204 protein-coding genes, 4 tRNA genes, 1 other RNA gene and 5 pseudogenes (1 of these 214 cut by a window edge) are annotated in these 221,494 nt (G+C 72.5%); 100 read left to right on the forward strand and 114 right to left on the reverse strand.

The genetic code is table 11. The features are described 5' to 3' along the window. Positions 1–119 precede the first annotated feature (119 nt). From ACIRQ9_RS05845 to ACIRQ9_RS05860, 4 genes are all read right to left on the reverse strand, one after another. Entirely contained in the window at positions 120–2,048 is a 1,929-nt protein-coding gene (locus tag ACIRQ9_RS05845) for an ABC transporter ATP-binding protein (RefSeq protein ID WP_404167560.1), read from the reverse strand. Continuing rightward, positions 2,048–3,781, reverse strand: a complete 1,734-nt coding sequence (locus tag ACIRQ9_RS05850) for an ABC transporter ATP-binding protein (RefSeq protein ID WP_404167562.1) — start codon at positions 3,779–3,781, stop codon at positions 2,048–2,050. The genes ACIRQ9_RS05845 and ACIRQ9_RS05850 overlap by 1 nt, the downstream gene beginning before the upstream one ends. 142 nt (positions 3,782–3,923) lie before the next feature. Further along, on the reverse strand, positions 3,924–5,378 hold the full coding sequence (locus tag ACIRQ9_RS05855; RefSeq protein WP_404167564.1) for an FGGY-family carbohydrate kinase: 1,455 nt from the start codon (positions 5,376–5,378) through the stop codon (positions 3,924–3,926). A gap of 93 nt (positions 5,379–5,471) precedes the next feature. Then, the gene (locus ACIRQ9_RS05860; RefSeq protein WP_404167566.1) at positions 5,472–5,777 is read right to left on the reverse strand and encodes a YtxH domain-containing protein; all 306 of its coding nucleotides are present in this window, start codon (positions 5,775–5,777) and stop codon (positions 5,472–5,474) included. 144 nt (positions 5,778–5,921) lie between these two features. Here ACIRQ9_RS05860 and ACIRQ9_RS05865 point away from each other — a divergent pair. The 8 genes from ACIRQ9_RS05865 to ACIRQ9_RS05900 all read left to right on the forward strand — a co-directional run bounded on the left by ACIRQ9_RS05865 (position 5,922) and on the right by ACIRQ9_RS05900 (position 10,788). Further along, positions 5,922–5,994 (forward strand) — tRNA-Asn (locus ACIRQ9_RS05865). A gap of 5 nt (positions 5,995–5,999) precedes the next feature. Continuing rightward, positions 6,000–6,072, forward strand: a tRNA-Asn gene (locus tag ACIRQ9_RS05870). 188 nt (positions 6,073–6,260) lie between these two features. Next, positions 6,261–6,337: transfer RNA gene (locus tag ACIRQ9_RS05875), tRNA-Ile, on the forward strand. A gap of 584 nt (positions 6,338–6,921) precedes the next feature. Continuing rightward, positions 6,922–7,299, forward strand: a complete 378-nt coding sequence (locus ACIRQ9_RS05880) for a type II toxin-antitoxin system RelE/ParE family toxin (RefSeq protein ID WP_328771811.1) — start codon at positions 6,922–6,924, stop codon at positions 7,297–7,299. After that, on the forward strand, positions 7,296–7,634 hold the full coding sequence (locus ACIRQ9_RS05885) for an XRE family transcriptional regulator (RefSeq protein ID WP_360238400.1): 339 nt from the start codon (positions 7,296–7,298) through the stop codon (positions 7,632–7,634). The genes ACIRQ9_RS05880 and ACIRQ9_RS05885 overlap by 4 nt, the downstream gene beginning before the upstream one ends. Before the next feature lie 355 nt (positions 7,635–7,989). After that, entirely contained in the window at positions 7,990–8,826 is an 837-nt protein-coding gene (locus tag ACIRQ9_RS05890; RefSeq protein WP_404167568.1) for a ricin-type beta-trefoil lectin domain protein, read from the forward strand. Next, entirely contained in the window at positions 8,781–10,031 is a 1,251-nt protein-coding gene (locus ACIRQ9_RS05895; RefSeq protein ID WP_404167570.1) for an RHS repeat domain-containing protein, read from the forward strand. The genes ACIRQ9_RS05890 and ACIRQ9_RS05895 overlap by 46 nt, the downstream gene beginning before the upstream one ends. 34 nt (positions 10,032–10,065) lie before the next feature. Next, complete coding sequence (locus ACIRQ9_RS05900) at positions 10,066–10,788, forward strand: hypothetical protein (protein ID WP_404167572.1); 723 nt, start codon at positions 10,066–10,068, stop codon at positions 10,786–10,788. A 707-nt stretch (positions 10,789–11,495) separates the two neighbouring features. Here the strand turns inward: ACIRQ9_RS05900 and ACIRQ9_RS05905 are convergent. Next, a complete protein-coding gene (locus ACIRQ9_RS05905; protein ID WP_404167574.1) occupies positions 11,496–11,771 on the reverse strand; it encodes a hypothetical protein in 276 nt (91 codons plus the stop codon). Between the two features lie 334 nt (positions 11,772–12,105). Between ACIRQ9_RS05905 and ACIRQ9_RS05910 the strand changes: the two genes are divergently transcribed. The 3 genes from ACIRQ9_RS05910 (at position 12,106) to ACIRQ9_RS05920 (ending at position 15,938) form a co-directional block, all read left to right on the forward strand. Then, complete coding sequence (locus ACIRQ9_RS05910) at positions 12,106–13,053, forward strand: hypothetical protein (protein ID WP_404167576.1); 948 nt, start codon at positions 12,106–12,108, stop codon at positions 13,051–13,053. A 21-nt stretch (positions 13,054–13,074) separates the two neighbouring features. Beyond that, positions 13,075–13,899 carry a hypothetical protein gene (locus ACIRQ9_RS05915; RefSeq protein WP_404167578.1) on the forward strand — a complete coding sequence of 275 codons (825 nt, stop codon included), beginning with the start codon at positions 13,075–13,077 and terminating at the stop codon, positions 13,897–13,899. 857 nt (positions 13,900–14,756) lie between these two features. After that, complete coding sequence (locus tag ACIRQ9_RS05920) at positions 14,757–15,938, forward strand: helix-turn-helix domain-containing protein (RefSeq protein ID WP_404167580.1); 1,182 nt, start codon at positions 14,757–14,759, stop codon at positions 15,936–15,938. Positions 15,939–15,999: 61 nt separating this feature from the next. Here ACIRQ9_RS05920 and ACIRQ9_RS05925 read toward each other — a convergent pair whose 3' ends face one another. From ACIRQ9_RS05925 to ACIRQ9_RS05935, 3 genes are read right to left on the reverse strand one after another with little or no spacing between them, the layout of a single operon-like run. Next, positions 16,000–16,749, reverse strand: coding sequence for a D-Ala-D-Ala carboxypeptidase family metallohydrolase (locus ACIRQ9_RS05925; RefSeq protein ID WP_404167582.1), 750 nt, complete (start codon positions 16,747–16,749; stop codon positions 16,000–16,002). A 57-nt stretch (positions 16,750–16,806) separates the two neighbouring features. Continuing rightward, on the reverse strand, positions 16,807–17,223 hold the full coding sequence (locus ACIRQ9_RS05930; RefSeq protein ID WP_404167584.1) for a hypothetical protein: 417 nt from the start codon (positions 17,221–17,223) through the stop codon (positions 16,807–16,809). 35 nt (positions 17,224–17,258) lie between these two features. Beyond that, on the reverse strand, positions 17,259–18,938 hold the full coding sequence (locus ACIRQ9_RS05935) for a GH25 family lysozyme (RefSeq protein ID WP_404167586.1): 1,680 nt from the start codon (positions 18,936–18,938) through the stop codon (positions 17,259–17,261). A gap of 272 nt (positions 18,939–19,210) precedes the next feature. Between ACIRQ9_RS05935 and ACIRQ9_RS05940 the strand changes: the two genes are divergently transcribed. Beyond that, positions 19,211–19,990 (forward strand): hypothetical protein, encoded by a 780-nt coding sequence (locus tag ACIRQ9_RS05940; protein ID WP_404167588.1) that lies wholly within the window; start codon positions 19,211–19,213, stop codon positions 19,988–19,990. Positions 19,991–20,151: 161 nt separating this feature from the next. Further along, positions 20,152–21,468 carry an alpha/beta hydrolase-fold protein gene (locus ACIRQ9_RS05945; RefSeq protein WP_404167590.1) on the forward strand — a complete coding sequence of 439 codons (1,317 nt, stop codon included), beginning with the start codon at positions 20,152–20,154 and terminating at the stop codon, positions 21,466–21,468. 420 nt (positions 21,469–21,888) lie between these two features. Here the strand turns inward: ACIRQ9_RS05945 and ACIRQ9_RS05950 are convergent, their stop codons facing one another. From ACIRQ9_RS05950 to ACIRQ9_RS05970, 5 genes are all read right to left on the reverse strand, one after another. Then, positions 21,889–24,018 carry a prolyl oligopeptidase family serine peptidase gene (locus ACIRQ9_RS05950; protein ID WP_404167592.1) on the reverse strand — a complete coding sequence of 710 codons (2,130 nt, stop codon included), beginning with the start codon at positions 24,016–24,018 and terminating at the stop codon, positions 21,889–21,891. 68 nt (positions 24,019–24,086) lie between these two features. After that, positions 24,087–25,124, reverse strand: coding sequence for a rod shape-determining protein (locus ACIRQ9_RS05955; RefSeq protein WP_404167594.1), 1,038 nt, complete (start codon positions 25,122–25,124; stop codon positions 24,087–24,089). A 214-nt stretch (positions 25,125–25,338) separates the two neighbouring features. Further along, positions 25,339–26,700 carry a carboxyl transferase domain-containing protein gene (locus ACIRQ9_RS05960; RefSeq protein ID WP_404167596.1) on the reverse strand — a complete coding sequence of 454 codons (1,362 nt, stop codon included), beginning with the start codon at positions 26,698–26,700 and terminating at the stop codon, positions 25,339–25,341. Further along, a complete protein-coding gene (locus ACIRQ9_RS05965; protein ID WP_404167598.1) occupies positions 26,693–28,174 on the reverse strand; it encodes an acyl-CoA synthetase in 1,482 nt (493 codons plus the stop codon). The genes ACIRQ9_RS05960 and ACIRQ9_RS05965 overlap by 8 nt, the downstream gene beginning before the upstream one ends. A 135-nt stretch (positions 28,175–28,309) precedes the next feature. Beyond that, complete coding sequence (locus ACIRQ9_RS05970; RefSeq protein WP_404167600.1) at positions 28,310–29,386, reverse strand: MerR family transcriptional regulator; 1,077 nt, start codon at positions 29,384–29,386, stop codon at positions 28,310–28,312. A gap of 157 nt (positions 29,387–29,543) precedes the next feature. Here ACIRQ9_RS05970 and ACIRQ9_RS05975 point away from each other — a divergent pair, with 157 nt between their 5' ends. Continuing rightward, positions 29,544–30,416, forward strand: a complete 873-nt coding sequence (locus ACIRQ9_RS05975; protein WP_404167602.1) for a RimK family alpha-L-glutamate ligase — start codon at positions 29,544–29,546, stop codon at positions 30,414–30,416. Here the strand turns inward: ACIRQ9_RS05975 and ACIRQ9_RS05980 are convergent. Continuing rightward, a complete protein-coding gene (locus tag ACIRQ9_RS05980) occupies positions 30,397–30,951 on the reverse strand; it encodes a hypothetical protein (protein ID WP_404167604.1) in 555 nt (184 codons plus the stop codon). The two genes, ACIRQ9_RS05975 and ACIRQ9_RS05980, sit on opposite strands and share 20 nt — an antisense overlap. 164 nt (positions 30,952–31,115) lie before the next feature. On the opposite strand from ACIRQ9_RS05980, the gene ACIRQ9_RS05985 reads away from it, so the two are divergent. Both ACIRQ9_RS05985 and ACIRQ9_RS05990 read left to right on the forward strand, forming a co-directional pair. Further along, positions 31,116–31,889: an IclR family transcriptional regulator gene (locus tag ACIRQ9_RS05985; protein WP_404167606.1), complete on the forward strand. Its 774-nt coding sequence runs from the start codon at positions 31,116–31,118 to the stop codon at positions 31,887–31,889. Beyond that, a complete protein-coding gene (locus ACIRQ9_RS05990; protein WP_404167608.1) occupies positions 31,886–32,743 on the forward strand; it encodes an SMP-30/gluconolactonase/LRE family protein in 858 nt (285 codons plus the stop codon). The genes ACIRQ9_RS05985 and ACIRQ9_RS05990 overlap by 4 nt, the downstream gene beginning before the upstream one ends. Positions 32,744–32,826: 83 nt before the next feature. On the opposite strand, the gene ACIRQ9_RS05995 is transcribed toward ACIRQ9_RS05990, so the two are convergent. The 4 genes from ACIRQ9_RS05995 to ACIRQ9_RS06010 all read right to left on the reverse strand — a co-directional run bounded on the left by ACIRQ9_RS05995 (position 32,827) and on the right by ACIRQ9_RS06010 (position 39,546). Then, entirely contained in the window at positions 32,827–34,221 is a 1,395-nt protein-coding gene (locus ACIRQ9_RS05995; protein WP_404167610.1) for an NAD(P)/FAD-dependent oxidoreductase, read from the reverse strand. Next, positions 34,214–35,449: an MAB_1171c family putative transporter gene (locus ACIRQ9_RS06000; RefSeq protein ID WP_404167612.1), complete on the reverse strand. Its 1,236-nt coding sequence runs from the start codon at positions 35,447–35,449 to the stop codon at positions 34,214–34,216. The genes ACIRQ9_RS05995 and ACIRQ9_RS06000 overlap by 8 nt, the downstream gene beginning before the upstream one ends. Continuing rightward, on the reverse strand, positions 35,446–36,048 hold the full coding sequence (locus tag ACIRQ9_RS06005) for a toxin-antitoxin system, toxin component family protein (protein WP_404167614.1): 603 nt from the start codon (positions 36,046–36,048) through the stop codon (positions 35,446–35,448). The genes ACIRQ9_RS06000 and ACIRQ9_RS06005 overlap by 4 nt, the downstream gene beginning before the upstream one ends. Positions 36,049–36,507: 459 nt before the next feature. Then, complete coding sequence (locus ACIRQ9_RS06010) at positions 36,508–39,546, reverse strand: beta-galactosidase (RefSeq protein ID WP_404167616.1); 3,039 nt, start codon at positions 39,544–39,546, stop codon at positions 36,508–36,510. A 73-nt stretch (positions 39,547–39,619) separates the two neighbouring features. On the opposite strand from ACIRQ9_RS06010, the pseudogene ACIRQ9_RS06015 reads away from it, so the two are divergent. Both ACIRQ9_RS06015 and ACIRQ9_RS06020 read left to right on the forward strand, forming a co-directional pair. Continuing rightward, positions 39,620–39,843 (forward strand): annotated as a pseudogene (locus ACIRQ9_RS06015) (Rrf2 family transcriptional regulator); the annotation flags it as partial. A gap of 230 nt (positions 39,844–40,073) precedes the next feature. Further along, complete coding sequence (locus ACIRQ9_RS06020) at positions 40,074–40,733, forward strand: DUF4360 domain-containing protein (protein ID WP_404167618.1); 660 nt, start codon at positions 40,074–40,076, stop codon at positions 40,731–40,733. A 114-nt stretch (positions 40,734–40,847) separates the two neighbouring features. Here the strand turns inward: ACIRQ9_RS06020 and ACIRQ9_RS06025 are convergent, their stop codons facing one another. Next, positions 40,848–41,831, reverse strand: coding sequence for a GlxA family transcriptional regulator (locus tag ACIRQ9_RS06025; protein ID WP_404167620.1), 984 nt, complete (start codon positions 41,829–41,831; stop codon positions 40,848–40,850). 201 nt (positions 41,832–42,032) lie between these two features. On the opposite strand from ACIRQ9_RS06025, the gene ACIRQ9_RS06030 reads away from it, so the two are divergent. From ACIRQ9_RS06030 to ACIRQ9_RS06050, 5 genes are all read left to right on the forward strand, one after another. Further along, a complete protein-coding gene (locus ACIRQ9_RS06030; RefSeq protein WP_404167622.1) occupies positions 42,033–43,259 on the forward strand; it encodes an acyl-CoA dehydrogenase family protein in 1,227 nt (408 codons plus the stop codon). Positions 43,260–43,264: 5 nt separating this feature from the next. After that, positions 43,265–44,497, forward strand: a complete 1,233-nt coding sequence (locus ACIRQ9_RS06035; protein WP_404167624.1) for a CaiB/BaiF CoA transferase family protein — start codon at positions 43,265–43,267, stop codon at positions 44,495–44,497. 164 nt (positions 44,498–44,661) lie between these two features. Beyond that, positions 44,662–45,582: a UTP--glucose-1-phosphate uridylyltransferase gene (locus ACIRQ9_RS06040; RefSeq protein WP_404167626.1), complete on the forward strand. Its 921-nt coding sequence runs from the start codon at positions 44,662–44,664 to the stop codon at positions 45,580–45,582. A gap of 318 nt (positions 45,583–45,900) precedes the next feature. Beyond that, complete coding sequence (locus ACIRQ9_RS06045) at positions 45,901–47,061, forward strand: 4-hydroxybenzoate 3-monooxygenase (RefSeq protein ID WP_404167628.1); 1,161 nt, start codon at positions 45,901–45,903, stop codon at positions 47,059–47,061. A 56-nt stretch (positions 47,062–47,117) separates the two neighbouring features. After that, a complete protein-coding gene (locus ACIRQ9_RS06050; RefSeq protein WP_404167630.1) occupies positions 47,118–48,698 on the forward strand; it encodes a methyltransferase in 1,581 nt (526 codons plus the stop codon). Positions 48,699–48,876: 178 nt separating this feature from the next. Here the strand turns inward: ACIRQ9_RS06050 and ACIRQ9_RS06055 are convergent, their stop codons facing one another. The 8 genes from ACIRQ9_RS06055 to ACIRQ9_RS06090 all read right to left on the reverse strand — a co-directional run bounded on the left by ACIRQ9_RS06055 (position 48,877) and on the right by ACIRQ9_RS06090 (position 59,325). Then, positions 48,877–50,562 carry a pyridoxal phosphate-dependent aminotransferase gene (locus tag ACIRQ9_RS06055; protein WP_404167632.1) on the reverse strand — a complete coding sequence of 562 codons (1,686 nt, stop codon included), beginning with the start codon at positions 50,560–50,562 and terminating at the stop codon, positions 48,877–48,879. Between the two features lie 205 nt (positions 50,563–50,767). Beyond that, positions 50,768–51,922 carry an aldose epimerase family protein gene (locus ACIRQ9_RS06060; RefSeq protein ID WP_404167634.1) on the reverse strand — a complete coding sequence of 385 codons (1,155 nt, stop codon included), beginning with the start codon at positions 51,920–51,922 and terminating at the stop codon, positions 50,768–50,770. A 52-nt stretch (positions 51,923–51,974) separates the two neighbouring features. Continuing rightward, a complete protein-coding gene (gene mmsB, locus ACIRQ9_RS06065; RefSeq protein ID WP_404167636.1) occupies positions 51,975–53,219 on the reverse strand; it encodes a multiple monosaccharide ABC transporter permease in 1,245 nt (414 codons plus the stop codon). Beyond that, on the reverse strand, positions 53,216–54,778 hold the full coding sequence (mmsA, locus tag ACIRQ9_RS06070) for a multiple monosaccharide ABC transporter ATP-binding protein (RefSeq protein WP_404167638.1): 1,563 nt from the start codon (positions 54,776–54,778) through the stop codon (positions 53,216–53,218). The genes mmsB and mmsA overlap by 4 nt, the downstream gene beginning before the upstream one ends. Before the next feature lie 45 nt (positions 54,779–54,823). Continuing rightward, positions 54,824–55,933, reverse strand: a complete 1,110-nt coding sequence (chvE, locus tag ACIRQ9_RS06075; protein ID WP_404167640.1) for a multiple monosaccharide ABC transporter substrate-binding protein — start codon at positions 55,931–55,933, stop codon at positions 54,824–54,826. Positions 55,934–56,074: 141 nt separating this feature from the next. Then, on the reverse strand, positions 56,075–57,055 hold the full coding sequence (locus ACIRQ9_RS06080) for a hypothetical protein (protein WP_404167642.1): 981 nt from the start codon (positions 57,053–57,055) through the stop codon (positions 56,075–56,077). Between the two features lie 111 nt (positions 57,056–57,166). Further along, positions 57,167–58,171: a zinc-binding dehydrogenase gene (locus tag ACIRQ9_RS06085; protein ID WP_404167644.1), complete on the reverse strand. Its 1,005-nt coding sequence runs from the start codon at positions 58,169–58,171 to the stop codon at positions 57,167–57,169. Continuing rightward, positions 58,168–59,325: a mandelate racemase/muconate lactonizing enzyme family protein gene (locus tag ACIRQ9_RS06090; protein WP_404167646.1), complete on the reverse strand. Its 1,158-nt coding sequence runs from the start codon at positions 59,323–59,325 to the stop codon at positions 58,168–58,170. Before ACIRQ9_RS06090 ends, ACIRQ9_RS06085 begins: the two co-directional genes overlap by 4 nt. Before the next feature lie 201 nt (positions 59,326–59,526). Here ACIRQ9_RS06090 and ACIRQ9_RS06095 point away from each other — a divergent pair, with 201 nt between their 5' ends. Then, positions 59,527–60,468, forward strand: a complete 942-nt coding sequence (locus ACIRQ9_RS06095; RefSeq protein WP_404167648.1) for a hypothetical protein — start codon at positions 59,527–59,529, stop codon at positions 60,466–60,468. 123 nt (positions 60,469–60,591) lie between these two features. Further along, positions 60,592–61,065: a carboxymuconolactone decarboxylase family protein gene (locus ACIRQ9_RS06100; protein WP_404167650.1), complete on the forward strand. Its 474-nt coding sequence runs from the start codon at positions 60,592–60,594 to the stop codon at positions 61,063–61,065. A 348-nt stretch (positions 61,066–61,413) separates the two neighbouring features. On the opposite strand, the gene ACIRQ9_RS06105 is transcribed toward ACIRQ9_RS06100, so the two are convergent. Next, positions 61,414–61,863 carry a MarR family winged helix-turn-helix transcriptional regulator gene (locus ACIRQ9_RS06105; protein WP_404167652.1) on the reverse strand — a complete coding sequence of 150 codons (450 nt, stop codon included), beginning with the start codon at positions 61,861–61,863 and terminating at the stop codon, positions 61,414–61,416. A gap of 90 nt (positions 61,864–61,953) precedes the next feature. Here ACIRQ9_RS06105 and ACIRQ9_RS06110 point away from each other — a divergent pair, with 90 nt between their 5' ends. Together ACIRQ9_RS06110 and ACIRQ9_RS06115 are read left to right on the forward strand one after the other, a co-directional pair. After that, on the forward strand, positions 61,954–62,952 hold the full coding sequence (locus ACIRQ9_RS06110; RefSeq protein WP_404167654.1) for an NADP-dependent oxidoreductase: 999 nt from the start codon (positions 61,954–61,956) through the stop codon (positions 62,950–62,952). A 95-nt stretch (positions 62,953–63,047) separates the two neighbouring features. Next, positions 63,048–63,113: pseudogene (locus ACIRQ9_RS06115) on the forward strand (organic hydroperoxide resistance protein); the annotation flags it as partial. A 146-nt stretch (positions 63,114–63,259) separates the two neighbouring features. Here ACIRQ9_RS06115 and ACIRQ9_RS06120 read toward each other — a convergent pair. Then, positions 63,260–64,420, reverse strand: a complete 1,161-nt coding sequence (locus ACIRQ9_RS06120; protein ID WP_404167656.1) for a serine hydrolase domain-containing protein — start codon at positions 64,418–64,420, stop codon at positions 63,260–63,262. 193 nt (positions 64,421–64,613) lie between these two features. Between ACIRQ9_RS06120 and ACIRQ9_RS06125 the strand changes: the two genes are divergently transcribed. Further along, positions 64,614–65,414 carry an EI24 domain-containing protein gene (locus ACIRQ9_RS06125; RefSeq protein WP_404167658.1) on the forward strand — a complete coding sequence of 267 codons (801 nt, stop codon included), beginning with the start codon at positions 64,614–64,616 and terminating at the stop codon, positions 65,412–65,414. Here the strand turns inward: ACIRQ9_RS06125 and ACIRQ9_RS06130 are convergent. The 3 genes from ACIRQ9_RS06130 to ACIRQ9_RS06140 form a co-directional block, all read right to left on the reverse strand. Then, positions 65,404–66,651, reverse strand: a complete 1,248-nt coding sequence (locus ACIRQ9_RS06130) for a pyroglutamyl peptidase (protein WP_404167660.1) — start codon at positions 66,649–66,651, stop codon at positions 65,404–65,406. The genes ACIRQ9_RS06125 and ACIRQ9_RS06130 overlap by 11 nt on opposite strands. Before the next feature lie 290 nt (positions 66,652–66,941). Beyond that, positions 66,942–67,916, reverse strand: coding sequence for an aldose epimerase family protein (locus ACIRQ9_RS06135; RefSeq protein ID WP_404167662.1), 975 nt, complete (start codon positions 67,914–67,916; stop codon positions 66,942–66,944). A gap of 23 nt (positions 67,917–67,939) precedes the next feature. Next, positions 67,940–68,836, reverse strand: coding sequence for an SGNH/GDSL hydrolase family protein (locus tag ACIRQ9_RS06140; protein ID WP_404167664.1), 897 nt, complete (start codon positions 68,834–68,836; stop codon positions 67,940–67,942). A gap of 253 nt (positions 68,837–69,089) precedes the next feature. On the opposite strand from ACIRQ9_RS06140, the gene ACIRQ9_RS06145 reads away from it, so the two are divergent. Continuing rightward, positions 69,090–69,584 (forward strand): DUF3145 domain-containing protein, encoded by a 495-nt coding sequence (locus ACIRQ9_RS06145; protein WP_404167666.1) that lies wholly within the window; start codon positions 69,090–69,092, stop codon positions 69,582–69,584. A 199-nt stretch (positions 69,585–69,783) separates the two neighbouring features. Here the strand turns inward: ACIRQ9_RS06145 and fabF are convergent, their stop codons facing one another. The 5 genes from fabF to ACIRQ9_RS06170 all read right to left on the reverse strand — a co-directional run bounded on the left by fabF (position 69,784) and on the right by ACIRQ9_RS06170 (position 74,735). After that, entirely contained in the window at positions 69,784–71,046 is a 1,263-nt protein-coding gene (fabF, locus tag ACIRQ9_RS06150; protein ID WP_404167668.1) for a beta-ketoacyl-ACP synthase II, read from the reverse strand. An 84-nt stretch (positions 71,047–71,130) separates the two neighbouring features. After that, positions 71,131–71,379: an acyl carrier protein gene (locus ACIRQ9_RS06155; protein WP_351325400.1), complete on the reverse strand. Its 249-nt coding sequence runs from the start codon at positions 71,377–71,379 to the stop codon at positions 71,131–71,133. 91 nt (positions 71,380–71,470) lie between these two features. Further along, positions 71,471–72,502, reverse strand: a complete 1,032-nt coding sequence (locus ACIRQ9_RS06160) for a ketoacyl-ACP synthase III (protein ID WP_362725258.1) — start codon at positions 72,500–72,502, stop codon at positions 71,471–71,473. 17 nt (positions 72,503–72,519) lie between these two features. Continuing rightward, on the reverse strand, positions 72,520–73,440 hold the full coding sequence (locus ACIRQ9_RS06165) for an ACP S-malonyltransferase (RefSeq protein ID WP_404167671.1): 921 nt from the start codon (positions 73,438–73,440) through the stop codon (positions 72,520–72,522). A gap of 89 nt (positions 73,441–73,529) precedes the next feature. After that, a complete protein-coding gene (locus tag ACIRQ9_RS06170; protein ID WP_404167672.1) occupies positions 73,530–74,735 on the reverse strand; it encodes a PucR family transcriptional regulator in 1,206 nt (401 codons plus the stop codon). Between the two features lie 73 nt (positions 74,736–74,808). On the opposite strand from ACIRQ9_RS06170, the gene ACIRQ9_RS06175 reads away from it, so the two are divergent. Then, complete coding sequence (locus ACIRQ9_RS06175) at positions 74,809–75,462, forward strand: pirin family protein (RefSeq protein ID WP_404168198.1); 654 nt, start codon at positions 74,809–74,811, stop codon at positions 75,460–75,462. 88 nt (positions 75,463–75,550) lie between these two features. Here ACIRQ9_RS06175 and ACIRQ9_RS06180 read toward each other — a convergent pair whose 3' ends face one another. Beyond that, complete coding sequence (locus tag ACIRQ9_RS06180; RefSeq protein ID WP_404167673.1) at positions 75,551–76,375, reverse strand: serine hydrolase domain-containing protein; 825 nt, start codon at positions 76,373–76,375, stop codon at positions 75,551–75,553. 19 nt (positions 76,376–76,394) lie between these two features. After that, positions 76,395–76,865, reverse strand: a complete 471-nt coding sequence (locus ACIRQ9_RS06185) for a GNAT family N-acetyltransferase (protein ID WP_404167674.1) — start codon at positions 76,863–76,865, stop codon at positions 76,395–76,397. A gap of 105 nt (positions 76,866–76,970) precedes the next feature. Here ACIRQ9_RS06185 and ACIRQ9_RS06190 point away from each other — a divergent pair, with 105 nt between their 5' ends. Continuing rightward, a complete protein-coding gene (locus ACIRQ9_RS06190; RefSeq protein WP_404167675.1) occupies positions 76,971–77,438 on the forward strand; it encodes a MerR family transcriptional regulator in 468 nt (155 codons plus the stop codon). Positions 77,439–77,472: 34 nt separating this feature from the next. On the opposite strand, the gene ACIRQ9_RS06195 is transcribed toward ACIRQ9_RS06190, so the two are convergent. The 3 genes from ACIRQ9_RS06195 to ACIRQ9_RS06205 form a co-directional block, all read right to left on the reverse strand. Beyond that, complete coding sequence (locus tag ACIRQ9_RS06195) at positions 77,473–78,333, reverse strand: DUF4429 domain-containing protein (protein ID WP_404167677.1); 861 nt, start codon at positions 78,331–78,333, stop codon at positions 77,473–77,475. A 67-nt stretch (positions 78,334–78,400) separates the two neighbouring features. After that, the gene (locus ACIRQ9_RS06200; protein ID WP_404167679.1) at positions 78,401–79,618 is read right to left on the reverse strand and encodes an alpha/beta hydrolase; all 1,218 of its coding nucleotides are present in this window, start codon (positions 79,616–79,618) and stop codon (positions 78,401–78,403) included. An 80-nt stretch (positions 79,619–79,698) separates the two neighbouring features. Then, positions 79,699–80,355 (reverse strand): TetR/AcrR family transcriptional regulator, encoded by a 657-nt coding sequence (locus tag ACIRQ9_RS06205; RefSeq protein ID WP_404167681.1) that lies wholly within the window; start codon positions 80,353–80,355, stop codon positions 79,699–79,701. A gap of 66 nt (positions 80,356–80,421) precedes the next feature. On the opposite strand from ACIRQ9_RS06205, the gene ACIRQ9_RS06210 reads away from it, so the two are divergent. Together ACIRQ9_RS06210 and ACIRQ9_RS06215 are read left to right on the forward strand one after the other, a co-directional pair. Then, entirely contained in the window at positions 80,422–82,041 is a 1,620-nt protein-coding gene (locus tag ACIRQ9_RS06210; RefSeq protein ID WP_404167683.1) for an MFS transporter, read from the forward strand. Between the two features lie 270 nt (positions 82,042–82,311). Then, positions 82,312–82,602 carry a small hydrophobic protein gene (locus ACIRQ9_RS06215; protein ID WP_404167685.1) on the forward strand — a complete coding sequence of 97 codons (291 nt, stop codon included), beginning with the start codon at positions 82,312–82,314 and terminating at the stop codon, positions 82,600–82,602. Here ACIRQ9_RS06215 and ACIRQ9_RS06220 read toward each other — a convergent pair. Continuing rightward, complete coding sequence (locus ACIRQ9_RS06220) at positions 82,599–83,399, reverse strand: potassium channel family protein (protein ID WP_404167687.1); 801 nt, start codon at positions 83,397–83,399, stop codon at positions 82,599–82,601. The genes ACIRQ9_RS06215 and ACIRQ9_RS06220 overlap by 4 nt on opposite strands. Positions 83,400–83,512: 113 nt before the next feature. Continuing rightward, a complete protein-coding gene (gene aceE / locus ACIRQ9_RS06225) occupies positions 83,513–86,260 on the reverse strand; it encodes a pyruvate dehydrogenase (acetyl-transferring), homodimeric type (protein WP_404167689.1) in 2,748 nt (915 codons plus the stop codon). A gap of 424 nt (positions 86,261–86,684) precedes the next feature. Here aceE and ACIRQ9_RS06230 point away from each other — a divergent pair, with 424 nt between their 5' ends. The 6 genes from ACIRQ9_RS06230 to ACIRQ9_RS06255 all read left to right on the forward strand — a co-directional run bounded on the left by ACIRQ9_RS06230 (position 86,685) and on the right by ACIRQ9_RS06255 (position 91,350). Continuing rightward, a complete protein-coding gene (locus ACIRQ9_RS06230) occupies positions 86,685–87,122 on the forward strand; it encodes a DUF3052 domain-containing protein (RefSeq protein ID WP_351692127.1) in 438 nt (145 codons plus the stop codon). A gap of 123 nt (positions 87,123–87,245) precedes the next feature. Beyond that, positions 87,246–87,704 (forward strand): peroxiredoxin, encoded by a 459-nt coding sequence (locus ACIRQ9_RS06235; RefSeq protein ID WP_404167691.1) that lies wholly within the window; start codon positions 87,246–87,248, stop codon positions 87,702–87,704. A 214-nt stretch (positions 87,705–87,918) separates the two neighbouring features. Continuing rightward, complete coding sequence (locus ACIRQ9_RS06240; RefSeq protein ID WP_351325429.1) at positions 87,919–88,494, forward strand: TerD family protein; 576 nt, start codon at positions 87,919–87,921, stop codon at positions 88,492–88,494. Positions 88,495–88,611: 117 nt separating this feature from the next. Continuing rightward, entirely contained in the window at positions 88,612–89,187 is a 576-nt protein-coding gene (locus tag ACIRQ9_RS06245) for a TerD family protein (RefSeq protein ID WP_351325431.1), read from the forward strand. A 159-nt stretch (positions 89,188–89,346) separates the two neighbouring features. Beyond that, positions 89,347–90,492 (forward strand): DUF475 domain-containing protein, encoded by a 1,146-nt coding sequence (locus tag ACIRQ9_RS06250; protein ID WP_404167694.1) that lies wholly within the window; start codon positions 89,347–89,349, stop codon positions 90,490–90,492. Between the two features lie 120 nt (positions 90,493–90,612). Then, on the forward strand, positions 90,613–91,350 hold the full coding sequence (locus tag ACIRQ9_RS06255; RefSeq protein ID WP_404167696.1) for a Tellurium resistance: 738 nt from the start codon (positions 90,613–90,615) through the stop codon (positions 91,348–91,350). A gap of 25 nt (positions 91,351–91,375) precedes the next feature. On the opposite strand, the gene ACIRQ9_RS06260 is transcribed toward ACIRQ9_RS06255, so the two are convergent. After that, positions 91,376–92,155, reverse strand: coding sequence for a TerD family protein (locus ACIRQ9_RS06260; RefSeq protein ID WP_404167698.1), 780 nt, complete (start codon positions 92,153–92,155; stop codon positions 91,376–91,378). 176 nt (positions 92,156–92,331) lie between these two features. Between ACIRQ9_RS06260 and ACIRQ9_RS06265 the strand changes: the two genes are divergently transcribed. From ACIRQ9_RS06265 to ACIRQ9_RS06275, 3 genes are read left to right on the forward strand one after another with little or no spacing between them, the layout of a single operon-like run. Continuing rightward, positions 92,332–93,504 carry an HpcH/HpaI aldolase/citrate lyase family protein gene (locus tag ACIRQ9_RS06265; protein ID WP_404167700.1) on the forward strand — a complete coding sequence of 391 codons (1,173 nt, stop codon included), beginning with the start codon at positions 92,332–92,334 and terminating at the stop codon, positions 93,502–93,504. 29 nt (positions 93,505–93,533) lie between these two features. After that, positions 93,534–96,089 (forward strand): phosphoribosyltransferase, encoded by a 2,556-nt coding sequence (locus ACIRQ9_RS06270; RefSeq protein ID WP_404167702.1) that lies wholly within the window; start codon positions 93,534–93,536, stop codon positions 96,087–96,089. Next, positions 96,089–96,901, forward strand: a complete 813-nt coding sequence (locus ACIRQ9_RS06275) for an HAD family hydrolase (protein WP_404167704.1) — start codon at positions 96,089–96,091, stop codon at positions 96,899–96,901. Before ACIRQ9_RS06270 ends, ACIRQ9_RS06275 begins: the two co-directional genes overlap by 1 nt. Here ACIRQ9_RS06275 and ACIRQ9_RS06280 read toward each other — a convergent pair. Beyond that, positions 96,898–97,107, reverse strand: coding sequence for a zinc ribbon domain-containing protein (locus tag ACIRQ9_RS06280; protein WP_404167706.1), 210 nt, complete (start codon positions 97,105–97,107; stop codon positions 96,898–96,900). The genes ACIRQ9_RS06275 and ACIRQ9_RS06280 overlap by 4 nt on opposite strands. Positions 97,108–97,691: 584 nt before the next feature. On the opposite strand from ACIRQ9_RS06280, the gene ACIRQ9_RS06285 reads away from it, so the two are divergent. From ACIRQ9_RS06285 to ACIRQ9_RS06295, 3 genes are all read left to right on the forward strand, one after another. Further along, positions 97,692–99,797, forward strand: coding sequence for a transglycosylase domain-containing protein (locus ACIRQ9_RS06285; protein ID WP_404168200.1), 2,106 nt, complete (start codon positions 97,692–97,694; stop codon positions 99,795–99,797). 47 nt (positions 99,798–99,844) lie between these two features. Beyond that, on the forward strand, positions 99,845–101,140 hold the full coding sequence (locus tag ACIRQ9_RS06290; RefSeq protein WP_404167708.1) for a hypothetical protein: 1,296 nt from the start codon (positions 99,845–99,847) through the stop codon (positions 101,138–101,140). A gap of 109 nt (positions 101,141–101,249) precedes the next feature. Then, entirely contained in the window at positions 101,250–102,422 is a 1,173-nt protein-coding gene (locus ACIRQ9_RS06295; protein WP_404167710.1) for an amidase domain-containing protein, read from the forward strand. Here ACIRQ9_RS06295 and ACIRQ9_RS06300 read toward each other — a convergent pair. Both ACIRQ9_RS06300 and ACIRQ9_RS06305 read right to left on the reverse strand, forming a co-directional pair. Continuing rightward, positions 102,410–102,949: a DUF4383 domain-containing protein gene (locus ACIRQ9_RS06300; protein ID WP_404167712.1), complete on the reverse strand. Its 540-nt coding sequence runs from the start codon at positions 102,947–102,949 to the stop codon at positions 102,410–102,412. The two genes, ACIRQ9_RS06295 and ACIRQ9_RS06300, sit on opposite strands and share 13 nt — an antisense overlap. Positions 102,950–103,054: 105 nt before the next feature. Then, positions 103,055–104,371, reverse strand: coding sequence for a hypothetical protein (locus tag ACIRQ9_RS06305; RefSeq protein WP_404168202.1), 1,317 nt, complete (start codon positions 104,369–104,371; stop codon positions 103,055–103,057). A gap of 657 nt (positions 104,372–105,028) precedes the next feature. Here ACIRQ9_RS06305 and ACIRQ9_RS06310 point away from each other — a divergent pair. Then, a tRNA-Val gene (locus tag ACIRQ9_RS06310) sits at positions 105,029–105,100 on the forward strand. A gap of 86 nt (positions 105,101–105,186) precedes the next feature. Here the strand turns inward: ACIRQ9_RS06310 and ACIRQ9_RS06315 are convergent. From ACIRQ9_RS06315 to ACIRQ9_RS06325, 3 genes are all read right to left on the reverse strand, one after another. Further along, positions 105,187–105,345 carry a hypothetical protein gene (locus ACIRQ9_RS06315; protein ID WP_404167714.1) on the reverse strand — a complete coding sequence of 53 codons (159 nt, stop codon included), beginning with the start codon at positions 105,343–105,345 and terminating at the stop codon, positions 105,187–105,189. A 282-nt stretch (positions 105,346–105,627) separates the two neighbouring features. Further along, a complete protein-coding gene (locus ACIRQ9_RS06320; protein ID WP_404167716.1) occupies positions 105,628–106,431 on the reverse strand; it encodes a hypothetical protein in 804 nt (267 codons plus the stop codon). 282 nt (positions 106,432–106,713) lie between these two features. Then, on the reverse strand, positions 106,714–107,691 hold the full coding sequence (locus tag ACIRQ9_RS06325; protein ID WP_404167718.1) for an aldo/keto reductase: 978 nt from the start codon (positions 107,689–107,691) through the stop codon (positions 106,714–106,716). A gap of 98 nt (positions 107,692–107,789) precedes the next feature. On the opposite strand from ACIRQ9_RS06325, the gene ACIRQ9_RS06330 reads away from it, so the two are divergent. Beyond that, positions 107,790–108,380 carry a TetR family transcriptional regulator gene (locus ACIRQ9_RS06330; RefSeq protein ID WP_404167720.1) on the forward strand — a complete coding sequence of 197 codons (591 nt, stop codon included), beginning with the start codon at positions 107,790–107,792 and terminating at the stop codon, positions 108,378–108,380. Between the two features lie 27 nt (positions 108,381–108,407). Here ACIRQ9_RS06330 and ACIRQ9_RS06335 read toward each other — a convergent pair whose 3' ends face one another. Both ACIRQ9_RS06335 and ACIRQ9_RS06340 read right to left on the reverse strand, forming a co-directional pair. Further along, positions 108,408–108,626, reverse strand: a complete 219-nt coding sequence (locus ACIRQ9_RS06335) for a hypothetical protein (protein WP_404167722.1) — start codon at positions 108,624–108,626, stop codon at positions 108,408–108,410. Positions 108,627–109,030: 404 nt separating this feature from the next. Continuing rightward, a complete protein-coding gene (locus ACIRQ9_RS06340) occupies positions 109,031–109,699 on the reverse strand; it encodes an HAD family hydrolase (protein ID WP_404167724.1) in 669 nt (222 codons plus the stop codon). Positions 109,700–109,779: 80 nt separating this feature from the next. Between ACIRQ9_RS06340 and ACIRQ9_RS06345 the strand changes: the two genes are divergently transcribed. From ACIRQ9_RS06345 to ACIRQ9_RS06355, 3 genes are all read left to right on the forward strand, one after another. Then, positions 109,780–110,352, forward strand: coding sequence for a helix-turn-helix domain-containing protein (locus ACIRQ9_RS06345; RefSeq protein ID WP_404167726.1), 573 nt, complete (start codon positions 109,780–109,782; stop codon positions 110,350–110,352). Between the two features lie 8 nt (positions 110,353–110,360). Beyond that, positions 110,361–110,654 carry a hypothetical protein gene (locus tag ACIRQ9_RS06350; RefSeq protein WP_404167728.1) on the forward strand — a complete coding sequence of 98 codons (294 nt, stop codon included), beginning with the start codon at positions 110,361–110,363 and terminating at the stop codon, positions 110,652–110,654. A 104-nt stretch (positions 110,655–110,758) separates the two neighbouring features. Next, positions 110,759–111,103 carry a hypothetical protein gene (locus ACIRQ9_RS06355; protein WP_404167730.1) on the forward strand — a complete coding sequence of 115 codons (345 nt, stop codon included), beginning with the start codon at positions 110,759–110,761 and terminating at the stop codon, positions 111,101–111,103. Positions 111,104–111,529: 426 nt separating this feature from the next. Here the strand turns inward: ACIRQ9_RS06355 and ACIRQ9_RS06360 are convergent, their stop codons facing one another. Continuing rightward, complete coding sequence (locus ACIRQ9_RS06360) at positions 111,530–111,859, reverse strand: hypothetical protein (RefSeq protein ID WP_404167732.1); 330 nt, start codon at positions 111,857–111,859, stop codon at positions 111,530–111,532. Between the two features lie 130 nt (positions 111,860–111,989). Between ACIRQ9_RS06360 and ACIRQ9_RS06365 the strand changes: the two genes are divergently transcribed. Beyond that, entirely contained in the window at positions 111,990–112,562 is a 573-nt protein-coding gene (locus tag ACIRQ9_RS06365; RefSeq protein ID WP_404167734.1) for a hypothetical protein, read from the forward strand. Positions 112,563–112,596: 34 nt separating this feature from the next. On the opposite strand, the gene ACIRQ9_RS06370 is transcribed toward ACIRQ9_RS06365, so the two are convergent. After that, entirely contained in the window at positions 112,597–113,538 is a 942-nt protein-coding gene (locus tag ACIRQ9_RS06370) for a ketopantoate reductase family protein (protein ID WP_404167736.1), read from the reverse strand. A 91-nt stretch (positions 113,539–113,629) separates the two neighbouring features. Between ACIRQ9_RS06370 and ACIRQ9_RS06375 the strand changes: the two genes are divergently transcribed. Further along, positions 113,630–113,863, forward strand: coding sequence for a DUF2277 domain-containing protein (locus tag ACIRQ9_RS06375; RefSeq protein WP_404167738.1), 234 nt, complete (start codon positions 113,630–113,632; stop codon positions 113,861–113,863). A 246-nt stretch (positions 113,864–114,109) separates the two neighbouring features. On the opposite strand, the gene ACIRQ9_RS06380 is transcribed toward ACIRQ9_RS06375, so the two are convergent. From ACIRQ9_RS06380 to ACIRQ9_RS06395, 4 genes are all read right to left on the reverse strand, one after another. Beyond that, positions 114,110–114,673: a DedA family protein gene (locus ACIRQ9_RS06380; protein WP_404167740.1), complete on the reverse strand. Its 564-nt coding sequence runs from the start codon at positions 114,671–114,673 to the stop codon at positions 114,110–114,112. A gap of 155 nt (positions 114,674–114,828) precedes the next feature. Then, on the reverse strand, positions 114,829–116,721 hold the full coding sequence (locus ACIRQ9_RS06385) for an FAD/NAD(P)-binding protein (protein ID WP_404167742.1): 1,893 nt from the start codon (positions 116,719–116,721) through the stop codon (positions 114,829–114,831). A 135-nt stretch (positions 116,722–116,856) separates the two neighbouring features. Continuing rightward, complete coding sequence (locus ACIRQ9_RS06390; protein ID WP_404167744.1) at positions 116,857–118,482, reverse strand: alkaline phosphatase D family protein; 1,626 nt, start codon at positions 118,480–118,482, stop codon at positions 116,857–116,859. Between the two features lie 163 nt (positions 118,483–118,645). Then, positions 118,646–119,290 carry an HNH endonuclease family protein gene (locus ACIRQ9_RS06395; RefSeq protein ID WP_404167746.1) on the reverse strand — a complete coding sequence of 215 codons (645 nt, stop codon included), beginning with the start codon at positions 119,288–119,290 and terminating at the stop codon, positions 118,646–118,648. 423 nt (positions 119,291–119,713) lie between these two features. Between ACIRQ9_RS06395 and ACIRQ9_RS06400 the strand changes: the two genes are divergently transcribed. Both ACIRQ9_RS06400 and ACIRQ9_RS06405 read left to right on the forward strand, forming a co-directional pair. Beyond that, positions 119,714–120,295 (forward strand): TMEM165/GDT1 family protein, encoded by a 582-nt coding sequence (locus tag ACIRQ9_RS06400; protein WP_351325469.1) that lies wholly within the window; start codon positions 119,714–119,716, stop codon positions 120,293–120,295. A 186-nt stretch (positions 120,296–120,481) separates the two neighbouring features. Further along, complete coding sequence (locus tag ACIRQ9_RS06405; protein ID WP_404167748.1) at positions 120,482–121,138, forward strand: HAD-IA family hydrolase; 657 nt, start codon at positions 120,482–120,484, stop codon at positions 121,136–121,138. Positions 121,139–121,370: 232 nt separating this feature from the next. Here ACIRQ9_RS06405 and ACIRQ9_RS06410 read toward each other — a convergent pair whose 3' ends face one another. Further along, on the reverse strand, positions 121,371–122,285 hold the full coding sequence (locus ACIRQ9_RS06410; protein WP_404167750.1) for a peptidoglycan-binding protein: 915 nt from the start codon (positions 122,283–122,285) through the stop codon (positions 121,371–121,373). 175 nt (positions 122,286–122,460) lie between these two features. On the opposite strand from ACIRQ9_RS06410, the gene ACIRQ9_RS06415 reads away from it, so the two are divergent. Beyond that, on the forward strand, positions 122,461–124,494 hold the full coding sequence (locus ACIRQ9_RS06415) for a DHA2 family efflux MFS transporter permease subunit (protein ID WP_404167752.1): 2,034 nt from the start codon (positions 122,461–122,463) through the stop codon (positions 124,492–124,494). Here ACIRQ9_RS06415 and ACIRQ9_RS06420 read toward each other — a convergent pair. Beyond that, entirely contained in the window at positions 124,487–124,984 is a 498-nt protein-coding gene (locus tag ACIRQ9_RS06420; RefSeq protein ID WP_404167754.1) for a GNAT family N-acetyltransferase, read from the reverse strand. The two genes, ACIRQ9_RS06415 and ACIRQ9_RS06420, sit on opposite strands and share 8 nt — an antisense overlap. Before the next feature lie 151 nt (positions 124,985–125,135). Here ACIRQ9_RS06420 and ACIRQ9_RS06425 point away from each other — a divergent pair, with 151 nt between their 5' ends. Together ACIRQ9_RS06425 and ACIRQ9_RS06430 are read left to right on the forward strand one after the other, a co-directional pair. Beyond that, positions 125,136–125,792, forward strand: coding sequence for a hypothetical protein (locus ACIRQ9_RS06425; RefSeq protein ID WP_404167755.1), 657 nt, complete (start codon positions 125,136–125,138; stop codon positions 125,790–125,792). A gap of 5 nt (positions 125,793–125,797) precedes the next feature. Next, complete coding sequence (locus tag ACIRQ9_RS06430; RefSeq protein ID WP_404167757.1) at positions 125,798–126,514, forward strand: hypothetical protein; 717 nt, start codon at positions 125,798–125,800, stop codon at positions 126,512–126,514. Here ACIRQ9_RS06430 and ACIRQ9_RS06435 read toward each other — a convergent pair. Beyond that, positions 126,503–126,937 (reverse strand): DUF1992 domain-containing protein, encoded by a 435-nt coding sequence (locus ACIRQ9_RS06435; protein WP_404167759.1) that lies wholly within the window; start codon positions 126,935–126,937, stop codon positions 126,503–126,505. The genes ACIRQ9_RS06430 and ACIRQ9_RS06435 overlap by 12 nt on opposite strands. Before the next feature lie 91 nt (positions 126,938–127,028). Between ACIRQ9_RS06435 and ACIRQ9_RS06440 the strand changes: the two genes are divergently transcribed. Beyond that, positions 127,029–127,418, forward strand: a complete 390-nt coding sequence (locus ACIRQ9_RS06440) for a hypothetical protein (RefSeq protein ID WP_404167761.1) — start codon at positions 127,029–127,031, stop codon at positions 127,416–127,418. 19 nt (positions 127,419–127,437) lie between these two features. Here ACIRQ9_RS06440 and ACIRQ9_RS06445 read toward each other — a convergent pair whose 3' ends face one another. From ACIRQ9_RS06445 to ACIRQ9_RS06455, 3 genes are all read right to left on the reverse strand, one after another. Continuing rightward, positions 127,438–128,109, reverse strand: a complete 672-nt coding sequence (locus tag ACIRQ9_RS06445) for an O-methyltransferase (protein ID WP_404167763.1) — start codon at positions 128,107–128,109, stop codon at positions 127,438–127,440. Between the two features lie 109 nt (positions 128,110–128,218). Further along, on the reverse strand, positions 128,219–129,676 hold the full coding sequence (proP, locus tag ACIRQ9_RS06450; protein WP_404167765.1) for a glycine betaine/L-proline transporter ProP: 1,458 nt from the start codon (positions 129,674–129,676) through the stop codon (positions 128,219–128,221). A gap of 423 nt (positions 129,677–130,099) precedes the next feature. Further along, positions 130,100–131,269 (reverse strand): steroid 3-ketoacyl-CoA thiolase, encoded by a 1,170-nt coding sequence (locus ACIRQ9_RS06455; RefSeq protein ID WP_362169934.1) that lies wholly within the window; start codon positions 131,267–131,269, stop codon positions 130,100–130,102. Positions 131,270–131,542: 273 nt separating this feature from the next. On the opposite strand from ACIRQ9_RS06455, the gene ACIRQ9_RS06460 reads away from it, so the two are divergent. Continuing rightward, positions 131,543–132,778 (forward strand): cytochrome P450, encoded by a 1,236-nt coding sequence (locus tag ACIRQ9_RS06460; protein ID WP_404167767.1) that lies wholly within the window; start codon positions 131,543–131,545, stop codon positions 132,776–132,778. Positions 132,779–132,897: 119 nt separating this feature from the next. On the opposite strand, the gene ACIRQ9_RS06465 is transcribed toward ACIRQ9_RS06460, so the two are convergent. From ACIRQ9_RS06465 to ACIRQ9_RS06495, 7 genes are all read right to left on the reverse strand, one after another. Next, positions 132,898–133,584, reverse strand: coding sequence for a YoaK family protein (locus ACIRQ9_RS06465; RefSeq protein ID WP_404167769.1), 687 nt, complete (start codon positions 133,582–133,584; stop codon positions 132,898–132,900). Positions 133,585–133,732: 148 nt separating this feature from the next. After that, positions 133,733–134,146, reverse strand: coding sequence for a transglycosylase SLT domain-containing protein (locus ACIRQ9_RS06470; protein ID WP_404167771.1), 414 nt, complete (start codon positions 134,144–134,146; stop codon positions 133,733–133,735). Between the two features lie 334 nt (positions 134,147–134,480). Continuing rightward, positions 134,481–135,290, reverse strand: a complete 810-nt coding sequence (locus tag ACIRQ9_RS06475; RefSeq protein WP_404167773.1) for an ECF transporter S component — start codon at positions 135,288–135,290, stop codon at positions 134,481–134,483. Further along, on the reverse strand, positions 135,287–136,999 hold the full coding sequence (locus ACIRQ9_RS06480; RefSeq protein ID WP_404167775.1) for an ABC transporter ATP-binding protein: 1,713 nt from the start codon (positions 136,997–136,999) through the stop codon (positions 135,287–135,289). Before ACIRQ9_RS06480 ends, ACIRQ9_RS06475 begins: the two co-directional genes overlap by 4 nt. Next, positions 136,996–138,159 carry an energy-coupling factor transporter transmembrane component T gene (locus tag ACIRQ9_RS06485; RefSeq protein WP_404167777.1) on the reverse strand — a complete coding sequence of 388 codons (1,164 nt, stop codon included), beginning with the start codon at positions 138,157–138,159 and terminating at the stop codon, positions 136,996–136,998. Before ACIRQ9_RS06485 ends, ACIRQ9_RS06480 begins: the two co-directional genes overlap by 4 nt. After that, positions 138,152–138,781: an SCO2322 family protein gene (locus tag ACIRQ9_RS06490; RefSeq protein ID WP_404167779.1), complete on the reverse strand. Its 630-nt coding sequence runs from the start codon at positions 138,779–138,781 to the stop codon at positions 138,152–138,154. The genes ACIRQ9_RS06485 and ACIRQ9_RS06490 overlap by 8 nt, the downstream gene beginning before the upstream one ends. Next, positions 138,778–139,989, reverse strand: a complete 1,212-nt coding sequence (locus ACIRQ9_RS06495) for a prenyltransferase/squalene oxidase repeat-containing protein (RefSeq protein ID WP_404167781.1) — start codon at positions 139,987–139,989, stop codon at positions 138,778–138,780. The genes ACIRQ9_RS06490 and ACIRQ9_RS06495 overlap by 4 nt, the downstream gene beginning before the upstream one ends. Before the next feature lie 329 nt (positions 139,990–140,318). Here ACIRQ9_RS06495 and ACIRQ9_RS06500 point away from each other — a divergent pair, with 329 nt between their 5' ends. Next, positions 140,319–140,966 carry a phosphotransferase family protein gene (locus ACIRQ9_RS06500; protein ID WP_404167783.1) on the forward strand — a complete coding sequence of 216 codons (648 nt, stop codon included), beginning with the start codon at positions 140,319–140,321 and terminating at the stop codon, positions 140,964–140,966. 67 nt (positions 140,967–141,033) lie between these two features. On the opposite strand, the gene ACIRQ9_RS06505 is transcribed toward ACIRQ9_RS06500, so the two are convergent. Further along, positions 141,034–142,107 carry a hypothetical protein gene (locus ACIRQ9_RS06505; protein WP_404167785.1) on the reverse strand — a complete coding sequence of 358 codons (1,074 nt, stop codon included), beginning with the start codon at positions 142,105–142,107 and terminating at the stop codon, positions 141,034–141,036. A 283-nt stretch (positions 142,108–142,390) separates the two neighbouring features. Here ACIRQ9_RS06505 and ACIRQ9_RS06510 point away from each other — a divergent pair, with 283 nt between their 5' ends. Next, positions 142,391–142,972 (forward strand): XRE family transcriptional regulator, encoded by a 582-nt coding sequence (locus tag ACIRQ9_RS06510; protein WP_404167787.1) that lies wholly within the window; start codon positions 142,391–142,393, stop codon positions 142,970–142,972. Between the two features lie 18 nt (positions 142,973–142,990). On the opposite strand, the gene ACIRQ9_RS06515 is transcribed toward ACIRQ9_RS06510, so the two are convergent. After that, positions 142,991–144,070, reverse strand: a complete 1,080-nt coding sequence (locus tag ACIRQ9_RS06515) for an MBL fold metallo-hydrolase (protein WP_404167789.1) — start codon at positions 144,068–144,070, stop codon at positions 142,991–142,993. Positions 144,071–144,202: 132 nt separating this feature from the next. Continuing rightward, positions 144,203–144,439, reverse strand: a complete 237-nt coding sequence (locus ACIRQ9_RS06520; RefSeq protein WP_404167791.1) for a hypothetical protein — start codon at positions 144,437–144,439, stop codon at positions 144,203–144,205. Between the two features lie 126 nt (positions 144,440–144,565). Between ACIRQ9_RS06520 and ACIRQ9_RS06525 the strand changes: the two genes are divergently transcribed. Both ACIRQ9_RS06525 and ACIRQ9_RS06530 read left to right on the forward strand, forming a co-directional pair. Further along, positions 144,566–146,023 (forward strand): aldehyde dehydrogenase, encoded by a 1,458-nt coding sequence (locus ACIRQ9_RS06525; RefSeq protein WP_404167793.1) that lies wholly within the window; start codon positions 144,566–144,568, stop codon positions 146,021–146,023. Between the two features lie 5 nt (positions 146,024–146,028). Beyond that, on the forward strand, positions 146,029–146,262 hold the full coding sequence (locus ACIRQ9_RS06530) for a ferredoxin (RefSeq protein WP_404167795.1): 234 nt from the start codon (positions 146,029–146,031) through the stop codon (positions 146,260–146,262). Here ACIRQ9_RS06530 and ACIRQ9_RS06535 read toward each other — a convergent pair. Further along, a complete protein-coding gene (locus tag ACIRQ9_RS06535; protein WP_404167797.1) occupies positions 146,259–146,909 on the reverse strand; it encodes a 1,4-alpha-glucan branching protein in 651 nt (216 codons plus the stop codon). The two genes, ACIRQ9_RS06530 and ACIRQ9_RS06535, sit on opposite strands and share 4 nt — an antisense overlap. 131 nt (positions 146,910–147,040) lie before the next feature. On the opposite strand from ACIRQ9_RS06535, the gene ACIRQ9_RS06540 reads away from it, so the two are divergent. Next, positions 147,041–147,934, forward strand: coding sequence for a tol-pal system YbgF family protein (locus tag ACIRQ9_RS06540; protein WP_404167798.1), 894 nt, complete (start codon positions 147,041–147,043; stop codon positions 147,932–147,934). Positions 147,935–148,225: 291 nt separating this feature from the next. Here the strand turns inward: ACIRQ9_RS06540 and ACIRQ9_RS06545 are convergent, their stop codons facing one another. Continuing rightward, positions 148,226–148,855, reverse strand: a complete 630-nt coding sequence (locus ACIRQ9_RS06545) for a TetR family transcriptional regulator (protein WP_404167800.1) — start codon at positions 148,853–148,855, stop codon at positions 148,226–148,228. A gap of 219 nt (positions 148,856–149,074) precedes the next feature. Between ACIRQ9_RS06545 and ACIRQ9_RS06550 the strand changes: the two genes are divergently transcribed. The 3 genes from ACIRQ9_RS06550 to ACIRQ9_RS06560 are packed head-to-tail and all read left to right on the forward strand — an operon-like array spanning position 149,075 to position 152,309. Beyond that, complete coding sequence (locus ACIRQ9_RS06550) at positions 149,075–150,484, forward strand: glycosyltransferase family 4 protein (protein WP_404167802.1); 1,410 nt, start codon at positions 149,075–149,077, stop codon at positions 150,482–150,484. Next, positions 150,478–151,242 (forward strand): class I SAM-dependent methyltransferase, encoded by a 765-nt coding sequence (locus ACIRQ9_RS06555; protein ID WP_404167804.1) that lies wholly within the window; start codon positions 150,478–150,480, stop codon positions 151,240–151,242. Before ACIRQ9_RS06550 ends, ACIRQ9_RS06555 begins: the two co-directional genes overlap by 7 nt. Then, positions 151,239–152,309: a prenyltransferase/squalene oxidase repeat-containing protein gene (locus ACIRQ9_RS06560; RefSeq protein WP_404167806.1), complete on the forward strand. Its 1,071-nt coding sequence runs from the start codon at positions 151,239–151,241 to the stop codon at positions 152,307–152,309. The genes ACIRQ9_RS06555 and ACIRQ9_RS06560 overlap by 4 nt, the downstream gene beginning before the upstream one ends. Positions 152,310–152,351: 42 nt before the next feature. Here ACIRQ9_RS06560 and ACIRQ9_RS06565 read toward each other — a convergent pair whose 3' ends face one another. Continuing rightward, entirely contained in the window at positions 152,352–152,645 is a 294-nt protein-coding gene (locus tag ACIRQ9_RS06565) for a hypothetical protein (protein WP_351325532.1), read from the reverse strand. A 136-nt stretch (positions 152,646–152,781) separates the two neighbouring features. On the opposite strand from ACIRQ9_RS06565, the gene ACIRQ9_RS06570 reads away from it, so the two are divergent. Continuing rightward, entirely contained in the window at positions 152,782–153,342 is a 561-nt protein-coding gene (locus ACIRQ9_RS06570) for a hypothetical protein (RefSeq protein WP_404167808.1), read from the forward strand. Positions 153,343–153,499: 157 nt separating this feature from the next. Here the strand turns inward: ACIRQ9_RS06570 and ACIRQ9_RS06575 are convergent, their stop codons facing one another. From ACIRQ9_RS06575 to ACIRQ9_RS06595, 5 genes are all read right to left on the reverse strand, one after another. Continuing rightward, positions 153,500–154,510: an LLM class F420-dependent oxidoreductase gene (locus tag ACIRQ9_RS06575; RefSeq protein WP_404167810.1), complete on the reverse strand. Its 1,011-nt coding sequence runs from the start codon at positions 154,508–154,510 to the stop codon at positions 153,500–153,502. Positions 154,511–154,610: 100 nt separating this feature from the next. Continuing rightward, positions 154,611–155,402, reverse strand: coding sequence for a DUF5336 domain-containing protein (locus ACIRQ9_RS06580; protein ID WP_404167812.1), 792 nt, complete (start codon positions 155,400–155,402; stop codon positions 154,611–154,613). Positions 155,403–155,529: 127 nt separating this feature from the next. Next, the gene (locus ACIRQ9_RS06585; protein WP_404167814.1) at positions 155,530–156,438 is read right to left on the reverse strand and encodes an N-acetylmuramoyl-L-alanine amidase; all 909 of its coding nucleotides are present in this window, start codon (positions 156,436–156,438) and stop codon (positions 155,530–155,532) included. 10 nt (positions 156,439–156,448) lie between these two features. Continuing rightward, positions 156,449–157,114 carry a class I SAM-dependent methyltransferase gene (locus tag ACIRQ9_RS06590; protein WP_404167816.1) on the reverse strand — a complete coding sequence of 222 codons (666 nt, stop codon included), beginning with the start codon at positions 157,112–157,114 and terminating at the stop codon, positions 156,449–156,451. Between the two features lie 150 nt (positions 157,115–157,264). Beyond that, entirely contained in the window at positions 157,265–159,019 is a 1,755-nt protein-coding gene (locus tag ACIRQ9_RS06595; RefSeq protein WP_404167818.1) for an MFS transporter, read from the reverse strand. 203 nt (positions 159,020–159,222) lie between these two features. Here ACIRQ9_RS06595 and ACIRQ9_RS06600 point away from each other — a divergent pair, with 203 nt between their 5' ends. Together ACIRQ9_RS06600 and ACIRQ9_RS06605 are read left to right on the forward strand one after the other, a co-directional pair. After that, entirely contained in the window at positions 159,223–160,434 is a 1,212-nt protein-coding gene (locus tag ACIRQ9_RS06600) for a lipid-transfer protein (protein WP_404167820.1), read from the forward strand. Between the two features lie 80 nt (positions 160,435–160,514). Further along, a complete protein-coding gene (locus tag ACIRQ9_RS06605) occupies positions 160,515–161,942 on the forward strand; it encodes an MFS transporter (RefSeq protein ID WP_404167822.1) in 1,428 nt (475 codons plus the stop codon). Between the two features lie 13 nt (positions 161,943–161,955). Here the strand turns inward: ACIRQ9_RS06605 and ACIRQ9_RS06610 are convergent, their stop codons facing one another. From ACIRQ9_RS06610 to ACIRQ9_RS06625, 4 genes are all read right to left on the reverse strand, one after another. After that, on the reverse strand, positions 161,956–162,588 hold the full coding sequence (locus ACIRQ9_RS06610) for a response regulator (protein WP_404168204.1): 633 nt from the start codon (positions 162,586–162,588) through the stop codon (positions 161,956–161,958). Positions 162,589–162,774: 186 nt separating this feature from the next. Continuing rightward, positions 162,775–164,049: a sensor histidine kinase gene (locus ACIRQ9_RS06615; protein WP_404167824.1), complete on the reverse strand. Its 1,275-nt coding sequence runs from the start codon at positions 164,047–164,049 to the stop codon at positions 162,775–162,777. A gap of 18 nt (positions 164,050–164,067) precedes the next feature. Beyond that, positions 164,068–164,784: an ABC transporter permease gene (locus ACIRQ9_RS06620; RefSeq protein WP_404167826.1), complete on the reverse strand. Its 717-nt coding sequence runs from the start codon at positions 164,782–164,784 to the stop codon at positions 164,068–164,070. Next, entirely contained in the window at positions 164,784–165,758 is a 975-nt protein-coding gene (locus ACIRQ9_RS06625) for an ABC transporter ATP-binding protein (RefSeq protein WP_404167828.1), read from the reverse strand. Before ACIRQ9_RS06625 ends, ACIRQ9_RS06620 begins: the two co-directional genes overlap by 1 nt. A 261-nt stretch (positions 165,759–166,019) precedes the next feature. Here ACIRQ9_RS06625 and ACIRQ9_RS06630 point away from each other — a divergent pair, with 261 nt between their 5' ends. From ACIRQ9_RS06630 to ACIRQ9_RS06640, 3 genes are all read left to right on the forward strand, one after another. Then, complete coding sequence (locus tag ACIRQ9_RS06630) at positions 166,020–166,877, forward strand: MaoC/PaaZ C-terminal domain-containing protein (protein WP_404167830.1); 858 nt, start codon at positions 166,020–166,022, stop codon at positions 166,875–166,877. 72 nt (positions 166,878–166,949) lie between these two features. Next, complete coding sequence (locus tag ACIRQ9_RS06635; RefSeq protein ID WP_404167832.1) at positions 166,950–168,026, forward strand: Zn-dependent alcohol dehydrogenase; 1,077 nt, start codon at positions 166,950–166,952, stop codon at positions 168,024–168,026. 11 nt (positions 168,027–168,037) lie between these two features. Continuing rightward, complete coding sequence (locus ACIRQ9_RS06640) at positions 168,038–168,982, forward strand: 3-oxoacyl-ACP reductase (protein ID WP_404167834.1); 945 nt, start codon at positions 168,038–168,040, stop codon at positions 168,980–168,982. A 58-nt stretch (positions 168,983–169,040) separates the two neighbouring features. Here the strand turns inward: ACIRQ9_RS06640 and ACIRQ9_RS06645 are convergent, their stop codons facing one another. Next, positions 169,041–169,193, reverse strand: coding sequence for a hypothetical protein (locus tag ACIRQ9_RS06645; protein WP_404167836.1), 153 nt, complete (start codon positions 169,191–169,193; stop codon positions 169,041–169,043). A 96-nt stretch (positions 169,194–169,289) separates the two neighbouring features. Continuing rightward, a complete protein-coding gene (locus ACIRQ9_RS06650) occupies positions 169,290–170,510 on the reverse strand; it encodes a hypothetical protein (protein ID WP_404167838.1) in 1,221 nt (406 codons plus the stop codon). A 188-nt stretch (positions 170,511–170,698) separates the two neighbouring features. On the opposite strand from ACIRQ9_RS06650, the gene ACIRQ9_RS06655 reads away from it, so the two are divergent. From ACIRQ9_RS06655 to ACIRQ9_RS06665, 3 genes are read left to right on the forward strand one after another with little or no spacing between them, the layout of a single operon-like run. Further along, positions 170,699–171,538, forward strand: a complete 840-nt coding sequence (locus ACIRQ9_RS06655; RefSeq protein WP_404167840.1) for a Nif3-like dinuclear metal center hexameric protein — start codon at positions 170,699–170,701, stop codon at positions 171,536–171,538. Further along, positions 171,535–172,278, forward strand: a complete 744-nt coding sequence (locus ACIRQ9_RS06660; RefSeq protein ID WP_404168206.1) for a zinc ribbon domain-containing protein — start codon at positions 171,535–171,537, stop codon at positions 172,276–172,278. The genes ACIRQ9_RS06655 and ACIRQ9_RS06660 overlap by 4 nt, the downstream gene beginning before the upstream one ends. 12 nt (positions 172,279–172,290) lie before the next feature. Further along, positions 172,291–173,520, forward strand: a complete 1,230-nt coding sequence (locus ACIRQ9_RS06665; protein WP_404167842.1) for a bifunctional RNase H/acid phosphatase — start codon at positions 172,291–172,293, stop codon at positions 173,518–173,520. Here the strand turns inward: ACIRQ9_RS06665 and ACIRQ9_RS06670 are convergent. Then, positions 173,492–174,139: a bifunctional 4-hydroxy-2-oxoglutarate aldolase/2-dehydro-3-deoxy-phosphogluconate aldolase gene (locus ACIRQ9_RS06670; protein WP_404167844.1), complete on the reverse strand. Its 648-nt coding sequence runs from the start codon at positions 174,137–174,139 to the stop codon at positions 173,492–173,494. The two genes, ACIRQ9_RS06665 and ACIRQ9_RS06670, sit on opposite strands and share 29 nt — an antisense overlap. A 65-nt stretch (positions 174,140–174,204) precedes the next feature. After that, positions 174,205–174,987 carry a peroxide stress protein YaaA gene (gene yaaA, locus ACIRQ9_RS06675; protein ID WP_404167846.1) on the reverse strand — a complete coding sequence of 261 codons (783 nt, stop codon included), beginning with the start codon at positions 174,985–174,987 and terminating at the stop codon, positions 174,205–174,207. Positions 174,988–175,074: 87 nt separating this feature from the next. Here yaaA and ACIRQ9_RS06680 point away from each other — a divergent pair, with 87 nt between their 5' ends. Then, on the forward strand, positions 175,075–176,511 hold the full coding sequence (locus ACIRQ9_RS06680) for an RNB domain-containing ribonuclease (RefSeq protein WP_404167848.1): 1,437 nt from the start codon (positions 175,075–175,077) through the stop codon (positions 176,509–176,511). A gap of 31 nt (positions 176,512–176,542) precedes the next feature. Here ACIRQ9_RS06680 and ACIRQ9_RS06685 read toward each other — a convergent pair. Beyond that, positions 176,543–176,742 (reverse strand): annotated as a pseudogene (locus ACIRQ9_RS06685) (MerR family transcriptional regulator); the annotation flags it as partial. A 41-nt stretch (positions 176,743–176,783) separates the two neighbouring features. Next, positions 176,784–178,382 carry an FAD-dependent monooxygenase gene (locus ACIRQ9_RS06690; RefSeq protein ID WP_404167850.1) on the reverse strand — a complete coding sequence of 533 codons (1,599 nt, stop codon included), beginning with the start codon at positions 178,380–178,382 and terminating at the stop codon, positions 176,784–176,786. A 46-nt stretch (positions 178,383–178,428) separates the two neighbouring features. On the opposite strand from ACIRQ9_RS06690, the gene ACIRQ9_RS06695 reads away from it, so the two are divergent. The 6 genes from ACIRQ9_RS06695 to ACIRQ9_RS06720 all read left to right on the forward strand — a co-directional run bounded on the left by ACIRQ9_RS06695 (position 178,429) and on the right by ACIRQ9_RS06720 (position 185,821). Further along, positions 178,429–179,061, forward strand: coding sequence for a TetR/AcrR family transcriptional regulator (locus ACIRQ9_RS06695; protein ID WP_404167852.1), 633 nt, complete (start codon positions 178,429–178,431; stop codon positions 179,059–179,061). A gap of 49 nt (positions 179,062–179,110) precedes the next feature. Then, complete coding sequence (locus ACIRQ9_RS06700; protein ID WP_404167854.1) at positions 179,111–179,941, forward strand: AraC family transcriptional regulator; 831 nt, start codon at positions 179,111–179,113, stop codon at positions 179,939–179,941. A gap of 16 nt (positions 179,942–179,957) precedes the next feature. Beyond that, positions 179,958–180,926, forward strand: coding sequence for a DMT family transporter (locus ACIRQ9_RS06705; RefSeq protein WP_404167856.1), 969 nt, complete (start codon positions 179,958–179,960; stop codon positions 180,924–180,926). An 18-nt stretch (positions 180,927–180,944) separates the two neighbouring features. Then, positions 180,945–181,357, forward strand: an RNA gene (gene rnpB, locus ACIRQ9_RS06710) — RNase P RNA component class A. A 250-nt stretch (positions 181,358–181,607) separates the two neighbouring features. Continuing rightward, complete coding sequence (locus ACIRQ9_RS06715) at positions 181,608–183,494, forward strand: DNA/RNA helicase domain-containing protein (RefSeq protein WP_404167858.1); 1,887 nt, start codon at positions 181,608–181,610, stop codon at positions 183,492–183,494. 194 nt (positions 183,495–183,688) lie between these two features. Continuing rightward, the gene (locus tag ACIRQ9_RS06720; protein ID WP_404168208.1) at positions 183,689–185,821 is read left to right on the forward strand and encodes a DNA/RNA helicase domain-containing protein; all 2,133 of its coding nucleotides are present in this window, start codon (positions 183,689–183,691) and stop codon (positions 185,819–185,821) included. Between the two features lie 39 nt (positions 185,822–185,860). On the opposite strand, the gene ACIRQ9_RS06725 is transcribed toward ACIRQ9_RS06720, so the two are convergent. The 3 genes from ACIRQ9_RS06725 to ACIRQ9_RS06735 form a co-directional block, all read right to left on the reverse strand. Next, entirely contained in the window at positions 185,861–185,989 is a 129-nt protein-coding gene (locus tag ACIRQ9_RS06725; protein WP_229914734.1) for a DUF6408 family protein, read from the reverse strand. A 614-nt stretch (positions 185,990–186,603) separates the two neighbouring features. Further along, positions 186,604–187,023 carry a hypothetical protein gene (locus tag ACIRQ9_RS06730; RefSeq protein ID WP_404167860.1) on the reverse strand — a complete coding sequence of 140 codons (420 nt, stop codon included), beginning with the start codon at positions 187,021–187,023 and terminating at the stop codon, positions 186,604–186,606. Then, positions 187,020–187,271, reverse strand: coding sequence for a hypothetical protein (locus ACIRQ9_RS06735; protein WP_404167862.1), 252 nt, complete (start codon positions 187,269–187,271; stop codon positions 187,020–187,022). The genes ACIRQ9_RS06730 and ACIRQ9_RS06735 overlap by 4 nt, the downstream gene beginning before the upstream one ends. A 94-nt stretch (positions 187,272–187,365) precedes the next feature. On the opposite strand from ACIRQ9_RS06735, the pseudogene ACIRQ9_RS06740 reads away from it, so the two are divergent. The 3 genes and pseudogenes from ACIRQ9_RS06740 to ACIRQ9_RS06750 form a co-directional block, all read left to right on the forward strand. Beyond that, a pseudogene (locus tag ACIRQ9_RS06740) lies at positions 187,366–187,869 on the forward strand (SAM-dependent methyltransferase); the annotation flags it as partial. Between the two features lie 183 nt (positions 187,870–188,052). Continuing rightward, on the forward strand, positions 188,053–188,562 hold the full coding sequence (locus ACIRQ9_RS06745) for a hypothetical protein (protein WP_404168210.1): 510 nt from the start codon (positions 188,053–188,055) through the stop codon (positions 188,560–188,562). A 173-nt stretch (positions 188,563–188,735) separates the two neighbouring features. Further along, positions 188,736–189,608: a PIG-L family deacetylase gene (locus tag ACIRQ9_RS06750; RefSeq protein WP_404167864.1), complete on the forward strand. Its 873-nt coding sequence runs from the start codon at positions 188,736–188,738 to the stop codon at positions 189,606–189,608. Between the two features lie 34 nt (positions 189,609–189,642). Here ACIRQ9_RS06750 and ACIRQ9_RS06755 read toward each other — a convergent pair whose 3' ends face one another. Then, positions 189,643–191,937: an FdhF/YdeP family oxidoreductase gene (locus tag ACIRQ9_RS06755; RefSeq protein ID WP_404168212.1), complete on the reverse strand. Its 2,295-nt coding sequence runs from the start codon at positions 191,935–191,937 to the stop codon at positions 189,643–189,645. A 234-nt stretch (positions 191,938–192,171) separates the two neighbouring features. Between ACIRQ9_RS06755 and ACIRQ9_RS06760 the strand changes: the two genes are divergently transcribed. Next, positions 192,172–192,309 carry a hypothetical protein gene (locus ACIRQ9_RS06760; protein ID WP_404167866.1) on the forward strand — a complete coding sequence of 46 codons (138 nt, stop codon included), beginning with the start codon at positions 192,172–192,174 and terminating at the stop codon, positions 192,307–192,309. Positions 192,310–192,531: 222 nt separating this feature from the next. Here the strand turns inward: ACIRQ9_RS06760 and ACIRQ9_RS06765 are convergent, their stop codons facing one another. The 4 genes from ACIRQ9_RS06765 to ACIRQ9_RS06780 form a co-directional block, all read right to left on the reverse strand. Then, positions 192,532–192,915 carry an NUDIX hydrolase gene (locus ACIRQ9_RS06765; RefSeq protein WP_404167868.1) on the reverse strand — a complete coding sequence of 128 codons (384 nt, stop codon included), beginning with the start codon at positions 192,913–192,915 and terminating at the stop codon, positions 192,532–192,534. Between the two features lie 79 nt (positions 192,916–192,994). Continuing rightward, on the reverse strand, positions 192,995–193,627 hold the full coding sequence (locus ACIRQ9_RS06770) for a DUF1345 domain-containing protein (protein ID WP_404167870.1): 633 nt from the start codon (positions 193,625–193,627) through the stop codon (positions 192,995–192,997). A 40-nt stretch (positions 193,628–193,667) separates the two neighbouring features. Continuing rightward, positions 193,668–194,060 (reverse strand): MazG-like family protein, encoded by a 393-nt coding sequence (locus ACIRQ9_RS06775; RefSeq protein ID WP_404167872.1) that lies wholly within the window; start codon positions 194,058–194,060, stop codon positions 193,668–193,670. 32 nt (positions 194,061–194,092) lie between these two features. Continuing rightward, on the reverse strand, positions 194,093–194,638 hold the full coding sequence (locus tag ACIRQ9_RS06780; RefSeq protein ID WP_404167874.1) for a DoxX family protein: 546 nt from the start codon (positions 194,636–194,638) through the stop codon (positions 194,093–194,095). 119 nt (positions 194,639–194,757) lie between these two features. Between ACIRQ9_RS06780 and ACIRQ9_RS06785 the strand changes: the two genes are divergently transcribed. Both ACIRQ9_RS06785 and ACIRQ9_RS06790 read left to right on the forward strand, forming a co-directional pair. Next, positions 194,758–195,084: a nuclear transport factor 2 family protein gene (locus tag ACIRQ9_RS06785; protein WP_404167876.1), complete on the forward strand. Its 327-nt coding sequence runs from the start codon at positions 194,758–194,760 to the stop codon at positions 195,082–195,084. 47 nt (positions 195,085–195,131) lie between these two features. Beyond that, the gene (locus ACIRQ9_RS06790; RefSeq protein WP_404167878.1) at positions 195,132–195,299 is read left to right on the forward strand and encodes a hypothetical protein; all 168 of its coding nucleotides are present in this window, start codon (positions 195,132–195,134) and stop codon (positions 195,297–195,299) included. A 17-nt stretch (positions 195,300–195,316) separates the two neighbouring features. On the opposite strand, the gene ACIRQ9_RS06795 is transcribed toward ACIRQ9_RS06790, so the two are convergent. Further along, positions 195,317–196,096 carry an ABC transporter ATP-binding protein gene (locus tag ACIRQ9_RS06795; RefSeq protein ID WP_404167880.1) on the reverse strand — a complete coding sequence of 260 codons (780 nt, stop codon included), beginning with the start codon at positions 196,094–196,096 and terminating at the stop codon, positions 195,317–195,319. 87 nt (positions 196,097–196,183) lie between these two features. Continuing rightward, positions 196,184–197,617, reverse strand: coding sequence for an ABC transporter permease (locus ACIRQ9_RS06800; RefSeq protein ID WP_404167882.1), 1,434 nt, complete (start codon positions 197,615–197,617; stop codon positions 196,184–196,186). A 173-nt stretch (positions 197,618–197,790) separates the two neighbouring features. Here ACIRQ9_RS06800 and ACIRQ9_RS06805 point away from each other — a divergent pair, with 173 nt between their 5' ends. Continuing rightward, positions 197,791–198,996, forward strand: coding sequence for a D-alanyl-D-alanine carboxypeptidase family protein (locus ACIRQ9_RS06805; protein ID WP_404167884.1), 1,206 nt, complete (start codon positions 197,791–197,793; stop codon positions 198,994–198,996). A 287-nt stretch (positions 198,997–199,283) separates the two neighbouring features. On the opposite strand, the gene ACIRQ9_RS06810 is transcribed toward ACIRQ9_RS06805, so the two are convergent. After that, entirely contained in the window at positions 199,284–200,042 is a 759-nt protein-coding gene (locus ACIRQ9_RS06810; RefSeq protein WP_404167886.1) for an SDR family oxidoreductase, read from the reverse strand. Between the two features lie 165 nt (positions 200,043–200,207). After that, positions 200,208–201,203 (reverse strand): Gfo/Idh/MocA family protein, encoded by a 996-nt coding sequence (locus tag ACIRQ9_RS06815; RefSeq protein ID WP_404167888.1) that lies wholly within the window; start codon positions 201,201–201,203, stop codon positions 200,208–200,210. A 134-nt stretch (positions 201,204–201,337) separates the two neighbouring features. Here ACIRQ9_RS06815 and ACIRQ9_RS06820 point away from each other — a divergent pair, with 134 nt between their 5' ends. The 4 genes from ACIRQ9_RS06820 (at position 201,338) to ACIRQ9_RS06835 (ending at position 205,689) form a co-directional block, all read left to right on the forward strand. Continuing rightward, on the forward strand, positions 201,338–202,645 hold the full coding sequence (locus ACIRQ9_RS06820; protein ID WP_404167890.1) for a multidrug effflux MFS transporter: 1,308 nt from the start codon (positions 201,338–201,340) through the stop codon (positions 202,643–202,645). Beyond that, positions 202,585–203,784, forward strand: a complete 1,200-nt coding sequence (locus ACIRQ9_RS06825) for a serine hydrolase domain-containing protein (RefSeq protein WP_404167892.1) — start codon at positions 202,585–202,587, stop codon at positions 203,782–203,784. The genes ACIRQ9_RS06820 and ACIRQ9_RS06825 overlap by 61 nt, the downstream gene beginning before the upstream one ends. 58 nt (positions 203,785–203,842) lie before the next feature. Beyond that, positions 203,843–204,850, forward strand: a complete 1,008-nt coding sequence (locus ACIRQ9_RS06830) for a small ribosomal subunit Rsm22 family protein (protein WP_404167894.1) — start codon at positions 203,843–203,845, stop codon at positions 204,848–204,850. Between the two features lie 98 nt (positions 204,851–204,948). Further along, complete coding sequence (locus ACIRQ9_RS06835; protein ID WP_404167896.1) at positions 204,949–205,689, forward strand: bifunctional DNA primase/polymerase; 741 nt, start codon at positions 204,949–204,951, stop codon at positions 205,687–205,689. Positions 205,690–205,782: 93 nt separating this feature from the next. Here ACIRQ9_RS06835 and ACIRQ9_RS06840 read toward each other — a convergent pair whose 3' ends face one another. Genes ACIRQ9_RS06840 through efeO form a run of 4 tightly spaced genes read right to left on the reverse strand, consistent with a single transcriptional unit; the run spans position 205,783 to position 210,029 of the window. Next, positions 205,783–206,793 carry a hypothetical protein gene (locus tag ACIRQ9_RS06840; RefSeq protein ID WP_404167898.1) on the reverse strand — a complete coding sequence of 337 codons (1,011 nt, stop codon included), beginning with the start codon at positions 206,791–206,793 and terminating at the stop codon, positions 205,783–205,785. Next, entirely contained in the window at positions 206,732–207,625 is an 894-nt protein-coding gene (efeU, locus tag ACIRQ9_RS06845) for an iron uptake transporter permease EfeU (RefSeq protein ID WP_404167900.1), read from the reverse strand. Before efeU ends, ACIRQ9_RS06840 begins: the two co-directional genes overlap by 62 nt. Positions 207,626–207,628: 3 nt before the next feature. After that, on the reverse strand, positions 207,629–208,882 hold the full coding sequence (efeB, locus tag ACIRQ9_RS06850; RefSeq protein WP_404167902.1) for an iron uptake transporter deferrochelatase/peroxidase subunit: 1,254 nt from the start codon (positions 208,880–208,882) through the stop codon (positions 207,629–207,631). A 10-nt stretch (positions 208,883–208,892) separates the two neighbouring features. Further along, complete coding sequence (efeO, locus tag ACIRQ9_RS06855; protein ID WP_404167904.1) at positions 208,893–210,029, reverse strand: iron uptake system protein EfeO; 1,137 nt, start codon at positions 210,027–210,029, stop codon at positions 208,893–208,895. A gap of 240 nt (positions 210,030–210,269) precedes the next feature. Here efeO and ACIRQ9_RS06860 point away from each other — a divergent pair, with 240 nt between their 5' ends. Then, entirely contained in the window at positions 210,270–210,977 is a 708-nt protein-coding gene (locus ACIRQ9_RS06860) for a PhzF family phenazine biosynthesis protein (protein ID WP_404167906.1), read from the forward strand. Here ACIRQ9_RS06860 and ACIRQ9_RS06865 read toward each other — a convergent pair. The 3 genes and pseudogenes from ACIRQ9_RS06865 to ACIRQ9_RS06875 form a co-directional block, all read right to left on the reverse strand. After that, a complete protein-coding gene (locus ACIRQ9_RS06865) occupies positions 210,970–211,221 on the reverse strand; it encodes a hypothetical protein (protein WP_404167908.1) in 252 nt (83 codons plus the stop codon). The two genes, ACIRQ9_RS06860 and ACIRQ9_RS06865, sit on opposite strands and share 8 nt — an antisense overlap. Positions 211,222–211,238: 17 nt before the next feature. Continuing rightward, positions 211,239–211,958 carry an NADPH-dependent F420 reductase gene (gene npdG, locus ACIRQ9_RS06870; RefSeq protein WP_404167910.1) on the reverse strand — a complete coding sequence of 240 codons (720 nt, stop codon included), beginning with the start codon at positions 211,956–211,958 and terminating at the stop codon, positions 211,239–211,241. A 37-nt stretch (positions 211,959–211,995) separates the two neighbouring features. Further along, positions 211,996–213,074 (reverse strand): annotated as a pseudogene (locus tag ACIRQ9_RS06875) (exo-alpha-sialidase). Between the two features lie 80 nt (positions 213,075–213,154). Between ACIRQ9_RS06875 and ACIRQ9_RS06880 the strand changes: the two are divergent. Further along, on the forward strand, positions 213,155–213,754 hold the full coding sequence (locus ACIRQ9_RS06880; protein ID WP_404167912.1) for a hypothetical protein: 600 nt from the start codon (positions 213,155–213,157) through the stop codon (positions 213,752–213,754). Between the two features lie 98 nt (positions 213,755–213,852). Then, positions 213,853–215,121 (forward strand): MFS transporter, encoded by a 1,269-nt coding sequence (locus ACIRQ9_RS06885; protein ID WP_404167914.1) that lies wholly within the window; start codon positions 213,853–213,855, stop codon positions 215,119–215,121. Here ACIRQ9_RS06885 and ACIRQ9_RS06890 read toward each other — a convergent pair whose 3' ends face one another. Then, positions 215,122–215,355 (reverse strand): hypothetical protein, encoded by a 234-nt coding sequence (locus ACIRQ9_RS06890; RefSeq protein WP_404167915.1) that lies wholly within the window; start codon positions 215,353–215,355, stop codon positions 215,122–215,124. A gap of 58 nt (positions 215,356–215,413) precedes the next feature. On the opposite strand from ACIRQ9_RS06890, the gene map reads away from it, so the two are divergent. Together map and ACIRQ9_RS06900 are read left to right on the forward strand one after the other, a co-directional pair. After that, complete coding sequence (gene map, locus ACIRQ9_RS06895) at positions 215,414–216,271, forward strand: type I methionyl aminopeptidase (protein WP_404167917.1); 858 nt, start codon at positions 215,414–215,416, stop codon at positions 216,269–216,271. Between the two features lie 144 nt (positions 216,272–216,415). Next, positions 216,416–217,063, forward strand: a complete 648-nt coding sequence (locus ACIRQ9_RS06900) for a heme oxygenase (biliverdin-producing) (protein WP_404167919.1) — start codon at positions 216,416–216,418, stop codon at positions 217,061–217,063. A gap of 3 nt (positions 217,064–217,066) precedes the next feature. On the opposite strand, the gene ACIRQ9_RS06905 is transcribed toward ACIRQ9_RS06900, so the two are convergent. Next, complete coding sequence (locus ACIRQ9_RS06905) at positions 217,067–217,867, reverse strand: site-2 protease family protein (protein WP_404167921.1); 801 nt, start codon at positions 217,865–217,867, stop codon at positions 217,067–217,069. 370 nt (positions 217,868–218,237) lie between these two features. Here ACIRQ9_RS06905 and ACIRQ9_RS06910 point away from each other — a divergent pair, with 370 nt between their 5' ends. Then, positions 218,238–221,494 carry the 5' portion of a BTAD domain-containing putative transcriptional regulator gene (locus tag ACIRQ9_RS06910; protein WP_404167923.1) on the forward strand. The gene runs 10 nt beyond the window's last position, so the window shows 3,257 of its 3,267 coding nt (coding positions 1–3,257); its start codon is at positions 218,238–218,240; its stop codon lies beyond the right edge, outside the window.

Raw genomic sequence — 221,494 nt, forward strand, 5'->3', positions numbered from 1 at the left:
CCCAAAACCCCCCCCCCCCCCCTCCCTGCCCCCCCCCGCTGGGGGGCCCCCTTGCCCTCACCCCCGGGGGGGGGGCCCCCCCGGGGGCCCCCCCCCTTCCGCGTCCCGTCCGGACCGGGCTAGTCCACCTCGGCCACCGCCTGCGCGAACTGGGCCTTGTACAGCCGCGCGTACGCGCCGTCCGCCGCCAGCAGGTCGGCGTGGGCGCCCTGTTCGACGATCGAGCCGTTCTCCATCACCAGGATGGTGTCGGCGTCGCGGATCGTCGACAGCCGGTGGGCGATGACGAACGACGTCCGCCCGTGGGCCAGCTTGGCCATCGCCTTCTGGATCAGCACCTCGGTACGGGTGTCGACCGAGGACGTCGCCTCGTCCAGGACCAGGATCGTCGGGTCGGACAGGAACGCCCGCGCGATGGTGATGAGCTGCTTCTCACCGGCGCTGACGCCCGTGCCCTCGTCGTCGATCACCGTGTCGTAGCCGTCCGGCAGGGTCCGCACGAACCGGTCCGCGTGGGCCGCCCGCGCCGCCTCCTCGATCTCGCCCCGGGTGACCTCGCGGGAGGAGCCGTAGGCGATGTTCTCCGCGATCGTGCCGCCGAACAGCCAGGTGTCCTGGAGGACCATGCCGATCCCGGCCCGCAGGTCGTCCCGGGACATCCGCGTGATGTCGACGCCGTCCAGGGTGATCCGGCCGCCGGAGACCTCGTAGAACCGCATCAGCAGGTTGACCAGGGTGGTCTTGCCGGCGCCGGTCGGGCCGACGATCGCCACCGTGTGGCCCGGCTCCACCGTCAGCGAGAGGTCCTCGATGAGCGGCTTCTCCGGGTCGTACCGGAACGACACGTGCTCCAGCGCCACCCGCCCGCGCAGCTCCGAGGGACGCTCGCCCGGCACCGGGTCGGCCTCCTGCTCCTCGGCGTCGAGGAGTTCGAAGATCCGCTCGGCCGACGCGACACCGGACTGCACCAGGTTGGCCATCGAGGCGACCTGGGTCAGCGGCATCGAGAACTGCCGGGAGTACTGGACGAACGCCTGCACGTCACCGATCGACAGCGCGCCCGAGGCCACCCGCAGACCGCCGACGACCGCCACCAGCACGTAGTTCAGGTTCGACACGAACATCATCAGCGGCTGCATCACCCCGCTGTTGAACTGCGCCTTGAACCCGGCCTCGTACAGCGCCTCGTTCTGCTCGGCGAACTGCTGCGCCGACTCGTGCTGGCGGCCGAAGACCTTCACCAGGGTGTGCCCGGTGTACATCTCCTCCACATGGGCGTTGAGCTTGCCGGTGGTGCGCCACTGCTGCACGAAGTGCGGCTGCGAGCGCTTCCCGATGCGGGTGGCGATCAGGAACGACAGCGGCACCGTGCACAGCGCCACCAGCGCCAGGATCCAGGACACCCAGAACATCACCGCGAGCACGCCGATGATGGTCAGCAGCGAGTTGATGAGCTGGCCCATCGACTGCTGGAGCGTCTGGCCGATGTTGTCGATGTCGTTGGTCGCCCGGGAGAGCACCTCGCCGCGCTGCCGCTTGTCGAAGTAGGACAGCGGGAGCCGCGACAGCTTCGCCTGGACGTCCTCGCGCAGCCGGTACATCGTGCGGTTGACCGACCGGTTGACCAGCCGGGTCGCCACCGCCATCAGCAGGCCGGCGACGACGTACGTGCACAGCGCGAAGAGCAGGACGTCGCCGACCCGGCCGAAGTCGATGCCCTTGCCCGGCGTGAAGTCGGTGCTCCCCAGCATGTCGGCGATCGCGCCCTGGCCGCGCTCGTGCATGCCCTGGAGGACCTGCTCCTTGGTGGCCCCGGCCGGCATCTGCTTGCCGATGACACCGGCGAAGACCAGGTCGGTGGCGCGGCCCAGGATCTTGGGGCCGATCACGCTGAGGGTGACGCTCGCGACCACGCAGAACAGCAGCACGTAGATCGTGAGCTGTTCCGGCTTGAACCGGGCGAGAAGCCGCTTGCCCGAGTTCTTGAAGTCCATCGAGCGCTGGTCGGGGCCGCCCCCGGCCATCATGCGTCCCATGGGCCCGGCCATCAGGCAGCCTCCGCTTCCGTCAGCTGGGAGAGCACGATCTCCCGGTAGGTCTCGTTGCCGGCCATGAGTTCGTGGTGGCGGCCGGTGCCGACGACCCGTCCCTCGTCGAGGACGACGATCCGGTCGGCCTCCCTGATGGTCGCCACCCGCTGGGCGACGATGACGACGGTCGCCTCCGCCGTCTCCTCGGCGAGCGCGGCGCGCAGGGCGGCGTCGGTCGCGTAGTCGAGGGCGGAGAAGGAGTCGTCGAAGAGGTAGATCTCCGGGCGCTGCACGAGCGTACGGGCGATCGCCAGACGCTGGCGCTGGCCGCCGGAGACGTTGGTGCCGCCCTGGGCGATGGGCGCGTTCAGACCGCCTTCCAGTTTCTCGACGAAGCCCTTGGCCTGCGCCACCTCCAGCGCGTGCCACAGCTCCTCGTCGGTGGCGTCCGGGTTCCCGTACCGCAGGTTGGTCGCCACGGTGCCGGCGAACAGGTAGGGCTTCTGGGGAACCATGCCGACGGTCTGCGCGAGCAGTTCGGGGGCGAGGCCCGAGACGTCCTCGCCGTCCACGAGGACCTGGCCGTCGGTGGCGTCGAAGAGCCGCGCGACCAGTCCGAGCAGCGTGGACTTGCCGCTGCCGGTGGAGCCGATGACGGCGGTCACCTCACCGGGCCTGGCGACCAGGTCGACGGCCTTGAGCACCGGCTCCTCGGCCCCCGGATAGCGGAACCCGGCGGCCCGGATCTCCAGATGACCGTGCCGGCGCAGTTCGGTGACCGGGGCGAGCGGCGGGACGACGCTGGACTCGGTGTCCAGGACCTCCTCGATGCGCTCGGCGCAGACCTCCGCGCGCGGCACCATCATGAACATGAAGGTGGCCATCATCACGGACATCACGATCTGCATCAGGTAGGCGAGGAAGGCCGTCAGGTCGCCGATCGCCATCTGGCCGCTGTCGATGCGGTGGGCGCCGAACCAGACCACGGCGATCGAGGACACGTTCACGGTCGTCATGACGATCGGGAACATCAGCGCGAGCATGTTGCCGGTGGCCAGCTGCATCTGGGTCAGGTCCTTGTTGGCCCCGCCGAACCGGCCCTGCTCGTACTCGTCGCGGACGAACGCGCGGATCACCCGGTTGCCGGTGATCTGCTCGCGCAGCACCCGGTTCACGGTGTCGAGCCGTACCTGCATGGCCCGGAACAGCGGCCGCAGCCGGCGCACGATCAGGGTCACGGAGATGCCGAGCACGGGGACGACGGCGACCAGGACCCCGGACAGCGGTACGTCCAGGCCGAGAGCGAGGACGATGCCGCCGACACACATGATGGGCGCCGACACCATCAGCGTGAACGTCATCAGGACCAGCATCTGGACCTGCTGTACGTCATTGGTCGTACGGGTGATGAGGGAGGGTGCTCCGAAGTGACCCACCTCACGCGCGGAGAAGGACTGCACCCGGTCGAAGACGGCGGCGCGGACGTCCCGGCCGAGCGCCGACGCGGTCCTGGCGCCGTAGTAGACGGCACCGATGTTGCACACCACCTGTGCGAGCGAGATGCCGATCATCAGGCCGCCGAACGACAGGATGTAATCCGTGTCACCCTTCACGACGCCGTTGTCGATGATGTGCGCGTTGAGCGTGGGCAGGTAGAGAGTGGCGCAGGTCTGCAGGAACTGCAGCAGCACCAGGATCGAGATGGGTTTCCTGTAGGGCCTGAGATAGGTCCGCAGAAGTCGTATGAGCACGCTGGGTCTCTCGGAGTCGGCGGTGGGGGCGGGTTCGCTTGCCCGGAAGGCGGGATCGCTTGCCCTAGGCCCCTATCGTCCGACACTCCACCCGCGTTACCTCAACCGATTAACCTGACGGCGGACAGGCGCTTCATGCGGTTTACGCCCGGAACGCCCCCGGATGGGTCTGCTCCCGCACCGACACGAACTGCTGCCGCACCGCCTGCCCGACCGCCAGTTCGTCCCCGGGCTCCAGCACCTGGGCCGCCGCGCCCTGCCAGACGGGCGGGGTCCGCGGATCCAGGGTCCCCTGCGAGACCCCGAGCGCCCAGGCCGCCTGCCGGGCCGCCCCGATCGCCGCGTAGTCCGCCGGCTGCGGTACGACGACCTGCGCGCCGAACAGCATCGGCGCCGCCGCCTGGACGGCGGGCAGCTCGGCGGCCTTCCCCAGCAGGAAGATCCGCCGCACCTCCACGCCCCGGCCGCGCAGCACGTCCAGCGCGTCGGCGAGCCCGCACAGCATGCCCTCGAACGCGGCCCGCGCGAGGTGCTCGGCCTTCATGGACTCCCGGCGCAGCCCGGCCAGCGTCCCGGCGGTGTGCGGCAGGTTCGGCGTCCGCTCGCCCTCCAGGTACGGCAGCATGACCAGGCCGTGCGAGCCCGGCGTCGACTTCATCGCGAGGTCGGACAGGCTCTCCAGGTCGGGGAGGCCGAGCAGTTCGGCGGTCCCGCGCAGGGTCCGCACCGCGTTCAGGGTGGTCACCACCGGCAGGTGCATCCCGGTGGCGTCGGCCAGCGACGTGATCATCCCGGAGGTGTCGGCGAGCGCCTCCGGATGCACCGCCATCACGGACCCGGAGGCGCCCAGGGAGACCACCGCGTCCCCGAAGCCCAGCCCCAGCCCGAAGGCGGCGGCCATGGTCTCGCCGGTCCCCGCGGAGATCAGCAGCCCCTCCGGGGTCGTACCGGCCGCGTCGGCGGGCCCGATCACCTCGGGCAGCATGGCCTGGTGGCCGAGGGCCAGTTCGACGAGGTCGGGACGGTAGCCGCCGGTGGCGGCCGACCAGTAGCCGGTCCCGGAGGCGCCGCCGCGGTCGGTGGTCCTGCGCACGGGCCGCCCGAGCAGCTGCCACACCAGCCAGTCGTGGGCCTGGAGCAGTCCGGCGGTGCGCCGGGCGTTCTCCTGCTCCGCCTTGGCCAGCCAGCGCAGCTTGGTCACCGGCTGCGCGGCCTGCGGCACGCAGCCCACCGCCTGCGCCCACGCCTCCCGGCCGCCGAGCGCGTCGACGAGATCGGCCGCCGCGACCTGGGCGCGCCGGTCGCCGCCGACGATCGCCGGGCGGACGGTGTTGCCCTGGGCGTCCAGCGGGATCAGCGCGTTCTGCTGCGCGGAGACGCCGATGGCCTGCACGCCCTCCAGCAGTCCGCCGCCGGCCGCCTCGCCGAGCGAGAGCAGCCAGGCCTGCGGGTCGACGTCACTGGGCCGCGCCGCGCCGTCCGGTGCGTCGACCGGATGTGGTGCGTATCCCTGGCGGAGCACCGCACCCGTGTCCGTGTCGCAGACCACGATGCGCGTGAAATCCGGTGAGCTGTCCAACCCGGCGACTATCCCCATGCCCGAAATTCTGCCGCACGCGCCGCCGTGGTTCGCCCTGCGGGCGCCTTCCGGGGCGGCGCGTGCGGTACCGCGGGTGCGGACGCGGTGCGGTCAGGCGGTGCCGCTGCCCCAGTCGTCCGGCGCCGCGCCGTTGGTGTTGCGTTCGCGCAGGGACCGGACCCGGGCCGTCACCGAGTCGGGCACGTGGTCCCCGACCTTTGAGCTGACCGAGTGGAATGCCTTGCCCGCGTAGACCCGGCCCTGCTGGGCGGCGGTCTCGGCGGTGTTGCGGACCGCCGGGTTCTGGGCGACCTGGCGGGCGGACTTCTTCAGCTGCTCGTATCGCTCGCGTCCGGCCCTGGTACCCAGCACGTAACCAAGAGCGAGCCCGGCGACGAACGTGAGCTTGTAGCGCATTGCGGCCACCCTTCCCTCGGGGGGAGTCTCGTCGGGGAGTACCGATTGGCGGAGCACCCCCCTGCTTGCGCTAATGTATGTGTCGCAGCGAGCGGGCGCCCACTGGCGAATACCCAGGTAGGTACGTTCGATGCAACGAGGCATTCCTCCGTAGCTCAATTGGCAGAGCAGCCGGCTGTTAACCGGCAGGTTACTGGTTCGAGTCCAGTCGGGGGAGCTCGGTCCTCCGTAGCTCAATTGGCAGAGCAGCCGGCTGTTAACCGGCAGGTTACTGGTTCGAGTCCAGTCGGGGGAGCATGCTGAACGAGGGCCCCTTCGGGGGTCCTTTTTCATGTCCGTTCCGTACCCGCGGGAACCGCTGGGCCTGCGCCGATGTCCTCAAGGTCGTGAGCGTCGCAGAAGCCGACCATCCGAAGCAGGAGATCGTATGAGCGGCTATGCTGCGGCAGACGGCGCGCACACTTGTACGCGACACGCCGCTATGGGGCGGTAGCTCAGCCGGTTAGAGCAGCGGACTCATAATCCGTCGGCCGTGGGTTCGAGTCCCACCCGCCCCACCAGTGCAGATCGCTGACCTGCGGTCACGCTCGTTTCTGGGTGTCGAATCGTCAACTTTGACTGAGCGGACTGGAACCGCTGCCCGCGAGTTCGGTACCAGATCGGTCCGAGTCGGCTGATGCCCCTCCGGCCTGTAGGTGTTGGCTGACTGGCTGCGCGTGCTGGGGCCCGAGCCTTCTCACACCTTCTCCGCACGCCACCACCTCGCCCATGGGATTGGCAGGGTCGGCGACCCCGTCGGCGCAGCCGCAGCTCTCCGTTGCTTGCTGATCAGTTGCGTGTGCTTGGGCCGCAGCACCCCGAGACTCGGGCCACAGAAGACAGTCCTGCCTTCTGGAGTGCGGAAGTGGACCGTGGGCGTCCGACGTAGCCGGTCCCAGTTCCAGCCGCCGCCCCCTTCGCGGTCAAGCTCTCCGGGCGGGCCCTCGCGTCGGATTCCAGCACTGCCCGGCCACGTGTGGGGACGATTCTCTCCTTCGGGGTGTGCCGTCGAGTACGGGAGTGACTGCGGGAACCGCAGCCACTGCGACTATGACGTCAGTGGTGTATGCTGTCAGTGTAATAACATGCAGATGGGGGCGCGTGCATGGCTTGGAAGATTGTCGTGGTCGAGCCGGCTCTTTCCTGGCTTCATGGCCTGCGCCGTACTGACCGCGACACGCTGATTCAGGTCAGCCAGGCTGTCACGGCCCTTCAGGAGGAAGGTCCCGCGCTGGGCCGGCCTCTGGTGGACACGATCAAGGGCTCGGTGCTGCCGAACCTCAAGGAGCTCCGCCCCGGCTCGGCAGGGGCCACGGAAGTGCGGTTGCTGTTCGTGTTCGACCCGGACCGGCAGGCCGTGATCCTGGTCGGTGGTGACAAGGCGGGCAACTGGTCCGGCTGGTACCGAGTCGCGGTGCCCCAGGCGGAGCAGGCGTACGCGGAGCATCTGAAGCGAATCGATGGAGAGGACGGGGCTCGATGACTGATCACCTCAAGGACCCGCAGGCCGTCTCCTGGGGGGACCTGGCCGAGGATTTCGCCTTCACTGATGCCGAGAAGGATGAGATCCAGAAGGGGGCGCAGGCGATGGTCCTGGCCTCTCGTGTGCACCGCCTTGCCGAGTTGCGGAAGCGGCAGCACACCACGCAGGTCCAGGTTGCCGAAGCGATGGGTGTCACCCAGGCTCGCGTCTCACGCATTGAGAAGGGGCAACTGGAGCGCAGTGAGGTCGACACTCTCGCTGCCTACGTCAAGGCGCTCGGAGGCAAGCTGAAGATCGTCGCAGACTTCGGCGATGAGACCTACGTCCTCGGCTGACCCGATCGGCACGTTGCGCCCAAGGTCATGCGCAGTCCTGGGCAAGCTCGCCTCTTGACGTCAGGGACGATGCTCCACCCCGGGATCAGGGGTGGAGCATCGGCGCACCGGTAAGCGAATCCGCTGTGCGATGGTTCCATCCCCTTGGCTGAACAGGGCGGGAACGGCGGCCGCTGTGGTAAGCGCCTGTCCCTGACATCCGCAGGGGCCATTGAGGGGCCACAAGGACAGGAACACATCGACAAGAGCCACAGAGGGCCGACATATCCCGAGTGGGGGCTGTACCACCCGCCCCGCGACCGGGTCGACGAGCACCTGGGAGAACCAGTGTTTCACCTACGACTACCTGGGTGAGATGGTCCACGCCTGGACCTCCTCGATGGCCGTGGGCACCGCCGGCACCGGCTGCAAGTCCGCGAGTGGCAGTGCCTGGGGCTACCGGCAGGACGGCCAGTCCTCGGCCGGCCCCATCGCAGAGGCATCGGACTCCGCCACGGACGCCACCGCGCCCGACAGCGACATGGCGGCGTCGCTGAACGCCGCCGCGCCCGCCACCGGCACGGTCTCCACCGACACCACCGCCTACTGGCAGTCCTTCACCTTCGACGCGATCGGCAACCGGGCGAGCCTCACCGAGCACGACGCCGCCGACACGGCCAAGGACGTCAAGAGCGTCTACGGCTACGGCACCCAGGGCACCGGCGGCACGCTCACGCAACCGCACACCCTGACCAAGGTCACCCCTGCCGCGGGCACCGCGTCGAGCTACACCTACACAGCGGTCGGCAACGCCGAGACCAGGACGCTGCCCGGCGGCACGCAGAACCTTGCCTGGAGCGCCGAGGACAAGGTCACCGAGGTCAAGGGCTTCGGTGACGGTGCTGGAGCGATCGTCGGCCTGTCCGGCAAGTGCCTGGACGACGCCAACGGATCCGCCGCCGACGGCAACCCCGTCCAGCTCTGCCGGTGCAACAACTCCCGCGCCCAGCAGTGGCGGACGTCCGGCGACACGCTGCGGATCTTCGGCAAGTGCGCCAGTGCTTCCGGCACCGCGAACGGAACCAAGATCGTGCTGGCCACCTGTGACGGAAGCAGCGCGCAGAAGTTCACCGTCCGCACGTCCGACAAGAGCCTTTACCACCCACGGTGGTCCGCTCCACCAAGTACGGCAGCACCACCGGTCACCGGCTGAGCATCCTCCTCACCGACCAGCTCGGCACCGCCACCACTGCGGTGGACGAGGCCAGTGGACAGCCCGTCACCCGCCGCTTCTCGAAGCCCTTCGGTGAGACGCGCGGCAGCCAACCGTCCAGCTGGCCCAACCGGCGCTCCTACCTGCGCACTGGAATCGACGACACGTCCACCGGCCTGACCCACCTCGGCGCCCGCGAGTACGACCAGTCCACCGGCCGCTTCCTCTCCGCCGACCCGGTCATCGACCCGTCCGACCCGCTGCAGATCAACGGATATTCCTACGCCGACAACAACCCGGTCACCAAGAGCGACCCGGACGGTCTGCAGCCCGTCGAGTGCTGGGAGGGCACGGCGGTCTGCCAGGGCGGGCGGATCGTCTCGGCGAAGCCGCACGAAGAGGTCGACTCCGACCGTGCCCTCACCAGGGGCACGGTCAAAGGGCGCGACGTCATCTACGACGAGCGGGGCGTCCCGCACACGCTGGGTGTGAGGTCCGACAAGCCCTCGGAGCAAGTGGCGTTCGACTACATGAACGAGGATCTGCGGAACGCCGGCAAGTATTCCGACGGTTCCCACAACGGCAGCGGTTGTCAGTACCTGTGGCAGGACGAGAACAACGGCGTCATCAAGCAGAAGGCGTTGTGGCACGGCGCCAACGGCGACCATGTGGCAGTCGGCACCACCTGTGACTTCATCAAGGTCACCTGGAAGAACGGGAAGATCGTCAGAGTCGACTCCTGGGACGCCAACGAGAGCAACAATAAGGAGTTCAACCCCGACAACACGGCCAAGACCGTGGCGCGGAAGATGGATGCCCAGGCCAAGGGGCAGACCCAGAACGTCGTCTACGTCGCCAAGAGCCAGGCCGAAGCCGAGGCGATCCGGGACAGGTTTGTCGGCAACAAGCACGTCCGCGTGATCTGGCCGGACGGCTCGTTCGACACGCATCGCGTCCAGCCGTTGATCCGCAAGATCGACGGCGGCACTATCCGCATCGTTCCCGGCGAGGTCACGGAGAAGGCACCCAGCGTGCCCCACGCACCTTCCACGTCGAGGACGGGTGGCGGAGGTAGCCGCATGGGCAAGCTCATGGGCGGTCTCGGGGTGATCGGGGACCTGTACATGATCTGGGACGCCACCCGCTCGTGGCAGCGCGGCTGCGACGGTTGGCTCGTTTCCTGTGACCCACCGCCGATGATGTGAGCATGGGCGTCGGAAGGAGACCGAGGAAAGAGCTATGGCAAAAGAGCGAGTGACGGTGTGCATCCCCCTGTGCGACCCGGGGGACGTCGTTGAGGCCATCGGTGCGGCGATGGCACCGTTCGACTACAACCGCGATGTCGGGGTCGGTGATCCGGACGTCGAGACCTGGTGGGACTACTGGCGGATCGACGGCCGGGGCATCGAGTTCCTGGTCGTTCCGGGGCATGAGGACGACCCGCGCCTCATCCGGGGTGCCAAAGCCCTGTCCGGAGAGCCGCGCAACGTTCCGCCGGCACTCTGCGACGGCGGGCCACGCGCGCTGCTGGATCTGGAAACGCCGCGTGCGCAGGCGGCCGCCGAAGCACGCCGAGCCTTCGAAGCGTGGCGGGATTTCGCCAAGGCCTACCCGCCGACCCGGCCGTCGAGTCACTTCTGGGCCAGACACTTTGCCGACCCCGAGAACTACCCGCAGGCACAGGTCCTGGAGGACTACCGAACCCAGCCGGCCATCGTGGCGCTCAGGAACAACCCCGAGCTCCGGGAGCTGATCGGCGGCGACCCGGCCGCCCGCCTGACCGGCGAGCTCGAAGCGTACGCACAGGAAATCGCCGACACCATCCTGCCCTCGAACGCCCTCCTCACCCTGGACGGCCGCTGGCTGGATGTCGCGAACGCCGAGCGGCGCCGCTACTTCAACGACTACCTGATCGGCCTCCCGGCCGACGCCTACGCCGTCCGCGTGCTCTACCACGGCTGAAGTGCGCGTCCGTGATGATGCCTCTGCATGGAGCGTCTCTTTACGCTGTCTGAGCCCGGTGCTCTGCCTGCTCGGCAGTGCGGCTCCGGTCCGGCAACTCGGACCGGAACCTTTGGCGTTGGAAAGCTGATCCGCTGCGAGCCGGTTCCGGTCCGCTCGTCACGCTGAGGGAGGCTGGCTGACGCGGACCTACGGCGTCCGGCAAAGGCGCTCAGGGGCCGAACAGGGGCCACAAGGACAGGCACGGACCGACAAGGGCCGTACTCAGCCGTCAACGATCAATCCCGCTGATCTGCGAAAACGTCATGGATCGACGTTGATCGACAAGGGCCGCCAAGATCCTCAAAGGACTCATAATCCGTCGGCCGTGGGTTCGAGTCCCACCCGCCCCACCACTGCAGGTCGCTGACCTGCGGTCACGCTCGTTTCTGGGTGTCGGATCGTCAACTTTGACTGAGCGGACTGGAACCGCTGCCCGCGAGTTCGGTACCAGATCGGTCCGAGTCGGCTGATGCCCCTCTGACCTGTAGGGACGGCAGTCAGCGGGGTGAGTTCGGCTGAGCCCTGCTGCGACTGTGTTCCGTCGTGTCGGCGATGCCGCCCGGGCCGGCTCACAGGAACTGCCGGGACCGAATGCGGCCACGGCGATGTGCAGGGCCGACGCCTGGCGTGGGCGGTGCGGGCACAGGAGCGGTTCCTGGTGAGGTTCACCGCAGGCCCTCATCACACCGCGATGGCCAGGAGAGCTGCCGGGGCTGCGGCGGCCAGGGGCCTTGGTGGCGTTGCAGGTCGACGCCACCGCCGCTGGTGGCCGCTTTGCCGGTGCGGAGCAGGAGGCGGTCGCTGAGGTTGGTGCGGTAGAGCAGGTCGGCGACGTTGTCGCCGGTGACGTCCTGGACACTGACGAGATCGTGGTCGGCCCATGCTGACGAGGCGAGTCTGGTGGCGGCCTTGTAGGAGCCCCCTTCGTAGCCCGTGAACACGCAGAGTTGGCCGGCGGCGGTGATGACGAACGGGTCGGGGTTACCGTCGGCGGTGATGTCACCGGCGGAGAGTATCTGGCTGTACGTGGCCGGGTCGGGGGCGGTGGACGGCAGGTAGATCTCCTGGCGCCGGTCGACGTTGACCGCGCCGTAGCCGTCGCCCGGGTAGAGCCAGAGCTTGCCTCCCAGGCGGGCTATGAGGTCCTGGACCCCGTCACCGTGGTAGCTGTCACCGAGGTGGGTGATCAGGGCGTCCTTCCAGTAGCCCGTCGGTCAGAACACCGGCCGTTTCGTCTCCGCCGACCCGGTCTTCGACATCGCCGACCCGCTCCAGATGAACGGGTGCGCCTACGCGAAAAACAACCCCGTCACGGGGAGCGACCCCACCGGCCTCGAAAGCTGCGGCCCCTCCAACTACAGCTGCACCAGGGACACCATCGACACCGTCAACAAGGGCGGAGAAGGCGGCGGGGACTCGGGCAACAGCGGTACGACGGGCGGTGGCGCCTCCAGTGGCGACGGCAACGGCGGCGGGACAACGGTCGTACGCAGCGACGGGCATACCAATCTCGGCAATTGCCTGGCCTTCCAGGCGACCGCTCATGATGCGGCTGTGTGTGCCAGCGGGTTCGCCGCATCTACATGGGCCAAACAGCACCACATCGACGGATACGTCACGGTCGACGTAGGCAAGGGCGGAAGCACCGCCAACGCCATCCGCGGGGCGAGTGACGGCAGGAGCAAAAAGAACGACGGCTACGCGGACGTGGTTCTGTGGACGAAGGACCGGGTCTACATCTGGGAGGTCAAGCCGAACACCGACTACGGGAAGAAGGACGGACCGGAGGACCTGACCAGATACATCAACAAACTTGAAGAGCCCTTCGACAGCGTGGGTGACGAACGCGACGTCGCGGCCGGCGACAAGCTTCCGCGGCAGTTGTTCAATTCAGGCCAGGGCAAGGGCGCCGTTTGGCCCACGGACAGTGCTCCCGGCGTGAGGTTCTACGGGACGGACAAGAAGCGCACCCGGCCTACCCCCAGTCCTTCGCTGGGGCCCAGCAGCGGACCCGTCGAGGAGCCCACCCGCACGCCCACGGCGGAGCCCACTCCATCGGCGACCGGGACATACGGCCCCGGCTCCCCGGGCGCCGGTCCTGAGGTGAATGCGGGCAAGTACGGTCTGGCGGCCATGGTCACCGGCGTGGTGTGGGCGACGATCTGGGGTACCGGAAAGGTGCTGTCCGAGGGGCCGGCCTGTGTGCTGGGCGGCGCCTGCTGAGGCGCCAGTAAGGTGAGCGAAATGAACGTCTACGTCGAAGCTTCCTTCGACACCGCGGCTCCGGAGGGCCCGGGTGAATCGCTGGTGCAGTGGTTCCGCGCTGCACGCGCCCGGCTGTTCGGGGGTTTGGTGGAGGCGGAAGCGGGAGGTGGAGGAGAGGTCGTCTCAGAAGCACGGGTCATCCGGCACATCGATGACTCCCCCCGTCGCTTCCCCAAAGTCGCAGAGACTTGGACGCAGTTCGAGGAGGGCCTTGCCGCGTTCCCGTGGGGCGCGGGACTCTCATTTCTCACGGGCAGCGGAGAACCGGATGAACTGGGCCGAGCGAACTCTTATCACGTCCTCAGGGACGGTTCCATTTGGCGAGCGTCGGCCCTGGTAGCGGTGGATTCCCCTGACGACGCGGGCTCCTGTCGCAGGCTGGTGGAGTTCCTGCACGATGCGCTGGACACCAGTAACCCCTCCTTCGGTCGCATCGAGTGGCGCAACTTCGACGAACTCACCAATCTCGATGCCGCACTCAGTCGGAAGCCACGGACGTCACAGCGAGAGAGCCGACAGTTCCTGCGGGGCTACGCCTGGACGACGGTCTGTCCGGCGGAGCTGGCGGCACGGCTCGGCGGCGCTGCGGTGCTTGAAAACTCGGGGGCCTTTCACCGGGTGGTCCCGCTGCGGGCGGGGGGTGTGTTGCTGCAGGCTTCGGACACTCTGGCCGGGTACACGGACCAGGTGATGGAGCGGGTGTTCGAGGCGCTGGCTCCCGTGCTGCCGCCGGGCGAACCCCGCCCGGACCCGGCATACCCGGAGCTGCGCTTCGTCCCACGTGATACCGCTGGACTCCGCTGAGCTGCCGCATCGTGGACGTGCATGGACAACGGCACGCTGTCGGGAATCCCTCTGGATCCTGCCCGGGGTGCTGCGCCACTGGCCACGCTGACGCGCTCTGATCGAGACGACGTATCCCTACAGCCCCGCGAAGAGCGTCAGGCTCGACTGCGCTGCACGGAGGACGTCAGGGCCTGCCCATGCCGCCGAGGCTCCGCCCCACACATGAGACGGCGCCTCTGCTCGGGGGAAGGGCAGTCCGTCGCGGGTGGGTTTGGAAGTCTCTCCCGAACTGGCGCGATCGCTCCCTCGTATGGTGGCTCGGCCGTCCGGGGCCTCGTTGAGGCCGTAAGGACAGGAACTAACCGACAAGGACGGAGGGGTGCCGACAACGTTCACCCTATCTGACCTGTGGGAACGTCAAAGATGAGCGTTGATCGGCAAGGATCGCCGAGATCCTCAAAGGACTCATAATCCGTCGGCCGTGGGTTCGAGTCCCACCCGCCCCACCACCTCCTACCGCGCAGGAACGTTTTCACCTGCGGCGGGCTTTTTGCGCGACGGCACCGGGCAACGGCCACGGCCGTGGACGAGGACCGCCGGTGTCGTCGGCGGCCTGGATCCGCTGTTCGTCGTGTGCGGACATGGCCGCGGAACGCGATGGGCGTCGCGTGTCCGCCGGACGACCGGTCTGCCGACGTATCCGGCGGCGGACCAGGCGGGTCGGCCGCCGGATCTCCGTCTCGTCGACTCGCTGTCAAATACCTTGCCGAAGACGGCTGTTGACCGTTTCCGTGGCGATATCGAAAGTACGTACGCGTCCCATTCCCGCGGTGTAGCTTCTAGCCGTCAGTGGAGGCTTGAGCAAGGGGGGACGTGTGGTTGCCTCTCCGCAGACCGACAAGTTCGCCGCCCGCCTGCGGATGCTGAAGGACCGCAGCGGCCGGGGGTACGACCGCCTGGGGAAGGAGGCGGGTGTCAGCGGTTCCAGCCTGCACCGGTACTGCTCCGGTCTCAGCGTCCCGGCGGACTACCGGGTGGTGCACGCCTTCGCCAAGGTGTGCGGCGCGAGCGCGGAGGAGCTCCGCGAACTCCACCGGCTGTGGGCGCTGGCGGACACCGACCGGGACGGGACGGCCGCGGCCGTCACGCCGCAGGCGCAGACACAGCCGGAGGCGGCCCCGGGGCACGGACCGGAAGCGGAACCGGAGACCGGGGCGGCGGTTGAGGCGGGAGCGGGGGAGGGGGCTGCGGAGCCCGACGAGCCCGACGAGCCCGACGAGCCCGGTGGGGCCGTCGCTGCGGAGCCCGGTCCGGGGGACGTGACACCCGTCGACAGGACCCCCGAGCGGGCCGCGGGACCGCGCCGGTCACGGCTGCCCGAGAGGCTGTCCTCGCGGTCGGCGATCCTGGCCGCCGTGGCCGCGGTGGTGCTGGTCGCCGGGTTCGTGTGGCTGCCCGTGGGCAGCTCCTCGGGCGACGCGCCGTCGGCCCGGGGCGGGCTGCTGTACTCGCCCGCCTGCCGGACGGTCAGCATGGGGCAGCACGACGAGTGCGTGCGCGAGGTCCAGACCCTGCTGACGCGGGCGAACGGCAGCCTGGCCGTCGACGGGGACTTCGGACCGGAGACGCTGCGCCGGGTGACCGCCTTCCAGGTGCTCGCGGGTCTGCCCGCCACCAACGTGGTCGACGACGCCACCAAGAAGGCGCTCTACGCGCACCGGGTGAGCATGACGACCTGGTCGCCGGCGAAGGTGGCGCAACGGGTCCGCGAGGTGTTCGCCGAGGACCCCGGCACCGCCGTGGCGGTGGCCCGCTGCGCGTCGTTCCTCGACCCGCTGTACGTGCTGCCCAACACCAACGGCAGCCGCAACTGGGGCGTGTTCCAGATCTCCGACACGCGGCTGCGGGACCTGCACGGCACCCCGCTGCGGGCGTTCGACCCGGACTGGAACATCAGGGCCGCCCACCGGCTGTGGAGCGTCCGGCACGACTTCCACGACTGGCCCTCCTGCGAGGCGGCGCTGAAGAACACGCCCAGCGGCACGCCGCGGCGCTGACGCGCGGAGCTCCGGGCGCCGAAGCGGCGGCACCCGGAGCTCCGCTCCCCCGACAGCGGTGTCACACCGTGCCGTTCTCCCACCACCAGGCCCGGCCGAGGTCGGCCCTGCTGTCCACGTGCTGGTGGTCGACGGTGTACGTCTCCAGGCCGGAGAACCCGCAGGTCTCCGCCTTCTGGTAGACGGTCTTGTTGGCCACGCCCGGCACGTCCAGGTCGGCGGCCGTGCCGTACAGGTGCATGCTGTCGCCGGCCCCGCCGATGTCGGCGTTGTGCGCGATGCTGCGGAAGCCGGAGGTGACCGTGATCGGCTTGTCGCCGAGCTTCTTGCGCAGCGCCTCCAGCTTGTACATGCAGCGGCGGACGTTCTCCTTCACCTGCGACGCGCTCAGCTTGCCGCCGTTGAAGGTGCCGTCCGACTGGTTGACGAACTCGCTGAAGTTGAAGTGCAGCGTGGAACCGTCGGACTGCTCCAGCGAGTTCAGCTTCGCCTGGGTGTTGGGGCCGACCTCGGCGTCGACGCCGAGCCCGTACGCCGCCTGGAAGCGCCGTACGGCGGCGGCCGTGCCGGGGCCGAAGTCGCCGTCGATGCCGACGCGGGTCTGGCCGGCGCTGTCCGCCGCCCAGCCGGCGACCCGGATCTGCAGCTCGGTCACGTCGGCACCGGTCGCGCCCTGGGTCAGCGTGCGCGACCACCCGTAGGCCCGCGCGACACCCGGGAACAGCAACTGGCCGAAGGCGACGCCGGCACCGGCGGCCAGCGTGCCGCGCAGCATGGTGCGGCGGTCCATGGGACGGAAGGAGGAGGTCATGGGCGTCCTTTCGGGAGCCGTGTCGCGGACGGCGCCGCGAACGGCGCCGGGAGGAGGTCAGTAGGCGATCTGGAAGGTCACGTTCTGCGCGTCGGTGTCGTAGGCGTGCACGCGCAGGACGAAGTGGGTGCCGTCCAGGACGTCGGTGGCGACGGTGCCCCACTCGGTACCGTGTGTGGTGTACGCGCCACCGTTGTTGCACTTGGTGGTGTGGTCGGTGAACACCACGCAGGCGTCCAGGTACACGCCCGGCGCGTCGGTGACGAGCCGCATGTTGATGTCGCCGCACCGCGAGGACGTGGTGTAGGTGCCGTATTCCTTGGCGGCCGTCTGGTATTGGTACGTCAGGGTCTTCGCACCGCCGTAGCAGCTGGTGGCGGCGGCCGAGGTCTGCGCGGAGGCGGGCACGGCGCCCGCTCCCAGCAGGGCGGCCACGGCGGTCAGGGCCGCGGGCAGGATCCTGCTCCGGATCATGGTGGTCCCCGTTCTGTGGGTGAGGAGAGGAAGGGTCAGAAGGCGATCTGCACGACGGCGTCGTCGCCCTCCAGGGGCACACCGTTGGGCACCGTGAACCTGGTGCCGTCCAGGACGTCGGTGGCGATGGTCGTCCAGCCGCGGCCGACCCTGGTCCAGTGGTTGCAGACGCCCGTCTTCGCGAACTTCACGCAGGCGTCGACGTACTCCGCGGTTCCGCCGGTGACCCGCATGTTGATGTCGGTGCAGCGGCTGGTGGTCCAGTACGGGCCGAAGTCGACGACGTCGCCGTACCGCGCCGTGACCGCTCCGCCGTAGCAGGTCGTCGCGGCCGCCGCGGCGGGCGCCGCCGACACGGTGGCGGCGGTGCGGTTGGCCAGCCGGTCCAGGTCGTCCTGGGTGCCGTTGAAGACGTCCGCGGTCGCCGGCGCCTTGATGCCCGGGAACAGCGCGGCGTCGGTGTACTGCCACATCGTCCAGGTCGTCGAGCCGTTCGGCACCGGCGGCTCGGTGATCGACTGGCGGTAGTCGGCGAGCTGCAGCGGATACCGGGCGAACGCGGTGGTCGAGCCCAGGCAGTCGTCCAGGAAGGACTTCTGGGTGTAGATGACCGGCGTCCGGCCGAAGGCCGCCTCCACCGTGTCGAGCCAGGCCTTGGCGTCGGCGACCGTGCCGTAGGCCGGGCAGCGCCCGGAGCCGTCGTCCATGCGCTCCAGGTCGAACACGGGTGGCAGGTCGCCCGCCCGCTGCCCGGTGTAACCGGTGGCCCGCACGGCGGCGACGAACCGGTCGGCCTGCGCGGCGCCGGTGTCGGCCGCGGTGCCCGTGTAGAAGTGGTAGGGCGCGACGGCCAGTCCCGCCGCCCGGGCCGCCGGCAGGTCGGTGGCCAGGTACTCGTCGGTGACGTTCAGGCCGCGGGTGGCCTTGACCGTGGCGAACTCGACGCCCGAGGCCTTGACGGCCTTCCAGTCGATGGGCGCGCCGCCGGGGTGCTGGTACGTGGCGGTGTCGAGTCCGTCGACCGGATGGCCGGCCGGTCGCGGCGGCGTGCAGTACGCGTCGCGGCCGGACCAGTCCGCCAGCTTCGCCCAGGTGTGGGGGCCGACGACGCCGTCGGCGCCGAGGTCGGCGCAGTGCTGGAACTCGACGACCCGGCTCTCGGTGCCGCCGCCGAAGTCGCCGTCGACCGTCAGCGGCGGGTAGTGGAAGGGCTCCATGGCCAGGTTCAGCCGGCACTGCGCTTCCTCGACCTCGGTGCCCTTCGCGCCCTTCCGCAGGCTCGGGCGGGTGTCGGTGTGGCCGCACACGGACGTCTGCGCGGTGCCCGACGCGCCCTGGGTCGCGCAGGTGTGCGGCTGCGCGGCCCAGGTGTTCAGCGCCGCCCAGGTCTGCGGGCCGAGCACGCCGTCCGCGCCCAGTCCGGCGCACCGCTGGAACTCCTCGACCCGGGTCCGGGTCGCCGGCCCGAACGAGCCGTCCGCCGCGATCGGCGTGTACCGGCTCGGCTTCGTCGCCAGGTTGAGCTGGCACTGCGCCTCGGTCGTCGGGTCTCCCGTCGATCCCTGCCGCAGTGTGGGCTGTGCGCTGGTGTGCCCGCAGACCGCGACCGCGGCGGCCGTGGCGGACTGTGCCGCCTGTACCGCCGTCGGCCCGTACAGGGGCAGGACCGCTGCCACGGCGAGGGTCAGGCCCCGCAGAAGCGTCCTTGGTCCCATCTGGTGTTCCCCCTCGAATCGGTGACCGGGATCCCCCGGCCGGCATCAGGCTGGCAGGGCTCGTCCCGAACCGGCCCGGCTTGCGTCCGGCCGGGACGCCGGGACACCGGCACGCCTGTGATCTGCGGGGAAGGAGGGCCGCTGGGACGCGTCTGGGACATCGGGGTGAGGACGCGGGGGCAACCCGGTCGGGGTCTGGGGTGTCCAGTAGGCGAGAGCCGTCGTCAGGCCCGCCGCGCCGCGGCCGGGCCGCCGATCCCGAGGGGGAGTCCATGAGAGTACGTACGGCCGCCGTCCTGCTTGCCCTTGCCGCCTGTTCGTCCGCGTCCGTGGTCCCGGCGGCCGCCCGCACCGCGTCCGGCGGCACGGTGTTCTCGCACGTCGTCGTCGACGGCGGCAAGGACGTCGTGTTCGGCCCGGCCACCCGGAGGACCGTGACGATCGCCTGGACGGCCCAGGACCCGGACGGCGTCGCCGCTTCCTGGGCCTACCTGTGGCACGGCCCCGACACCGACGACGCCGACGGCATCCTGCCGCTCTATCCGCCGGCGGGCACCTGCGCCGCGGTCTCCGCCGACCGCACCACCGTCACCTGCACGGTGGCGTTCGTGGTCGACGCCGCCCGGGACCTACGCCACGACGCCCTGGCCGGCACCTGGAAGGTGCTCGCCTCGGCGCAGGACGACGGCGACGACTGGACGGAGACCGACGTCGTCGCGACGGCCCGTCTCCAGCGGGCCGCCGGGGTGACGGTGAACGCCTCGCCCGAGCCGGTGAGGAAGGGCAGGACGCTCGCGGTCACCGGCCGCCTCACCCGGGCCGACTGGGAGCGCGGCGGCCGCGGCGGCTACGCGGGGCAGCCGGTGCGGCTGCAGTTCCGGGCCAAGGGCGGCTCCGCCTACACCACCTTGAAGACCGTCAGGAGCTTGAGCGGCGGCGCGCTGAAGACCACCGTCGCGGCCCGGACGGACGGCTGGTTCCGCTTCCTCTTCCCCGGCACCGCCACCACCGGCCCGGCCACCGCCGCGGGCGACTTCGTCGACGTCAGGTGACCAGCGGCCGTCAACGCGCCGTCGATTTGGATCACCATGTGACATAAAGGAACAGGCAATGTCTTCTGCCTGAATCACTCGTTACGGAACGGGAAAGGCTCTGGCGCCCTCCTCCTGTGCGTAGGGCATTGGCACGGGCAGGGAAGTCAGGGACTGAGCACATGGGTTTGACCAGTCGAGGGACCGTATACGCGACGGCGGCACTGGCCGTCCTGTGCGTGGCGCTGCTGGTCTGGCTGTGGCCGCGCTTCGCCAGGCCGGGGCTGTGGCAGGTGCTGGGGCGGCTCGGGGTCATCGGGGTCACCCAGGTGACGATCGTCGCGGCCTTCGCGTGCGCGGTGAACTCGTCGTACCAGTTCTTCGGTTCCTGGAACGAGCTGTTCGGTGACGTCGACACCGCTCCCGTCGGCGTCACCCAGGCGGCCGGCGGCAGCGGCGGCGGTTCGGTGAACGGCGTCAGCAGCGTGCACGGCGCGCTCGTGCAGCCCGCGGGCGACCAGCAGTTGAACCGCGTCGACGGGCTGCCCGACGGGCCGGCCGCGGCCGTCGGCCGGGTGGAGTCCGTCAAGATCGTCGGCAGGCGCACCGGCGTGGTCGACCCGGCCTTCGTCTACCTGCCGCCGCAGTACTTCCAGAAGGCGTACCACCGCATGCGGTTCCCGGTGATCGTCGCGCTCAGCGGCTACCCGGGCAGCATCTTCAACCTCGCCCAGCACCTGCGGGTCTCGCAGACCGCCGGGGAACTCCAGGCCAGGGGCCAGATGCAGCCGACGATCATGGTGATGATCCGGCCCACCATCGCCCCGCCGCGCGACACCGAGTGCGTGGACGTCCCCGGCGGACCGCAGACCGAGACGTTCCTGGCCAAGGACCTGCCGGAGGCGATCAGGTCGGGCTACCGGGCCGGCCACGACGCGGGTTCCTGGGGCGTCATGGGGTACTCCTCGGGCGGCAGCTGCGCCCTCCAGCTCACGATGCGCGACCCCGGCTCCTACACCACGGCCGCCGCCCTGTCCCCGGACTACGCGGTCAAGGACGACCCCACCACCGGCAACCTCTTCGGCAGCGGACCGGACCGGCAGGCGCGGGTCGACGGGCACGACCTGATGTGGCGGCTGAAGCACCTGCCCGTCCCCCAGGTCTCGGTGCTGGTCGCCAACAGCAAGCACGGCGAGAAGGGCTACCCGCAGACCGAGGCCTTCATCAAGGCGGTCCGGGCGCCCATGCGGGTCGTCTCGATCCTTCCCGAGAACGGCAGCCACAACTTCCCCACCTGGGTACGGGAGATGCCCGCCGCCCTGAAGTGGATGAACGGCCAGCTGACCTTCCCGCAGGACGTCGTGCCCCGGCACCACCCGAAGAGGTCGACCGAGGCCGGAGGCGCCTCCCGGCCCACTCCCACCCCCGCGCCGGGCGGTCACGGCACGCTGCGCGCGGAGGGCACGGAACCCAGGTCCGGCGCCACCGCCCGCCGCTGACCGGCCGGCCCCGGCCCGCGAGGGCCATGGCCGCCAAGTCCCGGTCCGTTACCCGCGGATGACCCCGTGTTGCGGGCGCGTCAAAGGGCCTGTCCGGCGGCGCGGGACGCGCGAACTCGGTGATGAGGAGGCGGGAAGGCGGTTTCCAACTCGCGGCGCCCATGAGGCTTGGAGGTGCCGATCTCGGGGCATGGCCCTCCTACCGGACGGCAGGCCCGCTCAGGGCTCGGCATGAGGAGGGCGTCATGGACGGTCGGATCCGCGTACGCGTTGTTCGTCGGCCCGCTCCCCGGGGACAGGAGATCGACCGCAGGACGCCCTCCGGGCGGATCCTGCCGTACTGAGCACCCTTCGGTCCGCGGCCCGGCGCACGCCGGCCGCGGAGCGAGCGGCACCGGCGGGCCGCGGACCGTGCCGCCGTCAGCCGGTCAGGTGCCGGCGGAAGAACTCCAGTTGGTGTCCGAGCAGTCTGCCGAAGGTGTCGTCGGCCGGTGCGGAGTGGGTCATCCCGCTCAGCGGCAGCACCTCGTGCGGCCGCCCCGCCGCCAGCAGGGCACCGGACAGCCGCAGCGTGTTGACCGGGAACGCGTTGTCGTCCGACAGCCCGTGAATCAGCAGCAGCGGGCGGCTGAGCCCGGGAGCGTCGGCGAGCAGCGACGACCGCTCGTAGCGCTCCGGGTGACGGTCCGGCGGCCCGAGGTAACGCTCCTTCCAGCAGGCGTCGTAGAGCAGTTGATCGGTGAGAGGGGCGCCGGCCACCGCGGCGTGGAAGACGTCGGGACGGCGCAGCACGGCGGCGGCGGCCAGCGTCCCGCCGAACGACCAGCCGCGGATGCCGACCCGGCCGAGGTCCAGCTCCGGACGGCGCCCGGCCGTCAGGCGCAGGGCGGCTACCTGGTCGTCCAGGACCGGCCCGAGCAGGTCGCCGTGGATCTCCTTCTCCCAGCGGGGCCCGCGTCCGGGCGTGCCCGCGCCGTCCGTCACCAGCACCGCGAAGCCCTGTTCGGCGAACCACTGCGACACGAAGGCGTGTCCGGCCTGTTCGGCCAGCACCTTCTGCATCGCCGGGCCGCCGTACGGGTCGATCAGCACCGGCAGCGGGGCGTCGCCGTCACGGTGCCAGGACGGCAGGAAGAGGTGCGTGCGCAGGGCGCGCGGCCCGACGGCAGCGGACTCCACGCGCAGGTCCAGCAGCGGCCGTTGGGCGCGCGAGGCGATCGTGACGGGCCCGGGCCCCGACCCGGCGGGCTCCGTCCGGCCGTCCGCGGTCAGCCGCCACACGGTCGCCGACGAGCCCGGCCGGTCCGGTGTGCGCGTGGTGAGGACCAGCGTGGAGCCGCCGAGGACGCCGGTGTGCACACCCCGTTCCCGGGTCAGCCGGCGTACGCCCTCGTCGGGGCGGTAGGTCCACACATGGCGCTCGGTGGGTTCCGCGGAGGCCGTGAACAGCACGGTCTCGCCGTCCACCGCCAGCACCTCGTGCAGGTGCAGGCCGTCCGGGGTGACCGGCGCGCCGTCGACGGCCAGGTGCCGGGTCCCGCCCCGGTCGAGGTGGGTCACGAGCCGGCCGGCCGCGGTCCGCGCCGGCACACCGGGCACCAGCAGTTCCACCCAGTGCTCGTCGTGCAGCTCGGCCAGCGGCACGGTCGCGCCGTCCGCCGGGTCGGCGGCCAGCACCCGGAGCGTGCGCTGGTCGCGGCTGAGCACGGCGGCGAACGGGCCGTGCGCGTCCCAGCCGGCCACCGGCAGGTACTCGAAGCCCTCCCGGTCCCAGCGGACCTCGGTGAGCTCGCCCGCCAGGCCGGCGATCCACAGCGTCACCTCGGCGTTGGCCGTGCCGACCCGCGGGTAGCGCAGGGCGCGCGGCGGCCTGGCCGGGTCGGCGGGGTCCGCTGTCCACCAGACCTCGACCTGCCGGTTGTCCACCCGGCAGGTCAGCAGCCGCTGCCCGTCCGGCGCCCACCAGTGGGCCCGGTACCGGGCCATCGACTCGCTCGCCGCGTGCTCCGGCAGCCCGAAGAAGACGTCCGGGCCCTCCCGCGGCCCCGGCTCGGCCACCGCGCGGTCGCCGCCGCCGTCGGCCGCGATCACCCGGAGCGCGCCGTGCGCGACGTACGCGATGTGACGGCCGTCGGGCGACGGGCGCGGGTCGACGACCGGCTGCCGGGCGGGCAGCCGGCGGGCGGTGCCGGAGTCGGTGTCCACCGTCCACAACTGCCCGGACAGCGCGAACACGGCGAGCCGGCCGGCCGTGTCGGTGGCGTAGTCGGTGATCCCGGTGGCGGCCTGGCGGGCGCGTTCGCGCCGGACGCGTTCCTCCTCCGGCACCTCGTCGGCCGCGTCGCCGAGCAGCGCGGCGGGGTCGGCCAGCAGGTGCTCCGCACCGGTCGCCGGATCGAGCGACCACAGGCAGCCGACGGGGTCGTCCCCGGCCCGGCTGCGCAGGAACAGGACGAGGTCCCCGTCCCGCACCACGGTGACACGGGCGGGAGCGCCGAGGGTGAAACGGCGGGTGCGGGCGAGCTGCCGCAGCAGCGGGGGGATCACCATGGCCGTCACTGTGTCACCCGGCGCCCGCACCGCGCACAGCGGTTTTCCCGGCCCGCCCGGGTGCGCGCCTAGGCGGCCAGCGGATTGAGCACGAGCGGTTCGATGCGGCCCTCCAGCATCGCGCCGATGCCCTGGACGACGCACACGTCCGGCCGTTCCGCGATGTGCACCGGCATGCCGGTGGCCTCGCGCAGCAGCTGGTCGAAGCCGGGCAGCAGCGCCGAGCCGCCGACCATCATGATCCCGCGGTCGGCGAGGTCGGCGACCAGATCCGGCGGGCAGTCCCGCAGCACCTTGCCGATCCCGTCCAGCACGCCGGTGAGCGGCGTCTGGATGGCGTCGCGCACGGCCGCGGTGTCCACCCGCACGCTGCGGACGAGGCCGGTGGCCACGTCCCGTCCGTGGATCTCGGTGGAGGCCGGGCCGTCCGCGGTGAGGCCGGTCCCGGACAGGGCGAGCTGCAACGGCCGCACCGACTGGCTCGGCAGCAGCAGCTCGTGCTCGTGCCGCAGGAGCTGCACGATCGCACGGTCCACGGCCTCGCCGCCCACCGGCAGCCGCTCGGCGCACACGATCGACCCGAGGGAGAGCACCGCGACCTGCGTCGCCGCCGCCCCGCAGACCAGGATCATGGTCGCCTCGGGCCGCTCCACCGGCATTCCGCAGCCCACGGCGGCGGCGATCAGCGTGTCGACCAGCTCCACCCGCCGCGCGCCCAGCCCCGCCAGCGTCTCGATGGTCGCCCGCTGCGCCAGCGGGTCGGCGTCGTGCGGGGTGCAGGCCGCCGCGCGCAGCCGGGGCTTGCGGCGCAGCGAGCGGCGGATCTTGTCCCCGAGGAGATGGCGCAGCATCCGCTGGGCGATCTCGATGTCGACGACGGTTCCGCCCGAGATGGGGCGCACCACGCGGATGTAGTCGGGGGTCCGTCCCGTCATCCTCTCCGCGAACTCGCCGACCGCGATCAGCGCGCCGGTCCGCGTGTTCACGGCGGCCACCGAAGGCTGGTCGACGACCAGGCCCATGCCCTTCACGTACACCCGGGTACGGGCGGCCCCCAGATCGACGGCGAAGTGGCAGCGGCGCAACTGCTCCAGGCTGACGGTCACGGCAGGTCCTCCCGAGTGTGCGCGGGCCGTACGCGGTGGCACCGCCGGTCGGCGGCCTGCTTCGCATCCTCCGGGGGATCGGGACGGGCCGCCTTCGGGAGGGGGCCGGGTGGGGCAACGGCTGAACGGGGGTTTCCCGGCCGCGCGCGGCCGGCGGCCGGGCCGGCGCCCGTACCCGGCGGGGAGACCGGCCGGGCGGCGGGAGCGCGGTGGTTCAGGGCCGGGAGGGACCGGCGATGCCCCGGACGACCCCCAGCTCCACCAGGTCCTGCGGCCGGATCCGCAGCTGGCCGGCGGTGGCCTCGACCTCCTCGGGGGGCCGTTTGAGGATCGCCGCCGCCAGCTCCGGCGCGATGACCGAGAAGTAACTGTCGGGCGTGGCCCAGGTGTTGCCGGGCGCGGCCAGCGCCAGCGCGCCGCCCGAGCCGCCCTCGCCGACGACCAGGGTGGTGACCGGCGTCCGCGCCGACGCCACCGCGCCGAACAGCTCCGCGATCGCCGCGCCGACGCCCTGGCGTTCCGCCTCGGCGTCGTTGGCGGCGCCCGGTGTGTCGACGAGGGTCAGCACGGGGATCCCGAGCCGGCCGGCGAGCCGTATCAGGCGGGTGGCGGTGCGGAATCCGGCGGGCCGGGTCGCCGTGCCGGTCTGCGCGGCGAAGGCGACGGCATGCCCGTCCCGCTCGCCGAACCCGCACAGCATCCCGTCCGGGTCCGCGCCCCCGCACCGGTCGCCGACCAGGGCGACCCGGCTCTCGCCGAACCAGGCGTCCAGGTAGGCCCGGGCGCGCGGCCGCTCGGGCGACCGGGCCCGCAGCACGGCCTGCCACCCGGTCTCGGGCAGTCCGGCGGCGCCCAGGGCGTCCGGCGGCGCGGCGGGAGCGGAGACCGGACCGGTCAGCAGCCGCAGCCACAGCCCGAGCACCGCCCGCAGCTCCTCCGGCGCCACCACGGCGTCCGCCGATCCGGCCGCGACCTGCGCGTGGGCGGTGTACGCCGCCGGGTCCGCGTCCGGTGGCCGGACCCGGGAGCCCGCGAAACCCACCTGGGCGCCCGGCAGCGCCAGGATCACGTCGGCACCGGCACCCAGGGTGGCCCAGCCGCCGCCGGTCGTCGGATCGCGCACCACCGCGATCTGCGGCAGCCCCGCCTCGCGGGTGAGCGCCGACTGGCGGGCCACCCGCTGGAGCTGGGACAGGGCGAGCATGCCCTCCTGCATCCGGCTGCCGCCGGTGGCGACCAGCGGCACCACCGGCAGCCGGTGCGCGCGGGCATGCCGGTACGCCGCCTCCAGCCGGTCCCCGGTGCGCTCGCCCAGCGAGCCGCCGAGATAGCCGAACTCGAACACGATCAGGACGGCCGCGCTGCCCTTCACGCGCGCGGTGCCGACGACGACGGACTCCCGCTCGCCGGTGCGCTCGGCGGCGCGGGCGCGCGAGGCGTCGTAACCCTGCCAGCCGAGAGGGCCGTCGGGCGCGGACTCGCGGACGGGGTCGGGGAGCTGGGTGAAGGTGCCGGGGTCGGCGACGAGGTCGAGGAACTGCCGGGCGGAGAGCCGGACGGAGCGGTTCTCAGACACCCAGGGCCCGCTTCATGATCTTCCCCATGTCGTTGCGGGGGAGGGCGTCCAGGTAGCGGACCGTCCGCGGGCGCTTGTGCGGGGCGAGCCGCTCGGCCACGTGGTCCGCCAGCTCCCGCTCGCCGGGCGGTGACAGCGGGTCCGCCGGGACGATCCAGGCGACGATCCGCTCGCCCAGGTCCGGGTCCGGCTCCCCGGTGACGGCGGCCTCGCGCACCCCCGGGTGTTCGAGGAGCGCGTTCTCGATCTCACCGGCCCCGATCTTGTAACCGCCGCTCTTGATCAGGTCGGTGGCCTTGCGGCCGACGATCCGCACGTAGCCGTCCGGTTCGCGCACGGCCATGTCGCCGGTCCGGAACCAGCCGTCGGCGGTGAACGCGGCGGCGGTGGCGTCGGGCCGGTTGAGGTACTCCGTGAACAGGTTCGGCCCGCGCACCTGGATCTCCCCGACGGTCTCGCCGTCGTACCCGCCGATCGCCGTCCCGTCCTCCTCCACCAGCCGCAGCTCCACACCCGGCAGCGGCACGCCCACGGTCCCCGCCCTGGCCTCGCCGTCCGCCCGGACACTGGTGTTCATCAGCGTCTCCGTCATGCCGTACCGCTCGATCACCCGGCGCCCGGTCGCGGCCGCGATCCGCTCGTGGTCGTGGACGGGCAGCGCGGCCGATCCGGAGACCAGCAGCCGGGCCCGGCCGAGGGCCTTCGCGAGCGCGGGGTCGGCGGGCAGCGCCTCGGCGATCCGGTGGTACATGGTGGGGACGCCGAACAGCATGGTCGCGCCGTCGGTCAGCTCGCGGGTGACGCCGCCGGTGTCGAACCGCCCGAGGTGCCGGACGCTGCCGCCGCGCCGCAGCGGCCCGAGGACGCCCAGCACCAGCCCGTGCACGTGGAACAGCGGCAGCCCGTGCACCAGCACGTCGTCCGCGGTCCACTGCCAGGCGTCGGCGAGCGCGTCCAGGGTGGTGGCGAGCGCCCGGCGCGGCAGGACGGCGCCCTTGGGCGGTCCGGTGGTGCCGGAGGTGTAGACGACGAGGGCGGGATCGTCCCCGGCGGCGCGGTCCTCGGGGACGGGGCCGGCGGCGCGCACGTCCACGTCGATCCGCGGCAGGGCGGCCGCGGCCGCGGGGAGCACGGCGCCCGGGGCGGCCAGCACCGCGGAGGGCGTGCTGTCGGAGAGGATGTGCGCGAGTTCCTTGTCGCCGGACTTCGGGTTGAGGGGGACGGCGGCCCGGCCGGCGAGCAGGACACCGACGACGGCGACCGCCGTCTCCAGCTCCGGGGTCGCCCACACGGCGACCCGGCCGGCGTCCCCGATCCCGCGGGCCACGGCGCCCGCGGCCCCGGCGAGCTGCCCGTACGTCAGCGACCGTGCGCCGAACCGCAGGGCGGCCCGCGCCCGGACCCGGTCCGCGGGGACCCCGCTCCCGCCGTGCTCGCCCGGACCGTCCGCCAGGGCCGGAAACAGAAGGGACACGCGACGACTCCTCACCGGTCGGAACCTCGACAGCCCCTTCCTACACCAGGCGTGCGCCTCCCGGGCCGTCCACCCGCACTCCGGTCACCGCCCCCGGTCCCCGCGGGCGGCCGGCGGGCGTCGCCACGACCGTGCTCAGGCCGGGACGGACGGCCGGGCGCGGACGACGTCGGCGACGACGACGCTCACGTTGTCAGCGCCGCCCACCGCGTTCGCCTCGTCCACCAACGTCCGCGCCACGTCCGCCGGTTCGCCGCCGCCCGCCACCAGTTCCCGGATCCGCCGGTCGGGGACCTCCCTGCTCAGGCCGTCCGAGCACAGCAGGTACCGGTCCCCTTCCCGGGCCTCGCGCAGCTTCAGGTCCGGCGTGGCCGACGCGTTCACGGGCAGCGCCTTGGCGAGCAGCATCCGCTGGGGGTGGCTGTCGGCCTCCTCCGGTGTCAGCCGGCCCTCGTCGATCAGCGACTGCACCACGCTGTGGTCGTGCGTGATGCGGAACAGTCCGCCGTCCCGCAGCAGGTACGCCCGCGAGTCGCCGATGTGCGCGAGGGCCAGCCGGGACCCGGTCCACAGCAGCGCGGTGAGGGTCGTACCGGCGTCCGTGCCGTCCCCGGCCGCCTCCCGCACCGCGTCGTCCGCCGAACGCACCGCGTCCTCCAGGAGGTTCAGCACGTTCCCCGCCGACAGCTCGGCGTCCTCCAGGGACTTCAGCGCGTCCACGGCGGCGGCGCTGGCGCGGGCCCCGGCCGCGCCGCAACCGTCGGCGACGGCCAGCAGGCGGTGCCCCGCGTACACGGTGTCCTGGTTGGCGGGCCGCACGTGCCCCCGGTCCGAACGGGCGGCGTAACGCAACTCCAGCATGATGGTGGTGTCCCTTCCGGTCTCTCCCGACAGATGGTCGACGAGGAACGCGGCCAGATCCGCGCGTGCGGCGGTCTCCGCCTCCACCCCGGCCCAGTACGCCCGGATCTCCCGGGCGGCCCGGCCGGGCGGCAGCGCGCACACCTCGCGGATCCGCGCGAGCGGCATCCCGAGCCGGCGCAGCCAGGCCACCAGCCGGGCGCGTTCGAGCTGCTCGGCGGCGTAGTAGCGGTAGCCGGTGTCCGGGTCGACCCGGGCGGGCCGCAGCAGGTCCAGCTCGTCGTACAGCCGCAGTGCCTTCGGCGACAGCCGGCAGGCCTTCGCGAAGGCGCCGATGGTCAGCCACTTCATGCCGCACCCCGTGTTCCTCGACGTCTGTCCCCGATGCTGGGGCTTCACCGAGGGTGAAGGTCAACAGGGCGGCCGCGGTTGCGGTGCGGCGGCCCCCGGTGGTTAGCCTGCGACGGACGAGAACACCGGCCGCCACCAGGACGAGGGAGCCCCGACCGTGCCCCGAATAGCGCTCGCCACCTACGATCCCGGCTTGGAGCCGGGCAAGGACCAGGATCTGCCGGTGCTGCTGTCCGCGCTGGCCGAGGCCGGCGCGGACGCCGTGGCCCGCCCCTGGGACGACCCGGACGTGGAGTGGGGCGCCTTCGACCTGGTCCTGCTCCGCTCCACCTGGGACTACAGCTGGCGCACCGAGGAGTTCCTGCCGTGGGTGGAGCGGGTGGGGAAGGCGACCCGGATCGCCAACCCGGCCGCCGTGGTCCGCTGGAACAGCGACAAGCGGTATCTCGGCGAACTGGCGGCGGCCGGAGTCCCGGTCGTGCCGACCCGGTACCTCGCCCCGGGCGAGACGGTCGAGCTGCCGTCGGACCGTGAGTTCGTCGTCAAGCCCGCCTTCGGCGCGGGCGCCAGGTTCGCCGCCCGCTACACGCCGGGCGAGCGCGCGACGGCGGCGGCGCACCTGGCCCGGATGCACGGCGAGGGGCTGACCGCGATGGTCCAGCCCTATGTCGCCGGGATCGACGTCGGCGGCGAGCGGGCGCTGCAGTTCTTCGGCGGCAGGCTGCTGCACGCCAGCCGCAAGCGGGCGGTCCTCACGCCGGGCACGGCCTACGACGCGGACAAGGTCGCCCACCCCGGCCTGGAGCGGTGGACCGCGACCGACGCCGAACTCGCGGTGGCCCGGCGGGCGCTGGCCGCCGTACCGGAGGCGCCCGAGCTGCTGTACGCCCGGGTGGATCTCGTCGACGGGGCGGACGGGCGGCCCCGGGTGATGGAGCTGGAGCTGGTCGAGCCGAACCTGTTCCTGTTCCTGCACCCGGAGTCGACGGACGCGGTGGTGGCGGCGGTCCTCAGCGCGGCCCGCCGATGACCGCCGTGCGCTGGAGCAGGCCCCAGGTGAACTCCGCGACCACCTGGCGGCCGTCGGGCATCGTGAGCGCGAGGCCCCAGCGGGTGGGTGCCGTGCCCTCCAGGGGGCGGGCGGGCGCGAAGGCGCGGGCGGCCTCGTCGACCGTGCAGGACCAGGGGGCGAGGTCGTCGTAGGTCTCGAGTCGCGGGGCGGCGGCGCCGGGGGCACGGACCAGCCATGCGTTCCACACCGCGCCGCCGGGACCGGCCAGGACCTCGAAGCGCAGGGCGGGCCACAGGGAGAGCGGCCACTGCCAGGCCGTGCACTCCAGGTCGCCGACCCTGCGCGTGGTCTCGGAGCCGGGCGGTCCGAGGACCGAGCGGTAGCGGGCGGCGGCGGACCGGGAACGCGGCGAGCGGGCCATCGCCTGCCACCGCTTGTTGGTCTCGCGCATGTCCGCGATCGACGCGCCCAGCGTCCGCCGGGCGTCCTCCACCAGGTCCGGATTGTGGTCGGCCATGCGGCGCAGCAGCACCAGCTGGAAGTCCAGTCGCATGCCCCCCATGGTGCACGCGCGCCTCGCGGCCGGTTCCCGGCCATTGCCCGGGACATGGCCGGTGGTTAGCCTGTGTTCGTCATGCCGATCGCCTGTTGATATCTCGAACAGCTCTCGCGCTTGCGACGATATCCGGCGCCAAGACCCAAGGGAGGGGGCCGGACGTGGGACGCCTCGTGCCTGCCGTGACCCGGGCTCTCGACATTCTTGAGCTCTTCCTCGACGGGGACGGGACTCTCTCCGCCCCCGACATAGTGCGCAGACTCCAGTTGCCGCGCACCACCGTGCACGAACTGGTCACCACGCTCTCGGCCCGGTCCTACATCGTCTCGGTGCCCGGCCAGCCCGGACGATACCGGCTCGGCGTCCGCCCGTACCAGCTAGGCAGCCGCTACGCCGAACAGCTCGACCTCGCCGCGGAGGGCCAGCAGGTCGCCCGGTCCGTCGCCGAGACCTGCGACGAGACCGTGCACGTGGCGATCCTCGAAGGGACCGACGTCATCTACATCGCCAAGGTCGACTCCACGCACGCGGTCCGGATGGTCTCCGCCGCCGGCCGCCGGCTGCCCGCCCACTGCACCTCGGTCGGCAAGATGCTGCTGGCCTCGCTGCCGGAGCAGGAGCTGGCCGCGCGCATCCCGGACGACGCCGACCTCGTCGCCATGACCCCGAACAGCATCACCGAGCCGGGCGCCCTGCGCGAGGCCCTGACCGCGATCCGCGCCCGGGGCATCGCGGTGGAGAGCCGGGAGTCCAACCCGGACGTCTCCTGCGTCGCCGCACCGGTCCTCGACCGCGCCGCCCAGGTCGTCGCGGCGCTGTCCATCTCGGTCCCGATGATCCGCTGGAGCGACGAGCGCCGCATCGAGCTGGAGCAGCTCGCCGCCAAGGGCGCCGCCGAACTCTCCGAGCGCCTGGGCCACCGGAGCGTGGCATGACGACCCCGTACACCCCCTACGAGGTCGCGGTGGCGGCCGAGGCCACCCTGGGCGAGGGCCCGACCTGGGACGCGGCGACCGGCCGGCTGATCTGGATCGACGTGCTCGGCGCGCGGATCCACACCTACGACCCGGTCACGGGCCGCCGTACGGTCCGTACCGCCGAGCAGCACATCGGCGCGGTCAAGCCCCGCGTGAACGGCGGCCTGGTGCTCAACCTCCGGGACGGCGTGGGTCTCCTCGACCCCGACGACACGTTCCGCTGGCTCCACCGCGAGCCGGTCGCCGGGCGGCGCGCCAACGACGCGGCGGTGGCACCGGACGGCTCCCTGTGGGCGGGCACCATGCGCTACGACGAGAGGACGGGCGGCGGCACGCTGTCCCGGGTGACCGGTGACGGCTCGGTGACCACCCTGCTGCCCGAGGTCACGGTCAGCAACGGGACGGGCTGGAGCCCGGACGGCAGCCGCGTGTACTACGTCGACACCCCGACCCGCCGGGTGGACGTCTTCGACTACGACGGCGAACGGCCGCGCGACCGGCGCCCGTGGGTGACCGTCGAGGCGGACGCCGGATACCCCGACGGACTGACCGTCGACGCGGAGGGCTGCGTGTGGGTGGCGCTGTGGGGTGGGGGAGCGGTGCACCGCTACACGCCCGACGGCGAGCTGGACCGGGTGATCGGCCTGCCCGCGTCGCTGACGACGGCCTGCGCGTTCGGCGGCGCCGACCTGACCGACCTGTACGTGACGACGGCCCGGGTGGGACTGGAGCGGCCGCATCCGACGGCGGGCTCCCTGCTGGTGGTCCCGGGCGCGGGGAAGGGTGTGGCGCAGCCGGCGTTCCGGGGCTAGCGGCGGCTCCGGTCCGCCGGTCGGCCGCGGCGCGCGGGGACCGGTAGCGCAGGTCCCCGCGCCCCGGAAGGGGCACGGTCCCCCTACAGGACGCCGGCCGCCTTCAGTTCGTCCGTGGTGAGCGGCGGCCGGGTCAGCTGCGGGCGCAGGGGGCCCACCAGCGCGCCCAGCAGGACGCCCGGCGTCAGCAGGACCTGCGCCCCCCGCTCCAGTGACGTCACGTCCGTGACCCGGCGGGCGATCCGGCCGTTCCCGGTCGCCGTGTACAGCAGCCGGTCCACGTAGGCGTGCGCCAGCCGGTCGCGCAGGCCTGGCCCGTGCTCCGTCGCGCCCGGGTAGAACACGTCGGTGCCCGTGGACAGTTCCCAGGCCGCGCGGGCCGGCCGGCTCACCGCCTTCTGCAGGGCCCGGGCGAGCCCCGGGGAGCCCCAGCCCCGGCGCCGTAGCACCTCCCGCACGGCGAGCGCCCCCTGCGCGGCCACCGACATCCCGTGCCCGTACACGGGGTTGAGCGCGCACAGCGCGTCGCCGAGGACGGCCAGGTTCTCCGGCCAGGCCTTGGCCCGTTCGTAGAAGTGGCGCCGGTTGGCCGTCGTACGGGTCACCGACACGCCGGTCAGCGGCTCGGCGTCGGCGAGCAGGTCGGCGATCACCGGATGGGCCAGCTCCTCCCGCGCGTAGCGCAGGAAGTCCTCGGCGTCGGAGCCCGGTTCGCCGCCGCGGCTGCCGTGCAGGGTGACCAGCCACCGGCCGTCCTCGATCGGCATCAGGACACCGCCGCGGCCGGGACGGCCGTCCCGCGGGCTCGCCTGGAGGGTGACGATCGGGAAGCCGGTACGGACCGTCTCCGCCGGGGCCCGGAACATCCGGCTGGCGTAGGCGATCCCGGAGTCGACCTCACGGACCTCGGCCGCCGGCAGCCCGAGCCGGGCCAGCCAGTCGGGCATGCGCGAGCCGCGGCCGGTCGCGTCGACGACCAGACCGGCGGTGCGTACGTGCTCCGCGCCGGTGCCGAGCGCCCGCAGCCGCACGCCCGTGACGGCGCGGTCCGAGCCGAGCAGGCCCACCGCCTCGGTCCCGGTGACCAGTTCGATCCGCTGGTCGGCGAGGACCCGCTCGCGCACCACCCGGTCCACCAGGTCCCGGCTGCCCGTCAGCGTGAACGCGGACTCCGCCCAGCGCCGGTACCAGCCCCGCGGGGACAGCGCCACCATGTCCGTGGTCACCGGCACGCGCCGTACGCCCGCCGCGGCCAGCCCTTCGACGGTGCCGGGCAGCAGCTCGTCGAGGGCACGGGCGCCGCCTGACCACAGGTGGTGGACGTGGCGGGCCTGCGGGAGCCCCTTGCGCGGTTCCGCGCCCGCGGGCAGCACGTCGCGTTCCACGACCACGACCCGGTCCGCGAAGGGGGTCAGCGCCCGGGCCGCGAGCAGGCCGGCGAGGGAGCCGCCGAGGACGACGGCGGTGCGGTCAGTCATGAAGGGCAACGCTCTCTGCTGGGGCGGCCGCACGTTCCCGTACCGCCTCGATCCGGTCGGGGTGGCGCAGCGCCCGGGACACCGCGCCGATCTCCCGCAGGAGATGGGTGGCGTCCGGGCCGCCGGTCGCGTCGGCGGGTTCGGGGGCGTGCCCCCGGGTGCCGACGGCGTTCAGGATGCTGACCGCGGAGGCCAGGGCCCGGGCCTGCGCGGGCGGGTGGCCGAGGCCGAGCGCCGCGTCGTAGGAGCGCCGGTCGAGATCGGCGTCGATGCGCCGGGTCAGCGGCAGCAGCACGTCCCGGATGAACGTCTCACGCCGCGTCAGCCGCAGCTCGGGCGTGGCGCGCAGCACGAACGGGACGCCGTCGCCGTGCACGGTCCGGGTCAGCTGGTACAGCGGCCGCAGCTCGTGGTGGGCGAGCCGGATCCGCCACCGGTCGTGGAGGTACTGGCCGGCGTGCGGCAGGATGAAGCCGACGGCGATGTTGATCGCGGACAGGGCGGCGACCGGCGGGGCCAGGCTGGTGCTGAGCCAGTCCAGGTCCGAGCCGCACCAGCGGGCGGTGACGGCGACCAGCTTGCAGGCGTCGAAGATCAGGTTCAGCACGTAGCCGACGCCGAGCAGCTTCAGGCCCCAGCGCAGCCAGGCGTCCAGGCCCTCGGTGCGCACCCAGTTCCAGATCAGCCGTGAGGTGATCAGACAGGCCACGCAGTGCGCGACGAGGTAGAGCAGGATCTCCTCGCGCATGAAGGGCGTGGTGGCGTAGTACGTGTCGAGGTCCCGGAGCCGTTCCACGGGGACGTCGGCGAGCGCGAACAGCAGCCACAGGACGGCGATCACCGAGGAGTAGCCGGCGACGACCCAGCGCATCGCGCGCCGGGTGGCGGCCGAGCGGTCGGCCAGCCCGTTGCGCCAGGCGATGATCAGCAGCAGACAGGAGCCGCCGAACGCGGTGATGAGGGAATAGCACCACGGGGCCGAGACGTTGGGGACGCCGGTCCACCGGTTCACGGTGGCGATCGTCGAGGGCGTGCAGAACACGAACACCCCGCAGGCGAGCAGCAGCAGGCCGCCGACCGCGCGCAGCAGCGGGTCCCGCCACAGCCGGACGATGGTGGGCAGCTTGATCACCAGGGCGGTCGTCAGCACCGCGGTGGGGATCCAGAAGGAGATGTAGAACTCGCCGAGGAGCCCGCCGGGGTCCGCGGCCGCCGCGAGGGTCCTCACCGTGCCGCACCGCCGCGCCCGCGGTAGCCGAGGCTGCGCTGCACGGGGCCGGACGGGGCCCGCCGCGGCTGGTCGACCCAGGGCCGCAAGGCGGTCGCCAGCCGGTGTCCGAAGTCGTCGGCCTCGGCCTCGTCGGCCCGGCGGGAGCCGTTGCGGGCGGCCACCGTCAGCGCCGTGTCCCGCCAGCCGGGCCGCCCGGCCAGCGCGCGGGCCGCCTCCGCGCCGGCCCCGTGGTGGTGGCGCCGTCCGGTGTGCAGGTGCCACAACTCGTGCCCGAGGATGACCACTCGCTGCAGGTCCTCGGCCCGCTCCTCGACGATGACCAGGTCGAAGTCGTGGAACTCCACCCACACTCCGGTGACCTCGATCTCGTCCGGGAACCGCTCGAAGCGCAGCTCCACCGGCCGTCCGCCGCGCAGCGCGGTCATCTCCTCGCACAGCGCCCGGCACAACTCGCCCGCTCCGGCGGGCTGCCGGGGCCTGGCGCGGACGGCCGCGGTGAGACCGGCGGCGAGGCGGCGCATCTGCGCGCCCGGTCCGGAGCGCCGCGGCAGCGCCGCGATCCGGGCCCACCGGTGCCGCGCGCCGGCCACGTCCATCGCTCCCCCTTCGCCCCGCCCGCGGCGGCCCCGCGCCGCGTCGGACGGTCCGAGATTACGCGTCCGGACGTGTCCGCGTCATGCGATCCGACGACGGTGGTTCATTCCGGAACGACTCTCGGGGCGGGGGACTCCCCGTGCGCCCAGGGACGTGAAAGCGCGTTGATCCTACGGTCCCGTTCGAGGTCACGAGCAGGAGGACCTGGTCGCCACCCGCGACCACGTGGGCGCCCGGCCGAAGTCCGCGAAGCGGATCGCTGTCCTTCGACGAGTGGAACCTCTGGTACGCCTCGAAGCGGCACGAGATCGAGAACTCCGCCGCGCGGGACCGGCCCGAGGCCCCGCGCCTCCTGGCGGACCGCTACAGCGTCCTGGACGCGCTGGTCCCCGGCTCCCTGCTCATCGCCCTGCTCTCCTGGAACGTGATCCGTCCGGCCTGAGGCCCCCCGCCCGCCGCGCTCAGCGGCCGGGGGAGGCCACCGCCGTCACCGGCACGCCGCCCGCCGCGCTCCCCAGCAGCGCCAGCCGCACGACTCCCGGCCCGGACTCGCTCGTCCCGTCGCGGAGCACGGCCAGCGCCAGCGTGTTGGAGCCGCGGGTCCGCAGGATCCCGTTCGGCAGCACGAACGTGTGCTGCGGCCCCACGTCGTTGACGTACTGCCCGAGGTTCCACCCGTTCAGGAAGATCTGCACCCGGTAGGCCCGCGCCGGGTCGTCCTCCAGCACCAGTCCCACCGACGCGTCGACCCCGTCCGGCACGGCCAGTTTGAAACCGGTCCGGTACCAGGTGACGCCCATGCCCTTGTCCGCGCGCGGGAGTTCGGCCGGCTGCCAGTCGCCGTCGGCGAAGCCGGGCAGATGCCAGCCCTGCCGTTCGCCGTGGAGCCCGCCGTTGTTCAGCGGACCGCGCACCGGATCGGGCGCGCCCTCGCCCTGGATGCGCCAGCTCACCTTCGGGGAGGCGCCCGCGAAGGTCACCGCGGTCAGGCCGCGGGCCGTCTTGTGGGTGTCCAGGGAGCGGCCGTCCATGTCGTGCTGCATGCGCCGCACCAGCACGGACAGCACCCGCGTGCGCGGCGCGCGCGGCTTCCCGCCGTCCTTCTCCCGCTGCGTGTCCTCGGGGTGGTCGGGATCCTTCTTCTCCGGCCCGGCGACGGCGAACTCGGCCGTGGCGCTCCAGCTGCCCTGCCGGACCGTCTTCGCGTCCGGCACCGGCATCCGGTGCGAACCGAGCGGCTCCCCGTCCAGCCAGGCCATCAGCATGCCCTGGGTGCCCGTGCTGTAGGCGAGCGAGACGGACCGGAGGCCGTCGGTGTCGCCGGTCACCCGGCCCCGGTACCAGACGTCCCCGTAGTGGAAGCCGTAGTCGTCGGCGAACAGCACCGGCCCGCCGTCCGGGACGGGCGTCGTGCCGAACGAGGTCTTCTTGTCGGCCACCGTCCACGACGAGTCGTCGAAGGACGGCGCCGATTCCGGGTTCCCGGCCTTCCGCCGCCAGCCGGTCAGGACCGGAAGCGCCGGCTTCGGGGCCCCCGCCAGGCTCGTGGTGGCGACCAGACTGCCCGAGAGGCTCACCCGGGTCGGCACCGGCCGCCCGTTCCAGGTGACCGAGGAGATCCCGCGCGGCCCCCACACCTCCAGGCCGGTCGGCCCGACCGTGTCCCCGGTGAGTTCCACGGCCGTCCCGTTGATCCTCGCGTGCCGCAGCAGCGCAGGGCCGTAGACCAGCAGGGTGCCGGACGGGGTGTCGTACGGGAACAGCCGCAGCGAGGTCGCGTCGTCGGCGAGGAGCAGGAGCAGCGGGGTGTCGCTCTCGCCGCGCTGGACCAGCACCCGGGTGAGCCCGCCCTGGCCGAGCGGCGCGGTCACGTGCAGGAGGTTCTGGTCGTACACCCAGGCCGCCTCGGCGTCCAGGCGCTGCACGAAGGGCTCGGTCGGGCAGTCCAGGACCAGGTGGGCCATCTCGCCGTAGGGGCCGGTGAACAGGGCGACGTCCTGCCGTCCGGCGGTGAGCACGGCCATCGGCTGCACGGTGGCGTAGCGCAGCGTGCGCCTGCCGAGGGAGAGCCCGGTGGTGACGAGCCGGGCGTCCTTGGCCGGGACGGTGACCTCGATGTCGTCGGTCCCGTCCCGCCCCGGGGCCTTCAGGGTGGACGTCACCGCGCCGGTCCCGTCGTTGCGCAGCACGTACACGTGCGCCCGCGTGTCCGGGTTGGTGAGGTGGTACGTCCGCAGCCCGTCCACGTGGACGTCCGCCGCGCGCTCCAGCCTGGCGAAGTCCGGTACGCGCTGGAGGAGATGGCCGATCTGGTGCATCGGGGCCATCTTCGGGGTGACGTTGCGGGCCTCGTCGATGGCCGCCCCGTAGTCGTACGACGTGTAGACGACCGGCGCCGGAAGCCAGCCCCAGTTCGTGCCGCCGTAGGTCATGTAGACGTTGTGCAGGGTGATGCCGTTGGCGAGGTTGGTGAGGTAGAAGCGGCGTTCGTAGGCAGCGTCCCGGGTGCGCCGGGACTCGGCGTACCCCTTGCCGCCGAACTCGACCCCGCCCCACGGGTCGAACCAGCCGCCGCCGAACTCCGGCACGAACCCGGGCGTACGGGGGCTCGCGGTCGCGCCGCCCTTGAGGCCGCCGATCCCGAAGTGGCCCCAGTCCGGCGGGGTCTGGGCGGGCGACGGGTAGCCGTCGAAGCCGTACAGCCACCTGCCCCGCTCGCCGCCGGTGTCGAAGGAGCCGGGGATCCAGTAGCCGTTGCGGCCCTTGTCGTTGTGGAAGAGCGGCACGTCGATGCCGTCCGCCCGCACCTTCTTGTACAGGTGGGACATGTAGGCGGGCCCGGACGGGTCGGCCACGTGGCCGTCGTACTCGTTCTCGATCTGGTAGAGCAGGACGCTCCCGCCGCCGTCCGTGTGCTGGTGGCGGCGCACGATGCGGTTGACGGCCGTCAGCCACGCGTCGACGTGCCCGAGGTAGACCGGGTCGGTGGTGCGGGCCGGGCCGGGCGTGGCGGTCAGCCAGCCGGGGAAGCCGCCGGCGTCGACCTCGGCGTTGATGTACGGGCCGGGGCGCAGGATGACGTACAGGCCGGTCTCGGCGGCCGTGCGCAGGAACAGGTCCAGGTCGCGGACGCCGGTGAAGTCGAAGCTGCCGGGCGCGGGGGAGTGGAAGTTCCAGGCCACGTAGATGCTGACGGTGTTGTAGCCGTGCGCCCGCATCTTCTCCAGCACGTCCCGCCACAGCGACGGGCTCGGCAGCCGGAAGGGATGCAGTTCACCGGACCACACGACCAGCCGCCGGCCGTCGACGACGAGGGAGTACTGGTCGTAGCCGATCGTGTGCCGGTGTCCGTCGGCACGCGGCGGGGCCGGGGCCGGGCCGGTCGGCACGGTGCGCGCCGCGTAGGCGGCGGGCGCGCCGGGGCCGCCGCTGCCGCCCAGGGCGAAGCCGAGCGCGGTCGAGCCGGCGAGGGCACTGAAGGTACGTCTGCTGAGCGCCAAGGGATCCTCCCGGGCGATCTTACGGGGCGCGGGTGCGGCCATTGTCCACGGCAGGACGCCCCACCACGGACACATGAGGATCTCGGCGCGGGCGGATTACGCGGTACGGGCGGTACCGGAGCTCGCCGAACGGCGCGACGACGGCCCGGTGAAGCCGGAGGAACCCGCCGCGGCGCAGGACATCCCGCACGAGTTCCTCGAAGGCATCCCTGGGTGATCTCCGGCGCGCCGGGATCGTCGACAGCCGGCGCGGCGGGGGCGGCGGCCACCGGCTGGCCCCTCCTGCCGCTGTGGATCGCGCTGCGCGCGAACGTCCGCCGGGCTGTGAAATCCGCCGCTGTGAATGGCCGGAGTTGGCCCTGACCGCTCCGCGCGGGGCTTCCTACGATGCGAGCGCCTCGTTCTTCACAGGAAACCCACAGGTTCTTCAAGGGTGAACCACATCGAACCCCGAGGGGCGCGCGGGTCCTGCGGGCCGAGGCTGCCACCCCCCACCCGATCACCCGACCGGAGAAGCCATGAAACCCATGCGGCATGGACTCCTGCTCGGCGGAGCGCTCACCGCGCTGCTCACCGCCGGGCTGCCCGCTCAGGCCGGCGCCTCGTCGTCGCCCGTCTTCGACGACCCGCCGCCGGACAAGATCGTCATCAACGTCGCCACGGTGAACGGCTCCGGCTGCCCGCAGGGCACCACCGCCGTCGCCGTCTCCGAGGACAACGAGGCCTTCACCGTCACCTACAGCGACTACCTCGCCCAGGCCGGCGGCACGTCCGACCCCACCGCCTTCCGGCGCAACTGCCAGCTCAACCTGGTGGTGCACGTGCCGGGCGGCTTCACCTACGCCGTCGCCAGCGCCGACTACCGCGGGTTCGCCTCGCTCCAGCAGGGCGCCACCGGTACGCAGCGTGCCTCGTACTACTTCCAGGGCTCGTCCAGCACGGCCTCCGCGAACCACCCGTTCCGGGGACCCTACGACGACAACTGGCAGGCCACCGACACCACCGACTGGGCCCAGCTGGTCTGGGCGCCCTGCGGGGTCCAGCGCAACTTCAACATCAACACCGAACTGCGGGTGACCGCCGGGAGCACCAGCCCCGGCAAGGTCAGCTTCATGACCATGGACTCCACCGACGGTGAGATCAGCACCGTCTACCACCTGGCCTGGAAGCAGTGCCCCGCCCGGTGATCCGGCAGCCCCGCCCCGTGGCCGGGCCGGCCCGGTCCACCTGATCGGCGCGGACGCCGGCGCGGCGGGCGGGTTCCCGGTACGGGGCCCGCCCGTCCGCGGCCTGACCGGCGGTCAGCCCCGGCTTGCCGCCGTCGCCCGGAACGTGTTCCGGTACGCCTGCGGGGACACCCCGATCGCCGCGTGCAGATGCTGCCGCAGGGACGTGCCCGTGGCGAAGCCGACCTCGGCGGCGATGCGGTCGACCGCCAGGTCGCTGGTCTCCAGCAGATGGCGGGCCCGGTGCACCCGCTGCTGGATCAGCCAGCGGCCGGGACTGACACCGGTCTCCTCCTGGAAGCGGCGCGCGAAGGTGCGCCTGCTCATCCGGGCGTGATCCGCCAACTCCTGGAGCGCCAGCGGCCGTTCCAGGTTCTCGAGGGCCCAGGCCCGGGTGGCCGCGGTACCGGTGGCGCTCTCGTCGGGCACCGGCTGCTCGATGTACTGCGCCTGGCCGCCGTCCCGCCACGGCGGTACGACGCACTGCCGGGCCACGCTGTTGGCGACCGCGCTGCCGTGATCGGCGCGGACGAGGTGCAGGCAGACGTCGACACCGGAGGCGGCGCCCGCCGAGGTCAGGACGTCGCCGTCGTCGATGAAGAGCACGTCGGGATCCAGGTCCACCTGCGGGAACATCCGCCGGAACCGGGGCGCCAGCGCCCAGTGCGTCGTCGCGGGCCGTCCGTCGAGCAGCCCGGCCGCCGCGAGCGTGAACGCGCCCGTGCAGATGGAGACGATCCGGGCGCCGGGCCGGATCCGCGCCAGCGCGGCGGCCACCGGGGCGGGCACCTCCTCCGAGATCCGCGCCATGTCGTACGGCGGTACGACCACGGTGTCCGCGCTCTCCAGCGCCTCCGGTCCGTGCCCGAGGGTGACCGTGAAGTCGGCGCTGGTCGCCACCGTACGGTCGGCGGTCGCCGCGCAGGTCACCACGTCGTAGGCGCCCGGGACGCACGGGAAGACCCGGTTCGGGATGCCCAGCTCGAACGGGTAGACACCGTCGAGGGCGAGCACGACGACCCGGTGCGGCCGGGTCCTCAGGAAGTCGATCTCGGACATGGCATGATCCTATCGCCTTCCGTGGATGTGGCCACCGAGCGTGGGCCTCCGCGGCATCGGCGCGCAGAGGGCCATTGGGGTCGTTCGCCGTCACGAGCACACCCCCCGGACGGCGAGGGCTCACGGGAATCGGCGCGCGATCCGGGTCTAATCGACCGGACCGAAGCCATGAGCACCGCCCGCGGTTCTGGAGGATCACCCATGGGTGCCAACCCGCTTCTGCCGACGCCGACCGGCCCCTACCTGGGCGAGGGACAGCTGCCCGCGGACTTCTACTCCTTCGAGGACCTGCTGACGGACGGCGACCGGGAGACGATCGGACGCGTCCGGGCGTTCCTGCGGACGCAGGCCGCCCCGCTCGTCGACGACTACTGGGCACGGGCCGAGTTCCCCTTCGAGCTCATCGAGGGATTCGGCGCTCTCGGACTCGCGCACTGGGCCGACCCCGACTCCCCGGAATCCAGGCCCAGCAATCTCCTCTCGGGCTTCCTCGCCCTGGAGATGGGGCATGCCGACGCCTCCCTGGCGACCTTCACCGGCGTGCACACGGGGCTGGCCATGGGCTCGATCCTCGCCTGCGGCTCCGAGGAGCAGAAGCGGCGGTGGCTGCCCGCGATGAGCCGCTTCGAGAAGATCGGGGCCTTCGCGCTGACCGAACCGCACGGCGGCTCCGACGTGGCCGGCGGCCTGAAGACCACCGCGCGCCGTGACGGGGACGGCTGGATCCTCGACGGGGCCAAGCGGTGGATCGGCAACGCGACCTTCGCCGACCTGACCGTCGTCTGGGCGCGGGACACCGCCACCAACCACGTGCTCGGCTTCGTCGTGGAGAAGGACACGCCCGGCTTCACGGCCACCAAGATCGAGAACAAGATGGCGCTGCGGATCGTGCAGAACGCCGACATCGTGCTGGAGGGCTGCCGCGTCCCGGAGTCCGACCGGCTGCAGAACGCGCACTCGTTCAAGGACACCGCGGGCATCCTGCGCCAGACGCGCAGCGGGGTGGCCTGGCAGGCGGTCGGGGTGATGTTCGGCGCCTACGAGATCGCGCTGCAGTACGCGAAGGAGCGCGAGCAGTTCGGCCGCCCCATCGGAGGCTTCCAGCTCGTCCAGGACCTGCTGGTGAAGATGCTCGGCAACGCCACGGCCTCGTGCGGGATGGCGGTGCGGCTGGCCCAGCTGCAGGACGCCGGGATCTACCGGGACGAGCACTCCGCGCTGGCCAAGGCGTACTGCACCGTGCGGATGCGGGAGAGCGTCGGCTGGGCGCGGGAGCTGCTGGCCGGCAACGGCATCGTCCTGGACTACAAGGTCGGCCGCTTCGTCGCCGACGCGGAGGCCCTGTACTCCTACGAGGGCACCCGCGAGATCCAGACCCTGATCGTGGGACGCGCCGTCACCGGCGGCCTGAGCGCCTTCGTGCGGTGACGGCGATGACCACCGAATCCGTCTTCACCGGCCTGAAGGTCCTCGACGCGTCGTCGTTCATCGCGGGCCCGGCGGCGGCCACCGTGCTCTCCGACTTCGGCGCCGACGTCGTCAAGATCGAGCCGCCGGGGGCGGGCGATCCGCAGCGGCGGCTGAGTTCCGTGCCGCCGAGCCCGCAGGCCGAGGCGAACTACAGCTGGCACCTGGCCAACCGCAACAAGCGGGGCATGGTGCTCGACCTGAAGTCGCCCGCGGCGGTGGAGGTCCTGCGGCGGCTCGTGCGCTGGGCCGACGTGGTGATCACCAACTTCCCGCACGGGACGCGGGAGAAGCTGCACCTGGGCTACGAGGAGGTCTCCGGCTGGAACCCGCGGGTGATCTACGCGGACCTGACCGGCTTCGGGGACACCGGGCCCGACGCCCGCCAGCCCGGCTTCGACCTGACCGCGTTCTGGTCCCGCAGCGGCCTGCTGGCCGCCACCCGCGACGCGGGCGCCCCGCCGACCGTGCCGGTGTGGGGCAGCGGGGACTACACGACGGCGATCGCCGTCTACGCGGCCGTCACCACCGCCCTCTACCACCGCGAACGCACCGGACAGGGCGCCAACGTCGGCACCTCGCTGCTCGCCACCGGCGTGTGGGCCACCGGCACCCTGATCGCCGGCGCCCTCGCCCACGGCACCCCCTTCGCCCTCCACGACCGCAAGGCCCCCGCGAACCCGCTGGTCAACCCCTACCGGACCGCGGACGGCGAGTGGTTCATGCTGGTCGCTTCGCCCCTCCGCTGGCCGGGGCTGACCCGCGCCGTCGGACACCCCGAGCTGCTGGAGGACCCCCGGTTCGCGGACCTGGAGGGCATGGTCCGGCACGCCGACGCGCTCGCCGCCCTGCTCGACGCCGAGTTCCGCTCCCGGCCCTTCGGCCACTGGGAGGACGTGCTGACGCGGGAGCGCATCACCTACAGCCTCATCCAGACGCCGGAGGCGGCCGCGCGCGACGAACAGCTGCGCGCCAACGACATCGTCGTCCCGCTCGAAGGGGCCGACGGGCTGACCGAGACGGTCAACAGCCCGGTCCTGCTCCGCGGAGTGCCGAAGGTGCCCGCGAAACGGGCGCCGGAGCTGGGCGAGCACAACGACGAGATCCTCGCCGAGCTGGGATTCGGTCCCGCCGAGATCGCCGCGCTGCGCGCCGGCGGAGCGCTCGGCGGCGAAACGGAGGCGGAGCCGCCGCGATGAGCCGGGCGCCCGCGGCGGGCGGGCCGGCGCGGCGGCGGCCCCGCACCCCTGGTTCGCCCGGAAATCGTCTGGACGAAGCACTCCGGCCGGCCGGCGTTCGCCGGGCGGCCCAGGGCCCGTTGGTAGCGTCGGGCTGCCCCGTGCCTCCGACCGAGAGAGACCTGATGCCCCCGACGATCCGCAGGGCCGTGATCCCCGCCGCCGGACTCGGCTCCCGGCTGCTGCCGCTGACGAAGGCGACGCCGAAGGAGATGCTGCCGGTCGGCGACAAGCCGGTGATCGAACACACCGTGCGGGAGCTGGTGGACTCCGGCATCACCGACATCACCATCGTCGTCTCGGGCGGCAAGAGCCTGATCCAGGATCATTTCCGGCCCAATCCCGGGCTCGTGGAGCAACTGCGCGCCGACGGGAAGACCGCCTACGCGGACGCCGTCGAGGAGGTCGCCGAGCTGGCCCGCCGCGGCCACATCACCTACCTCGACCAGTACGGCCCGTACGGCAACGGCACGCCCGTGCTGAACGCCGCCCGCTCCTTCGGCGACGAGCCCGTCCTGGTGCTCTGGCCGGACGACGTGTTCGTCGCCGAGGTGCCGCGCGCCCAGCAGCTGATCCGCGCCTACGAGCAGACCGGCTGCCCGGTGCTGGCCCTGCTGCCGATGGATCCCGCCGACTCCCAGCGCTACGGCGTGCCCATCGTCAAGGAGGACCTGGGCGAGGGGCAGCTGCGCATCACCGGACTGGTGGAGAAGCCCGCGCCGGCCGACGCGCCGTCCCCGTACGCGGCCATCGGCGGCTACGTCGTCACCCCGGGCATCATCGACGAACTGCGCGAGCAGACCCGCCGCTGGTACGAGCACCGCACCGGCGAGGTGTACCTGACCGACGCCATCAACGCCTACGCCGCGAGCCGGGCCGTGTACGGGCAGGTCATCCAGGGCCGGTGGTACGACACCGGCAATCCGGCCGACTACCTGGTCGCCCAGATGGCCTTCGCCCTGGCCCACCCCGAGTACGGTCCCGTCCTGCGCGGCCTGGTCCGGGGCCTCGACGAGGAGCGGGAGGACACCCCGGATACGGTATGATCATTCCAGAGCTGGTCGCCGCTGAACCCGGTGATCGGACCTGCGTTGGTGGTCCAAGGAAAGACGCCCCGCTTCCTGTGGGGAAATGCAGGTGCAAGGCCTGCCCGGCGCTCCATTCGGTGCCCGTCCGCGTGCTGCGGACGGGCACCGTCGCGTTTCCCCCCTCCCCCCCTCGCTCCCCCCCGCGTTCCGTCGGCCTTCGTTGCCTCGGGCCACCCTTTCGGGCTAAACATCCCGCTTCCCCCCGCTGTGGACGCCTTCACCCAAGTCCTGGCTGATATGAAACCTCCTGGCTAAAAGGAATCTTCGGGGGCGGGTATGACAACAGCACAGGTCGGCGTGGTGATCGTCGGCGCGGGACCGGCCGGGCTCGTGCTGGGGAATCTGCTGCTGGACCGCGGCATCGACTGCGTGATCCTGGAGCGGCGCGACCGGCTCGCGGTGGAGGGCCGGGCCAGGGCCGGCTTCCTCGCCCCGCACTCCGTGCGGATCCTGACCGGGAACGGCCTGGCGGACGGCCTGCTCGCCCGCGGACGGACCCACACCACCTGCCTGTTCCGCAGCGACCGGGGCGAATTCACCCTCGACTACGGGAAGCTGGGCCCCGGCGAGCCGCACACCGTCTACCCGCAGCAGGAACTCGTACGGGACCTGATCGCCGAGTACCTGCGGCGCGGCGGCCACCTCCGATTCGGCGCCGAGGCCGAGGAGATCACCGACGGCCGGGTGCGGCTGCGCGGCGGCACGGACGTGACCGGACGGTACGTCGCCGGGTGCGACGGGCACCGGGGCATCGGCCGCGCCACGCTGACCGCCCACGGCACCCGGACCGCCCGCCGGGACCACGGCGTCTCCTGGCTCGCCGTCCTCGCCGCGGCCCCGCCCAGCCTGCCGGCCACCGGATACGCCCTGCACGAGAGGGGGTTCGCCGGCCACATGGCCCGCACCGCCTCCGCGACCCGGTACTACCTCCAGTGCCCTCCCGGCACCGACCCCGCCGACTGGAGCGAGGACCGGATCTGGACCGAGCTGGCGACCCGGATGCGGACGGCCGAGTTCGGACCGCTGCGCGAGGGCGCCGTCCTGGAGAAGGCACGCGTCGACCTGCGCTCCGACGTCCTGGAGTCCCTGGGCACCGGACGGCTCTGGCTGGCCGGCGACGCCGCCGGCCTCATCAGCCCGTCCGCCGCCAAGGGCGCCAACCTCGCGATCCTGCAGGCCGAATCGCTCGCCCACGCCCTCGAAGGAGCCCTGGCGCGCGGCGACGAGGCCCCTCTCGCCCGGTACACCGGCGCCTGCCTGCCCCGCATCTGGCACGCCCACGAGTTCTCGCACTGGATGAGCACCCTGCTGCACGGCCCCGACGGCGACGACGACACCGCGCGCTACGGGCGGGCGCTGCAGTACGCCCGGCTGGAGAGCCTCCGCACCCTCCGGTCCCACCAGGACTTCTTCGCGGAGAACTACACCGGCATCTGATACCCGGGACCCACAACCCCCGGTTCTTCCTGACCCACGATCAACGGGAACCCTTCATGAACCTCTCCGTCGTTCAGGCATGTCTGACGGAAACCGACCTGGAACGGATCCGGCAGGCCGCCGATCACGTCCGCGACCACGACACCGACCGGGTCCTCGCCGGCCTGCTGCCCGCTCTGACCGCCGAGGAGCGGGCCGACGTCTGCCGCCATCTCGTCTACGACCACACGGCCGTGCTGGTCTTCCCCGCCTCCCTGGACACCCTCCCCGACGACCTGCGGCGCGCCGGGCTGGAACCGGGACCCGTCACCCCGAGCGTGGTGGTCCGCGGACGGCTGGCCCGCCGCTACGGCGCCGCCGTCGCCGACAGCCCGGTCGCCATCGTGCACGTGCCCGTCGCCGGGCGGACCGTGGAGATCTTCGCGCTGCCCGTGCCGCCCGGCTCCCCGCTGGAGGCGGTGGCCGCCGACGAACGCGCCGCCGGCCACGAGTCCCACCACGCGTTCGCCGTGACCGCACCGGGACGGGTGATCCCGGCCGGGCTGCGCACCCTGCTCACCGAACGCGCGGGCGCGGTCCCGGACGGCGGCGGCTACAACCGGCACGAGAACGTCACCGTCCTCTACTTCCGCACCGCCCGGCACCGCCGCTTCGAACTGCGCCTGCCCGGCCGCCACGACCCGGTACCCGACGCCACCCTCTCCCTGCTCGGCGTGCTGACCGGAGCCTGGGCCACCCAGGCCGTGCGCACCATGGCCGAACTCCGCATCGCCGACCACCTCGCCGCCCGGCCCGGCCTGGACGACGCCGCCCTCGCCGACCGCACCGGCGCCGACCCCGACGCCCTGCGCCGGCTCCTGCGCTACCTGGCGACCCTCGGCCTGCTGACCGCCTCGGCCGACGGCACCTACCACCTCACCGCCCTCGGCGAACCCCTGCACACCGGCGCCGAGTTCTCCCTGCACCCCCTCGCGCTGCTGTACGGCGGCCCGTTCTACGACTCCTTCGCCGGACTGACCCACGCCGTGCGCACCGGGCAGGAAGCTTTCGCCCACCGCCACGGACAGCACCAGGGCGACCTCTTCCACCGGGCGATGGCCGCGAGCGCGGAGATGTTCACGCCGGTCCCCGGCCTGCTCGACTTCTCCGGCGTGCGGCGGGTGGTGGACGTCGGCGGCGGCAACGGTGCGCTGCTCGGCCGGGTGCTGCGGCACCACGACCACGTCGAGGGCGTCCTCCTGGAGCGCCCCGAGGCCCTGGAGGCGGCCCGCGCCCACCTCGCCCACCTCACCGCCCGCTGCGCCTTCGTCGCCGGCGACTTCACCGAGTCGGTGCCCGAGGGCGGCGACGTCTACCTGCTCTCCCGCGTCCTGCACGACTGGGACGACGCGCGCTGCCGCACCGTCCTGGCCCGGTGCGCCGAGGCCATGCGCCCGGGAGCCGAACTCCTCGTCGTGGAGCGCCTGCTGCCCTCCGCCGCCGCGGCCGCCTGGGACCTCCACATGCTGTGCAACGTCGGCGGCCGGGAACGGGACGAGTCCCACTACCGGCACCTGCTGGAGGAGGCGGGCCTCAGGCAGGTGGCCCGCCACGAACTCCCCCTGGGAGCCTCGTTGCTGCACGCCGTACGGGGCTGAGCGCGCAGTTCCCCACGCCCCTGTCGGGGCGCCCAAGCCGAGCGGAGTGAAAGGGGCGCGCCGCCCGGTCGCCCACGCGGCGGAAGCCGTACATCCGGGACAGCCCCGCGCCCCGACAGGGGCGCGGGGAGCTGCGCGACCGGCCACGACGGTGCTGCGGTCGGCGGCGCACCGGTGTCTACCCGGTCTGGCCCATCCCCGCCGCGTTCGGCCAGCTCTGCGCGTTCGGCCAGCCCGTGGCCGGCGCCGGGGCCAGCTCGGGCGGCGGGGGCGGCGGCGCCGTCATCCCGCGCACCTGCGCCGCGGTCAGCCCGCCCCGCGCCGGCACCCCGGTCGGGGTGGGCCCGGCCGGAGCGGGCGGCGGCGGTGCCTGCGGGGGCATCTGCATCGGTGCCTGCGGGGGCGGCGCCTGCATCGGCGCGGGCATCTGCATCGGGGCGGCCATCTGCATCGGGGCGGGCATCTGCGCCACCATCGGCTGCGGCGGCTGCATGACCGGCGATGCCGCCGGCATCGGCATCCCGGCCGGCGGACCGGCGACGGGGAGCGGCATGCCGACACCGGCGGCGGGAGCGGCGGCGAGACCCGGCCCCACGGCCGACGCCGCGGCGAGACCCGGAACGGGCCCCGCACCGACGGCCTGCGCGAGCTGCAGGCCCGCGCCGTTGGTCTCGCTCACCAGCCGGTCCACCGCCGCCGTACCCGAGCTGTAGCTGGTCCCGTTGCCCAGCTCGGGCACGGCGGCTCCCCTCCTGGACCCGTAGAGCACCAGCTCCAGGGCGGACACCAGGCGACGCACGTCCACCTCGGGGCGCACCACGAGTCTCAGGAAGCGGCTGGACGAACCGATCTTGTTGCCGCACTCGCGGACCAGGATGCGGTGCTCGGTGAGCATCCGGTCCCGGACCACCGTGCCCTCGGCACCGACGGGAAGCCGTACGAACAGGAAGTTGCCCTGCGAGGGGTACACGGTCAGACCCGGCAGGACGGAGAGCTGGCTGGCCATCTCCAGCCGGTCCTTGCGGACCTGGAGCAGGCTCTGCGCGTACTCGGCGCCGTGCTCCTTGAGCATGAAGACGACGTACTCGGCGAACGCGTTGAGGTTCCACTTCGGCAGCATCGAGCGGACCTTGCCGGCCAGCGACGGGTTGGCGACCATGTAGCCGAACCGGATGCCGTGCAGGCCGAAGTTCTTGCCGAGGCTGCGCAGCACGATGACGTTGGGCCGCAGCATCGCCTCCTGGACGACGCTGGGTTCGGCCTCGGCGTCGGCGAACTCGAGGAACGACTCGTCGATGACGATCAGGTCCAGGTCGGCCATGGCGTCCATGAACTGCACCACGGCCTGCTTGTGCAGGAAGCCGCCGTCGGGGTTGTTCGGGTTGCAGACGACGGCGGCCCGGGTGCCCCGCTTGCGGATGAACTCGGCGTACTGCGCGAGGTCCAGGGCGAAGCCGTTCGACTCCTGGAGCGGGAACATGTCCACGCGCTTGCCGGTCTCCATCGGCTGGTCGGTCCAGCGGCCGAAGGTGGGGACGGGGACGGCGAGGGACTCGCGGACCAGCAGGTGGTCGATCCAGGTGATCAGCTCGGTGGAGCCGTTGCCCATGGCCACGGCCTGCGGCGGGAGCTGGAGGAGCTGGCAGAGCTCGGCGGTGATGGTGTCGGCGCTGCTCGGATAGAACGTGATGATGTCCTTCAGCCGGGACGCCATCGTTTCCAGCATCGCCGGGGTGGGGAAGTACGGATTGCAGGGTATGCAGAAGTCGACAGGACCGGCCCCCTCGCCTCCCTCGCGGGTCAGTGCCGCCATCGACGGGCTGTGCGCGCCGCTGCGGAACAACGAGGTGACGTTGCCGGCCATTGAACCTCCGTATGAGGCGGGCCCGGTGGGGACGTCCGGGCCCGTCGCCTTGGGTGGCCCGCGCGGGGGAGCACGGGCCGCCCTTGGGTACGGAGCCGCGCGCGGCGTTGTTCAACGGATGTGAAAGATGTGTGCCCAGCTGTTTCCGCTGCGCACCCCGCCGCATGGGCGCCGCCGGCCCCTCACCGGCCGCGCCCACGCCGCCTCACGCCCCGAACGTGTGAACCGTCCGTGACCTGTATGTCTGCCCCGGTCGCAGCACCGTCGAGGGGAAGGCCGGGTGGTTCGGCGAGTCCGGGAAGTGCTGGGTCTCCAGGCACAGTCCGTCGCCCTGCCGGTAGGTGCGGCCGGAGGTGCCGGTGAGGGTGCCGTCGAGGAAGTTGCCCGAGTAGAACTGCACGCCCGGCTGGTCGGTGGCGATCTCCAGGGTGCGGCCGGAACGCGGGTCGCGCAGCGTCGCGATGTGCTCGGGCCCGGCCGTGACGCCCTTGTCCAGGACCCAGTTGTGGTCGAAGCCCTTGGCCTGCACCTGCTGGGGGTGGCCCGCCCGGATGTCCCGGCCGACCGGCTTGCCCTTGCGGAAGTCGAAGGGGGTGCCGGCGACCGTGGCCAGTTCGCCCGTGGGGATCAGGCCCGCGTCGGTGGGCGTGTAGCGGCCGGCGGCGATCGTCAGCTCGTGGTCCTCGATCGTGCCCGTGCCCTCGCCGGCGAGGTTCCAGTAGGTGTGGTTGGTGAGGTTGACCACGGTGGGCCGGTCGGTGGTGGCCCGGTAGTCGATGATCCAGCGGCCGTGCCGGTCCAGGGTGAAGGTGACCTTCGTCCGGAGGGTGCCCGGGTAGCCCATCTCGCCGTCGACGCTCGTGTAGTGAAGGTGCAGGCCGACGTCGGAGCCCGAGGTGAAGCCCTCGACGTCCCAGACCTTCGTGTTGAAGCCCTTCGCGCCGCCGTGCAGGCTGTTGACGCCGTCGTTGACGGAGAGCTGGTGGCTCTTGCCGTCCAGGGTGAACCGGCCGCCCGCGATCCGGTTGCCGTACCGGCCGATGGTCGCGCCGAAGAAGGTGGTTCCGGCGACGTACGCGGCCAGGTTGTCGTAGCCGAGCGACACGTTGGCGTACCTGCCGTGCCGGTCCGGGATCTCCAGGGACTGGACGATGCCGCCGTAGGAGAGGACCTTGAGGCGGGTGCCGCCGTTCGCCAGGGACCAGCGGTGGACCTTCGTCCCGTCCGCGAGGGTGCCGAACGGCTCCTTCACCGGCTTGCGGCTCCCCGTGGCGGCCTCGGCGGTGCCGGCGCCGAGGGTGGTGGCGGCGAGGCCCGCCGCCGCGGCTCCCGCGATGACCGTGCGTCTGTTCAGTTCCATGTGCGGCTCCTGGGAGAGGAGGGGCCCCGCCGTGCGGCGGGGCCCTTGCTGACTACGAACCGGACTTGCGCTTGTTCCAGACGTCGAAGCCGACCGCCGCGAGGAGGGCCAGGCCCTTGATGACCTGCTGCCAGTCGGTGCCGACGCTGAGGAGGTTCATGCCGTTGTTCAGCACGCCGAGGACGAGACCGCCGATGATGGCGCCGAGGATGGTGCCGACACCGCCGCTCATGGAGGCGCCGCCGATGAACGAGGAGGCGATCGCCTCCAGTTCGAAGCCGTCGCCCGCCTTCGGCGAGGCCGCGTTCAGCCGGGCGGCGACCACCAGACCGGCCAGGGCCGCGAGCACGCCCATGTTCAGGAAGACGTAGAAGGAGACCTTCTTGTCCTTGACGCCGGACAGCTTGGCCGCCGGCAGGTTGCCGCCGATCGCGTAGATGTGCCGGCCGAAGACCGCGTTGCGCATCACGTAGCCGTAGCCGACGACCAGGACGCCGAGCACGATCAGGACGATCGGGGCGCCCTTGTAGCTGGCGAGCAGCATGGTCAGCACGAGGATCGCGGCGATCAGCGCGGTCAGCTTCAGCAGGAACAGCCGGGTGGGCGGCACGTCCAGGGCGAACTCCTGTTGGCGGCGGCGGTCGCGGAACTCCTGCCGGACCACGGCGGCGATCAGCAGGGCACCCAGCAGGAGCGTGATGTTGTGGTAGTTGGTGTGCGGGCCGACCTCGGGGAGGAAGCCGTTGCCCAGTTTCTGCAGGCCGCCCGGGAACGGGCCGATGGTCTGGCCCTGGAGCAGGATCTCGGTGAGACCGCGGAACAGCAGCATGCCGGCGAGGGTGACGATGAACGACGGTATGCCGAAGTAGGCGATCAGCACGCCCTGGGCGGCGCCCGCGACGGCACCCATCGCCAGGCACAGCACCAGCGCGAGGGGCCACGCCATCCCGTGGTCGACCGTCAGCACGGCGGCGAAGGCACCCACGAACGCCGTCAGCGAGCCGACCGACAGGTCGATGTGCCCGGCGATGATCACCATCATCATGCCGATGGCCAGGATCAGGATGTAGCTGTTCTGCAGGACCAGGTTGGAGACGTTGCGCGGCAGCAGCAGGTCGCCGTCGGTCCACACCGCGAACAGGACGACGATCAGACCGAGCGCGATCAGCATGCCGTACTGGCGCATGTTGCGGCGCAGTCCGTCCAGCACCAGCCGGATCAGACCGGTGCCGTCGGCCGGTCCGCCCCTGCCCGGCGGCGCGGGCGCCGGGCTCTTGGCGGTGACATCCGTGCTCATCGCGACACCTCTTCGTCCTTCGCCTTGTCTTTCGTCATATGGCGCATCAGCACTTCCTGGGTGGCCTCGGCCCGCGGCACCTCACCGGTCAGCCGGCCGGCGGCCATGGTGTAGATGCGGTCGCACATGCCGAGCAGTTCGGGCAGCTCGGAGGAGATGAAGACGACCGCCTTGCCCTGGGCGGCGAGCCGGTCGACGACCGTGTAGATCTCGTACTTGGCGCCCACGTCGATGCCGCGGGTCGGCTCGTCCAGGAGCAGCACGTCGGGACCCGCGAAGATCCACTTGCTGAGGACGACCTTCTGCTGGTTGCCGCCCGACAGCTTGCCCACCGGTTCGAAGACCGTGGGCGTCTTGATGTTCATGGACGCGCGGTAGCCCTCGGCGACCTGGCGTTCCTCGTGCTCGTCCACGATCCCGCGCCGGGCGACCTTGCCCAGCGCGGTCAGCGAGATGTTGCGGTTGATGGTGTCGATGAGGTTGAGCCCGTAGTGCTTGCGGTCCTCGGTGACGTACGCGATGCCCTGCCGGACCGCCTCGGCCACCGACCTGGTACGGATCTCCGTGCCGTCCTTGAGGACCGTGCCGCCGTCGTAGCGGCCGTAGGCCCGCCCGAAGACGCTCATCGCGAGTTCGGTGCGGCCCGCGCCCATCAGGCCCGCGATGCCGACGATCTCGCCGCGCCGGACGTGGATCGACACGTCGTCGACGACCTTGCGTTCGCGGTCGATCGGGTGCCGCACGGTCCAGTTGCGGATCTCCAGGGCCGGTGCGGCGTCCTTCTCGCCCTCGTACGCGGTCCGTTCGGGGAAGCGGTGGTCCAGGTCGCGGCCCACCATGCCCGCGATGATCCGCTCCTCCGTCGTCTCGGCGGCCTTCACGTCGAGGGTCTCGATGGAGTGGCCGTCCCGCAGGATCGTCACCGAGTCGGCGACCCGGCGGATCTCGTTGAGCTTGTGGGAGATGATGATCGAGGTGATGCCCTGGTTCTTCAGCTCCAGGATCAGGTCGAGGAGTTTGCCGCTGTCCTCGTCGTTCAGCGCGGCGGTCGGCTCGTCGAGGATGAGCAGCTTCACCTTCTTCGACAGCGCCTTCGCGATCTCCACCAGCTGCTGCTTGCCCACGCCGATGTCGGCGACGCGGGTCTCCGGGTGGTCGTCGAGACCGACCCGGCGCAGCAGCCGGCTGGCGTGCCGCAGCGTCTCCCGCCAGTCGATGAACCCGCCCTTGGCGTGTTCGTTGCCGAGGAAGATGTTCTCCGCCAGCGAGAGATACGGCGACAGCGCCAGCTCCTGGTGGATGATCACGATGCCGAGCTGCTCGCTCGCCCGGATGTCGCCGAACGCGCACGGCTCGCCCTCGAAGAGGATGTCGCCCGCGTAACTGCCGTGCGGATGGACGCCGGAGAGGACCTTCATCAGGGTCGACTTGCCGGCGCCGTTCTCCCCGCAGATGGCGTGGACCTCGCCCTGACGGACGGTCAGGGTGACGTCCGACAGGGCTTTGACGCCGGGAAAGGTCTTGACGATCGAGCGCATTTCCAGGACGGGTCCCGCCATGGTCGTGCCTTCCCATTCAGTAGGACAACGAGTAGGGGGACTGGGTCACTTGAGTTCGGCGTCGGTGTAGTAGCCGCCCTTGACCAGGACGTCCTCGTAGTTCGACTTGTCGACGCTCACCGGCTGCAGCAGGTACGCGGGGACGACCTTGGTCCCGTTGTCGTACGTCTTGGTGTCGTTGGTCTGCGGCGTCTTCTTGTTGAGGGCGTCGTCGACCATGGTCGCGGCGACCTTGGCGAGTTCCCGGAGGTCCTTGTAGACGGTCTGCGTCTGGTCGCCCGCGATGATCGACTTCACCGAGGCCAGCTCGGCGTCCTGGCCGGTGATGACGGGCAGCGGCTGGCTCTTGGAGCCGTAGCCGTCCGACTTCAGCGCGGCGATGACACCGATCGAGATGCCGTCGTACGGCGAGAGCACCGCGTCGACCTTGGCGGACTTGTAGGAGGAGGTGAGGATGTCCTCCATGCGCGCCTGCGCGGTCGCGCCGTCCCAGCGCAGCGTGGTGACCTTGTTCAGCGCGGTCTGGCCGGACTTGACCACCAGCTGCTTCTTGTCGATGTACGGCTGGAGCACGCTCATCGCGCCGCCGAAGAAGTACTTGGTGTTGTTGTCGTCGTTCGAGCCGGCGAACAGCTCGATGTTGAACGGTCCCTTCTTGCCGCTGTCCAGACCCAGCTTGTGCACGATGTACGTGCCCTGCTCGACGCCGACCTTCTCGTTGTCGAAGGAGGCGTAGTAGTCGACGTTCTTCGTGCCGAGGATGAGGCGGTCGTAGGCGATGACCGGGATGTGGGCGTCCGCGGCCTCCTGGAGCACGTTGTTCAGGGACTTGTTGTCGATGGCCGCGATGACCAGGCCCTTGACCCCCTGCGTGATCAGGTTCTCGATCTGGGAGACCTGCGTCTCCGGGTCGTCCTCGCCGAAGACCAGCTTCGTCTTGTAGCCCTTGGCCTTGATGTCCTTGACGAGGTTGTTGCCGTCGTTGATCCAGCGTTCGGACGACTTCGTCGGCATCGCGATGCCGATCGTGCCGCCCTTGGCGCTGCCGCCGTCCTCCTTGCTGCCGCCCTCGCCGCTCTGCCCGCAGGCGGTCAGGGTGAGGGCGAGGGAGGCGGCCCCGGCCATGAGGGTGAGGGCGCTTCTACGAGTGCGCATGGTGATCGGTCCCTGTCTTCTCGTCGTTGAGAGGTGCGTGCGAGGTCTTCGAAGCGTCCCGAGGGGCGCTGGGGGCAGCCCCGGCCGAAGGCTGGGGAGGAACTGCGCGACCGGCCACCGACGGCCCGCAGTCCCCGTCGGTCATCCGGTGGCGCCCTCGACGGGGAACCTGTTGAGGACCCCCGGCGACCGCGACCCCAGCGGCGCCATGTCCCCGTCCGCCCCGTGCCGTGCCAGCAGGTCCAGCGCGAGCCGTCCCCGCCGCACCCGCTCCCGCGCGGTGTCCAGGGTCACGTCCCGCAGGTGGGTGCCCCACGGGTAGATGCCGGGGGCCTTGGACAGGCCGAACTTCAGGTAGATCGGTGCGCCGCGCCGGATCAGCTCGGCGACCTCGTACATCCGGATGTAGCCGCCGAGGTCGTCGGGGGCCTCGATGTACATGTCCATGGGGGCGCCGGACACCCGGCGGATCTCGGTGAGGTGATCGAGCGTCAGGTCGCTCGGCACGTTGACGGAGTCGGCCCCGAGGTGCTCGAACACCGCGTACGACGCCGGGTTGACCGGCCCGACGAGCGCGGACACCTTGAGCGTGGTGCCGGCCGGGATGATCCCGGCCTGCCGGGCCCGGTGTAGGGTCCACAGCACGCCCTCGTCGGCGACCAGCAGACAGGTGACGCCCAGTTCCGTGGCCCGCACGGCGTCCTCGACGCAGCCGGCGACCGCGTCGTGACCCCGCGCGCGCAGTCCGGCCCCCCGCGAGTCGGAGCGCACCGAGCCGCCGATGTCCCAGGTGCCGCGCGGTCCGGTGAACAGGCACAGCTCGATGTCGCGTTCGTTCGTCGCGTCGACCATCTCGGTGATCTCGGCGTCGGTGAGCATCCACACGCCGCTGCCCTGGCTGATCCGGTGGATCGGCACGTCCAGCCGCGAGGACTCCTTGAGCACGACGGCCAGCGCCTCGGGGCCCTCGCAGGAGGGGATCTCGGTGCGCCACCTGCCGCCGCCCGGGAAGGCGTGGGCGGAGGCGTCGGCGGGATCGAGGGCGGGCGCGCCCAGACCGAGGGCGGTGAGTGCCTGCTCACCGGGTCGGCGGGCCGCCGTAACGGAAGCGTCGGTCGTCACTGGCTGTCCTTCGTGTTCGGTATATCGGACAAGGTTCGCGGCTCTGGGCAGAGAAAGGCCGGGAGGTGCGCCGGCCGCGGCGAGACCGGCCGCACCGGGGCCGGCGTGCGGCTAGGGGCGCAGCAGCACCTTGCCCACCTTCGGGTCGCCCGCTCCCACCAGTTCGATGGCGCGCGGGAACTCGGTCAGCGGCAGCTCGTGCGTGACCAGTGGCGACGGGTCGAGGAGGCCGGCGGCGAAGACCCGGACCGCGTGCGCCCAGGCGTCCGGCGGCGCCCCGAAGACGGTGTGCACCTCCAGTTGCCGTACGACGAGGTCGGTCGGGTCCAGACCGTCGGCACCCGGGGCCGGGATCCCGGTCAGGACCAGGCGTCCGCCGCGCCTGAGCAGGGAGGCGGCGGTGCGCGCGGCGGACGCGGACCCGGCGGTCTCGATCACGACGTCGACGTCGCCGGGCAGTTCCTGGTCCCTGGTGCGGAAGCCGGTCGCTCCGAACCGCCGGGACAGCTCCTCGCGGTCGTCCCGGGTCCCGACGACCAGCAGGTCGGCCGGCGAGACGGCGCGCAGGAACTGCACGGCGAACATGCCCAGCGTTCCCGTGCCGACCACCGCGACCCGCTCGCCCGGCCGGGCCCCGCCCTTCAGCACGGCGGCCGCGACACAGGCGGCCGGTTCCAGCAGCGCGGCGGCGGTCAGGTCGGCGTGGTCGGGGAGCACGTGCAGCAGCCGGGCCGGGAGGGTGAGCGTCGCGGCCATGGCGCCCGGCTGCGTGAACCCGGTCTCCTCGTAGCCGTCGGTGCACAGCGTGGTCTCGCCGGCGTGGCAGCGGTCGCACACCTGGCAGTTGCGGAACCCCTCGCCGACCACCTTCCGGCCGACCAGGGCCGCGGGGACCCCGGCGCCGACGGCCCGTACCGTCCCCGACCACTCGTGTCCCGGCGTGAGCGGGTAACGGACGTACCCCTCGGGCCGGTTGCCCTGGTACAGCTCGCGGTCGCTCCCGCAGATCCCGACCGCGTGCACCGCGACCAGCGCCTCGCCGGGGCCGGGCTCGCGGGGCGCGTGCTCCTCGATGCGGTGGCGGCCCGGCGCCTCGACGACGACCTGCGCGCTCACCGGGTCCCCTCGGGCCTGCGCTGCTCCCAGCCGTCGGCCCAGAGGTCGAAGCGGGCCTGCTGCTGCGGGAACTCGGCGGCGGCGTCGGCGTCGAACTCGACGCCCAGGCCGGGCGCGTCGGAGAGGTGGAAGTACCCGTCGACGACCTCCGGCGCCCCCTTGACCACCTTCTTGATCTCGGCGTCGGCGAAGTCGTTGAAGTGCTCCAGGATCTTGAAGTTGGGAGTGCTGAACCCGACCTGGAGGGAGGCCGCGGTCAGCACGGAGCCGCCGACGTTGTGCGGCGCGACCAGCACGTAGTGCGTCTCGGCGGTGGCGGCGAGCTTGCGGGTCTCCCAGATGCCGCCGAGGTGGCCGACGTCCGGCTGGACTATGTCCACCGCCTGGCTCTCGAAGAGCTCGCGGAACTCGATGCGGTCGTGGATGCGTTCACCGGTGGCGAGGGGGATGTCCGTCTTGGCGGCGATCTTCTCCAGCGCCTTCAGGTTCTCCGGCGGGCAGGGCTCCTCCAGCCAGGCCGGCCGGTAGGGCGCCAGCTCGCGCGCGAGCCGCACGGCCGTCGCGGGGGAGAAGCGGCCGTGCATCTCCAGCATCAGCTCGGCGTCCGGCCCGATGGCGTCGCGGACGGCCTCGATCAGCGACACGGAGTACAGCGTCTGCTCGTGGTCCAGCTCGAAGTGCCCGGTGCCGAACGGGTCGATCTTCAGGGCCCGGTAGCCGCGCTCGATCACCCCCTGGGCTGCCTTGTGGTACGCCTCCGGCGTTCGCTCGGTCGTGTACCAGCCGTTGGCGTACGCCTTGACCCGGTCGGTCACCTTCCCGCCGAGCAGCTGCCACACCGGCACGCCCAGCGCCTTGCCCTTGATGTCCCAGCAGGCCATCTCGACGACGGCGATGCCGGACATGACGATCTCACCGGCCCGGCCGTAGTCGCCGTACTTCATCCGGCGCACCAGGTCCTCCGCCGCGAACGGGTCCGAGCCGAGGATGTGGTTGGCCTCGGCCTCCCGCAGGTAGCCGATCAGCGCGTCGGTGTGACCGAGCATCCGGGTCTCGCCGACTCCCGTGATCCCTTCGTCGGTGTGCACCTGGACGTACGTCAGGTTGCGCCACGGCGTCCCGACCACGTGTGTGCTGATTCCGGTGATGCGCACGGCAGTTGCCCCTCAGCTGTTCGAGATTTCGTCACACGTTCGAAATGCTGGCGTGACAGTAAGGATGGGGCGGCGGGGGTGTCAATGGGGCGAACAGGTAACGGTTTCGGCACGGGTTTCGAGCGGATTTCCGGTCGTCCACAGAACCTTCACAGGGCTGGGTGGTTAAGCGGCCGGTGGGGAACTTAGTCTTCCCGCGTCATGGACTACTGCCACCCGTGCCGACGGCACCTCAACGGCGCCCTCACCTGCCCGGGGTGCGGCACTCCCGCCGAGACGCTCCGGCCCTCCGCGCCGGAGACGACCGCCCCCGCCCCGGCCGCCGCCGCTGAAATCCCCGGCCTGCGGGCGGAGTTGCCCGCCGACGGCCCCGGCGCGGCGGACGCCCACGACGGCTACGACGCCCACGACGGCTACGGGGCTCGCGACGGCTACGGGGCTCGCGACGGCCACGACGGTCACGGCGACGAGGAGGGCGAACTCCCGTCGGGCGGCCGGGCGGACCGGCGTCGGGCGGCCCGCGGGCGCGGCGGCCGAGGCCGCGGACGGGCCGCGGGGAACCTCGCCGAGGGCGCCGGGGACCTCGGGGACGGCGACGGCACCGGGGACGCCGACGAGCCCTCCGGGGCCGACGGAAGCCGTCGCGACCGCAAGGCGGCGGCCCATCGCAGGCGGCGCCGCAGGATCCTGCTCGTGAGCGTGGCGTGCGTCCTGGCGGTGGGCGGCCTGAGCCTCGCCGAACTCGGCACCGACGCCCTGCCGTTCACCAGTCCGGGTTCGTCCTCGGCGGGCGGCGACACCACCGACGGCGGCACTGCGACGTCGTCGCCGGGCGCGACGGCCGAGCCGCTGGGCGACACCTCCGGCGCCACCGGCGCGGCGAGCCCGGCCTCCGCGGACCACTCCGCCTCGCCATCTCCCTCCTCGTCGAAGGACAAGGCGTCCGCCTCCCCGTCGCCGAGCCCGAAGGACGCGTCGGAGCAGTCGGCGACGACCGGTCCGGGCGCGGGCCCGCGGACACCGACGGCGGCGCCGTCGTCCTCGGCGGCCTCGACACCGACCGCGGACCCGACGACCGCGAAGCCGAGCCCAAGCCCGTCCCAGAGCCACTCGTGCACGCGGTTCCTGTGGTGGTGTTCCTGACGGCCGACCCGGTCGCGGGTCTGCCCGAGCAAAGCCGGCAAATCCCCGGTCGCCGTGTCACATCCGCGCGACCCGCTCCGTCATAGGTGTGCATCCCGCCGGATCCCAACGGAGGAACACACCATGGAAGCCCGTCTGAACCTCTTCGCCAGCCCCACCGCCGGCAAGCTCATCAAGGCCTTCAACGGCGTGGGCAGGGCCACCGAGGGCACGTCGGTCCCCGCCGCCACCCTGGAGCTGGTCAAGATCCGCGCCAGCCAGATCAACGGCTGCGGCTTCTGCCTCGACATGCACACCAAGGACGCGGCCGCCGCGGGCGAGACCCAGCAGCGCCTGCACATGGTCGCCGCCTGGCGCGAGGCGACCGTGTTCACCGAGGCCGAGCGCGCGGCGCTGGAACTGGCCGAGCAGGGCACCCGGATCGCCGACGCGGCGGGCGGGGTGCCCGACGCGGTGTGGGAGAACGCCGCCAAGCACTACGACGAGGAGGGACTCGTCGCGCTGGTGGCGACGATCGCCCTGATCAACGCCTACAACCGGCTGAACGTCGTCTTCCAGCAGCCGGCCGGCGACTACCGGCCCGGCCAGTTCGCCTGACCGCGGCGGCCGGGAAGGGTTCCCCGCGGCCCGTCGGCGGCCGCGGGCGCCCCGCCCGCGCCCCGCCCGCGGTCCGCCCGCGGTCCGCCCGCGGTCCGCCCGCGGTCCGCCCGCGGTCCGCCCGCGCGGCGGCACCGCCAGGGCCCCCTGCCGTATCCCGCCGCCGATACCGGTTCCGCACCGCGCGCCCGCCCGCGGCCGTCGGGCCGCCACCGCCCCCGGGCCGCCACCGCCCCCGGGCCGGCAGCCGCGCCGCCGCCCTCGTCCGCCGTGCGGGCCGCACGCGCCCGCTCTCCGGCGCCGACCGGGCGCCGCAGGCCTCCCGCCGCCGGATCCGCCGGACCGGCGCTACGCGTCCAGCATCCGCCGCAGCAGGTCCCGCAGCGACAGCCGCTCGGCGTCCGTCAGGCCCGCCAGCGGCTCGCGCGCGAAGCGCAGCCCGTCGCGCAGGTCGCCGGCGACCCGGCGGCCCTCGTCCGTCGCGGCGGCCAGCTTCACCCGGCGGTCGGCGGGATCGGGCCGCCGCTCCGCCAGCCCCCGCGCCTCCAGCCGGTCCACGATCCCGGTCACGTTCGACGGCTCGCACTTCAGCTTCCGGGCCAGCTTCCGCATCGGCAGCGGCTCCAGCGAGAGCAGGCTGAGCAGCCGCGCCTGCGCCCCGGTGAGCGCGTGCTCGGCCGCCGCCTCCTCGTAGTCCGCGTAGAAGCGGGCCACGACGTCGCCGATCAGCTCGACGACCTCCAGGGTCAGGGCGTCGGGGCGCCGGGGCTTCGCTGCGCTGGACTGTGAGGACGACATGCGCCCAAGAGTACCCCGTTACTTGACATCCTGAAATATTAATGAGCATGGTTGTTTCAGGTACTGAAGTAATCAGGAAAGGCGCACGTCATGATCAACCGCGAGTGGCACCTGAAGAGCCGTCCCGTCGGCTGGCCGAAGCCCGAGGACTTCGCCCTGGTGGAGGCGGAGGTCCCGGCCCCGGGCGAGGGGCAGGTGCTCGTGCGGAACGCATACCTCTCCGTCGACCCGTACATGCGCGGCCGGATGAGTGCCGCGAAGTCCTACGCCGCGCCCTTCGAGCTGGGCGAGGTCATGCAGGGCGGCGCGGTCGGCGAGGTCGTCGCCTCCAACGCCGAGGGCATCGCCGTGGGCGACCACGTCCTGCACTTCCTCGGCTGGCGCGAGTACGCGGTCGTGGACGCGAGGAGCGCGGTGAAGGTCGACGCCGCGGCGGCGCCCCTGTCGGCGTACCTCGGCGTCCTCGGCATGACCGGCCTCACCGCCTACGCGGGCCTGCTGCGCACCGCCTCCTTCAAGGAGGGCGACGCGGTCTTCGTCTCCGGCGCGGCCGGCGCGGTCGGCAGCCAGGTCGGCCAGATCGCCAAGCTCAAGGGCGCCTCGCGGGTGATCGGCTCGGCCGGCTCCGACGAGAAGGTCGAGCTGCTGGTCGAGGAGTACGGCTTTGACGCGGCCTTCAACTACAAGAACGGCTCCGTCGCCGAGCAGCTGCGCACGGCGGCCCCCGACGGCGTCGACGTCTACTTCGACAACGTGGGCGGCGACCACCTGGAGGCGGCCATCGGGCAGCTCAACCGGGACGGCCGGATCGCGGTCTGCGGCATGATCTCCGTCTACAACAACACCGAGCCCGCCCCCGGCCCGAAGAACCTCGCCCGCCTCATCCAGACCCGCGGCCGGATCGAGGGCTTCCTGGTCGGCGACCACTACGACCTGCAGCCGCAGTTCGTCGCCGAGGTCGGCCCGTGGGTGGCCTCCGGCCGGCTGAAGTACCGCGAGACGGTCGTGGAGGGCATCGAGAACAACGTCGAGGCGTTCCTCGGGGTCCTGCGCGGCGACAACACCGGAAAGATGATCGTCAAACTGTAGGACTGCCCGCACTTTTCGTTATGCGGTAACTTCTTTCCGAAACCGTCGTCGATCGTGGGCGCGAGTCACGGCGGTCCGAGGAGAGAAGAAACCGCATGCCCCTTCAGCAGTCCGACGTCCTCTACACGGCCGTCGCCACCGCCGAGAACGGCCGTGACGGCGTGACGCTGGTCTGACGGTCGTCGTTGGTGTGGTGCGGAGACCGCACCCCTGGACGTGGGGTGCGGTCTCCCGTCTCCCGTCTGCCGGGTGCGGGCGCGTCTGGCCTGCCGGTCGCGCGGTTCCCCGCGCCGCGGGCGGGCCGCGCTCAGCGGGTGGCGAGCGCCGCCCTGTGCACGGCCTCCGCCAGCCGGTCGTTCTCGGGGGCCGCGCCGCCCGGGAACGCGAGCCGGCGGCGCGTGTAGCCGTAGGCGACCCCGCTCCTCGGGTCGGCGAACGCCTGGGAGCCCGCCGCACCGCTGTGGCCGATCGTGCCCGCGCCGAGGAACGGATGCCAGGTGTCCGCCGTCGCCTGGAACCCCAGGCCGTACGACTTGTGGGCGCGCGCCACCAGGTCGTACCCGGCCGAGTGGATCTGGCCGAACTCCCCGACCGTGTCCTCCTTCAGCAGCGCGGCCTTGCCGTCGACCTCGCTGAGCAGCGCCGCGTACATCCCGGCCAGGCCGCGCGCCGACGCGACCCCGCCGAACGACGCCGGGCCCCTGGCCCGGACCCGCGGGTCGTTGGGCAGCGCCGCCAGGTCCACGGGCACGGCGGCGTGTTCGTTGAACGCGATCCCCGCGAGCGTGTGCGGGCCGGACGGGACGGCGTCGAGCAGCGTCTGCTGCGCGGCCGTCGGCCGCATCGGCAGGGCGGTGCGGAACCGCGGCTCGTGCGCGGCCGGCAGACCCAGGAAGAAGCCGAGGGCGTACGGCGCCCGGACCCGCTCCTCGTACACGTCCTGGAGGGTCCTGCCGGTCGCCCGCCGTACGACCTCGCCGGTGAGGGCCCCGATGACGAGGGCGTGGTAGCCGAAGGCGGTGCCGGGACGCCAGAACGGCCGCTGGTCGGCGAGGCGTTCGGCCATCGCCCGGTCGTCGGCCAGTTCCTGGGGGCTGAACCCGGTGTCGGTGCCGACCAGGCCCGCCCGGTGCGCGACCAGGTCCCGCAGGGTCAGCATGCCCTTGCCCTCGGCGGCGAACTCCGGCCAGTAGTAGGTGACCTTGCGGTCCAGCTCCAGCGTGCCGTCCTGCACGAGCATCGCCACGACCAGGTGCGCCGCGCCCTTGGTGGACGAGAAGACGCCGTAGAGGCTGTCCCCGTCCGTCTCTTCGCCGGCCCACAGGTCGACGACCCGCCGGCCGTGGACGTACGCGCACAACTGTCCCTCGTAGTCGGCCGGCTCGCCGGCGGCGAAGGCGGCGAACTCCTCGCGCACCGCCTCGAAACCCGCCGCGACCGTGCCCCGGACCGTGATCTCCTGCGTCATCCGCTCTCCTCAACCGAGCCGCCGCAAGCAGCTCCCCTGGTGAACAACGCCCCGCCCTCTGGCTCCTGCGCATCGGTACGGCGGGATGCACCCGTTCGACTCAACCGTGGCCGAAGAGGTCTCGGCGTCACCACCGTCCCGGCGGCTCCACGCGCCCACCGCCCGCCGCGGCCGCACCGGTAATCTTTTCGACATGCGTGATCTCGGGGTGGGCTTCGGATATCTGCTCAAGGGCCAGCGGTGGGTGGGCCGGCACGGCAAGCAGTACGGCTTCGGTCTGCTGCCCGGCCTGATCACCCTCGTCCTCTACGCGGCGGCGCTGGTCGCCCTCGCGCTGTGGGGCGAGGACCTCGTGGCCTGGGCCACCCCCTTCGCCGACGACTGGTCCAGCCCCTGGGCCGGTCTCTTCCGCGGATTCCTCACCGCCGTGCTCTTCGCCCTCGGCCTGCTGCTGGCCGTCCTCACCTTCACCGCCGTCACTCTGCTGATAGGCCAGCCCTTCTACGAGAACCTCTCGGAGAAGGTCGACGAGGACGTCTCGCCCGACGGCACCGCGCCCCGGTCCGGACTGTCCTTCTGGCGCGAGCTGTGGATCTCGGCCCGCGACAGCCTGCGCGTCCTGGTCCGGGCCGGGCTGTGGGGCCTGCTGCTCTTCGCCCTCGGCTTCCTGCCCCTCGTCGGGCAGACCGTCGTACCGGTCGTCGGCTTCTTCGTGACCGGCTTCTTCCTCACCGAGGAACTCGCCGCCGTCGCCCTCCAGCGCCGGGGCGTCGACCTGCGCGCCCGGCTCGCCCTGCTGCGGTCCCGCAAGACGCTGGTGTGGGGCTTCGGCACCCCGCTGGGCCTCGCCTTCCTGGTCCCCTTCGTCGCGGTCTTCCTGATGCCGGGCGCGGTCGCCGGCGCCACCCTCCTCGCCCGCGACCTGCTGGGCGAGGAGACGGCCACGGAGGACCAGGACCAGGACCCGCGGCGGGACCGGCGGATCACCTCCTGAGGCCGGCGTCCGCCGCCACGGTCACGATCGCCCGCACCTGGTCGATGATGTCCACCCGGTTGCGCACGAACTCCGGATCGGTGACCTCCGTGGTGTTCCCGGCCCCGAACCGCAGCACCGGCGTGTGCACATGGCCGCCCGGCAGACTCCCGTGCAGGCCCAGCCGGTCGCGCAGCAGCGTCGCCCGGTAGGCGATCTCGTTGGACAGGTAGTCGCCGCCGCCACCGGCCCGCGCCGTGGACCCGGTACTGGGCCCGTCCGCCCGTACGACCGGCTCCGTGCCGCCTGCCGGGATCTCCGTCACCTCGGTGTGGTCGTAGACCGGGAACCGCCCGGTCGGCGCCGCGGTGATCGCCGCGTACGGCAGGGTGGTGGCCGTCCACTGCGGCTGCGTGGCCGGGTCGGCGACCGGGACGGTCTCCGTCCGGCTCACGTCGTCGTTGTCGGGGAACCCGCCCCGCCAGGCGCCGTTGGTGCGCTCCACGTCGAACCGCCCGACCCGGCCCTGGCTCACCGTCGTGAACAGGTCCACCCGCGGCAGGTACGGCCGCAGCGTCCGCTCCACCGTGCCCCGCGCGAAGTCGTCCCACCGCACGGGGAAGACCGCCGTCTCCACCCGAGCCGGGCCCCGCGCGGTCCGTACGACCGTGCCGTCCAGGGCCAGCGCGCTCGCACCGGACGGGTTGGAGATCCTGATGTCCCGGTCGAGGGTGAACGGGTCGAACCCGGTGACCAGGATCCGCCGCATCCCCCGGCCCGGGTACCGGATGTCGCTCTGCCCGCGCGAGGTCCGCTCCAGCGCGTCCAGCAGCGCCGCCCGCTGCCGCCCGCTCAGCCCGAACGCCGGCTCCCAGGTGCGCACGTTCCGGGTCATCCCGAGCCGCGCCCAGTACAGCGGCCGGTCGTCGTCCCGGCTGAGGTCGCCGCGCGGGGTCCCGTGTCCCTGCGCCCGGTCCACGGCCCGCCGCCACAGCGCGGACCCCTCCCGTACGGCGATCCGCCGGGCCTGCGCGTAGGAGCGGGCGCCGCCGAGCGCGCGGGCGAAGTCCGGTGCCACGCCGTCGAACCCGGACCGCCGCAGGATCTCCTGCGGCACCGCCCGGTCCAGCCGCTGCTCCTCGACGGTGGGGGAGACGGAGGGGGAGGGCGCGGGGGCCGCGTGCGCGGCGCCGGGGGCGAGCGACCCGGCCAGCAGGGCGAAGCCAAGAACACTTGTTCGAACGCGCAGCGAGTGCACAGGGGTGGCCTTCCGTCGCAGTGGGGTGCGTGGTGCCGTGCGGGCCGCAGTATCGCTCGCGGGACGGGGAGCGGTCTACGGCGCGGGGCGCGACCGGCCGGATGCGGGCCGGTCCGGGAGCCGGGCGGCCCGCAGGTGTTTGTGAAGGGTTCGTACGGGATAGCTGTGGGGTGGGCGATCGCCGGCTCGCGACTCCCGGCCGCGGTTAGGGTCGGAGCCGGGACGCGTCCCCCTTGAGCAGCCCCGGTCCGGGACCTGACCCCTGGACCGGGGCTTGCGGCCGTCCGGGATCAGTCCCGGACCCCGAAGCCGTACACCGTCTGCGAGCGGTACACCGCGCCCGGGTCGAGGCGGGTGCTCGGGAACTCCGGGCGGTTGGGGGAGTCCGGGAAGTGCTGGGTCTCCAGGGCGATGCCGTCGCCGGGTGCGAACGGGCCGCTCAGGTGCTCGGCCGTGTAGAGCTGGATGCCCGGCTCGGTGGTGGCCACGGTCAGGGTGCGGCCGGAGCCCGGGTCGTGCAGCTCGGCGATCTCCTCGGGCGCGTCGGTGACGCCCTTGTCGAGGACCAGGTTGTGGTCGTAGCCCGAGCCGACCTTGCGGGTCGTACGGAAGTCGAAACGGGAGCCGGAGACGTCCGCCAGGACGCCGGTCGGGATCAGACCGTCGTCGACCGGCGTGTACCGGGAGGCGGCGATCCGCAGTTCGTGGCCGCCCGCGTTCCCGGAGCCCGCCAGGTTGAAGTAGCTGTGGTTGGTGAGGTTCACGACGGTCGGGGCGTCGGTGACCGCCTCGTAGGCCACGCGCAGCGCGCCCGACGCGTCCAGCGTGTACGTGGCCGTCAGCTCCAGCCGTCCCGGGAAGCCCTCCTCGCCGTGCGCGCTCACCCGGGTCAGCCGCACCCCGTGCTCGACGGGCGCCACCTCCCACACCCGCTTGTCGAAGCCGCGCTCGCCGCCGTGCAGGGAGTGGGGCCCGTTGTTCGGCTCCAGGGCGTAGGACACGCCGTCCAGCGGGAACCGGGCCTGTCCGATCCGGTTGGCGTAACGGCCGACCAGGGCGCCGAAGTACGGTCCTGGATGCTCCAGATAGCCGTCCAGGCCGCTGAACCCCAGCACCACGTCCGCCGTGCGCCCGTCCCGGTCCGGGACCTCGACCGACTGCACGATTCCGCCGTACGACAGGATCCGCACCCGGGTCCCGGCGCGCTCCAGCGTCCAGCGGTGCACCTCGGTGCCGTCGGAAAGTGTGCCGAAAAGTTCGCTCATGAGGGAAACCCTAAGCCAAGGGTCTAGTCCACCGGGTTCTCCGCGGTGACGGTCCGGTAGGCGATCGCGGCCAGCTTCGACTGGCCGTTCGTGCTCGGATGGAACCAGTCCCAGTGGCTGAGCTGATCCGTCCCGAAGCGGTACGCGTACACCGCCCCGCCGTCGAAGCGGCACCGGCGGTCCGTGGCGCAGACCTCCGCCAGCACCTTGTTGTAGTCCTCGACCCGCTGCTGCACCCGGTCCCGGCGCAGGGTCGCCGCACTCGTCAGGTCGTCCGCGTCGCCGAGCATCGACGGGCAGATGCCCAGCTTCCAGATCTGCTTGCCCAGCGGGCTGGTCCGCCCCTGCGACCACAGCCGTTTCAGGTTCGGCACGCTCGACACGTACACCTGCGTCCTCGGCAGCGCGGTGCGCAGGGTGTGCAGGGCGTCCTCGAACTGGGCGCGGAAGTCCGCCACCGGGGTCATCGCCCGGACCGACCTGCGGCAGGCGTCGTTCGCCCCCGCCATCACCGTCACCAGCTGCGGACGGTGCCGGACCGCGTCGGCCATCTGTCCGGACAGGTCCGCCATCCGGGCGCCGGTCACCGCGTAGTTCCAGCTGTGGTCCGCCGCCCTCGTCCGCCCCAGCAGCCGTGTCGCCAGGCTGTCCACCCGGTCGCTGGTACCGGTCGCCCAGGACACCTCGGGACAGTCCGAGAGCACCGTGCAGGCGTCGAACCCGCGGGTGATGGAGTCACCGACCGCCGCGATCGAGGCCGGGCTGCGGTCCCACACCGGCACGGCCCGCGGGGCCGGCTTGCGGCCGTCGCCCTGCGAGGACGAGCCGCCGATCACGCCGCACCCGGCCAGCGCCAGCGCGGCGGTCACGGCGACCGCACCGGTCCGGGCACGCGCACGCCGGCGTCGCTGCTTCCGCATACCCCGCTGGTCCTCTCCGTCGGCCGGTTTGTCCCCCTCCATAACAACGCACCGGAGTTCCCACCCCCCGTCCTGCAACGGTCCACCCCCGTACAAGCGTCCCCCTGGGTGAATGGCAGGGCTTTCCCGGCACCTGGACCGACGGTACGTCACACTCCTTGCGTCGCCGCACGGTAGCCTCGCCATCAACGCGGCCGTCGTGTCACGGCCGCCAGCCAGCAAGCAAGACGCCCCGCTCTGCCCGGAGGTTCCGGTGACGACACGTGGAGTTCTGTACATGCACTCCGCGCCGCGCGCGCTGTGCCCGCACGTCGAGTGGGCCGTCGCCGGGGTGCTCGGCACGCGCGTCAACCTCGACTGGATCCGGCAGCCGGCCGCGCCCGGCACCTGGCGCTCCGAGTTCTCCTGGCAGGGCGAGGTCGGCACGGCCTCCAAACTGGCCTCCGCGCTGCGCGGCTGGCACCTGCTGCGCTTCGAGGTCACGGCCGAGCCCTGCGCGAAGGCCGAGGGCGAGCGCTACAGCTGCACGCCCGACCTCGGTATCTTCCACGCGGTCACCGGGATCCACGGCGACATCCTGATCCCCGAGGACCGTCTGAGGGCCGCGATGACCCGCTCACAGCGCGGCGAGACCGACCTGGAGGCCGAGATCGCCAAGCTCCTCGGCAAGCCCTGGGACGACGAACTGGAGCCGTTCCGCTACGCGGGAGAGGGCGCGCCGGTCCGCTGGCTCCACCAGGTGGTCTGACGCCGGAGGCCGTCCGCGGCGCCGTCGTGGCTGATCGCGCAGTTCCCCGCGCCCCCCGACGGGACTCGTGCAGCGCGGCCTTCTTTCAGGGGCGCGGGGAACTGCGCGACGAGCCCCCACCGGCCGTCAGCCGGCGGCGAAACGAAGTGGCCCGGACTCCGCCAGGGAGTCCGGGCCACGGCGTTCGCGACGGCGTCCGTCAGATCGTGCGGAACGCCAGCGCCACGTTGTGCCCGCCGAACCCGAACGAGTCGTTCAGCACGGCGATCCGGCCCTCGGGGAGCTGACGCGCCTTGCCCGCCACCACGTCCGCGTTGACCTCGGGGTCGAGGTCGTCCAGGTTGATGGTGGGCGGCGCCGTCCGGTTGACCAGCGCCAGGATCGACGCGACGGTCTCGATGCCGCCGGCCCCGCCCAGCAGGTGACCCGTCATCGACTTGGTCGCCGAGATGGCCATGTGGTCGACGTCGTCGCCGAACACCTTGCGCAGCGCCTTGATCTCGGCCACGTCACCCTGCGGCGTCGACGTCGCGTGCGCGTTGACGTGCACGATCTCGGCCGGCTTGAGGTCGGTGTTGTCGAGCAGGTTCTGCAGGGCGTGCGCGATGCCGTTGCCCGAGGGCTCCGGCTGCGTGATGTGGTGCGCGTCGGCGGAGATGCCCTGCCCGACCGCCTCCACGTAGATCCGGGCCCCGCGCGCCTTCGCGTGCTCCTCGGACTCCAGGACGATCACGCCCGCGCCCTCACCGAGGACGAAGCCGTCACGGCCGGAGTCGTAGGGACGCGACGCGCCCTTGGGGTCGTCGTTGTTCTTGGACATCGCCATCATGTTGCCGAACGCGACGATCGGCAGCGGGTGGATCGCCGCCTCCGTGCCGCCGGCCACGACGATGTCCGCACGCCCGGTGCGGATCATCTCGATGGCGTAACCGATGGCCTCGGCGCCGGAGGCGCAGGCCGACACGGGGGTGTGCACACCGGCCCGCGCGCCCAGCTCGATACCGACGTTGGCGGCCGGCGAGTTGGGCATGAGCATCGGCACGGTGTGCGGGGAGACGCGGCGTACGCCCTTCTCCTTGAGCACGTCGTACTGGTCGAGCAGGGTCGTCACACCGCCGATGCCGGAGGCGATGACGGCACCCACCCGGTCGGGGTCGGCGGACGCGTCCTCGCCGGCCCTGGCGGTGAAGCCGGCGTCCTTCCAGGCCTCCTGAGCGGCGATCAGCGCGAACTGCGCCGACCGGTCCAGCTTGCGGGCCTGCGGGCGCGGGATGATCTCGCCCGGTTCCACGGCGATCTGCGCCGCGATACGGACGGGCAGCTCGGCCGCCCAGTCCTGCTCCAGGAGGCGGACACCGGACGTGCCGGCGGTCAGGGCCTCCCAGAACGAAGCTGCGTCGCCACCCAGCGGTGTGGTTGCGCCGATACCGGTGACGACCACGGTGCGATTGGTCGGGCTCACGGGAATTCTTTCTCCAACGGATACGGGATTCGACGGCGCCACCGCCGGGTGGCGGGGCATTACAGCCGGAGGCTAGTGAACGTCTCAGGCCTGGTGCGTGAGGATGTAGTTCGTGGCGTCCCCGACGGTCTTCAGGTTCTTGACGTCCTCGTCCGGGATCTTGACGTCGAAGCGCTCTTCGGCGGCGACGACGACCTCGACCATGGACAGCGAGTCGACGTCCAGGTCGTCGGTGAAGGACTTGTCCAGCTGGACGTCCTCCACGGGGATCCCGGCGATCTCGTTCACGATCTCGGCGAGACCGTCGACGATCTCCTTCTCAGTGGCGGCCATGTCAGGCGCTCCTTCTTAGATGTTCCAGACGGTTGCTGCGGTCTTGCTGACGGCGTCCCCGGTACCGGATGCATGATCCGGCACGGAGTGCCTAGGGGAGGGTAACGACAGTGGCGGCGTAGACGAGACCCGCCCCGAACCCGATGACGAGCGCGGTGTCGCCGCTCTTCGCCTCGCCGGTCGCCAGGAGCCGCTCCATCGCGAGCGGGATCGAGGCGGCCGAGGTGTTGCCGGTGGTGCGGATGTCACGGGCGACCGTGACGTGCTCCGGCAGCTTGAGAGTCTTCACCATCGAGTCGATGATCCGCACATTGGCCTGGTGCGGGATGAAGACGTCCAGGTCGTCCGCGCTGATTCCGGCCGCGTCCAGCGCCTGCTGGGCGACCTTCGCCATCTCGAACACGGCCCAGCGGAACACCGCCTGGCCCTCCTGCGTGATCGCCGGGAACTTGACGTTGCCCTGGCTGTCCAGCGGGAGCTCCGACACGTCACCGATCCGGAAACGGTCCCACGGGACGGTCTGCTTGATGGTCTCCGACTTGTCGCCCTCGGAGCCCCACACGGTCGGGCCGATCGCCGGCTCCTGCGAGGGGCCGACCACGACCGCGCCCGCGCCGTCGCCGAACAGGAAGGCCGTGGCCCGGTCCTCCAGGTCCGTCAGGTCGCTGAGCCGCTCCACGCCGATGACGAGCACGTACTCGGCGGAACCCTCCACCACCATGCCCTTGGCGAGGGTGAGGCCGTAGCCGAAGCCCGCGCAGCCGGCGGAGATGTCGAAGGCGGCGGCCTTGTTCGTGCCGAGCCGGTCGGCGATCTCGGTCGCCACGGCCGGAGTCTGGCTGAAGTGCGAGACCGTCGAGACGACCACGGCGCCGATCTGCTCGGCGGAGATGCCCGCGTCCGCGATCGCCTTGCCGGACGCCTCGATGGACATCGCGGCGACCGTCTCCTCGGGGCTCGCCCAGTGCCGGGTCTCGATGCCGGAACGCGACCGGATCCACTCGTCGGACGAGTCGATCGTCTCCAGGATCACCTCGTTGGGCACCACGCGGGTCGGGCGGTAGCCGCCGACGCCGAGGATGCGCGCGTACGGGGCACCCTTGCTGGGCTTGATCTTCGACATCGCAATGGGCTCCTGATTCAGCTGTGCTCGGCGATGAGCTCGCGGGCCGCGTCGAGGTCGTCGGGGGTCTTCAGCGCCAGCGTCTTCACGCCGGGCAGCGCGCGCTTGGCCAGGCCGGTCAGGGTGCCGCCGGGGCACACCTCCAGGAGCGCGGTGACGCCGAGCTGCTGGAAGGTCTCCATGCACAGGTCCCAGCGGACCGGGTTGGCGACCTGTCCGACCAGCCGCTCCACGATCTCGCCGCCGGAGGCGACGGGGCGCCCGTCCCGGTTGGAGACGTAGGTGAGCTTCGGGTCGGCGGGCGCGAGCTTCGCCGCGGCCTCGGCCAGCGTGTCGACGGCGGGCGCCATGTGGTGCGTGTGGAAGGCGCCGGCGACCTTGAGGGCGACGACCTTGCGGACGCCCTCGGGCTTGTCCTCCGCGAGCGCGGCGAGCTGCTCCAGGGTGCCCGCGGCCACGATCTGCCCCGCGCCGTTGATGTTCGCCGGGGTCAGGCCCAGCTTCTCCAGGTGCGCGACCGAGACCTCCGGGTCGCCGCCGAGCAGCGCCGACATGCCGGTCTCGGTGATCGCGGCGGCCTCGGCCATCGCCAGACCGCGCTTGCGGACCAGGCTCAGCGCCTCGACCTCGGTCAGGACGCCCGCGAAGGCGGCGGCGGTGATCTCACCGACGCTGTGCCCCGCGACCGCGCCCGGCGCGATGTCCGCGATGGCACCGAGTGCCGTGCCGGACAGCAGACCGGCGGCGACGAGCAGCGGCTGCGCGATCGCGGTGTCCCGGATCTCGTCCGCGTCGGCGTTCGTGCCGTAGTGCACCAGATCGAGCCCGATGACGTCGGACCATTCACGCAAACGGTCCTGGGCACCGGGGAGTTCGAGCCAGGGGGTCAGGAAGCCGGGCGTCTGGGCGCCCTGGCCGGGAGCGACGAGTACGAGCACTCTCACACTCTCTCTTGGGGAGCCCCACGGCCGCCCGTGGGGACAGGGACGAAGAACACGAGGGGGTTTTGTGGGCCCCCGACAAAATCCTATGGCTGGGGATCTCCATCGACCAGACGCCCCAGGATCAGTGCGATCCGCAGCGTGAAGGCGGATCGTACATCGGACGGCGACCATCCGGTGACGTCAGTCACACGTCGGAGCCGGTAGCGCACGGTGTTCGGGTGAACGAAGAGCATCCGGGCCGCGCCCTCCAGGCTGCTCGCCTGTTCCAGATAGACGCTCAGCGTTTCCAGCAGCGCCGAGCCCGCTTCCTCCAGCGGTCTGTAGATCTCCTCCACCAGCTGCTCGCGCGCGCCCGGATCGCCCGCCATGGCGCGTTCCGGAAGCAGATCGTCCGCCAGTACCGGCCGCGGTGCGTCCTGCCAGGCGGAACAGGCCTTGAGGCCGGCGGCGGCGGCCTGCGCGGACCGGGTGGCGGCCAGCAGATCGGGTACGACGGGCCCGGCGACCACCGGTCCGGCGGCATACGGCCCGATCAGCGACTTGGCCACGGCCAGCGGGTTGTCGTTGCCGCCCGCGATGACCACCAGCCGGTCGCCGAGCACACCGGTGAGGACCTGCAGCTTGGCGTGGCGGGCGGCCCGCCGGATCGCCTCGACGGTCAGCTCGCTGTCCCCGTCGGGCGCGGTGCCGAGGATGACGCACACGTGCTCGGGAGAGTTCCAGCCCAGCGCGGCGGCCCTGCTCACCGCCCCCTCGTCGGCCTCCCCGCTGAGCACCGCGTTGACCACCAGCGACTCCAGCCGGGCGTCCCAGGCACCGCGTGCCTCGGCGGCCTGCGCGTACACCTGGGCGGTGGCGAAGGCGATCTCCCGGGCGTACACCAGCAGCGCCTCGCGCAGCACGCTCTCGTCGCCGGGGGCGGCCACCTCGTCGATGGCGCTCTCCATGACCTCGATGGTGGTCCGCACCATCTCGACGGTCTGCCGCAGCGTGATCGCCCGGGTCAGCTCGCGCGGAGCGGTCCCGAAGACGTCGGTGGAGATGGCCTGGGGCGCGTCGGGGTGCCGGAACCACTCGGTGAAGGCCGCGATGCCCGCCTGGGCGACGAGCCCGATCCAGGAACGGTTCTCCGGAGGCATGGCCCGGTACCACGACAGGGTCTCGTCCATCCGCGCGATGGCCTGGGCGGCGAGGCTGCCGGACGATTTCTCCAGCCGCTTGAGGGTCGCGGAGTGCTGATGGACTGCGTGAGCCGAGGGGTCGGACTTGCGGATTACGGGTTCGGGCACGGGGACAAGACTGCCTTATCCGGACGGGAGCCTGCGCCGCCGGGTGCCGACCGCGGTCTACGGTGGTCGCGTGATGGACGTACGGCGCGCCGCGGAGCGCTACCCCGGAGGAGACCCGGCGACCGGGATCGAGTCCCGCCACGCCTTCTCCTTCGGGCCGCACTACGACCCCGGCAACCTCCGCTTCGGCGCGATCATCGCCTGCAACGAGGAGCGCCTGGCGCCGGGCGCCGGCTTCGACGAGCATCCGCACAGCCACACCGAGATCGTGACCTGGGTGGTGGACGGCGAACTGACCCACCGGGACTCGGCGGGCCACCAGAGCGTGGTGCGCCGCGGGGACGTGCAGCGGCTCAGCTCGGCGGGCGGCGTGCGGCACGTGGAGCGCAACGACGGGGCGGTGCCGCTGACCTTCGTGCAGATGTGGCTGGCCCCGGTGCGTCCCGGCGGCGAGCCGTCGTACGAGATCGTCCGCGGCATCGCCGACTCGACGCCGTACGCGGTTGCCGAGGCGGCGGCGATGCTGCACGTCCGCCGGCTGGCGGCGGGGGAGCGGACGGCGGTGCCGGACGGGGCGTACGTGTACGTCCATGTCGTGCGGGGGGATGTGCGGGTCGGCGAGGCGGAGTTGGGGGCCGGGGATTCGGTGCGGGTCGCCGACGCGAAGGATCTGGACGCGTCGGCGGTGACGGACGCGGAACTGCTGGTGTGGGAGATGGCCGGGTAGGACGTCGTCGCGCGGGCCGGTGGGGGCCGGTCGCGCAGTTCCCCCCCCAGCCTTCGGCCGGGGGTACCCCTAGCGCCCCTTGGGGGCGTCAGTCGCGCAGTTCCGTCAGCAGCGCGTCCGTGAACGCCGGCCAGACCTCGGCCGTCCAGGGGCCGAACGCCCGGTCCGTGAGGGCGGCGCACGCGAGCCGCGCCTCCGGGTCGACCCACAGGAACGTGCCCGACTGCCCGAAGTGCCCGAACGTCCGCGGCGAGGACGAGGAGCCCGTCCAGTGCGGGGACTTGGAGTCCCGGATCTCGAAGCCGAGGCCCCAGTCGTTCGGGTTCTGGTGGCCGTAGCCCGGCAGTACGCCCTTGGTCCCCGGGAACTGGACGGTCAGCGTCGCCTCGGCCACCGTCCGCGGGTCCAGCAGCCGCGGCGCCTGCAGCTCGGCCGCGAAGCGCAGCAGGTCGCCGACCGAGGAGACACCGTCCTTGGCCGGAGAGCCGTCGAGGGACGTCGCCGTCATGTCCAGCGGCTCCAGGACCGCCTGCCGCAGGTACTCGCCGAACGGGATCCCCGTCGCCCTGGCGACGTGCTCGCCGAGCACCTCGAACCCGGCGTTGGAGTACAGCCGCCGCTCACCGGGCGGCGCCGTCACCCGGTGCTCGTCGAACGCCAGCCCCGAGGTGTGCGCGAGCAGGTGCCGGACCGTCGACCCCCGCGGCCCGGCCGGCTCGTCGAGCTCGACCGCGCCCTCCTCGTACGCGACGAGCACCGCGTACGCGGCGAGCGGCTTGGTCACGGAGGCCAGCGGGAAACGGCGTCCGTCCGGACCGTGGGTGGCGAGGACCGTCCCGTCGGCCCGTACGGCACCCGCGGCGGCGGTGGGGACCGGCCAGTTCTCGATCAGCGCGAGGCTCTGCAGCGACATGCCGACGAGCCTAGGCGGATCAGAGCGTCAGGGTCATCGTGGGGTCGGGCTTGTGGACGAAGCCGAGCGCCGCGTAGAGCGGCTCGGCCTCGGCGGACGCGGTCAGCATGACCTGTCCGGCGCCCCGCTCGCGGAACCAGGCCAGCAGCTCCGCCATGCACGCGCGCGCGTAGCCGCGGCGCCGCGCGTCCGGGTCGGTGGCCACGCTGAAGACGTAGCCCGAGCGCCCGTGCGGACTGGACGCCTTGCCGATCCGGTAGTCCACCGTCCCGACGACCAGCGCGGCCAGCGCGCCGGGCCGGCCGGGGTGGTCGACGACGAACGCGGCGAAGTCCCCGTCCGGCTCGGCCAGCCGCTCCCGCAGCCCCGGCAGCGCCGGCGCGTGCCAGTGGGTGGTGCGGTCACCGCCGGGCAGCGCGTCGATCATGACCTGGCGCAACCGCAGCACTTCCGGCGCGTCCTGCGGCCCGGCACGGCGTACGAGACTCATGGCCGTGCACAGTAGCCACCGGCCGTCCCCCGCGTCGCGCGTATTTCCCGCTTGTGGCCGGGACCCGCTTGCTTCGAGCGCACTCGAAGGTCTTAGCGTTGGGTCATGACGGTGATGCAGACCTCGACCGCGACCCCCGCTCGGCAGTCCGAAAACGCGCCCGCCGACATCTGTTCCGCCCCGCCCCTGAGGCATCCGCGACCCGAGGGCCAGGACCACTACACGATCAGCGAGGTCGTCGCCGTCACGGGTCTGACCGCCCACACCCTGCGCTGGTACGAGCGGATCGGGCTGATGTCCAGCATCGACCGCTCCCACACCGGCCAGCGCCGCTACAGCAACAGCGACCTGGACTGGCTGGACTTCGTGACCAAGCTCCGGCTGACCGGGATGCCGGTGGCGGACATGGTCCGCTACGCCGAGCTGGTGCGGGAGGGCGACGGCACCTACGCGGAGCGCCGGGAGCTGCTGGAGCAGACGCGCCGGGACGTCGTATCCCGCATCGCCGAACTCCACGACACGCTGTCCGTGCTGGACCGGAAGATCAGCTTCTACGAGAAGGGCGCCGGCTGAGACGCCCCGCGCCACGGCGCGGGGCGCGCGTCCCTCACAGCTCCGCGAGCAGCTCGGCCTTCTTCGCGCTGAACTCCTCGTCGGTGACCAGCCCCGCCTCGTGCAGTTCGCCCAGGTGGCGGATGCGTTCCGCGATGTCGGCGGGGTCCCGGCGGCCGGCCGACGCCGGCAGCGCGCTCCCGCCCTTCGCCCGTACCGCCTCCAGGACCGCCGCCGCGAACGGCAGCGACTCGTGCACCGGCCCGTACCCGAGCCCGAACACCACGGTCGCCGGGTCCTGGTCGGCCGGCACCGCGGCCGCCGCTCCCGTGAGGTCGCCGCGGCTCAGCAGCCGCAGATGTCCCTCCAGGACCTCAGGGGACCGCCACTCCACGCCGCCGAGGTCGGCCACCGCGAAACGCTGGTCGCCGGCCTTCCACTTGGCCGTCGAGGCGCCCGTCCACGACCAGCGGAAGTGCACCGCCTTGCCGTCGAAGGACGCCTTGCCGTCGTACGCCTTGAACTGCCGGGGCGCCTCGGGCGCGGCCACCAGGAACCGCTCGGCGGGTTCGGACGCGGACCCGGCGAGCAGCGGGCGCAGTTCGTCGGCGTAGTACTCCGCCAGGGTCTCCCGTTCGGCGGGCAGCACGAGCCGGTAGGGGTCGCTGCCGTCCTTGAGCTGTCCGGCGGCCGCCTCGATCAGGGGATCGGCGCCCGGACGCGGCTCGGCGCGCAGGACCACGGTGCCGCGTCTGCCGGGAGTGAGCGTCACTCCCGTGAGCGCGGCGAACGGCACCCGGCGTTCTCCCAGCGTGTGGAAGAGCCTGGGTGTCCGTATCCCCCGTTCGTAGCGGATGAGCACGGAGTCGGACTCGAACTCCCAGGCGGCATGAAATCCGGCCAGTACGTCACCCATGCGGCTCATCGTATGCGGCACGTGCTTCCCAGTCCCATCCCCGCGCATACCGCACTTCCTGCTGTCTCTACGCGCGTCCGGCCGTCAACGTGCCGGACAAACCCGTCCGGCACCCGTCATCGTCGTGGGCGCACGTCACCGCGCCATACGCGCCAACCCCGATGTCGGCGAGATTGCGCAGGCTGTCCGTGCCCGGTTCGAAGTAACCGGCGTGTCCCCGTGCGTCGTGCGCCGACAGCACCCGCGCCCCGAAGGCGGCGGAGACGGGGTCGGCGCCGTGGCCGAGTCCGCCGAACTCCAGGTAGGGGACGTCCTGGATCCAGTCGGTGGCGTCCCGCATCGCCCACACCCGGGCCTCGGTGCCGAGGTGGGCGGCGTTCTCGGCGCGCATGCCGGGGCTGGCGGCGACCGCTATGTCGGACACCCGGTCCGGCATGTCCTCCGCGGCCACTCCGCAGACCACCGAGCCGTAGCTGTGGCAGAACACCGACACCGGCGCGTCGCCGGGCAGCGCCCGCAGCAGCGCGTTGAGGCGTACGGCGCCCAGCGCGGCGGCGGTGCCGGTCGCCGCGCCCACCCCGAGCCCGTCGGGCGCGGTGTAGTCGGCCCAGGCGATGACCGCCGTGCGGGTCGAGGGGCTCGCCGCGTGCTCCGCGGAGTACAGCGCCTTGGCCATGCCGACCGGGGCGGTGTACGGGCGGCCGGTGCGCTGGAAGGTGAGCAGGTCGGTGTCGACGCCGGGGACGACGACGGAGATCCGTTCGGCCCTGGCGAGGTCGCCGAACACCTCGGCGACGCGGCCGCTGCCGTCCGGGTCGAAGGCGAGGATGTGCCGGCCCTTCGCCGTCAGCGCCTCGTAGCGGTGCATCCGGCGGCCCGCGTCCTGCTGTCCGGCCGCGCTGAGCCGCGGGTCGTGCATGCGTTTCTTCTCGACGGCGCGCTGCTGTCCGAGGGCGATGCGGTTGGCCCGGTAGCGCAAGGCGGCCGGGGCGCCGTTCATGTTGCCGACGGCGAGCGGGTAGCGGTGCGCCAGCCGGTCGCGCTCCTGCGCGGTCAGCGAGGCGAAGAACCGGGTGAGCCGCGCGGGGGACGCCTCCGGGTCCGGCAGGTGCCGACCGTGCAGCCTGCCGTGCTCCCACTTGCCGAGGGAGGTCTGCAGGGCGGTGGTCTCGCGATGCGCGTGCAGGGCCGTCCAGCCGGTGGTCGCGAGCATCACGAACACCACGGCCAGGGCGAGCAGCGCGCGCCAGACGTTCAGTGGCGGGGAGGTGTCGAAGGAAGTCACTGGGAGGACACACTAGGAGAACGAAGGGGTCTCGCGGTAACCGAGTGACAGGTATCACGTTTCGGCAAACGTGTGGCCGATCACGACTCCCGCGGCCTGTCCCGGCCCGCGGGGTTGCCGCGCCAGTTCCCGGCGAGCGCCGGGCCCACCTGGTCGAGGTGGGAGGCGGTCAGCTCGCGGATCGCCGCGACGCTGAAGTCGCCGCCGACCGACCAGTGCCGCTCGGTCACCCGGATGACCGCGCCGAACACGGCGACCACCAGCCGGGGCCGGGGATCGGTGTCCGCGTCGACGCCCTCCCGCTCGGCGACGATCCGCGCGATCTTCTCCTCCGTCTCGGACTGGCGCCGCAGATGGGCGGCGAACAGGGGCGGGGTCGCCTCGATCATCTTGTACGTGCGCAGGAACAGCTCCACCGGGACGTACCGCTCGATGGCCTCCTCGATGCTCTCCCAGCCGTCCATGACGGACCGGCGCAGCGCCTCCAGCGGGGCCTCCTCGGCCGGGCGCCGGCGCACCGCCTCGACGTAGTGGGCCTCGGTCAGGCGCGGGACGAAGAAGGCCAGGTCCTCCTTGCTGGCGAAGTAGCGGAAGAAGGTGCGCTGCGAGACCTCGACGGACTCGGCGATCTCGTCGACGGTGGCGTGTTCGTAGCCCCGGGTCACGAACAGCTCCAGCCCGTTGCGCAGCAGCGCGTCCCGGGTGCGCTGTTTCTTGCGTTCGCGCAGCGTCTCCATGCCTGACAGTTACTGACTAGTGATTTCGTTTGTCAACTGTCAGTGGCTGTCACTAGCCTCCGATGTATGACTAGTCAGACCACGATCGACACGGCGGGGTCGGGGGACGCACCATCTGCAGCCCTGCCGGACCGGCCGCCGGCCTCCGGCCTGCGCGGACACCCCTGGTTCACCCTGATCACCGTCGCCGTCGGGGTCATGATGGTCGCCCTCGACGGCACCATCGTGGCCATCGCCAACCCGGCGATCCAGAAGGACCTCGGTGCCACCTTCGCCCAGGTGCAGTGGATCACCAACGGCTACTTCCTCGCCCTCGCGGTCTGCCTGATCACCGCGGGCAAGCTCGGTGACCGCTTCGGCCACCGGCAGACCTTCCTGATCGGCGTCGTCGGCTTCGCCGCCGCCTCGGGCGCCATCGGCCTGTCCGACAGCATCGGCCTGGTCGTCACCTTCCGCGTCTTCCAGGGCCTGTTCGGCGCGCTGCTGATGCCCGCCGCGCTCGGCCTGCTGCGCGCCACCTTCCCGGCCGAGAAGCTGAACATGGCGATCGGCATCTGGGGCATGGTCATCGGCGCCTCCACCGCGGGCGGCCCGATCCTCGGCGGCGTGCTCGTGCAGCACGTCAGCTGGCAGTCGGTGTTCTTCGTCAACGTGCCGGTCGGCCTGCTCGCCCTCGTCCTCGGCGTGGTCATGCTGCTCGACCACCGTGCCGAGAACGCCCCCCGCTCCTTCGACCTGCTCGGCATCGGCCTGCTCTCCGGCGCGATGTTCTGCCTGGTCTGGGCGCTCATCAAGGCCCCGAGCTGGGGCTGGGGCGACGGCAGGACGTGGACGTTCATCGCCGTGTCGGTGCTCGGCTTCGCGCTCTTCTCCTTCTGGGAGACGAAGGTCAAGGAGCCACTGATCCCGCTCACCCTGTTCCGCTCGGTCCCGCTCTCCGCGGGCGTGGTCCTGATGGTCCTGATGGCCATCGCCTTCATGGGCGGCCTGTTCTTCGTGACGTTCTATCTGCAGAACGTGCACGGGATGGATCCGGTCGACGCCGGTCTCCACCTGCTCCCGCTCACCGGCATGATGATCGTCGGCTCTCCGCTGGCGGGCGCCGCGATCACCAAGCTCGGCCCGCGCATCCCGCTCGCCGGCGGCATGGCGGCCACCGCGATCGCCATGTACGGCATGTCCACCCTGAAGGCGGACACCGGCAGCGCCGTGATGTCCGTCTGGTTCGCGCTGCTCGGCCTCGGCCTCGCGCCGGTGATGGTCGGCGCCACCGAGGTCATCGTCGGCAACGCGGCGATGGAGCTGTCCGGCGTGGCCGGCGGTCTCCAGCAGGCCGCGATGCAGATCGGCGGCAGCCTCGGTACGGCCGTCCTGGGCGCCGTGATGGCCTCCAAGGTCGACGGCGACCTGCCGGGCAACTGGGCCGCCGCGGGACTGCCGAAGCTGACCGACGCGCAGCTGGCGCAGGCCTCCGAGGCGGTCCAGGTCGGTGTCGCGCCGGTCGCCCCGGGCACGCCCGCCGAGATCGCCGCGAAGATCTCCGGCGTCGCCCACGACACGTTCATCTCCGGCATGAGCCTCGCCTCGCTGGTCGCCGCGGGCGTGGCGGCGGTCGCGATCCTGGTCGCGCTGCTCACCAAGCGCGGCGAGAACGCGGACGCCGGAGCGGGCGTCGGGCACATCTGACGCGGGCTCAGCGCGCCGCGTCAGCGCACCGCGTCATCCGGTTTGCCCGTTTCCCTTCGGCGGAGTTCCCCTATCCGGGTGACTCCGCCGAGGATTCCTCGCCCCGGCCACGCGCCGCAGGTCACAGTGGGTCAAGTCCTCCGCAGGGCATGGAGGGCAGCCGGGCCGCGGCGCGCTGCCGGAGGGGGGCAGCGCGCGGGCAGGTCTGTCGCGGCGGAACAGGGGTACCCGGTCATCACACCCGAACAGTCCATGGCGACCAGGGAGTTGATGATGACGAGCTTCGGGCAGCGAACACGTGGGTACCCCCGTTCACGCGGCCGCGCAGGCACGCGGGACGGGCTGGACCGTGGCACGCTCGGCATCATCGGCACGATATTCGCGGTGGTCGGTTTCTTCGCCCTCGGGATCCTGCTGGGGCCGGCGGCCCTGGTGTGCGGCTGGCTCTCCATGGGCCGGGCGTGGAACCCGAGGAGTTCGATACCGGCCCTGGTGGCGGTGGTGCTCGGGGCGATCGACACACTGCTCGCGCTGTTCTGGCTGGCGGGCGTGTCGGTCTAGCCCGTCGACCGGCGGGGGCCCGCCGCGCGCTCGTCCGCCCCTGGGACGGGGCACGCCGGGCACCCCGCCGGCGCCGCCGGGCGCAAGGCCGCCACCTCGGCCCGCAGCGCCCGCACCTCCTCGGTCAGCGAGGCGATCGCCTCCGTCTGCCGGCGCTCCTCCACGTCGTCCTTCTCGAACCGGGCGATGAACCAGGTGGCGATGTTCGCGGTCACCACACCGAGCAGGGCGATCCCGGACAGCATCAGGCCGACCGCGATCATCCGGCCGAGCCCGGTCGTCGGGGCGTGGTCGCCGTACCCCACGGTCGTCATCGTCGTGAACGACCACCACAGGGCGTCACCCAGCGTGCGGATGTTCCCGTTGGGGGAGTCCCGCTCCACCGAGAGCACGGCCAGCGACCCGAACATCAGCAGCCCGACGACCGCGCCCACCACGTACGTCGTCAGCCGGATCTGCGAGGCCATCCGGGCCCGCCGGCCCACCAGCGTCAGCGTCGCCACGAGCCGCAGCAGCCGCAGCGGCTGGAGCAGCGGCAGGACCACCGCGCACAGGTCCGTCCAGTGGGTGCGCACGAACTCCCCGCGCCGGGGCGCCAGGGCGAGCCGCACCAGGTAGTCCACGGCGAACGAGCCCCACACCACCCACTCCGCGCCCGTGCACGCGGCGGTCAGGGCGTGCCCCGCGGAACCGTCCACGATCGGCAGCGCGTAGGCGACGGCGAAGGCCACCGCGAGCGCCAGCAGGGGCCGCTGGGTCAGCTCCTCCCAACGCCCCTGCGCGGACTGTCGCTCCATGCGGGCATCGTAAGCGTCATGGCGCCCCCGACGGGGCGCGGGGAACTGCGCGACCGGCCACGACGAAGCCGCGGCTCCCCACCGCCCCTCCCGGCCGGAGCCGAGCGCAGCGGCTACGCGTCGCCGCCCGCCGCGCCCGGGTGAGCCGCCGTCACGTCCAGCAGCTGGTACCGGTCGATGGCCTGCTTGAGCACCGAGCGGTCCAGCCTGCCCTCGCGGGCCAGCTCGGTCAGCACCGCGACCACGATCGACTGCGCGTCGATGTGGAAGAACCGCCGTGCCGCGCCGCGCGTGTCGGCGAAGCCGAAGCCGTCCGCGCCCAGCGACTGGTACGTGCCCGGCACCCAGCGCGCGATCTGGTCCGGAACCGATCGCATCCAGTCGGACACGGCCACGAACGGACCTTCGGCAGCGCTCAGCTTGCGCGTCACGTACGGGGTGCGCTGCTCCTCCTCGGGGTGCAGGAGGTTGTGCTCCTCGCAGGCCACGGCCTCGCGGCGCAGTTCGTTCCAGGAGGTCGCGGACCAGACGTCGGCCTTCACGTTCCAGTCCGCGGCCAGGATCCGCTGCGCCTCGATCGCCCACGGGACCGCGACACCGGACGCCATGATCTGCGCGGGGACGGTGCCCTCGGTGCCCGCGCTGATCCGGTGGATGCCCTTGAGGATGCCCTCGACGTCCACGCCGGCCGGTTCGGCCGGGTGCTGGATCGGCTCGTTGTAGACGGTCAGGTAGTAGAAGACGTCCTCGCCGTGCGGGTGCTCGGCGTCCCCGCCGTACATACGGCGCAGGCCGTCCTGGACGATGTGCGCGATCTCGTACCCGTACGCCGGGTCGTAGGCCACGCAGGCCGGGTTGGTCGAGGCGAGCAGCTGGGAGTGCCCGTCGGCGTGCTGCAGCCCCTCGCCGGTCAGGGTCGTCCGTCCGGCGGTCGCGCCCAGGACGAAACCGCGCGCCAGCTGGTCGGCCATCTGCCAGAACTGGTCGCCGGTGCGCTGGAAACCGAACATCGAGTAGAAGACGTAGACCGGGATGAGCGGCTCGCCGTGGGTCGCGTAGGCCGAGCCCGCCGCGATCAGGGAGGCGGTGCAGCCGGCCTCGGAGATGCCGTCGTGCAGCATCTGGCCGGTCGGCGACTCCTTGTAGGCGAGCAGCAGGTCACGGTCGACGGACTCGTACTGCTGGCCGAGCGGGTTGTAGATCTTCGCGCTCGGGAAGAACGAGTCCATGCCGAAGGTGCGGTACTCGTCCGGCGCGATGAGGACGAAACGCTTGCCGATCTCCTTGTCCCGCATGAGGTCCTTGAGCAGCCGTACGAACGCCATGGTGGTGGCGATGGACTGCTGGCCGGTGCCCTTCTTCACGGTCGCGTACGTCTTGTCGTCCGGCAGGGGGAGCGGCTGCGAGCGCACGACGCGGGTCGGCACGTACCCGCCGAGCCCCTTGCGCCGGTCGTGCATGTACTGGATCTCCTCCGAGTCCCGGCCCGGGTGGTAGTACGGCGGCAGGCCGGACTCCAGCTCCCGGTCGGAGATCGGCAGGTGCAGCCGGTCGCGGAAGCCCTTGAGGTCGGCGACCGTGAGCTTCTTCATCTGGTGCGTGGCGTTGCGGCCCTCGAAGTTCGGGCCGAGTGTCCAGCCCTTGATCGTCTTGGCCAGGATGACCGTCGGCTGGCCCCGGTGCTCGGTGGCCGCCTTGAACGCCGCGTAGATCTTGCGGTGGTCGTGGCCGCCGCGGCCCAGGTGCAGGATCTGGTCGTCGGTCATGTGCTCGACCATCGCGCGCAGCCGCTGGTCGTCGCCGAAGAAGTGGTCGCGGATGTACGCGCCGGACTCGGTGGCGTAGGTCTGGAACTGACCGTCCGGGGTCGTGTTCATCCTGTTGACCAGGAGGCCGTCGCGGTCCTGGGCGAGCAGCGGGTCCCAGGTGCGGTCCCAGACCAGCTTGATCACGTTCCAGCCGGCGCCGCGGAAGACCGACTCCAGCTCCTGGATGATCTTGCCGTTGCCGCGAACCGGGCCGTCCAGCCGCTGGAGGTTGCAGTTCACGACGAAGGTCAGGTTGTCCAGGCCCTCGCGCGCGGCGATGGACAGCTGGCCGAGCGACTCCGGCTCGTCCATCTCGCCGTCGCCGAGGAACGCCCAGACGTGCGAGCCGGAGGTGTCGGCGATCCCGCGCGCGTGCATGTAGCGGTTCATCCGCGCCTGGTAGATCGCGCCGATCGGGCCGAGACCCATCGACACCGTCGGGAACTCCCAGAAGTCCGGCATCGAGCGCGGGTGCGGGTAGCTGGAGAGGCCGTCCGGGTACTTCGACTTCTCCTGGCGGAACCCGTCCAGCTGCGCCTCGCCGAGCCGGTCGAGCAGGAAGGCGCGGGCGTAGATGCCGGGGGAGGCGTGCCCCTGGAAGAACACCTGGTCGCCGCCGCGGCCGTCGTCCTTGCCGCGGAAGAAGTGGTTGAAGCCGACGTCGTAGAGGGACGCGGAGGAGGCGAAGGTGGCGATGTGGCCGCCGACACCGATGCCCGGGCGCTGGGCGCGGGAGACCATCACGGCCGCGTTCCAGCGGGTCGCGTTGAGGACCTTGCGCTCGATCTCCTCGTTGCCCGGGAAGAACGGCTCCGCCCGGGTGGGGATCGTGTTGACGTAGTCCGTGCTGCGCATCTCGGGCACCGCCACCCGCCGCTCGCGGGCGCGCTCGATCAGGCGGAGCATCAGATAACGGGCCCGTTCGCGGCCGCGCTCGTCGACGGCGGCGTCGAGCGAGTCGAGCCACTCCTGGGTTTCCTCGGGATCGAAGTCAGGAACCTGACTCGGAAGGCCGCCAATGATGATCGGGTTGCGATCGGATCCGGAAGCCACGCTGTTCCTTACCTGTCGGAGGGGCACTGATTCCCTGCGATTACCTGCATATCCCTGCGTTTCGCTGCACCGCTGTCCATCGTCCACCTCGGGGCAGCGCACGTCATCTCTACCGTGAGGTAACTCGGTCCTGGCCAAAACGCAACGATACGCCCGAGGTGTGACGCGCTTGGCAAACTCGTTCGACCGTCGTATGTGAGGATGATTCCGAAAGGCGCATAGCGGGCAAAAGGGAGTGGTGTGTGCCACACCTGACTGCGATACGGTGCCGGGAGTTGCGGCGACACGGCCGGGATCGTCACCGTTTCGGCGGTCTGAACGGCCGGGTACTTGCGCGATCCGTCCCGCCCGTGTGGACTACGGCCAATGCTTCGCGCACGCGCGTGGCTGAGTTAATCAACAAGACATGATCAGGAGGCAACCCGTGAGCGCGACCGCGGACCACGCGGAGGAGCGGACCACCCCTGCCGTCAGGCTGGGGTTCCAGCCAGACCAGGTGGTCCAGGAGATCGGCTACGACGACGACGTCGACCAGGAACTCCGTGAGTCCATCGAAGACACCATCGGCACCGAGTTGGTGGACGAGGACTACGACGACGTGGCCGACGCCGTGGTGCTGTGGTTCCGTGAGGATGACGGCGACCTGACGGACGCGCTGGTGGATGCCGTCACGTACATGGAGGAAGGCGGCTGGATCCTGCTGCTGACTCCCAAGACGGGCCGTGACGGCTACGTCGAGCCGAGCGACATCGGCGAGGCGGCCACGACCGCCGGCCTCTCGCAGACCAAGAGCGTCAGCGTGGGCAAGGACTGGAACGGCAGCCGTCTGCTGACTCCGAAGGGCGCCGCCAAGAAGCGCTGAGCCCTCGCCGGCGGACGGACCGCGACACCGGTCCGTCCGCCCGCACGCCTGCCTCCACCGCTGCGCGGGACCTCCCGCATAGGGTGTTCTCACCCCAACGGCCCCTGACGAAGGGATGCAGCGATGGCGATCCAGGTCGGCGACAAGGCGCCCGACTTCGAACTCAAGGACAACCACGGCCGGTCCGTGCGGCTGTCCGACTTCCGCGGCGAGAAGAACGTCGTGCTGCTCTTCTACCCGTTCGCCTTCACCGGCGTGTGCACCGGCGAGCTGTGCGAGCTGCGCGACAACCTCCCGCAGTTCGAGGACCGCGACACCCAGCTGCTCGCCGTCTCCAACGACTCCATCCACACCCTGCGGGTCTTCGCCGAGCAGGAGGGCCTGGAATACCCGCTGCTCAGCGACTTCTGGCCGCACGGCGAGACCTCGCGCGCCTACGAGATCTTCGACGAGGCCAAGGGCTGCGCCGTCCGCGGCACCTTCGTCATCGACAAGGACGGCGTCGTGCGCTGGACGGTGGTCAACGCACTGCCCGACGCCCGCGACCTGAACGACTACGTGCGCGCGCTCGACGCCCTGTAGGCGGCGCGCCCTGCCACGGCGCGCGGTGCCCCCGCGGCGTCCTGCGAGGTGTCCCGGCGGGGCTTCCCCCAGGGGCGCGGTGGCCGACACCCGGGAATTCTTCGGGGTGCAGGGCCTGCGAGGGGCGGGAACCCGTCACTAGGATCAAAACGTTGATCCGGTATCCGAAGCACGACGGGGGCTCCCCGCCCCTGGACACCACAAGGGAGGACTCGTGGGAGTCAGCCTCAGCAAGGGCGGCAACGTATCGCTGACGAAGGAGGCGCCGGGCCTGACCGCGGTCCTCGTCGGTCTGGGATGGGACGTCCGGACCACCACCGGCACGGACTTCGACCTCGACGCCAGCGCTCTGCTGCTGAACGCCGAGGGCAAGGTCGGCAGCGACCAGAACTTCGTCTTCTTCAACAACCTCAAGAGCCCCGACGGCTCGGTCGAGCACACCGGCGACAACCTCACCGGTGAGGGCGAGGGCGACGACGAGGTGATCAAGGTCAACCTGGCCACGGTCCCCGCCGACGTCGACAAGATCGTCTTCCCGGTGTCGATCTACGACGCCGACAACCGCCAGCAGTCCTTCGGCCAGGTCCGCAACGCGTTCATCCGCGTGGTGAACCAGGCCGGCGGCGCCGAGATCGCCCGTTACGACCTGTCCGAGGACGCCTCGACGGAGACCGCGATGGTCTTCGGCGAGCTGTACCGCAACGGCGCGGAGTGGAAGTTCCGTGCCATCGGCCAGGGCTACGCCTCCGGCCTGCGCGGCATCGCCCAGGACTTCGGCGTCAACGTCTGAGCCGAGCCGCGGGGCCCAGGCACTCGCACGTCCGCTCTGTCCGGCGCCGCACCGTTTACGGTCGGCGCCGGACGCGCAGGACAACCGGAGAAGCACCACAAGGGGAGGACCAACACCATGGGCGTCACGCTCGCCAAGGGAGGCAATGTCTCCCTCTCCAAGGCCGCACCGAACCTCACCAACGTCATGATCGGACTCGGCTGGGACGCCCGCTCCACCACCGGCGCCCCCTTCGACCTGGACGCCAGCGCGCTGCTGTGCAGGGACGGCCGGGTGATGGGCGACGAGTGGTTCGTCTTCTACAACCAGCTCAAGAGCCCCGACGGCTCCGTCGAGCACACCGGCGACAACCTCACCGGCGAGGGCGAGGGGGACGACGAATCGATTCTGGTCGACCTGCCGAAGGTGCCGGCCGAGTGCGACAAGATCATCTTCCCGGTCTCCATCCACATGGCCGACGAGCGCGGCCAGACCTTCGGCCAGGTCTCCAACGCGTTCATCAGAGTCGTCAACCAGGCCGACGGCCAGGAACTGGCCCGCTACGACCTCAGCGAGGACGCCTCCACCGAGACCGCCATGATCTTCGGCGAGCTCTACCGGTACCAGGGCGAATGGAAGTTCCGGGCAGTCGGCCAGGGCTACGCGTCCGGGCTGCGGGGCATCGCGCTCGACTTCGGCGTGAACGTCTCGTAGGCCCCGTCACAGCCGGATTCAGGGCCCACGCGAGCCGTAGGACACCCATGCCCTCTAGACTCCGTGGTCAACAGTGAGTAAAGCCGGGTACGGCGCGGGGCACACCCTCCCCCAGACTCCGTCTGGGCGGTACCCCCACAGACGACGATTGGGTAGCCAGTGCTTCTGAAAACCTTCGGCTGGTCGTTCGCGATCACCGCGCTCGGCCTGGTCGCCGCGGTCCTCTACGGGGGATGGGAGGCCTTCGGCCTGGTGGCCATCCTCGCCGTCCTGGAGATCTCCCTGTCGTTCGACAACGCGGTGGTCAACGCCGGGATCCTGAAGAAGATGAACGCCTTCTGGCAGAAGATCTTCCTCACGGTCGGCGTGCTCATCGCGGTCTTCGGCATGCGGCTCGTCTTCCCGGTCGTGATCGTCGCGGTCACCGCGAAGATGGGCCCCGTCGAGGCCGTCGACCTCGCCCTCAACAACAAGGACCGCTACCAGGAACTGGTCACCGACGCCCACCCGGCGATCGCCGCCTTCGGTGGCATGTTCCTGCTGATGATCTTCCTCGACTTCATCTTCGAGGACCGGGACATCCAGTGGCTGCGCTGGATCGAGCGCCCGCTGGCCAAGCTCGGCAAGGTCGACATGCTGTCGGTCTGCATCGCCCTGATCGTCCTGCTGATCACCTCCTTCACCTTCGCCACCCACGCCCACCAGCACGGCGGCGGCCACGCGGACAAGGCGCAGACGGTCCTGATCGCCGGCATCGCCGGCCTGATCACCTACATGATCGTCGGCGGTCTCTCCGGCTTCTTCGAGGACCGGCTCGAGGCCGAGGAGGAGCGCGAGCACGAGGCGGAGGAGGAGGCCGAGCGCAGCGGCAGGAAGAAGTCGGCCGTGCTGCTGGCCGGCCAGGCCGCGTTCTTCATGTTCCTCTACCTGGAGGTCCTGGACGCGTCCTTCTCCTTCGACGGCGTGATCGGCGCCTTCGCCATCACCAACGACATCGTGCTCATGGCCCTCGGCCTCGGCATCGGCGCGATGTACGTCAGGTCGCTCACGGTCTACCTGGTCCGCCAGGGCACCCTCGACGACTACGTCTACCTGGAGCACGGCGCCCACTACGCGATCGGCGCGCTGGCGGTCATCCTCATGGTCACCATCCAGTACCAGATCAACGAGGTCATCACCGGTCTCGTCGGCGTCGTCCTGATCGCCTGGTCGTTCTGGTCCTCGGTGCGGCGCAACCAGCGGCTGGCGGCCGCCGAGGGACATACGGGGACGGACGACAAGACCGAGGTCTCGTCCGCCGTCTGAACCGGCCCACCGGGCCGGAAACGAAGGGTGTGACACCCTTCGTCACGAGGAACGCTCTGTTCGGGGCGGCCGGCACGGTCGGCCGCCCCGTGGCGTCGGCGGAAGTCTCTGGGGGCGGGAATGGGTTTCTTCGACGGGCTGCTGGGCGGCCGGGCGGCCGAGTTCGACTCGGGCAGCGCCGCGTCCAACTCGATCGAGCTGACCAAGCGGCACCAGCAGGTGTCCCTCACCAAGCAGGGGGCGGCCACCGGCAACCTGCGCGTCAACCTCGCCTGGCGGATGCGGACGTCCGACTTCGACGGCGAGCAGAGGACCAGCCTGTTCCGCCACCCCTTCAAGGCGCTCAGGCCGCCGGAGGTGCTCGGCCACGGCCAGAGCATGGTCAACGTCGACCTCGACCTCGGCGCGCTCTACGAGCTGAGCGACGGCACCAAAGGGGTCGTACAGCCGCTCGGCGGCCTGCTCGGGGACGTCAACGCGCCGCCGTACATCAAGCTCAGCGGCGACGACCGGTTCGGGTCCGCGTCCGGCGAGACGATGTACGTCAACCTCGACCACCGCGACGACATCAAGCGGCTGCTGGTCTTCGTGTACATCTACGACCAGACGCCCGCGTTCGACCGCACCCACGCGATCGTCACGCTCTACCCGAGCAACGGCCCGCGGATCGAGATCGGCCTGGACGAACGGCACCCGCAGGCCCGGTCCTGCGCCGTGGTGATGATCGAGAATGTCAAGGGCGAACTCGTCGTGCGGCGCGAGGTCAAGTTCGTCTACGGCTTCCAGGGCGAGCTGGACCGGCTCTACGGGTGGGGACTGCAGTGGGGCCGCGGGTACAAGTCGAAGGTCGAGAAGTAGGCCCGCGCGCGCGGGCCGGGGCCGGTCACCGCCCGATGAACTGCGGGCCCTGCGGAGGCAGCCGGAAGTCCGTGTTCGGCACCGTCGCCACCGGGACCGGCTGGGGGTAGCCGTAGCCCGTCGGGGGCCGCTGGGGGTAGCCGTAGGACGGCTGCGGTGCCGGTGCGGCGGGCTGCGGATAGCCGTAGGCGGGCTGCGTCGGAACGGAGGCCGGCTGCTCGGGCGGCAGCGGCCGGGCGGCCTGGGGCTCGTCCAGCGTCTCCGACTCGTCCACCGAGATGCCGAAGTCGGTCGCCAGGCCCTTGAGACCGTTGCTGTAGCCCTCGCCGAGCGCGCGGAACTTCCAGCCGTCGCCCCTGCGGTACAGCTCGCCGCAGATCAGCGCCGTCTCGGCGCCCGTCTCCGGCCTGATGTCGAAGTGGGCCAGCGCCTCGGCGTCGGGAGCCGAGGCGTCGTACAGCAGGATGCGCAGGGCGGGTACGTGTTCGAAGGGGATGCCGTCCGCCGAGGCGACCAGGAGGATTCGGCCGACATTGGGCTCGACACCGGGGAGATCTGTCTGGATCGTGTCGGTGAGACCTTCGGGCACCCGTTTCTTGCCGAGCCGCCACACCTTCCCGGACGGGTGCCGGGGCTGGTTGTAGAAGACGAAGTCCTCGTCGGACCGCACCCGTCCGTCGGGGCCGAGGAGCAGCGCCGAGGCGTCCACGTCCGGAACCCCCTGCCCGGGCGTCCAGCGCAGCACCGCCCGGACCGTGGTGGCCTCCAGCGGGACGTTCGACCCCTTCAGCATCGCGTGCGTCATGCGGTCATCCTGCCTTCTCGGTCCTGGTCACGACAACGCGGGGGGCCTCGCACCCGACACAGGCGGGTTACCTGGAATTCATGCCCGGCGGGAACCCTCGACATGGCTTTGTACGTACTATTACCGGCCACCCTTTACCCAATCCACAGGCCAGGCCCACGCCACGGGGGAGTTTCATGCGTCATTTCGGCCACATCGCACCTGAGGTGCGCCGACGCCTCTTCCACCAGGAGCCGTGCGAGTTCACCGCCGGCTCCCCGGCCAGGCTGCTCTCCGCGGCCCTGGGCGCCACGCTGTACAGCCCGGCCACCCGGGAGCGGCTCGCCGACGACGTCGTCAAGCAGGCCGGACTCGGCGTGGTCTCGATGGTGCTGTGCCTGGAGGACTCCATCGGCGACGAGGACGTGGCGGCCGGCGAGGAGAACCTCGTCCGCCAGTTCGCCGACCTGGCCGCCCGGGTCCGGCAGGGCGTGGAGCTGCCGCTGCTCTTCATCCGGGTCCGCGAACCCGAGCAGATCCCCGATCTCGTACGGCGGCTCGGCGACAGCGTCCCGCTGCTGTCGGGCTTCGTGTTCCCGAAGTTCACCGAGGAGCGCGGCATCCCCTTCCTCCAGGCCCTGGACGGCGCGGAGGCGCTCAGCGGCCACCGCCTGTTCGGGATGCCCGTCCTGGAGACGCCCGAGCTGATGTACCGCGAGACGCGCGTGGACGCCCTGGAGGGCATCGCCCGCGCCGTCGACAAGTACCGCGACAAGGTGCTGGCCCTGCGCCTGGGCGTGACCGACTTCTGCTCCTCCTACGGGCTGCGCCGGGCGCCCGACATGACCGCCTACGACGTGCAGATCATCGCCTCGGTCATCGCCGACGTGGTGAACATGCTGGGACGGGCCGACGGCACCGGCTTCACGGTGACCGGACCGGTCTGGGAGTACTTCCGGGTGCCCGAGCGCATGTTCAAGCCGATGCTGCGGACCAGCCCGTTCCTGGCCGAGCAGGCCGTGGAGCTGCGGGACCGGCTCATCGAGCACGCCATGGACGGCCTGCTGCGGGAGATCTCCCTGGACCAGGCCAACGGGCTGCTCGGCAAGACCTGCATCCACCCCTCGCACGTCATCCCCGTGCACGCGCTGTCGGTCGTCAGTCACGAGGAGTTCTGCGACGCCCAGGACATCCTGCGGCCGGAACGGGGCGGTGGGGGTGTACTTCGCTCGGCGTACACGAACAAGATGAACGAGGTGAAGCCGCACCGCGCCTGGGCCGAGCGGACCATGCTGCGGGCCGAGGTGTTCGGCGTGGCCAACGAGGACGTCGGCTTCGTGGAGCTGCTCGCCGCCGGAATCCCCGGCTGACGGGCCCTAGGGGACGACACGGGAAGCGCATGAACATCGCAGTGAACAACGGGGACTGGTCGGGCAGCTGGGTCGCCGAGCGGCTCGGCGTCGAACTGGAGGGCGACGACGGTCTGCGGGCCCTCCTCGGGCTCGCCCTGCGCCGCAACCCGAAACGAGCCCACCTGCTGGTCTCCAACGTGCTCGGCAAGCACGTGCCGCAGTCGCCGGCGGTGGTGTACGGACACGGGTTCGGCCTGGGCCGGCGGGTCCGCGACCTCCTCGGCGAGGCGGAGGCCGGCCGCGCGGTCGTCGTCGGCTACGCGGAGACGGCCACCGGCCTCGGGCACTCGGTGGCCGACGGCATCGGCCTCGCCCCGTACCTGCACTCCACGCGGCGCCCGGTACCGGGGATGACACCGGCGGGCGGCTTCGAGGAGTCCCACTCCCACGCCACCTCCCACCTGCTGCTCCCGGAGGACCCCGCCCTGCTCTCCGGCGACGGCCCGCTGGTCCTGGTCGACGACGAGTTCTCCACCGGCAACACGATCCTGAACACGATCAGGGACCTGCACGCCCGCTATCCGCGGAAACGTTACGTCGTGGTGGCTCTGGTCGATATGCGCTCACCGGCCGACGCCGGACGGCTCGACGACCTCGCCGGTGAGATCGGCGCCGAGGTCGACCTGGTGGCCGGCGCCTCCGGCACCGTCCGCCTGCCGGCGGGGGTGCTGGAGAAGGGGCAGGAACTGGTCGCGCGGTACGAGGAGAGCGGCGCGGCGGCCGGTGTGCCGGATGCGGGTGCGGCGGGGCCGGTCGCGCGGTTCCCCGCGCCCCCGACCGGCGCCGCCGTCGACGCCGACGGCCAGTCGCTTCGCCCGGCGGCGCGGGCCACCGGCCACCGCGCCGCCCCGCACGTCACCACCGTCGACCTGCACTGGCCGCACGGCCTCCCCGACGGCGGACGCCACGGCTTCACCCCCGCGCACCGCATACGCCTCGAAGCGGCCCTGCCGGCCATGGCCGCCCGCCTCGCCGAGGCGCTGCCCCTGGGCGCCCGCCGCGTCCTCGCGCTCGGCTTCGAGGAACTGATGTACGCCCCCCTGCGGGTCGCGCGCGAGCTGGAGCCCCTCGTCGCCGCCGAGGTCCGGTACTCCACCACCACCCGCTCACCCGTGCTGGCCGTCGACGACCCCGGGTACGCCATCCGCAGCCGCCTCGTCTTCCCGGCGCACGACGACCCCGCCGACGGCCCCGGCGAGCGCTACGCGTACAACGTGGCCGGCGCCGGCTTCGACGCCGTGGTCGTCTTCGTCGACTCGGCCGGCGACACTCCCGAACTGCACGCACCGGACGGCCTGTTGGCCCGGCTCGGCGCGTATGTCCCGCATGTCCTGCTCGCGGTTGTACCGTCGTACGTCCCCGCGCCCACCGAAGAGAGCCCCGCCATGCTGCCCGAGCCCCTCCGCGGCCCCGCCTTCTCCTCGTACCCGCCGGAGGACGTCGGCTGGCTGCTCCAGGACCTCTCGGAGGCCACGCTGGAGGCGCCGACCGAGGAGCGCGAGGAGGCGATCCAGAGCGGCGGCGCGCACTACGCGGAGTCGCTGCCGGTGGAGTACCAGCCCAGCGAGCGGTACCAGGCGCTCTTCCACGCGGCCCTGGAGACCTCGGCCGCGCGGATCGCGCAGGCGGTCGGGGTCGTGACGGAGACCGTGCTCGCCGAGCGGTCCGCCCGGCCGGTCCTGGTCTCGCTGGCCCGCGCCGGGACCCCGGTGGGCGTGCTGATGCGCCGCTGGGCGCGGTTCCGGTACGGCGCCGAACTGCCCCACTACGCCGTGTCGATCGTCCGCGGCCGCGGCATCGACGCCAACGCGCTGCGCTGGCTGGCGGCCCACCACGACCCGCGGGACGTCGTGTTCGTGGACGGCTGGACCGGCAAGGGCGCCATCACCCGGGAACTGGCCGACGCGGTCGCGGAGTTCGAGCAGCGGGAAGGGGTCTCCGGGTTCGACCCGGAGATCGCGGTGCTCGCCGACCCCGGATCGTGCGTGCGCACGTACGGCACCCGGGAGGACTTCCTGATCCCCTCCGCCTGCCTCAACTCGACCGTCTCCGGACTGATCTCACGGACCGTGCTCCGGGCCGACCTGGTGGGTCCCGACGACTTCCACGGCGCGAAGTTCTACCGCGAGCTGGCCGCGGCCGACGTGTCGGTCGCCTTCCTGGACGCGGTCGCCGCCCGCTTCGGCGAGGTCGTGGACGCCGTGGACACGGCCGTCAAGGAGCTGGCCGTCGCCGACCGGACGCCGACCTGGGAGGGCTGGGCGGCCGTCGAGCGGATCAGCGAGGAGTACGGCATCCACGACGTGAACCTCGTCAAGCCGGGTGTCGGCGAGACCACGCGGGTGCTGCTGCGCCGGGTGCCGTGGAAGATCCTCGCGCGGGCCGGGGCGGGCGCCGACCTGGACCACGTGCGGCTGCTGGCCGAACAGCGCGGCGTGCCGGTCGAGGAGGTCGGCGAACTGCCGTACACCTGCGTCGGGCTGATCCACCCCCGGTACACGCGCGGGGCGACCGGCGCCGACGGCCGGGCGGTGAACCTCTGATGACGGTGCTGGTGGCGAGCGACCTCGACCGTACGCTCATCTACTCGGCGGGAGCGCTCGCCCTGACCATGCCGGACGCGCGGGCGCCCCGGCTGCTGTGCGTGGAGGTGCACGAGAGCCGGCCGCTGTCGTACCTGACCGAGACGTCCGCGCGGCTGCTGGGCGAACTCGGCGACGCGGCGGTCTTCGTGCCGACGACCACCCGGACCCGCAAGCAGTACGAGCGGATCAACCTGCCGGGGCCCGCGCCGCGTTACGCCATCTGCGCCAACGGCGGGCACCTGCTGGTGGACGGGGTGTCCGACGGGGACTGGCACGGGCGGGTGCAGGCGCGGCTGGCCGACGAGTGCGCGCCGCTGGACGAGGTGCGCGCCCACCTCGCCGAGCACGCCGACCCGGTGTGGCTGCGCAAGCTCCGGGTCGCGGAGGACCTGTTCGCCTACCTGGTGGTGGAGCGGGAGCTGCTGCCCGAGGAGTGGGTGAAGAACCTCGCCGTGTGGGCGGAGCACCGCGGCTGGACGGTGTCGCTGCAGGGACGGAAGATCTACGCCGTGCCGAAGCCGCTGACCAAGAGCGCGGCGATGCGGGAGGTGGCGCAGCGGACCGGGGCGGGACTCACGCTCGCCGCCGGTGACTCGCTGCTCGACGCCGACCTGCTGCTGGCCGCGGACCGCGGCTGGCGCCCGGGGCACGGCGAGCTGGCCGACGCCGGCTGGGCCGGGCCGGCCGTCGTCGCGCTGCCGGAACGCGGTGTACTGGCCGGGGAACGGATCCTGCGGGAGTTCCTGAGGACGGTCCGCGCCGAGGGCTAGCCGCAGCAGCCGCCGCCGCAGCAACCGCCTCCCGAGGCGGGGGCGGCGGGGCTCGCGGCGGTCCCGCCGACGGCCACGGTGGACAGAAGCTTTACGGTGTCCTCATGCCCTTGCGGGCATGCTGCCGGTGCGGCCGACTCGGCCATGGGGCGGGACAGTTCGAAGGTGTCGCCGCAGGAGCGGCAGCGGTACTCGTAGCGGGGCATGGGAACAGGCTAACCGGAGTACTGAGGGAGTGATGGGCATCACTGCGCCTCAGAATTTCATGAGTGTTCCTTTCTGTCCGATACTTGTGCGGAGATATTGAAAAGATCGCTGATAATTTGAGCTGGCCGCGAGGAGCCGAAAGACCGGGGGATGAGGGGGGCTCGCAGCGCCGCACCCACCGCGGCCCTGCCACCCGTCGTGTCTAACCGCGCGCGCAAGACCGAGTGCGAGGGGAGACGCAGTCGTGACGGACGCAACGGGGCGGACGGGCGACCCGGAAGACGGCCGTGACCAGGCCGGATCCCGGGGACGAAAGCCGTTCGAGCCGGACGCGACCCTGCATCTGAAGGTCGACGCCCTGCGGGCGGAGCATGCTCCGCGGCAGAAGGGCGACGACGCTCAGCGTGCCCAGGACGCCGCGCGACGCAAGGCGCAGGCCCTGTGGGACGAGCTGCACGCCAAGCGGGCCGCCGACTCCGGGGCCGAGGCGCGGGACGGGGGCGCGCGGAGCGAGAAGCCGGATCCGCCGCGGCACGAGGAGACCCTGCATCTGAAGGTGTCCGACCTGCGGGCGGACGTCACGATGCAGATCCGCGTGCCCGAACAGCGGCAGGACGAGCCGGAGTCGGAGGCGAGCGCCGCGGGCGGCCGTGCCGAGCGGCGGCGCAGCGCCCGCCCCACGCCCCGTGAGCGGGCGCTGGCGGCGGTGGCGGCGGTCCGGGCCTTCGTCGGGCCCCGACTCGCCCCGCTGGCCCCGTACGCGCGAAAGCTGCGGCCCCGGTATCCGCGCCCCGGCCGCACCGGCTGGCGGCGCTGGATGCCGTCCTGGCGGCAGTGGCTCGGCGGCGTCCTCGGCGGCATCGGCCTGACCGGGCTGTTCCTCGTCGTCGCCTACGCGGCCACGGACATACCGTCCAACCTCAACTCGTACGCCACCCAGCAGGACAACGTGTACTTCTGGTCCGACGGCACGCCGATGGCCAGGACCGGCTGGGTGCAGCGGCAGGACATGCCGCTCAAGGACATACCCGTGGACGTGCGCTGGGCCGTCCTCGCGGCGGAGAACGAGAGTTTCTACTCCGACCCCGGCATTTCCGTCAAAGGCATCACCCGCGCCCTGTACCGCACGGTCGGCCAAGGGGACACCGAGGGTGGATCGACCATCACCCAGCAATACGTGAAAAACGTCTATCTGACCCAGAACCAGACGGTGAGCCGGAAATTCACCGAGGCGATGATCTCCCTCAAGCTCGACAACAGGATGAGCAAGGACCAGATCCTGGAGGGCTACCTCAACACCAGCTGGTTCGGCCGCGGGACGTACGGCATCCAGCGCGCCGCCCAGGCCTACTACGGCAAGGACGTCAGCCAGCTGAACGCCAGTCAGGCCGCCATGCTCGCCTCCCTGCTCAAGGGCGCCGGTCTCTACGACCCCACCCTCAGCAAGGCCAACCACCAGCGGGCGGTGGAGCGCTGGTCCTGGATCCTGGACCGGATGGTCAAGATCGGGAAGCTGTCGCCGGCCGAACGCGCGAAGTACAAGACCTTCCCCGAACCCATCGAGACCAACAAGGCCTACGACACCGGCAGTCAGAGCGACTACCTGGTCGAACTGGCCCAGCAGTACGCCAAGAAGACCGCCCACATCTCGGACAAGCAGTTCGACCTCGGCGGATACCAGATCTACACGACCTTCGACCGCAAGAAGGAGGACACCCTCACCAAGGCGGTCACCAAGGCCCGCGCCCAGGCCCGGAAGAACGACCCGAAGCTCGCCGAGGCCGCCCACTACGGCGCCGCCTCGGTCACCACCGACGGACGGATCCTCGCGGTGTACGGCGGCCCCGACCACCGCAAGCAGGGCTACAACGACTCCAACGCGACCACCGTCCCCGCCGGCACCGCCTTCCTCCCCTTCGTCTACGCCGCCGGCCTCCAGAACGGCGTGCACAAGGAACGCGGCTCGGCCACCACGCCGATCACCCCCGAGACGCTCTACGACGGCGACGACAAGGTGCCGGTGACCACGCCCGACGGGCCGTACTGGGACCGCAGCGGCAAGAAGGTCTTCGCCACCAACGACAACGGGACGTCCTACGGGCAGATCGGCCTGGGCCAGGCCCTCGCCCGGTCCGTGAACACCCCGTTCATGCAACTGGGCATGGACACCGGCCTCGACCGGGTGCGGGCCACCGCGGTGGCCTCCGGCCTGCTCTCCGACAGCATCGGCGCACAGGTGCCCGCACTGTCCATGGGCAGCTCCACGCCCAGCGCGATCCGCATGGCGAGCGGCTACGCGACCTTCGCGTCCGGCGGCAGCCACACGGAGCCGTACTCGGTCGCCAAGATCACCCGCAACGGCCGCCGGGTCGCCCTCGACACCCCGAGGCCGTCCCGCGCGATCCGTGCCGACGTCGCCCGGAACGTCGAACAGGCACTCAGCGAATCGTTCCGTCTCGCCCATCCCGGCAGCTCCGAGGCCGCCGGCAAGGCGGGCGCCACCACCGCCTCAGGAAAGGACACCGCCTCCTGGTACACCGGCACGGCCTCGTCCGTGACCACGTCCGTCGTCGTCTACCGCATCGACCTCAACAAGTCCCTCGAACCGCTTCCGCTGGAGGGACTCGCGGGCAGTGACGACGACAGCGTCCCGTACGCGGTCTGGGCCCAGGCCATGGGCCTCGACTGACCACCGAAGCCGACAGCTCCCCACCCCACCCGCAGAATGAGCCCTGTATGAAGCCCCGCACGAAGTCGACAGCCGGCGGCCACCGCCGCAAGGCGCCCACCCGTGACCGCCGTCTGGCCCGCCCGGAATTCCTGACCCTGGCCGCCTTCCTCGTCGTCGCCTCCCTCGTCGCGGGCTACCTCGTGCTCTCCAGGCAGGACGACACGGCACCCACCGCCGCCGGCACCGGCAAGGCCTCGCCCGCCCCGTCCGCGAGCCCGAAATGGGACGGCAGGACCAAGGTCCTCGGAGACGGATCGACCTCGTACACCGGGCCGCAGAAAGACCAGTTGAAGCCCGAGAAACTCAAGCCGGGCCAGAAGCCTCCCCAGTTCGTGGTCTTCTCCTGGGACGGCGCCCTGGAGGGTGACGACCATCTCTTCTCGCACTACCGGGAGATGGCCAAGGAGTACAACGCCCACATGACCTTCTTCCTCACCGGCATCTACCTGCTGCCCAAGAGCAAGAAGTCGCTCTACACCGGCCCCATGCACTCCCCGGGCGACGCCGCCATCGACTACGCCACCGACCCCCACATCCGCACCACCCTGGAACAGCTGCGCCAGGCCTACGACCAGGGCAACGAGATCGGCACCCACTTCAACGGCCACTTCTGCGAGAAGAAGGGCGGCGGCGACTGGAGCGTCGCGCAGTGGAAGAGCGAGATCGACCAGTTCTACGCCTTCGTCGAGAACTGGAAGACCAACACCGGCTTCAAGGACATACCGCCCCTGCCCTTCGACTTCAAACAGGAAGTCGTCGGCGGCCGCGCCCCCTGCCTCGAAGGCCAGCCCAACCTCCTCAAGGCCCTGCAGAAGTACGGCTACCACTGGAAGTACGACGCCAGCTCCCCCGGCGACTACCAGATATGGCCCTCCAAGAAGGACGGCCTGTGGAACTTCCCCCTGGAACTGCTGCCCTACGGCACCAACATCCAGGCCCTGTCGATGGACTTCAACTTCCTCTACAACCAGTCCAACGGCGAGGTCGACGGCGACTCCTCCCAGTACGCCACCTGGGAACAGCAGACCGTCGACTCCTACATGAACGGCTTCAACCGCGTCTACTACGGCAGCCGGGCCCCGCTGTTCATCGGCAACCACTTCGAGGACTGGAACGGCGGCATCTACATGAAGGCCATCGACCGGATCATCCCGAAGATCTGCACCCAGAAGGGCGTCAAGTGCGTCTCCTTCAAGGAACTCGCCGACTGGATGGACGCCCAGGACCCGGAGACCCTCGCCCGGCTCCGCTCCCTCGACCCGGCACAGGCCCCCGCCGACTGGTCCACCGTCGTCAAGTGAGGCTCGCCGACGGTTGATTCCGGTTCCGTAACCCCCTTCACCCCAGCCACACACGCCGTGCGAAGATGCCGTCGCCCGGTAGGTGTACCGGCGTAGAGGGGAAACACCATTGAAATCAAGAAAACTGAGCCGTAAGCGCAGCCGTGCGGCCATAGTCACGGCGGCGGCTGCCTCGGTCGTCGCCGGCGTCGCCCTCGTGCCCAACTGGAGTGCGGGCGCGGCCGTAGTCGACGACCCGACCGTGGACACCGCGACCAAGGCGACCTTCCAGAAGCTGGCCGACGCGGTCTTCACCGACCGCACCCAGGCCCTCGTGCACGGGGCCACCACGAAGCAGAGCACCTCCCGCTTCTCCGGCGACGTCCGCCTGTCCAGCACCCGGTCGCGCGACGAGCACTCCGCGCTGACCCAGCTGCGCGGCCGCCAGAACAAGCTCGCCCAGCTCGGCGAGACGTACAGCGCCGGCAACACCCGGGTCACGCTCGACGCCACCCGGGTCACCGGCCGCACCGCCAAGGCCGACGTCACCGAGACCACGACGCTGACGTACGCCAAGGCCACCGGCAACGCGCCGAAGACCACCGGCTTCCAGTCCCACCACGAGCTGACCTTCAAGGCGGACCGGCAGGGCACCTGGCAGCTCACCACCATCAAGGACACGGACGAGGGCGGCCTCGCCGTCAACACCCTGTCCAAGCCGTCCGTCAAGGCACCCGCCACCGGCGACGACGGCAACACCACGCCGGACGCCCCGCGCGCCGCCACCACCCGCAACCCGGTGGCCGTGCCCAAGACGCTCACCGGCGGCACGTACGACTACAAGGCCATGGCGACCTACGCCGAGAAGTACTGGAACGTCTACAACAAGGACTACCCGGACTTCAACGGCCAGGGCGCCGGCGGCGACTGCACCAACTTCGTCAGCCAGTCCCTGAAGGCCGGCGGCTGGAAGCACGTCCCCGGCTACGTGTACGACTACACGAAGTGGTTCGGCACCGCCGACATCCAGTCCGACTCCTTCGTCGGCGTCAACGAGTGGTCCTGGTTCGCCCAGAACTCCAAGCGGACCAAGCCGCTCGCCAACGTCTACCAGGCGGAGGTCGGCGACGTCATCCAGATGGACTTCAACCGTGACGGGGAGAAGGACCACACGATGATCGTGACGTACAAGAGCAACGGCGTCCCGTACGTCACGTACCACTCGAACAACACCCTGCGCAGGTCCGTGGCGAGCCTCATCGCCTCGTACCCGAACGCGTACTTCTACGCCTACCGCACCTGATCACCCGCGGTGAGGGCCCGCTGCTCCGCCTCGGGGTGGCGGGCCCGCCAGTAGGGATTGTCGTGCGGCAGGTTCGTGCTGACCCGGCCGTACATCCCGAACACCATCAGCACGAGCCCCACGACGAAACTGAACAGCACGTTCTGGATCCTGAAGGCCAGGAAGTTCGAGTCCGTGTCCAGCAGGGCCAGGAACAGGAAGCCGTTCAGGATGAACAGCACCCCCAGCACCATGTTCAGCGTCGACGCGAAGTTCCCGCCGATCACCATCCCCGCGAACAGCAGCAGCCCGACACAGATCGACAGCACGCTCAGCGCGCCGTTGGTGTTCAGGCCGATCGCCATGTTCTCGCCGGTGTCGAAGAACCCGATGTTGTCGGTCAGCCCGAGGATCCCGAAGGCCAGCAGGAACAGACCCATCAGGCCCGCCCCGACCCGGTAGACCCGGTTCAGCCGGTGATCGACCGGCAGGGCCTCGTCGAAGAGGATCTGAGGCCGCGTCTGCCGGTGCGCCATGTGTGAGGCCATCTCCGCCTCCTGAATCTGATCTAGAGTGCGCGTCCTACCCAATATCCGCCCGCACGGACAGGTCGGCAACGGCTCACGGACCCGACGGCACCCCGGGGCGGGCGCTCACGCGTGACCGGTGCCCCGCTCCTCCCGGATCTGCCCGACCACCCGCGCCACGTTCCGCCGCACCGCCTCGGTCTCCGTCAGGAAATGCCAGTAGTCCGGATGGCGGCCCTCCAGCGACCCCACCGCCCGCTCCAGCCGCGCCACCGCGTCGTCCAGCGGCCGCGCGTGCCGCGGATCGGGACTGGTGCGCCCGGACATCGCCAGCCGCTGCGCGTCCCGGATCGCGAACCGGGTCCGCTCGATCTCCGCCTGCGGATCCTTCTGCACGGCGTTCAGCCGGGCCAGCCGGTCACCGGCCGCCGACACCGCCTCGTCCGTGCCGTTCAGCAGCGCCCGCACCGTCGACAGCAGCGACGTGGCGTCCGCCCACCGCTGCGCGTCCCGCGCGCCCTGCGCCTCCTTCAGCTTCAGCTCGGCCTGCCGCACGTTCTCCTCGGCCTGCCGCGGCACCTGCTGCAGATCCTGCCAGCAGGCCGCCGAGAACCGCCGCCGCAGCTCGCTCAGCACCGGATCCACCTGACCGGCCCGCGTCGTCAGAGCCTGCGCACGCGTCCGCAGACTCACCAGCCGGTGATCGATCTCGGCGGCCTTCTCCGGCAGCCGCTCCGCCTCGACCCGGACCGCCTCGGCCTCCCGCTGCACCCGCCCGGCCCGCTCCAGGGTGGCCTGCACACCGTGCTGCCCCGCGCCCTGGTTGAGTTTCGTCAGCTCCGGCGCCAGCGCCGCCAGGCGGGCCGCCAGCTCATCGGCCCCGATCGGGGTCGCCCGCACCGCGTCCAGCGCGTTGCTGGCCGCCAGCAGCGCCTGCCGGGCCCGCTCCACGGCCGGTGCCAGCCGCGCCAGCCGCGTCTCCGCCTTGCCGAGCAGCGGCCCCAGCGAGTCCGCGAACCGGTCCAGCTCGCCCTTCACCCGCACCAGCTCGTCCTTGGCCCCGGAGATCTCCCCGCGGGCCCGCGTCGCGACCGCGGCCTCCAGGTCGTCCCGGTCCAGGTCGTAGGCGTCGATGGCCTGGATGTACCGGTTGCTGACCTCGTCGATCCGCCGGCCCAGCGCCTCGAAGTCGGAGACCGCCCGACGGGCGGCGGGAGTGTCGTCGACGGCGGAGATCGTCTCTATGGAGATCCGCAGATCCCGCTGCGCGGTGTCCAGTTCGTAGAACGCGTTGGCCGCGGCGTCCTTGGCCGCCTGCGCCTCGGCCCGCTGCGCGTCCGCCCGCCCCCCGAACCACCGCCGCGTCCCGCCCCCGGCGAACGCCCCCGGCACCACGAGCACGGCGAGCAGCGGCAGGCTCACGAGCGCCAGCACGTCCCGCAACGGAGTGCGCCGGTCCCGCTCGGGGGGCGAGTACGACTGCTCGGATGCCGCCGAAGTCGCCGATGTCGCCGTCACTTGTCCCTCTCCCGTGCCGCGGTGCGCCCAGTGTGCTGGCGGTCCTGACATTCTCCCACCCGGGAAAGACGAACACACGGGCCGGTCAGTTCGCTGTCGGAGCGATCGGTCCGCGACGGGCGGCGGCAACCGTCCGGCTGTCGAACGCGTTGCCTTCCGGGGCGCGAGTCGTCGAACGCGGCGGAAGAATCTCCGGTCCGGGCGGTCGTAGGGGGCGGGAGCCGTGCGTGAACTCAGGGCACCGTTCGTGGCCCCCGCGCCCACCGGCGTGAGCCCACGGACGCGACTGCGGGTGTCCGGGCAGGACGCCGCGATGCTGACCGGGGCGGAGCCCCGCCCGACGGGAGCGTGAGGGACCCCGCTCCCGTCCGCCCGGACCACGGCCACGATCCGTGCCGCCCGGCCGCGCAGCGAACGCGGGGGACCAGCGGGCCCAGGACCACTCGGGGGTGCGGTGCTGAGCACCGGGCCCGGTACGGGGCCGGAATGCCGCTCAGTCCGTAGGAATCGCCGCGACCGCCCGGTCCGGGAAACGGAATTGCGGGACGGAGCCCGGGACGATGTAGGCTGTCGAATCGTCTCGGGTGCGTAGCTCAGTGGTAGAGCGCCTGCCTTACAAGCAGGATGTCGGCGGTTCGAAACCGTCCGCGCCCACACACGTCAGAGGCCCGCCATATGATCCGCGGCGGGCCTCTGTAGATCATTTAGGGGATGTTCGGGAGATCAACTCCCGAGAGCCGTCACGCCACGCTCCGCAGCGTCACCCGCCGTCCACGGCGCCACCGAGCCGTCAGCGCGTCCAGGCGATGCCGCCGCATCTCCGGCGTGATGTGCTCGTAGGTGCCCTCGATGTCCTTCGGCACCCACCCCATCGACGCGAACCGCAGCGCACGGTCCACGCGGTCCTCCTTCGTCCACGTGTCCGCGGTATGCCGGGCCGCGCGCATCGTGAACCCCGGCGGGATCGGCTCCCAGCCCTCCCGTCCACCTTGTCGATCCGCTTCAAGAGGAAGGTGTCCCGGTGCCCGCCCGCCAGTTCGCCCCGCCGCGGCCCCGGGTAGCAGTCCGTGAGGACCATGAGCCCCTGGACGCCACCGAGCCGCTGGTAGAGCATCTGCGCCTCTTCAGGCTGCGCCCACGCCTCCTCCTCGCCGTCGTCCACGTGGTCTTTTGTGGAGGCATCAGCAGTGGCAGTGCACACGTACCACAATCGTGGCGCCGGGCAGCTGCGACAGGTAGACCTCGCTGCCCGGCCATACAACCGTCCCTGGGGGAACGTGAGGACACGATTCCGGGTCGCAGAACGCGTGAACGGCACTTCCGACGCTCTCTCGCCACCAGCCGTCCACGGTGAGTACGTCAGTGTCCGGCGGAAGCTTCCAGGAGAACTCACGGATGTAGTCAGCACGGCTGCCGGAAAATCCGATGACGGGATGCTCCGTATGGAACGGGGAGCCCGGAAAGCCCAATCCGAGACTCCAGGGGTGATCGAGGTATGCCTTGATCAGCGGCTGGGCTCGGTAGGCGGCCACCATCCCGTCGTCCCAGGGGCCGCCCGGGAACGCGTGTGGATCATTTCGCCAACGCTCCACGAAGACCTTGAGCGGCAGGGCTGGCGGGTGTTCGCCGGACAGACGTTGCCACAGGTCCCAGGACGCGGCTGTCGCTCGTTCGGAAGCGGCTTGCGGCCGTGAGAAGTCGAGCAGGGCGCGCGGTCCACCGGCACAGACTCCTGGAGCGCTGGGAGCAGGGGTGCCGTCGTATCGGGCCTCGTCGTGGACGAGCCTGGGATCGTCCTCGCATCCGCGGGCGACCGCGAACCCCCCACCGTTGCTGCCACCGAGGATGCGGCGTGAATCCCACATGCCGCGGCCCGGGGGGTTGTCACCGTTCAGGTCGAACGGCGCGAGAGCGACGGCGAGCGCCCCCTCAATGTCGTCCGCGACCCCGGACGGCAGACACACCGTCACTGTCAGGCCGGCCATACGCCCTCCCCGCTCTATTGGCAGACAGCATGATCGCACCGAGCAGCCACGTTCGGCATGCCGATTTGATGGCGAGCAGGTCTCCCGTCCGTGCGGAGCCAGACCCCTGTTCAGGCGGCGCGTCCAGATTTACGTCCGCGGAGGGGCCGACAACCAACGTCGAACGAGCCACGACTCCGGTCAGTGCATCTCATGCAGCCCGAGGGCCGACCGTTGAGTCAGGTCGGCGCCCCGAGGATCACGTGAGCGTTGGCAGGCGTGGTGCCGAGCGCTGGTACGGGTTCAGTTCCAGGTGGGGAGGTGGCCTTCGGCGTAGCGGGCGCCGAAGCCGCCGGTGGGCAGGATCTCGTGGATGGCGGCGAGGTCGGTCTCGGTGAGGGTGACGTCGGCGGCGTGGGCGTTCTCCTGCATTCGGTCGGCGCTGCGGGTGCCGGGGATGGGGACGATGTGCTCGCCCTGGGCGAGCAGCCAGGCCAGGGCGAGCTGGGAGACGGTGATGCCCTTGCCGGCGGCGAGGGTGGTGAGGCGGTTGACGGCGTCGAGGTTCTTCTCGTAGTTGCCGGGCTGCCAGCGGGGGTCGTTGTTGCGCATGTCGGTGGCGTCGTACTGGCCGGCGGGCTTGGCGGTGCCGGTGATGAAGCCGCGGCCCAGGGGGGAGTAGGCGACGAAGCCGATGCCGAGTTCGTCCAGGACGGGGAAGAGCTGTTCGACGTCGCGCTCGAAGAGGGAGTACTCGGTCTGGAGGACGGAGACCGGCTGGACGGCGTGGGCGCGGCGGATGGTCTGCGGTCCGGCCTCGCTCAGGCCGAAGTACTTGACCTTGCCGGCGTCGATGAGTTCCCTGACGGTGCCGGCGACGTCCTCGATGGGCACGTTCGGGTCGACCCGGTGCTGGTAGAAGACGTCGATCTGGTCGACGCCCAGGTAGCGCAGGCTGTTGTCGGCGACCTTGCGGATGTTGGCGGGGGTGCTGTCCAGGCCCAGGCCGTTGGCGCCGAAGGTGAAGCCGAACTTGGTGGCGATCACCACCTCGTCGCGGACGTCCGCGAGGGCCTTGCCGACCAGGATCTCATTGGCGCCGGTGCCCATGCCGTAGAGCTCGGCGGTGTCGAAGAAGGTGACGCCCAGCTCGTGGGCGCGGCGCAGGGCGGCGATGCCAGCCGCCTCGTCGCCGGGGCCGTAGGCCATGGTCAGGCCCATGGAGCCGTAGCCGATCGCCGAGACGGTGAGGCCCTGGCTGCCCAGTGTCCGCTGCTGCATCGTGCTCTCCTCAGTTCAAACCAAACAGTTCGGTTTGAACTCTACGCCTGCCATGCCGCGCACTCAAACCAAACGGTTCGGTCGGGTACCGTGGAAGCATGACCCCAGCACCCCGCGCAGACTCGGCACGCGACCGTGTCATCGCCGCCGCCAAGGCCGAGTTCGCCATGCACGGGATCGCCGGAGCACGCGTCGACCGCATCGCCAAGGCCGCCAAGACCAGCAAGGAACGCGTCTACGCCTACTTCGACAGCAAGGAAGACCTCTACCGGCACATCTCCGCCCAGGAACTCGCCGCCGTCGCGGAAGCCGGCCGCCTGGACCCCGCCGACCTGCCCGCCTACGCCGGCCGCATCCACGACTACTTCCTCCAGCACCCCGAGCACTACCGCCTCATGCGCTGGGGACAACTGGAACTCGGCACCGGCCACACCACCCCCGACGACGCCGTCCGCCAGTCCGTAGCAGGCAAGATCGAGAAACTGCGCCACGCCCAGGAAGCCGGGCAGCTCGACCCCGCCTGGGACCCCGTGGACGTCCTCGTCCTCGTCAACCAGATCGCCATGGCCTGGGCCGGCCAGCCGGACCTGCTGCCCGCAGACGAGGCCAACCATGCGGCGTTCCTCGCGGCACGCCGAACCGCCGTCGTCGCCGCCGTCCAGCGCCTGTTCCCGGCAGCCGGTGCCTGACCTCCCACCGGCACACGAGCGGCACCATCACGCCGACAGCCACCCGAGCGGAGGAGGGAGGAGGTACGCCCGGCTCGACTGGGTCCGCGGCCGCCTGCGGTTCCCCTTCTTCCAGATCTCCACCCACTTGCCGAACGGAGTGCCCAGCTTCACCGGGTCAATCCAGGCCCCCACCCGGATCGCCGCCTCCTGTTCGGCTCCCCAGTCCTCGGCGAGCTTCTTGGTGGGGAACCCCGACTCCGTCAACCACGGTGGCTGGTGCCCGGGGGTGCCATGTGGACCGCCGCTGGGCTGCTCGCCATCGTCTTCTCGGTGGCCCGGCCCGGGCGGGATCTCGTCGGGGTGTCCGCCGCGATGGGGCCGCCGCTGCTCTGGTCGCTGGCCTGTGCGCTCGGGGGTTTGTCCGGCACGTCGTCGACGGCCTGGACCAGCGGATCCGGACGCTGGACGAGGCTGAGCAGGCTTCGCGGTCGCGGGCGGATCGGACGGACAGACTGCTCGGCCTGGCGCTCGACCACATCAGCCAGCAGGACGACCGGTTGCGCGCCCCAGGAATGCCGCTCGTGCCCATGGCGCCCGAGCTGATCGCCGCTCGCGACTCCCGATGATCGTGGCCTCCTTCCGCCTACGGGCGGGAGGGGGCCCTTTCGTCATGCCTGGATGGCGGCGAGGACCTGTGCCGTGTCGCCGAGCCCATCGAGGACGCTCTCGGCGCCCTCGTCCTTCAACTCGTCTGCTGAGGTCTTGCCCGTGGCGACCGCGATCACTCGGACGCCAGCAGCATGCCCACCCGCGACATCTGCTGGGGTGTCCCCGAGGAACACCGCCTCTGGCGCCGTGACGACAGCACGCTCCAGGGCGACACACAACAACTCCGCCCGGTCCTCGGCATCTTCCCCGTAAGCGCCCTCGTCCAGGCGAATGTAGGAGTCGAGGCCGAAGGTCGCGAGCTTCACCTCGGCGGCTTGGCGCACGTTGCCGGTCACCACCGTCTGGCGTACGCCGCGCCCATCAAGGGCCGCGAGGATCGCCGCGGCCCCCGGCAGCGCGTGCCCGCGCTCGCGCAGTTCCACAGCGCGCCGGACGTGGACCGTGCCAAGTGCGTCAGCGAACCGGTCAAACAGGCCCTCGTTGTAGGGAATGTCGTGCAGGCGCGCGGTCTCGCGCAGGATGATCCGCTCGGTCGCTCCTGTTACTGGCGCCTGCTCACGTAGCGGTACGCCTGTCACCTGCTCGAATGCCTCGCTCCACAGCTCGCGTCCCACCCCACGCGTAGCCATCAGGGTGTGGTCGATGTCCCAAAGCACCAACTCCAGCACCAACGGCTCCTCACTCGACGAACCCCGCGTCCCCGACCGCTTGAAACCCTACGCTCAGAGTCGGGAACAAGGAGTAACGCATGGTTGCAGCAGACCTTCCTATCGGGGACCGAATCAGGCACTACCGCGGCGGCCGCCGGCAGGACGCCGTGACCGGCCTCGTCGGTATTGCCCCCGACTATCTGTCCCAGATCGAACGTGGCATCAAGGTCCCCTCCCTGCCGATCCTGTACGCGCTCGCGCAGGAGCTGGGCGTTCCGGCCGCGGCCCTGCTGTCCGAGCGCGCGCCGATCGAGGAGGAAGCGTCGGACACTGCTGAGGCCGCGGTGGGCCGGGCGCTCCTCGGGTACGGGCCCGCGCGCAGCACCGAGCCGGTCGCCTCGGCCGTGCTGAGGGACCGGGTGGAGGCGGCGTGGCAGATCTGGCAGACCGCCGGAGACCGGTTTACCCAGGCTGCGGAGGTCCTGCCTGTTCTGGTCGCGGACGCCGAGCACGCCGCCCGGGCGGCCCGCACCGGTTCGGACGCCGCCGATGGTGGCACGCGCGGGAGCGGCTACGGGAGAAAGCGGCGCCGTCTGCCCGTCAGGTGCCCGATGGCACGAACGTTGCGCGGACGGTGTTTGGGCCCGCCAACGTTGCGCTGCACGCTCTGAGCATCGACATGGAGGCCGGAGAGACTGGCGAGGCGCTGCACACCGCGGACGCCATCGACACCAGTCCACTGCCTTCGCTGGAGAGGGAGTTCACGTTCGGGCTGGAGGTCGCCGCCTGCCACAGTCAGCGCCGTGACGACGCTGCCGTCCTCCTCGCCCTGTTGGGTCTGGAGGCTATCGCCCCCGAGGACCTGGCGCGGACATCGCTCGCTCGCCAGCTAAGCCTCACCGTCATCCGGCGTGCTCGGGCCATGCACGCCCGCCAGGCCGAACAGCTCGCAGAGCGCATCGGCCTCGTTTGAACGAGCCAATGGGTCACCCGAGCTGACAGTTCGGGTGAGGCTGGTGAGACCTGCCTACGGTCACGTGTGTCGGACGGATCACCGTGACCGTGGAGGCGAGACCCATGCCGAGCGAACCTGCGAGCAGCACCCTCGACACGCTTGCGCTCCTGGAACTCCCGGCCTTGGACGGGCTCACTGAGGCCCAGGCGCGTGGCGCCGACTGCGTCTGGTGTCCGCAGAAAGCCCCGACTCACCTCACGGCGGAGACCGCGGTCAACCTCGGCGAGCGCCGGCACCGGCGGCCGGGCGGCCGCTTCTCCACCTTCCCGCGCGCCTGCCGTGCCTGCTTCCGTCAGGCCGCGGCCGCCGCGCTGCGGGCCCATGCTGGGTCCTGCGAGCAGGGCGTGGACGACGCGGCCTTATGCGGCACCGCAACCGCCCTTCGCGCCTTGAAGGCGGCATGGTGACCGGCGCGGAGACCCCGGTACCCACTCCGGTGCGGGCCGCGCTGATCGCGCTCGGCCAGCACTGCCAGGCCTGTCGTAAGTGCCGGCCGACGTGGGTGGGGGACACCCCGGTGCATGGGGAGTGCGGGTAGGCGGACCGGCTGTATCGGGCGGAGGTGCGGGCCTCATGATCTGCGCACGCTGCGACGAGCCGATCGGATCTGTAGCCAGAGTGCGCAGGGCGGTAGCGAGGCTGCCAGGCTCGGGTGCTTGGGTCGGTCCAGAACGGTGCGTGAACTGCACTCTCGTTACATTCGCCCAGGTGGCTCGGTCATGACCGAGGCGTCGAGAGCCGCTCTTACAAGCAGGATGTCGGCGGTTCGAAACCGTCCGCGCCCACACACGTCAGAGGACCCCGGCCGGATCGGCCGGGGTCCTCTGTGTTTCTCACGTCTCCTCGCGTGTGTGCTTGAGGCGGCTGCGGGCGTGTACGCGGTCCGGTGTCGTGACCTCGGCCCAGAAGCGGTGGCCGCTGACGAAGACCGCGAGTTCGTGTTCGCGGCGGCGCAGTTTCTCCACCTCGGCCTGTTCGTCCTCGGTCCAGCCCGGCGAGGCGGGGCGCTCCACCTTGCGCCAGCCGCCGCCGTCGCTGAATCCCTCCAGCGGCACGACCGACCAGGGAAGCCGCTTCAGGAGGGCCGACAGTTCGGCCCGGACCTGATGCAGCTCCTCCTGACCGGCGAGGAGGTCACTCGGGAAGTCATAGGTCGCTGCCACGCCGACAATGGTACGCCTGTTCGATTTTAGGTGGCGAGTTGGTTCACGGGGTTCATGTGTTCGAGTGAGAGGCTGGGGGCCGGCACGAGCGGGTTCCCGCGGTGTGGGCGGAACGGGACAAGGGGACAGGATGAGCGGACGGCGGCCGGTGTTCGTGAAGGTGTGCGGACTGACCCAGGAGCGGCAGATCGACTGGGCCGTCGAGCTGGGGTACGACGCGGTCGGGATCGTCGTGACCCCGAAGAGCGGGCGGTACTGCCCGCCCGAGCGGGCCGTGGCGCTCGCCGGGTACGCCCGCGGCCGGATCCCGGTCTTCGCCGTGGCCCTGACGTACGCCGAGACGGCCGAGGTCGCCGGGCACGTCGACACCGTCCAGATCTACGAGAGCGCCGACGTGCCGAACCTCGCCCTCGCCTCCGCCTCCCCGCCCGAGCGCCCCGAGGACCTGGAGTACTTCTTCTACGACGCCAGCGCGGGCAGCGGTGTCTTCGCCGGCATCCCCGACTGGGTCGCGGACGTGCCCGGCAGGGTCGTCGTCGCCGGCGGCCTCGACGAGCACAACGTGGCCCGTGTCGTCGAGGCCGTCGGTCCCTACGGCGTGGACGTCTCCAGCGGCGTGGAGACCGCCCCGGGCGTCAAGAGCCGCGAGAAGATGGCCGCGTTCGTCGCCGCCGCCCGCGGCGCCGGACGGCACGGCGGCTGAGCGCCCGGCCTCGCCGCCGTACCGGGCGGCGCGGTCAGTGGCCCGCCTCGCGCAGTTCGCGCACGATCCGGGCCGTCACCGGCACGGGCACCCCGTGGCGGTCCGCCGCCCGCAGCAACGCGCCGCCGATCGCGTCGAGTTCGAGGGCCCGGCCGGCCTCCGCGTCCCGTTGCATCGAGGACTTGGCGGCGGGCGGGAACGCGTCGTACCGGGCCAGGGCCCGGGCCGGGTCCACCGGGGAGCCGCAGGCGCGGCTGACCGCGGCCGTCTCGGCGACGAGCGAGGCGAGTTCGTCGCGGTGCCGGGTGCGGGCCTCGCCGAGCGGGAGGCCGTAGCGGGTGGTGAGCAGGGCGAACGGCGCGAGGAACGACATCTTCGCCCACAGGGCCGCGCTCTCGTCGTCCAGGACGCGGGTGACCGGGCCCGCCGCGGTGAGGGCTTCGGCCAGGGCTTCCAGGCGGTTCCGGGGCACCTTGGCGCCGGTGAGGTCGATCTCCGCGAACGGGCTGGTGTGTTCGATCAGTCCGGGGGCGGTGCGGGTGGACTCGACACGGATGACGGAGGGGGCCACCCGGTCGGGGGCGTAGCGGGCGCGCAGCGGCGCCGGGTGCTCCACGCCGTTCAGGAACGGTACGAGGAGGGCGTCGTCGAGGGCCGCGGGCGGGATCCGGGTGAGGGCGTCGTCGAGGGCGGTCGCCTTGACGGTGATCAGGCAGGCGTCGACCGGTTCGCGCAGGGCGGTGTCGGCGGCCACGCGGGCGGTGAAGTCGCCGTAGAGGGCGCTGCGGACCTGGATGCCCGTGGTGCGCAGGGTGTCGGCCGTCCGCTCGCCCGCGAGGCACAGCACGCGGTGGCCGGCCCGGGAGAGCAGGGCCGCGAGCAGGCCGCCCACACCGCCGGGGCCGAGCACGGCGACGGTGAGCCGGGGCGCGGACGCGGTGCCCGGGGCGTCCGGGGTGTGCGGGGGGTTCGTCATGGGACTGTCCTCTCGTCGGTCGGCCCCGGGAGTGGTGGCCGCCTCGGGACGATCCTCGCAGGAGTGCGGGGCGCTGCGGGAGACTGGGCGCATGTGCCGGAGCATCAAGACCCTGCGTCCGCCTCAGCTGGCCGCGGAGGCCACCGAGGAAGAGATCCGAGCCGCCGCGTTGCAGTACGTGCGGAAGGTGTCCGGGTTCCGGACGCCGGCCGCGCACAACCGGGAGGTGTTCGAGCGGGCGGTCGACGCGGTCGCGGAGGCCACCGCCGCGCTGCTCGGCGGCCTGGAGGTACGCGGACGGACCCCGCACGAGGCCACCGGCTGAGGCGACGGCCCCCGGTGGGCCGGGCCGGGCCGGGTGTTCGAATGGTGGGGCCGGGCGAGCCGGGGCGGGTGTCTGCGCGGGGACCCGTCGGGGCTGGTCGGACATCCGGGCGGGTGCCGGGCCGGGTGGCCGTGCGGTGAGGTCCGGTGGGGTCCGGTGGGGTCCGGTGGGCTCGGCCCGGGGTTCGTGCGGCGCCCGGCGCCAGCCGGCTGGGGGTGGCCTGGGGTGTCCGGGCCGGGCCCGGTGTCAGGCCGGGCGTCTTCGCACGAGGAAGCCCGCCCCGGCTCCCGCCCCGAACAGCGCCACCACCGACACCGCCGTCGCCAGCCAGGTCGCGCCCAGCCACTGGGCGCCCAGGTAGCCGAGGGCGACGCTGTAGACCGCCCAGCTGAGGCCCGCCAGCGCGGACCAGGGGAGGAACTCGCGGACGCGGCGGTGGGCGGCGCCGGCGCCGAGGGAGACGATCGAGCGGCCGGCCGGGGCGAAGCGGGCCAGCACCACGAGGGCGCCGCCGCCGCGGGACAGGGCCTCGCCGAGACGTTCCTGCGCGCTGCTCAGCCGCCGGGAGCGGGCGATGGCCCGGTCCAGGCGGGCGCCGCCGCGCCGGGCCAGCCGGTAGGCGGCGAAGTCGCCGAGGACGGACGCGGCGGCGGCGCAGAAGGTCAGCGCGAGGATGTCGGGCACGACGTGCGGGACGTGGCCGGGGGCCGCCCCGGTGCCCGCTGCCGCCGCGGTCGCGGCGGTGATGACCAGCACGCCGCTGGGCAGGACCGGCAGGAACACATCAAGCAGCACGGAGAGGGCCACCATGGCGTATATCCATGGCCCGGCCTCCAGCGACCCCATGCTGTCCCACACGACGGTTCCCCCGTGATTGTCCTGCTGTGCCCCCCGACGTCAGCCATACAGCGTACGCGGAGGGTGTGACAGGAGTTTCACGGGGGGTTTGCGGAATCCGCAAAGGATTAAGCGGCCACCGGCGTGTCCCGTCCGGCGCCCGAGCGCTCCGGCCGCGGCCCGTCCCCGCTCGCCGCGGCGGCGGTGCGCAGGACCTCCCGCGCGATGGCGTCGGCGTCGGACAACGTCACCGAGTCCACGCCGGGCCGGGCGCCCGCCGCCGTCACCCAGTGCACGCCCTCGGTGGGCACGCCGAAGCCGAACCTCCTCGGGTGCGCCAGGCCGTGGCGGTCGATCAGCCGGTACGGGCGCGGCGTCACGTCCAGGCCGCCGGTCTCGTGGCCGTCCACCCGGTGCGGGCGGCACGCGCCCTCGCGCAGCAGCCCGGCCATCAGTTCGTCGCGGGTGCGGCGCAGGTCCGGCTCGGGGAGGCGGGCCTCTATGAGGGTGGTGACCCGGACCTCGGAGCCGGGCACCCGCGGTGAGCGCGCCACCCAGGCGCCGTCGGTCCGGTCCACTTCGAGGCCGGGGCCGAGCACGGTGACCACGCCGGCCGCCAGGAGCGCGGTCAGCTCCTCGACGCGTCCGCGGGGCGGTCCGATGGACAGGTGGGCGTTGAGCGGGGTGTACCAGCCGTCCAGGTGGGCCCGGCGGGAGGCGCCGGTCAGGCCGCCGTGGTCGACGACCAGCCGTATCTCGTTGCGCAGGTCGCGCAGGACGTCCAGGGCGGCCTTGAGCGGGCCGCGGACGTTGCCGAGGGCGGCCTGGGCCGCGTCGGCGCGCAGGTGCCCGAGGAGCCAGTCGTGCCAGTCCGCCGGATCCGTGAACTCCCGCTCTCCGTAGGGGTGCTGGAGGCGCCGCCCGCACCAGCGGTCCGCCGCCGGGACGCCGGCCCGGTCGAGGACGGCGCTCTCCTCGTGCCGTCCGTCGGCGGTCAGGAGCCGTTCGGCGAGGTCCGGGTCGCCGGTCAGGGCGGTGTAGTAGACCGCCTCGACCTCCTTCGCCACCAGCGGCCAGACCTCGGCGAGGAAGTCGGGCGCCTCGCCGGAGTCCGCGCGTTTGCGCAGGCTCGCGATCGTCTCGGGGGTGAGCAGCAGCGGGACGTGCCGGCCGTACGGGCCCTTGGCGTTGTCGCCGCGCGCCTGGTGCGGGACGCCCCGCCGGGAACCGGCGTACAGGCGGGGTTCGCGGCCCGAGGGCGTGTAGCGCAGGACGCCGCCGGGGGTGCGGGCGAACCGGCCGCCGCGGCCGGAGGTGAGCAGGGCCAGGTGGTCGAAGAAGTTGAGGCCGAGGCCGCGCAGCAGTACCGGTTCGCCGGGGGCGATCGGAGTGAGGTCGACGTCGGCCGGGTTGGCGGGGGGCAGGTGGCGCAGGCCGTGCCGGGCGGCGTGGGCCAGGTGGCCGCGCTCCTCGGGGGTCGGTGCCGCGGGCAGGTGGCCCTGGGCCAGCACCACCGCCGCCAGGCCGGTCAGGGCGTGCCCGTCGTCGAGGGTGAGCGTCTGGCGGCCGTCGGGGTCGTCGGCGAGGCGTACGGCTCGGGCGCGGTGGGTCCGGACGCGGACCGTCCGCGGTGCCCCGGCGACCGTCGCGGCGAACACCCATTCCAGGTAGCGGCCGTAGTGGGCGCGCGTCGGGTAGTCGTCGGCGTCCAGTTCGCCGGCCGCCCACTCGTGCAGGCTGGGGCCGGGCCGGACCGGGCCCGAGCACTCCACGCTGTCGTCGGTGAACAGGGTGACCTGGCCGGCCACGGTGTTCATCAGCAGGTCCGCCGGCTGCGTGGTGCGCCAGACCAGGCCGGGGCCCGGTGGCGCCGGGTCGATCACGTGCACCGTCAGGCGCGCTCCGGGGGGCAGCAGTTCGGGCGCGGAGGCGCACAGGCGTTCCAGGACGCTGGTGCCGCGCGGTCCTGCGCCGACCAGGGCGACGGCGACCGGGGCGGATTCCTGGGGCGAGACAGACAACGACGTGACTCCCGGGCGTGTGGGGGCGCTGGGCAGGAACACCGCCCGCACGGGATGAGGAAGCGGACGGTCCGCCTCATCATGCCGTCGGCGCGCACAGAAGCCAACGCGCACCCCACTCGACTCGGATGTCCCTCATGGGGCGGTGAGGGTGGACTCCTCCAGGGTCTCCAGGGTGCCGCCGCGCCGGGCCCGTTCCAGCCTGAGGCGGGCCGAACGGCCGTGCAGGGTCAGGGTCATGAGCTGGTTGCCGAACCACGGGCCGCCCTTCTTCCGCCAGGTCACCGGCGGTTCGGCGCAGCGCCCGTGCCGGGTGAACCGGCGGCCGAGGAACCGGGCGGGCGCGCTCCAGCCGAACCGGAAGCCGGCCCGCATCGTCGGCGGCACCGAGTTGTGCACGGGCGAGCAGGTGAGCTGGAGCACACGGGAGGCGGGTCCGGTGCCGGACGGCCAGGCGGGCTCGGCGACGTAGGCGTGGTGGACGTCCCCGGAGAGCACGCAGATCGACGCGGGGGCCTGGGGGCCCGAGCCGGTGCGGGCGATGAGGTCGGCCAGGCCGGCGAAGGAGGCCGGGAAGGCCGCCCAGTGCTCCAGGTCCGCCGCGCGCCGCAGCCGCTCCCCGAACCGGGCCCAGCGAGTGCCCCGTTCGCCCCGGCACAGCGCCGCGTCCCAGGCCTCCAGGTCGTGTACGAGGTGCGGCAGCAGCCAGGGCAGTGAGGTGCCGAGCAGGAGGTGGTCGCAGGACTCCCGGTCGTCGAGGGCCTGTTCGCGCAGCCACTCGGCCTCGCCGGGGTCGAGCATGGCGCGGTCGTGTTCGTCCAGCACCCGTGCCGCCCGGCTGTCCACCATCAGCAGCCGTACCCGCCCGAAGTCGCGCCGGTAGCTCCAGCGCACCGAGGCCGGGTCGGCGTCGGCCTTCGCCGCGAAGGCGCGCAGCTCGTCGGTTCCGTCGGGCGAGGCGCGTACGGCGGCGTAGAGCGGGTCGGCGGCCAGTTCGGCGGGGGAGAGGTTGCCGAGGTGCTGGTGGACCCAGTACGACATCAGCCCGCTCAGCAGCCGCTCCCGCCACCAGGGTGTGGCGCGGATGTCGGAGAGCCAGGCGGCGGAGGTGTTCCAGTCGTCCACGACGTCGTGGTCGTCGAAGATCATGCAGCTGGGCACGGTGGACAGCAGCCAGCGCACCTCGGGATCGAGCCAGGACTCGTAGTAGAGGCGGGTGTACTCCTCGTAGTCGGCGACCTCGGCGCCGGGCGGCTCCGACAGGTCGCGGCGGGCTTCCAGCCAGCGGCGGGTCGCGGCCGAGGTCTCGTCGGCGTACACCTGGTCGCCCAGCAGCAGGAGCACGTCCGGTCGTTCGCCGCCGGCGGCGACGCGTGCGGCCAGGCTGTCCAGGGCGTCGGCGCCGACCGGGTCGTGGCCGTCGGCCGGGGGAGCGGCCCAGCGGCAGGAGCCGAAGGTCACGCGGAGTTCGTCGCCCTCCGCGGGGGCGTGGATCACCGGGGCGGGGAACGGGGAGCCGGGCGGCGGCCACACCCGGGTGCCGTCCAGGACCACCTCGTAGGGCGTCGAGGTGCCCGGGGCCAGGCCGGTGACCGGGACGAGGGCGTAGTGGTGGCCGGCCACCTGGAAGGTGCGGGTGCTGCCGCCCGCCCCGTCCGGGCAGCGCACCTCGGCGGTGCACGGACGGCTCGTCTCGACCCAGACGGTCGCCGACGAGCCGTCGGTGTACCTCAGCAGTGGTCCCAGGCGCAGTCCGGCCACGTTCGCCCGCCCTCTTTCCCGGTCTGGTCCGCCCCGTCGCCCCGTACGGTACGGAACGACGGAGGCCGGCGGCGAGGCATCGACGCGGGAAAGAGCGCGGGAAGGGGGGTGGAGCGGGGCCGGAGGGCCGGGGGAAGGGGGACCGCCGCGGTCGCCGGGTGCGTCAGCAGCCGGAGAGGTAGCCGGTGAGCGCGCTCTTCTCGGCGGAGTCGACGGAGAGCTTGTAGTAGTACTTCACCTGGACCCAGGCGCGGACGTAGGTGCAGCGGTAGGACGTCAGCGACGGCATCCAGGTGGCCGGGTCCTGGTCGCCCTTGGACTGGTTGACGTTGTCGGTGACGGCGAGCAGCTGCGGGCGGGTGACGTCGTTGGCGAAGGCCTCGCGCTGCGCGGTGGTCCACTTGCTCGCGCCGGAGTCCCAGGCCTCGGCGAGCGGGACGAGGTGGTCGATGTCGACGTCGGAGGCGGCGCTCCAGGTGGCGCCGTCGTAGGGGGAGTACCAGGTGCCGCTGGTCGCGGTGCAGGCGGAGTTGGTGACGACGTTGGATCCGTCGCGCTTGAGGATCCACTCGCGGGTGTTGCAGGTGCCGCTGATGGTGTCCCAGGTGGGGAACAGGTCGCGCGCGTAGCCGGTGCGGTTCTCGGTGGCCACGGTGAGCGAGGCGAGGTAGGTGCGGGCGGTGGACGCGCTGACCGGGGTGGGGAGGGCGGCCGAGGCGCTCGGGGAGTCGAGGAGGGCCGCGGAGGCTATCAGGCCGGTGAACGCGGCGAGTATGCTGAGCCGTCGACGCGCGTAGAATTTCGGCATGCGAACTCCCTTGTGGGGGTGGGGTGTTGGAGCGCGGGCGTGGGAATGCTCGCGGTCCGGTGTTGCCGTGGGGTGAGCGCTCGGTTAGAAGTTAGTGACGTGGGCATGACACGACAAGGTGTGCGACGTGACTCACATCCGGGGACCCCGGCCTTGGGGATCGGCGCGGTCCTCACGTACCGTGGCGGGTGTTGAAGGGGAGTAGCTCTTCGCCGGACCGTCGACATACTGCTCAGCCCGTCTGAGCCGGCGCCCGGAGGCGGCCTCGGTCACGAGACCCGCCAGCGAGACCTTCGGCAAGCAGTGCACACCCGAGCCGTGCGGCGGCGCGGGTGATCCATGTGTGCTGCCGTGCCGAGGTGTCGTGTGTTCCGCGCGAAATGCAGCACTCTCGGTGGGGTGGCCCCGACCGATTGAGGACCCTTGATCAGCATCACCGTGACGGCGCTCGTCTTCGGCGTCATCTTCCTCGCCGAACTGCCCGACAAGACCGCGCTCGCCGGCCTCGTCCTGGGCACGCGCTACCGGGCGTCCTACGTCTTCGCGGGCGTCGCGGCCGCCTTCCTCCTGCACGTCGTGCTCGCCGTCGCGGCCGGCAGCGTGCTGACCCTGCTGCCGCAGCAGATCGTGCACGCCCTGACCGGCGTGCTCTTCCTCGGCGGCGCGGCCGTGCTGCTGCTGAAGAAGGACGAGGGCGAAGAGGAGGTCCGCAAGCCCGCCGACCAGTCGTTCTGGAAGGTCTCGGGCACCGGGTTCATGCTCATCCTGGTCGCCGAGTTCGGTGACCTCACGCAGATCATGACGGCGAACCTCGCCGCCCGCTACGACGACCCGCTCTCCGTCGGCCTCGGCGCGGTGCTCGGCCTGTGGGCCGTGGCCGGGCTCGGCATCGTCGGCGGCAAGGCGCTGATGAAGAAGGTGCCGCTGCGGCTGATCACGCAGATCGCGGCCGTGCTGATGCTGGCGCTCGGCGTGTGGAGCCTGTGGGAGGCGATCGCCGGCTGACCCGGGCGGCCCCCGCCGGGCACCCCGGCGAGCTGAAGAGCCGGTGAACGGTCGGCGACACCGGTGGCGGGAACACCGCTCCGTTTTGTACCGTGGAGAAACAAAGTGGCTCCCGCTCGTTTTCCCTGACCGGCGGGCGGGGCCGCTCTGTTCTGCCTCCCCCGGTCTGCCTAGGAGCTGCCCCGCATGACGGCCACCGTCCTCACCGCCCGCGCCCTTCTGCTCGACATGGACGGCACCCTCGTCAACTCGGACGCCGTCGTCGAACGCATCTGGCGGCGCTGGTCCGAGCGGCACGGGCTGGACGGCGACGAGGTCATGAAGGTCGTCCACGGACGCCAGGGCCACGCGTCCATGGCGGTGCTGCTGCCCGACCGGCCCGTCCGGCAGAACCTCGCCGACAACGCGCGGATGCTGGCCGAGGAGACCGCCGACATGGACGGCGTGGTGGAGGTCCCGGGCGCCGCGGCCTTCCTCGCCTCCCTGGAGGGCCTGCCGCACGCCCTGGTGACCTCGGCGGACGTGGCACTGTCCACCGCGCGGATGGCGGCGGCCGGGCTGCCGCTGCCCGCGGTGCGGATCACGGCGGAGTCGGTGGGCGCGAGCAAGCCGGACCCCGAGGGCTTCCTGAAGGGCGCGGCCGAACTCGGCGTCGCCCCCGAGGACTGCGTGGTCTTCGAGGACTCCGGCGCGGGGATCGCGGCGGGGCGCGCGGCCGGGATGCGGGTGGTCGGCGTGGGGGCGCGGGCCGGCGTGCACGGACCGGACGCGGTGGTGGCGGATCTGACGCGGGTGCGGGTGGAGGCCGCGGCCGACGGTTCCCTGCGGGTGCGGGTGGGCTGACGGGGCGGTCCTGACGCCGGTTGCCCGTCGCGCCGTTCCCCGCGCCCCTGAGGGGGAAGGTGCATCGGTCGTCGGGCGGGTGCGGGTTCGGCGGGGGTCGAGCGCGCAGTTCCCGGCCCCCCTTTCCGGCGTGGGTCCTGAAGCCGGGTTCGAGGGCAACCCCCGAGGGGCGCGGGGAACTGCGCGACGAGCCCCCACCGGGCCCGCACCCGCGCACGACCCGGACGGGTCCCTACGGCTTCGTCGTCTCCGATTCCAGTGCCGCCCGCGTGGCCGTCCCGTACACGCCCGACTCGTCGGTCAGGACGCCCCGCGCCACCTGGTACGTCCGTACCGCGCCCTCCGTCGTGCGGTCGTAGTCCCCGTCCGCCGTCCCCGGAAAGAGCCTCAGCTGTGCCAGCCGCTGCTGGAGCTCGGTGACCTCGGCGCCGCTGTCGCCGAGCCGCAGGACCGGCGCCTGGGTCGGCCGGGGGGAGGCGACCGTGCCGGTCGTCGACGCCGACCGGGTCGGCGCGACCGAACGGGAGGCCGTGCCGGACGGGCTCGCGCTCACCGTCCGCGACGGCGAGGCCGTCGGCGACACGCTCGCGGCGGCGGACGCGGACGGCACCGACGGCGCCCGCCCGGCCGCCGACGTCACCGGCGCCGCCGCCGACGGCGACCCCGTGCTCCGCGCCGGGTCGGGAACGCCCTCCCGGACGTCCCTCGGCGCCGCCGTGTTCCGCTGCGGCACCACCCGGGAGAACAGCCCGCCCGCCAGCCCGGCCACCGCGAGGATCCCGGCCACCGCCACCACGGCCGACACCGTCAGCACCCACCGGGGCGTGCGCCGGCGGGCCGGCACCGGGACGGCGGCCGGCGGCACGGGCACCGGCTCGGGCGCCTCCTCGGGCACCGGCGGCGGTACGACCGCCGGCAGCGGCTCGGTCCGGGCGCCGTCGGCCACGGTGTCTGCCTCGGTGCCGGAGAGGTCCACGTACGGCCGTATCCGCAACGGGTCGAAGTCCTCCGCGGCCGCCTGCTCGGCGCTGCGGGCGTCGCGCAGCGCGTCCGACGCCCGCCGGGTGCAGTCGCAGGAGGGCGTGTTGTCCGCACCCCTCGGCGCCCCGCACTCCGGGCACCGGTGGCCCCCGGTCGTATCCGTCACGGTGTGCGTTCCCTCCCCTTCGCGTCCCCTCGCGATCTCCACAGACTATGCGGCACACCCACACGTACGCGCACGGGATCCGCCTGTCTCAGGGGCGTGCGAAAAGGGCTCGACGGGCCGTACCGGGAGACACCGTCCACGATGGAAGACGGCTGAGAGCACCCGGGAGGTCTTCATGGCCCTGGACACGACGCACACCCAGGCGAGGGACGCGGAGCACGTACCCGGCAACGTGCTCGTCCCGATCGGCGCACTGCTGCTCGGCCTGCTGCTGGCCGCACTGGACCAGACCATCGTGTCCACCGCGCTGCCGACGATCGTCAGCGACCTGGGCGGTCTCGAGCACCTGTCGTGGGTGGTCACCGCCTACCTGCTGGCCTCCACGGCCGCCACCCCGCTGTGGGGCAAGCTCGGGGACCAGTACGGGCGCAAGCGGCTCTTCCAGGCCGCGATCGTCATCTTCCTCGTCGGGTCGGCGCTGTGCGGGACGGCCCGGGGCATGGGCGAGCTGATCGCCTTCCGCGCGCTGCAGGGACTGGGCGGCGGCGGGCTCATCGTGCTGTCGATGGCGATCGTCGGCGACCTCGTGCCGCCGCGTGACCGCGGTCGCTACCAGGGCCTGTTCGGCGCCGTGTTCGGCACCACCAGCGTGCTGGGACCCCTGCTCGGGGGAGTGCTCACCGAGCATCTGAGCTGGCGCTGGGTGTTCTACGTCAACCTGCCGCTCGGCCTGGTCGCGCTCGCCGTGATCGCGGTGGCGCTGCGCATCCCGCGCAGGTCGGACCACCACCGGATCGACTACCTCGGCACCGCGCTGATCGCCGCCGTCGCCACCTGCCTGGTGCTGGTGGCCTCACTGGGCGGGACGACCTGGCGCTGGGGCTCGCCGCAGCTCATCGGGCTGGTGGTGCTCGGAGTGCTGCTCGCCGTCGTCTTCGTGGCCGTCGAACGGCGGGCCGCGGAACCCGTGCTGCCGCTGAAGCTCTTCGGCATCCGCACCTTCACGCTCGCCGCCGTGATCAGCTTCATCGTCGGTTTCGCCATGTTCGGCGCGATGACCTACCTGCCGACGTTCCTCCAGGTCGTGCACGGCATCTCGCCGACCCTGTCCGGTGTGCACATGCTGCCGATGGTGATCGGCCTGCTGCTGTCGTCCACCGTGTCCGGCCAGATCGTCAGCCACACGGGCCGGTGGAAGGTGTTCCCGATCGCCGGCACCGCCGTCACCACCTTCGGGCTGCTGCTGCTCCACCGGCTCGACGAACACAGCTCGACGCCGGAGATGAGCGCCTACTTCTTCGTCTTCGGCCTCGGCCTCGGCCTGGTCATGCAGGTACTGGTGCTGATCGTGCAGAACTCCGTCTCCTACGAGGACCTCGGCGTCGCCACCTCCGGCGCGACCTTCTTCCGCTCCATCGGCGCCTCCTTCGGCGTGGCGATCTTCGGGTCGGTCTTCGCGAGCCGCCTCGCAGGCAAGCTCGCCGACGCCTTCTCGGGCGTGCGCCTGCCGGGCGGTGCCACCACGGACACCCTCAAGGCCGACCCGCGCGGCATCGCCGCCCTGCCGCCCGCGCTGCGCCCGGCGGCCCTGCACGCCTACGCGTCCTCGATCACCGACGTCTTCCTGTACGCCGCTCCGGTCGCCGCCCTCGGTTTCGTCCTGGCCTGGTTCCTCAAGGAGGACCGGCTGCGCGGCTCGGTCACCGCGCCGGACGTCTCGGAGACCATCCCGCCCAATCCCGTGCAGCGGTCGTCGTACGACGAGTGCTGCCGGGCGCTGTCGCTGCTCGGCACCAGGGCGGGCCGCCGCGAGATCTACCGGAAGATCAACGAGCGGGCCGGTGAGGACCTGCTGCCCGCGGCCGGCTGGCTGCTGCTGCGGATCCGCAGGTACGGCTCGGTCGAGCCGGGGCGGCTCGCCGAACGGGGAGCCGTCCCGATGACCGTCGTCCTTGAGGGCGCCCGCCAGCTGGAGGAGCGGCACCTCGTGGACCGGCTGGGCCTGGACCTCACCCTGACCGGGCAGGGCCGCGCGACCGCCGAACGGCTCGCCAGGGCACGGGAGGAGTCGCTGGCCGAGCTGCTCGGCGACTGGTGGACCCCGGACCGCCCCACCGACCTGGACCGCCTGGTGCGCGACCTGACCGACGGACTGTGCGGCGCCGAACGCGAGCAGCCCCAGAACCCCGCGTCCCGGCAGGTCAGTTGACGAGTTCCTTGCGGAACCAGTGCTCGGCGTACACGTCGTCGTTGTGCGCGGCCGTCTCCGTGTAGCCGAGCCGTGCGTACAGGGCGCGGGCCTCGACGAGATCGCCGCGGGTGTCCAGCACGATCCGCCCGGCGCCGAGCGCGCGGGCCGCGTCCTCGGCCGCCGCGACGAGGAGGGCCGCACCGCCCCGGCCGCGCAGCCCCTCGTGCACGAAGACCCGGGTGAGTTCGGCGGTGGCCGGGTCCAGGAGCCGTACGCCCGCACTGCCGGCCGGCGCACCGCCGTACCGGGCGATCAGCAACCGCCCCGAGGGCGGCGCGAGTTCGGAACCCGGCCGGGCGGCGATCTCGCGTTCCAGCTCGTCCGGGTCGGTGCGCCGGGCCTGGTGGCGCAGGTACCAACGGTCGCTGACCTCCGTGTAGTACGCCCGCCACAGGGCGGCGGCGACGGGTGAGCCGGGGTGCTCCGGAGTGATCGTCCAGGTGGTCATGGACGGCAGTCTCGGACAGGTCACGGGGGTTCGCGCAACCCGCTTCCCGGCGGATCCGGTCCGGCCGCGGGATTCCGGCTGTTTGCGGGGCGCCGTCCGGGTCACCCGGAGAACGAGCCGGCCCGTCGGGCCGAGACACCGGAAGGCAACCATGTCCACAGGCTTGATCATCGCAATTGTGATCGTGGCCGCCGTGGTCGTCGTCGCGGCCCTGTTGGCCGCACGCTCCAGGAGCAGCGGCCCGCACGGTCTGAAGCAGCGTTTCGGGCCCGAGTACGAGCGGGTCGTGGCCGAGCACGGCGGCGACACCAAGGCGGCCGAGCAGGAGCTCACCGAGCGGGTCCGGCGCCACGGCGACCTGCGGGAGCGTCCGCTGGACGAGGCCGAGCGCGAGGCCTTCGCGGCCCGCTGGACGACCGCGCAGGAGCATTTCGTCGAGTCGCCGCGGGAGTCCGTGAGCGAGGCCGACCGGCTGCTCGCCGAGGTCGCGGCGGCCCGCGGCTTCCCGGCCGGCGCGGAGTACGACGACCAGGTCGCGGCACTGTCCGTGCACCACGCCGACCACGTCGACGGCTACCGCCGGGTCCACCGTGCCGCCCAGGCCCCCGTACGCGAGGACCAGCAGAGCCAGGCGGCCACCGAGGAGATGCGCACGGCCATGATCGAGGCCCGCTCCCTCTTCGACGACCTGGTCACCTCGTCGGCCGGCGGTACCGGCCGACGCCACCGCGCCGGTGTCGGTGCCGACACCGGCAGCCATCCTCACCTGCCCCGGTCCACCGACCGGACCCGTCCGAAGGAGAGCTGACCGACATGACCGACGCGAGGACAGGGAACGACCGCCAGTCCATGAGCGGCGACATACGTCCCGGCGACGACGCGGTGCCGGGGAGCGAGGACCGCACGGGCGAGACGGCGGCCGGCCGCCGCGATCCCTCCGCCGCGAGGACCGCCGCCGGGCGCGAGGACGTCGCGGCGGGCCGCACGGACGGTCTGGAGGAGCCCCCCAGGCAGGCGGTCCTAGTGGCCGGCGACGGTCCGGGCCACTCCCCGGAGAAGGCGCCCACCGGCCGCCGGACCCCCGACGAGGCCCGGGACGTCACCAAGGCCGAGGACCACCGGCCGACGGCCGCGCAGGGCGACCGGGCCGTGCAGGGCGACCGGACCGCACAGGCTGACCGGGCCGCGCAGGGCGACCGGACCGCACAGGGCGACCGGGCCGTGAACGGCGACCGGGCCGCGCACGGCGAGCCGCTGATGGCGAAGGAGGAGTGCGGGCAGCTGGAACAGCGCCTGCAGCACGCGGTCACCGAGTTCGTCGACGAGCCGCGCGCCGCCGTGGAGGAGGCCGACCGCGCCCTCGAGGAACTCAGCGCCCGCTTCACCGAGGCCGTCGACCGGCGTCGGCGCACCCTGCGCGGCAGCTGGCAGGAGACCGACCGGGACCGCCCCGGCACGGCCGACACCGAACAGCTCCGGCTGGCCCTGCGCGACTACCGCGAACTGGCCGACCGGCTGCTACACATCTGAGCCCCCGTCCCCGTCCCCCGCCGCCGTCCGGCGCTCCCGCCACTCCAGTACGACCGCTTCGACGTCGTACGGCTTCTTGCCGAGCGGGGGTCCGGGCGGCGGCTTGAACATCATGTCCCGGATCTTCGCGTTGACCTCGGTGAGGATGCTCCGGACGATCCGCTCGGAGGGAGCCGCGTAGGCCGCCGCCAGCGCGTCCTCGGCCTCCTTGCGCAGCGCGAGGGCCGGCGGCAGCATCGCCAGGCCCTCGCGGGCCATCTTCCGCTTGACCCACCACAGTTCGTCGTACGACGTCTCCAGCTCGGCCGGCAACGGCCGCCCCGCACCGGTGAGTCGGTCGAACTCACCGCGCTGCTGCGCGTCACGGATCTGCTTGTCGACCCAGGACTCGAACGGTACCCCGGGTGGCTTTCGCTCGGTCATGACTTCATTGTGCCGGACGCGGCCGCGCCGGGCGTTTTATCATGCGCCGGAGATCCAGGAACGATCCAGGAACCGCGCAGGGGGAAAGCACGTGCTCGAACTCACCATGGCCTCCGTGTCCGGGGACGCGGGCGAAACGGCCGGCATGCTCATGGCCGACGCGCCCAGCGAACCGGGCGCCGTGCTGCGAGTGGGGCGCGACGCCTCCGTCTGCCGCCTCGCGACCCCCGACGACTGGCTGTTCGTCTCCCGGGTGCACCTGGAGTTCCGGTGCGGGCCCGAGGGCGGCTGGCAGGTCACCTGGCTGCGCGGCTCGCAGGCCGAACCGTCCTCCGAGGTCCTGCTGACCGTCGGCGAGTACGCCCAGGCCATCGGGTACGGCATCTCGGTCGCGCTGCCCCGGGGCGGCTCCGGCGAGATCGTCGTCCGGGACCGCACCGCCCCGCGCAGCGTCAACGTGGGCTTCTACCACGAGGCTTGAGAACCGCCCCGGTCCGGACCTAGGCCAGGACCCGGGCCAGGGCGAAGCCGTCGTAGCCCTTGCTGCCGACCGTCTGGATCGCCGTACCGCTCAGCCTCGGGTGGGTGGCGATCAGTTCGATCGCGGCACGGGTGCCGACCACGTCCGGTGCGCTGCTCCCCTCGTCGATCACCCGTCCCTCGCGCACCACGTTGTCGAGGACGATCAGGCTGCCGGCGCGGGTGAGCCGCAGCGCCCATTCCACGTAGTGCGGGTTGTTGGCCTTGTCGGCGTCGATGAAGACCAGGTCGAAGGGGGCCGGGTTCTCGTCGGCGAGCTTGGGCAGCGACTCCAGGGCCGGGCCGACCCGCACCTCGACGATGCGCTCCAGTCCGGCGCGGGCGATGTTGCGCACCGCCACCTCGGCGTGCCGGGCGCTGTACTCCAGCGAGATCAGCCTGCCGTCGGCGGGCAGGGCACGGGCCAGCCAGATCGTGCTGTAGCCGCCGAGCGTGCCGATCTCCAGGATGTTCCGGGCGTCCTGGATCTGCGCGAGGAGCTGCAGGAGCTTGCCCTGGCCGGGCGTCACGCCGATGGGCGGGAGGTCGCCGGCCTCGCTCTCGCGCAGGGCCGCCTGGAGCACCTCGTCGTCCGGTGAGAGCCGGCTGGTGAAGTAGAAGTCGACGTCGTCCCACAGCTGAGAGCCGCTCATGCGTCCGCTGCCTTTCCGATGTCCGTAACTGCCCGCTGACAGCTATCTGCCTAGCACTACCGAGACGGTGGACGACCAGATGACCCACCGCCCCGGTACCGTACGGAACTCAGCCGATCGGCGCACGGGTCCGGGCCGACGGGCCACCGACCGCACCGGCTCCGCTCCCCGGCGCCGGACTGCTCTGGCCGGGTGCTTCGACGGACGGCGGCGAACCGGGCAGGGGCCTGCCCGCCGTCTCCTTCATCCGCCAGGCCGCGAAGCCGCCGATGACCGCCGCCGCCATCATGTAGTACGCGGGCATCATCATGTCGCCGGTCGCGCCGATCAGCGCGGTCACCACCAGCGGGGTCGTGCCGCCGAACAGGGACACCGAGACGTTGAAGCCGATGGACAGGGAGCCGTAGCGGACCCGGGTCGGGAACAGGGCCGGGAGCGCCGCCGGCATCGCCGCCGTGAAGCAGACCAGCAGCAGGCCCAGGGCGGCCATGCCGAGGCCGACCGCGACCAGGCTGCCCTGGCGGATCAGCAGCAGCGCCGGGACGGAGAGGAGCAGGAAGCCCGCGCAGCCCGCCGCGATCACCGGACGGCGGCCGACCCGGTCGGTCAGCGCGCCGGCGAACGGCTGGACGATCATCATCAGGGTCATGACGGCGAGGACCACCAGCAGACCGTGCGTCTCGTCGTACTTCAGCTCGCTCGTCAGGTAGCTCGGCATGTACGACAGCAGCATGTAGTCCGTGACGTTGAAGACCAGGACCAGGGCCACGCACAGCAGCAGGGACCGCCACTGGCCGGTGATCATCGCGCGGAGGGGGACCTTCGGGCGGGCGGACTCCGCCTTCTCGACCTCGGCGGCGAAGGCCGGGGTCTCCTCCAGGCGCATCCGCAGGTAGAGGCCGATGACGCCCATCGGGCCCGCGATCAGGAACGGGACGCGCCAGCCCCAGGAGGTGAGGTCGCCGTCGGAGAGCAGGGCCGTCATCAGGGTGACCAGGCCCGCGCCGCCGATGTAGCCGGCCAGCGTGCCGAACTCCAGCCAGCTGCCGAAGAAGCCGCGCCTCTTGTCCGGCGCGTACTCGGCGATGAACGTGGACGCGCCCGCGTACTCGCCGCCGGTGGAGAAGCCCTGCACCAGACGGGCGGCGAGCAGCAGGATCGGGGCGCCGACGCCGATCGTCGCGTACGAGGGGATCAGGCCGATCGCGAAGGTGCCGGCCGCCATCATGATCATGGTGACGGCGAGGACCTTCTGGCGGCCCACGCGGTCGCCGAGCGGGCCGAAGACCATGCCGCCGAGCGGGCGGACCAGGAAGGCCGCGGCGAAGGCGCCGAACGTGGACAGCAGCTGGGCGGTCGGGTTGCCGGACGGGAAGAAGACCTTGCCCAGCGTCACCGCGATGTAGCTGTAGACGCCGAAGTCGAACCACTCCATGGCGTTGCCGAGCGCGGCCGCCTTCACGGCGCGCCTGACCAGCGCGGGGTCGGTGACGGTCGGCGCGGGTGCGGCGGCCCTGCGGGGGCCGGGGACCGGGACGGACGGGGTGACGGCTGGGGCGGTCGCCAAAACGGGGCTCGCCTACCTTTCGACGGGGACAGGGGCGTGGCCCGTGCGGCGCCGGACGGGTCGGAAAGCGACGATAGGGGGCTTTGGGCCGGTTACGTCGCGTACACGCATCCGTGCAGTGTGCAGCTGAACGCGGTGTATGCAGGCACGTATGCCCGTTCCGGCGCAGGTGTGCGGGCCGCCCATTGTGATCCTTCTCGCGCCCCGCGGGCGCAACCGGACGGGCTGCCGCCCGTGGACCCGGCGCCGCCGGCTGCGCCGGCAGGCCCTCGGTCCCGCGCCGACGGGCCGGGCCGGACGTTCCTTGCCTGCCCGGCCCGTCGGCGGTTCCGGGGCGACCGCGTCGGGCGGGGCGGCCCACCCGCTCCGGGCCGCCCCGCCGGCGCGCCGCGGCGGGCCCCGGACCGGCCGGGGCGCGGGCCGCTACAGCCGCTGGAGGATCGTCCCGGTGGCCAGGCCGCCGCCCGCGCACATGGTCACCAGGGCGAACTCCTTGTCCGTGCGTTCCAGTTCGTGCAGGGCCGTGGTGATCAGGCGGGCGCCCGTGGCTCCCACCGGGTGGCCGAGCGCGATGGCGCCGCCGTTGACGTTGACCTTGTCCAGGCTCTGTTCGAAGACCTGGGCCCAGCTCAGCACCACCGACGCGAACGCCTCGTTGATCTCGACCAGGTCGATGTCCGCGAGGGTCATGCCGGCCTTGCCGAGTACGGCCCGGGTCGCGTCGATCGGTCCGTCGAGGTGGAAGTGCGGATCGGCGCCGACCAGGGCCTGGGCGACGATCCGGGCCCGCGGGCGCAGCTTCAGGGCGCGGGCCATCCGCTTCGACGCCCACATGACGGCCGCGGCGCCGTCGGAGATCTGCGAGGAGTTGCCCGCGGTGTGGACGGCGGTCGGCATCACCGGCTTCAGCCCGGCGAGCGCCTCCGGTGACGTGTCGCGCAGGCCCTCGTCCCTGTCGACCAGGCGCCACATGCCCTGCCCGGCGTGCTGCTCCTCCTCCGTCGTCGGCACCTGCACGGCGTAGGTCTCCCGCTTGAAGCGCTCCTCGGCCCAGGCGTGCGCCGCCCGCTCCTGCGAGAGCAGTCCGAGCGCGTCGACGTCGTCCCTGCTCAGGCCGCGGTGGCGGGCGATGCGTTCGGCGGCCTCGAACTGGTTGGGCAGGTCGACGTTCCACTCGTCGGGGAAGGGCTTGCCCGGTCCGTGCTTGGAGCCGGAGCCCAGCGGCACCCGCGACATGGCCTCCACGCCGCAGCTGATCCCGACGTCGATGACCCCGGCGGCGATCATGTTCGCGGTCATGTGGGCGGCCTGCTGCGAGGAGCCGCACTGGCAGTCGACGGTCGTGGCCGCGGTCTCGTACGGCAGTCCTACGGTCAGCCAGGCCGTGCGCGCGGGGTTCATGGACTGCTCTCCGGCGTGGGTCACCGTGCCGCCGACGATCTGCTCGACGCAGTCGGCGGGGATGCCGGTGCGGCCGAGGAGTTCACGGTAGGTCTCGCCCAGGAGATAGGCGGGATGCAGGTTGGCGAGCGCGCCGCCGCGCCTGCCGATGGGGGTGCGTACGGCTTCGACGATCACGGGTTCCGCGGCCATGGGGGCTCGGTCCTCTCCTCGGTCGCCCGCGCGGCGCAGGGGCGTCCCGGCCCGGCCCGCCACGCAGAACTAGAACGCGTACTAGTTCTGTGTGCAGTCTGCTGACAGGCCGTCCGCAACCGCAAGAGGGGTGCACGCAATTGGGGCGACCGTGCCCCTTGCTACTTGTAGAACCCGTTACTACCTTCACCGGCAACCAGTGCGTTCTGATGGTCCGTCAGAATGTGCCGGAGTGCCTCTGTCCAGGTTCGTCCACGGTGGGAGTGAGTCGCCATGCCCTGTCCCGCGCTGCCCGACGGGTTCGACCTCACCGACCCCGATCTGCTCCATCGGCGGGTGCCGCTGCCGGAGTTCGCCGAGCTGCGCCGGGCGGAACCGGTCCGCTGGATCGAGCAGCCGCACGGCCTCGCCGGTTTCGCGGACGACGGCTACTGGGCCGTCACCCGGCACGCGGACGTCAAGTACGTCTCCACGCACCCGGAACTCTTCTCGTCCTGGCTCAACACGGCGATCATCCGTTTCACCGAGCACATCCCGCGGGACGCGATCGACGCCCAGCGGCTGATCCTGCTGAACATGGACCCGCCCGAGCACACCCGGGTCCGCCAGATCGTCCAGCGCGGCTTCACGCCCCGCTCCATCCGCGCCCTGGAGGACCGGCTGCGCGCCCGCGCCCTGGCCATCACCGACGCGGCCCGCGCCCACTCGGGACCCTTCGACTTCGTCACCGAGGTCGCCTGCGAGCTCCCCCTCCAGGCGATCGCCGAACTGATCGGCATCCCCCAGGACGACCGGGCCAAGATCTTCGACTGGTCCAACAGGATGATCTCGTACGACGACCCGGAGTACGCGATCACCGAGGAGGTGGGCGCCGAGTCGGCCACCGAACTGATCGCCTACGCGATGAACATGGCCGCCGACCGCAAGCGGTGCCCGGCCGCGGACATCGTCTCCACGCTGGTGGCCGCCGAGGACGAGGGCAACCTGAACTCCGACGAGTTCGGCTTCTTCGTGCTCATGCTCGCGGTCGCCGGGAACGAGACCACCCGCAACGCCATCACCCACGGCATGCACGCCTTCCTCACCCACCCCGAGGCCTGGGACCTCTACAAGCGCGAGCGGCCCTCGACCGCCGCCGAGGAGATCGTCCGCTGGGCCACCCCGGTCAACTCCTTCCAGCGCACCGCCACCCAGGACACCGAGCTGGGCGGCAGGCTGATCCGCAAGGGCGACCGGGTCGGCGTCTTCTACGCCTCGGCCAACCACGACCCCGAGGTCTTCACCGACCCCGACACCTTCGACATCACCCGCGACCCCAACCCCCACCTCGGCTTCGGCGGCGGCGGACCGCACTACTGCCTGGGCAAGTCCCTCGCGGTGCTGGAGATCGACCTGATCTTCCACGCGATAGCCGACGCGATGCCCGGCCTGCGGCTGGTCGGCGACCCGGACCGGCTGCGCTCCGCGTGGATCAACGGGGTGAAGCACCTGCGGGTCACCACGGCGTGACCCCCCGACCCGGGCCGACGGCTCCCGGCGCCGCCGGCCCGCCCCGAGGGAGGCAGGAGCACACCTCTCCTACGCCCCGTTCCTGCCTCCCCCGAGACGCCGGCAGCCGCACCCGCCCCTCACTCCCGCCCGGAGGTCACCACCGCCAGCACTCCGGAGACCGCCGCCGCGACGAGCAGGGGAACGCCGAGGCCGTGGTGCAGGACCAGCCAGGCGCCCAGGACCGCGCCCGCGATCAGCGCGAGGACCGCGGCCACCCGGCGCGGTGAGCGCGGCCGGGTGGCGTCGCCGAGGTGCGACTCGGCCACCAGGCCGGTCAGGGTCGTCGTCAGGACCGTGGTCGCCGTCAGGTCGGTGATGCCGAGCTTGCGGACGTTCGCGTTGCGCAGCCCCATCGCGAAGGCGGTCAGCCCGATCAGGGTGTACGTCGTCGCCGTCCCGCCGGTCCGGGTCAGCGCCACCACGGCCGCCGCGGCCACCAGGACCGCCTCGGCCGCCAGCGCCACCCGCATCCAGCGTCTGCGGGAGCCGCCGCCGAACCGGGCCGCGACCCGGCCGCCCGTGGCGGCGCCCAGCAGGAAGGCGGCCAGGGAGGCCGCCGAGTGCGGGACGGAGAAGCCGGGCGCCCCGGCCGCCGCGAAGCCGAGGACCACCACGTTGCCGGTCATGTTCGCGGTGAAGACGTGACCGAGGCCGAGATAGCTGACGGCGTCGATCATGCCGCTCAGCACGGTCAGGGCCAGCAGCACGAAGACCAGCCGCACACCGCGGGTGCCGGGCTCGCGGGTCGGTGTCGCCGTGGGCATCGCACCTCCGGTGGGGTCTGCGCCGGGCCGGGCGGCCGGGGCCCGTGTGCTCCCGGACATCAGTGCACCACGTCCGGACACACGTCGGCACCCTCGCCCGGGAGGAGGGGGCGAGGGTGCCGGGATGCGGGGGAGCGGGGCGGCCGGCTCAGTACCAGCCGTTGGCCTGCCAGAAGCTCCAGGCGGCCGTCGGGCTGCCGTAGCGGGAGTTCATGTAGTCCAGGCCCCACTTGATCTGGGTGGCCGGGTTCGTCTTCCAGTCGGTGCCGGCGGACGCCATCTTCGAGCCCGGCAGCGCCTGGACCAGGCCGTAGGCGCCGGAGGAGCTGTTGGAGGCGCTGGGGTTCCAGCCGCTCTCGTGCGAGACGATCTTGCTGAAGGCGGCGAACTGTGCGGCGTCCGGGATCATCTTGTGGGCGATCGCCTGGGCGGAGGAGGCCGAGCCGGTGGCGGCCTGGGCGGGCGCCGCGCTCAGTGCCATACCGGCGGTGGCGGCGGCCACGGCGGCGGCGGTGAGGACCTTCTTCGGGGAGGCGACGCGGCGGATCACGGACACGGACACGGAGAACCTCGTTCGTCGGGGACAGGGGGCCGCCGTGCTCCGGAACCACCCGCGGGCGGTGACCGGGTGCGTCGGCTCCGCGGCCCGGTGGGGCCGGTGGTGCCTGGCGACGTCGTCCAGAGAAGCAGCCCGCGAACCCGTCCGCAATCACCCCTTTTACTAGTTGTGGTCGCATACGAGCATGTCGGCACCCGTGTGACGTGGCTCTCGAAGCGCAGGTCGAAGGCCTGGCGAACCGGACATAAGGGAAAGGTCGGGCTACGATCCGGGATCGTAGGTGACCTGGGTCATGTGGGGTGCTTCACCGGCCGCGTCACCGGCTGCGTACGACGCCTCACGCGCCGGGGTCGTCGAAGGCGACCGCGATCTCGAAGGCGGCCCGCCGGGTCGCCCGGCGCAGCGCCCGCAGCAGCGCCGGCCCCAGGACGAGGGTGAGCACCACCGTGCACAGCGCCCGGCCCAGGTTCCAGCCCATCGCGGTGGCCAGGCTGTAGGCGAGGAACCGGGCCAGGTTGGCGGCGGGCCCGGCGTCCGGGTCGAAGGCGATGTTCGAGGCGGTGCCGGACAGCAGCGGCCAGCCGGCCAGGTCCACGACCATGCCGTAGCCGAACGCGGCCAGGAAGCCGTAGGCCGCCAGCAGCACCGTTTCGGCGCGCCCGCGCAGCCGGCCGGTCCCCGGCAGCAGCCCGGCACCCATCGTGAACCAGCCCATCGCCAGCATCTGGAACGGCAGCCACGGCCCCACCCCGCCGGTGAGCAGCGCCGACGCGAACATGGTGAGCGAGCCGAGGACGAACCCGAAGCCCGGCCCCAGCACCCGCCCGCTGAGCACCATCAGGAAGAACATCGGCTCGATCCCGGCGGTGCCCGCGCCGATCGGCCGCAGCGCGGCGCCCGTCGCGGCCAGCACACCGAGCATGGCGACCGCCTTCGGGCCGAGCCCCGACTCGGAGATCGTCGCCCCCAGCACGGCGACCAGCAGGAGCAGCAGGCCCGCGAAGAGCCAGGGCGCGTCCTGGGCGTGCGAGGTGATCCGGGAGCCGGGCGGGGCGAGGAAGGGCCAGCCGACGGCGACCGCGCCGACGGCGCTGACGAGGAGCAGGGCGGCCAGCGAACGGGGGCCGAGGCGCACCGGGCCGGTCATGCCAGCGCCTCCCGCACCTGGGCCACGGTCAGCCACCGCTGGGGGGCGAGGATCTTCGTCACCTGCGGTGCGAAGGACGGCGAGGCCACCACGATGTCGTCCGTCGGCCCGTCCGCGATCACCTCGCCCTCCGCGAGCAGCACGACCCGGTGCGCGATCTCCGCGGCCAGCTCCACGTCGTGGGTGGCCAGCACGATCGCGTGGCCCTCGGCGGCGAGCCCGCGCAACACGCCGACCAGCCGCGCCTTCGCCGCGTAGTCAAGGCCCCGGGTCGGCTCGTCCAGCAGGAGCAGCGGCGGCCGGGCGGTCAGCACCACGGCCAGCGCCAGCGCCAGCCGCTGCCCCTCGGAGAGATCACGGGGATGGGTGTCGTCCCCGACCCCGGGAAGCAGCCCGGACACCAGCGCACGGCAGGTCCCCGGCGCCGCCGCGGCGTCCCGGTCGGCAGCCGCGCACTCGGCGCCGACGGTGTCGGCGTACAGCAGGTCACGGGGTTCCTGCGGGACCAGTCCTACCAGGCGCACGAGGTCGCGCGGGCGGGTGCGGTGCGGTGTCGCGCCGCCGACCCGGACCGTCCCGGCCGTCGGCTCCACCACCCCGACCAGGGCGCCCAGCAGCGTGGACTTGCCGGCGCCGTTGCGGCCCATGAGGGCGACGGTCTCACCGGGCGCGACGCTGAGAGCGACGTCGCGCAGCGCGTCCACCCGGTCCCGGCGGACGGCGAGCGAGCGGACCTCGGCCAGCGGCGCGACGCCGGACCCGGACACCGCCTTCGCCCCGGCGGGCCTTCGGACACCGGTTTGCCGCCGCGCCGCACCGGAGGCGGCGTCGACGGTCCCGGTTCCGCTCTCCTCGGGGGCGGCGGCGGCCGGGGTGCGCCGGGCCGGGATCCGGCCGTCGAGCCGCTCCCGCAGCCCGGCCGCCCGGCGCCGGGCGTCGCGGACGGTCATCGGCAGCGGCGACCAGCCGGCCAGCCGCCCCAGCTCCACCACCGGCGGAGACACCGGCGACACGGCCATCACCTCGGCGGGCGTCCCGCACACCGGCACGGCCCCGGGCCCCGGAAGCAGCACCACCCGGTCGGCGTACTGCACCACCCGCTCCAGCCGGTGCTCGGCCAGGAACACCGTGGTCCCCAGGTCGTGCACCAGCCTTTGCAGCACGGCCAGCACCTCCTCGGCGGCGGCCGGGTCGAGCGCGGACGTCGGCTCGTCGAGGACCAGGACCCGCGGATGCGGGGTGAGCACCGACCCGATCGCGACCCGCTGCCGCTGTCCGCCGGAGAGCGTGGCGATCGCCCGGTCCCGCAGCCCGTCCAGCCCGAGCAGATCGAGGGTCTCCTCCACCCGCCGCCGCATCACGGCCGGAGCGATCCCGAGCGACTCCATCCCGTAGGCGAGTTCGTCCTCCACCGTGGCGGTCACGAAGTGCGCGAGCGGATCCTGGCCCACCGTGCCGACGACGTCGGCGAGTTCGCGCGGCTTGTGCGTGCGGGTGTCCCGCCCCGCGACCGTCACCCGGCCGCGCAGGGTGCCCCCGGTGAAGTGCGGCACCAGTCCGCTCACGGAGTTCAGGATGGTCGACTTGCCGGTACCGGACGGGCCGACCAGCAGGACGAGTTCGCCCTCCGGCACCTCCAGGTCGACACCGCGGACGGCCGGTCCTGCGGCGCCCTCGTACGTCACCGAGACGTCCTCGAAACGGATCACGACGGCTCCTTCGGTACGACCAGGGCGGGCAGCAGGCCGAGCAGCACGGCGGCCGCCGGCCACAGCGGAAGCGTGGGGGCGACCAGCGGTACGACTCCGGGGTGCAGGGCGTCCGGATCCCGCGCCGCGGCCAGCGCCAGCAGTCCGGCGACGGCCGCGCCCGACCCGGACACCAGCCAGGCCCTGAGGTCCCAGGGATCAGGCCGGTAGCGGGTGCGCAGCGAACGCCGGCCGCCGAGCCGCAGCCCCGCCAGCGCGGCGCCCGCCCCCGCGGGCAGCAGGAACAGCCCGTAGCCGCCGCCATCGGCGGTGAGCAGCGCGTACGTTCCCGCGCACACCCCGAGCAGCCCGCCGAGGGTCAGCGCGGCCGTCGTACGGCGGACCCGGTCCGGTACGTCGGCGCTGCGGCCGTACCCGCGCGCGTCCATCGCGGCGGCGAGGGCCACCGAACGCTCCAACGCGCCCTCCAGGACCGGCAGTCCGACCTGGAGCAGGCCCCGCACCCCGGAGTCGGGGCGGCCCCGCAGCCGGCGCGCGGCACGCAGCCGTTGCACGTCGGCGATCAGGTTCGGCGCGAAGGTGAGGGCGACGACCACGGCCACGCCCAGCTCGTACAGGGCGCCGGGCAGCGACTTGAGCAGTCGGGCCGGGTCGGCGAGGGCGTTCGCGGCGCCGACGCAGATCAGCAGCGTGGCGATCCGCAGCCCGTCGTAGAGGGCGAAGACCAGGGCCTCGGCGCTCACCCGGCCGCCGAGCCGGATGCCCTGCGCCCAGTGGGGGAGCGGGATCTCGGGGAGGGTGACGAGCGTGTGCGAGCCGGGCACGGGGGAGCCGAGGAGGACGGTGAAGGCGAGCCTGACCAGCAGGACGGCGACGGCGAGCCTGGCGAAGGCGGCGTAGGAACGGGCCCCCCGCGTCCGGCTCCGGCAGACGGCGACGACGTAGCCGGTGACCGCGACGAGCAGGCCGAGCAGGAGCGGATTGCCCGTCCGGGAGGCGGCCACCCCGAGCGACAGCGCCCAGAGCCACCAGGCACCGGGATGCAGGCCGCGCGGACGCCGGGACCGGGGAACGGGCGGCTTCAGCCGTGCCCGGTCACGGGGTGCGTCCCGAAGCGGCCGGACGCCGTTCGCGGCCGGGCGACCGTCCCGGTCACCCATCCCGGCGCCGCCGCGCCTGCCAGAAGGCGCCCGCGGCGACCACCACGACCACGCCCGCCCCGGCCAGCAGTCCCACGGACGGCCCGCTCCCGGACGAGCCGCCGGCGGGCGAGGCGCCGCCGGCCGCCACCTGCTCCCCGCAGCCCTTCGCGGGATACCCGCCGATCGCGCAGAGCAGCGCGTTCGTGTCGTACCGCAGCGGCTTGGCCACCGCCGCCAGCGCGTCCGCGGCCGTCGCGTCCCGCGCCACCACCGCGCACGCGGTCCGCCGGGCCGGCGGCCGCTCGGCGGACGGCGCGTCCGCCGCCGTACCGAAGTCGAGAACCAGTCCCACGCGCTTCTTCCCCGCCGCGGCGGGGACGGCGGCGCAGATCGTCGCGAAGTCCGCCGCCCCGCGGGGCCGCGACGCGTCGCCCGAGTCCTCGCTCACCGCGAACCGGTACCCCTCCACCGCGCCGTCGTCCGGTCGCGCGGTGGCGGGGCCCTGCGTCGCGTACGTCCACCGCGCGCCGTCCCGCTCCCAGAAGGACCAGTAGCGGTACCCGGCGGCCTGCGCCGGCGCGGCCGCCGACAGGACCAGCGCGGCGACGGCGAGCAGCGCCGCACGGCGGACGGCGGTCACGGCTGCCGCTGCTTCCGGCGTCCGCTGAGCAGGAAGCCGATGCCGATGCCGGCGACCAGCCCGGTACCGACGATCCACCAGAGCGCGGCGCCCGACGACTTCTTCTTCTCCGCCTTCTCACCGGTGCGGGCGGCCTCGGGGGCGGGGCCGGTCGCGGCGAGCGCCGCCACCAGGTCCGTCCCGCCGAAGTCGCTGGGGTCCGCGCCCATCGCGTGCGCCGCGAAGATCAGCTCCGCGTAGGCCGCGGGCCCGCTCTGCTTCGCCCACGGCGCGGCATGCGCCTCCAGCCAGGCGTACGGCCGCTGCGCGGACCCGGTCGAGCCCTGCGCGGCCATGGCCACGACCGCGTCGGCGGTGTTGCCGTAGTCCGGCTGCGCCGTGGCGCCGGCGAGCGCGGAGAGCAGGTACCCCTTGGCGTGCGTGGCCTGCGCCAGGTACGCGGCGCCGTTGCGGGCCACGTCCGCCGGTGCGGGCGTGCCGCCGAGGCCTGCGCAGGCGGGAGCGTCCGCCGCCGCCTTGCCCGCGGTCGTCACGAACCCCTTGCCGAGGACGCCGAGCACCCCGGCCGCGGTCGCGTCCGCGTTGGCCGCGAGTCCGCCCTTCTTGTCCGGCTGGTAGGCGAGCGCGCCGCCGCCGTCCTCGCCGCACGGGACCGACCACTTGGCGAGCAGGCCGCCGGCCGCCTTGTCCGGGCTCTCACCGGCCGCGGTGAGCGCGCCGGTCACCACGGCCGTGGAGTTGGTGTCGCTGGGCGAGCCCGGCGTGTACCCCCAGCCGCCGTCCTTGTTGCGCTGTGCCTTCAGCCAGGTCAGGGCCTTGCCGACGGCGTCGTCGTGGCCGCCGAGCGCGGTCAGCGCCTGGACGGCGGCGGCCGTGCTGTTCGTGTCGACGGGCACCTTCGGGCCGCAGGCCGCGGCCGGCTCGGCGCGGAACGCCGCGTACGCGCCGTTCGCGCACTGCTGCCCGGTCAGCCAGTCCACCGCCTTCGCGGCCGGCGTCACCCCCACCGTGTGCTGGGCGAGCAGGGCCAGCGACTGGCGCCAGACACCGTCGTACTGAGGGTCCGTACGGCCGAACAGTCCCGACGGGAGCACCGCGGAGGCGGACGGGGACGGGGCGTCGGCGGCCGTCGCGGTGACGGCGGGCGTGGCGGCGCCGATGACGGCGGTGGCGGCCAGCACCGCTGCGCTGCGGCGGAGGACGGTCATGATCGGCGGGTGCCTCTCCCTGCGGGGAGCCGGGCAGCGCGGGACGACCCGGCGGCTCGGCTCCGTGAACCTCGGTGCCGTGCGCCGACGGGTGACGGCGCACCTGAGCCGATCAACGTCCCGCGCGGGGTGGTCCGGCCCACCGCCGGTGCGGCGGTCAACGGACGGTGATGTCCCCGGTCCGGGCGGAGCCGAGGCCGGGGAGGGGATGGCGCCGGGTTTGCACCGGCTTTCCCCCGTACGGGTGATGACGACCCGGCTACCTTACCGGCCGCCCATCCGGGGCCGGGGGGCGGCCGTGCGCCGGAGCGGCTGGATAGGGTCCTGCCATGACGGGGAGACTGCTCGGTTCCGGGCGTTCGGCCGACGTGTACGAGATCGACGAGGCCTGGGTGCTGCGCCGGGACCGGCACGGCTGGGGGGACGCGGCCGCCGAGGGCGCGGTGATGGCCCACGTGGGCCGGCACGGGTATCCGGTGCCGGGGGTGCGGGCCTCCGGGTCCCGTACCGACCTGGTCATGGAGCGGCTGTCCGGGCCCACCCTGCTGGCGGCGCTGCGGGCGGGGGAGACCGGACCCGCGGCGGGCGGCGCGCTGCTCGCCTCGCTGCTGCGGCGGCTGCACGCCGTGCCGGGGCGGGACCCGGCCGACCCCGGCGCGCGCGTCCTGCACCTGGACCTGCATCCCGGCAACGTGATGCTGACCCCCGACGGGCCGCGGGTCATCGACTGGACCGACGCCGAGGACGGGCCGCCCGCGCTGGACTGGGCGATGTCCGCGGTGATCCTCGCCCAGGTCGCGGCGGGCGGCCTGCCGATGGCCGGCGACGTGCTCGCGGCCCTCCTCGCGGATCCGGGCGAGCTGACCGACGAGGCACTGGCGGAGGCCCTGCGCCGCCGCACGGCCAACCCGACGACGAGCCGCCACGAGGTCGACCTGCTCGGGGCGGCGGAGAGCCTGATACGAACGCTGCGGTGACCCCGCGCCGGGCCCGCGGCCCCGGCCGCCGGGTACGGGGTCCGCGGCCGGACGCGCCGGGACTCGCTCACCCGTGCAGGTCCGGCACCGTCGGCTGTTCGTCGGGCTGGTCCGGGGCGGCTGCTATCGCCGGGGTGACGCCTGCGGACAGGTGGCGGCCCATGCGGCGCAGGGCGTCGTCGCAGCCGGCGGGGTCCTCGCCGACGGCCACCCAGAGGGCCAGCCGGTCGTCGACGGTGGCGTGCGGGCCGGCGGTGACGTGGTGGCCGGCGTCCCGGGTGAGGATCATGCGGTCGGCGCCGGGCTCCCGGGCCGCCTCGGGGGCGAGCGTCAGACGGTCCAGGCGGCCGGTGGCGGCCGGGTAGGCGAACCGGATCGCGGCCGCCCGCTGCCGGGTCGGCGTGGTGTCCGGCACCTCGCCGGTCGCCAGGGCCGCGGCGACCTGGGCCAGGTCGACGCCGGTGGCCCGCCGGACGAGGAGCGGGATCAGGTCGCCCGGCAGGCACGGGGTGACGTCCGTGACCCGGGGCCCGCGGTCGGTGAGCCGCAGCCCGATGTGCAGCACACCCCGGGTGAGCCCGAGGGCGTGCACCGTGCGGTCGACGGCCAGCCGCAGGAAACGGTTGTGCAGCAGCCCGTCGTGGGCGTGCACCGTGTGCCGCAACGGCTGGCGGGCGGGCGCCGGACCGAGCGTCGTACGGGTGATGGCGACGATGCGGATCTCGCCGTCCAGGACGACGGTCTCGGCGCAGACCCTGGGCGTGCCCGGCTCGTCGACGGGAACCGTGCCGGCGGCGAGCGAGGCACGCAGCACGGCCGGATCGGCGCAGGCGGCCATCGCCCGGGAGGGACCCGGCAGGCCCAGCTGCCCGGCGATCCTGGCGGCGACGGCCGCGTACCCGGCCGACTGGGCCAGCACCCCGCGGACCCGGTGCCGGGCCGCGAACCGCACCACCGCGGACGCCGTCGCGCCGTCCTTGCCCGGATCCGCCGCCAGGTGCCCGGCCAGGCTGGGGCGCGCCCAGCCGGGCGGCGCGGCGTCCACCAGCACCACCGGGCGGGCCGCGGCGATGCGCGTCAGCGCGAACTCGTCGTACGCGCGCCGGCGGCCGGCTCCCAGGAGCAGGACGGGCTGCGGCATCGCTTCGCCTCACCTTCGGGAGGAGGCGGGGCGGCGGGTCGCCCCGGATGCCGCTCCCCCATAGGCGGCACCCGGGGCGGGTCGGTTCGACCGCGGCCAAAGACGTGATCGCCGCCGATCCTTTCTGCCGTGCCGTCAAATGTCAACGATTGCTGCCTCGTTCCGCAGTGACGCTTGTCATGTCTGGTGAGCGGGCGGGGGAGTTCGGTAGCCTCGCGTCTGCCCGGCCGGCCGACCGCCCGGCTGTCCGGCCCGTCGACGACGCGTCTCCTGGGGGACCTTGGTGAGTGACGCCCACACCCCGCTGACCGGCGTTCTGGAACGGCTCGGGGAACTGACCGGACGGCCCGGGCGGCTGTCCGAGGTGCTGGACGTGGCCGATCTGTCCCAGCGCACCGGGATCCCCGTCGGCACCGTCGCCGAACTGCTCGCCGGGGGAGCGGCACCCGAGGCGGAGCTGGCCGAACGCGTACGGCAGCGGCTGGACTTCATCCGCGAGAACCGGCGCCGTCCCGACGGCAAGCGGTACTCGCTGGGCGAGCTCGCTGCGATCGCCGGCACCAGCAGGCAGTGGCTGAGCGAGTGGCGCAAGAGCGGCATGCCGGGCCTCGAACACACCGACCGGCTGCGGCGGTTCTTCGGACTGCCGCCCGGCTTCTTCACCGCCGACGAGCCCGAGGCGCTGTACGAGGCGCTGCAACCGGTGCTCCAGGGGCTGGAGGCGCAGGCCGACCCGCTGTCGCGGCTGCGCGAGAGCGGCCTGGTCCGGCTGGCGGCCCGCGCGCCGCAGATGAACGCGCGGCAGCTCACCACGCTCGCCGACCTCGCGGAGATGCTCATCACCTCCGAGACGGCCGTCCCCTAGGGCCCGCGGGGGCGGCGGTCAGACGGCCAGGTAGGTGACCGGCTCGCTCCCCGGCACCTGCTCCACCAGCCCCCGTTTCACCAGGCGCCGCAGATGCGCCTCCGCCTCGGAGACGGCGATGTTCCGCGAGCCGTACGGGATCTGCTCCCAGGGCCGGTTCCACTCCATGCGCACCGCCACCTGCCAGAGGGTCAGGGGCTCCCGGAGCAGGGCGTGCAGCGCGGTGAGGCGTTGCTCGTGGTGGGCCAGGAGATCCCGGACCCGGGCCGGCGCGTCGGTGAAGGTGTGCTGGTGGGCCGGGAGGACCTCGGCGGGGGCCAGGCGGCCGATCCGTTCCAGGGAGTCGAGGTAGTCCCCGAGGGGGTCGGTGACCGTCGCGTCGTCCGGATCCTCGTACAGGCCGATGTGCGGGGTGATCCCGGGGAGCAGGTGGTCGCCGGAGAACAGGCGTCCGCGGCCGGGCAGCCGGGCCGGGTGCTCCTCCTCCAGGTGCAGGCAGACGTGGCCGGGTGTGTGCCCGGGTGTCCAGACGCCCCGCAGCCGGCGTCCCGGCAGGTCGAGCAGTTCGCCCGGGACGATCTCGCGGTCGGGGAGGGCGGGGGACAGGCCCGGCAGGGAGGTGCGCCGCCGGGGTCCGCCGCGCAGCGGCGCCACGTGCTCCTCGGGCGCGCCGGCGGCCTCCAGCTTGGCCGTCATGTAGGTGTACCACCGCTCCGGCCGGGTCTCCCGGGTCCGCCGCACGATGGCCGCGTCGGCCGCGTGCAGGGCGATCCAGGCCCCGGAGGCCTCCCGCACCCGCCCCGACAGCCCGTGGTGATCGGGGTGGTGGTGGGTGACGACGACCCCGTACACCTCGCCGACGGCCGTGCCGCACGCCGTCAGTCCCGCCGTCAGCACGTCCCACGACCCGGGATCGTCCCATCCGGTGTCGACCAGGACGGGTCCGCGGCCGGTGTCGACGACGTACACCAGGGTGTGGCCCAGCGGGTTGTCCGGGATGGGGACCTCGACGGACCGCACGCCGCCGCCGAGGTCGTGCACGGCCGGCGCCGCCTCCGACGCGGCCGGCTCGTCCTGTCCGCTCCGACTGTTCGCCATTCGTCGCCTCCGCCCCCGCACCGCCGCACGGCCACCGCTCACTATAACTAGAACCGGTTCCACGTCGGATGGCCCGCGGAGAAGTTCACGCGCGGCCGCCGTCGGGCGCCGCGCACGAGCGCACGGTCCCGCTCAGCGGCTCGTGCCGAACAGCCCGTACGCGCGCACGGCGACCCGCGCGACGAACAGGAAGAAGTGCAGGCCCAGCCGGTCCGCCGCCACGGCCAGCAGGACCGCGGCGCCCGCGGCCTTCCCGGCGACCTGACCCCACGCCCGCCGGGGGCGCGATGGCGCCGGCGGTCCGGCGCCTCCCGCCGGCGTGCCGCTGTCCTCCGTGACGGCGCCGTGCGCCTCGGTCTCCCCACCCATGCGCGGACCTTATCGCCGTGGCGCAGACGGCGGCGCCGCCTTTTCGCACCGGCCCCTCTCCCTGGCCAAGTCCAACTAGAACTGGTATCAGTTCTGAGACATCGTCAGGAAGGGTGGTGGGGCGCCGTGACCGAGTTCCTGGAGCATGGGCAGCTGTTCATCGGCGGGGAGTTGACCGACCCTCTGGGCCAGGACGTCATCGAGGTGGTGTCGCCGCACACCGAGGAGGTCTTCGGGCGGGTGCCGCACGCCTCGCGGCAGGACGTGGACCGGGCGGTCGGGATCGCCCGCCGGGCCTTCGACGAAGGGCCCTGGCCCCGGACGAGCCTCGACGAACGGATCGAGGTGGTCACCCGGATCAAGGACGCGATCGCCGTGCGGCACGAGGAGATCGCCCGCGTGATCTCCCGTGAGAACGGTTCGCCGTACTCGTGGAGCGTGCTCGCGCAGGCCCTCGGCGCGATGATGGTGTGGGACGCGGCGATCAGGGTGGCCCGCGACTTCACCCACGAGGAGACCCGCGACGGGGCGCTGGGCAGGATCCTGGTGCGCCGGGAGCCGGTCGGGGTGGTGGCGGCCGTCGTGCCGTGGAACGTGCCGCAGTTCGTCGCCGCCGCCAAGCTCGCTCCCGCGCTGCTGTCCGGCTGCACGGTGGTGCTCAAGCCGTCCCCCGAATCACCGCTGGACGCCTACATCCTCGGCGAGATCACCAGGGAGGCCGGGCTGCCGGACGGTGTCCTGTCCATTCTCCCGGCGGACCGCGAGGTCAGCGAGTACCTGGTCGCGCACCCGGGCGTCGACAAGGTCTCCTTCACCGGGTCGGTCGCGGCCGGCCGGCGGGTCATGGAGGTCGCCGCGCGCAACCTCACCCGGGTCACGCTGGAACTGGGCGGCAAGTCGGCCGCGATCGTCCTGCCGGACGCGGACCTGACCGCCTCCGTCGCCGGGATCGTCCCCGCCGCCTGGATGAACAACGGCCAGGCGTGCGTGGCCCAGACCCGCATCCTCGTCCCGCGCTCCCGCTACGACGAGTTCGCCGACGCCCTCGCGGCCGCGGCGAACGGCCTCAAGGTCGGAGATCCGCTCGACCCGGCCACCCAGGTGGGCCCGCTGGTCGCCCGCCGCCAGCAGCAGCGGAACCTGGACTACATCCGCATCGGCCAGGAGGAGGGCGCCAAGATCCTCGCCGGTGGCGGCCGGCCGCCGGGCCTGGAACGGGGCTGGTACGTCGAGCCCACCCTCTTCGGCGACGTCGACAACTCCATGCGGATCGCCCGCGAGGAGATCTTCGGCCCGGTGATCTGCCTCCTCCCGTACGGCGACGAGTCCGAGGCCCTGAAGATCGCGAACGACTCCGACTACGGCCTGAGCGGCAGCGTCTGGACGGCGGACGTGGCGCACGGCATCGAGGTCGCGCGCCGGGTCCGCACCGGGACCTACTCCGTCAACACCTTCAGCCTCGACATGCTGGGCCCCTTCGGCGGCTACAAGAACTCGGGTCTCGGGCGGGAGTTCGGCCCGGAGGGGTACGGCGAGTTCCTCGAACACAAGATGATCCACCTCCCGGCCGGCTGGGAGGGGTGAGCGGGATGGGGGACCGCTGGCACGTCGAGGTCGACCGTGCGATCTGCATCGGCTCGGCCCAGTGCGTCAACCGCGCCACCGGGGCCTTCCGCCTCGACTCCGCCATGCAGTCCCACCCCGTGGACGCGGAGACGGACGCCAACGGCAGGATCCTCGACGCGGCGGAGAACTGCCCGGTGGAGGCGATCACCCTCACCCTGCTCGACAGCGGGGAGCCCGTCTTCCCGCCGGAGGACTAGCCGGTCCGCCCGCCCCGCGACCCGTCGGACCCGACCTCCGCGAACAGCCCCCTGACCCGGGTGCCGTCCGGCTGCCGCCAGGCTCCGGTGACATGACCGCGGGCGTCGGCCGGCGGCTGTGAGCCGGGCACCAGCACGCGCCGCAGCCGCAGCACCACGCCGCCGCCCGCGACGGCGAACTCGGTGCTCTCGTCGGTGTCGAGGGGAACACCGAGGCCGGGCAGCCGATCCGCTCCGGTGTACGCGCGGGCCACCTCCCGGTCGGGGGTGTCGGTGAGGCTCTGCGCCTGGGCCGCCGCCCGCCCCTCGACCAGGGCCGCCAGTCCGGCCGTCAGCACGGGGTCGTGGCAGCCGTCGTAGGCCCAGCGGGTGCCGAGCACACCGTGCTCCATGGTGCCGAGCAGCGCGTGCCCGGCACCGTCGAGCGGTGCGGCGCGGTAGGTGAGCGGCACCAGATACGCGTCCGGGCCCGCGGTGACGACCATGAACTCGATCCCCACCTCGCCCTCCGGGTCGTCGAGCCGGAACCCGCCGGCCTTCGCCAGCTCCGGTGCGGCGGGGCCGTGGTACCAGGGGCGGGTCGGGAGCCAGCCGGCGAGGAGGTCGACCTTGGCGGGCTTGAGGGTGGTGCGGTGGATGAGCGCCATGGGACCGATTCTCCACGCGGCGACGGGCCCGCGGCCCCGCGCCGGGAGGCCGGCCGGTCCGGCGCCGGACGGGACTGTCGGTGGCGCGGCATACGCTCCTGTGATCCGTCGGGTCGACCAGGGTGGGGAACGTGCGCAAGTCCGAGGCCGAGGGCCTGATCGACGAGGCCTACGAAGCATGGCGGGCCGAGGAGTGGCGCACCGCCGCCGGGCTCTTCGAGCGGGTCCTCGCCCGGTTCCCGGACGAGGAGCGCAGCGCGGTGTGGTGGTACGACGCCGCGCTCGCCCACAAGTTCCTGCGCAACTGGGCCAAGGCCTGCGCGCTGGGCCGCGAGGCCGCCGCCCGTGCGCCGCGCGGCGAGGGCGACCCGGCGTTCTGGAACCTCGGCATCGCCGCCACCATCCAGGGCGACTGGGCCACGGCCCGGGACGCCTGGACGGGCTTCGGCATCGAACTCCCGCCGGGGGAAGGGGAGATCGAGGGGAGGTTCGGGGCGGCCTGCGTGCGGCTGGACACCGGCGGTGAGCGGGAGGTCGTGTGGATCGACCGGATCTGCCCGACGCGGGGGCGGGTGATGAACGTGCCGGTGACGGCGGGACGGCGGTTCGGGGAGATCGTCGTGCACGACGGCGAGCCGACCGGGCACCGGGTGGTGGACGGCCGTGAGTTCCCCGTCTTCGACGAACTGCTCCTGCTGACGGCGTCCGCGCTGCCGACCCTGGAGGTGACCGTGAACGCCGGCGAGGCCCCCGACCTGGAGGCGCTGGTCGATCTCTTCGTGCGGAACGGCTTCGGCGCGGAACCCGCGAGCGCGCTGGAGGTGCTCTGCTCCTGCTGCAGCGAGGGCACCCGCGAACAGTCCCGCACGGTCCACGCGGGCGCCCAGCGGGTCTCCCTCGCCGCCCCCGAGCCGGAGGCCCGGCTGCTGCTGGCGCGATGGGCGGGCGAGGCGGCCGTCGGGCGGAGCTGGAGCGGGCTGGAAATCGTGGGTTGGAGGGCCGGAGAGGGAGACGGGCAAAAGTGAAAAAAATCCCCCATAAGGGGTTTTCTGTTCCCCGCTGCGCGTTCTATCCTGAACACAGCCTACGAGGCGAGTGAGGGAGTCCGAGCGGAGTAGCCGACTCTGGCGTGACGCAGATGCACACGCATCCGCCCGTGCCGACGTCGACGCTCGGGCTGAGAGGCCGGAAGGCGGCGGTTGAGCCGGACGGCGACCCCCAGACACCTGATCCGGACCATACCGGCGAAGGGAACCCGTCTCGTAGGTCTTCGTATGCCCCGGCGCCCCGCGCGTCCGCGCACCGGCGCCGCCGGGTCACGGGGTGCGTCCGGGCTCCGTCAGGTCGATGAGCCGGCAGACCGTCTCGATGTCGATCTTCACCTGGGCGATGGACGCCCGCCCCGAGAGCCACGTGATCAGCGCCGAGTGCCAGGTGTGCTCGATGACCCGGACGGCGGAGAGCTGGGCCGGGGTCGGATCGGTCAGGCCCATGGCGTCCAGGACGATCGCCGTCGTCTGCCGGGAGACCTGGTCCACCTCGGGGGAGACGCTGCGGTCGGCGAAGGTCAGGGCGCGGACCATCGCGTCCGCCAGGTGCGGCTCGCGCTGCAGGGCCCGGAAGGCGCGCATCAGCGTCTCGGCGACCCGCTCGGACGCCGTCTCGCCCGCCGGCGGTTTCTTGCGCAGCGTGCCGTGCATGTGCTCCAGCTGGTCCTGCATCGTCGCGACCAGCAGGTGCACCTTGGACGGGAAGTAGCGGTAGAGCGTGCCCAGGGCCACCTGCGAGGACTCGGCCACCTCGCGCATCTGCACGGCGTCGAAACCGCCCCGGCTGGCCAGCTGGGCGCTCGCGCGCAGGATCCGGCGGCGCCGCGCCTCCTGCCGCTCGGTGAGCGGCGCAGTGGCCGATCCGGCGCCGATGTCCACCTTGGCTTCCGCAGGCATGGGTCCCGTCCGTGACAGTCGGTGAGGGCAGTGCTCAGGGCGAGTGATCAGACAGCATGGCAGGGGTCGCGTCGTGGCGCGAATCACCTGATCCACTGCTCACTCCGCCCCTACCTGCCGGTAGATTCAGAGCCTCCTGAACGATCAAGTCTGAAACTTGTTCTAGATTAGCGTCCCGGCGTAACCTCGCGGGAAAGTGCAGGGAGAAGGGGGCCCAGAGTGACCGCTGAGGCCAGGCGGGCGGGTGCCGACCAGGAACCCGCCGCCGACGGCGAGCGACCGCTCGACATCGCGCTCCTCACCTATAAAGGGAACCCGTTCTGCGGCGGCCAGGGTGTCTACGTACGGCACCTCTCCCGTGAGCTGGCCCGGCTCGGCCACCGGGTCGAGGTGATCGGATCGCAGCCCTACCCCGTCCTGGACGAGGGCTACCCCGCGCTCACCCTCACCGAGCTGCCGAGCCTGGACCTGTACCGCTCCCCGGACCCGTTCCGGACGCCAGGGCGGGACGAGTACCGGGACTGGGTGGACGCGCTCGAAGTGGCCACCATGTGGACCGGCGGCTTCCCCGAACCGCTGACCTTCTCCCTGCGTGCCCGCCGTCATCTGCGCGCCCGCGCCGGGGAGTTCGACGTCGTCCACGACAACCAGACGCTGGGCTACGGCCTGCTGGGCGACGTCGGCGCGCCCCTGGTCACCACCATCCACCACCCCATCACCGTCGACCGGCAGTTGGAGCTGGACGCGGCCGAGGGATGGCAGCGGCGGTACTCGGTCCGGCGCTGGTACGCCTTCACCCGGATGCAGAAGCGGGTCGCCCGCCGGCTGCCCTCCGTGCTCACCGTCTCCGGCACCTCGCGCCAGGAGATCGTCGACCATCTCGGGGTCCGCGAGGACCGGGTGCACGTCGTCCACATCGGCGCCGACACCGACCTGTTCGCGCCGAATCCCGCCGTCCCGCAGGTACCCGGCCGGATCGTCACCACCTCCAGCGCGGACGTCCCCCTCAAGGGGCTGGTCTTCCTCGTCGAGGCCCTCGCCAAGGTGCGCACCGAGCACCCCGCGGCCCATCTCGTCGTCGTCGGCAAGCGGCCCGCCGAGGGTCCCGTCGCGCAGGCCATGGAGCGCTACGGCCTGGACGGCGCCGTGGAGTTCGTCAAGGGCATCTCCGATGCCGAACTCGTCGACCTGGTCCGCTCGGCCGAGGTGGCGTGCGTGCCGTCGCTGTACGAGGGCTTCTCGCTGCCCGCCGCCGAGGCGATGGCCACCGGCACCCCGCTGCTCGCGACGACCGGCGGCGCGATCCCCGAGGTCGCCGGCCGGGACGGGGAGACGTGCCTGGCCGTCCCGACGGGCGACGCGGGCGCGCTGGCCGCCGGACTGAGCCGCCTGCTCGGCGACCCGGAACTGCGCGCGCGCCTCGGCCGGGCCGGCCGCGAACGCGTGCTGCGGCACTTCACCTGGGCCCGCGCCGCGGAGGGCACGGTGGCCCGCTACCGCGAGGCCATCGCCACCGCGGCCCCGGCGACCGGCCCCCGCACGGCCGCCGCCCCGGCGGGTGCCGAGGCCGTCGCCCCCGACTTTGTCTCCTCAGAGGTTGTCAATTCCGAAGGCAGGGCCACGTGCTGACCGTCGACTTCTCCCGGTTCCCGCTCGCGCCGGGCGACCGCGTCCTGGACCTCGGCTGCGGGGCCGGCCGGCACGCCTTCGAGTGCTACCGGCGCGGCGCCCAGGTCGTGGCGCTCGACCAGAACGCCGAGGAGATCCGCGAGGTCACCAAGTGGTTCGCGGCGATGGCCGAGGCCGGCGAGGCCCCGGCCGGCGCGACCGCCACCGCCATGGAGGGCGACGCGCTGGCGCTGCCCTTCCCCGACGAGTCCTTCGACGTCGTCATCATCTCCGAGGTCATGGAGCACATCCCGGACGACAAGGGCGTGCTCGCCGAGATGGTGCGCGTCCTGAGGCCCGGCGGGCGGATCGCCGTCACCGTGCCGCGCTACGGCCCCGAGAAGGTCTGCTGGACGCTCTCCGACGCCTACCACGAGGTCGAGGGCGGCCACATCCGCATCTACAAGGCGGACGAACTGGTCGGGAAGATCAAGGAAGCGGGTCTGCGGCCGTACGGCAGCCACCACGCGCACGCGCTGCACTCGCCGTACTGGTGGCTGAAGTGCGCGTTCGGCGTCGACAACGACAAGGCGCTGCCGGTACGGGCGTACCACAAGCTGCTCGTCTGGGACATCATGAAGAAGCCGCTGGCCACCCGCCTCGCCGAGCAGGCGCTGAACCCGGTCATGGGCAAGAGCTTCGTGGTCTACGCCACCAAGCCGCACCTGCCGCCGGCCGGGACCGGCACCTCGTCGGACACCGAGGCGGCCGCCCGGTGACCACCCCCCGGACAGAACACCTCGTCCTGCCCGGGGTCCTCACCGCCGAGCAGGCCGCCGCGACCGTCCGCGGCATCCTCGCCGTGCAGCGGGAGGACGGTGCGATCCCGTGGTTCCGCGGGCACCACCTCGACCCGTGGGACCACACCGAGGCCGCGATGGCACTGGACGCGGCCGGCGAGCACGAGGCCGCCGAGCGGGCCTACGACTGGCTGGCCCGGCACCAGAACGAGGACGGCTCCTGGTACGCGGCCTACGCCGACGGCGCCCACGACGACGTCACCGACCGGGCCCGCGAGTCCAACTTCGTCGCCTACATCGCCGTGGGCGTCTGGCACCACTACCTCTCCACCGGCGACGACACGTTCCTGGACCGGATGTGGCCCACCGTGTACGCGGCCGTCGAGTGGGTGCTGCGGCTGCAGCAGCCCGGCGGTGAGATCGGCTGGCGGCGCGAGGACGACGGCACGCCCGCCGACGACGCGCTGCTGACCGGGAGTTCGTCGGTCCACCACGCGCTGCGCTGCGCGCTCGCCATCGCCGAACAGCGCGAAGAGGCGCAGCCTGACTGGGAGTTGGCGGTCGGCGCGCTACGGCACGCGATACGACGGCACCCCGAGCGGTTCCTCGACAAGGACCGGTACTCGATGGACTGGTACTACCCGGTGCTGGGCGGGGCGTTGACCGGCGCCGAGGCGGGCGCGCGGATCGAGAAGGACTGGGAGCGGTTCGTCGTGCCCGGGTTCGGCGTGCGCTGCGTCGTCCCCAATCCGTGGGTGACGGGCGGCGAGTCCGCCGAACTCGCCCTCGCGCTGTGGGCGGTCGGGGAGTCCGACCGGGCGCTGGAGATCCTGCAGTCGATCCAGCATCTGCGGGACGCGGAGTCGGGACTGTACTGGACCGGGTACGTCTTCGAGGACGACGCGGTGTGGCCGCGGGAGCTGACCACGTGGACCGCGGGTTCGCTGCTGCTGGCGGTCGCCGCGCTCGGCGGGCACGACGCCACGTGCGCGGTGTTCGCCGGCACGCGGCTGCCCTCCGGGCTGGAGGCGGACTGCTGCGCCTGAGGGGCGGGACACCGGCGCGGCCCCGCCCCCTCGGGAGGGGAGCTAGTGCCGGTGCATCCGGTTGGCGATCGCGTGGCCGATGAACAGGTAGACGACCGCAGCCAGGCCGTATCCCGCGACCACCCGCGCCCAGGCCTCGTCGAAGGTGAACAGGTCGCGCGACCAGCCGGCCAGCCAGCTCGCCGCGTCGTGGATGAACTGGACCAGGCTGTTCGCCCGGTTCGCGTCCAACAGGTACATCAGGATCCAGAGGCCCAGTATGAGAGCCATGATGTCGGCTACGACCGCGACGACCGTGCCGGCCTGGTTGTGGCCGTTCCGATAGGCAGGGGACATGGGGTCCGTGTTGCCGCCGAACGGTCCTTGAAACCTGTACCGGGTGGTTCCCGAGTGGCGAGGTGCCGCCATCTGGGTGACGCTGCCGGAGGAAGCAACCGCTCGGGGAGGACATCGAGACACACGGGAGGACCCCGTGCCCGTACCGATACGGCGCCTGGTCGTCGCGCTGACCCTCTGCTGCGCACTCGTCGCCGGCGTGACCGCGTGCGGCGGCACGCAGAGCAAGCCCACCGACACCGGCATGGCCGCGGTGCCCGTGGCCGACACACCCAGTCCGAGTACGTCTGCGGAGAAACAGAAATTCGCCAAGTCGAGGTTCGTGGCCAACGCGTCCCTCGCGGCCGGAGCCACCTACCAGTGGATCATCAAGCCCTGGAAGGCCGGCAAGTTCAAGAAGGGCGCCCACGGCCGCACCTTCGCCCTGATCAAGGCCGGTCTCGCGGGAACCTTCGCGTACAACCGGCTGCAGGCCGCCAAGCGGAACGCCCAGGGTGACCCGCTGCTGGCCAAGGCCGTCGCGCCGCTCTCGTCCGGCATCGACGCGCTGAAGAACCTGCCCGCCAAGCTCCGCAAGGGCGACGGCAACGCGGCCAGTTCCTTCAACGACGTCATCAACAACGTGAAGGATGCCGGGAAGAGCGCCGGCGCCCCGGTCACCAACAAGGTGCCCTCCGCGTCGCAGCTCACCCACTGACGGCACGGTCCGGATTCGGCGCCGGGAGCGACCGAGTGCCGCCCGCCGAGCCTTGGGCCCGGCCCCGGCCGAGGACCCCGGCGCCGTTCCCCGCCCCCCGCCGCGTCCCGCCCCCCCACCGCGTCTCGCCCGCTGGTGCCGAAGTCCGCCTTTGGGGCTAGGAGTTGAGTTCGGCGAGCACCCGCAGCGTGTGCGGGTCGGGGCTCAGCGCCAGCAGATCGGTCACCGGGCCCTTGCGCCACGACTCCAGCCGCTCAGCGATGCGTTCGCGCGGGCCGACCAGCGAGATCTCGTCGGCGAAGGCGTCCGGCACCGCCTCGATCGCCTCCCTGCGGCGGCCCTCCAGGAAGAGCCGCTGGATCCGCCGGGCCTCCTCCTCGTACCCCATGCGCGCCATCAGGTCGGCATGGAAGTTGCGGGCCGCGTGGCCCATCCCGCCGATGTAGAAGCCCAGCATCGCCTTGACCGGCAGCAGCCCGGCGGCCACGTCGTCGCAGACCCTCACCTGGGCCATCGCCGCGACCAGGAAGCCTTCCGGCAGGTCGGCCACCGCGGGCCCGTACACCTCGGGCCGGCCCGGCGCCCAGTACAGCGGCAGCCAGCCGTCGGCGATCCGGACCGTCTGGGCCACGTTCCTCGGCCCCTCGGCGCCGAGCAGGACCGGCAGGCCGGCGCGGAGCGGGTGGGTGATCGGCTTCAGCGGCTTGCCGAGCCCGGTGGCGTCCGGCCCCCGGTACGGGTGGGAGTGGAACCGCCCCGCCGCCTCCACCGGTCCCCGGCGCCGCAGCACCTGCCGTACGACGTCCACGTACTCGCGGGTCGCGGTCAGCGGCGACGCCGGGAACGGGCGGCCGTACCAGCCCTCCACGACCTGCGGCCCGGACAGGCCGAGCCCCAGCATCAGCCGGCCCCCCGAGAGGTGGTCCAGGGTCAGCGCGTGCATCGCGGTGGTGGTCGGCGGACGGGCCGCCATCTGGGCGACGGCCGTACCGAGCCGGATCGTCGAGGTCCGCGCGGCGATCCAGGCGAGCGGGGTGAACGCGTCCGAGCCCCAGGACTCCGCCGTCCACACCGAGTGGTAGCCGAGCCGTTCGGCCTCCCGCGCCAGCGGCACATGGTCGGGCGAGGGGCCGCGCCCCCAGTATCCCAGCGCCAACCCGAGCCGCATCACAGCCTCCTGACGACACGTCAGATCTCATGGCCGGACGACTGTACGGCAACGGCCCCCCGCCCGGAAGGGCGAGGGGCCGCACGGGGTCCGCGGCGGATCAGCCGCGCTGGATCCCGGAGGTGTCCTGGAGGACGCCGCGGCGGCCGTCCTGGGTCTGCGCCACCAGGGCGCCACCGCGCTGCTCCACCGCCAAGTACCAGGTTCCGGGCGCCAGTTCGGCGATCGGGGCGGCGGAGCCGTCCTCCGCGAACAGCGGCCTGGCCACCGGGACGGCGAACCAGAACGGCGAGAAGTCCGGGGCCGGCGCCTGCGGCGCGGCACCGGCGGGCGGCTGCTGCCCGAACGGCTGCCCGGCCTGCGGCTGGGCCCCGTAGGGCTGTCCCGGCTGCGGGCCGGCGGCACCGGGGTAGCCGTAGCCGCCCGAGGGCTGGGCGCCGTAGGGCTGCGGGGCCTGCGGCTTGGGAGCCGGCACGAGCGCGGCCTGGAGGGCCGGGACCAGCGGGGTCGCGACGGCGGCGGCGGCCAGGACCAGCGCGGCGAGGAGGCCGATGATGAGGCCCGCGCCGGCGTCCACGCCGTCGGGAAGGTCGACGAGCGACCAGAACAGGGTCCAGGCGGCGAGGATCGCGAAGCCCGTGCCGAGCGTCCCGAGGTCCAGGCCGAGCACCTTGCGCTGCTGCGGCAGGGCGCGGTTGAGGACGATCAGCGCCCCGCCGATGACTGCCCCCATGTATGTGCCCAGGCCTGTCCCGAGGTCATCCCATGAGTTCCGGCTGAGGGAGTAGCCGGAGCCGGAGTACGAGTAGGCATCCAGGAACGACGCGATGAACAGCAACACCGCTGCTCCGATCACCACGCCGTCGCCTCTAGTGAGGGAGCGGATATTCACTTCAGGTCCTTCGTAGGTCGTCTCGTCGGCGGAGGAGGCGTCGGGGGTGCTCCTCGTCGTAGGAATCGCAGGAAGGACACTATCGTTCGTACGATCGGCGTGTCCGCCCGGACCGGTCCGCCGATGTCTACCCGCGCAGGAAACTCACGATTCCCTCAGAGATCCCCTGCGCCGCCTTCTGCCGCCAGGCTCCGCTCGTCACCCGGGCCGCGTCCTCGCTGTCGCGCATGTTGCCGCACTCGATGAACACCTTGGGAACCGTCGAGAGGTTGAGACCGCCGAGATCCTTGCGCACGTCGAGGCCGGTGCCGCCGCCGACGTAGTTGGACGGTGAACTGCCGGTCACCTTCGCGAAGTCGCTCTCGACGCGCTCGCCGAGGGTGCGTGAGGGGCCGAGGATCGGGCGGGTGTCGGCGCCGCCGGCGTGCACCTCCGCGGGCAGGATGACGTGGAAGCCGCGGTCGCCCTCGGGCGCCCCGTCGGCGTGGATGGAGATGGCCGCGTCCGCGTGCGCGTCGTTCCCGATCCGCGCGCGCTCGGTCACGCACGGCCCCCAGGCGGGCTCGTTCCCGTCACGGGTCAGCTTCACCGTGGCGCCCTGCCGCTCCAGCAGGGTCCGCAGCCGGTGCGCGACGTCGAGCGTGAACCGGGCCTCGCTGTAACCGGCGTTGGTCGCGGTCCCGGTGGTGTCGCACTCCTTCCAGTTCGTGCCGATGTCGACCTTCTGGTTGATCTCGGACGTGTGCTGGAAGTTGCCCGGGTTGTGGCCCGGGTCGATGACGACGACCTTGCCCTTGAGCGGCGGTGTCGCGCTCGGGCTCGGCACCTTGGCGTCGTCACCGGGGAGGCCGGACGCCGACCTGGGCGTCGCCGCGTCCGCGTGCCCGGCCGGGCTCGTACCGGACCTGCCCACGCCTTGGTACACCACCCATCCGAGCAGCGCGCCGGGCACGAGCGCGGCGAGGGCGAAGGTCATGGGCGCCCGCCGGGAGCGCCGCTGCTGCGGGGGATCGAAGTCCGGGCCTGAGTACGACACGTCAGCGACTCTAACCGTGGCCCCGGGCCGTCGCCCCCGTTCGCCGCAGGACGCGCAGCGAGTCGTGGGCCGCGACCTCGGTGAACGCGCCCGACTCCAGGGCGCGGAGGTAGACGCGGTAGGGGGCCTGGCCGGTGAACTCGTCCTGCGGGTCCGGGAAGACGTCGTGGATCAGCAGCAGGCCGCCTTCGGCCAGATGGGGGGCCCAGCCCTCGTAGTCGGCGGTGGCGTGCTCGTCGGTGTGCCCGCCGTCGATGAAGACGAGGCCGAGCGGCGTGTTCCACAGGGCGGCGATCTGCGGGGAGCGGCCCACCAGGGCGACGACGTGGTCCTCCAGCCCGGCGCGGTGCAGGGTCCGCCGGAAGGCGGGCAGCGTGTCCATCACGCCCAGCTCCGGGTCGACCGTCTCCGGGTCGTGGTAGTCCCAGCCCGGCTGCTGCTCCTCGCTGCCGCGGTGGTGGTCGACGGTGACGGCGGTGACCCCGGCCGCGCGGGCCGCGTCGGCGAGCAGGAGGGTGGAGCGGCCGCAGTAGGTGCCGACCTCCAGCAGGGGAAGGCCGAGCGCACCGGCCTCGACGGCGGCCGCGTACAGCGCCAGCCCCTCGTGCACGGGCATGAACCCCTTGGCCTTCTCGAACGCGGCGAGGGTCTCGGGGTGGGGTGCGCGCGGGGACATGGGGGCCTTTCGCTCGTGCGGCGGTCTCGACGCCCCATGCTGTCGTACCCCCTGCCGACGTCCGGCAGGGGGTACGCGTCACCGGCGCTCAGGGACGGTGCCGTGCGGGAGCGCGGGGATCGGGGCGCCCGGTCCCGGTGGCCCCGCGGTCTAGGCGCTCACCGTCTCCGCGGGCAGCGACAGGTCCAGGTCGACCGCGTGCGCGTCGCCGGTGTGCGACGCCGAGGAGGCCAGCGGCCCGTGGCCCGCCGCCTTCGCGGCCAGCACGTAGGCGCCCTCGGCCGGCACCGCCAGGGTGTAGGTGCCGTCCGCTTCGGAGAGCGTCGCGCCCGCCTGGCGTCCCCGCCGGTCGATCAGCGTGACCTTGGCGCGGGCCACCGGAAGGCCCGCGGCGTCCAGCACCCGCCCGCGGAAGCCCCGCAGCACCTCCTCGGCGTGGGCCAGCGCGGCGTCCTCGTCGCTGCTCGCGCGCAGCCGCGTGTGCTGGGCGGCCTCCGCCGCCGGAGCGCTGCGCCTGGGCAGCATCAGGGCGAGGACCAGGCCGACGGCCACCGCGCCGGTGGCGATCAGGAAGGAGACCCGGAAGCCGTGCATGGTCGGGACGGCGACGCCGCCCACGGTGTGCGCCGTGTTGGCCAGCACCATGCCGATGACGGCGCTGGACACGGACGTGCCGATGGACCGCATCAGGGTGTTGAGGCCGTTGGCCGCGCCCGTCTCGGAGGCGGGGACCGCGCCGACGATCAGGGCCGGCAGCGAGGAGTAGGCGAGGCCGATGCCCGCGCCCAGCACCACCGAGATCACCAGGCTCTGCCAGGCCGCGCTCATCAGGCCGATGCCCGCGCCGTAGCCGATGCCGATGATCAGCATGCCGAGGATCAGGGTGGTCTTCGGGCCGTACTTGGCGGACAGCCGGGCGTAGACGGGCGCGGTGAGCATCATCGTCAGGCCGAGGGGGGCGACCAGCAGGCCGGCGGTGACCATCGACTGCCCGAGGCCGTAGCCGGTGGCCTTCGGCAGCTGGAGCAGCTGCGGCAGGACCAGCGAGACGACGTAGAAGCTGACGCCGACCATGATCGAGGCGAGGTTGGTGAAGAGCACCGCGGGGCGGGCGGTGGTGCGCAGGTCGACCAGCGGGGCCTTGAGCCGCAGCTCCATCACGCCCCACAGGAGAAGGACGGCGGCGGAGGCGGCGAAGAGGCCGAGCGTGGTGCCGGAGGTCCAGCCCCAGTCGCTGCCCTTGGTGATCGGGAGCAGGAAGAGGACCAGGCCCACCGAGAGCCCGATCGCGCCCAGGACGTCGAAGGTGCCCGCGGCGCGCGCCGACGTCTCCGGGACGACGAAGAGCGTGAGGAGGATGGCGACGACGCCCAGGCCGGCGGCGCCGTAGAACAGGGCGTGCCAGTCGGCGTGCTGGGCGACCAGGGCCGCGGCGGGCAGCGCGAGGCCGCCGCCGACGCCGATCGAGGAGCTCATCAGGGCCATCGCCGAGGGGAGCTTCTCGCGCGGCAGCATGTCCCGCATCAGGCCGATGCCCAGCGGGATCGCGCCCATGGCGAAGCCCTGCAGGGTGCGGCCCGCGATCATCGTGAGCAGGTCGCTGGTGAGGGCGCTGATCAGCGCGCCCACCACCATCACGGAGAGGCTGAATATCAGCATCCGCCGCTTGCCGTACAGGTCGCCGAGGCGGCCCATGATCGGAGTGGCCACGGCGCCGGACAGCAGCGTCGAGGTCAGGACCCAGGTGGCGTTACTGGGCTCGGTGCCCAGCAGCTGCGGCAGGTCCTTGATGACCGGAACGAGCAGGGTCTGCATCACCGCGACCACGATGCCCGCGAAGGCGAGGACCGGGACCACGGCCCCGCTCGCGCCCCGGGCGGGCTGGTCGGTCGTCGTGTGCGTCATTGAGTGAGGCCTCCGGGCCAGAGAGTGACGGGACGTGCGTGGGGAGACGGAATCCGCAGCGGATAAGTGCAAGGTAAACCTCGTATGCACAGGCAACTATTCCGTTGCTTCGCGCCGCTAACGAATCCTTGACCCTCCCATGGGTTTCTGATCGGCCGTCACGCTCTGGTCAATGTGTGGAACGTGTTCTACTCTCATCCGCCATGAGTGCCGCCGAGAGCGCAACCAAGGCGTACGTCGCCGGAGTCGGTATGACCCGGTTCGAGAAGCCCGAGACCAGGGACTGGCAGTACTGGGACATGGCCAGGGAGGCGGGCGGCAGCGCGCTCGCCGACGCCGGGATCTCCTACACCGAGGTGGAACAGGTTCCCGTCGGCTACTGTTTCCAGCCCTCCACCGCCGGTCAGCGCGCCGTGTATGAGCTGGGTCTCACCGGAGTACCCGTCTACAACGTCAACAACAACTGCGCCACCGGCGCGACCGCCCTGATGCTGGCCCGGCAGCTCGTCGAGGGCGGCGTCGCCGACTGCGTCCTCGCCCTCGGCTTCGAGAAGATGCGCAGGGGCGCGCTCGGCGGCGGGGCGGACGGCGCCGGGTTCTCGGCCTCGCCGGTCGCCCGGCACTACGGGATCATGGCCGCCCGGCACGGCTTCGAGGCCACCCCGCCCACCGCGCAGATCTTCGGCGACGCGGCCCGCGAGCACATGGAGCGGTACGGGACCACCGAGGCCCAGCTCGCCGCCGTCGCCGCCAAGAACCACCGGCACTCCGCGCACAACCCGTACGCCCAGTTCCAGGACGTGTACGACGTCGCGGGCGTCCTCGCCGCCCGGACCGTGCACCGTCCGCTCACCAAGCTCCAGTGCTCGCCGACCTCGGACGGCGCGGCGGCCGCCGTGGTCGTCTCGCGGCGGTTCGCCGAACGGCGCGGGCTCACCGGCCTCGTCGAGATCGTCGCGCAGGCGATGACCACGGACACCGAGGAGTCCTTCGCCTCGGGCTCGTGCATCGACGCCGTCGGGCAGCCGATGTCCCGCGAGGCGGCCCGCCGGGTGTACGACCGCTCCGGGCTCGGCATCGGCGACGTCGACGTGGTGGAACTGCACGACTGCTTCTCCGTCAACGAACTGCTCACCTACGAGGCGCTCGGCATGTGTCCGCAAGGCGAGTCCGGCAAGCTCGTCGAGTCCGGGGCGACGACGTACGGCGGCCGCTGGGTGGTGAACCCCTCCGGCGGGCTCATCTCCAAGGGCCATCCGCTGGGCGCGACGGGCCTCGCGCAGGCCGCCGAACTCGTGTGGCAGCTGCGGGGCACGGCGGGGGAGCGGCAGGTGCCGGGCGCGCGGGTGGGACTCGCGCACAACATCGGGCTCGGCGGGGCGGCGGTGGTGACCATGTTCCGCGGGACCGCGTAAGCCCTACGACCTGGGACGCGGGCCCGGCTGGGCCGAAAAGCCGATGCACGTCACCTCGCCGGCTTGAGAGCATGGCACTCATGCTCGAAGCCGCGGACACCTCACGGACATCCCGCCGTACCACGCCCCCCACCTGGCTGGTGGTGGCGCTGGCCTGCGCAGGACAGTTCCTGGTGGTGCTCGACGTGTCCGTCGTCAACGTGGCCCTGCCGTCGATGCGCGCCGACCTCGGCCTGAGCGCGTCCGGCCTGCAGTGGGTGGTGAACGCCTACGCCATCGCCTTCGCCGGGTTCATGCTCCTCGGCGGCCGGGCCGGCGACCTCTACGGCCGCAAGCGGATGTTCCTGGTCGGGCTCGGCCTGTTCACGCTGGCCTCGCTCGGCGGCGGCCTCGCCCAGGACGGCTGGCAGCTGCTGCTCGCCCGGGCCGTGCAGGGACTGGGCGCCGCGGTGCTGGCGCCCTCGACGCTGACCCTGCTGACGGCCGCCGTGCCGGAGGGCCCGGCCCGGGCGCGCGCGATCGCCACCTGGACGGCGGTCGGCGCCGGCGGCGGCGCGGCCGGCGGCCTGGTCGGCGGAGTGCTCGTGGACGTGCTGTCCTGGCGCTGGGTGCTGCTGATCAACGTGCCGGTGGGCGCGCTGGTCCTGGCCGGGTCCGTGATGTGGCTGTCGGAGAGCCGGGCCGGCGCCGGACGGCGGCTCGACCTGCCCGGCGCGCTGCTGGTGACGGCCGGCCTGGCCACCCTGGCGTACGGCGTCTCGCAGACCGAGGCCGAGGGCTGGACGGCGGCGGCCACCCTGGTCCCGCTGGCCGCCGGACTCGCGCTGCTCGGCCTGTTCCTGGCCGTCGAGGCGCGTACGGCCGTCCCGCTGATGCCGCTGCGCCTGCTGAGGCGGCGGACGGTGGCGTCGGCCAACGCCGCGATGCTGGTGTCCGGCTCCGCGATGTTCTGCATGTGGTACTTCATGACCCTCTACGCCCAGAACGTCCTCGGCTACTCGCCGCTGGAGGCCGGCTTCGCGCTGATACCCAGCTCGTTCGCCGTGCTGGTCGGCTCCAAGACGGCGCCGCGGCTGATGCGGCGGGCGGGTGCGCGGACGGTGGCGGTGGCGGGCACGCTGGTCGCGGCGACCGGCTTCGGCTGGCAGTCGGCCATGGGCCCGCACGGCGCCTACCTGACGGCGATCATGTTCCCCGGGATCCTGATGATGCTCGGCGCGGGTCTGGCCGCGACCCCGCTGGCCGCGCTGGCGACCTCCGGGGCGGCACCCGCCGAGGCCGGACTGCTCTCCGGACTCATCAACACCTCCCGCACGATGGGCGGTTCACTGGGGCTCGCGGTGATGTCGACGGTCGCCGCCGCCAGGACCGGCGCGGACGGCGGGGCCGCCGCCCTGACCGAGGGATACGCGCTCGCCTTCCGCAGCAGCACCGGGGTGCTGCTGGCCGGCGCGGTGCTGATGCTGCTGTGGCTGCCGGGCCGGCCGGCGCCCGCGTCCGGGAACTGACCGCCCCGCGGGTTCACAGCCAGCCCTGCTGCCGGGCCTCCCGGATCGCCTCGGCGCGGTTGCGGGTGCCGGTCTTGCCGATCGCGGCCGACAGGTAGTTGCGCACCGTCGACTCCGACAGATGCAGCTTCGCCGCGACGTCGGCGACGGTCGCCCCGTCCACCGACGCCTTGAGCACGTCGCACTCGCGGGCGGTGAGCGGACTGGGGCCCGCGCTGAGCGCGGCGGCCGCGAGCGCCGGGTCGACCACGGTCTCCCCGGTGAGCACCTGCCGGATCGCCCGCGCCAGGTCCTCGACCGGGCCGTCCTTCACGAGGAAGCCCGCCGCCCCGGCCTCCATGGCCCGGCGCAGGTAGCCGGGCCTGCCGAAGGTGGTCAGGATCAGCACCCGGCAGTCGGGCGCCTGGTCGCGCAGCTGCGCCGCCGCGTCCAGCCCGCTGATGCCCGGCAGCTCGATGTCCAGGAGGGCCACGTCCGGCCGGTGGACCAGCGCGGCGTCCACGATCGCGTCACCCGCGGCGACCTGGGCGACGACCTCGATGTCCGGCTCCATCCCGAGGAGCAGCGCGAGGGCTCCGCGCATCATGCCCTGGTCCTCGGCGAGCAGCACCCTGATGGACTTGGCGGGCCGGTGGTCCCGGGGCATCTCGTTCGCAGGCTCGTACACAGCCCAAGCGTAGCCGCGGGCCCGGCGGCCGGGAGCGGCGTCGCCGCGTGCCGCGGGACCCGACGCCCGGCCTGCGCGGCCGTCGGCTCGCCCCGGAGGCGGGCGAGGGCGGTTCCGGCGCCTTCGGCAGCGCCGCCTCTCGGGCCGGCGGCGGGCGCCCGGCCGTCAGCCCGCCGCGGGCGCCGCCGGGCCCACCGTCATCGCGGTCAGCAACTCCAGCGACTCGGTGGGCAGTTCCGCGGTGACCGTGAAACCGCCGCGCGGCGAAGGACCGGCCTCCAGGGAGCCGCCCGCCGCCGCGAGGCGCTCGGTCAGCCCCTTCAGACCGGTGCCGCCGACGCCCTCCCGGCGGGACTCGGCGCCCGCGCCGCTGCCGTCGTCCGTGACCGTCAGGCGGACCCGTTCCGCGCCGCTGTCGACGGTGATCTCGCAACGGGTGGCGTCGCTGTGCCGGACCACGTTGGTGACCGCCTCGCGCACCACCCAGCCGAGCAGCGTCTCGGTCTGCGGGGCCAACGGCGTCCCGGTCTGCCGGACGACCGGCTCGGTGTCGGCCGCGGACAGGACCGAGCGGGCCCGGTCCAGCTCGGTGGCCAGGCTGCCCTCGCGGTAGCCGGTGACCGCCTCGCGGATCTCGGTGAGCGCCTGCCGGCCGACCGACTCGATGTCGGAGATCTGCGACAGCGCCGCGTCCATGTCGCGGGGGGCCAGGCGCCGGGCCGCCTCCGACTTGACGACGATCACCGAGAGGGTGTGGCCCAGCAGGTCGTGCAGGTCCCGGGAGAACCGCAGCCGCTCCTTCTCCACCGCGCGCCGGGCCAGCTCCTCACGGGCGGCGCGCAGCTCCCGCACCGCCTCGGACAGGGAGAGGATCGCCGCGGTCACCATGGTCGACAGGAAGGTGCCGTAGGCGACGTTGATCCCGTCCCAGCCCGCCCGGTAGGCGGAGACCACCGCCGCGAGCGCGGTCAGCCCGAGGCCGATCCGCCCGAGGTGCGGGCCGCGCAGGCAGGAGCCGGCGGCGAGGCCGAGCAGCGGGAAGAAGTACAGCCAGCTGCCGCCGTAGCACAGCGCGAGACCGCAGGTCAGCAGACCCATCACCACGAGCGCCAGCCGTGTGGACGGCGCCTTCCGCTTCTCCTTCACGAAGGAGCGGAAGACGACGTAGATGTAGAGGGAGTTGAAGGTCAGCAGGCCCAGGCCGCCGATCCACGGGTTCGGGGTCCTGCCCTGGAGGAGGTTGGAGAAGGAGCCGAGGCCCAGCAGCAGCCACGGCAGCAGGGTGAAGCCGGTCGGCGGCGGGCCCGGGTGCTCGAACCGCTCGCCCGTGCGGCGCGACTCCTTCTGCGCGGCCTTGAACTCCGCCATGCCGGCCTTCCACCGGGCCCGCTCCGCCCGCCAGCGCCGTACCTGGCAGGTGACGCCTCGCATCCAGGACATCTCGCTCGCTCCCCCCCGTCACACGGTCCGCCCGGTCCGGCGGTACGCCATCACAGCGTACGAACCGAACGCGAGCAGCCAAGCCGTCAGGACCGCGACCGCGCCGAGCGCCGGGGCGTGCCCGTCGGCCACCGAGGTGCCCAGCTCGGCGAAGCGGTTGGTCGGCGTGTACGCCGAGACGGCGCGCAGCCAGGCCGGGAACAGGCTGATCGGGAACCACAGGCCGCCGACCACGGCCAGCCCCAGGTTGCAGGCCATGTTCGTGACACCGGTGGTCTGCGCGGTCAGGCCGTAGCCGTTGGCGAGCCCGAGCAGGGTGAAGGGGATCGAGCCCAGCCAGAGCAGCAGCGCGATCCCCGCCCACTGCCACGCCGCGAGCCGTACCCCGTTGACCAGGCCGCCCGCCACGAGCACCGCGAGGATCGCGGGCAGCACGGTCACCGACCCGGTCAGCGCGCGGCCCAGCACCACCTGGCGCGGGGTCATCGGGGTCACCCGCAGCTGCCGCAGCCAGCCGATCGCCCGGTCCTCGGCGACCCCGCCGCCGGTGTTGAGGGCGGAGCCGACCGCGCCGTAGGCGGCCATGCCGACCATGGCCTGGGTCCGGTAGCCGCCGTCGTCGCCGCCCAGGTTGGTGAAGAGCAGGTACATCATCACCGGCAGCGCGATCCCGCCGATGACGAAACCGACGTCCCGCAGGGTCCGGCGTACTTCGAGGCGCAGGTAGGCGAACATCACACGGTCTCCGTCTCGGCGGCGGTACGGGCGGGGGAGCGGTCCTGCGGGGCGGCCTCGGCGCGCGCTCCGCCGGTCAGGGCCAGGAAGGCGTCGTCCAGCGAGGCGGGGGCGACCTCCAGGCCGCGGATCGCGTTGCGGGCGGCCAGCGCGATCACCGTCGCGTCCGAGTCGTCGGTGCGCAGCAGTGCGCGGTCGCCGCGCACTTCCAGGGACCGTACGCCGGGCAGGGCCGCCAGGCCCTCGGTGGGGCGGCCCGCCAGGTCGAAGGAGACCAGGCTGCCGCCGGCCGCCCGCCTGAGCTGCTCGCCGGTGCCGTCCGCGACGATCCGGCCGCGGTCGATGACGAGGATGCGGTCGGCGTGCGCGTCCGCCTCCTCCAGATAGTGCGTGGAGAACAGGACGGTGTGCCCGCGCCGGGCGTACGCCCGCATCGACTGCCAGAACGCGTGCCGGGCCTCCACGTCCAGGGCCGCCGTCGGCTCGTCCAGGACGACCAGCGACGGGTTGCCGGCCAGGGCCACGGCGAACCGCACCCGCTGGGTCTGGCCGCCGGAGAGACGGTCCACCCGGCGCCCGGCCAGCTCACCGATCCCGGCCAGCTCCAGTGCCCGTGCGACGGGCATCGGCGCCGGATAGCGCCCGGCCACGAAGGCGACCAGCTCGCCGACGGTGACCCGGGGCACCGCCCGCGCCTCCTGGAGCATCGCGCCGACCAGTCCGTTCCGTACGGCCCTCGCCGGCGGGGCGCCGAACAGGTCGACCGTGCCGGCGTCGGGCGCGTTCAGCCCGAGCAGCAGCGAGATCGCCGTCGACTTGCCCGCCCCGTTGCGGCCGAGCAGCGCGACCGTCTCGCCGCGCCCTATCTCCAGATCCACTCCGTCCACCGCGCGCACCGTCCCGAAGGACTTGACCGCCCCCGCGAAGGACACGGCGCGCTCCGTCAGGGCCGCCGTCCCACCTGTCCGTGTCATGTCCGCAACGCTACGGATCCCCGCCCCCGGCGCGGCAGATGCGCATGTACGGACTCGGGCAGGACAAATGTCCCGGCCCGGCCGCACCGCATCTGACACTGTGTCAGGAGTCTTCACAAGTGGGGAGCGCTCGGCTATACAAGGGGCGCTGGACTGGAACGCGTTCTAGGGACATCCCCTTGGACCCGCCCCGTGGACGACCTCGGCGCGGCCGACGGTGCGGACGGTCGTGCCGAGGTCTTGAGACACCTCAGGAGCCGTATGCCCATCGACGCAGCCAAGGCCCTCGCCGCCGAACCCCGGTCCGGGCGGATCGGCTGGGAGCGCCGGGACGTGCAGCTCTACCACCTCGGCATCGGCGCGGGCCGCCCCGCCACCGACCCGGACGAACTGCGCTACACCCTGGAGTCCCGGCTGCACGTCCTGCCCAGCTTCGCCACCGTGGCGGGGGCCGGCTCGCCCGGGGTGATCAGCGGACTGTCCATGCCCGGCGTCGACGTCGACCTCGCCCGGGTGCTGCACGGCGGCCAGTCGCTCACCGTCCACCGCCCGCTCCCGGTCCGGGGCACGGCCACCGCCACCAGCCGCATCGCCGCCGTGTACGACAAGGGCACGGCGGCCGTCCTGGTGATGCGCACCGAGGTCGCGGACGCCGAAGGACCGCTGTGGACCAACGACGCGCAGATCTTCGTGCGCGGCGAGGGCGGCTGGGGCGGCGACCGCGGGCCGTCCGTTCGGCACGACCCGCCCGCCGGTGAACCCGACCGGACCGTCGAGCGAGCGGTCCGCGAGGACCAGGCCCTGCTCTACCGCCTCTCCGGCGACTACAACCCGCTGCACGCCGACCCGGAGTTCGCCAAGCTCGCCGGTTTCGACCGGCCCGTCCTGCACGGGCTGTGCACCTACGGCATGACGCTCAAGGCGGTCGTGGACACGCTGCTCGGCGGGGACGTGAGCCGGGTGCGGTCCTACGCCACACGGTTCGCCGGCGTGGTCTACCCGGGGGAGACCCTGCGCATCCGCATGTGGCGGGGTGACGCGCGGGTCCGAGTCGCCGTGAGTGCCGTCGAACGCGAGGACGCGCCCGTCCTCGCCGACACCGTCGTCGAACACGCCTGAACATTCTTGAACCTGCTTGATCTCACGTCGATCTCACGTGATCAGGGACGCAGTCGAGGGGAGAGCCGCACCATGCGCGCAGCCGTACTGCAGGAGACAGGCCAGGAGAAACTCGAGGTCCTCGACGACGTCGAGGCGGCCGGATGGGGCCCCGGCAGGGTGCGGATACGGGTGCGCGCCACCGGGCTGTGCCACTCGGACCTGTCCGCGATGAACGGGGTGCTGCCGCAGCCGGCCCCGTTCGTGCCCGGCCACGAGGGGGCGGGCGAGGTCCTGGAGGTGGGGGAGGGGGTCACCCGGCTGAAGCCGGGCGACCGGGTGGTGGTCTGCTGGCTGCCGGCCTGCGGGGCCTGCCCGGCCTGCCGGCGCGGCCAGACCGAGCTGTGTCTGGCCGGGTTCATGAACGCCGGCACCCCCAACTTCCTGCGTCCCAACGGTGACGTCTTCGGCTTCGCGGGCACCGGCACCTTCGCCGAGGAGGTCGTGGTCGACGCCGGGTGCGCGGTGCCGATCCCCGACGACGTGCCCTTCGACATCGCCGCGCTGATCGGCTGCGGGGTCACCACCGGGCTCGGCGCCGCCCTCAACACGGCCGACGTGCGGGCCGGTTCGTCGGTGGCGGTGATCGGCTGCGGCGGGGTCGGGATCTCGGCGATCCAGGGGGCCCGGCTCAAGGGGGCCGCCGAGATCGTCGCCGTCGACCCGGTCGCCTCCCGGCGCGAGGCCGCGCTGCGGTTCGGCGCCACGCGGGCCGTGCCGCCCGAGGAACTGCCCGGCGCCAAGCAGGAGGTGACCGCGGGCGAGGGCTTCGACTACGTCTTCGAGGTCGTCGGCAGGTCGGCCACCGCGCGCACGGCGTACGAGAACACCCGGCGCGGCGGCACCCTCGTGGTCGTCGGCGCCGGCGCCATGGACGACCACCTCCAGCTCAACATGTTCGAGCTGTTCTTCGACGAGAAGCGCATCCTGCCCTCGATGTACGGAGGCGGCGACGTGGTCCGCTCCTACGAGCGCACGATCGCCCTGTGGCGGGCCGGCCGCGTCGACCTGGAGGGCCTGATCACCCACCGGGTGCCGCTGGCGGAGATCAACGAGGCCCTGGACCAGATGCGCACCGGCACCGCGCTGCGCACCTGCATCGAGATCTGAGGGGACGCGGCATGCCGCAGAGGCCACTGGAAGGGCTCAGTGCGATCGTCACCGGCGCCGGGCGGGGACTCGGCCGGGCCGAGGCGCTCGAACTGGCCCGGCTGGGCGCGGCCGTCGTCGTCAACGACTTCGGACAGCCGGGGCGGGACGGCTCGGGGACGGCCTCCGCGGGGCCCGCCGAGCAGGTCGCCGAGGAGATCCGCGCGGCGGGCGGCCAGGCCGTCGCCCACACCGGGGACGTGGCGGACTTCTCGCAGGCGCGAGACCTTCTCACGCTCGCGACGACCCACTACGGAAAGCTGGACATTCTCGTCAACAACGCCGGCATCCTGCGGGACCGCATGGTCTTCTCCATGACCGAGGACGAGTGGGACTCGGTGATCCGCGTCCACCTCAAGGGCCACTTCAACACCACCCGGTTCGCGGCCGCGCACTGGCGGGAGCGGTCCAAGGCGGCCGGCGGCGCGCAGGTGTACGGACGGATCGTCAACACCTCCTCCGAGGCCTTCCTCGCCGGATCCGCCGGCCAGCCCAACTACGCGGCCGCGAAGGGCGGCATCGTCGGCCTGACCACCTCCACCGCCCTCGCGCTCGCCAAGTACGGCGTGACCGCCAACGTGATCTGCCCGCGCGCCCGCACCCGGATGACCGAGGACGTCTTCGCCGGGTTCGAGCCCCCCGCCGACGGCCTCGACCCGCTCGCCCCCGAGCACGTCGCCCCGCTCGTCGGCTACCTGGCGTCCCCGGCCGCCGGGCCGGTCAACGGCCAACTGCTGGTCGTGCACGGCGGCATGGTCGCGATCGTGGAACGGCCGCGGGTCCGGGCCAGGTTCGACAGCGAGCAGGACACCTTCGACTTCGACGAACTCGACGCCCTGCTCACCCCGCACTACACCGGCCGACCGCCCGGCGAGACCTTCGCGGCGGCGGACGTGCTCGGCCTGCGCAGGCAGTAGCACGCCGGACGACAACGGCTCCGCCCGGAAAGGGCGGAGCCGCTGTTCGTGCGTACGGTCAGGCCGCGGTCTCGGCCGGCTCCGGCTTGCGGTGCCGGCCGCTCGGGGCCGATTCGCCGTCCTGGGCCGAGACCGGACCACGGTGCTTGCCGTGGCTGTCGGACTCGTACAGGTCGGCGGACAGGTGCTGAGACGTGCTGGTGTCGCTCATCGGAAGAATTCACCCCGTCAACATGATCTTTCTTACAGCGCGGAGAGTGTAACGAACCCACCACGGGGCGAATCCAGGCAGGCACGCCGACCGGTGCTACTTCGTTACAAGCCGCCCCCGCTTCGTCACGAGACCTCCCAGCGGAGCCTGCTGCAGGGGCACCGGCCGGGCCACGGCGGGCCCCGGCGGCTCCGGTTCCGCCGGCCCTCCGGGCGCACCCGGCGCCCCGGCGGCCGTACCGTCCAGGGCCGCGCCCCCGGGCCCACCGCCCTCCCCGGTCCGGCCGGTCTCCGCCCAGCTCACCGCGACCTCCACCACCCCGCACGGAACCTCCGCCGTGGCGTACGGCAACCGCAGCATCCCGTCCCGCGTCCACGTCCCGGCGCCGGCCAGCCACCCCTCGGGCGCCGGCAGGGTGCGCATCCCGCGGGTCCCCGGCCGCCAGGCGCCGACCCAGCGGCCCGCCGGACCGTCGACGCGCAGCGCCACCGCGCAGCTCTCCGGCATCAGCACGAGCCCCGGCTGGATCGCGAACGGCGTCACCGCGCACTCCGCCACCCGCAGGCTCTCCGGGAAGCGCACCGGCAGCGTGCTGCCGAGGACGCCCCAGCCCAATCGTTCCTGCCCGGGACTGGGCGCGTCCGAGCCGACCAGGATCAGCCCGCTGTCCGGGTCGGCGAGCAGCAGCCGGTCGTCGCTGTCCGCCGCGATCTGCAGCAGCGGCGACACCTCGCCGCCCCGCCCGAGATCCACCACGACCGCCTTGGTCCGCCCGCCCAGCTCCCGGTCCAGGGCCAGCATCCGGCCGCCGCCGTCCAGCCACACCCCGCCCGAGCAGCGCCCCGGCACCACCGCGACCTGCTCGGGGCCGAACGTGCCGCCCGCCACCAGCCACACCGTCGAGGACAGCGGCCCCACGGCGAGCGCGTACGCCTCGCGGCCGCCGGGCGCGGGCGGCAGCAGCCGCAGCGAGGTCCCCGCGTCCGGGCACTCCACCGCGCCCAGCGGCAGCTCACCGGTGCCGGGCCCGGTCGGATAGAGCAGGGCGAAGTGGTGCCGCCCGTCCGCCAGCCGCCGTACGAGCACCCGCCCGTCGCCCATCGGCTGCACCTCCGTGCCCGCCTCCTCGGGCTGGTTGCCGGGCAGCGGCACCGCGTACGGCTCGGGGCCGTCCAGGGTCCACCGCTCCGGGTACCAGGAGCCCTCCCGCCGCGCCAGCCGGGCCGCGTACGCCCCGTCCGCCGTGATGGTGCAGCCCGCTCTCGGCGCGCTGTCGTCCTCGTCCGCAGCCGAGGGTTCGATCGCACAGGCCGTCATCGCTCGGTCACCTCCGGCCACGAAGCTAGTTTTCGCCCGCACAGGCGGCGGACAGGCGGCCCACGGCTTCACACATACGGGTGCAGACTCGACGATTCGCCTGAGGAAACGGGGACGCGTGTGCTGGGCGGTGCCCGCGGCGGGTGAGCAGGTACAGCGCCGGGGAAGGGACAGGTAGCCTTTTCCCCGTGCCCCGTCTGTCAGAAGTCATCGCCGCGCTGGAGAGCCTGTGGCCCGCCGAGCGGGCCGAGTCCTGGGACGCGGTCGGCACCGTCGTGGGCGACCCGGAGCAGCAGGTCACCCGGGTGCTCTTCGCCGTGGACCCGGTCCGGGACACCGTCGAGGAGGCGCTGCGGCTGGGCGCCGACCTGCTGGTCACCCACCACCCGCTCTACCTCCGCGGGACGACGACGGTCGCGGCCACCGGCTTCAAGGGCCGCGTGGTCCACACGCTCATCAAGAACGACATCGCGCTGCACGTCGCCCACACCAACGCCGACACCGCCGACCCGGGCGTCTCCGACGCCCTCGCGGGCGCCCTGGACCTGCGGGTGGTGGGACCCCTCGTACCGGACCCCACCGACCCGGAGGGCCGCCGGGGCCTGGGCCGGATCTGCGAACTGGACCACCCGGTGACCGTCCGCGACCTCGCCGACCGGGCCGCCGCCCGGCTGCCCGCCACCGCGCAGGGCATCCGCGTCGCCGGCGACCCCGAGGCCCTCGTCCGCCGGGTCGTCGTCAGCGGCGGCAGCGGCGACAGCCTCTTCGACGCCGTACGCGCCGCCGGGGCGGACGCCTTCCTCACCGCGGACCTGCGCCACCACCCGGCCTCCGAGGCCGTGGCCCACAGTCCCCTCGCGCTGCTCGACGCGGCGCACTGGGCCACCGAATGGCCCTGGTGCGAGCTGGCCGCAGCCCAGCTCGACGAAATCTCCGACCGCCACGGCTGGGACCTCAGGGTGCACGTCTCCAAGACGGTCACCGACCCCTGGACCAGCCACTCACCGTCTCCTGGAGCCCCCAACTGAACGCCGCGCCCGCCGACCAGATCCGACTCCTCGACGTCCAGGCCCTGGACGTCCGCCTCCAGCAGCTGGCGCACAAGCGGAAGTCGCTGCCCGAGCACGCCGAGATCGACTCGCTGACCAAGGACCTCACCCAGCTGCGCGACCTGCTCGTGGCCGCGCAGACCGAGGAGAGCGACACCGCCCGCGAGCAGACCAAGGCCGAGCAGGACGTGGACCAGGTGCGCCAGCGCGCCGCCCGCGACCAGCAGCGCCTGGACTCCGGCGCGGTCACCTCGCCGAAGGACCTGGAGAACCTCCAGCGCGAGATCGCCTCCCTCGCCAAGCGCCAGGGCGACCTGGAGGACGTCGTCCTGGAGGTCATGGAGCGGCGTGAGTCTGCCCAGGAACGGGTCGCCGAACTGACCGAGCGCACCGGCGCCGTCCAGGGCCGCATCGACGACGCCACCGCCCGCCGCGACACCGCGGCCGGCGCGCTCGACGCCGAGACGGCCACGGTCACCAAGGAGCGCGAGGTCATCGCGGCCACCGTCCCGGCCGACCTGCTCAAGCTCTACGAGAAGCTGCGCGAGCAGCAGGGCGGCATCGGTGCGGCGAAGCTCTACGCCCGCAGCTGCCAGGGCTGCCGCCAGGAGCTGGCCATCACCGAGCTGAACGAGATCCGCTCCGCCGCGCCCGACACGGTGGTGCGCTGCGAGAACTGCCGCCGCATCCTGGTCCGCACGTCCGAGTCCGGCCTGTAGCGAGGGGCACGCGTGACCAGGGAGTTCATCGTCGAGGCGGACGGCGGCTCCCGGGGCAACCCGGGACCGGCCGGCTACGGCGCGGTGGTCGTCGACGCGGCGAGCGGCGAGACGCTGGCGGAGGCGGCCGAGTACCTCGGTGTCGTCACCAACAACGTCGCCGAGTACCGCGGGCTGCTCGCGGGCCTGCGCGCGGCGCACGGCCTCGACCCGGACGCCGTCGTGCACGTCCGCATGGACTCCAAGCTGGTCGTCGAGCAGATGTCCGGCCGCTGGAAGATCAAGCACCCGGACATGAAGCCGCTGGCGCTGGAGGCGGGCCGGGTCTTCCCGGCCGGCCGGGTGACCTACCAGTGGATCCCGCGCGCCGAGAACAAGCACGCCGACCGCCTGGCCAACGAGGCGATGGACGCGGGCATGCGGGGTGAGCAATGGGAACCGGCGGCTGGGACAGCGCCCCTTCAGGGGCGCGGGGCTGAGACATGCGCGGCTCCGCCGCGTGGGCGCGACCAGCCCCCACGCACCGGCACTGTGACGACGGGCGGCAAGCCCACCGCCGACACCCGCGCCGCGAGCCAGGTCGCGAGCCCCGGCTGGAGTGCGGCCCCTGACCTCGGCGCCCCCGCCACCTTCGTCCTCCTCCGCCACGGCGAGACCCCCCTCACCCCCCAGAAACGCTTCTCCGGCAGCGGCGGCACCGACCCCGCCCTGTCCGAGGCCGGCCGCGAACAGGCGCGCCGCGCCGCCGACGCCCTCGCCCGGCGCGGCACGATCGACGCCGTCCTCGCCTCCCCGCTGACCCGGACCCGGCAGACCGCCGCGGCCGTCGCCGAGCGCCTCGGCCTGGACGTCACCGTCGACGACGGGCTCAGGGAGACGGACTTCGGGGCCTGGGAGGGGCTGACCTTCGGCGAGGTCCGCGAACGCCACCCGGACGACCTGACCGCCTGGCTCGCCGACCCGCGGGCCCACCCCACCGGCGGCGGCGAGAGCTTCGCCGAGACGGCGACCCGCATCGCGGCCACCCGGGACAGGCTGGTCGCCGCCCACGCGGGCCGTACCGTCCTGCTGGTCACCCACGTCACGCCGATCAAGACGCTGGTACGGCTGGCCCTCGGCGCCCCGGCCGAGTCCCTGTTCCGGATGGAGCTGTCGGCGGCATCGCTGTCGGCGGTGGCGTACTACCGGGACGGCAACGCGAGCGTACGGCTCTTCAACGACACGTCCCACCTGCGTCCCTGAGGCCCGCCGCGGCCCGCGCCAGCGACTCGACGCGGGCCCAGTCCCGGGCGGCCACGGCGTCGGCGGGGAGCATCCAGGTGCCGCCCACGCAGCCGACGTTGGGCAGGGCGAGGTAGTCCGGGGCGTTGTCCGCGCCGATCCCGCCGGTCGGGCAGAAACGGGCCTGCGGGAGCGGACCCGCGAGGGACCTCAGGTAGGCCGTGCCGCCGGCGGCCTGCGCCGGGAAGAACTTCATCTCCCGCACCCCGCGTTCGAGCAGCGCCACCACCTCGGAGGTGGTCGAGACGCCCGGCAGGAACGGCACCCCGGACGCGGCCATCGCCGCCAGCAGCCCGTCCGTCCACCCCGGGCTCACCAGGAACCGCGCCCCGGCCGCCACGGACCGATCGACCTGGCCGGGCGTCAGCACGGTCCCCGCCCCGACCACCGCGTCCGGCACCGCGTCGGCGATCGCCCGGATCGCGTCCAGAGCGGCCGGCGTCCGCAGCGTCACCTCGATCGCGGGCAGCCCTCCGGCCACCAGCGCCCGCGCGAGCGGTACGGCGTCGTCCGCGTCCTCGATCACGACGACGGGGACGACGGGAGCGAGGTCGAGCACGGAGGTGGGCATGGCCGCCATCCTGCCCAGCCGATGCGCACCGCGCAAAGGGCGTTGCGCATGCTGCAACGAGGGGGTGGGGTGGGTCAGTGGACCTCGTCCACCAGCACGTCCAGCGCCCAGGCCTGTCCCGCCCTGCCCGGCGCCGCCGCCTCCACCTCGTACCCAAGGTCCCGCAACGCCTCCACCAGCTCGCCCGGACCGGCCGGCGCGATCCCGGCGGTCAGCAGACTCCGTACGATCCGGCCCTTCGTCGCCTTGTTGAAATGGCTCACCACCTTCCGCGTCGGCGCGTGCAGCACCCGCACGGTCGCCGTCCGCGCGGCCACCTCGCCCTTCGGCTTCCACGCCGCCGCGTACGCCGCCGACCGCAGGTCGAGCACCAGCCCCGACCCGGCCGCCTCCGGCAGCACCTCGGCCATCGGCCCGCGCCAGTGCGCGCCCAGCGCACCGAGCCCCGGCAGTTTCACCCCCATCGAGCAGCGGTAGGAAGGGATCCGGTCCGTCACCCGGACCGCGCCCCACAGCCCCGAGAACACCAGCAGCGACCGCGCCGCCCGCCGCTTGGCGGCCGTGTCCAGCGAGGCCAGGCCGAGGGCGTCGTACAGCACCCCCGTGTAGATCTCCCCGGCCGGACGGGCGCCCGCCGTCCGCAGCCCGGTGTTCTTGGCGACCTCGCCGCGCAGCCCCTCGCTCAGCCCGAGCACCTCGCGCGCCTTCTCCTCGTCACCGGCGCACAGCTCGACCAGCTCGGCGAGCACGGCCGCGCGCGCCCGCGCGAGCCCCGGCAGGGACAGCGACCCGGGATCCAGCGGGGCACCACGGCCCGAGGACGCCTTGCCCTCCGAGGGCGGCAGCAGGACCAGCACACGTACTCCTCTTCACCATCGGTCTCTCGTCGACGCTCCGCGCCAGCGTAGAGCGCCGGACCGGCACGATGTGACTACGCTCGTCCTATGCCCAGCCGCCACATACGAGTCCAGGGTGCCCCCGAGGCTCCGCTGCGGGCCGCGCTCGCCGCCCTGCGGGACGAGCTCGGCGTCCCGGACGGCTTCCGGCCCGAAGTCCTCGCGGAGGCCGACAGCGCCGCCAGGTATCCGGCCGTGCCCGCCCACGACGCGACCGACATCCCCTTCTTCACGATCGACCCGCCCACCGCGAACGACCTCGACCAGGCCATGCACCTCTCCCGCCACCAGGGCGGCTACCGCGTCCGGTACGCCATCGCCGACGTCGCCGCCTTCGTCGTACCCGGCGGCGACCTGGACTCCGAGGCGCACCACCGCGTCAACACCCTCTACTTCCCGGACGTCCGGGTCCCGCTCCACCCCGACGTGCTCGGCGAGGGCGCCGCCAGCCTGCTCCCCGGCCAGACCAGCCCGGCCGTCCTGTGGACCGTCGACCTGGACCGGGACGGCCGGACCCGCACCGCCGACGTCCGCCGCTCCCTCGTCCGCAGCCGCGCCAGACTCGACTACGCCACCGCGCAGCGGCAGATCGACGAGGGCACCGCCGAGGAACCCCTCGCCCTCCTCAAGGAGATCGGCGAGGCCCGCGAGCGCCTGGAGGCGGAGCGCGGCGGCATCTCCCTCGGCGTGCCGGAGCAGGAGATCGTCGAGTACGACCACACCTACCGGCTCAGCTACCGCGCCCCGCTGCCCGCCGAGTCCTGGAACGCCCAGATCTCCCTGCTCACCGGCATGGCCGCCGCCGACCTAATGCTCGCCTACGGCACCGGCGTCCTGCGCACCCTGCCCACCGCGCCCGACGGCGCCGTCGCACGGCTGCGCCGCACCGCCGCCGCCCTGCACATCGACTGGCCGCACCACGTCTCCTACGCGGCCCTCATCCGCTCCCTCGACCCGCGCCGCCCGCGCCACGCGGCCTTCCTCCAGGAGTGCACCACGCTGCTTCGCGGCGCCGGCTACACCGTCTTCCGGGACGGCGTCCTGCCCGCGGTCAGCACCCACGCGGCCGTGGCCGCCCCCTACGCGCACTGCACCGCGCCGCTGCGCCGCCTGGCCGACCGCTACGCCGCGGAGCTGTGCCTGGCGGCCGCGGCCGGCGAGGAACCGCCCGACTGGGTGCTGACGGCGCTCGACCTGCTGCCCAAGGAGATGGCGGAGGGCGCGCGGCGGGCGGGCACGGTGGAGCGGGAGTGCGTCGACATCGTCGAGGCGGCCCTGCTCAAGGACCGGGTCGGGGAGGTCTTCGACGGGTGCGTGGTGGAGGTCGAGGAGCACCGGCCGACCGTGGGACGGGTGCTGCTGCAGCAGCCCGCCGTCATCGGCCGGATCGAGGCCGACGCACCGCTACCGCTGGGCGAGCGGCTGCCGGTGCGGCTGACCCGGGCCGATCCGGGGACGGCGAAGGTGCGGTTCACGCCCGCGTGAGCCGCCGCCCGGTCGTGAGCCGTCGTACCGGACCGGCGAACAGCGCGGCCGGTTCGGGCGAGACCGGTCCCTCGGCTGGCACCTCGCCCGCGTCCCGCAGGGCCCGCAGCCGCTGCCGCCGCTCCCGGATCCCGGCCTCCTGCCGGGCGAGATCCTCGTCGAGTCCGGTGAGCACCTCGGCGAGGCCCTCGCCGGCGTCGTCTGCGAGCACGCCCGCACCTCGGTGAGCCCCGGTACGGACGTTGACGTCGCGGCAAGGTCAACCGCGGGCTTCAGCCTCCTGCCGCGACGAACCAGCGGGCCAGCGCCTCGTCGAGGCCGTCCGTGCGGTCGTCGTCCCGGTCGGCGGCCCACGCCGTGAACCCGTCCGGCCGCACCAGCAGACCCGCCGGCTCCGGCCGCCCCGGGCAGACCGCGGTGACTACGTCGACCCGGTCCCCGTACTGCTCGGCGCGAGCCCGCAGCTTCGGGTCGTCGGCGAGGTCGAAGAGCACCGCCCGGCCGTCGCGCAGCCGCTCACCGAGCCGGGTGCCGTCGGAGAACTCCAGGTCAGGGGCGCTCCGACCGGTCAGCGGGTGGCCGCCGGGCAGGTCGTACCGCTGCCGGACGCCGGAGATCTGCCCGACCAGATACGTCGTGCCCTCCCGCGTCAGCGCCAGGTCGGTGACCACCCGGCGCAGGGCGCGGGCGTGCCGGTCGGGCCGCATCACGGCGACCTGGGCGCGGGTCCAGTCCAGCACCCAGGCACCGACCGGATGCCGTTCCGCGGTGTAGCTGTCGAGCAGCGACTCCGGGGCCCGCCCCCCTGCGACCGCGGCGAGCTTCCAGCCGAGGTTCATGGCGTCGCCGAGCCCGAGGTTGAGGCCCTGTCCGCCGAACGGGGAGTGCACGTGGGCCGCGTCGCCCGCGAGCAGCACCCGGCCCTTGCGGTAGGTGTCCGCCTGCCGGGCGTTGTCGGTGAACCGGGTCGAGGAGCGCACCTCGTGGACGGTCACCTCGGGCACCCCGGACACCCGGCGCAGCGCGGCCTGGAGCTCCTCTGCGGTGACGGGCGCGGAACGATCGGCGGGCGGCCCGTCGAACTCGACGGTGAGGATCCGCCCGGGGAACGGCCCGTTGACGTACGTCCCCACGTCGGTGGTGTTCCACCCGGTCCCGAGCCGTTCGCCGCCGGTCATCTCGACGACCGCCTGGTAGCCGGTGATCTCCGGCTCGCTGCCGGGGAAGCCGAACCCGGCGAGCTTGCGGACGGTGCTGCGGCCGCCGTCGCACCCGACGAGCCAGCCGGCCCGTACCGTCCGCCCGCCGTCGAGGTGTATCAGGACACCGCCCTCGCCGGCGTCGAAGCCGGTCAGCTCCACGCCCCGGCGCACCTCGACACCGAGCCGGTCGGCGCGGGCGGCCAGGATCCGCTCCAGTTCGGCCTGCGGGACGCCGAGCCCGACCCGGTCGGCGGGACCGATGTCGGCGAACGCCGGGTCGGAGGCGTCGAAGAGGTCGCCGCGCATCATGATCCCGGCGAAGTGCCCGGCGAACTTGGGGGGAGTGCGGGGGGCGTCGGTGGCCGAGGGCTTGCCGGGCCCGTCGGTGTCACGGTCGCCGAGGAAGGCCCGCATGCGCCACCGGTTGCGCTCCCAGGCCTCGGCCAGCTCGGGCAGCATGCCCCGCCGGTAGAGGGCCACCGCGCCGGCCGTGTTGATGCCGCCGGCCTTGATGGTCACGTCCACCTCGGTCAGCCGCTCCACGACCAGCACGTTCGCGCCGCCGAGCCGCAGCTCGCCGGCGAGGAAGAGGCCGACGGGTCCGCCGCCGGCCACCACCACGTCGTAGGTCGCGCGGGTGTCGTCGTTCATGCGATGAGTCGATGTCATGACTTCACTGTAGTCACTAAAACTTTCGAGCGGCTATAGTTTTCGCGTGACGAACGACAACAGGCCGACGGAGACCCTGCGGGAGCGCAAGAAGCGCGAGACGCGGCAGCGGATCTCCAACGTCGCGACGGTGATGTTCCGGGAGCACGGCTTCGACAAGGTGACGGTCGCCGAGGTCGCGCGGGCGGCCGGCGTCTCCGCGATGACCGTCTTCAACTACTTCCCGCGCAAGGAGGACCTGTTCCTCGACCGCATCCCGGAAGCCGTCGCGGCCTTCTCCGGCGCGGTGCGCGACCGAGCCCCCGAGGAGACCCCGCTCACCGCGCTGCGCCGCCTGGCCTTCCGGTTCATCGACGCCGGGCACCCGCTGGGCGGCGTCGGCGAGGGCTTCGAGGGCTTCTGGCCGGTCGTGGCCGCCTCGCCGGCGCTGCTGGCACGCGCCCGCGAAGGCGCCGAGGAGGTGGAACGGGCCCTCGCCGCAGCGCTGGCCGAGGCCGGCGAGGCCGCCCCGGAACTGCTCGCGGCCGTGACCGTCGCCGCCTACCGCTCGGTGTGTGTCACCTCGGTCCGCCGTCAGCTGGTCGGCGAGCCGTTCCCGGAGGTCGCCGCGGACCACCGGGAACGGATGGGGGCCGCGTTCGACGCGCTGGAGCGTCTGAGGGATGGAACCGACGCCTGAACGCGTTGCACCCTTGACGCGCAGGGGGCCGCACAGGGGGTGCCGGGAAGTGGCGGAACAAGCACGGTGGACGAGAGCGCGGCTGGGCCGGTGCGGCCCGCCGCTCGACCTGCTGACGGCACGGTTCGACAAGCACGTGTACGCGCCGCACGCGCACGCCGAGTTCACCATCGGGGTGTGCGTGGGCGGCTCCGAGGTCATCGACTACCGGGGCGGCCGCGTCTACAACGGCCCGGGCTCGATCGTCGTCCTGGCGCCCGGCGAGATGCACACCGGCCGCCCCGCCACCACCACCGACGGCTACGCCTACCGCGCCCTGTACGCCGACCCGGCCCTCCTCGCCGACGGCACCCTGGGCGCCGGCACCCCGCACTTCCGCGACGCGGTCCTCGACGACCCCGAGCTGGCCGCGGCCCTGCGCCGGGCCCACACCGACCTGGCCGGCCGCCCCGACCCCCTGGAGGCGGAGTCCCGCCTGCCCTGGCTCCTGACGGCCCTGTCCCACCGCCACTCCACGGCCCGCCCGGCACCGGACCGGGTCCCCGGCGCACACGGCATCTCCCTCGCCGTCCGGGACCGGCTCGCCGACGAACTCACCGCCCCACCGTCCCTCGCCGCCCTCGCCTCCGACCTGGGCCTGTCCCGCTACCAGCTCCTGCGGGCCTTCCGTACGACGATGGGGGTGCCGCCGTACGCGTGGCTGGCCCAGTACCGGGTGACCCGGGCCCGCGCCCTCCTGGACTCGGGCGTACGCCCGGCCGAGGCCGCCGCGCTGGTGGGCTTCGCCGACCAGGCCCACCTCACCCGCTGGTTCCGCCGGGTGCTGGGCGTGACCCCGGCCGCCTACCGCAACAGCGTTCAAGACCCCGGACACTCCTGACCCCGATGCTGTCCGCATGACTGCACGAGGCTGGTTCCTCTTCTCCCTCATGGGAGTGATCTGGGGCGTCCCCTATCTGATGATCAAGGTCGCGGTGGACGAGGTGTCCCCGTCGACGGTGGTGTTCGCCCGCTGCGCGGTGGGCGCGGTCCTGCTCCTCCCCCTGGCGATCCGCCAGGGAGGCCTGTGGCTGACGATCCGCACCCACTGGCGCCCGATGCTGGCCTTCGCGTGCATAGAGATCATGGGCCCGTGGTTCACGCTCACCGACGCCGAGCGCCACCTGTCCAGCTCGACGGCGGGCCTGCTGATCGCGGGCGTCCCGATCGTGGGCGTGGTCGCGGCGCGCTGCTTCGGCGACACGGAACACCTGGGGGCACGACGGGTGACGGGCCTGCTGATCGGCCTGGCCGGCGTCGGCGTCCTCACCGTCCCCCACCTGACCGGCGGCGACGCCCGCTCCCTGGCCGAGGTCCTGCTCACGGTCGTCGGCTACGCGACGGCCCCCCTGATAGCGGCCCGCCGCCTCAAGGACGTCCCGACGCTGCAACTGATAGCCCCCTGCCTGACCCTGGCCACCCTGGTCTACGCCCCCGCGGCGGCGGCCACCTGGCCCACTTCGGCGCCCTCCACGAACGCGTTGCTCTCCCTCCTCGCCCTGGGCGTCCTGTGCACGGCGGCGGCGTTCGTGGCCTTCCTGGAACTGATCAAGGAGGTGGGCCCGACCCGCTCGACGGTGATCACGTACGTCAACCCGGCGGTGGCGGTGGCGGCGGGCGCGCTCTTCCTGGACGAGTCCTTCACCGCGACCATCGCGGTCTCCTTCGCCCTGATCCTGACCGGCTCGGTCCTCGCGACACTGTCCTCACACCCGAAGCCCTCGCCCGCCCCGCCCCCGGTCCGCCCGGCCCGCCAGTGGCTCCGCCGCGGGTCGGCTCCGGCCCCGGGCACCCGCCCGGAACGGGACGAGGCCGGCGCCCGGTAGCATGGTCCACACGGCAGACGAGCCGGGCGGACGGCCGCGTGGAGTTCCCGTCAGGGAACTTCCCGAGGAACGTCCGGGCTCCACAGGGCAGGGTGGTGGCTAACGGCCACCCGAGGCGACTCGCGGGACAGTGCCACAGAAAGCAAACCGCCGGGGACCGTATGCGTACGGGCCTCGGTAAGGGTGAAACGGTGGTGTAAGAGACCACCAGTGCCCAGGGCGACCTGGGCAGCTAGGTAAACCCCACCCGGAGCAAGGTCAAAAGGAGCGCTGTCAAAGGCGCTCTGCGGGGACGTTCGAGGGCTGCCCGCCCGAGCCCCCGGGTAGACCGCACGAGGCCGGTGGCAACACCGGCCCTAGATGGATGGCCGTCACCCCGGCTCCCGCGAGGGACCGGGGAACAGAACCCGGCGTACAGCCCGACTCGTCTGCCCTTCCGCCATCTCATGGCCGACGCGAGAGCGCGTCTGTGACCTGGACCCGGTGCGCCGGGGCGTTGGCGGCGCAGACCGGGTAAGGCGTCCTCTGCCGTCTCTGCGCTCACTGGTACGAGTGTCGGTACCGCCGGGTACTCTCAAACATCGTCAACGCGGCCCGACGGGCTTCCGCTCCACCCCGGTGGAGTCTCGAAGGACATGCCCCCACCCGCACGAGTCCTTTCGTGCTGCCTGGGGGAAGTCCTTGCTGTTCCGCGCGTCCGCGAAAACGGTCGCCGTCATGGCACTCGACGGTTCGCTGTTCCTGCATCTCACCGATAATTTCGTCCATATGCACGGCTATCGGCCCGGCACCTCTGAGGTGCGTTCCTGGGAGCGCAGCATTCCCGTCCTGGCCGCCGCACTCAACGACGCCGGCCTGGGCGATGTGGAGGTCCTGCTGGAGTACTCGCTCCCGCTGAACAGCAAGCGTGCGGACGTCGTCCTCGCCGGGGTACATCCGGTCACAGGCGAACCGTCGTACGTCGTGGTGGAGCTGAAGCAGTGGAGCCAGGCGCTGCCCCATGAGGACGACCCCACGCTGTGCCATGTAGACGCCTACGCCCAGCCGGTCCTCAACCCCATCGAGCAGGTGCGCCGCTACTGCGAATACCTGGTCAATTTCAACGGGGCGGTGTCCGAGCACGGCCACCGGGTGGCCGGAGTGGCATATCTGCACAACGCCACCGAGTTCGGCGTGGCCGGGCTGCGGGAGATCGAGCGTGACGGCAAAGGCCTGCTCTTCACCGCGGAACGCCGTGGGGCCCTCCTCGACCACCTTCGCAGCAGGTTGAGCGACGAGCACCCAGGAGCCGGGGCGGCGGACGAACTCCACGCAGGCGCCACGGCGCCGTCGAAGCAGCTCATGTCCGTGGCCGCTGAGGAGGTGCGCGAACGCACCCAGTTCGTCCTCCTCGACGAGCAGCAGGTCGCGTACCGCACAGTGCTCAACGCGGTGGAGAAGGCGAAGCGCGCCGACCGCAAGGAGGTCGTCATCGTCACGGGCGGTCCCGGCACCGGCAAGAGCGTGATCGCTCTCCAACTGCTCGGTGAGCTCTACCGGCGCGGGATCGCGGCATTGCACGCCACCGGTTCGCAGTCATTCACGAAGACGATGAGGAAGGTCGCCGGAGCGCGCAAGCGGGAGGTCCAGGATCTCTTCAAGTACTTCAACAGCTTCATGACAGTAGAGAAGAACAGCCTGGGAGCCCTGATCTGCGACGAAGCGCACCGCATCCGGGAGACCTCGGCCAACCGCTACACGCGCGCCGAGAACCGTACCGGCAGGGCGCAGATCGATGAACTCATCGACGTCGCCTACGTGCCCGTCTTCTTCCTCGACGAGCACCAGGTCGTCCGCCCCGGCGAGATGGGCACCGTGGCCGAGATCAAGGCGGCAGCGGCGAAGCGGGGCATCCCCTGCAGCGTCGTCCCGCTGGACAGCCAGTTCCGCTGCGGCGGCAGTGACGCCTACCTGCGCTGGGTGGTCCGCCTCCTCGGCCTGGAGCCGGGCGGGCCGGTCGTATGGGAACCCGACGACCGCATGCAGTTGCTGGTCGCCGACACCCCGCAGGAGATGGAAGCCTTCCTCGAAGCCCGCCGAAGCCAGAACTACGGCGCCCGCATGTCCGCGGGTTACTGCTGGCGCTGGTCCCCGGAACCCAAGCCCGGTGACCCACTCCCGCCTGACGTCGTCATCGGCGACTGGGCCCGCCCCTGGAACCTGCGCGGCGACCGCTCCGTCTCCGGCGCACCCCCGGCCGCCCTGTGGGCCACCGACCCTGCGGGCTTCGGGCAGGTCGGCTGCGTCTACACCGCTCAGGGCTTCGAGTACGACTGGTCCGGTGTCATCATCGGCCCCGACTTGGTATGGCGCGGCGACCGCTGGGTGACGGACCGCACGGCGTCCAAGGACCCGGTGTTCAAGCGCTCTACGCCCGACACCGACGTGGACCGCCTGATCCGTAACACGTACAAGGTGCTCTTGACCCGCGGAATGGTCGGCACGGTCATCTACTCCACTGACCGGGAAACCCGGGAGAAGCTACGGGAGCTGGTGGGGGCTGAGCGGCGCTTGACCGTCACAGCGTGAGCGACCGGCCTGGACCCGCAGCTTTTCCGCCAACTTGCCGCTGCCATGACATGAGTTGGTGTGTGGGGCTCGCGTGAGCTGCTGCGCTCTCTAAGATCGCCCGTACCAATTGCGGCCCGACGGGCTTCCCCTACGCGAGGACACGCCCCCACCCGCACGAGTCACTCGTGCCCTGGGGGAACCACCTCGTGTCCATGCTCCTGCTGAGGCTGTCTGCGCAGGACCTGCTCGCTCTGAACTCGCGGCGCCGGATGGTGCCCCACCTCGCGGCGAGGTGGAAGCACTTCCGGGGGACCGATGCCTCCCTCACCGAACGAGAGGCTTGGGCGGAAAGCCTGGTCGAACTGGCCAACGACCTCGTCGAGGCAGGCCGCGGCAGTGTGGAGATGATCGTCGAATGCGGCGCGACCGTCGATGAGCCCGAGAATCCGAGCGACCGGCGACTCATCGACGTGGTGCTCGCCGGTTACCACCCAAAGACCCACCGTCCGTCGTTCCAACTCGTGGAGTTGAAACGGTGGTCGACGGTCACGAGAGTCGAGCAGGCCACGGCCGAACTGGTCTACGTTCCGGGAATCTCCGAGCCGAAACGGCACCCGGCCCTACAACTGGGCGAGTACTTCCAGCTTTTCATCGGCGACAAGGGCCCGCTGGCCGGGCATCGCATCGAGTGCGGTGGCTTCACGTATCTGCACAATGCCACAGAGGAATCCGTGAAGCCGCTGCTGACCGTCGATGCACCCATGGGACCGTACGCGCGCACCTACACCAAGGACCGTCGCGACAGGCTGCTCACCGCCCTGCGCGAGCACTTCGCCGAAGAAGGCGGCGACTCGGCAGCCGAACTCCTGTTGAGAGGCATGAACCTCCGCAACACGCCGCTCCTCGACGCAATGATCAGGTCACGTGGCGAGGACACCGTATTCGCGCTGCGGGGCAAGCAGAAGGAGGTTGCCGAGGACGTGCTGCTCAAGGCGTCGCTCATCCTCGATGACCCTGACCAGCCGGCCCTCCTGGCGGATGACCGCCGTGCCGTCTTCATCATCACGGGTGGGGCGGGCACGGGAAAGAGCGCTGTCGGACTGCAACTCAAGGCGGAGTTCGAAGCTGCCGGACGAACGGTCAAGTATGCGAGCGGGAGCCGGGCCTTCAACGGCGCGCTGCAGGAGCACGTCGGCTACGGCGACAAGGAGTTCAAGGAGAGCTTCACCTACTTCAGCAACTTCGTCACGCCACCCGAGCCGCCTCTCGACGTCCTCATCTGCGACGAGGCGCACCGCATGCGGGACCGCACCACCAACCGCTACCTGCCAGCCGAGCGGCAGGGAACCAAACCTCAGGTGGACGAGCTGCTGGATGCCTCCCGTCTCACCGTCTTCTTCCTGGACGGAAGCCAGACGGTTCGTCCGAACGAGGTGGGCACCGTCGACCTGATCGAGGACGCGGTCAAGGCCCGCGGCCTCGTGCCGGCCCGTCACGCGCTCACCGACCAGTACCGCTGCGGGGGAAGCGACGGGTACGTGCGCTGGGTGCAGGACCTTGTGGGACTGACCGGGGACGAACCGCGGACCTGGACCCCTGACGGGCTGATGCATGTCGAGGTCGCCGACAGCCCGGAGGAGCTGGAGCGGATCATCAGGACCGAGTTCGATGCCGGCGCCTCGGCCCGCATGGTCGCCGGCTTCTGCTGGCCCTGGACCAAACCGCGGGGCAAGGGAAAGGGGAGATGGCTGGAGGCGGACGTCCGCATCGGCGACTGGCACCGGCCCTGGAACGCCGACAGCGGCAGCTGGTGCGAGAACGGGACCGTGCCTCCCTCGAAGATCTGGTCGGTGGACCCGGCCGGAATCAACCAGATCGGCTGCGTCTACACCGCACAGGGCCTGGAGTGGGACTGGTGCGGCGTGATCATGGGCGAGGACATGGTGCGCCGCGACGACCGCTGGGTCTTCCGGCGCGGCAAGGCGCGCAAGGACCCGGAAGCGGGGGTCAAGCGTGTCGCTGTCCCCGGTTCCTTCGACCCCAGGCTGCGATGGAAGAACCTGAGCGAGGAGGACTTCGCTCGGTGCGTCCGGCACGCGTACCACGTCCTCATGACCCGGGCGAGTCGTGCGACCGTCCTCTACTCCACGGACGAGGAGACGCAGGCCTACCTGAAGGAGGTCGTCGGTGACGTGCAGATACACGGCCTGCGGCCTACGTGGGAGAACCTTCCGCCCATAGCCAGGGTCCCTCACCTTCCCCGACCGAAGGGGAAGCGCAACCGGGCCCGGAACCGGAAGAAGAAGCAGAACCAGACCCGCCCTGAGCAGCCACCTCTCTTCTGAGAGGAGTGGCGGGCTCGCCGGGCCCGCCACATGCCTGCCTCAGACGAGCAGGTGTGCTGCCGCCGCCAGCGCCTCCAGCACAAGGTTGGAGACGACTCCGGCGGCGGCGCCGACCAGGATCTCGCGGATCCAGGGACGACGCGCAGGCTTGTACTCGACCGGTTCCATGAAGGGCCACTCCAGGTTGTGAGTTCGGAATGGCAGGGATCGCCCTACCGGGCATCCGCCCTCACCTGAGTGAGGTCCACGTGGTGGATTCACCATCCGTCACTCACGACCAGCGGACTGGACCGCGGCTCCGCCGAGTACCCTCCGGGAAGGGGCGCAGCGAATGGCAAGCCTAGCGCACAGCTCGGACACCGGATCTTGCCAACTCCCAGGGCTCCGGGCGGAGTCAGAACTCAAGACCGCCCCAGGCCGTCATCTCCGCAGGCGTACGAGGTCCGGCCTCACGAGGCGGTCAGCGCCTCGATGAGCAGGAGTTCATGCCCACGGGCCTGGAGGGTGTGCACGGCTGCGGGGAGCGTTGTCAGCGGGTCCCGACCGACTGGCGCACGGCCCGCGAGGACACAGGTGAGCGTCTCGTACTGCCCGACGCGGACCACCGTGCCGCAGGCGGCCTGGAGGTCCGGCGTCGGTTCGCTCGGCTCGCCCTGCTGCGGCGAGTGACAGGTTCCCGGCGCGGGGCTGAGTGCGGTCGGTGATGGTTCGAGCCCACTCGCAGTCGGAGAACCCCATCCGTGCCGCTCGTGATGGAGGTCCAGGCGGCGCGTGTCAGGCGCTCAGAAGATCTTGCAGAGGGTCATCGCGCGCGTGTCGACCTCGCCCGGTGATCCGAGGACGGAATCGCGCCCGACGTAGATGGTGTCCCAGTGCGAGGTTCCTGCCGGGCACGTGCCGGAGCTGAGGAGCAGCCCGCTGGAAAGGTCTGAGCCCAGTGTGCTTGCGTCCGGCAGCTGCAGGGTGGCCGGCTCGGCGGAGGCGCCGGGCGCTCCCTGTTCACCCTTGGCACCGCGCTCGCCTTGCGGTCCCTGCTCGCCCTGAGGTCCCTGGGGCCCTTCCGGTCCCGCAGGGCCCTGAGCGCCGACGGGACCCGTCCCGAGGAAGTAGGCGCCGGCCAATGCGCCCGCTGCGCCGGAGAGAGCGGCAACGGCTGCGATGGCGGCAATGGCTATTGCTGCACGGCGGCGGTTCGGTCTCATGTTCTTTCCTTCGGGTCCGTGGTGCTGGTAGCGCTGTACGCCGCGAACGTGCGGGCCTGTTCGGTCTTGCGGACCTGGCCCAGTTCGATGGGGCGCAGGACGTGGGGCCGTCCGGCATGTTTGAGGATGGCGCCGAAGTACGGTACGGGCGTGTGCTCGTGGGCGTACACACGGTCCAGGGCGGCTTGCCAGGCCGCCTGCACAGTAGGGGTGGTGGCGTTCGGCTCCCAGCCCAACTCGGCCAGCACGTCACGGAAGAACGGAGCGGGGCCGGAGGCCAGTCTGGCCGAGCAGCGCGAAAGCGACGCACCTGACGCCGTTCACCCGGGCGGTACGTTGATCACGCGCGTCGGCTACGTCGACAACGACCCGATGGTGCTCGCCCACGCCCGTGCGCTGCTGACCTCCACCGACGAGGGCGCGACCGCCTACGTCGACGCCGACGTGGCGGAGCCGGAGCGCATCCTGGAGGCCGCCGCGCGGACGCTGGACCTCGGGCGTCCCACCGCGCTGATCCTCAGCAACATCCTGGGGCACATCGCCGACCTCGACCGGGCGCGGTCCGTCGTCACGCGGCTGATGGCGGCCCTGCCCTCGGGCAGCCACCTGTCCGTGAACGACGGGTCGCGCGGCGTCGACCCCGTGTTCGAGCGGGCCCAGGACGCCTACAACGCCAGCGGCGCCGTCCCGTACAACCTGCGGACCGTCGGCGAGATCACCGCCTTCTTCGACGGGCTGGAGCTCGTCGAGCCCGGAGTCGTCTCCGTGACCGAGTGGCGGCCGGAGCCGGGCTCGGGAATCCCGGCGGTCGTCGCCGAGCACGGTGGGCTCGCGCGCAAGCCGTAGGGGCGAGAGCGGTCCCGCGGGACGGGCGGGGGCGAGGGGGCTGCCGTGCCGCGATGGACCGGGGCGGGACGCACAACCTTCCGGTGGGCCGCGGGTCTGAGAAGACACACACCTGCGCGAGCTACCAGGGGGGTAGTCATGCGACGGACAAGGCGACGGACGAACAGCGCGCTGGTCGCGGTCATGCTGGCGGGCGGCGGGCTGCTGGCCGGGACGGTTCCGGCGGCGGCCGCGCCGGCGGCGGCCGTGGACTGCGCCGTGACGTGGGGGAGTCTCGAGAAGAGCGGTGACGCCGATGCCGGGCGGCGGCTGACCGGCGTGCGGGCCGGGCAGCACGAGTGCTTCGACCGGCTGGTCTTCGACGCCCAGGGCGCCGCGGACGACCCGTTCGGGTACACGGTGCGGTACGTCGACGTGCTCCACCAGGACCCGAGCGACGCGGTAATACCGGTCAAGGGCGGGGCCGTCCTGGAGGTCTCGCTGTTCGCGCCGCGGTACGACCCGGCCACCGGGCAGCCCTACCCGGCGCTGCCGTCCGTCGACGTCACCGGGTACCGGACCTTCCGGGAGTTCAAGGTCACCGGCGGCTCCGAGGGCTACACCCAGGCCGGGCCCGGGGTCCGTGCCCGGCTGCCGTTCCGGGTCTTCCAGACGGGCGGCCATCTCGTGGTGGACGTGGCGCACTCGTGGTGATCCGGCGCGCCGCGGGAACAGTCCGGCCGGGCGGGACCGTTGGACCCGTGGAGGAGACGGTGCCGCCCGTGCGGTGAGAATCGGTGTGCTCGGGAGTCCGCCCTGCGCGGGTGCCCGACCGGGTGCCCGCCGTGGACTCGGACCGAGGATTTCCCCAGCAGGAGGACTGTTTCATGAACGACCGGCCCTTGACGCTCATGGCCGTGCACGCCCACCCCGACGACGAGGCCACGAGCACGGGCGGTGTGCTGGCGCGGTACGCGGCGGAAGGGATGCGCACGGTCCTGGTGACCTGTACCGACGGTGCCTGCGGTGACGGGCCGGGAGGTGTCAAGCCCGGGGAGCCCGGGCACGACCCGGCGGCCGTCGCCGCGATCCGGCGGCAGGAGCTGGAGGCCAGCTGCGAGATCCTGAAGATCAGTGACCTGGAGATGCTGGGGTACGGCGACTCCGGGATGATGGGCTGGGACTCGAACGACGCTCCCGGGGCGTTCTGGCGCACGCCGGTGGAGGAGGGCGCCGTGCGGCTCGCGGAACTCATCCGCCACTACCGGCCCGACGTCGTCGTCACCTACGACGAGAACGGCTTCTACGGGCACCCCGACCACATCCAGGCCAACCGCATCACGATGGCCGCGCTCGCGATGACCGAAGCCGACGCCGACTCCGAGTCCGACGCGTCCGGCTCCGGGACGACCCCCAAGGTCTACTGGACGACGATGCCCCGCTCGGCGATGCAGCGGTTCGGGGAGGCCCTGCGCGAGTTCGGCGAGGAGATGCCCGAGCCGGATCCCGCCGAGGCCGCCGCGCTCGCCGAGATCGGCCTCCCGGACGACGAGATCACCACCTGGGTGGACACCACCGGGTTCGGCGGCCAGAAGTTCGACTCGCTGGCCGCGCACGCCAGCCAGGGCGAGAACATCTTCTTCCTGCGCATGGGCAAGGAGAAGTTCACCGACCTGATGGGCGTCGAGACGTTCCTGCGTGTGCGGGACACCACCGGCGCCGGCCTTCCCGAGGACGACCTGTTCGCGGGCCTGCGCTGACCGCCCTGCGGTGACCGCCCCGCGCTGACCGCCCTCAGGAGCCGGCCGCTTCGGCCGACCTGCTGATCGTCGCCCGGATGTGCTTCATCAGCGGCTGGTCGCTCTGTTCGCTGTAGTCGCACAGGGCGATCAGCACGTTCATCTCCGGCATGTAGCCGGCCGCACAGCCCCGGGGGAGGTCGTAGGGGATGGCCAGGTAGCCGTTCAGGGTGCGGGTGCTGCCGTCCTTGGCGGTGCTGGTGATGTCGACCGGGTCGAACTCCTCGATGCTGCGCTCCCGCATGTCGGAGGGGTTCATGAAGACCAGGGTGCGGAGGTTCTTGACCCCGCGGTAGCGGTCGTTGTCGGAGTAGATCGTGGTGTTCCACTGGTCGTGGGAGCGCATGGTGCCCAGGGCCAGGGTGCCGGGCGGCGGGACGACGTCCGGCAGCGGCGCCGAGGAGAACTCGGCGAGCCCGGACGGCGTCCGGAAGACCAGTTCGCGGGCCGGCTGGCGGATGCGGAAGCCGAGCGGGAGGCGGACCCGGCGGTTGAAGTCCTCGAAGCCGTCCAGGACCTGCGCCATCGTGTCGCGGATACGGTCGTAGTCCTCGACGTACCAGGCCCACGGCGTGGTGGAGTCGGGGAGCGCCGCCCGGGCGATCCCGGCGATGACGGCGGGCTCGGAGAGCAGGTGCGAGGAGGCGGGCTTCTTCATGCCCACCGACAGGTGCACCATGCTCATCGAGTCCTCCACCGAGGTGGACTGGATGCCGCACCGCTGGTGGTCCTTCTCGGTGCGGCCCAGGCACGGGAGGATCAGCGCGTGCCGGCCGTGCACCAGGTGGCTCCGGTTCAGCTTGGTGCTCACCTGGACGGTGAGGTCGCAGGCGCGCAGGGCCTCGTAGGTGGCGCGGGTGTCCGGCGCCGCCAGCGCGAAGTTGCCGCCCATGCCGACGAACACCTTGACGTCACCGCGCCGCATCGCCGCGATCGTGCCGACGGTGTCCAGGCCGTGCGCGCGGGGCGGGGTGATGCGGCAGACCTCGCCCAGCCGGTCCAGGAACGCCGGTTCGGGCCGGTGGTCGATGCCGCAGGTGCGGTTGCCCTGGACGTTGCTGTGCCCGCGCACCGGCGAGGGGCCGGCGCCCTCGCGCCCGAGGTTGCCGCGCAGCAGGAGCAGGTTGACGATCTCCCGCACGGTGTCCACGCCGTGCTCGTGCTGGCTCACGCCCAGGCACCAGCTGACGATGGAACGGTCGGCCTCCCGGTAGATCCGCGCCGCGTGCAGGATGTCGGCCCGGCTGATCGCCGACTGCCGTTCGATCTCCTCCCACGGCGTGGCCTCGCACACCGTGCGGTACTCCTCGAACCCGGTCGTGTACCGGTCGATGAACTCCTGGTCCAGCGCCTTGGGGTCGGACCTGGACTGGTCGAGGACCGCCTTGGCGATGCCCCGCAGCAGCGCCATGTCGCCGCCGATCCGCACCTGGAGGTTCAGGGTGCCCGTACGGGTCGCGTGCAAGGTCGCCATGTCCACGAAGTCGTGCGGGATGATCGTGCGCCGCGAGGCCGCCTCGATCAGCGGGTTGACGTGCACGATCTGTGCGCCGCGCCGGTAGGCGTCGGCCAGCGCCGTCAGCATCCGGGGCGCGTTGGACGCCGCGTTCACCCCGATCACGAACAGCGCGTCGGTGGCGTCCCAGTCCTTGAGGTCGACGGTCCCCTTGCCGGTGCCCAGCGAGGCGGCGAGGGCGCGTCCGCTGGCCTCGTGGCACATGTTGGAGCAGTCGGGAAGGTTGTTGGTGCCCAGCTCGCGGGCGAGCAGCTGGTAGAGGAAGGTGGCCTCGTTGCCGAGCCGGCCGGAGGTGTAGAAGGACGCCTGGTTCGGGTCGTCCAGCTCCCGCAGCGACCGCCCGATCAGGGCGAACGCGTCACGCCAGCTGATCGGCACGTAGTGGTCGGACTCGGCGTCGTACACCATCGGCTCGGTCAGCCGGCCCTGGTCCTCCAGCGCGAAGTCGCTCCACTCGAACAGCTCGCCCACCGAGTGCGCGGCGAAGAAGTCGCGCCCGACCCGCTTGTGGGTCATCTCCCAGGTGACGTGCTTGACCCCGTTCTCGCAGAGGTCGAGCCGCAGTCCCTTGGTGTCGTCGGGCCACGCGCATCCGGGGCAGTCGAAGCCGCCGTTCTCATGGTTCATCTTCATGATCGCCCGGGGTCCGTCCAGCGCCCGTTCCCGCACGAGGAACTTCGTGACGCTCTTGGCGGCGCCCCAGCCGGCGGCCGGGTGATGGTACGGGTGGAAGAACGGCTCCCCCTCCGGCGCCGGCCCCACCCGAGGCTCGATCTCCTCCCCGGTGCCCTGCCCCAGCCTCTTCTGCTCGTCGTGGGAGGTGCTCACGGCTCTCGCCCTTCACCGTCGAGGGAGCACCGCCGGACCCGGCGGCCTCCTCTGCCATGCTAGGCACGCCGGTCAGGGCACGCGAGGGGAGCCCACGGGCACCGGAGCCCCTACGCCGCCCGGCATCGCTCGTTCGTCGTCGGCGCCCGCCGCGACCGCGAGGTGGGCGGGCCGCAGGGCGTGGGTGCGCTGGTCGACCGCCTCGCCGACCGCGGCCGGGCCTTCGAGCGGCTCTTCACCGAGTCCTTCGACTCCCTGGGCGGCGCCCTCGACGCACCCTCGTCCGGCAGGCTCACCCCGGAGTGCCTGCGCTGCTGAGGGAGCTGTCCCTGCGCGGCGGCAAGCGGATCCGGTACTACGCCTACCGGGACTTGTTCCCGGACCGTCCCCGCACCGCCCTCGGCCTCACCGTGCTCGCCGGCGACCTGGCGCCGGCCCTGTCCGTGCGCGTCCTCCTCGACGCGGACACCGCACCGCAGGTACGGCAGGCCATGATCGAGGCGCAGAGCAGGGCGGCGTCGAACGCTCCCACTGAGCCCGCTACACCGGTGTGTGGCCCTCCAGGTAGACCCGTACGGGTCCGGGCACCCCGGCACCGATGGCCTCCGCGAACGGGGACCAGCGGACCTGCTCCGGGCCGAACCTGGCCTCCGAGGACGGGCTCTCGGACAGCAGCTGGCACACCACGAAGGAGCGCGCGTCCGGCGCGGCCGTGTCCACCGCCGGGCGCAGCACCGACGACCCGTCGACGAGGTAACCGGTCAGCTCGTACACCACGCGGGCCGCGGTGGCCGTCGCCGACTCGGCCTGCTCGGGAACGCCCGACGGCAGCACCCAGCCGCCGCCCCCGTCCACCAGCAGCACCCGCCCGTCGTACACGACGACCGCGTCCACCACGCTCCCGGCCACCTGCTCCGGCATCATGCCCACCCCTGCTCTCCCGCGGCGCCCGTCGGCGCGACGCCTGCTTCCTACCCAGGCCGCAGCGGCTCACGCCGCGCCGTCAGCCGCTGACGATGCCGACGACGAGGTTGATCGCGGTGGCGAGGATGCCGGTGCCGAAGACGTAGGACAGCAGCGTGTGCCGCAGCACGACGGCGCGGATCGCCGAGCTCGACACGTCGGTGTCGGAGACCTGGTAGGTCATCCCGAGGTTGTAGCTGAAGTAGAAGAAGTCCCGGTAGGCGGGCGGGTCGTCCGAGTTGAAGTCGATCCCGCCCGCCGACTCGTAGTACACGTAGGCGTAGCGGGCGGCGTACATCAGGTGCAGCGCCGCCCAGGCCGTGAAGACGCCGCACAGGGCGGTCGCCGCCGCCACGTGACCGGGGTCGGACCTGCCGTGCAGGAGCAGCAGCACGATGGCGGCCAGCGCGCACAGGGCCACCGCGACCACCACCGGTTCCTCGGTCCCGGGCCGGAAGTCCTCGCGCCGCGCGTTGCGGTGGGTGGCCGCGGCGTCCATCGGCCACAGCACCGCCCAGCCGGTCACGACGAAGCACAGCTCCATGGCGGCGATCGCCGCCAGCGCGCCGAGCGCTCCGTCGGCCGCCAGCGCCACCACTACGCCGACCACCGCGCCGACGGCCGCGGCGGCGACGAGACGGGGCACGGCGTCCAGGGGCAGGGAACGTCTCATGCGGCATCACGGTAGTGGCGACGGTTCCGGTCGGCCCGTTCTACGGCGCCGGGTCGGCGGGCCGGGACGCGGGGCGCTCCGGGAGGCCGCCGTCCGCCGACGGGCCCAGCGAGCGTGCCGTCACGCCGGCCAGATGCCGTTCGAACACCTCCCGCGGGTCCGGGGTCAGCGACCGCAACGCCACCAGCGCCGTGATGACGACGTCGCACAGTTCGCCCCGCACGTCGTCCCACGTGTGGCTGACACCCTTGCGGGGATTCTGGCCGGTCGCGCCGATCACCGCCTGAGCGACCTCGCCGACCTCCTCGGTCAGCTTCAGCATCCGCAGCACCAGGCCGGTGTCGCCGTCGTGCGTACGGCGGTCCTCCAGCCAGGTCCAGAGATCGTCGATGGCGGCCCACACGTCGGCGGGCGGGGTCGGCTGCTGCGTCATGGACCCGTAGCCTGCCACGCCCGGCCCGGGGCTCACTCCCCGAACAGCGCCTCCTGCTCGCCCTCCCGCCGGCGCCGCAGGCGCCGGTTCCGGGCCCCGATCACGGTCGCCGTGACCGCCGCCGTCACTCCCAGCGCCAGCGGCACCATCCAGCCCCGGTCGACGACGTGCCCGACCGCGTGGTCCAGGGAGAGCCGGCCCGGACCCGAGACGGCGAGACCGGCGGCGGTCAGGCCGAGGCTCGCCGCGTACTCGTAGCCGCCCTCGGCCGCGAAGAACCCGTTCGGCGCGTGCAGTGCCGCCGCGCCCGCCATCGCGCCGGCCGCGGCCGCCCCCGCCGCCGGGGTGGCAAGGCCCAGCGCCAGCAGGGTGCCGCCGCCCGCCTCCGCCAGCCCTGCCGCCAGCGCGCTCTGCCTGCCGGGCGCGTAGCCGACCGACTCCATGAACTGCCCGGTGCCCTCGACGCCGCCCCCGCCGAACCAGCCGAACAGCTTCTGCGCGCCGTGCGCCGCCAGCACCCCGCCGGTTCCAAGGCGGAGCAGCAGCAGCCCCACGTCATGTCGGTCACAGCAGGTCACGGGGGCTCCTCGGGCAGCGGGCCGGTCGGGTCTCCACCGTCGCACCGGGCCACCGGGGCGGCCCGCCCTCGCCGCCGTTCGGGTGGCGGGTCCCCGGCCGCGGTGTGACGCTGGCTCGCATGACGATCAAGACAGCCAAGCTCAGCGACCCGGCCGTGCGGGCCTTCGTCACCGCCGTCAACGCCGGTGATCGCGACCGTCTGGTGGGGCTGCTCACCCCGGACGCGACCATGGCGGACGACGGCTCCGACCGGAACCTCGACGAGTGGATCGACCGGGAGATCTTCTCCTCCCACGGCCATCTCGACGTCGACAACGAGTCCCACGGCGGCCGCTCCCTGCTCGCCCACTACCGCAACGACTCGTGGGGCGAGATGGTGACCCGCTGGGACTTCACGGTCGAGGACGACGGCCGCATCTCCCGCTTCGAGACCGGGCAGGCCTGACGGCTCCCTTGCCCTCGGGTGCACTTCAACTCCTGACGTCCCGGGGTATGGACAGCTACCGCACCACCGGCTGGATCTGGGCCCGCGGTCCGCACACCGTGCCCGTCCCCGGTTTCCGGTCCGTCGCGCAGGCCGAGCAGAACGCCGGGGCGATGGCGAAAGGGCCGCTCACCGCCGGGCAGCTGGCCGAGATCGGCGGGCTGCTCGGGCGCTGAACGGCCCCGCGGGCGGGTCAGCCGCCCTGGCCGCCGCCGTACTGCTGCTGTGCGTAGGGCCGTTGGCCGTGACCGTGGGGACTTGCGTCGGCCGCGGCCTGACGGGCCGACCGCGGTTGCGGTGCCTGCTCGGTGAGGGTGATCCGGCCGGCCTCGATGGTGGCCAGGCGCGGGGCGCGGCGGGCGATGGAGGAGTCGTGGGTGACGATGACGAAGGTCAGCCGGTAGTCGTGCCACAGGCCCTCCAGCAGGCCCATGATGTCGTCCCGGGTGCCCTCGTCGAGGTTGCCGGTGGGCTCGTCGGCGAGCAGCACTCTCGGCCTCTTCACCAGCGCGCGGGCGATGGCGACGCGCTGCTGCTGGCCGCCGGAGAGTTCGGAGGGCGCGTGGGTGAGGCGCTCGCCCAGGCCCACCGAGCGCAGCGCCTCGGCCGCCCGCTCGCGTCGCTCGGCCGGCTTCACCCCGAGCGGCACCAGGGCCGTCTCCACGTTCTCCTGCGCGGTGAGCGTCGGGATCAGGTTGAACGACTGGAAGATGATGCCGATCTTCTCGGCCCGCAGCCGGGTCAGCTTCGCCTCGCCGACGCGCGCGAGGTCGACGCCGTCCAGCTCGACCGCGCCCTCGGTCGGCCGGTCCAGGCCGCCGATCATCTGGAGCAGGGTGGACTTGCCGCCGCCGGTCGGGCCCTGGACGACGAGCTGGTCGCCGTCCTCGATGGTCAGGTCGACGCCGCGCAGCGCCTCGACCGTCTCCTTGCCCCGGGTGTAGCGCTTGGTGACTCCGGTGAGTCGGTACATGGGTTCTCCACTGGGTGGTGAGCGGGGGTGGGGCGCCGCGTCCCGGGGGGATCGGAAGCGGCGCCCCGGTCCGAGGGGCTGCCGGTGCTACGCGACGCTGCGCAGGGCGTCCGCCGGGCGCATCCGGGAGGCGCGCCAGCCGCCCATCGCGCCGGCGATCAGGCCGCCGGTGACCGCGAGGCCGACCGCGAGCGCGATGGTGGTGAGGGAGACCGGCGCGCTCAGCGCGATCTCCATGGTGTTCGCGGACGTCTGCCGTCCGGGTCCGCCGCCGCCCGGTCCGCCGCCGGTGCCGCCCAGCTGGGCGGTCAGCGTCGGGCTGATCGCGGTGACCGCCCGGGCCGCGCCGACGCCGAGGGCGATGCCGAGGGCGCCGCCGATCAGGCCGTTGACCATGGACTCGCCGACGACCTGCCGGGTGACGTTCCGGGACGGCCAGCCCAGCGCCTTCAGGGTGCCGAACTCACGGACCCGGCGGGAGACGGCGGAGGAGGTGAGCAGCGCCGCCACCAGGAAGGCGGCCGCCAGGACGGCGACGGACAGCCACGTGCCCACGCCGGCCGCGAGGTCGGATGCGGTGGAGAGGGAACCGGAGACGGTGGACGCGAGGTCGGCGGAGGTGGTGACCGTCGTACCGGAGATGTCGGCCGTGATCGCCTTCTTCACGGCGGAGATCCGCTGGGAGTCGGTGGCCTTCACGTAGATGGTGGTGACCTGGTTCTTCGCGTCGCCGAGGGTCTGCGCCACCTTCAGCGGGACGAAGACGTCGGTGTCGGACTCGCCGCTGTCCGGGGTGGCGACGCCGATGACGGTGACCTTGGTGCCGGAGATCTTGAAGGTCGAACCGACCGTGTACTTCTTCTCCTTGGCGTACGACGCGCTGACCACCGCGGCCCTGGCGCCGGTCTGCTTCGAGGTGAACGTCCGGCCCGAGGTGATCCTCATGGCGGACAGCGGTCCGAGACCCTGGTGGGCCACGTCGACGCCGACGACCGAGTAGCTGTTGACGTCGAAGTTCGCGCCGCCGCCCTGGACCTGCGGCCGCCCGGTGCTGCCGGTGCCGCCGCCCGGACCGCCGGTGCTGCCGCCGCCGGAGCTCTGCGCGGTGCCCTGGGTGAAGGAGCCGTCGACCCTGGTGACGTTCAGGGAGAGGGCTCCGACCGCGCTCGCGACGCCCTTCTCCGCGGCGACCTCGGTGACGAGCGCCGACTTCAGGGTTTGGCCGCCCTGCGTCATCACGCGGTCCGAGCTCTGCGCGGAACTGCCGCCGGACGTGGCGTCGAAGGAGAAGTCCCGGCCGCCCGAGCCGCCCGCGGCGGGTGCCGTACGGGCCTTGGTGACCGTCATGTCGGTGCCGAGGCCGTACAGCGACTCGAGGACCCTGTCCTGCGCCCGCGTCATGCCGGCCGACACGGAGCCGACCGTGATGACGAGGGCGATTCCGAGCGCCAGACCCAGTGCGATGACCAGGGCCGCCTTCTTCCTGCGGCCCAGCTCGCGCTTGAGATAGATGCCAAACATCCCGTTCCTCGAAGGTTCTTGGCGCCCGCTGTGGGCGCCTGCCCAAGCTAGGGAGAAACCTTTGAGTCACCCTGGGTAGGAGATGTGCCGGAGCTGAGAATGCTCCGAGTCATGTCGAACTTTCATAAGACGGCAAATTCCTCCCGTGCCGCGGGGGCCCACCCCGGAATCCCATGTTCGATTCGGTGTACCGTCCCGGGGTGCGCGATTCCTCCCGGCTGACCAGGCGTGCCGTCTTCGGGCTCACGGCCGCCGCCCTTCCCCTCTCCGCCGCGACACCCGCTTCGGCGACCACCGTGATCGGCGGTGAGCGCCTCGCCCGCGGCGGCGTCCAGGTGCGCGGTGCCACCGGCCTCCCCAAGAAGATCACCGCCCATGCCTGGCTGCTCGCCGACTGCGCGAGCGGGGAGGTGCTGGCCTCCCGTGATGCGCACCGGCGCCTGGCGCCCGCCTCCACCCTGAAGATGCTCTTCGCGGACACCGTGCTGAAGAAGTTCGACCGGGCCGAGCGCTACCGGGTCAAGGACAGCGACATCTCCGACGTCCCGGCGGGCTCCAGCCTGGTCGGCATCAAGCCCGGCATCACCTACACCGTCGAGCAGTTGTGGCAGGGCGTCTTCCTGCGCTCGGGCAACGACGCCGTGCACGTCCTCGCCCACATGAACGGCGGCATCGCGAAGACCGTCGCCGAGATGCAGGCCAGGGCCGCCGACCTGCAGGCCCTGGACACCCACGTGGTCAGCCCCGACGGCTTCGACCACCCCGGCCAGCTGTCCTCCGCCTACGACCTGACCCTCTTCGCCCGGCACGGGCTGAAGGACGCCGACTTCCGCGGCTACTGCGGGACCAGGACCGCGGACTTCCCGGCCGGCGGCAAGAAGACCTTCCAGATCCAGAACACCGACCGCCTGCTCACCGGCTCCTGGGGACTCGGCGTCTACCAGGGCCTGTTCGGCGTCAAGAACGGCTACACGAGCCACGCGGGCAACACCTTCACCGGCGGTGCCACCCGCGGCGGACGCACTCTGCTGGTCACCGTGATGCACCCCGACAGCGGCAGCAACGCGGTGTACGAGGAGACCGCGGCGCTGCTCGACTGGGGCTTCGGGAAGGGCGGTTCGGCGCAGCCGGTGGGCACGCTGGTCGACCCGCTGAGCGAGGGCGGCGCGGGCGCGAGCCCGTCGCCCTCCGCGGCCAAGGGCGCCGCGGGCGCGCCGGGGACGGGAGCGGCGGGCGCGGCGGGGTCGTCGGGAACCTCACCGTGGACGTTCGCTGGCGCCGGCGCGGGAACGCTCGCGCTGCTGGGCGGAGGAGCCTGGGCGGTGCGCCGGCGGCGCCGGGCGGCCGCGGACGGTTCCGGTGACACGCCCGTGAGCTGACCCGCCGGTGAGCCGACACCCCGTGAGCTGACAGGCCCATGCGGTGACGTCACGCGGCAGCCGTCCCGCCCACCGGTGCGTACCCGCGGTCCCGCACGGGTCCACCCCCACCCGGTCCGGCAGGACGGCTGCCGCCTCCCCCCTCGATGTGGTTCGGCGGAACACCAGAGCTTCAACTGTGAAGTTCTGGTGGAGGAAAGTTGAGCATAGGCGCGTTACCGGCCGCAATACCGCGGACGTCCGAATTCCGATTGTGCAGGTTGCCGGACGCCGGGCTGAACGCCGGTTCAGCCCCGGCCCACGTACGGCATCGTCGTCGCCAGCACCGTCGCGAACTGCACGTTCGCCTCCAGCGGCAGCTCGGCCATGTGCCGCACGGTGCGCGCCACGTCGGCCACGTCCATCACGGGTTCCGGGGCGACCTCCCCGTTCGCCTGCAGGACGCCGGCCCGCATCGCGGCCGTCATGTCGGTGGCCGCGTTGCCGATGTCGATCTGCCCGACCGCGATGCCGTACGGACGCCCGTCCAGGGACAGCGACTTGGTGAGCCCGGTGAGGGCGTGCTTGGTCGCGGTGTAGGCGACGGAACGCGGGCGGGGCGTGTGCGCCGAGACCGAGCCGTTGTTGATGATCCGGCCGCCCCGCGGCTCCTGCTCCTTCATCTGCCGGAACGCCGCCTGCGCGCACAGGAACGCCCCGTTGAGGTTGGTGTCCACGACGTGCCGCCACGCGTCGTACGCGAGGTCCTCCACGGGCACCCCGCCGGGTCCGAACGTCCCCGCGTTGTTGAACAGCAGGTCCACCCGCCGGAACCCTGCCACGGCCGCCGCGAACAGCCCGGCCACGTCGTCGGGGCGCGTCACGTCCGCGGGTACGACGAGAGCGGCGCCCTCGGGAGCCAGGGCCGCCGTCTCCTCCAGTGTCCTGGGCCGGCGCCCGGCCAGCGCCACCGACCAGCCGGCCCGCAGCAGTTCCACCGCCACGGCCCGGCCGATACCGGAGCCGGCGCCGGTCACCACCGCGGTCTTCGATTGCTTGGCATCCATGGTGCCGCAGCGTAGGCGCTCCGCCGGGGGCGGGCGGGGAGGATTGTGCGGGTACGGTGCGTTTGCGGGGGTGGCGCGTCTACGGGTGCGGGGCCGTGGGGGCTGAGCGCGCAGTTCCCCGCGCCCCTTGCGGGGGCGTTGGCGCGCGCCGTTTCTCGTGCCCTTTCAGGAGCGTTCGTAGTGGACGCCGATCTGGGCGCGCAGTGTGTCCAGGGTCCGCATGACGGCCAGGGTGCCGTCGAGCGGGACGAGCGGGGACTCCTTCTCGCCCGCCCGCAGCGCCCGCATGACCTCCGTGGCCTCGTGGCGGAAGGTGTTGCGCGGGCCGTCGGCCGGGTCCAGGGCGAACTCCTCGGGGTCGCGGCCGTCCCGGTGCAGCACGAAACGCTCGGGGTTGAAGAAGCCGTCCGGGACGTCGATCCGGCCCCGGGAGCCGGTGACCGAGGCGGTGGTGCCGGTGCCGCCGACGATGGAGCAGTGCACCATCGCGAGAGCGCCGCTCTCCCAGGAGAGCAGGGCACCCGTCTGGAGATCGACGCCCTCGTCCGAGAGCACCGCTCGCGCCGACAGTCCGTCCGGTTCGCCGAGCAGCAGGTGCGCGAACGACACCGGGTACACCCCCAGATCGAGCAGCGCGCCGCCGCCCAGCGCCGGGTCCCGCAGCCGGTGCGCCGGCGGGAACGGCCCCTCCAGGCCGAAGTCCGCCTGCACGGTCCGCACCTCGCCGATCGCCCCGTCCCCGACCAGCGCCTTCAGCCGTCGCACCAGCGGGTTGCAGTACATCCACATCGCCTCCATCAGGAAGCGGTCGTGCTCCTTCGCCAGCGCCACCAGCTCCCCGGCCTCGCGCAGGTCGATCGTGAACGCCTTCTCGCACAGCACGTTCCGGCCGGCCTCCAGGCACAGCCCGGCCGCCGCCCGGTGCGCCGAGTGCGGCGTGGCGACGTACACGACATCGATGTCCTCGTCCCGGGCCAGCGACTCCCAGTCGCCGTAGGCCCGGCCGATCCCGAACCGCTCCGCGAACGCCTCCGCGGACCGCGCCGACCGCGAGGCGACCGCCGCGATCTCCGCGTCCGGCAGGTCCACCAGATCCGCCGCGAACGCGGCCGCGATCCCGCCGGTGGCCAGGATCCCCCACCGCACCCTCTGCTCAGCCATCCCGGCAGCCCCACCCTCGCTCATGTGTTTCCCGGCAGTCCGTACGAGCTGAGAGCATAGGCGGCGCACATCGGGGTTCATCAAGAGCGGATCCGCAGGGCGAGACCGCCGGCGACCGGAGGAGCGGGGGAGACATGCGTCAGACACCGGAGCGTCCGGCCCCGTCGGCGCCGGACGCCGGGGACGCCGCCGCACCCGGCGGCCCCGCCGCACGCCGGGGCGCCCTCCTGCTGGTGCTGGTCCTCGGCGCGCTCACCGCCACGCCTCCGCTCGCCATGGACATGTACCTCCCGTCCCTGCCCGAGGTCACCCGCTCCCTGCACGCGCCCGCCGCCACCGTCCAGCTCACCCTCACCGCCTGCCTCGCCGGCATGGCCCTCGGACAGCTCGTCGTCGGCCCGATGAGCGACCGCTGGGGCCGCCGCCGCCCGCTGCTGGCCGGCCTCGCCGTCTACGTCGCCGCCACCGCCCTGTGCGCCCTCGCGCCGAACGTCGAGACGCTGGTCGCCTTCCGCCTCGCCCAGGGCCTCGCGGGCGCCGCCGGCATCGTCATCGCCCGAGCCGTCGTACGCGACCTGTACGACGGCGTGGCCATGGCCCGCTTCTTCTCCACCCTGATGCTGGTCTCCGGGGTGGCCCCGATCGTCGCCCCGCTGATCGGCGGGCAGATCCTGCGGGTCACGGACTGGCGGGGCGTGTTCGTCGTGCTGACGGCCGTCGGCGCGGTCCTCGCCGTCGCGGTGTGGACGAGACTCCCGGAGACGCTGCCCGCCGCCGACCGGCACGCCGGGGGAGCGGCCGCGGCCGTACGTGCCATGCGGACCCTGCTCGCCGACCTGCCCTTCACCGGCTACATGCTCGCGGGCGGCTTCGCCTTCGCCGCGCTCTTCGCCTACATATCGGCCTCGCCGTTCGTCGTCCAGGAGATCTACGGCGCCTCGCCGCAGACGTTCTCCCTCCTCTTCGGGCTCAACTCGGTCGGACTGGTGATCGCCGGACAGATCAACGGAAAGGTGCTGGTCGGCCGGGTCAGCCTGGACAGGGTGCTCGGCGCGGGACTGGCCGTGACCGTGCTCGCCGCCACCGCCCTGCTCCTGATGTCCACCGGGACCTTCGGGCCGGTCGGTCTCGCCCCGGTCGCCACCGCCCTGTTCGTGCTGATGTCCGCGATGGGCTTCACCCTTCCCAACGCCCAGTCCCTCGCCCTGCTGCGCACCCGGCACACCGCCGGAACCGCGTCCGCCCTGCTCGGGACGTCGTCGTTCCTGGTGGGCGCGGTCGCCTCGCCGCTCGTCGGGATCGCCGGGGAGAGAACCGCCGTCCCCATGGCGGTCGTCCAACTGGCGGGGGCACTGGTGGCACTGGCCTGCTTCGTGGGAATGTGCCGTCCCTGGACTTCACGTGGGAACACACGTGCGGGGTTGGAGGGAGCAGAGAGCTGAGCGTACCGAGACTGCGCGTCGAGACACCGGAACGGGCCGGGCTCGACCCCGCGGAACTCAGGCACCTCGTGCGCGAAGTGCACGCCCTCACCGAGGGGGAGCGGCCCTGGGCGGCCGGAACCGTGGTCGTCGCGGGACGCGGTCCCGTGATCGCCGTCCAGCAGGCGGCCGGCTGGGCGGTGCGCTGGTCCGCGTACGACCCCGAGGCCGGCGCCGGTGTCGAACTGCCGCGCGCCGCACGGGTCCCGATGACCGTCGACACCCCCTTCGACCTGGCCTCCCTGACCAAACTCTTCACCGCGGTCGCCGCCGTGCAGCAACTCGAACGCGGCACCCTCGGCATCGACGCCCGGGTCGGCGCCTACCTCCCGGACTTCCGGGCGGCCGCCGCGCACGGCGTCACCGTCCGCCAGCTCCTCACCCACACCTCGGGCCTGCGCCCCGAACTGCCGCTGTACGACTGCCCCGACGACGAGGCCCGGCTGGCCCTGCTGCGTGCCGAGGCCCCGACCAGCGCCCCCGGCGCCTACCGCTACTCGGACCTCAACATGCTCCTCCTCCAGGCCGTCCTGGAGCGGATCACCGGCCGCACCCTGGACGTCCTGGTCCGCGAGGGCATCACCCGGCCGCTCGGGATGACCGCCACCGACTTCGGGCCCTGCCCCGGCGCGGTGGCCACCGAGGACCAGCGGCGGCCCTGGGCCAAGGCGGACCGCGGGATGCTGCGCGGTGTCGTGCACGACGAGAACGCCTGGGCGCTGGGCGGGGTGGCCGGGCACGCGGGCCTGTTCTCCACCGGCCGGGACCTGGCCGTCTTCTGCCGGGCCCTGCTGGCCGGCGGCGCCTACGGCCCGGCGCGCATCCTCGGCCCGGACTTCGTGGACCTGCTGCTGGACCCGCCCGGGCTCGGATTCCTCGTGGACCAGGGCTGGTTCATGGGCGAACTGGCGGGCCGCGGCGCGGCCGGGCACACCGGGTTCACGGGCACCAGCCTGGTGCTGGACCGGGCGACGGACACCTTCCTGGTGCTGCTCGCCAACACCGTGCACCCCCGCCGCCGTCCCGGCGACAGCGCCCCGCGCGCGGCCGCGGCGACCCGGCTGGCGAGATCGGTGTTCCTCGGCCCGTCCGGAGGATGAGGCCGGTACGGGCGAGGGCCCGGCCGGGGCGCGGGCCGGGCGACCCTACAATCGGCGGGTGAACCACCCCGCATCCCCGGCCGACCGGCTCCGCGCCACGCTCGCCGGACTCCTCGACGGCCTGTCCCCCAAGCAGGCCGCCGGAGCCGTCGAGCGGCTGATCGCCAACTACCGCGGGGCGACCCCGACCGACGCGCCGATCCTGCGGGACCGGGCGGACGTGGTGGCCTACGCGGCCTACCGGATGCCGGCCACCTTCGAGGCGGTACGGGCCGCGCTCGTCGCGTTCGCCGACGCGGCGCCGCAGGGCTGGGCGCCGGAGAGCCACGTCGACGTCGGCGGCGGCACCGGCGCGGCGACCTGGGCGGTGAGCGACACCTGGGCCGGGACACGGCCGGTGACGGTCCTCGACTGGGCCGAACCGGCGCTGGCCCTCGGCCGCGAGATCGCCGCGGCCAGCCCCGAGTTGCGGGAGGCGCAGTGGCGCCGCGCCCGGATCGGAGCGGCGCTCACCATCGAGAGCACTGATCTCGTCACGGTGTCGTACGTCCTCAACGAACTCGACGAGGCCGCCCGCGGCGCGCTCGTCGACGCCGCCGCCACCGCCGCCCGGTCCGTCGTGATCGTCGAGGCAGGCACCCCGGCGGGCTACGCCCGGATCATCGAGGCCCGTGAGCGCCTGGTCGCCGCCGGGTTCCGGATCGCCGCCCCCTGTCCGCACAGCGCCGCCTGCCCGATCGTCCCCGGCACCGACTGGTGCCACTTCTCCGCGCGGGTCAGCCGTTCCTCCCTGCACCGCCAGGTCAAGGGCGGTTCGCTGGCCTACGAGGACGAGAAGTTCAGCTACGTGGCCGCCACCCGCCTGCCGGCCGCTCCGGCGCCGGCCCGGGTGGTCCGGCGCCCGCAGATCCGCAAGGGCCAGGTCCTGCTCGACCTGTGCGAGACGGACGGACGACTGGCCCGGACGACGGTCACCAAACGCCACGGCGACCTCTACAAGGCGGCCCGGGACGCGGACTGGGGCGACGCGTGGCCGCCGCCCGGTTCGCCCGGTTCGAGGGCGTAACTCCCGCAATCCCTTATCGCTCGCGTACCCCCCTTCACGCCCAGATGGGACGATAAGGCATGCTGGCCGCACCACAGCGAGGCGAGGCGAGGCGATACATGAGCGGGACCTTCGGCGGCCGTGGTCGCCGTCAGGGCAGACTCTCCCAGTGGCTGCTGGGGCGGAGCCCCGGGGAGGCCGCCCCCGACGACGACGGCCGCGCGGCCCTGCTGCTCGCCGCCGCCGAGGCGGGCCTCCCGATGGCCCCCGCCGCGCACCCGGCCCCCGGCTACGGCTGCTCCTGCGACCGCGTCGGCTGTCCCACCCCCGCCCGGCACCCGGTGTCGTTCGCGTGGCAGACGCAGTCCACCACCGACCGCGTCCAGATCGAGCGCTGGGCCCGGCACCAGCCGCAGGCCAACTTCATCACCGCGACCGGCATGACGCACGACGTCCTCGACGTCCCCCTGGAGGCCGGCCGGGAGGCGCTGGAGCGGCTGCTCGCCAACGGTGTCGACGTCGGCCCGGTCGCCGAGAGCGACGACGGCCGCATGCTGTTCTTCACCCTCACCCGCGGCACCCCCGAGGACGAGGACGAGTGGTGGCCGTGCGAACTGGACTGCCGCCCCGAGACCATGGACGAGCATCCAGGGCTGCGCTGGCACTGCCGGGGGTCCTACGTCCTCGTACCGCCCGCCCGGCTGCCCGGTGACGACGGCCCGCGGGTGCGCTGGACGCGGGGCCCGGAGCACCCGCTGCCCGACCCGCTGACCCTCCTGGAGAGCCTGACCGACGCCTGCGCCCGGCACGCCGGCGAGGAGTCCGACCCGGCGGACGCCACCTGGCCGGTCCGCCGCTAGGACGGACGCGCCCCGGCACGGACGCGCCCCGGCACGGACGTCCTCGGACCGGGAGTCCTCGGACCGGGAGTCCGCGAATCGGGAGGCCGCGGGTCAGGAGCCCTGGGCGGACGTCAGGCCCTGGATGCGGCCCAGGACCGAGACCTTCCCGGAGCCCGCCGGGTCCAGCGCGACCTGGTTGGAGACGAACTGCATCGTCAGCGTCTGCTTGACGTCACCCTTGGTGAGGGCCTTCACGTCCTGGTTCTGCGCCGGCAGGGACGTGCCCGCGGCCGCGGTCTCCTTGGCGTAGTAGCGCGTCGTGAAGAACACCATCGCGCCGCCGTCGGCGGTGCGCAGGGCCAGCGGCGCGTAGTCGCCTGAGGTCAGCGGCTCGTCGATGTACTGGGTCGCCAGACCCGGCTTGGTCGACTTCCTGCGGTCGGTGCGCCAGCCGCTGGTGTGCGGGCCGTCCGCGAAGACCGGGCCGCCGCTCTTGAGATACGTGGCGTAGTCCCGGCTCAGGCCGGCCGGGGGGACGGCCAGCCGGTCGCCGTCGGCCGGCACGGCCTGCGCCCAGCCGTCCTTGTCCGTCCGGAACTTCGGGACGGCGTCCGGCGCGACCAGGGTCAGGTAGGCCGCCTGGAACGGCTCGGAGAGGCTGTCGCGGGTGAAGACCAGCAGCCAGCGGTCGTCGCCGCCCTTGTTGCCGTGCGCGTCGGCGAGGAACCAGCGCGGCCAGCCCGCCTTCTTCGGAATCGTGTAGGTGACGTCGTCGAACTCCAGGTCCGAATGGCCCGGGTTGCCGCCCGGGTTGTTGACGTGCCCGGCCTTCAGACGCGCGGAGTCGATGTCGGCGAGCGCGCCCGTCGTGAAGTCGGCGTCCAGGGAACCGTCGTAGGCCGCGTCGGCCTTGTTGTAGGCGTCCGTGAACTGCTTCAGCGCCTTGGCGGCCTCGGCGCGGGTGGTGGTGGGCAGCACCTCGCGCTCCCCGTGCACCACCACGCATCCGCTCGCCGTCAGCGTCATGGCGGTCAGCGCGACCGCCAGCAGCGCGTTCCGCTCACGCCTGCGGAGTCCGCGGTGCCGAAGCGGGCCGCGCTCCCCGGTCCTCAGGTGCGTCATCAGGTGCCTTCACCTTCCCCTTCCCGGAGCCGAACCCTACCGGGGCGAAGAAGACGGCGAGCGTCGGGATCAGGTACAGCAGCCACACCGTGACCTGGAGCACGGTCGGGTCGGGCTGGAAGTTGAGGACGCCCTTGAGGAGGGTGCCGTACCAGCTGTCCGGCGGGATGGTGTCGCTGATGTCGAAGGCCTGGTGGGTCAGGCCCGGGATCCAGTTCGCCTCCTGGAGGTCGTGGAAGCCGTACGCCAGCACACCGGCGGCGACCACGACCAGCATGGCGCCGGTCCAGGTGAAGAACCTGGCGAGGTTGATGCGCAGCGCGCCGCGGTAGAACAGCCAGCCGAGCAGGACCGCGGTGGCGAGGCCGAGGGCGACGCCGATCAGCGGGCGCGGGGTGCCGTCGCTGGCCGCGTGCACCGACGCCCACACGAACAGCGCGGTCTCCAGGCCCTCCCGGCCCACGGCGAGGAACGCGGTGGCGACCAGCGCGCCGGTGCCCATCGCGAGGGCCGCGTCCAGCTTGCCGTGCAGTTCCTTCTTGAGGTGCCGGGCGGTGCGCCGCATCCAGAACACCATCCACGTCACCAGACCGACCGCGACGATCGACAGGGAGCCGCCGAGCGCCTCCTGCGCCTCGAACGTCAGCTCCTGGGAGCCGAATTCGAGGGCGCAGCCGAAGCCCATGGCGATCACCACCGCGACGGCGATACCGGTCCAGATCGGCCGCAGGGCGTCCCGGCGGCCGGTCTTGACCAGGTAGGCGATGAGGATGCAGACGACGAGCGAGGCCTCGAGGCCTTCGCGCAGCCCGATCAGGTAGTTGGAGAACACGGATCACGCCCCCTTGGCGGACTCGGAGAACAGCGTCCGGCCCCACCAGTCGTCCTTGTCCCGGACGCCGGGCGGGACGGCGAAGACAGCCGAACCCACGTGCTGGATGTACTCGTTGAGCGCGTCGGACGCCGACAGGCGGCGCTGCAGCGGGATGAAGCCCTTGCGCACGTCACGCTGGTAGGCCAGGAAGAACAGGCCCGCGTCGAGCCGGCCGAGCCCGTCGGTGCCGTCGGTGAACGAGTAGCCCCGGCGCAGGATGGTGATCCCGTCGTTGGAGTCGGGGTGCGCGAGCCGCACGTGGGCGTCCGGCTTCATCGCCTTGAGGAACGGCGCGTCGTGCTCCTTGGCCTTGCCGACCGGGGCGCCCTCGCCCTTGTCCCGGCCGAAGACGTCCTCCTGCTCCTGGAGCGAGGTCCGGTCCCAGGTCTCGATGTTCATCCGGATGCGCCGGGCGACGAGGTAGGAGCCGCCGGTCATCCACGCCGGTCCGTCGCCCTCGCCGACCCACACGAACTTCTTCAGCCGGTCGGTCTCGGTGCCCGCGATGTTGCGGGTGCCGTCCTTGAACCCCATGAGGTTGCGCGGGGTCTGGGCGTCCGGCGTGGTCGAGGACGTCTTGCCGAAGCCCAGCTGGGACCAGCGGATGGCGACCTTGCCGAAGCCGATCCTGGCCAGGTTGCGGATGGCGTGCACGGCGACCTGCGGATCGTCGGCGCAGGCCTGGACGCACAGGTCGCCGCCGGTGCGGGCGGCGTCGAAGTTGTCGCCGGGGAACTGCGGCAGGTCGGCGAGGGCGGCCGGACGGCTGTCCCGCAGCCCGAACTTGTCGAAGAGGGAGGGGCCGAAGCCGATCGTCAGCGTCAGCCGGTTCGGCTTCAGCCCGAGCGCCTCGCCGGTGTCGTCCGGCGGCGCCTCGGCGAGCCCGCCGAAGGCGCCGTCGCCGATCGCCTTGCCGGCGGTCAGCCGCCGGGCCGCGGCCGTCCAGTCCTTCAGCAGCTGGACGAACTCGGCCCGGTCGTCGGTCTTCACGTCGAACGCGGCGAAGTGCAGCCGGTCCTGGACGGCGGTGGCGATGCCGGCCTGGTGGGCGCCGTGGAACTCGACGGCGCCACCGGCGTCCGCGCCGGCCGGGGCCATGTCGTCACCGGCCTCGGCCATCGCCACCGCGCCCCCGGCCACGGCGGCACCGAGCGCGAGCCCGGCACCGCCCCAGCCGATCAGCGCACGGCGCGACGGGTTGGCTTTGTCGGTCATGTCCTGCCCCCTACTTGACGACGGTCGCGGCGAGCTTGGACAGCGGCTCCGCGAGCGCGTTGACCGCGTCCGACAGCTCCTTCTGCTGGGCCTTGGTGACCTTGTCGTACGAGATGAAGCCGTCCGAGGTGGACGTCGTGCGGTACTTGTCGAGCAGCGTGTTCAGCGCGGCGAACTGCTTGTCCAGCTCGGTGGTCAGGGCCGCGTCGTTCTTCTGCGCGACCGGCTTCAGCAGCTCGTACGCCTTCTGCGCGCCGTCGACGTTGCCCTTGAAGTCGCTGAGGTCGGTGTGGGAGTAGCGGTCCTCCTCACCGGTGACCTTGCCGGTGGCGACCTCGTCGAGGAGCTCCTTGGCACCGTTGGCCATGGAGGTCGGGGTGATCACGGCCTTGCCGACCCGCTTCTGCCAGTCCTTCAGGTCGACGAGCAGCTGGTCGGCGAGGGCCTTCTGCTCGGCGCCGATCTTCTTGTCCTGCCACAGCGCCTTCTCCAGCGCGTGCCAGCCGGTCCACTTCTGGCCCTTCTCCAGGCCGTCGGCGCGGGTGTCCGTCTTGGGGTCGATGTCGCCGAAGGACTCGGCGATCGGCTCGGTGCTCTCCCAGCCGACGCGGGAGGGGGCGTAGGCGTTCTTGGCGGCGGTCAGGTCGCCGGCCTTGATGGCGTCGACGAACGTCTCCACCTTCGGGATCGTCGCGTCGGCCTCGCCCTGGGCCCACTCGCGGTAGTCGGCGACGGCCTTGTCGAGCGTCGGGTTGCGCCGGGCGACCGCGCCGGAACCGGTGACGGTCAGCTTCTGCCGGACGCCGTGTCCCTTCATGCCGGGCCGGCAGGCTATCTCGTACGAACCCGCCTTGACCTCGGCGGTCAGCGTGTACTTGGTGCCCGGGCCGATGTTCTCCTTCTCCGAGACGATCCGGTCGTCGGGGAAGAGGATCTCGACCTCGGTGGCCTTGGAGCCCGTGTTCTCGATGGCGAGCGTGACGCGCCCGGCCGGGACGGACTTGAGGGAGGTGTCGCACTTCGCGTCGGCGGCGGTCACCTGGATCGCGTCGTCGCCCTTGGCGTCGCTCTTCGCCGTGCAGGCCGAGAGGGCGGTCAGAGCGGCCGCGGTGGCGGCGGCGGTGACGGTGAGTCGGACGGCACGCATGCAGGCTCCAAGCGGGGGAGATTGGTGAGGCTGACCTAAGTTACATGAGGCTTACCTCACTAATACCCACCCGGGTCGGGATTGGCCAGACACGGATAGATCACAGACACGGCTTGATATCGGCGGCGAAAACCCGCCACCAAAGGAAGGTCAAGGGAAGGTCAAGCGGGCCGTTCCGGTCCTGCGACGACGGCCGGACGTCCTCCGTCCCGGCCGCCGCCGCAGTGCTTCAATGCCGGAGTGACTGATTACGACGTGCTGCGTGTCTTCTGCGCGGCGAACGGCGGGTACGGCAACGAACTGGGCGTCGTCCGGGACGGCTCGCCGCTGCCCGCGCGGGAGGACCGGCAGGCGCTGGCCGCCGAACTCGGTTTCAGCGAGACGGTGTTCGTCGACGACCCTGAGCGCGGCGTCGTCGACATCTACACCCCCACCCTGCGGCTGCCCTTCGCCGGCCACCCCTGCGTCGGCACGGCCTGGCTCCTGGATGTGCCCGAACTGGTCACCCCCGCCGGCGTGGTCGGCGCCCGGCTGGACGGGGAGTTCAGCTGGATCGAGGCGCGCCCGGAGTGGGCCGCGCCGCGCACCCTGCGCCAGTACGCCACGGCCGCCGAGGTGGACGCCCTGCCGGTGCCGGAGCCGGGCGAGCGGAGCGAGCGGGGGGTCGCCCCGGACGAAGCCGGGGGGAGGGTCTATGCCTGGGCGTGGGAGGACGAGTCGGCCGGTCGGGTACGGGCCCGCGCCTTCCCCGGCCGCGGTGCCGGCGTCGACGAGGACGAGGCGACCGCCGCCGCCGCGCTGCTGCTCACCGACCGGCTGGGCCGCGCCCTGAACATCACCCAGGGCCGCGGCTCGCAGATCCTGACCGCACCGCAGCCGTACGGCTGGGTGGAGATCGGCGGGCGGGTCGTCCTGGAGGGCGCCGAACGGCGGCCGGACCTCAGCTAGCGGCCGGTTTGTCGGCGCGCCCGCGCCGCACGTAGTACCAGGTCATGTTCGACGACAGCCCCGTCAGCAGCACCCAGACGACGCCGATCAGCCAGCTGCCCTGGACGAACGAGACGACGGCGGCGACGACCGCGAGGACGCAGACGGCCAGGGAGTAGAGGGCGAGGCGGGGCATAGGGGCAGTCGCTTTCGGTTCGGTCGGACGGTCCGGGGACACCGGTGGCCGTCCACCAGTGTCCCCCATCCGCCCGGAGGGTCCGCTCAGACGTCCGTGACGCGGAGCCCGGCGTGGGCCTTGTAGCGGCGGTTGACCGAGATCAGGTTCGCGACCAGCGACTCCACCTGGTGGGCGTTGCGCAGCCGTCCCGCGAAGACGCCCCGCATCCCCGGGATGCGCCCGGCCAGCGCCTGCACGGTCTCCACGTCCGCGCGCGCCTCGCCCAGCACCATCACGTCGGTGTCGATCCGCTCGATCTCCGGGTCCTGGAGCAGCACCGCCGACAGGTGGTGGAAGGCCGCGGTGACCCGGGAGTCCGGCAGCAGCGCCGCGGCCTGCTCCGCCGCGCTGCCCTCCTCCGGCTTCAGCGCGTAGGCACCCTGCTTGTCGAAGCCGAGCGGGTTGACGCAGTCCACCACCAGCTTCCCGGCCAGTTCCGCGCGCAGCGACTCCAGCGTCTTGCCGTGGCCCTCCCACGGCACGGCGACGATCACGAGGTCGCTGCGGCGCGCGCACTCGGCGTTGTCGGCGCCCTCGACACCGTGACCCAGTTCGCCGGCCGCGGCCTCGGCACGCTCGGCCGCCCGGGAACCGATGATCACCTTCTGGCCCGCCCGGGCCAGCCGGTAGGCGAGGCCCTTGCCCTGCGGGCCGGTGCCGCCGAGTACACCCACGACCAGGCCGGAGACGTCGGGCAGGTCCCAGGGATCCTTGGCGGGAGCCTTCTGGGCCGCCGGCTGCTGTGCACTGTCGGAAGAGGTCATGGGCCGACTCTACGTCCGTGGGGGCGGCCGCACCCGGTCAGGTGAGCCGGTTCACGGGCACCCGCCGGAAGGTGATCGTCTCGTACGCCCCGAAGTCCCCCGTCTCGTACAGGACTCCGACGGTGGACCGGTCGATCCGGGTCAGGTCGGAGTAGGCGGCGGGCAGGCCGTCGAGCGGGTACACCGCACGCCACGTGGTCCCGTCGTCGTCGGACGCCCGGATCGTCATCAGGGCGCGGGTGTTCGGGTCGGCCGGGCCCGAGTACAGCAGCACGTCCGGATCCCGCAGTTGCAGCACCGAGGCCTCGCAGACCGGCGCGGTGAGCCCGGCCTGCGGCCGGAACGGCTTCACCAGCGTCCGCCCGCCGTCCGCCGAGTACGCGTCGGCACGGTTCCCCGGCGCAGGCGAGTCGTTACGGGTGTTGAAGTAGACCCGGCCGTCCGGGAGTTCGGCGGCGGTGGTCTCGTTGACGTTGACGTACCCGTCGGTGTTCTCGTCGAGGTAGCCGAGGTACCAGCTCTCGCCCCGGTCGTCGCTGAGCAGGCAGTGGCCGCTGTTGTACCTGGCCTCCGTGCCGCTGTCGGTCCCGGTGGGCGGCAGCGTGTGGTTGGCGGCCACCACGACGCGCCCGCTGCCCAGTTGGAGCGCGTGTCCGGGCGTGGTCGCGTACCACCGCCAGCCGGGCTCCTTCACGGTCCCGGTGATCTCCGTCGGACCGGACCACGTCACGCCGTCGTCGTCGCTGTGCTGCACCCACACCCGGCGCCCGTCCGCGTCCGGCACCTGCCCGCGCAGGATGGCGTCCTCGGTGGCGGAGGCGGCGTTGCGGACGTGCACGAGCAGGATCCGGCCGGTGTCCAGCACCACGGGGGCCGGGTTGCCGGCCAGGTCCGGGCCGTTGTCCGCGGCGACCTGGAGCGCTCCCCAGGTGCGCCCGCCGTCGGTGGACCGCTTCAGCACCCGTCGATGCGCCCGTGGTCGGCGGCGGAGTCGGCCCTCCCCTCGCAGAAGGCGAGCACGGTGCCCGCCCGGGAGACCACCACGGCCGGGATCCGGAAACTGGCGTAGCCCTCGGTGCCCGCGCGAAAGGGAATGCTTGCTTCTGCGTCACTCATGGGCCGCCTTCTCCCCGGGCCGGGCGAATTCGCGGTGAACTCCGCGTCACGAGTGACCGATTGCGGCAGTATGCGGGGACATGGACGCCGTACGGGTCGCGCTGCTGCGTGAAGTGTTCGCCGGGACCGAGTGGTTGGGGGCGACGCGCAGGTTCGCGGGCGTCCTGCGGGGCTCGGTGGTGACGCACGGCGGCGGACTGCTGCTGCTCGGCACCCCGGAGTACGAGCCGTGGCATCTCGCCGCCCACCTGGTGGACGAGGCCGCGTGGTCCGGTACGCCGGAACTGGCGCCGACCCTGGTACGGCACGGCGCCCGCCCCTTTAACCCCGCGCACCTCGCCGTCGGCCCCGGCCGGATCGGCGCGGCCCGCAGGGGCGAGACGCTGCTGGTCGTGGCGCCGGGCGCGTCGCAGCCGCTCCTGGACCACGTGGACACCGCCCGCCGGGCCGGGGTGACGGTGCTGGCCCTGTCCGCCGCGCCCGACGACGCGCTGACGGCGATGGCCCATGAGACGCTCACCGTCCCCGAGGACGCGGAACTCGACCTGGACACCGTCCAGCACCTGGTCAGCGCGGCGACCGGGGAGAACGGCCCCTCGCCCAGGGGCCGCCGCCGCTTCAGGGACCGGCTCTCCCGCCTGGCCGAGACCCTGACGGCACCGCCCCCGACCCCCTGGTGACCACCCGCCCGCTCGACGTGACGGCCCGCCCGCGCGACCGCCCGGCCTGGAGAAAAAGCAGTTGAGGCGGCGCCGGTGCGCGTTCAGCATGGGGTGGCGTGACCGTGCTTCCCGACCTCGCTCCCTGGCGGGCCTCCGCCGACTTCCGCCGGCTGTGGGCCTCCGGCCTGATCAGCAACTTCGGGACCTTCCTGACGTTCGTGGCGCTCCCCGTGCAGATCAAGGACCTCACCGGGAGCGCGACCGCCGTCGGGGCCGTCGGCGCGGTGGAGCTGATCCCGCTCGTCCTCTTCGGCCTCTACGGCGGCGCCCTCGCCGACGCCCTCGACAAACGCCTGCTCATCCTGTGGACCGAGGCCGGGCAGGGCCTGCTCAGTGCCGCCCTGCTGGTCAACGCCCTGCTGCCGCACCCGGCGGTCTGGCCGCTGTACGCCGTCGCCGCGCTCTCCGCCGCCCTGGGCTCGGTCCAGCGCCCGGCCCTCGACTCGCTCCTGCCGAGGATCGTCGCCCACGACGACCTGCCGGCCGCGGCCGCCCTCAACTCGTTCCGCTGGACGGTCGGCGGTGTCGCGGGACCCGCGGTCGCCGGCCTGGTGGTGGCCTACGCGGGCCTCGGCTGGGCGTACGGCGCCGACCTGGTCACGTTCGCCGTCTCGGTCGTCCTGATCCTGCCGATCGCGGCGTGCCCCGCCGCCCACGAGGCCGTCAAGCCCTCCCTGCGCTCCATCGCGGAGGGCGCCCGCTACGCCTGGAGCCGCAAGGAACTCCTCGGCACCTACGCCGTGGACCTCGCCGCGATGTTCCTGGCCATGCCGCTCGCCGTGCTGCCGTTCCTGGCCGACGACCTGGACGCGAAGTGGTCCCTCGGACTGATGTACGCGGCGATCCCGGCCGGTTCCCTCCTCGTGAGCCTGGTCAGCGGCTGGACCGGGCGGGTGCGCCGGCACGGACGGATGGTGGTGCTCTCCGCCGGGCTGTGGGGCCTGGCGATCGCCGCCGCCGGTGCCGTGCGGAACGTCTGGCTGGTGCTGCTCCTGCTGGCCGTCGCGGGCGGCTGCGACATGGTCAGCGGCATCTTCCGGGGCGCCATGTGGAACCAGACGATCCCCGACGAACTGCGCGGCCGGCTCGCCGGGATCGAGCTGCTGTCGTACTCGGTGGGCCCGACCGTCGGCCAGGTCCGGGCCGGCGCCCTGGCCGGCCGACTCGGCGTGCGGGCCTCCGTCGGCGTGGGCGGACTGCTGTGCACGGGGGCGGTCGGCCTGCTGGCCCTGTGCCTGCCCGCCCTGATGGCCTACGACGCCCGGACCGACGAGCATGCCGTGCGGCTGCGCGCCCAGCGCACGGCCGCACCGACCCCGCTCTGATCAGCTCTCTTCGGAGGAGTCCCCGGCCGGCGCGTCGTGCCAGCGCGGATCGTTCTCCCACTGGAGGTTGCGCTCGCGCGCCATCTCCATCGCGTGCTCGGCCTCCTGCCGGCTGGCGTACGGGCCGAACCGGTCCTTCGCGGGGCACTCGGGCCCCTCCTCGACCTTCTTGTGCTCCAGGCAGTAGTACCACTCGCCCGGCTTGCCGACGGTCCGCTTCTTGAACAGGGCCATGACCATCTCCTTTCGCCTTCCACATGTTCCCGCATGCCCGCTGGTTAGACTCGCTGGCATGTCTGGCCAGTCGCTGCTCGTACCAGGGGAGCTCTCTCCCACCCGTTCGGTACCCGGGAACATCCGTCGTCCCGAGTACGTCGGGAAACCCGCGCCGACCCCGTACACCGGGCCCGAGGTGCAGACCCCGGAGACCGTCGAGGCGATGCGGACCGCCGGCCGTATCGCCGCGCAGGCGATGGCGGAGGCCGCGAAGATCATCGCGCCGGGGGTGACCACGGACGAGCTGGACAGGGTCGCGCACGCGTACATGTGCGACCACGGGGCCTACCCCTCCACGCTGGGCTACCGCGGCTTCCCGAAGTCCCTGTGCACCAGCCTCAACGAGGTCATCTGCCACGGCATCCCGGACTCGACGGTCCTCCAGGACGGCGACATCGTCAACCTGGACGTGACGGCGTACATCGGCGGGGTGCACGGCGACAACAACGCGACCTACCTGGTCGGGGACGTCGACGAGGAGAGCCGGCTGCTGGTCGAGCGGACCCGGGAGTCCCTGGACCGGGCGATCAAGGCGGTCAAGCCGGGCCGGCAGATCAACATCATCGGCCGGGTCATCGAGTCGTACGCCAAGCGCTTCGGGTACGGCGTGGTCCGGGACTTCACCGGCCACGGCATCAACTCGTCGTTCCACTCCGGGCTGATCATCCCGCACTACGACAGCCCGCACGCGACGACCGTGATGCAGCCCGGGATGACCTTCACGATCGAGCCGATGCTGACCCTCGGGACGCACGAGTACGACATGTGGGACGACGGCTGGACGGTCGTCACCAAGGACCGCAGGCGGACCGCGCAGTTCGAGCACACCCTGGTGGTGACCGACACCGGCGCGGAGATCCTCACCCTGCCGTAGTCCCGCCGCCCCCCGGGCCCGTCCTCCCCTCGGAGGGCGGGCCCTTTTCGGGTACGCTTTTCCCGACAAGGTGTCGGTAACTTTTCCGGCAAGGCGTCGGCAAGGCGTTGACTTAGGTAAGCCTTACCTTAAAGGATGTTGCCCATGGACTCCTTCTCGACCCTCATCCGCACCGCGTCCCACGAGCAGCACGTGGCGGCGGAGACCTCGACGTTCATGAGCGACCTGCTGGGCGGCCGGCTCGGCGTGGCCGCCTACGCGCGCTACACCGAACAGCTGTGGTTCGTGTACGAGGCGCTGGAGAGCGGGGCCGCGCGGCTGGCGTCGGACCCGGTGGCCGGGCCCTTCGTGCGGCCCGAGCTGTTCCGGCTGGCCGCGCTGGAGCAGGACCTCGCGCACCTGCGCGGCGCCGGGTGGCGGACGGGACGCGGGGCGCTGCCGGCCACCGAGGAGTACGCGGCCCGGGTGCGGGAGTGCGCCGGGACCTGGCCCGCGGGCTACATCGCCCACCACTACACCCGCTACCTCGGCGACCTCTCCGGCGGCCAGATCATCCGCGACCGCGCCGAGCGGACCTGGGGTTTCGAGAAGAAGGGCGACGGCGTCCGCTTCTACGTCTTCGAGCAGGTCGCCAACCCCGCCGCCTTCAAGCGCGGCTACCGCGACCTCCTGGACGCGGTGGACGCCGACGACCTGGAGCGGCAGCGGATCGTCACCGAGTGCAAGCGCGCGTTCGCCCTCAACACGGAGATGTTCCGGGAACTCGGCGAGGAGTTCCCGCTCACCGCGTGAGGATCAGCCGGCCACCGAGCAGTACTCGTTCGTCCCCTGCCAGAAGCGGTACAGCTCCTGGCCGCAGTAGCGGTCGAAGTCGCCCACGCCCAGGCCCCGCAGCAGCGCGTCGATCACGTCGAAGAACGCGCTGTTGACGGACGGCACCCACAGCAGCGCGAAGACGAAGAGCAGGCCGAACGGTGCGAACGGCTCCACCTGGCGCTTGATGCCGTACGACAGCCAGGGCTCGATCACCCCGTAGCCGTCCAGGCCCGGCACCGGCAGGAAGTTCAGGATCGCGGCCGTGACCTGGAGCAGGGCGAGGAAGGCGAGGGCGTAGCGGAAGTCGCGCGGGACGCCGTCCAGGGAGTGCAGCCAGAACGGCGCGGTGCAGACGGCCGCGAACAGCACGTTCGTCAGCGGTCCTGCCGCCGAGACGAGGCTGTGCCGCCAGCGGCCGCGGATCCGGTTGCGCTCGATGAAGACGGCGCCGCCCGGCAGGCCGATCCCGCCCATGATCACGAACAGCACCGGGAGCACGATGCTCAGCAGGGCGTGCGTGTACTTCAGCGGGTTCAGGGTCAGGTAGCCCTTGGCGCCCACGGTGAAGTCGCCGCTGTGCAGGGCGGTGCGCGCGTGCGCGTACTCGTGCAGGCACAGCGAGACGATCCAGGCCGCCGTCACGAACAGGAACACCGCGACGCCGGGCTGCTCGGCGAACCCGGACCAGGTGGCCCACCCGGTGACCGCGGTGACGGCCGTGATCCCGACGAAGACGGGACTGATCCGCCGGTCGCTGTGGCGGGTGGTGGTGGCGGTCATGGGCCGGGACTCCTGGGACGCGTCGGTGGTGGCGTGCGGGGTCGACCGTACCTGGCGGGGAGCACACGTGCGTCGGGTGCCGGGTAAATACCCGCGGGCCCTGCCGAGAACGGACCGCGACCGGGCCCGGTTCCCGCGGGCGCGACGGACGGCCGACGAAGGCGGCCCCGGCGCGAACCGGCCAACGGGCCGCCTCGGTACGGTCTCCGCTGCCGCCGCGGAGGCGGCCCTCGAACCCCGTCGCGCGCGGCGCCGTACCCGTGGCCGTCGCCCCTGTCCTCGGTCCCCGGCGGCCGCCCGCGCCCGGCCCGCGGCCGTCCGGCACCCCGCCGTCCGAACCCCGTGACCGCCGTCCGCGCCGCCAGGGACAATGGACCCCGTGCGCTATCGGATTCTCGGCACCACCCAGGTACTCCGCCCCGACGGCACGGCCGTCCCCGTGGGCGGGGCACGGCTGCGTGCCCTGCTGACCGTGCTGGCGCTGCGGCCCGGACGCTCCGTGCCCGCCGGGCTGCTCGTCGACGAGGTGTGGGGCGACGATCCGCCCGCGGACGCCGGCGGCGCGCTCCAGGCGCTGGTCGGCCGGCTGCGCCGGGCGCTCGGCGCGGACGCGGTGGAGTCCACCGACGGCGGCTACCGGCTCGCGGCCGCTCCCGACGACATCGACCTGCACCGCTTCGAGCGGCTCACCGGCGAGGCACTGCGCGCGCTCGCCGACGGTGACCCCGCCAAGGCGGCCACCGTCCTCGACGACGCCCTCGCGCTGTGGCACGGACCGGCCCTGGCCGACCTGCCCGACCGCACCGCGGAGGCGGCCGGCATCGGCATCCGCCGCCTCGACGCGCTGCGCGCCCGCCACACCGCGGCCCTCGCCCTCGGCCACGCCGAACAGGCCCTGCCCGAACTGGCCGCCCTGTGCGACGCCCACCCCCTGGACGAATCCCTCCAGGCACTGCGCCTGCGCGCCCTGCACGCCTGCGGCCGCACCGCCGAGGCACTGGCCGCCTACGACGGCGTACGGCACCTGCTCGCCGACCGGCTCGGCTCCGACCCCGGACCCGAACTTCGTTCCCTGCACGCCGAGTTGCTGGCGCCGGCCGCGGCGCCCGAGCAGCCGTCGCGGCCCGGCAACCTGCGCGCCCGGCTCACCTCCTTCGTGGGCCGCGAGAAGGACCTGGAGGTCATCAGGGGCGACCTGGCCACCGCCCGCCTGGTCACCCTGCTCGGGCCCGGCGGCGCCGGCAAGACCCGGCTGTCCCAGGAGGCCGCCGAGGCCGTGCGGCACACCGTCAGGGACGGCGTGTGGCTGGCCGAACTGGCGCCCGTCGACGACCCGGCCGACGTCCCCGAGGCCGTCCTCAGCGCCGTCGGCGCCCGCGAGACCGTGCTGTACGGCGCCGGCGCGGAGGGCATGCGGGCCGCCGCCGACCGGCACGACGACCCGGTCGAGCGGCTCGTCGACCACTGCTCGCGACGCCGGATGCTGATCGTCCTCGACAACTGCGAGCACGTCGTGGACGCCGCCGCCGACCTCGCCGCCCGGCTCCTGGAGCGCTGCCCGGACCTGACGGTCCTCGCCACCAGCCGCGAACCCCTCGGCGTACCCGGGGAGTTGCTGCGCCCGGTGGAACCGCTGCCCGACCCGGTGGCGCTGCGGCTGCTCGCCGACCGGGGCGCCGCGGCCCGGCCCGGCTTCACGGTCGACGCCGACGAGGAGACCGCCGCGGCCTGCGCCGAGATCTGCCGCCGCCTGGACGGCCTGCCGCTCGCCATCGAACTGGCCGCCGCCCGGCTGCGGATGCTCACGCCCCGGCAGATCGCCGACCGGCTCGACGACCGCTTCCGCCTGCTCACCTCCGGCAGCCGCACGGTCCTGCCCCGCCAGCAGACCCTGCGCGCGGTCGTCGACTGGTCCTGGGACCTGCTCGACGCCGAGGAACGGAGCGTGCTGGGCCGGCTCTCGGTGTTCGCGGGCGGCTGCGACCTGGCCGCCGCCGAGGCGGTCTGCGGTCCCGCCGCCCTCGACGCGCTGGCCTCCCTGGTCGACAAGTCCCTCGTCGTCGCCGCCCCTTCGGACGGGCAGGGGATGCGCTACCGGCTCCTGGAGACCGTCGCCGAGTACGCCGGCGCCCGCCTGGACGAGAGCGGCGCCCGTGCCGACGCCGAACGCGGCCATCTGACGTACTACCGCGAACTGGCCCGCACCACCGACCCGTTGCTGCGCGGCACCGGCCAGCGTGCCGCCGTGGCCCGGCTGGAGCTGGAGTACGAGAACCTGCGCACCGCCATCCGGCACGCCATCGCCACCCGGGACGAGCAGGAGGCGCTGTGCCTGGCCCACTCCCTGGTCTGGTACTGGCAGTTGCGGGACAAACGGGTCGAGACCCGCACCTGGTGCGCCGACATCATGGCGCTCGGCCCCGACCCCTTCGCCGAGCCCGTCCGGCGCGCCGAGCCGGTGTGGCGGCGCCCGCACGACACCCCGCCGCCGTACTCCGGGGAAGTCCTCCTCGACGCCCGGCGCGGCATCCACCTGGCCCACATGGCCTGCATGGACACCGAGCCGGACGTCTGGCAGACGCCGGCCGTGCAGGCGAAGATGCGCGCCGTCACCGAGGCCTACCGGCCCGGACTGCCGCAGACCTGCCGGGCCCCCGGCATGTTCTGGTTCTTCGCCGTGATGCTGACCGGGGGCCTTGAGCAGCTGCGCACCATCGTGGACGCCGGTGTCGAGACCTGCCGGCGGACGCCCGGCTTCGAGTGGGAACTGGCCGGCGCCCTCCAGCTGCGGGCCAACGTGTTCGCCAACTTCGCCACCTCGGCGGGCGCCGCCACCCGGGACGCCGACGAGGCCCTGGAGATCTTCCGGCGCCTCGGCGACGACTGGGGCACCGCCGAGGCCTACTCGGCGCGCGCGGAGTCCCGGGAGCGGATGGGGGAGTACCGGGAGGCCGCCACCGACTACGAGTCCGCGATCGAGTGCGCCGGACGGCTGGACGCCCGTACCCAGGTCGCCGTGCTCAACGCCCGGCTCGGCATGGCGCTGCTCGAACTGGGCGAGATCGAGCGCGGCGAGCGGCTGCTGCGCGAGGTCATCGACGACCACGACAGCAGCCACAACGAGGCGATGCCCGCCGCCCGGCTCTTCCTCACCGTGTGGCTGCTGCTGACCGACCGGATCGTCGAGGCCCGTGAGCAGCTGCGGCTGCTGCGCGATCAGTTCACGATCTCGCACTTCGTGGTCTTCGACGCGATGATCCTCATCCAGGAGGCGTGGGTGGACGCCCTCGACGGACGTCACACCGAGGCCCTGGCCAAGCTGCGTGCGGCGATGGTGCACTCCGCCGACCCGCTGGCCCAGGCCGTCACCCCGCACTCCGCCTCCTCCGCACTGACCGTCGCCGCCTTCACGCTGGCCGGCGCGGACGGCGGCGCCCGCGCCCAGGACGCCGCCCGCTGCCTGGGCGCCGCCGACGCCGCGCAGCCGGCCGGGCACATCGCCTCCGGCATGGAACGCCGGCTGCACGCCCGCGCCGAGGAACGGGTGCGGGCCGCGATCGGCGACGACGCCGCCTACGCGGCCGCGTACGCGGAAGGCGGTGGCCTCTCCCTCGCGGAGGCCACCGC

Source organism: Streptomyces sp. NPDC101237 (assembly GCF_044767465.1).
GTDB classification, from domain to species: Bacteria; Actinomycetota; Actinomycetes; order Streptomycetales; family Streptomycetaceae; genus Streptomyces; species Streptomyces gramineus.

Bases quoted from the DNA above. Each gene is read 5' to 3' on its own strand.
- ACIRQ9_RS05845 (WP_404167560.1), bottom strand. From the start codon at position 2,048: ATGGCCGGGCCCATGGGACGCATGATGGCCGGGGGCGGCCCCGACCAG.
- ACIRQ9_RS05855 (WP_404167564.1), bottom strand. From the start codon at position 5,378: ATGGGGATAGTCGCCGGGTTGGACAGCTCACCGGATTTCACGCGCATC.
- ACIRQ9_RS05860 (WP_404167566.1), bottom strand. From the start codon at position 5,777: ATGCGCTACAAGCTCACGTTCGTCGCCGGGCTCGCTCTTGGTTACGTG.
- ACIRQ9_RS05880 (WP_328771811.1), top strand. From the start codon at position 6,922: ATGGCTTGGAAGATTGTCGTGGTCGAGCCGGCTCTTTCCTGGCTTCAT.
- ACIRQ9_RS05885 (WP_360238400.1), top strand. From the start codon at position 7,296: ATGACTGATCACCTCAAGGACCCGCAGGCCGTCTCCTGGGGGGACCTG.
- ACIRQ9_RS05890 (WP_404167568.1), top strand. From the start codon at position 7,990: ATGGTCCACGCCTGGACCTCCTCGATGGCCGTGGGCACCGCCGGCACC.
- ACIRQ9_RS05900 (WP_404167572.1), top strand. From the start codon at position 10,066: ATGGCAAAAGAGCGAGTGACGGTGTGCATCCCCCTGTGCGACCCGGGG.
- ACIRQ9_RS05910 (WP_404167576.1), top strand. From the start codon at position 12,106: ATGAACGGGTGCGCCTACGCGAAAAACAACCCCGTCACGGGGAGCGAC.
- ACIRQ9_RS05915 (WP_404167578.1), top strand. From the start codon at position 13,075: ATGAACGTCTACGTCGAAGCTTCCTTCGACACCGCGGCTCCGGAGGGC.
- ACIRQ9_RS05925 (WP_404167582.1), bottom strand. From the start codon at position 16,749: ATGACCTCCTCCTTCCGTCCCATGGACCGCCGCACCATGCTGCGCGGC.
- ACIRQ9_RS05930 (WP_404167584.1), bottom strand. From the start codon at position 17,223: ATGATCCGGAGCAGGATCCTGCCCGCGGCCCTGACCGCCGTGGCCGCC.
- ACIRQ9_RS05935 (WP_404167586.1), bottom strand. From the start codon at position 18,938: ATGGGACCAAGGACGCTTCTGCGGGGCCTGACCCTCGCCGTGGCAGCG.
- ACIRQ9_RS05940 (WP_404167588.1), top strand. From the start codon at position 19,211: ATGAGAGTACGTACGGCCGCCGTCCTGCTTGCCCTTGCCGCCTGTTCG.
- ACIRQ9_RS05945 (WP_404167590.1), top strand. From the start codon at position 20,152: ATGGGTTTGACCAGTCGAGGGACCGTATACGCGACGGCGGCACTGGCC.
- ACIRQ9_RS05950 (WP_404167592.1), bottom strand. From the start codon at position 24,018: ATGGTGATCCCCCCGCTGCTGCGGCAGCTCGCCCGCACCCGCCGTTTC.
- ACIRQ9_RS05970 (WP_404167600.1), bottom strand. From the start codon at position 29,386: ATGAAGTGGCTGACCATCGGCGCCTTCGCGAAGGCCTGCCGGCTGTCG.
- ACIRQ9_RS05980 (WP_404167604.1), bottom strand. From the start codon at position 30,951: ATGCGACTGGACTTCCAGCTGGTGCTGCTGCGCCGCATGGCCGACCAC.
- ACIRQ9_RS05990 (WP_404167608.1), top strand. From the start codon at position 31,886: ATGACGACCCCGTACACCCCCTACGAGGTCGCGGTGGCGGCCGAGGCC.
- ACIRQ9_RS05995 (WP_404167610.1), bottom strand. From the start codon at position 34,221: ATGACTGACCGCACCGCCGTCGTCCTCGGCGGCTCCCTCGCCGGCCTG.
- ACIRQ9_RS06005 (WP_404167614.1), bottom strand. From the start codon at position 36,048: ATGGACGTGGCCGGCGCGCGGCACCGGTGGGCCCGGATCGCGGCGCTG.
- ACIRQ9_RS06020 (WP_404167618.1), top strand. From the start codon at position 40,074: ATGCGGCATGGACTCCTGCTCGGCGGAGCGCTCACCGCGCTGCTCACC.
- ACIRQ9_RS06025 (WP_404167620.1), bottom strand. From the start codon at position 41,831: ATGTCCGAGATCGACTTCCTGAGGACCCGGCCGCACCGGGTCGTCGTG.
- ACIRQ9_RS06030 (WP_404167622.1), top strand. From the start codon at position 42,033: ATGGGTGCCAACCCGCTTCTGCCGACGCCGACCGGCCCCTACCTGGGC.
- ACIRQ9_RS06035 (WP_404167624.1), top strand. From the start codon at position 43,265: ATGACCACCGAATCCGTCTTCACCGGCCTGAAGGTCCTCGACGCGTCG.
- ACIRQ9_RS06040 (WP_404167626.1), top strand. From the start codon at position 44,662: ATGCCCCCGACGATCCGCAGGGCCGTGATCCCCGCCGCCGGACTCGGC.
- ACIRQ9_RS06045 (WP_404167628.1), top strand. From the start codon at position 45,901: ATGACAACAGCACAGGTCGGCGTGGTGATCGTCGGCGCGGGACCGGCC.
- ACIRQ9_RS06050 (WP_404167630.1), top strand. From the start codon at position 47,118: ATGAACCTCTCCGTCGTTCAGGCATGTCTGACGGAAACCGACCTGGAA.
- ACIRQ9_RS06055 (WP_404167632.1), bottom strand. From the start codon at position 50,562: ATGGCCGGCAACGTCACCTCGTTGTTCCGCAGCGGCGCGCACAGCCCG.
- ACIRQ9_RS06060 (WP_404167634.1), bottom strand. From the start codon at position 51,922: ATGGAACTGAACAGACGCACGGTCATCGCGGGAGCCGCGGCGGCGGGC.
- mmsB (WP_404167636.1), bottom strand. From the start codon at position 53,219: ATGAGCACGGATGTCACCGCCAAGAGCCCGGCGCCCGCGCCGCCGGGC.
- mmsA (WP_404167638.1), bottom strand. From the start codon at position 54,778: ATGGCGGGACCCGTCCTGGAAATGCGCTCGATCGTCAAGACCTTTCCC.
- chvE (WP_404167640.1), bottom strand. From the start codon at position 55,933: ATGCGCACTCGTAGAAGCGCCCTCACCCTCATGGCCGGGGCCGCCTCC.
- ACIRQ9_RS06095 (WP_404167648.1), top strand. From the start codon at position 59,527: ATGGACTACTGCCACCCGTGCCGACGGCACCTCAACGGCGCCCTCACC.
- ACIRQ9_RS06100 (WP_404167650.1), top strand. From the start codon at position 60,592: ATGGAAGCCCGTCTGAACCTCTTCGCCAGCCCCACCGCCGGCAAGCTC.
- ACIRQ9_RS06105 (WP_404167652.1), bottom strand. From the start codon at position 61,863: ATGTCGTCCTCACAGTCCAGCGCAGCGAAGCCCCGGCGCCCCGACGCC.
- ACIRQ9_RS06110 (WP_404167654.1), top strand. From the start codon at position 61,954: ATGATCAACCGCGAGTGGCACCTGAAGAGCCGTCCCGTCGGCTGGCCG.
- ACIRQ9_RS06120 (WP_404167656.1), bottom strand. From the start codon at position 64,420: ATGACGCAGGAGATCACGGTCCGGGGCACGGTCGCGGCGGGTTTCGAG.
- ACIRQ9_RS06125 (WP_404167658.1), top strand. From the start codon at position 64,614: ATGCGTGATCTCGGGGTGGGCTTCGGATATCTGCTCAAGGGCCAGCGG.
- ACIRQ9_RS06135 (WP_404167662.1), bottom strand. From the start codon at position 67,916: ATGAGCGAACTTTTCGGCACACTTTCCGACGGCACCGAGGTGCACCGC.
- ACIRQ9_RS06140 (WP_404167664.1), bottom strand. From the start codon at position 68,836: ATGCGGAAGCAGCGACGCCGGCGTGCGCGTGCCCGGACCGGTGCGGTC.
- ACIRQ9_RS06155 (WP_351325400.1), bottom strand. From the start codon at position 71,379: ATGGCCGCCACTGAGAAGGAGATCGTCGACGGTCTCGCCGAGATCGTG.
- ACIRQ9_RS06160 (WP_362725258.1), bottom strand. From the start codon at position 72,502: ATGTCGAAGATCAAGCCCAGCAAGGGTGCCCCGTACGCGCGCATCCTC.
- ACIRQ9_RS06175 (WP_404168198.1), top strand. From the start codon at position 74,809: ATGGACGTACGGCGCGCCGCGGAGCGCTACCCCGGAGGAGACCCGGCG.
- ACIRQ9_RS06180 (WP_404167673.1), bottom strand. From the start codon at position 76,375: ATGTCGCTGCAGAGCCTCGCGCTGATCGAGAACTGGCCGGTCCCCACC.
- ACIRQ9_RS06185 (WP_404167674.1), bottom strand. From the start codon at position 76,865: ATGAGTCTCGTACGCCGTGCCGGGCCGCAGGACGCGCCGGAAGTGCTG.
- ACIRQ9_RS06190 (WP_404167675.1), top strand. From the start codon at position 76,971: ATGACGGTGATGCAGACCTCGACCGCGACCCCCGCTCGGCAGTCCGAA.
- ACIRQ9_RS06195 (WP_404167677.1), bottom strand. From the start codon at position 78,333: ATGGGTGACGTACTGGCCGGATTTCATGCCGCCTGGGAGTTCGAGTCC.
- ACIRQ9_RS06205 (WP_404167681.1), bottom strand. From the start codon at position 80,355: ATGGAGACGCTGCGCGAACGCAAGAAACAGCGCACCCGGGACGCGCTG.
- ACIRQ9_RS06210 (WP_404167683.1), top strand. From the start codon at position 80,422: ATGACTAGTCAGACCACGATCGACACGGCGGGGTCGGGGGACGCACCA.
- ACIRQ9_RS06215 (WP_404167685.1), top strand. From the start codon at position 82,312: ATGATGACGAGCTTCGGGCAGCGAACACGTGGGTACCCCCGTTCACGC.
- ACIRQ9_RS06220 (WP_404167687.1), bottom strand. From the start codon at position 83,399: ATGGAGCGACAGTCCGCGCAGGGGCGTTGGGAGGAGCTGACCCAGCGG.
- ACIRQ9_RS06235 (WP_404167691.1), top strand. From the start codon at position 87,246: ATGGCGATCCAGGTCGGCGACAAGGCGCCCGACTTCGAACTCAAGGAC.
- ACIRQ9_RS06245 (WP_351325431.1), top strand. From the start codon at position 88,612: ATGGGCGTCACGCTCGCCAAGGGAGGCAATGTCTCCCTCTCCAAGGCC.
- ACIRQ9_RS06255 (WP_404167696.1), top strand. From the start codon at position 90,613: ATGGGTTTCTTCGACGGGCTGCTGGGCGGCCGGGCGGCCGAGTTCGAC.
- ACIRQ9_RS06260 (WP_404167698.1), bottom strand. From the start codon at position 92,155: ATGACGCACGCGATGCTGAAGGGGTCGAACGTCCCGCTGGAGGCCACC.
- ACIRQ9_RS06265 (WP_404167700.1), top strand. From the start codon at position 92,332: ATGCGTCATTTCGGCCACATCGCACCTGAGGTGCGCCGACGCCTCTTC.
- ACIRQ9_RS06270 (WP_404167702.1), top strand. From the start codon at position 93,534: ATGAACATCGCAGTGAACAACGGGGACTGGTCGGGCAGCTGGGTCGCC.
- ACIRQ9_RS06275 (WP_404167704.1), top strand. From the start codon at position 96,089: ATGACGGTGCTGGTGGCGAGCGACCTCGACCGTACGCTCATCTACTCG.
- ACIRQ9_RS06280 (WP_404167706.1), bottom strand. From the start codon at position 97,107: ATGCCCCGCTACGAGTACCGCTGCCGCTCCTGCGGCGACACCTTCGAA.
- ACIRQ9_RS06285 (WP_404168200.1), top strand. From the start codon at position 97,692: ATGCAGATCCGCGTGCCCGAACAGCGGCAGGACGAGCCGGAGTCGGAG.
- ACIRQ9_RS06290 (WP_404167708.1), top strand. From the start codon at position 99,845: ATGAAGCCCCGCACGAAGTCGACAGCCGGCGGCCACCGCCGCAAGGCG.
- ACIRQ9_RS06300 (WP_404167712.1), bottom strand. From the start codon at position 102,949: ATGGCCTCACACATGGCGCACCGGCAGACGCGGCCTCAGATCCTCTTC.
- ACIRQ9_RS06320 (WP_404167716.1), bottom strand. From the start codon at position 106,431: ATGGCCGGCCTGACAGTGACGGTGTGTCTGCCGTCCGGGGTCGCGGAC.
- ACIRQ9_RS06325 (WP_404167718.1), bottom strand. From the start codon at position 107,691: ATGCAGCAGCGGACACTGGGCAGCCAGGGCCTCACCGTCTCGGCGATC.
- ACIRQ9_RS06330 (WP_404167720.1), top strand. From the start codon at position 107,790: ATGACCCCAGCACCCCGCGCAGACTCGGCACGCGACCGTGTCATCGCC.
- ACIRQ9_RS06345 (WP_404167726.1), top strand. From the start codon at position 109,780: ATGGTTGCAGCAGACCTTCCTATCGGGGACCGAATCAGGCACTACCGC.
- ACIRQ9_RS06350 (WP_404167728.1), top strand. From the start codon at position 110,361: ATGGAGGCCGGAGAGACTGGCGAGGCGCTGCACACCGCGGACGCCATC.
- ACIRQ9_RS06355 (WP_404167730.1), top strand. From the start codon at position 110,759: ATGCCGAGCGAACCTGCGAGCAGCACCCTCGACACGCTTGCGCTCCTG.
- ACIRQ9_RS06365 (WP_404167734.1), top strand. From the start codon at position 111,990: ATGAGCGGACGGCGGCCGGTGTTCGTGAAGGTGTGCGGACTGACCCAG.
- ACIRQ9_RS06370 (WP_404167736.1), bottom strand. From the start codon at position 113,538: ATGACGAACCCCCCGCACACCCCGGACGCCCCGGGCACCGCGTCCGCG.
- ACIRQ9_RS06375 (WP_404167738.1), top strand. From the start codon at position 113,630: ATGTGCCGGAGCATCAAGACCCTGCGTCCGCCTCAGCTGGCCGCGGAG.
- ACIRQ9_RS06380 (WP_404167740.1), bottom strand. From the start codon at position 114,673: ATGGTGGCCCTCTCCGTGCTGCTTGATGTGTTCCTGCCGGTCCTGCCC.
- ACIRQ9_RS06395 (WP_404167746.1), bottom strand. From the start codon at position 119,290: ATGCCGAAATTCTACGCGCGTCGACGGCTCAGCATACTCGCCGCGTTC.
- ACIRQ9_RS06405 (WP_404167748.1), top strand. From the start codon at position 120,482: ATGACGGCCACCGTCCTCACCGCCCGCGCCCTTCTGCTCGACATGGAC.
- ACIRQ9_RS06415 (WP_404167752.1), top strand. From the start codon at position 122,461: ATGGCCCTGGACACGACGCACACCCAGGCGAGGGACGCGGAGCACGTA.
- ACIRQ9_RS06420 (WP_404167754.1), bottom strand. From the start codon at position 124,984: ATGACCACCTGGACGATCACTCCGGAGCACCCCGGCTCACCCGTCGCC.
- ACIRQ9_RS06425 (WP_404167755.1), top strand. From the start codon at position 125,136: ATGTCCACAGGCTTGATCATCGCAATTGTGATCGTGGCCGCCGTGGTC.
- ACIRQ9_RS06430 (WP_404167757.1), top strand. From the start codon at position 125,798: ATGACCGACGCGAGGACAGGGAACGACCGCCAGTCCATGAGCGGCGAC.
- ACIRQ9_RS06435 (WP_404167759.1), bottom strand. From the start codon at position 126,937: ATGACCGAGCGAAAGCCACCCGGGGTACCGTTCGAGTCCTGGGTCGAC.
- ACIRQ9_RS06445 (WP_404167763.1), bottom strand. From the start codon at position 128,109: ATGAGCGGCTCTCAGCTGTGGGACGACGTCGACTTCTACTTCACCAGC.
- ACIRQ9_RS06455 (WP_362169934.1), bottom strand. From the start codon at position 131,269: ATGGCCGCGGAACCCGTGATCGTCGAAGCCGTACGCACCCCCATCGGC.
- ACIRQ9_RS06460 (WP_404167767.1), top strand. From the start codon at position 131,543: ATGCCCTGTCCCGCGCTGCCCGACGGGTTCGACCTCACCGACCCCGAT.
- ACIRQ9_RS06465 (WP_404167769.1), bottom strand. From the start codon at position 133,584: ATGCCCACGGCGACACCGACCCGCGAGCCCGGCACCCGCGGTGTGCGG.
- ACIRQ9_RS06475 (WP_404167773.1), bottom strand. From the start codon at position 135,290: ATGACCGGCCCGGTGCGCCTCGGCCCCCGTTCGCTGGCCGCCCTGCTC.
- ACIRQ9_RS06485 (WP_404167777.1), bottom strand. From the start codon at position 138,159: ATGGGTGACCGGGACGGTCGCCCGGCCGCGAACGGCGTCCGGCCGCTT.
- ACIRQ9_RS06495 (WP_404167781.1), bottom strand. From the start codon at position 139,989: ATGACCGTCCTCCGCCGCAGCGCAGCGGTGCTGGCCGCCACCGCCGTC.
- ACIRQ9_RS06500 (WP_404167783.1), top strand. From the start codon at position 140,319: ATGACGGGGAGACTGCTCGGTTCCGGGCGTTCGGCCGACGTGTACGAG.
- ACIRQ9_RS06505 (WP_404167785.1), bottom strand. From the start codon at position 142,107: ATGCCGCAGCCCGTCCTGCTCCTGGGAGCCGGCCGCCGGCGCGCGTAC.
- ACIRQ9_RS06515 (WP_404167789.1), bottom strand. From the start codon at position 144,070: ATGGCGAACAGTCGGAGCGGACAGGACGAGCCGGCCGCGTCGGAGGCG.
- ACIRQ9_RS06520 (WP_404167791.1), bottom strand. From the start codon at position 144,439: ATGGGTGGGGAGACCGAGGCGCACGGCGCCGTCACGGAGGACAGCGGC.
- ACIRQ9_RS06530 (WP_404167795.1), top strand. From the start codon at position 146,029: ATGGGGGACCGCTGGCACGTCGAGGTCGACCGTGCGATCTGCATCGGC.
- ACIRQ9_RS06535 (WP_404167797.1), bottom strand. From the start codon at position 146,909: ATGGCGCTCATCCACCGCACCACCCTCAAGCCCGCCAAGGTCGACCTC.
- ACIRQ9_RS06545 (WP_404167800.1), bottom strand. From the start codon at position 148,855: ATGCCTGCGGAAGCCAAGGTGGACATCGGCGCCGGATCGGCCACTGCG.
- ACIRQ9_RS06565 (WP_351325532.1), bottom strand. From the start codon at position 152,645: ATGTCCCCTGCCTATCGGAACGGCCACAACCAGGCCGGCACGGTCGTC.
- ACIRQ9_RS06575 (WP_404167810.1), bottom strand. From the start codon at position 154,510: ATGCGGCTCGGGTTGGCGCTGGGATACTGGGGGCGCGGCCCCTCGCCC.
- ACIRQ9_RS06590 (WP_404167816.1), bottom strand. From the start codon at position 157,114: ATGTCCCCGCGCGCACCCCACCCCGAGACCCTCGCCGCGTTCGAGAAG.
- ACIRQ9_RS06595 (WP_404167818.1), bottom strand. From the start codon at position 159,019: ATGACGCACACGACGACCGACCAGCCCGCCCGGGGCGCGAGCGGGGCC.
- ACIRQ9_RS06600 (WP_404167820.1), top strand. From the start codon at position 159,223: ATGAGTGCCGCCGAGAGCGCAACCAAGGCGTACGTCGCCGGAGTCGGT.
- ACIRQ9_RS06605 (WP_404167822.1), top strand. From the start codon at position 160,515: ATGCTCGAAGCCGCGGACACCTCACGGACATCCCGCCGTACCACGCCC.
- ACIRQ9_RS06610 (WP_404168204.1), bottom strand. From the start codon at position 162,588: ATGCCCCGGGACCACCGGCCCGCCAAGTCCATCAGGGTGCTGCTCGCC.
- ACIRQ9_RS06615 (WP_404167824.1), bottom strand. From the start codon at position 164,049: ATGTCCTGGATGCGAGGCGTCACCTGCCAGGTACGGCGCTGGCGGGCG.
- ACIRQ9_RS06620 (WP_404167826.1), bottom strand. From the start codon at position 164,784: ATGTTCGCCTACCTGCGCCTCGAAGTACGCCGGACCCTGCGGGACGTC.
- ACIRQ9_RS06625 (WP_404167828.1), bottom strand. From the start codon at position 165,758: ATGACACGGACAGGTGGGACGGCGGCCCTGACGGAGCGCGCCGTGTCC.
- ACIRQ9_RS06630 (WP_404167830.1), top strand. From the start codon at position 166,020: ATGCCCATCGACGCAGCCAAGGCCCTCGCCGCCGAACCCCGGTCCGGG.
- ACIRQ9_RS06635 (WP_404167832.1), top strand. From the start codon at position 166,950: ATGCGCGCAGCCGTACTGCAGGAGACAGGCCAGGAGAAACTCGAGGTC.
- ACIRQ9_RS06640 (WP_404167834.1), top strand. From the start codon at position 168,038: ATGCCGCAGAGGCCACTGGAAGGGCTCAGTGCGATCGTCACCGGCGCC.
- ACIRQ9_RS06645 (WP_404167836.1), bottom strand. From the start codon at position 169,193: ATGAGCGACACCAGCACGTCTCAGCACCTGTCCGCCGACCTGTACGAG.
- ACIRQ9_RS06650 (WP_404167838.1), bottom strand. From the start codon at position 170,510: ATGACGGCCTGTGCGATCGAACCCTCGGCTGCGGACGAGGACGACAGC.
- ACIRQ9_RS06670 (WP_404167844.1), bottom strand. From the start codon at position 174,139: ATGGCGGCCATGCCCACCTCCGTGCTCGACCTCGCTCCCGTCGTCCCC.
- ACIRQ9_RS06680 (WP_404167848.1), top strand. From the start codon at position 175,075: ATGCCCAGCCGCCACATACGAGTCCAGGGTGCCCCCGAGGCTCCGCTG.
- ACIRQ9_RS06690 (WP_404167850.1), bottom strand. From the start codon at position 178,382: ATGACATCGACTCATCGCATGAACGACGACACCCGCGCGACCTACGAC.
- ACIRQ9_RS06705 (WP_404167856.1), top strand. From the start codon at position 179,958: ATGACTGCACGAGGCTGGTTCCTCTTCTCCCTCATGGGAGTGATCTGG.
- ACIRQ9_RS06720 (WP_404168208.1), top strand. From the start codon at position 183,689: ATGCTCCTGCTGAGGCTGTCTGCGCAGGACCTGCTCGCTCTGAACTCG.
- ACIRQ9_RS06725 (WP_229914734.1), bottom strand. From the start codon at position 185,989: ATGGAACCGGTCGAGTACAAGCCTGCGCGTCGTCCCTGGATCCGCGAG.
- ACIRQ9_RS06730 (WP_404167860.1), bottom strand. From the start codon at position 187,023: ATGAGACCGAACCGCCGCCGTGCAGCAATAGCCATTGCCGCCATCGCA.
- ACIRQ9_RS06745 (WP_404168210.1), top strand. From the start codon at position 188,053: ATGCTGGCGGGCGGCGGGCTGCTGGCCGGGACGGTTCCGGCGGCGGCC.
- ACIRQ9_RS06750 (WP_404167864.1), top strand. From the start codon at position 188,736: ATGAACGACCGGCCCTTGACGCTCATGGCCGTGCACGCCCACCCCGAC.
- ACIRQ9_RS06765 (WP_404167868.1), bottom strand. From the start codon at position 192,915: ATGATGCCGGAGCAGGTGGCCGGGAGCGTGGTGGACGCGGTCGTCGTG.
- ACIRQ9_RS06770 (WP_404167870.1), bottom strand. From the start codon at position 193,627: ATGAGACGTTCCCTGCCCCTGGACGCCGTGCCCCGTCTCGTCGCCGCC.
- ACIRQ9_RS06775 (WP_404167872.1), bottom strand. From the start codon at position 194,060: ATGACGCAGCAGCCGACCCCGCCCGCCGACGTGTGGGCCGCCATCGAC.
- ACIRQ9_RS06785 (WP_404167876.1), top strand. From the start codon at position 194,758: ATGACGATCAAGACAGCCAAGCTCAGCGACCCGGCCGTGCGGGCCTTC.
- ACIRQ9_RS06790 (WP_404167878.1), top strand. From the start codon at position 195,132: ATGGACAGCTACCGCACCACCGGCTGGATCTGGGCCCGCGGTCCGCAC.
- ACIRQ9_RS06795 (WP_404167880.1), bottom strand. From the start codon at position 196,096: ATGTACCGACTCACCGGAGTCACCAAGCGCTACACCCGGGGCAAGGAG.
- ACIRQ9_RS06800 (WP_404167882.1), bottom strand. From the start codon at position 197,617: ATGTTTGGCATCTATCTCAAGCGCGAGCTGGGCCGCAGGAAGAAGGCG.
- ACIRQ9_RS06805 (WP_404167884.1), top strand. From the start codon at position 197,791: ATGTTCGATTCGGTGTACCGTCCCGGGGTGCGCGATTCCTCCCGGCTG.
- ACIRQ9_RS06810 (WP_404167886.1), bottom strand. From the start codon at position 200,042: ATGGATGCCAAGCAATCGAAGACCGCGGTGGTGACCGGCGCCGGCTCC.
- ACIRQ9_RS06815 (WP_404167888.1), bottom strand. From the start codon at position 201,203: ATGGCTGAGCAGAGGGTGCGGTGGGGGATCCTGGCCACCGGCGGGATC.
- ACIRQ9_RS06820 (WP_404167890.1), top strand. From the start codon at position 201,338: ATGCGTCAGACACCGGAGCGTCCGGCCCCGTCGGCGCCGGACGCCGGG.
- ACIRQ9_RS06835 (WP_404167896.1), top strand. From the start codon at position 204,949: ATGAGCGGGACCTTCGGCGGCCGTGGTCGCCGTCAGGGCAGACTCTCC.
- ACIRQ9_RS06840 (WP_404167898.1), bottom strand. From the start codon at position 206,793: ATGACGCACCTGAGGACCGGGGAGCGCGGCCCGCTTCGGCACCGCGGA.
- efeB (WP_404167902.1), bottom strand. From the start codon at position 208,882: ATGACCGACAAAGCCAACCCGTCGCGCCGTGCGCTGATCGGCTGGGGC.
- efeO (WP_404167904.1), bottom strand. From the start codon at position 210,029: ATGCGTGCCGTCCGACTCACCGTCACCGCCGCCGCCACCGCGGCCGCT.
- ACIRQ9_RS06865 (WP_404167908.1), bottom strand. From the start codon at position 211,221: ATGGGGGACACTGGTGGACGGCCACCGGTGTCCCCGGACCGTCCGACC.
- npdG (WP_404167910.1), bottom strand. From the start codon at position 211,958: ATGACCTCTTCCGACAGTGCACAGCAGCCGGCGGCCCAGAAGGCTCCC.
- ACIRQ9_RS06880 (WP_404167912.1), top strand. From the start codon at position 213,155: ATGGACGCCGTACGGGTCGCGCTGCTGCGTGAAGTGTTCGCCGGGACC.
- ACIRQ9_RS06890 (WP_404167915.1), bottom strand. From the start codon at position 215,355: ATGGCCCTGTTCAAGAAGCGGACCGTCGGCAAGCCGGGCGAGTGGTAC.
- map (WP_404167917.1), top strand. From the start codon at position 215,414: ATGTCTGGCCAGTCGCTGCTCGTACCAGGGGAGCTCTCTCCCACCCGT.
- ACIRQ9_RS06900 (WP_404167919.1), top strand. From the start codon at position 216,416: ATGGACTCCTTCTCGACCCTCATCCGCACCGCGTCCCACGAGCAGCAC.
- ACIRQ9_RS06905 (WP_404167921.1), bottom strand. From the start codon at position 217,867: ATGACCGCCACCACCACCCGCCACAGCGACCGGCGGATCAGTCCCGTC.